This is a genomic window from Chondromyces crocatus (genome assembly GCF_001189295.1).
Classification (GTDB): domain Bacteria; phylum Myxococcota_A; class Polyangia; order Polyangiales; family Polyangiaceae; genus Chondromyces; species Chondromyces crocatus.
On sequence record NZ_CP012159.1, the window covers coordinates 9,157,431 to 9,388,116 of the forward strand.

A 230,686-nucleotide genomic window follows, 5' to 3' on the forward strand; every position below is an offset into this window, starting at 1 on the left:
GTGGGCGGCACACGAGGTGGATCGACGATCCGAGAACCGCCGAGTTCCGTGCGCGCAGGCGCGGGGCGTTCTCGGTGTCGATGGGCCACGAGGCGGTGATAATCCAACCCGCGTCGATCATTGCGGCGAGGAGGTCCTCCCAACCGCTCGTCGACTTGTGCGCAAAGATGATGACGCCGATGCCATCGGGGCGCGTCACACGTCGCGCCTCGGCGAGCGCCGCGGTCATGATGCGCCGGTAGTAGTCGCGGTCCTTGCCGGCGACCGGGTTGACGATCGCCTCGTTCTCGCGTGGCACGAGCGCCGTCTTGAACAGCTCCGGGTGGTCGCTGCCGAGCATGCGCCTCAGCCAGACGTAGAAGAAGTCCGAGAGATCCGCGTATGGGATGGCGTCGTAGTAGGGCGGATCGGTGATGAGGATGTGCGCGCAGTCCGTCGGCAGCGGGTGGTGGCTTGCCGAGGCCATGCCGACGTCGGCGCCGTGGCCGCCCGCCGTGACGTGCGCATTGCGCAGGCCACGGACGACGTGCTCGACCGCGCCCGACCACGAGCCCGACGAAGACGCGAGCGGGTTCGCCTCGCCGTAGTCCCAGATGATCGGCAGCGCCTGCCGCGTGAACAGATGCGGTAGCGCCGAGCCGCTCGGGTTCCAGGAGCAGCCGGTGTTCTGGTAGTCGCAGAGCCGATCGACCGCGAGCGCGAGGCACGAGCGCACGGCGACGCCGAGACCGTTCGGCGTGCGGTCATCGGGCATCGCCTCACGCACAAGGCGCGCGAGCGTCGTGAGCGTCAGGAGCTGGCGCGGCGTGAAGAGATCGCGCCAGCGGACCATGCCGTAGCGCTGCACGCGGAAGCCGAGCGTGCCGATGGGCGGAAGCGGCTCGCCGGGAAGCTCGTCGCCCTGCGTCCGATCGAGCGCGGCCACAGCCTTCGAGGCCGCTGCGAGCGCGACGTGGTCCTCGTGCGTCGGCGCGCGGAACGAGCGCTCCCCGGAGGCGCCGCCGAGGGCCACGGCAACAAGTAGCGCGGAGGGCGCACCACCCGAGCGCGCGGTGAGCTGCTCGCGCACACGCTCGACGGGGATCGTGTAGCCGCACTTCAGGCAGGTCGCGGCGCCACGCCGAACCGTCGGCTCGGGAAACGACCGCAGGCTGCCTTCGGCGATCTCGAACCTAGGCGTCGGCCCATCCCAGCCCGCGAGCTTGATGCCGATGGTCCGTTCGCCACGGCGCGACAGGTGGAACTTGCTGGTGAGCACAACGTCGGCGCCACACCTCGGACCCTCGCACTGAATGCGGCGGAACGAGATGTACGCCACGGGCAGCTGCGCTCCTGCGCCCGTCACGACGGGATAGAACTGCTGCAGCTCCTCACGAGATTGCTTCGCGATCTGCGTGCCCCAGCGCGTCACCTCGCTAAAAAGCTGCTCCCCGAACTGCTGGACGTACTCGAGGGTGACCTTGCTGATGAGCGTCGCGACCGGGTTCAGGTCGGAGGCGTAGGACGTCGTGCCAAGGCGCAGGCCCTCGAGCGGGATCGAGCCGCCACCGCAGAACGGATCGGCGAGGAACGAGGGACCGCCGTCGAACAGTGAGGCGTGCGCGGACGATGCGAGCGTGCGCGCGGCGTCGCGGAAGGCCGGGTCGGTAGCGCGCTGCCACGACGCGAAGTCAGAGACCAACCGGAGCAGCCCGCGCCTGAGCGCCTCGCCGTCGCCGTCGAACGGCGTGCCGTAGAGCTGCCCGAGGACGTCGCGTGCCTGTGCCTTGAACGCGTCGGGGCACGCGGGATCGAGGGGATCGATCAGCGAGGCAGCCAGGGCGGCTGCGCGACACGACGGCAGGGGCTTGCGCGCCCACCAGATGTGGATCGCGGTGATGTGGCCGTGATGGACCGAGCGCCCATTGCGCGCGTGTTCGGACACCTGGGCGATTGGAAGATCGACCTCGATGAGCCGGCGCGGGTAGGTCTCGGTCGCGAGCATCAGAGGGGCGTCTCCACGCACGGGAACGCCGCGAGCCTGAATCCCGCCATCGTGGCGGGATTCATGGCGGGATACGCCCGCGGGCGCGCCTGCCTCTGAGGCATCCCGCCATCGTGGCGAGATTCATGGCAGGATTTCATGGGCGCACCACCTCGTAGTAGGTCGCCCGGCCCGCGCCGACTCGACGAAGCAGCCCAAGCTCGGTCATCCGCTTGAGGTGGTTGAGCGCCGTGCGGTTGGGGAGCTCCAGCGCCTCTTGGTACTCGGGCGACGTGGCGCGCTCGCGGGTGACGAGCCACGCCCAGCCCACGCGCTCCGCGGCGCTCAGCTCGGTGAGAGCCTTGTTGTCGCTGACGTCCGCCGTGACCGAGGCGGCGTCGGGGTACATCGTGAGCACGACGTACGGCCCCTTGTACGTGTACGAGGGCAAGGGCAGCCCCGCAGCCGACGCACGCTCGCGCATCGAGCGCAGGCCGAGCCCACGCTCCTCGGCGAGCTTCATCTTGCCGAAGACGAAGTGCATCACCGGGTTGCGGCTCAGCATCGGCGCGTCGAAGGCCTCGAGCTGCTTCATCGTGATCGGCTCGACGGGCGCACCGGGGCTCATCACGACGACCTTGTGCGGGCTGGCGATGAGCTGGCACTTCGCGCCCTTGATCGCGTAGTCGCGATGCACCAGCGCGTTGACGATGCCCTCGCGAAGCAGCTCGTAGAACGTCTCGCGGACCTCCTTGCGCTTGGCCGATGTGCGGGTGATCGGGTTCGGCAGCTTGTCCTTCAGCCATGCGATGGCCTGGTCGGGAGCCTCGATGGCGGGGCCGACGAAGTCGCGCGGCTCCTCCCGGCCGTCTTCGTAGGTGATAGTGCCGAGGAGCCCTGCTTGCGGAAGCAGCTCGCGCGGCTGCTTGCCGAAGAGCAGTGTGCCGAAACCGGTCGGGACGAACTTGCCCTTCTGCTCGACGAGGAGGCCCTGCTTAGCAAGGCGCCTGTGGAACTCGGCGACCGTGCGCGTGCCCTTGTCGAACGTCGCGCGGTACTCCTTCAGTGCCGCGGCATCGAGATCGCCGAGGGTAGCGCCACGCTGGGGGCCCTCGAACTCGGACAGCGATGCGGGCTGCTTGCCGCCGCCTTCGCGTGCTGCTGCCGCGCGCACCTCGGCCTGCGCGATGAACTTGCGGTTCGTCGCGCGGATGCGCTCCTGCAGATCGCGGTCGAAGATGTGCACCTTCACGCCGCTGTCCTGCAGGTACTTGATGCCCTTGCGGTCAACGGTCGGATCGGGATCTTCCACGCCGACCCAGATCTCCTTGATGCGAGCGAGCACGATGCGCTCGGCGCAGGAGAGCTTCGGGTGCTTGCGCGCGCCAGGGGCGCAGGGTTCGAGGGTGCTGAAGAGGACGGCGTCGTCGAGCTTGTCGCTCCGGTGCTTCCGCTCGAGGAGCGTGAACTCCGCGTGGTCGCCGTCGCGAAGCTCGCTGCGGCTCGCGGTGTCGGTCACACCGTCGTTCCAGAGCACGGCGCCGACGAGCGGGCTCGCCTTGCCGTCGCCGCGCGGCTCCTGCGTCGATCGGACCATCACGTCGACGGCCAGCTCCATGAGCTTTCTGGGATCGAAGCGCTTGGTCGCCATCGTCAGAAGCCGAGTCCCTTCTTGCGTGCGAGGACGCCGTCGACCCAACGCTTCTCGTCCGTACCACCGGGGTAGAGCGCGGAGAGGGACTGCGCGAGCTTCCAGAACTGCGGCTGCTTGCCGACGCCTTCCTCCACGATGAAGCGCTTGAGGGCCTCGCCGCGTCCCGAGCCGAACAGCAGCATCGCCTGGTGGACGCGATCGAGCGTCGTGGTGGCCGCCTTGGGCGCGCCAACCTCGCCCCATCCCTGCGCCTCGGCTGCTTGGTCGAGGTCGCCGAAGAGCGTCATCTGCTTCTTCTTCGCAGCCTTCTTCGCAGTCGGGACCCCTTCAGTCCTGCCGAACAGATGCCCCGTCCGTTCGATGGCGCCGAGCAATCGCGCTTTGTCCCCTTTGATCTCGACAACCTGCTGGAGTTCGTCGAGACGAGCGCCCAAGCCCTGCGCGATCTTGCGGGTAGCGTCGTATTCGAGAACGAATCCGGTACCGCTGGCCTTGCTACCGGCTTCGTCTTCGTCGTCGCCATCCACATCAGGGGCCACCTCCTCCGGGGGCCCATCGTCACCGCCTCGCCCGCCGAGCGTCCAGAGCATCATAACGCTCACCCGCGCGTCGGGCTCGAGCGCACCAGCGTCAGAATCGCGCAATACAGTCGCAAGGGCTTCGCGCGACACGCAGGCCCAAACCTGCTCGAGGTATTCGCGCAGGAGGACACGCTCTCCGCTTGCCTTCTCCACGTGCGAGTACCGGGAAAAGACCTCCAGCGCCGGGCCGAGACACGCGAAGATGGCGTCCGCACCGACGACGCCCTCTGCAGCCAGTCGAGGCATCCATTCGTGGATACGAACGGGCAGTTCGGCAAGAATCTCGCGCCAACTGCCGACATCGCCCTCTCGAGCAGTGCCATCGGGATTCTCACGAGGACGGCACACAAGGTGGACCGAAGAAGCAAGCGCGGCGGCGTTGTTAGCTCGCAGCCTCCCGGGGCGCTCGGTGTCGATCGGCCAGGAGGCAGTTAGAATCCACCCCGCGTCAATCATCGCTTGGAGCTGCGTCTCCCATCCGACAGTCGTCTTGTGGGCAAACACGACAACGCCGAGTCCGCTCGGAGCCAAGACGCGGCGGGCGTCGGCCATCGCCTTGCGCATCTCGGTCTCGAAGTACTCACGCGTCTTGAACGCGTAGTCCTTGTTTCGCTCGGCAAGCTGAACGATTTCTCCTCGCTTCTCGGTCAGCCGAGGCGCAAGGAGGTCAGGGTGGACGCGACGCAGCGACCGCTTCAGCCAAACGAAGAAGAAGTCGGATAGGTCTGCGTAAGGGACAGCGTCGTAGTACGGTGGATCGGTAAATACGAGTGCTGCGCTGTCATCTGGCAGGGGATGCGCTGTCGCAGACGCTGCTACGGCCGAACCGGTCGGGCTCTGTGAGAGCGCTTCTCGCTCAATGACGCGAACAATCCACTCAAGCGCACCGTCAAAATTGCCACTACTGTCGGAGAACGGATACACCTCGGCGAAGTCCCAGATGATGCCAAGCGCCTGCCTCCCGAACGTGTTCGCCACGAACTCGCCAACCCACCGTGCAAGCGAACTCCAGTAGTCGGCACACCGATCGACAAGAAGAGCGACGCAGGTCTGCACGGCCTGTCTGAGCTCCATATCCTTGATCGGTTCGCACGCCTCAGGGCAGTGCCTCGCAAGCGTCGACAATGTGAGGGCCTGCCGTGCGGTGAAGAGGTCGCCCCACGTGGTCGCGTCCAAGAGGTGAATGTTGAAGATGCTGCGCAAATACGGCAGCGGCTCATCGGGAACAGCCGGGAGGCCGTCGATGGCGGGAAGGACATTGAGCCGACCTTGGGCGATCGCGACCGCATCGAGATCATAAGGAGTCGGTGAGCGGAACCTTCGCCCGGTAGTTCTGGGGTCGGACACGACCACCGCAAGAAGCTGCGCGTCGCGTGCTCCACTCCGACGGCCCTTGAACTGTGCGCGTACTCGGTCCGCCGGCGTTGTGTAGCCACAGGCAGGGCAGCACAGAGCACCACGCTTGACGGTCCCGTCAGGGACCCGTGCCGAGGCGGACAGTTCCACGACGGCGCAGTCGAACGTCAGCCGCTTCGCGTCCGGGCGCAGCTCAACAATCGACCGGGGCTTCGCTTTACCCGAGATCAACGGCGATCTCTGGAGGGGAACCAGGTAGCCGCAGCCCGGACCTTCGCATCGTGCAGTCCGCGCCCAGAGATAGGCGGCTGGAACCCCGCCCTCTGATTCTGGAGGGTAAACGTCTCGGACGTCGGCAAGAGCACGTTCTCTTAGCCTCGATGCAGCTCGGCGAAGCTCAGTCGCCAGGTCAGCACCGAACTTGGGGACGTACTCGAGCAGGACCCGGTTCAGGAGAACGGGGATGGGGTTGAGGTCGCTTGCGAACGCATCTGCGCCGACCCGAAGAGCCTCGAGCGGGATCGAACCGCCGCCTGCAAATGGATCGACGACGACCGGTCGGGCAGAACCACCCGAGAGCGCCTGGTGTGCAGATGCCGTGAGAGCGCGCGCAGTTCGTAGGTACGCCTGGTCAGTCGAGTTATCCCAGTTCGCGAAGTCGGCAATGAAGTCAAGAAGCGCTCTCTGCAGTTCGCCGGCGTCCGCGAGGATCTCGGGGTTCTTCTGAATGCGAACAAGCCGAGAAAACGATTCGGGGCTGGACTTTCCGGCGTTGTCCGTCGCCCATGCATGGACCAGTCGACGTGCTTCAGTGATGAACGCCGGGGGGCAATCCCCATCCGTTGGAGCCGGCCAGAGCGAGGCGCAAAGGACGGCTCGGCAGGCTCCGAGCGGTCGGCGCGCCCACCAGAGATGGAGGGTCGAGAGATGTCCGTGTCGGATCGACTTCTCTCGGCGTGCGTGTTCCGAGATCCTTCGGATCGGCAGATCGACTTCGATCAGGCGCTTCGGGCTGTGCAGATTCAGAGCGCTCATTTCTTTGACGCCGCCTCTCTGAGGAGTTCTACGAGAGGGTCGAATGAGATGCTGGCCGCATACGCGCGACACGCTTCACCAACGAGAAACGCTCGGTCCCGCGTAACGCGATCTGCCAGACGATCGAACCAGCCGTGATGATCGACTCCAACGAGCTCAGCGAGGAAGGAGTCGACATCCAAACTGTAGGTGGACGCCCAGAGAGCTTTGACGGCCGAGTTGGCAAAAACCTCCTTCTCGGGCGGCATCGTCCCAGGAAGCTTGAAGACGAAATTCTTGGAGTCCTTTTTGGCGTCAGCGTCGAGCACCGCAGCGATGCGAAGACCTGAATCACGTAGCGTCTTCATGGCTGCCGTGATGGCCTCCTTGCCACCGCCGACGCTCTGGTCCTTCTCGTCGCGATAGCCACCAATCACGATTGCGGTGGTCTTCAACAGTTCAGGCTCTGCCTTCGCCAGCGCCTCCGCGAGGATGGCCGCTGCCACATCATCCTCAACCAGCACCCTCAGTGCCTTGTCATGCCCATCCGTCAGAACGCTTGCCACCTGCGCCGAAGCCAACCCCGGAAGCACTCGAACCCCGCTGGTGTTGTCACGCACGATCAGAATGCGTGACACCTGAGGCAAGGCTCGAAGCAGATGCTCGCTGTGGGTGCTGAGCAAGATCTGATGGCCATTTCGGAGTGCGAGATCTACGAGGTATTCACCAAACCGAAACTGGGCGGATTGGTGCAGCGAGATCTCGGGCTCCTCAAGAAGGATGAGCGACTTCGAAGACTGCGCTTCCAGCCTGTCGATGAGGTTGTGAACGCGGCACTCTCCGAACCCCATGTGGTTCTCGGAGTAGCTGAGCGAGCCCCTCCCGGCCGCCAAGATGGTCCCAGAGCGCGCCTTCAACGAGACACCTGCGCGCTCGACGCGGTCGTAGTGAGTACCAAGGACCTTGCCGACGGAAGTCGTGACGTTCGACGAGCAAGGCGTTCGCGTGGCAACCACGAGACGGCCGGCTTGCCGGAACGCAAATCCTTGTTCCTCGGCGCGCGGAGGGAACTCCGCGGCACCGAGAAAGAGCACTTCTCGTTCGTCTCGTCGGCGGTAGTCCGACCAGCGACTTGTACGTCGAGTTAGGGTGATCTCGCGCGTCTTGGCGTCCGCCTGCCAAGTTCCGATCGTCAGCTTCGCATCGGCTTTGAACGGCGTCGGGTCGAGAGCACCGAGTGCGAAGAAATCACGAAGCTGAAAGCCCTTGTCGCCTTGCCGATAGCTGCACGCGGCCAACTGAAGGAGGGTCGTTTTCCCCGTGCCGTTCGGTCCGCAGAAGGCGGTGATCGGGCTACGGAATTCGAGGTTCGAACCCGAGTGAAGGCGAAAGCCATGCACATGCAGGTGCGTGAGGACGTTACCGAAGTTTGCGTGCCGGTGATTCGACACGAACTTGCTCTGGAGAGTGTTTCTGGGGTCAGCCACGCGAGGCCTCCAAGATCGCCTTAGCCGTGACGTGGTAGTGCTCGACCTTCACGACGGGCTCCCATCCGAGCTTCGCCGGATTCTGAATCGTGTTCAGCTTCGGCGTCGTCGCGCAGTCGAAGACCACGTAGAGGTGGTAGTCGTCGCCGAGCCGCTGCGCGGTCCGGTACTCGTTCGCGGTGAGCGCCACCTCGCCCGTGCCAGAGCGACCCTTCACCTCGATGAAGCGCGCCTGCACGAACACGCCGGGCTCGCTCGGGTGCGGCCGCTTCGAGAGGAGGTCGTATCCCCGGTTCTCGTTCTCGACGCTCTCGACCACCCATCCGAGCGCGCGCTCGTGGTCGATCGCGACCTGCACGGCGATCTTCTCGATCACCGGATCGCTGACCATCGGCGCGATGTTCGGCGCCTCGCGATCGGGATGCGGGAGCACCCAGGCGCGGCCGAGGTGCTGCACATCTCCGATCATGCAGTGGCGCTCCATCTCGAGCTCGTGGCGACGGCGCTCGAGGCGCGCGTTCAGCTCGTCGAGGTGGTCCTCTGCCTGCTTGATGTTGCCTTCGATGGCCGGGATGACCTGGCCCTCGACGCGCCGTTCGAGCTGCTCGCCGAGCTTGATCTGCTGCTTGTCGATGAGCGTGTTGAGCGAGATCTCGATGTGCTCGCGCACGACGGAGTTCTCTTTCGTGCGCGGGCCCTGCACCTCGGCGAGGAACGGCGTGAGCGCGTTCTGGACGAGGTGGACCTCGACGAGATCGCGCTCGGGCAGCCCAGGAACCTCGGGAGCCTTCGTGCCCTTGGTCGAAGGGATGAGGTCGAGGAAGAGCGTCGGCTGCCGTAGCGAGAGGGTTCCGTCGACCTCGGCGCGCACGACGAAGAGCTTCTTGTGCAGCGTGTTCCCGCGACCGTCCTTGATCGACGCGGCGTAGACGTCGAGCCGGTACGGTGTCTTGGCGTGCAGGTCCCAGAGTACCGCGCCACGGCGTAGGTCATCGTCCACGCGATCGGTCACGTCGCTGCGCACCACCTCAAAGAGCGGGTGCCCAGGTGTGACCCACTCGAGCGTCGCGTCGTCGCCGAGCAGGCGCTTGTCGAACACGACGCGCTGGTACTCGCGTCCGAGCTTGCCGAAGCGGGGTTCGAGCCGCTCACCGATCGTCGTGAGCGTCTTCGGCACCTTGCCGACCTTGTAGACGTGGTCCTTGCCACGCACGGGCGACGGGTGGACGCCCGCGATGGGGCCCGCCGTCTTGAAGAAGTCCTCGATCACCTCGGGCACGAGGCGGCGCTCCTTGGCCTCCACCGACTTGCCGACGAGCGCCGAGAGGTTCAGCTCCTTCTTCGCGAGGCCCTCGAGCGTCGAACCGGTGATGCGCTTGAAGCGCTCCGGGTCGATGTCCTTAACGATGCGGTCCGAGATGTCGGTGACGTCGAGGCGCTTCGCGTACATCTCGCGGAACATCTTTTCGAGCGCGTTGGACGGCAGCATCTCGCCGACCACGTCGAACACCTTGTCGGTGCCGAGCTCGTCCTTGATCTCGGCGAGCCGCATCAGGAGCTTCTCGAGGACCCGCCCTTCGCGCGTGTTGACCGCCGCGAAGTTGAAGATGAGGCAGTCCTTCTGCTGGCCATAGCGGTGGATGCGGCCCATGCGCTGTTCGAGGCGCACGGGGTTCCACGGGATGTCGTAGTTGATCATCAACCAGCAGAACTGGAGGTTGATACCTTCGCCAGCCGCCTCGGTGGCGACGAGCACCTGAGCGTCCTCGCGGAACTCGCGCTCAGCGTAGATGCGCGTGTTGGGCGTGTCGCGGTCGCCGATGGGCATGCCGCCGTGGATCTGCGTGCAGGTCAGGCCCCACTCACGCAGCTTGCCGAGTGGGCGCCCGTCCTTACCGTCGCCAGCGAGGTAGTCGAGCGTGTCCTTGTGCTCGGTGAACACGAGGAGCTTCATCCTCGGATCGCTGAAGATCTGTTGCTCGCTCAGGACCTGCTTGAGCTTCACCAGCTTCGACTCGACCTCGCGCTTCTCGAGCGCGCGCGCCAGCTCGACGAGCTTGTCGAGGCGCTGGATCTCCTCGCGGAGCGCGATGGGATCGACGATGAGCACCGTCTCCTCAGCGCTCTGCATGATCTTCGCCTGCTCGTCTTCGGGCAGGTCGTCGAAGTCCTCGGGCAGCTTGCGGTCGATCTGCTGCTGCCGGTAGCTCTCCGGGTCGTCGAGGATCTTGCGGCGCTTGTCGCGCATGCGCTCGAGGCTGCGGCGCACGGCATACATGCTCGACGCGAAGCGACGCTGCAGCATCGCCATCTGGAAGCCGAGGATGTTGGCCTGCACGTTCTCGGCGGCAGCGGCCTTGATCGACTGGTCTTCGACGTAGCGCGTGAGGGCGTCGTAGAAGTCGAACTCCTCGCCATCGAGCTCGAACTTGGTCGTGCGCACGTCGCGGTTGGTGAAGAGCTTCTTCACCTCTCCGGTCTCGGGATCGGGGAACGCGACGAGCGCCTCTTTCAGGCGCCGCAGGTAGAACGGCGCCTCGTGCCGGCGCATCGCCTCCTCGAGGCTTTTCACGTCGCCGTAGACGTCGGGGTCGAGCAGGCTGAGGAAGAGGCGGAAGTTCTCCGGATCGCCTTTGTGGGGCGTCGCCGTCATCAGGAGGAAGTGGTCGGTGCGTTGCGAGAGCGCCTCGCCGATCTGGAAAGCGAGCGTCTTCTTGTCGGCGCTGTACGCGCTCATCTTGTGGGCCTCGTCGACGATGACGAGGTCCCACTGCGAGCGCAGCAGGCTCTCCTTCGCGTCCTCGACGCGCGAGATCCACGAGACCGACGTGACGACCTGGTTGTGCTCCTGCCAGGGGTTCTGGCCGTACTGCGTGCGCAGCACCTCCCCGCGCATCACGTCGAACTGCTCGCGGAACTTGTCTTTCAGCTCGCGCTGCCACTGGAATGTGAGGTTCGCGGGCGCCACGATGAGCGTGCGCTTCGCGAGCCCACGGATCTTCAGCTCCTTGAGGAGCAGGCCCGCCATGATCGTCTTGCCGGCGCCGGGGTCGTCGGCGAGCAAGAAGCGGATGCGGGGCAGCTTCAGGAAGTAGTCGTAGACGGCCTCGAGCTGGTGGGGCAGCGGGTCGACGCGTGCGATCGAGAGGGAGAAGTACGGGTCGTACTCGTATGCGAGCCCGAGGCGCGCGGCCTCGACGCCAAGCTTGAAGTGGAGCGGTTCGCCGTCGAATGGTTCGCTCTGGGGCGAGGCTTCGAGCAGCGCGAGCTGCTGGGCGTGGAGTACCCGGTTGTGGGTCTGGCCGGTCTTTTGGCCCGAGCCCACGACCTTCACGGCGTCGCCGAGCGGCGTGACCACCAGCACCTCGACGGGCTCCGGGAGCATCGGCCCGCGCACGATGATGCCCCGCTTGAGGTCGTCGAGCTTCATGGCTCGCCTCCCTCGTCGTCGCGCGCGGAGGCAGCTTTCTGCTGCTCGATCCACTGGTCGAGATCGACGCGCTTGAAGCGCCACTGGCCGCGCACCTTGAACGCCGGGAGCTCGCCCTTCTGGGCCATCGTGTAGACGGTTTTCTCCGCGACTTTGAGCAACTGGGCGACCTCGGGCAGCGTGAGAATCTCGTCCGTCATATTGGACCAGGCTCCACCTGGGTTAGCGGTTGGCAGAGGTTGCCAACCGGCGCCAGCGTACACCAGAGCCCGGGCAGACCGCAACGCTCGGTGCTTCCAAGCCTGCAGAAGCCCTGCGGAAGCTGACCCTCGCACCCGCTCGAAGGGGGGCGCAGCGCTCCCTACGTGCGGACCTGGATGCGGGTCTGCGGCCGGAGCGGCACGAGCTGCTGGGCGTAGGCGCGGACGACGCGGTTGTAGAGGTCCTTCACCTTCGGCGCCTTGAGGCTCACCACGAACGCGTACGGGATCGGCTGCGGGTCAACGACCTTCATGCCGCTCTCGCGGTGGTGGTAGTAGATGTCGAAGCACGGATCGGCGAGCGACGAGGACCGGAGGCGTTCTTCATGGTGCAGGCACGGCTCCCACTTATGGCCGTCCTCGCGCAGCGCGGTCTCGGACTGTCCGTAGAGGTTCGCAGGCGAGAAGAACGACCGAGTCTTGGCGTGCTTCGCCGGCTTGGCGCCTTCCTTCGGCTTCGTGAACTTGGCGCTGTGGGGGCGGAACGCGACCTCGAGCCCGGAGCGTGTGTATGTGCCGGGGTGCTCGGGGTCGACCTCGGGAGCGATCACAAGGCTCGCAGCAAGGTGGACGTCTCCCTCCAACGTGACGTTGCTGATCGGGACTGGCGCGCGGAGGTGCTCGCCGACGGGCAGCTCGCCCTGAAAGACGACCAACGTCTCGTCGTCATCACAGGTCACGAGCTGAAGAGGGTCCGCTTCGAACCGACCCCACCCAACATGCTTCAGCTCGTGGTGCTCCTCGGTGTGCGCGCGGTGGATGAGGAGCGCGCGGATCGCGAGGGGCCCAAGCCGTGTTCCCAACTGCGCACCAATCGACGCCGCAGAGCGAAGCGCGAACGGCGCGGCAAAGCTGGTGCCGTGCGTGTGCCCGCCGCGAAGCTGCGGAGTGAGGATGCCGAACGGTTCGTCGTCGGACCCGCCGAAGGCCACGCCGTCAGGCTTCACGATGCCCGGGCTGCGACCCGGACCGACGCAGGAGTATCCCGCGCGCCCCCAGTCGTTCCCGCGCCGGTCCGCCGCACCGACGGACAACACGTTCACACCGTCCGCAGGCGGCTGGATGCGGTTGAGGCCGGTGGCTTCATCCAGCGCACCATCGTTGCCGGCTGCGACGGTCGCGACGCACTTGCCGTGCGCAAAGCGCTTGTCGAGGGCCGCGGTCCACAGAGTGACCTCGTCGTCATCCACGGCGAGCGACGGGCCGAGGCTGATGTTCACGTAAGAGTAGAGCCCTGGGTTCTTGTCGAGGTGCCCGACGATGCGATCGAGCACGTCGAAGTAGTCCGGGTCGGTGGCTGTGCCGGTCTTGTCGTCAAGCACGCGCACGTGATCGACCGCGCACAGCGGCGGGGCGGGAGCCTGCCCCGAGGCGAGCGGCCCGAAGAGGAACGCGGTGGTGACGCCGAGGCCGTGCTCCTCGAACGCCCCCACCGACGCACCGAGCCCCGCGGGCTCCACCAGCGTCGCCCACGTCGAGAGCTCCTTCTGCGCCGCCGTCGGGATACCGCCGTCGAAGATGACAGCCCGAGAGGCCCCATCGACCGGGGCATCCTTCGGCAGCCGTACGTCAAAACCCTGAGCACCGCGCAGGATCGACGGTCGAAATTCGCCAGCTCGGTCGCCTGCGCGCGGAGGGCGTGCTCTCCGGGCGTCTCGCGACTGGCAACGGAGCCGAGATGCGGCGTGCGCTCGCCGATAGCCACAAGGCCTACGAGCGTCTCAGGGACAAGGTGCGTCGGCGCGCGAAGAAGCCGGTCGTCGCATGGCGGGCCGACCCGGCGTTGCTCGGCGGCGCTCCAGTCGATCGCGAGTTGGAGAGCGCGCTTGAGGACCACCTTGTGTCGTTCGTGCTGGACGACTTCCTCGCGACGACCTCGGACTCCGACGAGGTCACCGACGAACGGTTCGACGCGCTCACCGTCGAGTTTGTCGAGGAGCGGCTGCGCCCACTGCTCGGAGAGCTCGGCGACGAGGACGCCGACGAGGAACAGGCGGTGCTTCGACAACAGGCGTTGCGCGCTCTCCTCGAGGACGACGATGGTCGCCAGAGCTTCCACGCGCGCCTGCTTCAGGGCGCGACGCGCTGGGAGACACGGCGCTACCTCCAGGCTGCGTTCAATCGCCCCGGCGCGTCCCCCTGGGTCCTCATCGCGCAGAGCCAGGTCGGACGTGAAGGGCTCAATCTCCACGAGTCCTGTCGCGTCGTCGTGCAGTTCCACGCTGAATGGAACCCCGCCGTCCTCGAGCAGCAGATCGGGCGCGTCGATCGAAAGGGCAGCCTCTGGGAACAGCGCGCGCGGAAGTGGCTTGAGGACGGAGCCCAGGGTGAGCCACCCTTCGTCGAGGTCCGCCAGCTCATCTTCGAGGGGACCTACGACGCGTTCCAATGGGATCGGGTCATGCGCCGCCAGCACGTCTTCGACGCGAGCCTCTTCGGCTCGCTCTTGCCTGCCGAAGCGTGGGACCGTCTGCCGGAGGGACGACTGGGCGAACTGCTCGCTGCCGCGCCGTCGTTCCGCCCGCCGCGTTCGAAGTAGGGCACGCGACGCGCGGGCGCCCAAAGCGCGCTGCTCGAACCTCGGCCCCGATGATCAACAGCTCCACCCCCGTGGGCGGCAGCGCCAACGCGCTCGACCCACGCGATCGGTTCGCGAAGCTCCGCAGATGGCGCGTGCCGCGGCTCCTCGCGAACCTCGTACCCAATGGTCAACAGCCGGGACAGCTTCCTACCGTCGCGCGCCGTCCCGGCTGTCAACCACCGGGTACGGCTGTTAAACGCCTCTCCGAAAATCTCTCCCGTGCGGGCCAAAGAACGGCGCGGGAGAACGTCCCACGAGCCCCTCGTCGCGCTCGCTCGACGCTCTCCGCGAGTACCCGTGAGGGCACCACCGCGACGCGCGCAGCGCGCGAAACGCTCGGACTTGCGGGGAGAAAACGCGAAACCCCCGAGGCTTGCGCCGCGAGGGTCTCTTGTAAAACGCTCCGCTGCGAAGTTCGCAAACGGAGATGAATGGCTCCAGCTGCTGGACTCGAACCAGCGACCCGGCGGTTAACAGCCGCCTGCTCTACCAACTGAGCTAAGCTGGAATGGCTCGTGACAGGCGCGAACTCTATCCACCTCGCCTGACCAGTCAAGCCCCATCTCACGCCTTTCCTCCCCTCCCTCTCCCTCTCGCCCCCTCCCCCACGACCTTTGCCCCCACCCCCCCCATCTGCGACAACCCGCCCCGTGCCGCGCGCAGAGCCCCCCCCTCCCTCTCCTTCCCCCGCCTCCTCTCCTCCTCCCGCGCCCTCTCCCACCACCGCCCGCGCCGCCGGCCGCGGCGGCCTCGCCATCGCCGTCGCCAAGGTCTCCTTCATCCTCTTCGGCTTCATCCAGCAGCTCCTCCTCCCCTGGCTCCTCGGCGTCGACGGCTACGGCGCCCTCTCCATCGTCCTTGCCGACGTCAGCGTCGTGAACAACGTCATCGTCGCCACCGGCATCCAGGGCGTCTCCCGCGCCGTCGCCAGCGCCCCCCCGGGCGAAGTCCAGCACGCCTTCGCCCGCGCCCTCCGCCTCCACGCCGCCCTCGCCGTCGCCGTCGCCACCGCCTTCTTCTTCGCGGCCCCTCACATCGCCGCCTTCGTCAAAGCCCCCCACGTCACCCTCCCCCTCCAGGTCACCTCCGGCGTCATCCTCCTCTACGGCACCTACGCCCCCCTCGTTGGCGCCCTCAACGGCCAGCGCCGCTTCATCCCCCAGGCAGCCCTCGACATCGCCTACGGCGCCATCCGACTCCTCGCCATCGCCGCGGGCGCCATCCTCTTCATCCGCGCGGGCCACAGCGGCGTCCTCGGCGCCACCGCCGGCTTCGTCACCGCCGCCGCCATCATCGTCCCCATCGCTCTCCTCACCACCGGCATCGGCAAGCCTGGCCACGGCGGCACCTCCGCCCGCGACCACCTCGCTTACCTCCTCCCCCTCGCCGTCTCGCAGGCCTTCCTCAACCTGCTCATGCAGACCGACCTCAACCTCTTCCGCCGCACCGTCGGACAGGCCGCCACCGACCTCGCCCTCACCGGCCAGGCCGCCGACGCCCTCACCGGCGCCTACCGCGGCATGCAGCTCTTCTCCTTCCTCCCGTACCAGCTCCTCATGTCGGTCAGCTTCATCCTCTTCCCCCTCCTCGCCCAGGCGCATGCTGGCGGCGACACCGACGCCGTCCGCCGCTACACCCGCACCGGCGTCCGCATCGCCATGCTCCTCACGGGCCTCCTCTGCGCCCCCATCGCCGGCCTCGGACCCCACGTCTTGCGCATGGCCTTCCCCGAGGAAATCTGGACCCAGGGCGGCACCGCCCTCCGCGTCCACGCCCTCGGCATGGGCGCCTTTGCCATCCTCGGCATCTTCTGCGCCGCCCTCACCAGCCTCCGCCGCGAACGCTGGACGGCCACCCTCACCGGTATCGCCGTCGCCCTCGTCGCCATGGGCTGCCTCTACGCCGTCCCGCGCGCCCCCTTCGGCCCCCAGATGCTCCTCCACTCGGCCCTCGCCACGGGCGCCGCCCTCACCCTCGCCGCCCTCGTCGCCGCCGCACTGGTCCGCTTCCTCGTCGGCGAAGTCGTCGCCCTGGCCGTCCCCCTCCGCGTCGTCGCGGCGGTCGCCATCACCATCGCCCTCGGCACCCAGCTCCCCTGGCTCGGCAAGCTCCTCGTCCCCCTCGAAGCGGCCCTCCTCGGCGCCATCTACCTCGCCCTCCTCACCCTCTTCGGCGAGATCGGCCGCGCCGACCTCGCCCTCGTCAAGCAGGCCTTCGGCCGCCGCAGCGCATCCAGACCTGCGTGAGCCCCCCTCGCGGGAACGCCACCTCTCGCACGGTACCGCGCCCCCCTTGACCGAGCGCCCCGGATCTCGCATAGCGCCGCCTGCGAGCACCGCGAGCGGATGGGGGCGCCCGGGAGGACCCGGCGACGTGCCGCCCAGCACCGCCTCCGGGCAGCAAAAGGCAGGCGTAGCGACGTGGCTCCCCAGTTCATCTTCACGATGCAGGACGTCCGGAAGGTCCACCCCCCGAACAAGGAGGTGCTGAAAGGGCTCTGGCTCTCGTTCTATCCGGGCGCGAAGATCGGCGTCCTCGGCGGCAACGGTGCCGGCAAGAGCACCCTGCTCCGCATCATGGCGGGCGTCGACAAGGACTACCTGGGCGAGGCCAAGGCTGCCGAGGGCACGCGCATCGGCTTCCTCCAGCAGGAACCCCAGCTCGAAGCCGGCAAGACCGTCCGCGAGAGCGTCGACGCTGCCGTCAGCGCCACCCGCGGCCTCCTCACCCGCTTCGAGGAGATCGGCGCCAAGCTCGGCGAAGATCCCCCGGACATGGAGGCCCTCCTCGAAGAGTACGCCGTCCTCCAGGACAAGATCGACGCCTCCAACGCCTGGGAGATCGACCGCGTCATCGAGCGCGCGATGGACGCCCTCAAGCTCCCTCCGCCCGAGGCCCTCGTCGACCACCTCTCCGGTGGCGAGCGGCGCCGCGTCGCCCTGTGCCGCCTCCTCCTCGAAAAGCCGGACATCTTGCTCCTCGACGAGCCCACCAACCACCTCGACGCCGAGAGCGTCGCCTGGCTGGAGCGCTTCCTCGGGGACTACGAAGGCACCGTCGTCGCCGTCACCCACGACCGTTACTTCCTCGACAACGTCGCGGGCTGGATCCTCGAACTCGATCGCGGCCAGGGCATCCCGTACGAAGGCAACTACTCCGGCTGGCTCGAACAGAAGAAGAAGCGCCTCGAATCCGAGCAGAAGCAGGACTCCGCGCGCAAGCGCACCCTCGAACGCGAACTCGAGTGGGTACGCATGGCGCCTCGCGCCCGCCAGGCCAAGAGCAAGGCCCGCCTCGCCGCGTACGAATCCCTCCTCGCCGAGGATCAAAAGGCCAGCAAGGGCCCCGAGATCACCGAGATCCACATCCCTGCGGGCCCCCGCCTCGGCAACAACGTCATCGAGGCGAAGAGCCTCCGGAAGGCGTTCGGCGATCGCCTCCTCATCGACGACCTCAACTTCGCCCTCCCGCGCGGCGGCATCGTCGGCATCATCGGCCCGAACGGCGCCGGCAAGACCACGCTCTTCCGCATGATCATGGGCCTCGAACAGCCCGACGCCGGCGAGCTCCTCATCGGCGAGACCGTGCAGCTCGCCTACGTCGATCAGTCGCGTGACGCCCTCAAGGCCACCAACAACGTCTGGCAGGAGATCTCCGGCGGCGAGGAGAAGATCCTCGTCGGCAAGCGCGAGGTCCCCTCCCGCGCCTACGTCTCGTCCTTCAACTTCGCTGGCAGCGACCAGCAGAAGAAGGTCGGCGACCTCTCCGGCGGCGAGCGCAACCGCGTCCACCTCGCCAAGCTCCTCCAGCGCGGCGGCAACGTCCTCCTCCTCGACGAGCCCACCAACGATCTCGACGTCGACACCCTCCGCGCGCTGGAGGAAGCGCTCCTCAACTTCGCTGGCTGCGCCGTGGTCATCAGCCACGATCGCTGGTTCCTCGACCGCATCGCGACGCACATCCTCGCGTTCGAGGGCGACGCCAAGGTCGTCTGGTTCCAGGGCAACTACCAGGACTACGAGGCCGACCTGAAGCGCCGCCTCGGCGCCAAGGCCGACGAGCCGCGCAAGTTCCGCTACCGCAAGCTCACCTCTGGCTGACCAGAAGCCGCACCGAACAGCCCACCGCGGCTGCCAGGGACAGCGCGCCGTGAGCTGACGCGGCGCGTCGACCTTCACTGCACCGACGCATCCGTGTTTTCCCCTTGGCGCCTCCGCAGACGCCCGTGATAACTGGAAAATGCTTCGGTTTTCCAGCCGTCGGACAGCGGGCCTCCTCCTCACCTTCGCCCTGCTGACTGCCGGTGGTTGCCGTGTCGAGGTCGGGGGACAGCCCGCAGGCAGCACCTCCACGGCGACCAGCGGAGATGGCGGCGCTGGCGCCATGGGCGGTGGCGGCGGGGATGGCGGCAGCGGCGCCACGGGCCCGGTCGTCACCGAGCCCCTCAAGGTCCTGAACTGGAACACCCAGAACTTCTTCGACGACCAGAAGAACAGCAACGCCTCCGCCGAGATCGTCGTCTCCACGACCAACTACCGCGCCCAGCGCGCCGCCGTCGGCGCCGTGCTCCGCCAGCTCGATCCCGACGTCGCCGTGCTCCAGGAGGTCGAGAACCTGCGCATCCTCCGCGAGCTGAACGAGGACGAACTCGGCGGCGCCTACCCGCACCACGCCCTCATCCCGAGCAACGACATCCGCGGCATCAACATCGGCACCCTGTCGAAGGTGCCCATCGACCGCACCGTTTCCCACAAAGACGACATGTTCACCAAGGTGGGCACCAACGGGCCCAACTACCGCTTCGCGCGTGACGCGGTCGAGGTGCACATCACCCACGCGGGACGGCACGTCGTCCTGCTCGGCGTCCACTTCATCTCCAAGGCCTCGCAGAGCAACGAGGACAAGCGGGAAGCCGAGGCCCAGCGCGCCCGCGCCATCGCCGACGAGATCGCCGCGGCCGACCCGACGGCGGCCATCGCCGTCCTCGGGGACTACAACGACCTCCCGGAGTCACCCACGGTCCGCGCCGTCGAGGGCAGCGGCAGCGGCGCCTTCGAGAACATCGGCATGCTCGTCCCCTCGGCCGATCGCTGGACGTACAACTACCAGGGCACGCTGGAGAAGGTCGATCACCAGATCGTGAACCCCATCCTCCGCGGCATGCTCCAGCCCGACTCGCCCCGCATCCTCCACAGCGGCGAGGTCGACGACGCCAGCGACCACGCGCCCGTCATGGCCACGTACACGGTGAGCGCCCCCTGAGCTGATGTACTAAGCTCGGCCCATGCTGAAGGCGAAGCGCCGTCCGAGCCGCGGAAAACGCGATTTCGGGCGCACTTTCGCCCGGTTCCTGTGCGTCGTCTTCGCCATCCTGGGCGCCATCCCCCTCACCCTGGGCGTCCTGGTCCGCCTGGAGTTCGTCCGCGCCTGGGCTGCCACCGAGACCGCCGCGCTGCTCCAGCGCGAGCTGGGCCTCACCGCGCGCTACGACGTCAGCATCAAGCTCTGGCCGCTCCAGGTCGCCCTGGACGAGGTGCGGCTCGACGCCTCGGACGGCGGCTCCCCGGTCCTGGAGGTCGAGCACGTCGCCGTCCGCCCTCGCCTCTTCTCCTTGCTCGCGGGCCAGATCGACGCCGGTGACATCGAGATCCTCGGCCCGCGCGTGCGCATCGTCGTCGAGAACGGCGAGCTGCAGAACCTCGCCCTCCGCCTGCCCGAGAGCAACGCACCGAAGAGCGAAGGGCCCACGCGCGCCCCCTTCTCGTCCCTCGCCATCACCGACGCGCACCTCGACCTCACCATCGAGGGCGTCCACGCCACCACCCGGGAGCTGGACCTCGACGTCTCCGCCGAGAGCGGCGACACCTTCGAGATCGCCCTCCGCAGCGGCCTCGCCACCGTCACCCGCACCCACGCCATCCCGGGACGCGAGGCGTACGAGGACAGCGTGGACGAGGACGTCATCTGCCGCTTCGACACCCGCATCCGCGTCGAGCCTCACAGCGTGCTCGTCCGGCGCCTCACCCTCGAAGGCTCCGTCGATCTCGACGCCGACCCTGGCACCGCGCCCGACTGCGGCCTCCCCGCGAACGACTGGCGCGCCCTCGCCCTCGAACTGGGCGCCATCCGCGTGGCCGGCGTCGGCACCGCGGGCGCCGACATCCCCACCGCCGCGAGTGGCCGCGTCCGCCTCCGCGCCCCCGTCGGCATCGTCCAGCGCTTCGTCGACGCCCCTTACGTCAGCGGCGCCGTCTCCGTCGACCTCGAAGCCGAGTACCAGGCCGGCGACCAGCTCCCGCGCGTCGAGGGCAACCTCATCGCCGAGAGCGCAGGACTCGAAGGCAAGGTCTTCTCCTCCCTCCTCTCCGCCAGGGTCGACATCCTCAAGGACACCATCCGCCTCACCGACGTCGAGGCGGACTGGGCCGACGGCCACATTCGCATCGAGCAGGCCGCCCTCCAGCCCTTCGCCCCTGGCATCAAGCTCACCGCGGGCCCCATCAGCATCGAGCGCGTCGACCTGAACGGCCTCCTCCGCGACCTCGACGCGCACCCTCGCGCCCACGTCCAGTGGCTGCTCGAAGAGGGCACCTTCGAGTACTTCAGCGGCACGCTGAACCCCCTCTCCCTCGTCGGCCCCCTCAGCGTCGACACCCGGGACTTCAACGTCTTCGACCGCCACCCCAGCGAGCCTGGACGCCGCCGCATGATGGGCGTCCCCGAAGGCCAGGTCCGCGGCGTCTTCCAGATCAAGCCCGACGCCGTCGTCCTCTCCAACTTCACCATCGAGACCCCAGCCTCCCGTTCCCTGGTCCGCACCAATGTCGCGCTCGGCTTCGCGGGCGTCCTCGCCATCGACATCTTCAACGGCTCGCACATCGACCTCGCCGAGCTGGGCCCCCTCGTCGAGACCCTCGACATCCGCGGCCTCGCGCAGTTCAAGCGCGTCACCGCGCGCGGCCCCTTCGAGCACCCCAAGATCGTCGCCGACGCGGTCATCGACGGCTTCCAGATCGCCGGCTTCGACATCGGCCGCCTCGAACCCGAGCGCATCGAGTTCGAGCCGCTCGTCCTCACCCTCCAGAACGCGCGCATCCTCCACGGAAAGAGCCTCGCCAAGGCGACCACCCTGCGCCTCGACTTCGACGCCGGCGCCGACGTCCTCCTCGACGCCGACATCGACACCCGCGAAGCCCCCGGCCTCTCGCTCCGCGACCTCTTCCACATCTTCGGCCTCCACGAGGACCCGCGCTACACCGGCTACCAGGGCGTCGCCCAGGGCACCGCGCGCGTCCACTTCGCCCTCGGCGGGCGCGAGGACCGCTGCGGCGGCGGCTACCTCCGCCTCGGCGCCGCCTTGCGCCTCACGAACGTCACCCTCCTCGGCGAGACGTTCGACGACGGCGACGTCGACTTCGACTTCATCTGGGACGACCAGCTCGCGAGCGAGAACGGCATGCGCATGGACATCCGCTCCGCCGCGCTCCGCAAGGGCGGCGGGTCGGTGCTCGCCAGCGCCCAGGTCCGCCACGGCGCCCTCCTCCAGGGCAGCGTCATCGCCAGCGGCGTCCCCCTCAAGCGCCTCGACGCCATCGGCTCCCTCGGCCAGAGCCTCGACGGCACCGTCTCCCTCACCGCATCCCTGGGCGGCACCCTCTCCCGCCTCCAGGCCCTCGCCGACGTCCACCTCTCCCGGCTCCGCATCGGCCCCTCCACCCTGCCGACCTCGCGCCTCTCGGTCACCCTCCGCCCCACCGGCACCCCGCCGAAGATCATCGGCCGCAGCAAGTGCGGCAACGCCATCGGCGCCCCCTTCGACCTCGCCGAGTACCAGCTCGATCTCCCCTCCGGCGACATCGTCGTCGACGGCTCCCTCTTCGGCGGCCAGGTCGGCCTCGACGGCCTGCACCTCACCCAGCAAGAGCGCATGGTGGTCACCGGCAAGGTGCACATGGCCGCGCTCGACCTCGGCACCCTGGCGAACCTCATCCCGGGCGTCGCCTTCGCCGCTGCACCTCCGAAGGGCTCGCTCACCGCGAGCGTCGACATCGGCCGCCTCCAGCTCTCCGACCCCTCGCGCGCCACGGTCACCGCCGCCATCGAGGCCCTCTCCATCGAGCGCGAGGGCCAGCGCTTCAGCCTCGTCGAGCCCAGCGGACCGATCCGGCTCGCCCAGAACACGCTCCGCGTCCCCAACCTCCGCCTCGCCTGGCGTGCCCGCTCCGGCCTCACCATCGGCTTCGCCGCGGGCGGCGAGGTCCGCCGCGTCCTCACTGCCCCCGAGCTGGGCCTCGACGTCCGCATCGCCCCCACCAACCTCAACCGCCTCGCCGCCGACATCCCCTCCCTCCGGCGCGCCAGCGGCATCGTCCAGGGCCAGCTCAACATCAGCGGCCCCCTCACCTCGCTCAAGTACGCCGGCGAGGTCGACCTCCGCGGCGGCGAGCTGGACATCGAAGGCCTCCCGACCCCGCTCGACGACCTCAACGTCGGCATCACCATCGGCGGCGGCGAGGTCCGCCTCACCCGCGCCTCCGCGCGCCTCGGCGGCGGCACCGTCCTCGCCACGGGCCGCATGCCCATCCGCGGCCTCACCCTCGGCACCGCGCAGGCCACCATCCTCGCCCGCGGCGTGAAGCTCCCCGTCGCCGACGGCGTGAACCTCACCGCCGACGCCGACCTCGACGCCAGCTTCAAGCCCTCCTTCGACGACGGCGAGAACCGCGAGCTCCCCGACATCCGCGGCAAGATCTCGCTCGTCTCCTTCAGCTACACCCGCCCCATCGCCCTCAGCGTCGACCTCGGCGCCCTCGCCGGTCGCCAGCGCACCAGCGTCGAGACCTACGACCCCTCGCGCGACGCCATCCGCTTCGCCGTCACCGTCGTCTCGCCAAAACCCCTGCGCTTCTCGAACAACCTCGTCGACATGCGCCTCGAGGTCTCCCAGCCCGGCCTCTCCCTCTCGGGCACCAACCAGCGCTTCGGCGCCCGCGGCAGCTTGCGCATCCTCCCCGGCTCCATCCTCAACCTCCGCGGCACCCAGTTCGACGTCCGCGAGGGCTCGGTCGCCTTCACCGACCCCTACCGCATCGCCCCCAAGGTCGATGTCCGCGCCGAGACCGAGTACCGCCGCTACACCGCCAGCGCCACCGCGAACCCGACCGCCACCGCCGCCACCGGCACCGGCGCCGACGCCAGCATCGGCGGCCAGTGGCGCATCAAGATGCACGCCCACGGCGACGTCGAGAACCTCCAGCTCGGCCTCACCAGCGACCCCGCCTTGAGCCAGGAAGACATCGTCCTCCTCCTCACGCTCGGCATGACCCGCGCCGAGGTCGACCGCGGCCTCGCCACCTCCCTCGGCGAGACCGTCGGCCTCGAAGCCCTCTCCACGCTGACCGGCGCCGACAAGGCCGTGAAGACCATCGTCCCCATCATCGACGAGTTCCGCTTCGGCACCGGCTACTCCTCCCGCACCGGCAGGAGCGAGCCCAACGTCACCGTCGGCAAGCGCATCACCGACTCGTTCCGCGCCAACGTCACCACCGGCCTGAGCGAGAACCGCGAGGTCCGCTCCAGCATCGAGTGGCGCCTCAACCAGCGGGTCAGCGTCCAGGCCTCCTACGACAACGCCAACGACATCTCCAGCTCGGCCCTCGGCAACCTCGGCGCCGACCTCCGCTGGCGCCTCGAGTTCGAGTGACCCGCGCGCGCCCCGGCCCACCGCGCTCGGTGGCCGGCGGCGACCCCGGGCTCAACGCTCCTGCGCCCCAGGCTCAGCGCTCCTGCGCCCCAGGCTCAGCGCTCCTGCGCCCCCGGGTTCAGCGCTCCTGCGCCCGCCGCAGCAGCGCCGGATCGTGCGCGTTGACCAGCACCAGATCCGGCGCCGCCTCCGCCCACAGCGCCGCGAGCCGCTGGTGGTTCGCCTTCACCTTCGCCCAGTCGAACGCCACCGCCCGCTCCATCGCCGTCAGCGCCAGCGGCACCTTGCCCACCTCTCCGAGCTGAGCGCGGTGGTAGAACGCATCCCCCACGTGGAGGATCCACGTCGACCCCGTGTCGATGGCGAACGCCGCGTGCCCGCGCGTGTGCCCCGGGAGGCTGATCAGCACGATCCCGGGATCGATCGCGTCGAGCGCCTTCGCCCCCCCGAACCCCCGCCACGCCTCCCCCTCCGCAGGCGTGTGCTCGACCAGCCTGGGACCGTGCGCGCGCTGCGCCGGCCGGTAGCGCTCACGCTCCACGAGGAGCTGCGGATGAAGCACCCCGAACGCCTCCGCCGCCGTCAGGTGCACCTCGGCCCACGGGAAATCCGACAGCCCTCCGACATGGTCCGCGTCGAAATGCGTCAGCAGGACGTGGCGCACGTCGCGTGGCGCAAAGCCGAGCCGCTCCACCTGGCGGATGGCCGTCTCCTCGGGGTCGAAGCGCGGCCGCACATAGCGCCGCGTCGGCCCGATGCGCCCCCGCGGGTCCGCGATGTCGACGAGCCCGTACCCCGAGTCCACCAGCACGAGCCCGCTCTTCGTTTCCAGGAGCAGCACATGGCAGACGAGCCCCTCCGGCGTCGCCACCGGCTGCATCGAGCCACAGTTGAGATGGTGAACCCGCATCACCCCTCCCCGAGATCCGGCGGCGTGGTCTGGAGCAGCCGCGGGTCCGGCGTGCTCGACATCGTCAGCAGCCCTCGAAGCGCCCGGATCGCGAGCGGCCAGTTCCGCGGCTTCTTCAGATCGAGGCTCCCGAGGAGCTGCTTCAGCATCGTCAGCGCGTCGAAGTAGACCCGCTCGCAGACCAGCCGCTCCTCGCCGTCGAAGATGAAGTACGCGGTCATCCGCGTCCGGTGCCGCCCCCCCGTCGGCGGGATGGCCCCGAGCGGCCCCGTGTGCGTGCCCATCAGCCAGAACTCGACGATGACCGCGTCCGCGCTGTGCCTGAGCGCGATGATCTCGTGGTGCTGATCGGGAAACGCCACGCGCGTCGCCGCGTAGTAGTCCCGCACGGCGCGGTCGCCCTCGTGCACCTTCAGGGTGGCGACCAGCTCGTAGTGCGGATGGGGAAACGTCGACAGCACCGCATCCCAGTCCTGACGGACCTCCTCGTGAAAGTGGTCGAGCACGAGCTTCTCGCGCGCGCGCAGCACCTCCACGCTCGGCATCTCCAGCCGGCTCATGCCCGACCTCCAGCGCGGGTCCTCGGCCCCCCCTCGACGGGGTGGAGCGCGGTGCGCGCAAGCTCGACGACATCCCTCGTTCCCCAGGGAAACGGCATCCCCTTCCTCCCTTCACCGCGATTTATCCACGGCGTGGATTTACGTTTATCCACAGCGTGGACTTCGAGCAAGGGGGTGGGCATCGTGTGCCCGTGATCAAGCGTCCCCGACCCAGCCGAGGCCGACCTCCGAAGGGCGCCGAGCGGCTCTCGCGCCAGGCGATCCTCGACGCCGCCCTGGAGGTCATCGACGCCCATGGCGCCGCCGCGGTCAGCATGCGCTCCGTGGCGGGTCACATGGGCGTCGACGCCAAGAGCCTCTACAACCACGTCGACGGCAAGGAGGGCCTGCTCGACGCCGTGGCCGAGCACCTCCTCACGGACATCCGCCTCCCCGAGCCCACGGGCGCACTCGCGGACGACCTCCGCGCCATCGCGCAGGCCTTCCGGCGAGCCACCCTCGCGCACCCCCAGGCCGCCACGCTGGTCCTCACGCGCCAGCTCTCCTCCCTGGCCAGCCTCGCGCCGACCGAGGCCGTCGTCTCGGCGCTCCTGCGGGCCGGCTTCCCTCCCGACGAAGCCGTGCACCTGCTCCGGTCGTTCCTCGCGATGGCGATCGGCACCCTCCTCCGTGAGGCCAGCGCAGACCCCACCTTCGGCGTGAGCGACGACGAGGGGATCGCGCGCCGTCGCCAGGTGCTGGAGAACGCCGGACTTCCCGCGCTCACCGAGGCCGCGCCGCACCTCGCCCGGTGCGACCACCGCGAGGAGTTCGACTTCGCCGTCGACCTCCTCATCGAGGCCGCGACGGCCCGTCAGCGACGGTGACCCGGCTCAGCACCCCCGACACACAAGCACGGGGGCGCCACACCGCGCCTCACTGTCCCCGAGACAGCCCGCCTCGCTTCAGCTCGCCTCTCTTCAGCTCGCCTCTCTTCAGCCCGCCTCGCTTCAGCCCGCGACCAGCTCCGCCGACACCGCCGCGTCCAGCGCGCTGTACCGATCATCGCGCCCTGCCAGCCACTGCTTGTGCCCGAGGGCCTCGAAGATGCGCCGGTGCTTCGGATTCTTCCAGATCATGCTCACCAGGCAGCGCTGGAACGCCTCCGCGTGCGCCTCCGAGATCGACGGCATCGCATCGAACACGGCGTTGTCGTAGGCGGGCGTCGTCCACAGAACATCCACCCGGTGCGGATCGATGCGGCTCTGGCTGTGCTCCGCGTGCCACACCGCGTCCCCGATCGCCGCCGCCTGCGCGCGCCCATCGTGCAGCGCTGCCAGCGCGCTCAGCTCCGCGCCTGCCGTGTCGCCGTGCTTGCCGAGATCGTGGTCGAAGCCGAGGAGCTGGATGCGCCCCACGTCCACGCCCGCCTGCCTCAAGAAATGCAGCGGCAAGAGCCGGCTGTGCGCGTTGTCCCCGCTCCCCACGGCCAGCACCTTGTCTTGCAGCCCGTCCAGCGAGCGGATCCCCGCCTCGCGCCGCACCAGGATCTTGCTGTGGAAGTCGCGATCGATCTCGCGCATCGCCAGCGTCCTGGAGCGCCCGTCCGTCGCCCGCTTCACGCGCACGTGGGACAGCGCGCTGTTCCAGGCGATGTCGATGTGGCCCCGCAAGAGCGCGTCGACCTGCCGCTCGTACGTGGAGAACAGGGCGAAATCGAGGATGACGCCGTGCTCTCGGAAATGCTCGCGGAAGCTCTCCCACAGGGTGACCCCCTTGGGATCGCTGGCCACCGCTCCGACCAGGAGGAAAATATCCTTCATTCCGTGCCTCGCACGGCCGGCGACGCTAGCACGCACGAGGCATTTGCGAGCACCGTGATCGGGCAGGATCGACGAAGAAGCTCCCTTGACATTGCGGTGACAAACTGATCCGGGCCCCTCGCGTCCGACATCCCTCGCGGGCCAGAGCGCGACAGCACGCGAGCCAGAGCGCGACAGCACGCGAGCCAGAGCGCGACAGCACGCGAGCCAGAGCGCGACAGCACGCGAGCCAGAGCGCGACAGCACGCGAGCCCGCGCACAGCGCAGCGCGACCTTCACGATGTGCCGCACGCAAGCCCGCGCACAGCGACGCCGGCGCACCGAACCGAGGTCTCGGACGCGCGTCGGCGCTGGGCTCACCTGCTAGCCTCGTCGGCGACCCCATGCTCGACGCACTCGCCAAGAAGCTCCAGATCAAGCCCGAGAGCCGTGTCCTCGTGCTCGACGCGCCCGACGGGTACACCGACGGTCTCGCTCCGCTGCCCGAGGGCGCCGTGCTCTCCACGACCGCGAAGGGCACCTTCGACGTCGTGCACCTCTTCGTCCGCGAGGCGAAGGACCTCGCGAAGAAGGCACCGCGCGCGCTCGCTGCCGTTCGCGAAGGTGGCGTGCTCTGGATCTCCTACCCGAAGAAGAGCTCCGGCGTGAAGACCGACATCACCCGCGACCACGGCTGGGACGTCGTCGAGGAAGCGGGCTGGGGCCCCGTCTCGCAGGTCTCGATCGACGACACCTGGTCGGCGCTGCGCTGGAAGCCCGAGGCCACCGTGACGCGGAAAGCCGGCTCGAAGGTCGCCCCGGACACGCGGGCGACGACCACGAAGTCCTCCTCCGCCTAGCGCCGCGCGCGAACGTCTTGTCCACTCCCCGCGCCCGGGTACGCTGCGGCGCATGAAGCTCGACACCCCGCTCTCGAAGAAGCTGGGCCTGCGCTACCCCTTCGTCGCCGCACCGATGTTCATCATCTCCAACCGCGAGATGATCGTCGCCTGCGCCGAGGCTGGCGTGCTCGGCTGCATGCCCTCCCTCAACGCGCGCACCGCCGAGAAGCTCCGCGAAGATCTCGCCTGGATCCGCGCGCGCACCGACCGCCCCTTCGGCATCAACCTCACCCTCGGCCTCACCCCCAAGGAGCGCATCGAGCAGGACTTCGCCCTCTGCATCGAGTTCGAGGTCCCCGTGCTCCTGTCGAGCTACGGCAACCCCACCGAGCTGGTGAAGCGCGCCCACGAGCACAAGATGCTGGTGTTCCACGACGTCATCAGCCTCGCCCACGGTAAGAAGGCCGTCGCCGCAGGCGTCGACGCCATCATCGGCGTGTCGGCCGGCGCGGGCGGCCATGCCGGGCGCATCTCCCCGTACGTGCTCATCCCCTGGCTCAAGGAAGAGCTGAAGGTCCCCATCCTCGCCGCCGGCTGCATCAGCGACGGCCGCCAGATCGTCGCCAGCCTGAGCCTCGGCGCCGAGCTTTGCTACATCGGCACCCGCTTCATCGCCTCGACCGAGTGCGGCGCCAGCGACGCTTACAAGGAGAAGGTCGTCGCCGTCGGCCCCGAGGACATCCTGTACACGGACCAGATCTCCGGCATCCACGCGAACTTCATCAAGGACACCGTCCCTGAAGGCTTCACGCCGGACCGCACCCCCGAGGGGTCCAAGCGCTGGAAAGAGATCTGGAGCGCCGGCCAGGGTGTGGGCCTCATCCACGAGATCAAGCCCATCTCCGCCATCGTCGAGGACCTGGCCCGCGAGGCCCACGACGTCCTCAAAGGCTTCGGCTGACGCCCAGCCCCCGGCGCCCGACCCTCATCCACGGTAGGCCGCACTGGCCCGCCGAGCCGTGAGCGTCCGCTCCCCTGACCCGACGCGCTTCTCGAAACGTCGGGACGTGTGTTCCCTCGACGCAGCGCTCGTCCCGAAACGTCGGGAACCTGTTTGCACTGATGCAACGCTCGTCCCGAAACGTCGGGAACCTGTTTGCACTGGTGCAACGCTCGTCCCGAAACGTCGGGAACCTGTTTGCACTGGTGCAACGCTCGTCCCGAAACGTCGGGAACCCGTTTGCACTGGTGCAACGCTCGTCCCGAAACGTCGGGAACCTGTTTGCACTGGTGCAACGCTCGCCCCGAAACGTCGGGAACCCGTATGCACTGGTGCAACGCTCGTCCCGAACTTTCGAGGGCCCGTTTGCGCCGGAAAACCGCTCGTCTCGAAGACTTCGGCGCGTCGTCCCCCGCTCTACCCCGCCTCCCGCGTAACCTTGATTACACTCAGCAGGAAGCCATCCGGACACCGCACACCGCCGCGCTCACTCCTCCCGGATCACCAGCCGCTCTCTCCGCAGGTGCGTCGGAGCGGCGGGCTTCGCTTCGGTCTTCTGGGCCGCAGGGCCCCCTTTCGAGGCGCCTCCCTCGTCCTTCTTCAGAAGCCCTTCGTCGCCCGACGCGATCTCCTCCTTCACCAGGAACCATCGACCCTTCTCTTCGGTCCAGCGCTGAAGGATCTCGCTGGTGCGAATGATGGGGTCGTTGGCGCGCATCCACGAGATGTTGATCCGCGCCTCGGCCTCTTCCTTGGAGATGACGTTGAGGCCCCCCAGCTCCAGGTCCACGACCCGGATCTCGCGGCCCCAGGCCGAACGCTCCCGCAAGAACGTGTCGCGCGCCTTCACGCTCACGTGCTCCATCGCGATGTCCATGCGGCCGAAGTGGCTCGCCGTGTTCATCTCGTTGGCCGCATCCGAGAAGCGCTGCGCCAGGCTGGTCGAGAACCCGCACGCGGAGACGGCGAGGGCGAGGAGCGAGGCGGCGAACCAGACGCGGGGCGTGCGGAGGGGCATGGCGAAAGACCTCGAGGCTGAAGAAGCTCTCCGCGCGAAGCACGCTCCGGGAGCGCGGGTGCGTGGCGCCGTGGACCCTTGCTCACCTCTCTGAGAAGGGCCAACAATCCGGCGAACCCCGGAGCCGCTCAGACCTCCAGCAGCGCGAGGTCCGACTCGAGCGCCCCGTGTGCAGCTCGTGGGCTCCGAGGGCGCCTGGAAAAACGCACGGGCAGGGTGGCAAGTCCTCGATCTTGCAGGCCGGAGCCACGGAAGTCGCAAGCGCCAGCGAGCTCCCAGGTGTCGAAGGTGAGGAGCGCCTGCAGCGCCTCTTCCAGCTGCATGCGCACCAGGGCGCCGCCTGCGCAGTAGTGGGGGCCGACGCTGAACGTCAGGTGCCGGGCGCCACGGCGGCCGATGTCGAAGCGTTCGGGCTCGGGAAACACTGCGGGGTCGCGGTTCGCTCCGGCGAGCACGGGGAAGACGAGCTGGCCGCGCAGGATGCGCTCACCACCGAGCTCGATGTCCTCGCTCGCGATGCGGTTCGTGGTGAGCGTGCTCGGCTCGAAACGCAGGATCTCCTCCACCGCCGATCGGAACAGCTCCGGGGTGGTGCGGAGGCGCTGAAGCTCGCCAGGGTGCTGGAGGAGGGTCAGCACGGCGTTGCCGATCTGGTTGCAGGTGGGCAGGTAGCTGGCGCCGATCACCTGGTAGCACTGGTCGATGACCCCCTCGATGTCCTCGGGCGCGCTCCCTGCGCCTTCGAGGAAGCGGCTCACCATGTCCTCTCCGGGGTGTGCGATGCGATCGGCGATGAGGTCCTTCAGGTAGGCTGCGAATGCCGAGGAGGCGTCCTTCGCGTCGGTCCCTCCGGTGCCGTCCGCCCAGCTCGCGCCCGCCACTTTCCCGAGGTCGCTCGTCCAGGCGCGGAGCACGTCGCTATCGGCCTCGGGGAGGCCGAACAGCGCGCAGAGCACGTCGATCGCGATGGGGTCGGCGAAATCGCCCACCACATCCACCTCGCCGCCGTCGCCGATGCGGGAGAGCGCCCGCTGGACCACCGTCCGGATCTTCTCGCGCATCCGCTCGATGGCCGACGCGCTGAAGCCGCGGTTCACCATGCTCCGGAGCTGGGTGTGCCGCGGTGGATCCACGAACCAGAGGAGCCTGGAGAACTGCGCGACGAGCGCATCGAGGCCTTCCGTGCCGCGCAGGGCCGGCAGCAGCGTGTGCAGCAGCTCGCGCGCGCGGACGCTGGAGAAGCGCGGATCCCGTACCACCGCCTCGCAGTGCTCGTACTTGACGAGGAACCAGGCGTTGATGGGCTCGTGGTAGTAGACGGGGCGCTCGTCGTGCAGCCGACGCAGCGTCGGGTAGGGGTCGGAGAAGAAGCTGGTGCTCGTGACCTCGAAGCTCGACCGCCTGTCCATGGATGACCCCCTCGGCGCAGCGAGCGTGGCGTCGCCCCGCTTCGCGTCGGCGCTCCGAGGATCATAGAGGCCCGCTCGAGCGCCTGCCAGGGCAGGCCAGGCGATGGCGTCGCCGGTCATCGCCCAGGGACGGGCCTTCACGACGCGTCAACGACGGTGCGCTTCACCCGCCCGACGCACGCTCCGTACGCCACCCAGGGATCACAGCGCACCGAAAGCATGCCTCGAACGCAGGACGCAGAGACCGCAACGGGAGACGCGACGCGTCATCCAACCTCGTCGACCCGCACCAGTCGACCCGCACCAGAAGAGGGTCCTTTCAGGATCGCCCTTCGCAGGTACCGTGCAGCACGAGCGAACGCTGGAACGCCGCGACACCGTTCGAGCGATGAGGTGCTCGTGGCTGAACCCGAGGTGGTCATGACCGATCCGCACGAGATTGTCTCTTCACGGTCCTTCGATGCGCCGCGCGACGCTGTTTTCCGGGCGTTCAGCGATCCGCAGGCGCTCTCGCAGTGGTGGGGGCCGCGGGGGTACACGAACACGTTCCACGAGTTCGACTTCCGGACCGGCGGGACGTGGCGTCTGGTGATGCACGCGCCCGACGGCAACAGCTACCCGATGACGAAGCAGTTCGTGGAGGTCACGTCCCCCGAGCGCATCGTGCTCCTCCACCCCGAGCCGCCGGAGCATCGCTTCACGATGACGGTGACACTCCAGGCAGAGGATCAGCGGACGCGCGTCACCTGGCACCTGCGGTTCGACTCGGCGCAGGAGGTCGCGCGGGTGGGCGCGTTCATCAAAGAGGCCAACGAGCAGAACTTCGACCGGCTCGCGGCCCTCCTCGCCTCGTCCGGCGCCCCCTGATCCCACGGCCACGAACGACGCCCGCCCGTTGGGCGGCGTCGCGTCCTTCGGGGAGAGACCGCGGCCCGCACGCGCTCCCGACGCAAGGTTCAGACGCTACCGACGCAAGGCTCAGTAAGGGCGCTGGCCGTTGAAGTTGCCGGGGGGATCGTAGTTGCAGACCCAGTACTGCCAGGAGCCGCCCCCGAGCGGGGAGCCGGTGGTGCAGGTGGCCACGCCGCAGCCCAGGCGGCGGGAGTCGGCCCACACGACCTGGGTGTAGTGGCCACAGACGCCGCTGCAGGTGTTGTTGCCGTAGTCGTAGTTGTTCTTTTCCGAGATCCAGGAGTTCGCGACCTGGGTGGGCGTCGCGGTGCCCGAGGTGGCGTAGATGTTCTCGCCGTAGGGCGAGGAGCTGTGCCCCCAGACGCAGCGCTCGGCGTGGGCGGTGGCCACGGCCGCGACCTCGCCAGACCAGGCGAGCGCGGGGATCGGGGTGGAGGCCGGAGGGCTCACCCCGGCGCGCGCGGCGTTGTGGGCGGCGAGCATGCCGTTCATCTCCGCGGGCTCGTCGTCGCTCACCGGGCCCGAGGCGCCTGCTCCCCCCGAGGTGGTGGTGTCCGAGCCGCCCACGCCACCCGAAGGCGTGTCATTGCCGCCTTCACCCGCGCTGCCCGTTCCACTGGTCGCGCCGCCTTCGCCGCCTTCACCCCGCGGCGACGTGCCATCTCCCTCCGATCCGCACCCCGCGAGGGCGGCCAGCACCAGCGACGAGACGGCGAGGAGGCCCGAGAGCGCGCGTGCTTGGAGCATGCACCATGCTCTCACGCGCCCGCAGACCGCCACAAGGCCCGGCGCAGTGAGGGTCCGCCGCGATGCTCGTCTCGGCGCGTCACGGCGACCACGTCTTCAGCGCGTCACGGCGACCACGTAGCGCTCGAAGGTGGCGTCGAAGCGGAGGGGTAGCGTCAGGTTCCAGGTCGCCTCTTCGAGGCAACGCGCGATGGCGGTGTCCGTCGCCCCCTGGGGCTGGCCAGCGGCGTGCCCCGCGAGCTGCACGGAGGTCACGTCCACCACCTCGTCGCGGGTGGTCTCCAGGGCGACGGTCGCCGTGGAGGCACCTGCGGGGCACTGCTTGAAGGCAGCCGTCAGCTCGTTGCGCAGGTACGCCAGGTGATCGAAGTGGATCTTGGCGCCATAGACCCTCCCGACCCCGCTCGCTCTTCCCGAGCCGAAGCCCACGGAGCCACCACGCGCTTCCCGCTCGATGCCCTCGGTCGAGGGGCGGACGCCCGGCTCGATGGCGAGGTAGCTGGTCACGGGGGAGACGGCGCCGCCGCGCAGGGCGAGGGGCATCATCTGTTCGTCGTCCAGGCGCCAGGCGGCTGCGCTGCCGAAGACGAGCGCGGACCAGCGATCGCCGTGCTTGGCGTCAGGGCGAAGCACCTGGCTCACGGGCTTCGTCCACAGCTCACCGCGGAGCTCCACCTCGGTCGCGGAGGCCTTGGCCGGGTGAACATCGATGTGGGCGATCCCTTGCCCCTCCGGCAGGAGGCCGTAGTCGACGAGCAGCGGGAGATCGAGGCCCGGCGCACGCACGTCGACGTGGTGCAGCCGGGTGGGTCGCGCCAGCTCTTCGTAGACCGCCGTCATCGCCTTCGCGTGCGAGCGCTCCTCGCTGGCGTAGGCGTGCCAGACGAGGCCGCCGGTCGCGCGGATGGGCCTGGACCAGGCATGGTCGTCGTCGCGCTGGAGCTCGGGCGCGCCGCCGCGGAGGATGCCGACGTGGGCGAGGGCCCCGCTCTTCGCGAGCAAGGGGCCCACGCGCTCGGGGGTCAGGGTGGAGCGGGTGAGGAGGTCGGTGAGCACGACGATGCGGCGAGGCAGGCCAGGGGGCGTGGCCGCGAGCAAGGCGTCGGCGCGCGCAAGGGCGTCGTCGACGCGGCTGCCGTTTCTGGTGCGGAGGTCCATGCGGCCGAGATCGGCGATGGCGGTGGACGCGGGCACGAAGCCACGATGGCGCGCGTGTACCTCGCGGTCGAAGGTGAGTACCTGGACGAGAGCGTCCGGAAGGTGGCTCAGGTAGGCGCGCGCGGCGGCGATTTCCCCTGCGGCCATGCCATCGGACAGCGATCGGGAGCCATCGAGGACGACCACGACGCGCGCGTTACGGGGTGGCTCCGACAGCCTGGGCGGGGTGTCGAACTCGAACTGGACCAGCGTGAACGCGTCGTCCACGGGGACGGCGGCGAGCGCGCCGGTGATCTCCCGCATGCCCGCGGGAGCGAGCGAGACGTGGGTGTCGTCCTGGCCGAGGGTGAACGCCGCGCCAGGCGGTACGGGCTTGTCGTCGACGAAGAGCCGGTCGCCGGCGCGCGCGGGCGTGACGACCACGCTCGGAGCGAGCTTCTCGGTGCCGAGGCGCGGGAGCACGACGTGGTAGCGACCGTCGCGGTACTCGGTGGGGAGCTTCAGCGTGTACTCGATGGTCTTGGGCTGGTTCGGGGCACAGGGGAACACCTGCAAGGCGAGACGGCTCTGATCACGCCACGAGAGGAGCGCCGGGTCCTTGGGGTAGAAACCGCCGACGCCGGTCAGCTCGCGGTACTTCTCCGCGGCGGCTTCGGCTTCCATCAGATCGCCGCGGAACCAGAAGGGCTTGCCGTCCTTGACGCCGAGCGAGCCGAGCGCGGTGGCGACGGCGCCGCGAGGAACATCGAAGAGGAACGTGGCCTCGTCGTGACGAGGGCCACCGTTGAACACCGTCCTCCGCACGACCAGCGACGCCTGCCCTCGATCCACGCTGAGCGCGATGCGGTGGCTCTGCTCCACGAGGGCCTCGGATCGCAGGGCCGAGAGGGCATCGTAAGCCAGGGCGCCAGGGGTACTCGCCATCGTGGCGAGTCCGGCTGCAGCGGAAAGGGACCAGGATGCGCGGAGGGCTCGCCTGCGCAGGGACTCACGGGCCATCATGGGGCCTCCAGACATCCACTCTCCGCCGGGGTTCCCGCACGACGCGCGGTCCGGCGAAGTCACCCAGGAGCGGAAAGTTCGCCCCAGCCGAGCCGATGATCAAAAAGCGTTTCCGCCGCGAGACCTTCGAGAGCTACCGGAAAGAACTCCTGCGCGTGTGGGGGCTGCTCCTCGCCATCGGCGTCGCCGCGCTGGTGGGGACCTACCTCCTCTTCGTCGAGCCACCACCACCGCGTCAGCTCACGATCGCCACCGGGCAGCGCACGGGCCGCTACCACGCCTTCGCCGAGGCGTACCGGAAGATCCTGGAGTACGAAGGGATCCACCTGGACATCCGGGAGACGGCGGGGTCGTCCGAGAACCTGAAGCTCCTGCTCGATCCGGACAGCGGGGTCTCGGTCGCGTTCGTGCAAGGGGGCGCGGCGCCGTCCGAGCCACCCCGCGGGCTGTCGGCGCTCGCGAGCGTGTACCGGGAGCCGCTCTGGATCTTCCACCGGGGCGATCGCAGCTACGACCGGCTGACGGATCTGGTGGGGAAGCAGCTCTCCATCGGACCCGAAGGCAGCGGCACGCGGACGCTCTCGCTGCGCTTGCTCGAAGACAACGGGATCACGCTGGCGTCGCAGGCGGAGGCGGGGGTGCCCATGCTGGGGCTGCCGGATCAGGAGGCGGCGAAGGCGCTGCTCGAAGGGCGTCTCGATGCGGCGTTCTTCGTGGTCGGACCCGGGGCCGAACCCGTGCAGACGTTGATCCGCTCGGAGGGGATCCACCTCTTGAGCTTCCGGCAGCACGAGAGCTACCTGCGGCTGCACCGGTTCCTCACCACGGCGACGGTCAGCGAGGGTCTGTTCGATCTGGCGCGCAACATCCCGCCCGAGTCGAGCACGCTGATCGCGCCGGCCGCTGCGCTGATCGCGAACGAGACGCTGCACCCGGCGCTGATCCCGCTGCTGGTGGAGGCAGCCGTGATCACGCACGAGGGCGGGAACCTGCTCGACGCGCCCGGAGAGTTCCCGTCGCCGCGCAACCTGGAGATCCCGGTGCATCCGGAGGGGCGGCGCATCCTCACGCACGGGCAGTCGTTCCTGTACCGCTTCCTGCCGTTCTGGCTGGCGTCGATGGTCGACCGGCTGAAGTTCATGCTGGTGCCGCTGCTGACGGTGGTGTTCTCGCTGCTGAAGCTGGCGCAGCCGATCTACCACTGGCGGATCCGGTCGAGGATCTACCGGCACTACCAGGTGCTGCGCCGCGCCGAGCAGGAGCTCTCGGAGACGGCGGAGCCGAAGCAGCGGGCGAAGACGATCGCGGCGCTGGAGGAGCTGGAGGGCAAGCTGGGGCAGCTCAGCGCGCCGCTGTGGTCGATGGCGGACATCTACCAGCTCCGCCTGCACCTGGGGCACGTGCGGCGTCAGCTCGAAGGGGAGCCGTCGAGCCAGGGTGAGGGGGCGGAGAAGAGCGAGCGCGGGCCGTCCAGCGAGCCGGAGGGGCCGTCCAGCGAGGGGGAGGTAGGCCTGGACGAGGGCGAGGCGCGTCCGGTACGCGAGGCGGCGCGCTCGGGGGAGCGGGAGGCGTTGCCGCGCCGAGAGGAGGGGCGCTCGGGAGAGCGGGAGGTGCTTCCAGAGCAGAGCTCCATCCGGCCGAAGTCGCGCACGTCACGCGATCCGTAGCCTCCGACGCGCCGTAGCGCGCGGCGCGGCGTCGTCGGTCCGCCGCGGCCTGCTACACTTCATCGCGCGCGTCGGACTTCCGGGGCACGACGGCCGGAGACGCTGACCGACCAGCACTGTCGGCTCCGACCGTCACGAGCGAACTCTCGAGAGCGACGAGGGCACGGGATGGTCGGGCCATCCGGTCTGGTCCACGCGCGTCACCAGCACAGGGGGAGGAATCATGGTGAGAACAGTCACGACGTTCGTCTCGATGGCTTTATCCGTGACGCTGCTCTTCGGCACGGCGGCATGCCTGACGGGAGGGGGCCCAGACGAGGAGGACCTGGAGATCGTTCCGGGAGCCAGCGCGCCGGACGTCGGCGAGGGCCGGCAGGACCTTCGACGCCCGTGCCCGAGCGTGCCGATGGAACTGCAGGGGCAGATCCCGCTGGAGGACTGTCCGACCGATCCACCACCGCCACCGCCACCGCCGCCGCCTCCGCCGCCGCCACCGCCGCCGCCCTGTGACCCGCAGGCGCCTCTGCCGAGCCGACAGGAGCTTCGACAGCCCTGTCCGAGCATGCCGATGGAGTCACACGACGAACGGCGTGGGTCCGCGGAGCGGCTGCGCTAGCGCGAGGCGAGCTGGATGCCGAAGTGGGCTTCGACGAGGCGGTGGTGCTCGGCGAGCTGGGCTTCCCAGCCGGGCACCGCGTCGAGGGCGGCGCGCTCGAAGTCGAGCCAGTAGAGGGCGCCGGATCTGGCGCCGATGACGACGTTGCCGAGCTTGACGTCGATGGGGGCGACGCCGCGGCGGTTCATGGTGCGGACCATGGCCTCGATGCCGTCGCGGTGGGCGCCGCCGTGCTGGGCGAAGGCCTCGCTCTCCCAGCGGTCGCGCTCGGGGTCGAAGAGCTGGTCGGTGGTGGCGAGGTCGATGTCGAGGAGGCGGGCGCCGTGGCTGGCCAGCTCGTGCTGGAGGGTCTCGCCGCGGAGGTAGTCCATGTACAGGGTGCGGGTGACGGGGTTGATGCCCCGCAGCACCGGGACGAAGCCGGCGGCGCGGAGGCGAAGCAGGGCCGCCGCCTCGGTGAAGAAGAACAGGCCGGAGAGGCTCCAGAGGCGCGGGCCGATGGCGACGCCCTCGGGCATGCCGAGGAACTGCTTCCGCACGCAGACGCGGCCGCGGTAGAGCACGACGTGCAAGCGGTAGCGGAGGCGGGGGAACTTCTCGGTGCGGCGGTTGAAGAACGGCTCGTCCGCGGGGTGCAAGGCGAAGGTGAAGCCGTCCTGATCGATCTCGGCGAGGTCCCGATCGCCCGGGCCCAGCTCGGCCACGGAGGGGATCTCCTGCGGGGTCACGGCGTCCGGGACCGGCGGGGGATCGTCGTTGAGGCGCCTCCGTGCGAGCGCCATCAGGGTCTCGGCCTGGACGATCACCAGCTTCGCCGCTGCTTCCCCGCCCGGAACCCGACTCACGGTGTCCCTGATCAGTCCCCGGAGCTGCTGATCCATGCGCCGTAAGTACCCTGGCAGCGCGGCGTGGGGCAAGAGGGGACGGGCCGGCCTCGGGGCCGCTGGGGCTTCCGGACGCGCGGCGGTTCGGCTACCAGGAACGGATGCCCAAGCTCCGTATCGTGCACACGGTCAGCAGCCTTCAAGGTGGAGGCATGGAGCACTTCGTGCTGCGTCTCGTGGAGGTGCAGCGGCAGCAGGGGCACGACGCCTCGATCCTCGCGTTGCGCCCGGGGCCGCTGGAGGATCTCGCGCGGGAGCGGGGGCTGCCGGCGACGGTGCTCCAGGGGAACAAGATCGAGCGGCTGGCGCGCGCGGCGGCGGCGTTCGGCGTGGCGCGGCCGCAGATCATCCACGCGCACAACCCGACGTCGCTGCACTACGCGACGCTGGGGAAGCTGATCACGCGGTCGCGGCTGGTGTACACGGATCACGCGCAGACGCGCGGGATCATCCGGGTGCCGTCGCAGTACGAGTGGCGGCAGGCCGATGCGGTGGTGGGGTGCTCGCAGGACACGGCCGATCGGTGCGGTGCGGTCGGGGTGGTCGACGAGATCACGGCGATCCATAACGGGATCGAGATCCCGCCCGCGAAGAAGACGCGGGAGCAGGTGCGGTCGGAGCTGAAGCTCGGGAACGAGTACGTGGGGATCTTCCCGGCGGCGTTCCACCGGGTGAAGGGGCACGATGTGCTGCTGCGGGCCCTGGCGATCCTGCGCGACGAGGACCTGGAGCTGACGGCGACGGCCGATCCGCGGATGTCGGAGACGCGGGTGCGGGTGCTGGTGGCCGGCGACGGGGACGAGCGGGATCGGATCCACGCGCTGGCGAAGGAGCTGAAGCTCGGGCCGGAGTGGGTGACGTTCCTGGGCTTCCGGAAGGACGTGCCGGACCTGCTGGCCGGGATGGATTTCTTCGTGCTGCCGTCGCGGATGGAGGGGCTGCCGCTGAGCATCCTGGAGGCGATGGCGCGAGAGCTGCCGGTGGTCGTGACGCCGGTGGGCGGGGTGCCGGAGGTGGTGACCGACGACGTGCACGGGCTGGTGGTGCCGGTGGACGATCCGCGGGCGCTGGCCGAGGCGATCGGGCGGCTGGCGGAGGATCCGCAGGTGGGCAAGGCGATGGGACAGCGCGGGAAGCGGCGCGTGGAAGAGGACTTCTCGTTCTCGAAGATGGCGCGCAAGTACGAGGATCTCTACCTGCGGGTGCTGGAGTCGCCGCGGATCGGGCTGGCTGGGCGGCGCGCGACGGGAAGTAGCGCGGGCTCCGAGCGAGGGTCCGCGACGTGAGGGTGCTGGTCCTGACGCAGCACTATCCGTCACGGCGGGAGCCGACCGTCGCGCCGTGGAGTCAGCAGACGTACCGCGCCCTCGCCCGTCACTGCGAGGTGCGGCTGGTGGCGCCGATCGCGTGGTGGGCGCGGGCGCGCGAGGCGCCGCTGGAGCTGATCCGGGCGCCGCGCGAGGCGCACACGGGGATCGAGGCGGTGTTCCCGAGCTACTGGTCGGTGCCGAAGATGCCGCAGCTCCACGCGACGGCGGTGTTCCACTCGCTGCGGCCCTTGCTGTCGGAGATGCGCAAGGAGTTCCCCTGGGATGTGCTGCTGGCAGCGTGGGCTTACCCGGACACGGCAGCGGCGGCGCGCTTCGCCGACGAGTACCGGACGCCGCTGGTGACGACGGTGCTGGGGAGCGATGTGAACGAGGCGGCGAACTGGCCGGCGCTGCGGCCGCAGATCGCGCGCGCGCTGCAACGGTGCCAGACGGTGATCGCGGTGAGCGCGGCGCTCGGGGAGCGGGTGGAGGAGCTGGGGGTGCCGCACGAGCGGGTGGCGGTGCTGCACAACGCGGTCGATGGGGCACGGTTCACGCCGCAGGAGAAGGGGCCGGAGCGCGCGCGCCTGGGGGTGCCGGAGGGGGTGAAGCTGGTGCTCTACGCGGGCTACCACCTGCCGGAGAAGGGGGTGGACGTGCTGATCGAGGCGATGGGTCGCCTGGACCAGATGGGGCGAAAGGACATCCACCTGCTGACCGTCGGTGGAGGGCCGCTGCTGGAGCCGCTGAAGGCGCGGGCGGCTGCGCTGGGGCTGGGGGAGCGGGTGCGGTTGCTCGGGTGGGCGCTGCCGAAGGACATCCCCGGGTACATGGCGGCGTGCGATGTGTTCTGCTTGCCGAGCCGGCGCGAGGGGTGCCCGAACGTGGTGCTGGAGGCGCTGGCTTCGGGGCGGCCCGTGGTGGCGTCGCGCGTGGGCGGGGTGCCCGAGCTGGTGCGAGAAGGCGACGGGGGGAGCGGGGTCCTGGTGCCGTCGGAGGATCCGGAGGCGCTGGCGAAGGCACTCGCGGAGGCGGCGGATCGGTCGTGGGATCCCGAGGCGCTGCGCGGGACGGTGGAGTCGCTGTCGTGGAATGACGTGGGGGATCGGTACTGGGCGATCCTTCAGGACGCCTGTCGGCGGTTCGCGCGGCGGTAGCGAACTGCGGGGCTCCTGGGGGGGAGCTCACGCGCTTCAGAAAACGTCGTCGGTCTGGTCGGGGATGGGCTGGCCGGCCTCGTCCAGGCAAGCGACGGGAGCGCCTTTGAGGTCCTTGCAGGCGGTCGTGGAGCAGGGGTAGCCGGCTTCGTCGCGCGGCTTCGGGGCGAGGAACATGGGGTTCACGAGCCAGCGTCCGCCGAGGTTGCGGTAGGCGTTGCACATGATCTCGGGCTTGTTGCGGTTCACGACGAGCTTCGAGGCGGTGGCGTCCTGAAGGAACGTGATGTCGGTGTCGGCGTCGCCGGCGCCGAAGGCGGGGCGCTTCTTCGGGTCGGCGTTCTTGCCAAGGGCGGTCGGGCCGGTGTCGCCGTAGATGACCTTGTTGATCCAGCAGCGCTTGCCTTCGATGTAGGTGATGAGGCTGTTGCCGGTGAAGGAGCCCTGGCCGTCGTTGCTGCCGTCGGGGATCGGGCCGCAGCCTTGCAGGTTGGCGGTGAGGCGCCCTTCGGCGTCGGGGACGAGGCGGACGCCGATCACCCGCTCGGCAGGGATGCCGACGCGCTCGGCGAAGACCTCGACCACGGGCTGGGGGGAGGCGGAGACGACCCACACGGCGATGTCGCGCTGCTGGAGGACGTGGATCAGGTCGCGGATGGGGTCGTAGATGCGCAAGGCGGCAGTGAGGTCGGCGCGGGAGCCGACCTGCTGGGTGGCGTCGAGGTCGGCGGCGAGGGCTTCGTCGATGGCGGCCGTGGCGAACGCGGCGATCTCCGCAGGGCGGTAGCCGGCCTGGAGCTGGGTCAGCCAGGCGTAGGCGGGCTCGATCCAGCGGTGGTTGTACTCCGAGAAGGCAGGGGCGCCGCCCGGGGTCTTGCTGCCGGTGTACACGCTCAGGATGGCGTCGGCGCAGGCGGTCGAGGTGCTGGTCGGCAAGGGCTTTCCGGCCTCGGCGAGGGCGCCACAGGCGGTGTCGAGGGCAGTGGTGGCGGCCTCGGTCAGGAAGCCGCTGGTGAGCGCCCAGTTCTTGCCAGGGGGCTGGAGGATGCGGTCGTGGCGGAGCATCCAGAACATGGTCGCGTCGCCGACGTCGTTCTTGATGACGGTGTTGTCCCAGTCGAAGACCGCGACGGGAGGGTGTGCCGGGTCGTGGGCAGCACCGCCACGCCCGTGTTCCGCGAGGAAGGCGTCGAGGTGCTGTCGGTTGTCGCCGTACCAGTCGAGGTTCGGATCCAGGCTCGGCAGGGGCTTGCCGTCCGGACCCATGGCCGCTCCGCTCGAGCCGCTGCCCGAAGCGCATCCGCTCACGAAGGCGACGAGGGCGAGCAGGGGCGTCAGGGTCGAGAGGGGCGATGGCCACAGCGAGGAGCGGCGGGAGGGCAGGCGCTGCATGAGGCCAACGTGTCCGAAGGGGGGTGCCGCGTCCAGACGTCGCGCACCTCACGTCGCGAAGGCGCACGCAGCGATCCGCGGGTCGCTCGGAAAGAACGTCAGGAACGGGAGGCGGCGCTCTGCGCTACCTTGCTCGCCACCCGATGAAGATCACGCTCCTCGCCCTCGGCAGCCGTGGCGACGTGCAGCCTGCCGTCGCTCTCGGCAAGGGACTCGCTGCCCATGGTCACGCGGTCCGCATCCTCGCTGGCACGAACTTCCACCCCTGGATACAGGCGCACGGCCTCCAGACGGCCGACTCGACCGTCGACACGGAGGTGATGATGCAGACCGAGCTGGGGATCACCTGGGCCGAGCGCGGCACCAACCCCTTCGTTACCAGCAAGACGGTGGCGCAGCTCCACGAGCGTTTCGGGGACGCGCTGGCCGACGACATGGTGCGCGCCTCGGAGGACGCGGAGGTCATCCTGAGCAGCTTCACGTCGTCCATGCACGCCACCGCCATCGCGGCGGCGACCGGCGCGGTCCACATCAGCGCGATGCTCCAGCCTTCCCCGCTGGCGACGCGCCATGGGCCCGCCTCGATGGCGGCGGTGTCGCCGCGCGGTGACAGCGTGCTCAACCTGCTCTTCAGCAAGCTCGTCGTCGAGCCGACGCTGTGGAGCATGACCGGCCCCGTCTTCAACCGGCTGCGCAACAAGCTCGACCTCCCCCAGCAAGGCCGGAAGGAAGCCATCGCGACGCTCCGGCGCACGCCGACCGTGTTCGGGTGCAGTCCGCACCTGGTCCCCCGCGCGCCGGACTGGCCCGAGAACTGGCAGCTCGCGGGGTTCTGGTTTCTCGACGAGCCCGAGGCGTACCAGCCCCCGGAGGCCCTCGTCCGCTTCCTGGAGGCCGGAGAGCCCCCGATCTGCATCGGCTTCGGGAGCATGCCGGCGCGCGATCCCAAGGCGCTGACCCACATGATCCTCGACGCGCTGGCCCAGAGCGGGCGGCGCGCGATCCTGCTGTCGGGCTGGGCAGGCCTCGGTGGGGTCACGCTCCCGGAGACCGTCTTCCGCCTCGATTCAGCCCCTCACGGCTGGCTGTTTCCACGGGTCGCGGCGGTGGTCACGCACGGCGGCGCCGGGACGATCGCGGCCAGCTTGCGCGCAGGTCGACCGACCGTGACCGTCCCTCATCTCGGCGATCAGCTCTACTGGGGTCGCCGCATCGCCGAGCTGGGGGTCGGTCCCGAGCCCATCCCCCGGCCGAAGCTGCGTGCATCGAGGCTCGCCACAGCGCTCGCAGCCGTCAGCGACAGGGACATGATGCGGCGCGCCGCGGAGCTCGGAGAGAAGCTCCGCGCCGAGGAGGGGGTGGCGACGGGTGTGGCGATGATCGAGAAGCTCGTCGCAGACCACAGACGCTGACGAGGAGCGCCGGGGGCCGCTGTCGGCTCAGGCGACGCAGGGCGGCGGCGTGAGGCGGTGGTCGCGGAAGTCGTAGGGATTGCCGCTCTTCCCTTCGAGGGCGGCGATCGCGATGTTGTACATCTCGCGCGCCGTCACGTAGTGGAGCACCCACTCCTTGCCGTCGTTGTAGCGGCTGGTCAGCTCGCGGTGGAGCATGTGGCCGTGCTCGCCGAGGAGGGGGCCGGCCTGGTACTCGGGGGCGCCGTGCGCGTAGACTTTCACGAAGACCCACTCGGGGCGCCCCTGGACGTGGATGTTCTGCGCGACCCAGTTCTTCACGCGCTCGGGGGTGGGGGGATCGGAGGGCTGGAGGCCGCTGTACTCCAGGCGCACGGCCATCTCGCCAGGGCGCTTGGTGAGGCAGAGAGGGCCCTCGATCATGAGGATGCGGTCGTCCATCACCTCGCCCACCCTGGCGCGCACGCCGCTCTCGTAGGCGCGGCGGCGAGCGAGGTCGCCGGTGGGCCAGTAGATCTGGTTCACGATGTTCGGCTGGGACTCGTCGGGGGCCGAGGGGAAGGTGAAGTCGGCGTAGCAGCCCGTCTCGAAGAGGAGGGGGATCTCGTCGTCGACGCCGCAGGCCGAGCCGTCCTTGCGGGAGTTGGCGAGGCACCAGTTGCCGTGGATGAAGGCGTAGCGGGCGCGGCCGGTGACGTCGCGGGAGAAGTGGCCGTGACGGCCGATCTCCTCGATGTAGCGGTTGAGATCGGCGCGGAGCTTCTCGGTGGTGTCGCCGTCGTGGTGGAGGTGGAACTCGACCTCGCCGAGGCCGGCGCGCGCGAGATCGGCCAGGGCGTCCATCCACTCGGGGACGTACTGCTCGCCCGGGAAGAAGAACGAGTGACGGGGGTGCCGGCCGTCGGCGTCGACGTACGCCTTCGCCAGCGCGGGGTAGCCGTCGGTCCACGCTTTCACGCGGGCGTCGCCCACCTCGCGGCTGGCGTTCTCCCACCCCGGCTCCCAGTGGTCGCAGACGGCGAACAGGAGATGCCGCGGTCCGTCCACGCGGGGGGCCCGCGCGCTCTCCATGAGATGGCGCGCATACCCGCCCAGCCAGGTGTGCAGGTTCTTGTCCTTGAGTCGCTCGAACTGACGCTGAAGGGTGCCCAACATGGTGATCCGGCGCCGGCCGCGGCCTGAAGCGGACAGCGAACACCCTTTGTAGCACGGCTCTCTGCCAGGGCGGCGGCTCGGCCCTCCCGGCTCGTGGCGTCCGGTTCTTCCTGGTCGGTGATACGATCCGACGTCGCGGGCGCTGCGCACTGCAAGGTGTGGAGGAGCCCCGCCGTTCCCGGAGAGGAAGCGCGATGAACGAGTGGCTGGTCGAAGGTGCGGGCAACCGCAAGGCGTTCGAGGATCTGCTCGAAGCGCTCCGCCCCGCGGGCAACGGCGGCCACACGACGGGAGGCGCGCTGGCGCTGGTGGGCGCGGGGTCGAGCGCGCGGGTGCGTTACCCGCTCTGGGGGGGGTTGCTCGATCGGATGGCGACCACCGTCCTCGAGAACGATCCGATGGCCGAGGCCAAGCTGGAGGCGCTGAAGGGCGAGCCGGATCTGCTCTGGCGCGCGGAGGAGTACCGGCGGCTCCTGGGGCCCGATCTGTTCACCGCCCTGATCCGGCAGGTCTTCGGCCCCGAGGAGGCACCGCACGACGAGTTCCACGAGGACCTGGTGCGGCTGCCCTTCCGGCACATCCTGACGACGAACTACGACGCCGTGCTGGAGCAGGCGCACACGGCGGCGTTCCATCGGCCCCGGGCGGTGGCCGTGACCTGGAGCGAGGCGTCGAACCTGCGCGAGATCATCCAGCGAATCGGGGATCCGACGTACGGGCGGCGGTACGTGTACCTGCACGGTCGCTTCGACGCGCCGGACGCGATCGTGCTGACGGAGCACGACTACACGCAGCGGTACACGCGGCAGAGCGATACGTGGCCGAAGCTGTTCACGCTGCTGGCGGCACAGCGGGTGGTGTCGATCGGGTTCTCGCTGAGCGATCTGGATCTGATGGCGGTGTTCCGCGAGGTGAAGGCGCTGATGGGACCCGGGGACCCGCGGCACTTCGCGATCCTGCCGCACGAGGGGGAGACGGAGTCGGGCGCGGCGCGGCAGCGGCTGCAGGGGCGCTACGGGATCCGGCCGGTGTTCTACCGGCAGGACGCGACGCACCAGGGGCTTCCGGCGCTGGTGCGGGCCCTGGTCGTGGCGCTGGCACCACCCCGGCCCTCGATGGCGCCGGAGCCGGTCACCCCCAGCGTGCGACCGCCGCCCGAACCGCTGCCGCCCAAGGCAGGCTACGATCCGCTCTGCTACGTGCGGCAGCCGGCGGTGGAGCGGCGCGTGAGCTCGGGTCTGGCCGAAGCGGGGAGCCCGGTGGTGGTGCTCGGCCCAGCCCGGTCGGGGAAGACGGCGCTGCTCCGGCACGTGCTCGGGGACGCGGTGCGCGCCGATCAGGCGGCCGGGAAGCAGAGCCGCAGCGTGCTGATCGAGCTGTCGACGTTCGGTCCCGAGGCGCAGGTGTCCTACGAGGATTTCCTGTACGAGCTGGCGTCACGGATCGTGGAGGGGGTGGAGGGGGACGAGGGGTGGCTCGATGATGCCTGGGGGCGGCCAGGGACACCCGCGCGACGGGTCACGTGGCTGCTGAGGACGCACGTGCTCCACACGGTCACCGAGCGGCTGCTGCTCGCGATCGAGTCCGCCGATCAGCTCTCGCGCTTCGGGTTCTGGGAGAGCGTGCTGGGGTTGCTGCGCGCGTGGGCGCAGGAGTGCAACGCGCCGTGGAACCGGCTGCGCATCGCGATCGCCGTGTCCACCGAGCCCACGCTGATGAAGGAGGAGATCCACCGCTCGCCCTTCTTCAATGCCGCCACCCTCGTCCGCATCGACGATCTGGACGAGGGGCAGATCGAGGAGCTGACCCGGCACTACCGGCTGCGCTGGACGGCCGCGGAGCGGGCGACGCTGGTGGGGCTCGTGGGCGGGCACCCGTACCTCTTGCGGTTGGCCCTGTACGAGGCGGCGCTGCACGGGACGAGCGCGCGGCGCATCGTCGAGGAGGCGGCCGACGGGGGTGGGATCTTCCGCGACTTCCTCGATCAGCTCCGCCGGAAGCTCGATCCGGAGCTGCTCGCGGCGCTCTGCGGGGTGCTCCAGGGGAGCACGGCGAAGCTGCACCCGGATGTCGAGGACCGGCTGCGCAGCGCGGGCCTGCTCCAGAGTCAGGCAGGGGTCCACCGCGTCCGCTATCCGCTTTATGAAGCGTACTTCCGCCGGCTGTGCTCATGAGCGAATCCATCCTCCCCGACAGCGAGATCGCGCCCTCGACGCAGTCGTTCCAGACCGAGGGGCGAGGCATCGTCGACGCTGACGGTCAGGGGTTCTACGTGGTCCGCCGCTCGGACGCGGAGCTTCTGGAGCGGCTGCTCCGGCGGGAGCCGTGCTACGTGCTGGCGCCGAGGCAGATCGGCAAATCGAGCCTGCGGATCCGCACGCAGGAGCGCCTCCGGGCGAAGGGGATCCGCTGTGTCTCGGTGGACCTGACGAGCGTGGGCAGCGGGGCGAGCGCGGACGAGTGGTACTTCAGCATCGCCGCGGCGATTCACGAGGATCTGGGGCTGGACGCGCAGACGGACCTCGACGGGTTCTGGCGCAAGAACCGTCGGATGTCACCCGTGCGCAGGTTCCGGCAGTATCTGGGCGAGATCTTGCTCGGGGAGGGGGGCGAGGGGCCTCCGATCGTGCTCTTTCTCGACGAGATCGATGTGACGCTCGCGCTGCCCTTCTCCAGGGATGATTTCTTCGGGCTGATCCGGTCCGCGCGGGAGGCGCGCGCCGACGATCCGCGGTGGTCGCGCCTGACGTTCTGCCTGATCGGGGTCGCAGCGCCGCTCGATCTGGTCGCGGATCCGGAGCGGACGCCGTTCAACAACTCGTTCGAGGTGCGCCTCGACGACTTCTCGCGCGAGGAGGCGCGGACGTTCTTGCCAGGCCTCGCGCAGGCCCGCGGAAATCCGGAGGCACTCCTCGACGCGGTCCTCGGCTGGACCAATGGTCACCCGGCGCTCACCCAGCGCCTCTGCTACCACCTCTGCCAGCAGGCGCGCACGGAGGGTGGCTCGCGGGAAGTGGGGCGCGATGCAGGAAAGCGGGTGGATGGGCTCGTCGAGCTGCTCTTCCTGGAGAGCGGGCGCATCAGCGATCCCATCCTGCTCGATGCGGAGCGGCGTTTCGCTGGCGATCGCCCGGATGCGCGCATCCCGGTGATGCTGCACCTGTATCGCCGGTTGCTCGATGGGGAGGACGTCGACGCCGACGGCAACAACCCGCGGCAGTTCGGGCTGCGCATCGCCGGGCTCGCGGCCGAGCGCAAGGAACGGGCGACCGATGGAGAGACCGTCCCGCCGGAGGAGCCGACGCGGAGCGCTTCACGGACGGTGCTGCGGGTGCGCAACCGGATCTTCGCCACGGTGTTCGATCATGCCTGGGTGGACGAGCGGCTGGCGCGGCGGTTCCTGACGGAGCCGCTCCAGATCTGGAAGGACTCGGGTCGCAAGAGCGATCATGTGCTGCGAGGGGACTCCCTGGGGATCGCGCTCGCGTGGGCGAAGGGGCGGGAGGACGTGAGCCCCGACGAGCACGATTTCTTGCAGGCGTCGCTGGAGGATCAGGGGCGCGCTCAGGCGGAACGCCAGCAGGCCGAGGTGGAGCGGGCACGCCGCGAGCGCGCAGAGCAGCTGATGCGGTCGCAGCGACGGATCGTGTCGATCCTGACCGTGAGCAGCGCGCTGCTGTTCTTGCTGATGCTGTTCGTGATCTACCTTTACTCGGAGCGTGAGAGGGCCCTCCAGGTGGAGACCCAGCTGCGCGCCGAGGCAGAGGATGCGAGCGCAGTGCTCAAGCGGCGCTCCGAGGAACGACTCAATAGCGCACGCGCCGAGCGGGACCAGGCCGCACAGGACTACGAGCAGGCAGAGGCCCTTCAGAAGCGTTCGTCCGAGGAAGCGCAGCGCAAGAAGAGCGACGCCGACCAGGCAGAGGACGAAGCTCGGAAGACGCTGACGAAGACACCACGCTGGTCGCCGGAGCGCGGGAAAGCAGAAAAGAAGAGCGAGGAGGCGCAGAAGATCCGCGAGGAGGCGCATCGGCTGGCGTCCACCGCAGAGGGCGCAGAGCGGGAGATGAGGGTCGCCTGGCAACGGTATACGAACGCCGACAAAGTCGTGGCCGCACTGGAGGGACGGAAGCTCTCGGAGACGGTCGCCGGGTCCCTTCAAGGGGCCATCGACGTGGAGGCCGAGGTCGCGCAGGGACTGCGGGAGCAGCTCGACGAGCGCGAATCCGAGCTGGCCAGTGCCCAGGCAGAGATCGAGCAGCTCCGTCAGAAGCAAAGCGAGCTGGAGCAGCTCGTCGAGAAGTCGCAGGGCGAGCTGACGACCATGCAGCGCGACCTCACGACCGTGCAGCGCGAGCTGAACGCGGCCCGAGCTGCGCAGCGCGCGCCGACAGGAGCCACGCCCAAGGGGGGCAGCATGGAGGGTGGGGGAAACTGAGAAAGCGGGCGCCTCTGGTCGGTGCCAGGCGAGAAGCGCCCGCCCTCATGCTCCCTGTACATGTGCCGAGAAGGCGCTGCGCTTCAGAAGGTGGCGGCCTTGCCACGGGCGGGTTTCGTGGTGGACCGGGCCCCCGCGGGAGCCCACTTCTGCGGCGTGGTGGCAGGGGGTCGAGGAGAGGGTTGCGTCGATGGGGTCGGCGCGCCCGGTGCGCGCACGGCACCTTGCGAGGTCTCCGCCGAGGTGCCGCGCGGAGCCGATGCGCCTCCACCTGGCGGGACGGTGCCAGGGGCATCCGCGGTGGCCTCGTTCCCCGGTCCAGCAGCCTCTGGAGGCGCGACCGCTGCCCCGGTGGTCGCCGGGGCGATGCTCGGCTCGACCTCTTCCGGCTTCACTTCCGTGTCCGGTGCGAGGTGGGTCTCGACGCCCAGGGAGAAGCCCGGCGAGGCGCCGCTCGGCTCCAGTGAACCCGTCTGGTTGGCCCGGAGAAGTGCCACCGCCATCACGCCCATGGCTCCCAGGGCGAGGCCCGCGAGCGCGACCCGCATCAGGCTCGGCCCGCTGTTCCCCCCGTTGCCGTCGATGCCAGAGAGCGCCTGCAACCGCACCACGGCGGTGTTCGAGCTGGACTCCACCTTCGACAGGGGCACGCCTCCACCGCTGGACGAGGTGGACTCGTAGTCCACCGACACGCTCCGGCTCGGGGCGAACGGGCTGGGGGCGTAGGCAGCCGGCGCACGCGCTTCGAGGGCCTTCTGCGCGGAGGCGCACTCCGTCGGTGCCAGCTCTTCCTCGACGCGAGCGGACGGGCCACTGGAGACGGGCGCCAGCTCGTCCAGTTCCAGTTCCACGGGGTCGACCAGGGTAGGCTCGATCAAGCGCCTCCCTTGATGTCGCGCGGCCTCCATCCGCTGGGCCAGCATCGCGCCCGAGCGGTAGGAGCGAGCGCCCGGGGACTCCCAGCCGACGGCGACGTCGAACGCTTCACTCATCTCGCGCGCGTTGCTGAAGCGCTCGGCCGGGTCCCGCGCCAGGGCACGGAGGAACCAGTCGTCCAGGACCGAGGGAAGCTCGGGTCGAAGCTCGCTCACCGGGGTGAAGTACCCCGCGTTCACCGCCATCAGCAGCGAGCCGAGGCCCCCCTCCTTGCGGAAGGGCAGCTCGCCCGTGAGCGCGCGGTACGCGACCACGCCCAGGGACCACAGGTCGCTGCGGGCGTCGACCTCGCGCGCGTCGTTGAGCTGCTCGGGGCTCATGTACACGACGGTGCCCACGAGATCGCCGCCCGCGGTCACCTGGGGGCCCTTGTCGCCCTTCTGCTTGGCAACGCCGAAGTCGAGCAGCTTGGTGAACACGTCACCGTCGGCGTCGAGAAGGAACACGTTGCTCAGCTTGATGTCGCGGTGGATGATCCCGAGCTGGTGCGCGCGACCGAGCACCTTGCAGAGCTGCCCCAGGACCTGGGCGACCTCGAAGGGCGGGAGCGGGCCTCCCCGCATGAGACGCTCGTCGAGTGCCTCGCCCTCCAGGAGTTCCATCACGATGAACGGGAGGCCCCCCTCGGTGACGCCATGGTCGTGGACCTGCACGACGTGCGGGCTCTTGATCTGGGCGGTGTAGGTCGCCTCGCGCTTGAAGCGGGTGACCATGGCAGGGATGTGCGCCGAGTTGGTCGCGATGAACTTGACCGCGACCTGGGTCTGCAGCGCGAGGTGCTCAGCGGCCCACACCGAGCCCATCCCACCCGCCTTGAGGAGCCGGAGAAGCCTTACGTGCGGGGTGACCTGGTAGCCAACCTGAAGCCCCATGGACCTTCTTTTGGCCTATCACGGGTCCGCTCACGGGGACTACCCCGAGCGGCCCTTCCATCGACACGCGGAACGCGACGTGTGAGGTCCGGCCGTCCGGTCGTGCGGGAGATCAGTACAGCTCTTCCGGAGGACGGCCGTCTTGCAGGAATCGACGCGCGACTTCGGCAATGCGGCGCACCTGAAGCTCCGGTCGACGGGGCACCATGTAGGTGAGTAGCGCCTTCAGGTACGCGCCGTCCGCGTGGGGATCCTCCGCCTCCAGCCGATGCATGGCCTCGGTCATCTTGACGGCGTGCGCAGCGAAGATGGGTCGCACCGCGGCATCGAAGGCGGCGAACGGCGCCAGCTCGGCGTAGGCGCGAGCGCGCCCTGTGGCGTCGAGCCCGGCAGCGATGCGCAGCGCGCGCTTCACGTCCCGCGCCTGGGCGGCTTGAAGGAGCGAGCCAGGTTCCACCAGATCTTCGTGCGCAGCGGCGCCTTGCGTCTCCGCGATGTCCGAGGCGGGCTCGTCCGCGCGCCGCAACTTGCCGACGAAAGCGGCCGCAAGCACGGCGAACTGGGCCGCGAACTGCGTGGTTCCAGGCTTCCCGTCCACGAGCGCGATCGCCGCTTGGGCGAAGGTCACGGCGTGGGTCACGTCGAGCACACCGACCTCGGCGTCGGTGCGCCGCTCCCAGGCCGAGTCGAACCGGCTGAGGCGCACGGCAGCGACGTGCGCGACGGCCCGCAGGAGGCTCACGGGATCGATGCCGCGCCCGAGCAGCGCGAGCGTCGCCTCGATGGCCTGCCGCTCCCCGGTGAGCACCTGGGCCTCGTAGGTGGTGCGCTCTGCGGGATCGAGCAGCAGGGCGACACCACCGGCCGCGCTCTCCGGGCGCTCGTCCAGCACCGCGCTCAGCTTGTCCAGCGCGGCGCGCGTCGCGGCCCAGGGCGGCAAGGTGGTGTCCAGTGTCGCCCAGGAGAGCTGCACCACCGCCGCGGCGAGGAGGTCGTCGGCCACCGCGGGGAAGCGCGCCGCGAGTTCGCAGGCCTTCGCCAGGAAGATCGCGCCGTGCCCGTAGTCGAGCAGGTTCCGTGCGACGAAGGGCAAGACGGCCGCGCGCGCTCCCTCTGCCCCCTCGGCCTCCACCAGCTCGCGGATGCGGGCTTCGGCTTCTTCCCGGTGTTCCGTCTCCAGGGCGGCCACGATCTTCGCTGGCTCCTGCCGCTCTTCGTAGCTCCCGAGGAATGCAACGAGCGCCCGGCCTCCATGCTTCGCCAGCACCTTCGAGCGCTGCGGGAGGTGGCGGGACGGCTCGGCGATCGCGTGCGCAGCGACGATGAAGGCCTCTTCCACGGGTACCCACCCCCGCTCCACCCACGCGCAGAGGTCGGTGAGCATGGCGAGGCCATGATCGAAGCCGTACTCGGCGCGCTCGGCGCCGTCCCGCGCCACGACCTCGAAGGCGATGCCCATCTTGCCGAGGCCGCTGTCTTCGCCGATCGGGAGGCCCAGCTCCGAGAGGCGAAGGGCTTCGCGCAGCGCGCGCGACATCTCGTCCCGCGACAGGGCGGTCCGGAGCGAGGCCAGGAGGCGTCGCGTCTCCGCGCCGCGGTCGATGGCGCGGTTCAGGTGGACTCGACCGTCCTCGACCCGCGTCGGGTACCGGCGCACAGGATCACCGCCGAACTGGTTGCCGCCGGTGGCGAGGTCGAACTTCCAGTTGTGCCACGCGCAGGTCAGCACCCCGTCGCGCACGCACCCCTGCGAGAGGGGATAGCCCTGATGAGGGCATCGGTCATCGAGCGCGTTGACCTCATCCCCCACGCGCACGCACGTGTACCTTCGCCCGGCATCATCCTTCCGCAGCACCGCTTCGTTCTCGGGGAAGTCGACGAGCAGCCCGAGGTCGATCCAGTCCGCCTTCACCACGTCTCCACCTTCCTGCCGTTCAGCCCTTCACACAAAGCACCTGCCGCAGCTCGGCTGCAACCTCCACGAGATCGTGCTGGTCTGCCATCACCTGGTCGATGTCCTTGTAGGCGCCCGGGATCTCGTCGAGGACGCCGCCGTCCTTCCGACACTCGATCCCCTGCGTCTGCGCTGCGAGATCCTTCAGCGTGAAGCGCCGCTTCGCCTCACCGCGGCTCATCCGTCGGCCAGCGCCGTGCGATGCGCTCTGGAACGACTCCGTGCTCCCGAGACCACGCACGATGTACGAGCGCGTCCCCATCGATCCCGGGATGATGCCCATCTCGCCGCGCCCCGCTCGGATGGCCCCCTTGCGCGTCACCAGCACCTCCTCGCCGAAGTGCACCTCCTCGGCCACGTAGTTGTGGTGACAGGAGATCCGCTCGTGCACGACGAGCTGCGGGAAGTGCTTCCGGAGCACGGCCTCGGCGAGCGCGCCCATCCGTTCGCGGTTCTCGCGCGCATACTCCTGGGCCCAGAAAAGGTCCTTCCGGTACGACTTCATCTCGGGTGTCCCCGCCAGGAACACGGCCAGGTCGCGGTCCGGCAAGATGCGGTTGTGGGCCAGCTTCTTCGCCTTGGCCATGTGGATCTCCGCGAGCTCCTTGCCGATGTTGCGGGAGCCGGAGTGCAGCATCAGCCACACCCGTTGCTCGGTATCGAGGCACAGCTCGAGGAAGTGGTTGCCTCCGCCGAGGGTGCCGAGCTGGCAGCGGGCCTTGTGGAGGAGCCCCTGCACCTTGGGGGTGAGCCGCTCGAACTCCTTCCAGAGGGGCCAGGCGTCAGCCGCCGCGAGCGGCTCGCCATGTGCGGAGAACCCGACGGGGATCGCTTCTTCCAGATCGTCGCGCAGGCCCTTCAAGGTGTCGGGGAGGTCGCTCGCGGTGAGGTTCGTGCGCATCGCCGCCATCCCGCAGCCGATGTCGACGCCGACGGCTGCCGGCGAGACCGCACCTTTCATCGCGACCACCGATCCCACGGTCGCTCCCTTGCCGTAGTGCACGTCAGGCATCGCGGCGACGTGGTGGAACACCCACGGCAAGGCCGCGATGTTCCGGAGCTGTGCCAGTGCAGACCGCTCCACCTCGTGGACGCGCGTCCAGAGCTTCACGTCCACGCGCTGGCCTTTGATCTGCGCGATCGCCATGTCGCCTTTGTACCACTGGACCCTGCATCGGGCGTGCGCCTTGGGGCACGCCTGCCCGCGCCTGCCCGCGGCTCCGAGACCGCAATGGCATGACCGAGCCGTGAGGCGATGGAGCCGCTCGCCCGGAGAGCCGGGGACGCACGCGGCTGCCCGGTGTATCACTCGGGTCGTGACCGCCCTCCGTCGCCTCCTCTGCGCCGCCGCCGTCCCTCTGTCAGCCTCGCTGTTCGCCGCTTGCACGCCCCGCGAGGCCCCGGCGCCGCATGCGCCCCCCGCAGCAGGGAGCCCTTCGATCGCGGTGGTCGATGACGGCACCCAGCCCCCCCTCGGCCCTCTTCCCGGGGACGTGAAGCCCCTGGATTATCAGCTCACCCTGCAGATCGACCCCGAGAAGGATCACTTCTCCGGCACGGCCCGGATCATCATCGATCTGTCCGCGCCCCGCAGCACCCTGTGGATGCACGCCCGGGACCTCCGGGTGAAGAGCGCCACGATCCAGCCCGATGTGAATGGCGCCCTCGCGCGAGCGTCCACCTGCCGCGCCTGCGTGCTCCCCCCCGAGAACCAGCCCGTGTTCCCCGCTCGCTTCGAGCAGGTCGATCCCACGGGCGTGGCCAAGCTGAGCTTCGAGCAGCCCATCCCGAAGGGGTGGGCGATCCTCGTCCTCGACTACGAAGGCCCACTGCCCGAAGGGAACAGCGGACTCTACCGGGTGCGGCGCGGCGGTCGCGCCTACGCCTTCACGCAGTTCGAGGCAACGTCCGCGCGCCAGGCCTTCCCGAGCTTCGACGAGCCGGCCTTCAAGACGCCCTTCCACGTCAACCTGATCGTCCCTCGTGACCACACGGCCATCTCCAGCGGGGCGCAGGTCAATCGCGTCCGCGAGAACGACCAGCTCGATCGCGTGACCTTCGCGACCACGCAACGGCTCCCCACCTACCTGCTCGCCTTCGCGGTCGGACCGTTCGACGTGGTGAAGGCGCCGAGCATCCCTCCCAGCATCATCCGCCATCGGGAGCTGCCGCTGCGTGGCGTGGCCGTCGCGGGCCGAGGGAGCGAGCTCGCCTTCGCGCTCGCCAACACGGGGTCGCTGATCCAGGCCCTCGAAGACTACACGGGCCTCCCCTACCCCTTCGACAAGCTCGATCTCATCGCGGTGCCCGGCAAGCACGGCGCCATGGAGAACGCCGGCGCGGTCACCTTCAGCGAATACCTCCTGCTCATGGACGCGGTGCGATCTCCAGCCCGGCAGCGCCGCGCCTTCTTCGATGTGGGCGCGCACGAGTTCGCCCACATGTGGTTCGGCGATCTGGTCACCATGCCGTGGTGGAACGACCTCTGGCTCAAGGAGGCGTCTGCGAACTGGCTCGGCACCCGCGCGGTGCGCATGGTCTACCCGGCGCTCGATCTGGAGTCCGAGATGCTGTCCGACGTCCACCGCGCGATGAATACCGACAGCCTGCTCGCGGCGCGCAAGATTCGACAGGAGATCGACAGCCATCACGACATCAGCAATGCCTTCGACGGCATCACGTACGACAAGGGCTACGGGGTCATCTCCATGTTCGAGCGGTGGCTCGGCCCCGAGGTGTACCAGCGCGCCGTTCGCTCGTTCTTCATGAGCCGGATGTATGGCACGGCGTCGGCCGACGACTACCTCGCCGCCCTCGGTCAGGCGGCCTCACGCGACGTCGCCACGCCCATGCGCACGTTCCTCGATCAGCCCGGCGTGCCCCTGGTCAAGGCCAGGCTCACGTGTGAGGGCAAGCCCCGGCTCCGGCTCGAACAGTCACGCTACCTCCCGCTGGGCTCCGCCGGCGCGCCCGCTGCGCAGTGGCAGATCCCGATCTGCGCGCGTTATCCCCGGGGGCAAGGAGCCGATGCCACCGAGACCACCTGCACCCTCCTCGACGGACGCGAAGGGGAGATCCAGCTCGCGAGCGAGCAGTGCCCTGCCTGGGTCCTGCCCAACGCCGATGGCGTCGGCTACTTCCGCTGGACGCTCCCGAGCGCTGACCTCCAGCGCCTCATCACGGCGGGCCTCGCGCACCTCTCCGTGCGCGAGAAGATGTCCCTCGCCGCCAACATCCACGCCGCCTTTGCCCAGGGCACCACGTCGGGCAAGGAAGCCCTCACGCTCCTCGCTCCGCTCGCCACGGACGCGCGTCACGAGGTCGCCACCGCGCCCATCCCCCTCCTGCAGGCAGCTCTCCAGTGGCTCGCTGGCGGTCCCTCCCACGCTCGCGTCGAGGCATACGCCCGCGCCCTCTACGCCCCCGCCTACCGCAGCCTCGGCTGGGGACCCCGAGCCGCTGGACCCGGGGCGACCCCGCAACCCGAGCCCGAGGAGAACAGCTACCTCCGCACCGATGTCCTGCGCTTCCTCGCCCTCGATGCCCGAGACCCTCAGGTGCGCAAGGAAGCCGCCGCGCGCGGCCGCGCCTACATCGCCGGCGGCACCCTCCACCCCGAGACCGTCGCCCCGGAGCTGGCGGGCATCGTCGTCGCCGCTGCCCTCCAGCAAGGAGATGCGGCCCTCTTCGAGCAAGCCCTCGCAGCGCTCGCCTCCACCGAACACGACGTGCCCCGAGGTGTCGTTCTGTTCGGACTCGGCAGCATCGACACCCCCGAGCTCGCCACGCGCGTCCGCGAACTCGTGTTCGACGCCCGGGTCCGGCCTCACGAGATCTACTCCATCCTCTCGCTCCAGCTCGAGCAGCCCGCAGTCCGTGACGCTGCGTGGTCGTGGTTCGAGCAGAAGCTCGACGCCATCCTCCAGCGGCTCTCGCATCGCCACAAGCGCGGCCTGATCCACCTGGCTGCGAGCCTCTGCGACAGCGCGTACGCCGGGCGCGTCGAGGCCCTCTTCACGCCTCGCATCGCCGGGCTGGAGGGAGGTCCTCGCGTTCTGGCGGGCACCGTGGAGACCATCAAGCTCTGTGCGGCCCGCAAGAAGGCGCAGCAGGAAAGCCTGAACGCCTTCTTCGAGACCTCCCCGCGCGTTCCACACCAGTGAAGACAGGGCTTCTGAAAGCCGCGTAGAGCCCGCTCGGGTCACCGTACGGGCTCGGTCCAGACCGGCTGGAGCGCATGATGTCGCTGGCGCTGGTACAGGCTCGACAGGGCACGCGTGGAGCCCCATGGGATGGGCGGAGGCATCGATGAAGCAACGGAAGGTGCAACGAGGCCAGCAGCGCACCGACGACCAGCGAGCAGTCCGCCAGGGCGTTGTGGCCAGCCCATCTTCGGCGATGCTGCGCCCTCACCCCTCCGATCGTGGCGGTTCTCTGGAACCGCGAATCCAGGACATGCTGGAGCTGGTGGACGAGGCCTCGGACGAATCCTTCCCCGCCAGCGATCCACCCTCCTTCACTCCCAGCAGGGCGGCCTGAGGCGCAGGCATCGCAGCGGTTGATGAGGGGTCCCCCCCCTCTCTCATCAACCACTCACATCAGCAGCTCACCCGGCTCAACCAACGGAAAGCGGTGCACGAGCCGCACGCCAGCGGGCAGGCACGGTGGTCTCCGCGGCCAGAGCGACGATTCCACCGACGATGGCGCAGGTCGTGTCGCGATCTCCAAGGCCCGAGACGGTGGTCCACAGCGCCTCTTCAAAGTCGTCGAGGTGACGGGCCGCGCACCAGAGCGAGAAGGGGACGGTGTCCATCGACGTCACGTCTTCACCGACCCCGAGGAGGCTCGCGGCGGTCGCCGGGGTCGCGTCTGGAGGCAGCTCTGCGGCGCGAGCGATACCGGCCGCGGTCGGCCCCGCCGGTGTCCGCTCCAGCACGAAGCGGAGCAATGCTGCCCCCTTTCCTGCGTTCGGCGCGGCGCGATGCCGCCACGCATGGGCGGCGCCGAGCGCCACGGCGATGGCTCCCGCCTGTCCCTCGGGGTGCGCGTGGGTGACCTCGGCCGAGGCCCGGGCCTCCACGACGATCCGGTCGGGATCGTCAGCAAAGTAAGCGCCCAGCGGCGCAACGCGCATCGCTCCTCCGTTCCCCAGGGACCCCTCTCCCCGAAACAGACCCGCGGCCACTTCACGCCAGTCGCCCCCGACGTAGATCTCCTGCAGCAGGTGGTGAGCACCACGGCCGTAGCCTCGATCCGGCGCAGCTGCCCAGCGGCGCGCGAAGCGCCAGGCCAGCACGTCGCGCTCGATGCAGCCGCACGCGGTGAGCACCTCGGTGATCGCGAGCGCCATCTCGGTATCGTCCGTCCAGTCCCAGGGTGGCTCGGGAAAGGCACGTGCGTCGATCAGGGTGACGGGGGCCAGTCGAAAGAACTGCTGACCGAAGGCGTCACCGAGCGAGAGCCCGTCGAGAGAGAGGCGCGCGCGGGCGAGGCGCTCCGCGTGATCGAGCGGCAGGGTGAGTCGCTGGTCGGGAACGTCGGAGGCGGGAATGCCGAAGGGCAAGGACGGCCGCCGAGGCTGCGGCGATGCGCGATGCATGCCGACGGAGAGTACCATCCCGCCTGCGACGACGAGCCGCCGGAGCGCCGCACGAGGACTGAAGCGACCGGACGTCATGACCTGCGCGCAAACCTGCGCACGGGCGAAGTCGCCATCAAGGGAACGTCACGCCAATTTTCGCAGTCCCGTCTTACGCAGCGCGCCATCACGTGCTCACGAGGAGACGCTCGGGCGAGTTTCGGCTACAGATCGGGGAACTTACCCAGGAGATAACGGCATCATGCGCAAGCTCGTTCCCTTCGCCTTCGTCCTCGCTCTGGTCCCACTCGCCGCCCACTGCGATGGCGACTCGTCCCCTGAGCCCGGGGAGACTGGAGGGGCTGGCGGGACGGGAGGGAACGACGGACAGGGTGGAGACACGCCTGGCGGGGACAACCTCGCTCTCCCGGTGCGTGCAGCGGTCCTCTTCGGCAGCTGCGTGCCGGACAACGGGATCGACAGCTGGTTGAACAGGTTCTACACGCACCGTGGCGGAAGTGCGCTCGACGTTCAGCTCCTGGAGCGGCTCGACTGCCTCGAGGGCAAGGCCAATGGCTGTCAGGCGCTGGACGAGTGCTTCGGACTCGCCGTGGATCTCGAGGGCCCCTGCTCGGCCTCCTGCACTGGAGAGGTCTACACCTCCTGCGACGACAGGCTGCGCTTCAATCTGGATTGCGCGAAGCTGGGGATGGCGTGCTCGGAGGAGGCCGGAGGTTGCGAAGTCGATCCGGCCCCGCCAGCCTGCAACCCTGCCACGTTCATGGCGAGCTGCGTCGATGGAGCGCCGACGGTATGCTTCGATGTCGAGCGAACCGGACAGCGGTGTGCCGAGCTGGGCTTGATCTGCGGCACGATTGCCGGTGGAGAGCCGGGCTGCATCGGGACTGGTGCGGCCTGTCAGGCAGACACGATCGGGCCCCTCTCCGTGCAGTTCGATGAAGGGATTGCTTGCGACGGCAACACCTTGAAGGCGTGCGTGAACGGGTACGAGCACAACCTCGACTGCGGCAGCCTCCAGGACGGCTTCACGTGTCAGAGCGGTGGCTCCGGCACGTTCTGCGGGCTCGATGCAGCCTGCGAGCCGGGCGAGAAGGTCGCAGGAGGATGCGACGGGGACAGCGTGTTGATCTGCAACGCGGGCCGCGTCGACCGGATCGACTGCAAGGCCCTCGGCTTCAGCACCTGCGATGCGCAGTTCGGCCTGTGTGTGCCGAGCGTCTATACGTCGCAGCCCTGAACACGCGACGCCACGGGGCGCAGCGTTCCGTGAACGCGAGACGTGCTTCCGTCGCCCATCGCACCACCGACCCGTCCCCGAGCCAGCGCCCTTCGTGACGTCCCTGAACTCCCGACGTTTCCTGTCCCTCTCTGGAGCCCGCTGGATCCTCGTCGTGGGGGATGCCAATGCCGATCTCGGCGCTGCTCTCACCCACTTTCCGCGGGAAGGTCACGACCACCCCCTCCAGGCGCTGACGTGGGACAGCGGCGGCTCCGGCGCGAATGTCGCCACCGCGCTCGGGTTGTTTGGTGGCGGGGTGCGCCTGCTCGCGCGTGTCGGCTCCGATCCTGCTGCCGAGGTGGCGCTGCGGGCCGCGCGCGCCGCGCGCGTCGATCTCTCGTTCGTTCAGCGGGACGAGGCCGTCGCCACCGGGCTCTGCTTCGCCGCGGTCTCTCCCGGCGGGGAGCGCACCTTCTTCAGCCACCGAGGAGCCAACGCCTGCCTCGCGCTGCCCGAGGTCGACGGGCTCCTTGACGGCGTGGGATGGATCCATGTCGCAGGCCATGCGCTGCTCGAAGGCGTCCAGCGCGAGACCACCCTCACCCTGATGGCCGAGGCGCATCGTCGGGGGATTCCCATGTCCCTGGACCTCTGCCTGCCGCTGCTCGCCGCTCACCCGGACACCCTGACGGTGGACCAGGGGAGCGGGCGACTCACCGTTCTGTTCGCCAACGAGCCGGAGCTGCAGGCCGTCACTGGCGAGCACCACGCCGACCTGGTGGAAGAGGGGTGGCTCGACCGGGCGCTCGCCGTGACGACGGCCGCAGGGATCCCGCTCGTCGCAGCCAAGCTCGGGGCACGTGGCTCGCTCATCGCCGGCCTGGAGGGCGACCGCCAGACCATCCCCCCGTTCCCCGTCGATGCACGCGATACCACGGGCTCCGGAGACGCCTACGTCGCCGCGTTTCTGTTCGCGCTCCTCACCGGTGCCCCGGCCTCGACCGCGGGTCTCCTCGGCAATGCCGCAGGAGCGTTCGTCGCGACCCGCCCCGGTGCCGCCAGCGCCCTCCCCGACCGGGAGACCTTGTTCGCCTTCGCAGACCACACCAAGCCCCACGATGCGCCTGATGCGCCTGACGCACCCCACCGAGGATCTCGATGACCCCTGCCTGGAAAGCCCGCCTCGATGCCCTCCGCCTCAAGGACCTGGCCGATCTCTTCGGGACCCCGAAGCCCATCATCGGCATGGTCCACTGCTGGCCGCTGCCAGGCGCGCCTGGCTACACGGGGTACGGCGTCGACACCATCATCGAGCACGCGGTTCGTGATGCCCGTGCGCTGGCCGAAGGGGGCGCCGACGGCCTCATCGTGGAGAACATGTGGGACATCCCCTTCCGCGCGGGATCTCACCTGCCGCCGGAGAGCATCGCCGTCCACGCCGTGGTCGCGCGCGCCGTCCGGCAGGCCGTGAACCTGCCGCTGGGGATCAACCTGGTCCACAACGGCGGCACGGCGCTCCTCGCCATCGCCATCGCGGCTGGCGCCAGCTTCATCCGCGTCTGCATGTTCACGGGTGCCGGAGTCTGGGAGGCGGGCTCCATCGACGAAGGGTGTGCTGCGGACCTCATGCGGCGGCGCAAGGATCTCCACGCCGAGAACATCAAGATCATCGCCGACGTGGACAAGAAGCACTCGGTCCGCTTCCCGGGCATCGATCTCGCCACCCACATCGAGTGGACCCGGTTCTCGGGCGCAGATGGGCTCATCGTCTCCGGCCGGATGACGGGCGACGCACCCGACCTCGAAAAGGTGCGCGAGGCACGCCGTCACGCGGGAGAGCTGCCCATCCTCATCGGCAGCGGCGCCACCGAGGACAACGTTGCCGCCTTCCTCGGGGTCGCGGACGGGATCATCGTCGGGTCGAGCATCAAGGTCGACGGGCTCTGCGAGAACCCGGTGGACGTGGAGCGGGTGCGCCGCCTGGTGACCGCCGCCCGCGCCGCACGCTCTGCGTGAGGGTCGACCGGCCCCGCACCGACCGGACCTGGACGCTCATGCCTCCGCTGGAGGCGCGTCCGGACCGCGGAGCCGCTGCTCCTCACGCTTCAACCAGCCATCGATCGCGAACGGGCCGAAGGGCACCAGCGCCGCGAAGAAGACCGACGCTCCTCTGAACATCGACCAGCGCGCCGCAAAGAAGGCGTGCGCCAGCGCCGAGCAGAACAGCACGAAGAGCACCCCGTGCGCCCAGCCCACGATCTTCACCGCCATCGGTATTCCGCCGAGGTACTTGAGCGGCATGGCCACGCCGAGGAGCAGCAGGAACGAGATGCCTTCGACGATGCCGATGACACGCAGGCGGCCGATGGCGCTGTTCATCATGATTTCACGGCCCGATCCGGGTGGGAGGCGCCCGACACCTTCCTTCCACCGCAGAAGGTCGGCCGGGTCGCCCTCACCCTAGTCGGCCTGCGCAGCCCCTCGCAATGCTCGGTGGCGCACGCGCGACAGGTGCACCAGTCCAGGCGGCGGGACGTGCTGAAGCGCGCTCCTATGACCCCCCGAAGCCCGGCAGCAGCTCACGCGAACGTGACAGGATCCACACCCCCAGCGCGATCAAAACGAATGGCAGCGTCACGCGACCGTAGCGACGAATCCGCTCGCCGATCAGGGGGTTGTTCACCAGCCAGAACCCGACCGCGCACCACGCGGCGGTCATCACGGCGAACACCCCCGCGTAAACGGGAATGCGTCCGGCTCCGCTGGAGAACAGCGGGATGTACACGCCCAGGTTGTCCCCGCCATTCGCCACGGTCACGCCGGCCACCGCCAGCGCCTTGAACCCAGCCGTCCACGTCCCAGGGCGGTCTTCGGACGCATCCTCTCGCCCCTCGTCCTCGCCTTCACCCCTCCACAACCCCCACAGCCCACGCAGCCCGAGCCCCAGGGGAGCGAGCCCCAGCAAGCCCAGCCACGCATCGGGCACAGCGAAGGCGAAGAGCGCGCAGACACCGCTCGCCACCGTCAGGGCGGCCATCCCGAGGAACTGCCCGACGACGATCTGCCGGACCCGGTAGGCCGGGTTCGAGAAGAAGGCCGAGAGGATCAGGAGGTCGTCGATGTTCGTCGTCGCGAACACCACCGCGCCGATGCCCAGCGTCGAGGAAAGCGGTTCCATGCCACCCGACCGCGCTCCCGCCGCGCGCTCAGTAGTGCCCCTTGGTCTTCCGCGCCTCGCCCCGCGCCTTGTCGCGCTCTTTGCCCTTCGCCTTGCGCTGCCGCCGGACCCCGGAGCTCTCCTCGGTCCCCTTCAGCGAGGCGACCGGCCACAGGGTGTACTCGATGCGCGCGAGGCCAGCATCGACGACGGCGGCGACCACGTCCTCCGCCGACTTGTAGCAGGCGCTCGACTCGTCGATCGGCACCTCGCCATCCAGGTTCACCAGGATGCCCGCGTGCCGGTACTGCTCGTTCACCTTCTCCTGAGAGAGGACCCGAGCCGCCTCCCCACGTGACATCCGGCGCCCGGATCCATGGTTCACGGAGTAGCCGCTCTTGTGGGCGCCAGGCAGCGGACGAAGGATGTAGCTGTAGTCCCGGTTCGAGCCAGGGACGAGCACCGGGTGCCCCTCGTTCTCGAACGACGTCCCCACGAGCGCAGGGTGGTGTGCCGGGAAGGCCCGGGTCGCACCCTTGCGGTGCACCCAGACGTCGCCGAAATCGGGGTGATGCTCGGCCTGGACGAGGTTGTGGCTGATCTCGTAGACCAGCTCCAGATCCTCGCGGAAGACCTTGCGAAACGCCTCGGCCACCTGCTCGAAGATGATGAGCCGGTTGATGATCGCGAAGTTGCCTCCGGCAGCCACCGCGTTGAGGTACGCGCGGTAATGCTGCGACTCCGGGGTGAAGTACCCGAGGTCGATGTCGGCGCCCAGGTCGGGGCGCTCCTCGCGGGCCAGCTCGAAGTAGTTGGACGCCAGCCCGTGGCCGAAACCTCGGCTCCCCGTGTGAACCTGCACGAACAGCGTGCCCGTCTCCTCGCACCGCTGCAGCTCGATGAAGTGGTTGCCACCCCCGAGCGATCCGAGCTGATCCAGGCCTCGCTCCGGCCGGCCCTTCCCGCCCCAGGGCACGTCCCAAGCGTCGTCCACCGGGATGCGGTGCCGCTCGGCGCGGCTCCGGTCGATGGCCGCGCCGTACTTGTCGACGTACAGCTCGGCGCCTCCCCGCACCAGCTCCATCAGCTCGCTCTCGGGCAGCTTTCCGAAGCGCACGCTGGTCCCTCCGGCGCCCATGCTCACCCGCTTCATGACCTCGCGGTTGAAGGCGAGCTTACGATCCGGCGTGGCCAGCTCTGCGGCCACCGCGCTCCGGGCGCTCATCATGCCGCACCCGATGTCGAAGCCCACGGGCCCCATGGCCACCGCCCCCTCCTGCCGATCCGTCAGGATCACGCACCCCACGGGGACGCCGTACCCGTAGTGCACGTCAGGGGTGATGGCGACCAGCTTGGTCCCGGGGAACCGCGTCGCGTTGACGATCTGCCGGTACAGCGTGTCCTCGGCCTGCGCGAGCAGATCCGGTGTGAGGAACAGGCGCACGGGGACGCCCCCGGTGTCCTCGGTCTCCAGCGAGAAATAGCCGTCCGGCGTGGCCACCGCGTGGCGTTTCCAGCCTTCCTCGTTGCGCAGCAGGGGGGGGCTCATCGTCAGGAAGCATGCCCGTCGGTCGATGGAGTCGCAAGACGCGCAGGCTCAGGGCATGCGGGCAGGATGGCCTCCGGCGCAAGCCCAGGGATCGGGCAACCGGGTGTGCTCGTCGCAGAGCAGCATCGCCCAGCCCTCGGCCGCATCGGCGTTCGTCGCCGACAGGTCGGCCTGGTGCGCGAGTGCGCCCGTGAGATCGGCGCCATCGAAGGTCGACTCGGTGAGCGCCGCGCCGGTGAGGTTGGCCCGCGCCAGGTTCGCACCTCGAAAGCTGGCGACCGAGAGCTCGGCGTAGGAGAGGTCGAGATCGGAGAGATCGCGGTTGGAGAGATCCCGGTGGCCTTCGCGGACGAGCAGGCGCGCTGCCCCCGCGCGGACGGCGGGATCCGCGGCCGCGAGCGAGGCGCGAAGACGGAAGGTGACGAGCTGGGAAGCGTCGACGAGGTGCACCAGCACGCACGCCAGCGCCGCAAAGGCGAGGCGTGCGGGGACGAGCCGGCGCGAGAACCGGGGGAGCGCCAGCGTCAGGAGCGCCACACCGACCGCAGCGCCGTAGCGGAGGACGAGGAGCAGCCCCTGGGAAGGGATGGGCGACAGGGCGAGCCAGAGCGCGAGGGCGACCAGGAGAAACGCGCCAGCGCCCGCCAAGGCCTGCTCCGCCCGTCGGGGGAGCCAGGTCGAGGCCCCCGAACCCTCCGGGTACGCCGTGCTGCCACGAAGGCTGACGGCCCCCGCGTCGCTGAGGCGAGAGAGTGAGGGACGCCCGGAGATCGGGGCATCCTCCAGCTCCAGCCCCGGGGAAGAACCTCGGCCTGGCGAGGAGGGCCTGGCGGCTGGGATGGATCCTCGAACCGAGGGGTTGCCACCTCGCGTCGAAATGGGCCCGGCATCGTCGAAGGCCCTCGCGCCGCGCTGAGAGTTCGGCGCCGCATCGAGCACATCCACGAGGCGTCGCCCAGCTCCAGGCTCGAAGACCGGACCCGCCATCCCCACGACGTCGGCCTGCCCGTGACGCTCGAGATCGTGGAGGAGAGCAGCCACGTCCTGGTAGCGAGCCGCAGGATCCCGCGCCGTGCACCGACGGATGATGCGCACCAGCCCCTGAGGTGACGACGAGAGCGGGAAGAGCGCTGGCACCTCGGCCACGGGCTCGTCCGGATCACGGCCGAGGAGCAGGAAGTAGAGCACCCGACCGAGGCTGTAGACGTCGGCCGAGGCCCCGAGCACCCCTTCCCCCGCGAGCGCTTCGGGCGCGGCATAGGGGCCGTGACCCCCAGCATCGGGCGACGCGGCGACCAGGGAGGGGAGATCGGTCAGCCCGAAATCGGCCACGAGCGGCTCGAGGGAGTCGCTGACGAAGACATTGGAAGGCTTGAGGCCTCCATGGATGACGCCGGCCTCGTGCGCCCCCTGGACCGCTCGGCAGAGGAGTTCGAAAAAGGGGACGATCTGCGGAGGCGTCCAGGAGAGCGCTGTGAGATCGTTCAGATCCCCTTCGGCGAGGGCAGTGACCAGCGTGAGACCGTCTGGGCTCGACCGGAACACGGGCAGGACGCCGGGCGGCGCTCCGCCAGCACACAGACGCACGCCGGCCGCCGCCCCCCGCGCAAACGCGGCGCTGGCTCCTGGTGCTTCGGCGCGGGCAGGGTCGAAGATCTTCAGCGCGACGGGCCGCTCGCCATCGAGCCCGGACCACACGCGCGTGACGTTGCCGACGCCCAGAGGCGCCGCGAGCAACACATCGAGGACGGTGTCACCTGGCTGCAGGGCGGCAGGATCAGCAGGAAGAGGGCGCCCCTCCGCAGAGGCGGCGCCGGTCTGGAGAGCAGTCGCGGACATCGTTCACTCCTCCGCGTCCTGGATGCCGATGCCAGGGCTGATCGTCAGATCGTGCCCCATGGCGTAGCCGGTGATGATGAACCACGAGAACTTGTTGTCACCATCCACGTCCCCTTTCGCCGAGATGGCGAACTGACGTGAGAGCGGCACGCCAGGGGGGCTCGGTGGAGGGCCATTTCCCCCCACGTTCACCGGCGGCGCGCCCATGTTGTAGCGATACTGATAATGCTGAGCCTGCTCATTGCTGAACCCGACGCACTTCCAGCCTCCGAGCGTATTGCCGGTGTTGTAGTCACGACCCGCCTGGCCGCTGGGCTGGTATTTCCGGCGCTGCACGCTTCCCATGGCGGCGGGCACGGAGGTCGTATCCCGACAGAGTCCCGGGTCGGGACCGAGCGCGTTCACGGCGCCGATGTTCACGTAGTTCTTCACCGCGAACGTGGTCGTGAGCGCGCGGGCAATCCCACCGATCATGTGCTTCGCCTCGGCCGTGCGGGCGCTGGCGAAGTAGCTGTAGACGCGCTGCGTGCCGATGGCCGCCAGGACGCCGACGAGGGCCACCGTGATGCCGATCTCCACGAGGGAGAAGCCACGACGAGCTGCACGACGGGAGCGGCGGGGGAGCGAGCTGGGTAGGTCGTTGGAACGGGTACTGGGCTTCATCGTCTTCCCCTGAGCAAGAGGCACAAGGCCCCAGGGTAGAATCCGGAAGTCCGTCTCCCCATTCAACCTGTTTGTGACGGAATTGCCGCCAGGAAATGGCTCTTTGTAGGCGTCAGCGCCGTGCGGTGCTGCGCGAAACGGCGCTGTAGGTGGGAGAATGAACGTCCGAGGAGCAGGTCCTCCGTGGAGAGCCAGCCGCTCAACAACATGGTCCCACCCGTCCCGAGCACCACGGATGGACAACAGGGGATGATTCCGTGTCCGCAACCGCCGTAAAGCACGAGCCGAGCGAGCCGCTAGCCTGCTTTGGATCAATGCCCAAGCAGCTCACGTACACTCAATCAAGTCACTCCTCCGGAGTTCAGGGCCAAAATGACGCAGCGTGCACGACCGGCGGTTCGTTGAGCAGGCTTCTCTGATCCGTCCAACCCGTGACGAAGATATACGGGTTATGAGGATAAGCCGCGAGCCCTTGATAATGACCCATCGAATAACCCACGATACTACGAAAACCGCTAATCTGCCCGCCCGTGGGGCTATGCCATGTCGCTCCCCCATCGAAGCTCATTGTACCGAACCGATGAACATCCTCGAAATTCATCGAGTTATTCGACCAATCCTGGGTCGTATACCAGGTAAGACCGACCCTCGCCGTCGGCTGGTCATGATAGCGTGCGACGGCCAAGGCGGGTGACCACTGGTCATGCACTGGCAGCCCGGACGCCGCGTCGACACTCGAAGGCTCGAACATCAGCTGCCAAGAAAGCCCAGCAATTTTCTTGTACACACGCACACGAGCAAAAGACGTGGGCGTCTCATTAAAGCCGATGGCAGCATAGAGCGTTCCATTGATGTGATCGATCCCCAGGTCTGGGCGAACCAGCTGCTTGTTCCACGGAGTTCCGCTGGTGCCACGGCTGGCCCCCACACAGTTCACCCAGGTTGAAGCGGACGCGACCGTTTCCGCTGGAGTCCAGACGGTGAAATCTGAATCCGACGAAGAAGAGATCAACTTCCACTCGACACTGACCGTACCACCGCTCGGGCATGTGGCCTGAGCATCATCATAAGTCGGGTACAAGATATACACATCGGTCTCGTGGTTGGAGGGGTTCTCAATGGGGAAGTGCCTTCTCGCCACGACCTTGGCCTGTCCAGCTGTTGGAGGGATCGGCACTTCAACTGGACCCTTATCAATTTGAAATACAGGATTCAGGAACCTCACATCAGTGAGAGACAGCTGCCACGTCGGAGTCTCAGCGCTGACGTTATTGATTATACGAGTTTGCCGCCACAAAGACACAAACGAATATTTCAGATGAAACATCTCCCCCACGGCTGCCGCGGTAGGATAGTCGATTTGCCATCTGTGATTATGAGGAAGCGGCGGAGGCGTCAGAATATGAGGATTGCTGAAAGATTCTCCTCCACTGAGCGATCTTGCCGCAACCAGATCAGTTCGAGGCGTTCCTCCAAGTCCGTTTTTACTCCCCGCCACCGTTACATAGACCAACAGATTATTATCGCGCCGGATATGGCTCATGGGCCATCGATTGAAAGACAGGACGGTTGGCCAACCTTGGTATGAGTCAAAGGCTGTCCCATCGCTCATCGTGTTCGCAGCGGGCATTCCCCATGCTCGCCCACTGACGGGGGCCCCCCCCCATGTGTGCTCATCGGCAAGAACGGGCAAGTTCCATTGAATGCTCGGATCCACGAGACTCGCTGGGTCCAGCCTCCCGTAGTTCCAATAAGTTCGACCATTCTCCTCGTACCCCACCACTGCGGAGGTTACGAATTGCGTCTCTCCGGCCGGCCCTTCGTACATTTCACCATCGACCACTGCAATGCTGACAGTCGAAGCACCTGTCGCAGCTGCTGGTGGCCCAGATACCCGCTTCTCTATACCGAGCAAAGCGAAGGCATCCAGACTCTCGGCGAACATGACCCTTTCAGTCACATCATCACTGCCACAGCCCGTTCCCGCAACGGGAATACACGCCACGACGATCGAACATCCCATACCCACGAACTTCCGATTCATGCCAATAACCCCCTAAACGCAGAATGTCCTTGGACATCATCCGACTCACAACGCAAAGCATCTCTACACGAGCGCAACGGAAAAATTCAACCAACTGATCCATCTACTTCGAATTAATGTATTCCAAGCAGCGCAGATGTCGTTGATCTGAACCACTTTGACCACCGTCTTCGGTCCTTGCGCTCCGCTGATTCGCTTCCGGCTTCTTCCGTGAATGAGGGAAGATGCGCCGAGGGTCGAAACTCACTCATCAACTTTTTCCGCTTCCGCAAAGCATACCTTGGTCGAGATACACCCGAGCCAATGGTTTCCCCGCTGGTACACGTCCCAATGAGGTACTCAATCGTCTCCCGTGCCACCTTTGCGACGCACGTCGGGCGCAGTGTCTCTCTGGAAGTTCTTTCCCGAGCGAGGCGATCCTACCGAGACCGAACGCTAGGCTCGTTTTGGGCACTTTTTTCGCCGCTCTCGTTGATTGCAGAGAGAGGCAGTGGTTCTCTCAGCTTCCTTCGTGGCCGGCTAGGCCCAGAGAACTCGTGGTTGCTGAGTTCAAGTGGGACCCTAGAGACCTGATCAGCCAAGAGCCAAGCAAAGCAGGCAGTTGCGCACAGGAGGCTCGACGGCGCCCTGGGTATCTGGTCAAAGGGGGCCGGAGGGTGGGCGCATGCCGAGCCTGTGGAAGCCGCCGGTTGAGCTGTCATCGCGGGAGCAGAGGGTCGTCAAGCGATGCGCCCAGAGGCGTGCCGCCGGCCCAGCTTGCGCTCGCGTCGCTGCTTCAAGCGGCGCTCGGCGTCCCGGATCACGAGGTCGTGGAGCTGACGGCGATGGACCTGCGCTGGCAGATGGTGCTCGATTGCCTGGGAGCTGAGGAGCCCATCTTCTCCCAAGGCACCCTCTTCAACTTCCGTCAGCGTCTCATCGACCACGATCTGGACCGCGAGTTGTTCGACAAGACAGTGCACCTGGCGCGAGAGTCAGGCGGCTTCAGCGCCACCCACCTTCGGGCCGCCTTCGATTCCAGCCCCCTGTGGGGCGCGGGCCGCGTCGAGGACACCCTCAACTTGATCGGACGCGCGGCCAAACATGTGGTGCGTACGGCGGCGGAGATGACGGGACGAGCCTTCGTGGATGTGGCTCGTGAAGCCGGTGTCCCCGTCGTCACGGCGATCAGCATCAGCGACGCGGACATGCGCCACGGTCGCAAGAGCAAGAGCAAGAGCAAGCGCATCGACGGCTACAAGCGTCACCTCGCGGTCGATCTCGATGCCCCGGGTCTTGTGTGCGGGGTCGCGATCGCTCCGGCGAATAGGCCCAAGCACCTGGCAGCAGCCGAGCTATTCCACGATATCGCGCGCCAAGGCGCTGAAGTGCAGGAGCTGTACATCGACCGAGGGGATCTCGGCGATGAGGCGGTCGAAGCGCGGCGGAAGGAAGGGATGCGTGTGCACTGCAAACCATTCCCGTTGCGTAACGGGGAGCTGTTTTCCAAGCGCGAGTTCACCCTCGATCTAGAGGGCAACACCGTGTGCTGCCCGAATGAGGTGATGCCACTCGAACTGGGCCGAACCGTGCACTTCCCAGCATCGTCGTGCTCATCGTGTCCAAAGCGCGCCCAATGCACTCGGGCTCAGGATGGCCGAGGACGCAGTCTCACCATCCACCCCAACGAGCCCTTCCTGGTCGAGCTGCGTACCCGGGCCAAGACCCCCGAGGGGCGTGCCGAGCTGCGTCAGCGTCTGGCCGTCGAGCACGGTCTGGCGAAGCTCCACGACCGGGCCCGCTACCGAGGGACCCGCAAGAACCTGTTTGACCTGCGACGCCACGTGGCGCTCAGCAACCTGGCCGTGGTCGACCACCAGCTTCGGTTTGCAGCTTAACTGGTCAGGTCTCCAGGGAGCCCCATTGGGGCCCCCTCGGCTACGTCACTGGCTTGACGAGCACCATCGCGCGGCGTCGAAGTTTATCCAGCTTCGTGCCCGGGGGGGAACCAGACGCGACTGACTACTGCGGAGCGGTGGGAATGATCACGGTGTTGATCGGCTGGATGCTCGCCCCTGCGGGATAGGCGTAGCTCACGGCCTGCGTCGAGAAGTTGCCCGTCGCGGCGCTGCCCCAGCCCCACACCGTCAGCCCCACCGGACCGCTGCTCGTCAGCTCGTTCCGGCCATTGTTGCAGCCGTTCTGGGGCACGAAGTTCCCGCGTACGAGATCGATGCGGGTGTACTCGTATTCCCCGCCGGTCCCGACCGGTTGCCAGCCCGTCAGCGTACCCGCGCACGCAAGCTGCACGTCCGCAAACCCGCTCTCCGTCCGCTTGCGCGTGACGACGAGGTTCGTCTCCGGGTACGTCGGATCGGTGAAGAACGTGTAGCTCTTCAAGTACTGCTGCGGAGGCACGACGTTCACGAACTCTGGATCGCCACGGCAATCATTGGTCGGTCCCACCGAGGTGCAACCCGTCATGTGCGCCGACATGTAGAAGGGATGGTCCGCATCCTGGCTCCGGACCACGAAGGGACCAGAGGCGCGAAACTCGCCGACCTGACCGCTGGCGAGCGTCGACGGCGCTCCCGGCGGGGGCGCGGGATCATAGGTGAGAACGGTCCCGTCGACGGCTCCTACCACGCGCCACGGGGGAGACTCTTCCTGACCATCATAGCGATTGCGATAGCGAACGGCGACGTACTCGTGGCCCAGCGCCTTCACCGGCGGAATCTGCTGGTGCGCCGAGTCACAGGCCCCCTGGTTGACCTCGATGTTCAGGCAAGAGGCTGCACCCCAGAGGCCGATCGGCTTGTTCGACTCGATCGGGCTCCCGATGAGCTGCTGGTCCTGGCTGAACTGAAGCACCTCGCCCCGCTGCAGGGTGTAGGTGACAGGCGCTCCGGCAGGAGCAGGGGCAACGTTGGCTCCCCCCACGATGGGAACGACCGGATTGATGGTGACCTGCGTATCGGCCTCTGCAGCGACGATATCGATGGAGGGCTGTGCTCCGAGAGCAATGGCGCTCTTCCGGTAGGCATCGACCGCAATGTAGTTGGTATCCCAGACGCTCGTCGGAAGGAGGAGCGAAGCGCTCGTCGCTGCACTTGCACCACCGCCATACGGGAAGATGGTGTAGGCCACCACGGGAGCCGAGGTCGTCAGACGGAACGCCGCGCCTCTTCCGGTCCCGAGCACCGCCGCATGAGCGACGGTGAATGCTGGCGTGATCGTGGCGGGGCAATTCGTGAGCGTGTTCCCGTAACGAGCCAGGAACAGAATGGCAACTTCCCCGGCGGGGAGCAGTCCACCCGGTAGCGCCGTGTAGGTGATGTTCTGGCCATTGCCCGAGGGGATCCGGGCGAACTGGGAGATGTCGAAGGTCTGGCCTGCTCGTTCGACCCCGATCGAGACCGGGCTGTTCCACGTGTTCGTGATGAACGCCGCGAAACAGGCGCCAGCAGCTACAGGAATGACATCCGGGGGGAGTGCATAGTAGTCGCACCCTATCGAACTCTTGTTCTGCCGGGCGCTCTCACACGCTTCGACGCACCCCTCGAGCCCGCACCCCTGATCGGGGGGGCACTCCTGGATCACGTTGCCGTTGCAGTCGAGCACATGATGGAGATCGCTGGAGCAAGTCCGGCATGGGCCACCACCACCGACGTCCACGCCGCCGGTGAGCACGCCAGACGAGCCTCCGCTCCCTCCAGCACCACCAGCGCCATCGCTGGTACTCGCGTCACTGAAGCCTCGTTGCTCACCCGTCGCCGAGCACGACGCCGCCAGCACGACCGCTGTGCCGATGCCGAACACGCCCACGACCGTCGTGGGAAGCCATCTCATGAATCATCCTCCGTGCCAGGCAAGCGCAGGGAGTGTGTGCTCTTCCCGCGTCGGTTCGCCTTCCTCCTCAGGCTACCGAAGCAAGGCGCCGAGAGATACCGCGGGATGGCACCGCTCAGAACGTTCCTGCCCAGGAAAACAAGGGTGACGACAGCGGACTCCCTGCCCCCACGGCCATCGCGCTCGCAGCGGAGCCCTGCGCACCACGCCCTGGCCCGAGGTCGACCATCGGGTGCGCATACCCCACGGCGACGCCAACCACGTGCCCCAGCAGAAACCCTGCGCCCACGTCCTCCCAGGAGTGCGCCCCGGCCCCGATCCGAAGGGCCATGGTCACCAAGGTCGAGGCCTCGGCGAGCCCCAGGGCCCCCAGACGAAGCGCGCCATTGCCCGGTGTCCTCGCGAGGAGGGACAGGTGAACACCAGCGATCGCCGCCACGGGCGTGGTGTGACCGGAAGGGAACGCCGTGAACTCCTCGTCGTCGCCCCGACAGCGCCCATCGTGCCACGCGCGCGGTCGACAGCGCCCCGTCAGCCGCTTCACCGTGGCGACGATGCCCGTGGCCAGCATCACCGCCTCGGCATCGATGAGGGTCGTGCGCAACGCACGCGCATAGGGGTTCGGGACGCCGTGCTGCGCGAGGTACGCCCCCTCGAAGAGCGTCATCCCCCCGCCCAGGAGGAACGCGCCGCCCAGCGCGCCGGTGAAGTCGCTGATCCGGGCGAGCGTCGGGTGATGCGGCCGGGCGGCGTAGGGTGCCCAACCGATACGCTGCTGAGGGATGAAGTACATGGCCATCGAGGCCGCGCTCACGCCGGCGAGCACGGCCTCGGCGGGCGCCGAACGGAAGGCCCAGTCCGGCGCGGCAGCACCAGGCGGGTTCGCCGACGCCGTGGCCGACGCGGTGAGGCCAACCGTGAACGCCACGGCGGCCCCAGTGACGCCGCGCCACCTCCGCGACCCGATTGCGCGGGAGGAGCGCGGCCTCACGGGGAGCGGGGCGCCTTGGGGCGCGGCGCCTCGATCGGTGGAGGTGGGGGGGGCGGTCCTTTCCCCGGCGGCTGAGGCGGCAAGGCCTTGGGACCCGCGGTCGGTGTCGGCAGCTTCGCCCCTGGGGGCTGCGCTCCAGCACCGGGCGGCGTCGCGCCGGCAGGACCAGGCTTGGCCCCAAGGCCCTGGCTCTGGGTCGCTCCGCCAGGTGGGGCCTCCACGGAGATCGGCCCGAGGCCCAGCACCTGGAGCTGGGGCCGCACCTGCGCGGCGTCCGCCACCATGATGAGGCGCATCGCGTCGACGTTCAGGTACTTCTGCGCCACCCGCTGGACGTCCTCGCGGGTCACGCGCTGGAGCTTCGCCGCGCGCGTCGCGTACTCGTCGAGCGGCAGGCGGTACATCGCGAGCCCGGACAACGAGTTCGCCGTCGTCCCCACCGTCTCGAAGCGCGCAGGGAGCTGAGCGATGAGGTTCTCCTTCACGTCGGAGAGCTCCTCCGCGCTCACCGGCTCCTCCCGGATGCGGCGGATCTCGGTGAAGATCTCCCTCACCGCGGGGCCCGTGCTCTCACCGACGATCGCCCCCCCGGCGGTGAACGGCCCAGGCCCGTGGCGCATCTCGAACATCGAGCGGGCGCCGTAGGTGTAGGCGTGCTTCTCGCGCAGGTTCAGGTTGAGCCGGCTCGTGAACTGCCCCCCGAGCAAGCCGTTCATCACCAGGATGGCCTCGTAATCGGGGTTGGCCCGGGTGACGCCGGACAACGCCACCGACAGGGTCGACTGCGTGAGCCCAGGTCGATCGAGGATCACCACCTTGGCCCCGCTCGCATCGGCCGGCGGAGCGCCCGGCTCCTTCGCGGCCTTGGCCTTGCCCTTCCATCCCCCGAACACCCGCTCCACCTCGCGGATCGCCTGCTCGCGATCGATGTCGCCGGCGATGGCCACGGTGGTGGCGTCGGGCTGAAAATACGCCGCATGGAAGGCAGCGAGATCCGCCTGACGGATCTTCTCGAGCGCCTTCTCCGTGCCGATCAGCGGAGCGGCATAGGCATGGTTCGCCGGGTACAGCGCACGGGACACCGCGATCCCGAGCAGCGACGCCGGGCTGTCGTTCATCTGCGCCAGGCTGGTCAGCCGGCGAGACCGCTCGCGATCCACATCCCCCTTTGCGAAGGCCGGGTTCATGTAAGCGTCGCCCAGCAAGGTGAGCAACTCACCGAAGTGCGTCGAGAGCGCCGCGCCGCCCACCAGCCCCCCATCGTGACCGACCCTCGCCTCGAACCGCGCCCCGATGCGCCCCATGGCATCGCTGAACGCGATGGCCGAGCGCGTCTTCGTCCCCTGGGTGAGCAGCGCCCCCACGAAACCACCGACCCCGGGTGCGGCCTGATCCGCGCCGCGATCGTTCGAGATCTCCACGGCGACCACCGGAAGATCCCGGCGCTCGACCAGCAGGAGCCGCATCCCGTTGGGGAGCCGCGCCTCCTGGATCTTCGGTGGGACGAACGCAACCGCCGGATCGGGCGGCGGCGGCGTCTTGCGGAACCCCTCGTCCGGAGGAGCAGGAATCGCTGGCTTCTCCGTGGCCTGCGCAGGAGGAGACGACGGCGCCTCGGGCGGCGGCGGATTGGCGCACGCTGCGAGGAAAGCGAGGGTCGACCACAGGCCGGTGCTCTTGAACCGCATGCTCACTTCCCCTGCTTTCCGGCAGTGCTGCTCACCAGGCGCCCTGCCTTGGGCGCGCCCTTCGTCGGCGTCACCACCGTGACCACCCGCCGCGTGGCAGGCAGCAGTGTGGCGGCAGCCTGCTGCACATCCGCCAGCTTCACCCCCTCGTACCGCGCCAGATCCTTGGAGAGATACCCGGGATCCCCCGTGTACTGGTTGTACATGTTCAAGGTGTCCGCGCGCGCGGTGACCTCCTCCATCTGGAAGACCATGTCCGACAGCGTGCGCGCCTTCGCCCGGGTCAGCTCATCCTCGGTGGGCGCCTCCTTGCGCAGCTTCTCCACCTCCTCGTCGATGATCTGCAGCACCTTCTCGGGCGACTGGTCCCGCTTCAGCGTCACCATGATGTGGAAGGTGCTCGCGAGCTGACTGGAGGCCTGCCGCGCGTAGACGTCCTGCGCGATCTGCAGATCGTGGACGAGGCGCTTGTAGAGCCGGCTGCTCTTCCCCGTGGCGAGCACCTGGGCCACGAAATCGAGCTCCGCGTCCCCCTTCGCGAAGAACGGCGGCGTCACCCAGGCGATCTGCACGCGCGGAAGCTCCACATCGGCCTCCACCGCGAGCCGCTTCTCCGACTTCAGATCCCCCGGATCGGCGGCCGTCTTCACCACCGGCTTCGCCCCCGCGGGGATGGAGCCGAAATACTTCTCCACGAGCGGCTTCGTCTTCGCCTTGTCGATGTCGCCCGCGATGACCAAGGTCGCGTTCCCCGGCACGTAGTACGTCTTGAAGAACCCCCGCACGTCTTCCATGCTCGCCGCGTCGAGGTCCTGCGGCGTCCCGATGGTCAGCAGGTGGTAGGGGTGCCCCTCCGGGAAGAGCGCCGCGTTCACGAACTGCGACACCAGCCCGTACGGCGCGTTCTCGTAGCGCTGCCGCCGCTCGTTCTTCACCACGTCCCGCTGGCTCGCGAACGTTTTCTCGTCGGCGTGGTCGAGCAGCCACCCCATCCGGTCGCTCTCCAGCCAGAGCACCAGCCCGAGCTGGTTCGAAGGCACGGTCTCGAAGTAGTTCGTCCGGTCCGTGTTGGTGGTCCCGTTCCGCTCGCTGGCCCCCGCGCGCTCCAGGTACTTGAAGAACAGGTCCTCCCCCACGTTCTTCGACCCCTGGAACATCACGTGCTCGAACAGGTGCGCGAACCCGTTCTTGCCAGCCGCTTCGTCCTTGGAGCCCACGTGGTACCAGACGTTCACCGCCACGATCGGCGTGCGGCGATCCTCGTGCAGGATGACTTCCAGCCCGTTCGGCAAGACGTACTTCTCGAAGGGCAGCGTCACCTCGACGCGCTTGCTGGCCGACGCCGGCTGCGCCGCCGATGACGGCTGAGCGACCGCCGGGACCACGACGGACATCGCACCGAGCGCGGCAGCCAGCACGCACACCGCGGAGGCTCGCGATGGGAGCCCCCGCAGGCGGGCTCGGAGGAGCTTTCGAGCGAACATGGCGACAGGGTGCAGTACAGGCGACCCCGGGTCCAGAGCGAAGGGCCGACGCTGGCGCTCCCTGTCCCTTGCTGGGCGGACCCCCTCCTCGATACCTTCCAGAGTCGCGCCATGAGCACCAGCGAGCCTCCCTCCCCCTCCTCGCCTCCGCCCTCCCAGCCACCACCTCCACGATCCATCCGCCGCGTGCTGCGGCTCTGGTTCGGCTTCTCCGACCCGGTGGGACGCAGGCCGTACCTGATCACGGGCGTCAGCCTCATGGTCCTCAAGTACCTGCTCGAAGCAGGGCTCGTCTTTGCGGTCACCGGCAAGTCCTGGAGCCCCATCACGTACCTGAACCCCATCATGTCGCTGCGCCTCGCCGAGCTGCGCGACGCCCCCACCTGGCTGTACGTGCTGCTCGCGACCAGCACCCTCCCCTTCATGTGGATCGGCGCGAGCATGAGCGTGCGCCGCGCCGTCGACGCCGGAGGCTCCGCCTGGCTCGGCATGGGCTTCATGATCCCCATCCTCAACCTCCCCACCATGCTCGCGCTCGCGGCCGTGCCCTCGAAAGCAGGCGCCACGTGGACCCCGCAGCCGACCACGGTGTTCAGGAGCCCCGGCGCCCAGCCTCGCATCCCCCTGCAGATCGACACCGGCCTCAAGGCAGCCCTCCTCGGCGTTGCCGCCGCGGTGACCGTGGGCCTGTCGATGATGTTCCTCTCCGTCTACGGACTCGGCCTCTACGGCGTCACGCTGTTCTTCATCACCCCGCTCGTCATGGGCGTCGTGAGCGCCTTTCTCTTCAACCGCCCCCATCCGCGACCGCTGGGCAACACCATCCTGGTCGCCCTGGCGAGCACCTTCATCGCCGGAGCGGGCATGCTGCTCCTCGCGCTCGAAGGCATCATCTGCCTCGCCATGGCCTTCCCCATCGCCGTCTTCATCGCGATCCTGGGCGCCTTGATCGGCAGGGCCGTCGCGGTCCAGACCCGCACCCCGCTCCGGCACACCGCAGCGATGATGCTCGCGCTCCCCGGCATCGCCGGCGCCGAGGCCCAGGTGACCACGGTCCCTCTCCACGAGGTCCAGACCGCCATCGAGATCGACGCGCCCCCCGAGGCCGTCTGGCCCAACGTCATCGGCTTCAGCGAGCTACCGCGCCCCGCGGAGTGGGTGTTCCGCACCGGCATCGCCTACCCCACCCGCGCCCGCATCGAAGGCGAAGGCGTCGGCGCCGTCCGCCACTGCGAGTTCACCACGGGACCCTTCGTCGAGCCGATCACCGCCTGGGAGCCTCCCCGCCGCCTCGCCTTCGACGTCGCAGCCCAGCCCCCTGCGATGAAGGAATGGAGCCCATTCCAGCACGTCCATCCCCCTCACCTCGATGGCAGCCTCCGCTCCCGACGCGGCGAGTTCAGGCTCATCCCCCTCCCGGGAGGGCGCACCCGGCTCGAAGGCAGCACCTGGTACGAGCTGTCGATGGCCCCGACCCTCTACTGGAAGGTGTGGAGCGACGACGTCCTCCATCGCATCCACCACCGCGTCCTCCAGCACGTGAAGCGCCTCAGCGAAGAGCGCGCACGCGCCGCCTCCTCCGACACCTGACCCCTCGTCGATCCCCTCCGGCAAGGCGCGTTTCCTGGAGCGAGGGGTCAACCGCCCGTGACCCCCATCGAGGAGCCTCCATCACCACCCCAGCCGCGGCGAACAGAACACCTCGGCGGCTCTTCCTTTGTGGCTCGCCGTTTCTGGATGCTCGCAAGTCCCTGTCCTTGTTGGGCGAGTCGCTCCCCCGATACCATCCCCGACAAGCCCATGAGCGAGCCTCCCCCGGCCTCCTCGCCGCCGGTCTCCCGGCCCCCCTCGCAGTCGATCCCGCGCCGCATGCTGCGGCTCTGGTTCGGCTTCTCCGACCCGGTGGCGCGCAGGCCATACCTCATCACCGGCGTCAGCCTCATGGTCCTCAAGTACCTGCTCGAGGCCGGGCTCGTCTTCGTGGTCACCGGCAAGTCCTGGAGCCCCCTCACGTACCTGAACCCCATCATGTCGCAGCGACTCGCCGAGCTACGCGACGCCCCCACCTGGATGTATGTGCTGCTCGCGCTCAACACCCTCCCCTTCATGTGGATCGGCGCGAGCATGAGCGTGCGACGTGCCGTCGACGCAGGCATGTCCGCGTGGTTCGGGCTGGGCTTCATCGTCCCCATCCTCAACCTCCCCACCTTGCTCATGCTCGCCGCCTTGCCCTCCCGGCCTGGCGCGATCTGGCTGCTGCAATCGACCCCGGAGCTCGGCATACCGGACGACGCATCGGGCCTCCCCTTGCCGATCGATACCGGACTCAAGGCAGCCCTCCTCGGCGTGGCAGCCGCGGTGGCCGTGGGCCTGTCGATGACGATCATCTCCGTCCATAGCTTCGACCTCTACGGCGCCACGCTGTTCTTCGTCACCCCCCTCGTCATGGGCGTCGTGAGCGCCTTTCTCTACAACCGCCCGCACCCCCGCTCGTTGCGCAGCACCATGTACACCACGCTGGCGAGCACCCTCATCGCCGGAGCGTGCCTGCTCCTCTTCGCCCTCGAAGGCCTCCTTTGCCTCTTCATGGCCTTCCCCATCGCCGCCTGCATCGCGATCCTGGGCGCCTTGATCGGCAGAGCCGTCGCCGTGCAAACCCGGACCCCCTTCAAGCACACCGCGGCGATGATGCTCGCGCTCCCCGGCATCGCCGGCGCCGAGGCCCAGGTGACGACGGTCCCCCTCCACGAGGTCCAGACCGCCATCGAGATCGACGCGCCCCCCGAGGCCGTCTGGCCCAACGTCATCGGCTTCAGCGAGCTACCGCGCCCCGCGGAGTGGGTGTTCCGCACCGGCATCGCCTACCCCACCCGCGCCCGCATCGAAGGCGAAGGCGTCGGCGCCGTCCGCCACTGCGAGTTCACCACGGGACCCTTCGTCGAGCCGATCACCGCCTGGGAGCCGCCCCGCCGCCTCGCCTTCGACGTCGCAGCCCAGCCCCCTGCGATGAAGGAATGGAGCCCATTCCAGCACGTCCATCCCCCTCACCTCGACGGCAGCCTCCGCTCCCGACGCGGCGAGTTCAGGCTCATCCCTCTCCCTGGAGGACGCACTCGGCTCGAAGGCAGCACCTGGTACGAGCTGTCGATGGCTCCGACCCTCTACTGGAAGGTGTGGAGCGACGACGTCCTCCATCGCATCCACCACCGCGTGCTCCAGCACGTGAAGCGCCTCAGCGAAGAGAGCGCGCGTGCCGCCTCCTCCGAGACCTGACCTCCTCCGAGACCTGACCTCCTCCGACGCCTGACCTCTCCGACACCTGGTCGCTCGGCGAGCGACGCCCGCGTCCTCAGCGCGGTCGAGGCGCCATCGGCCGCATGTGGATCCGCGGCTGCAGGACCATGTCCCGCTCCATCATCATCGGCGCTCGACCGACGCCGATGCCGGAGCCAGGTCGCCAGAACGGGTCGTACCACCACCCGTGGCCATAGCCATACGTGTAGGACCACGCCGGCCCAGCCGGCCGCGTCTGGACACGGATGCGCTCGAACGGCGTCCGCTCACCGACGAGCCGCGTGTCCGTCTGCACCTGCCACACCACATCGAACGCAGGCAGATCCGAGGCCTCGTCGATCCCCTCCGGCAAGGGGAACATCATCTCCACGATGCGCTGCTGCCCGGGCGGGATCTCCACCACCGGCAAGCGCTCCGTGCCCGCCTTCAGCAGCTCGGGCCGCCCCTCGGCGCGGCGCAGCTCCACCCGGACCGCGCGCGTGTCCAGCGTCCACGGCTGGGACCCTGCATCGTTGGACAGCCACAGTGCGACATGCAGCGCAGCGATCTCGTCGTCCTCCCCCTTCACCTCCAGCTCGACCACCCCGTACGAGTGCACCCGCACATCGCCCGTCGGCGCCTCGGGCGGGAGGGGATACCGAGCCGCCGGCTGCCCCTCCACCACGGCCGTGAGCTGCTCCCCGGGCAAGTACACGTAGGACGGCGAACACCCCAAAAGCGCCGCACCGAGCACCCCGGCGCCGAGCAGACCAACCTGCCCGGCACGCCGAGGCGCCGTGACCCACTGTCGGGACGAAGGAGGCGAGGACCGTCTCATCACGAGAGGAGATGTGGACCACCGGACGGACAACGCAAGCGGGAGATGCCGGAGACCGTCATCTCAGCCCACGAAAATCTTCTCGGCCAGCCGCATCGCCGACCAGACGTACGCTGTCCCGGAGCCGAGCAGCACGGCGGGCAGCACCGCAGCCGACCAGGCGAAAGAGAGCCGCGACAGCACAGGACGCGACGCTCGGGCCTCTCCGGTGAGCACCAGACGCGCGCGACGACGGAGCGCGTCCGCGGCCCCCGCATCGCAGGGCACCTCGGGCAGCTCTGCCAGATCGTTCAGGATTGAATCCTCGCTGGACCTCATCGTCGACCTCCCACGCTTCCCGCTCCCTCAGCCTCGCGCTTCTCGAGCCACACCGCAAGCTCCGCCCGCGCCCTGGACAGGCGCTTGCGGGCGGCATCCTCCCGGATCCCGAGCACCGCCCCCACCTGCGCCGCGTCGAGCCCCTCCACCGCAGACAGCAACAACACCTCCCGGTGCGCTTCGGGCAGCGCACGCAGCCCCTCCTCCACCGAACGCACCGCCGCACGCGCGCTCGCGACCACCTCCAGCCCTGGCGCTGGATCCACGGGCTCCACCGTGAGGACCTCGCCAGCCCCCCACCCGAGCATCGCCCACCGCCGATGGCTGCGATGCCGGTTGCGCGCCACCGTGAACAGCCACGCCCGCAGATCGGTGTCCTCGTTCAGCTTCTCGGCGTAACGGGCCACCTGCATCCACGTCTCCTGGATCAGATCCTCGGCGACCTCCCGACGACCGGCGAGGCGCACCAGAAAGCTCCACAGACGCCCGTGATAGCGCGCATACACCGCGTCGAACGCCCGCGGATCCCGCCGCCGGAGCCTCTCGACCAGCGCCGCATCGCTCTCCTCGGCCGACACCGCCGACGTCTCCACGGAGGGCTCGCGCCCACCCGGGGCCGGCCCGTCCGCGATCCTCGGCGAGGTCTCCACGGTTCCCACGCCTCCCCAGAACGCGCCGGGCGCCTCGGCGTGACAAGAAAAGATTTTCGGTCACACCCGGAAGGCCCCCGCGTTGGGGAAGGTGCAGGGCCGAACGAGACCCTCACCACCGACGTCCAGGACCGTCCGCGGACACGCCGCGGCCCCCCTGGGCCCCGACCCACAGCACGGAGGTTCGTCATGATTCAAGCGTTCGTCGAAGGCGGCTGGGCGATGTGGCCGCTCCTGGTCTTCGGCATGGTCACCATCGGCGCCGCAGGGCGGTTCGCCCACCGACCGCAGCTCGCGCAGCTCCGGTTCATCGGCGCGATGTCGCTCCTCACCTTCGTGACCACCTTCCATGCAACGTGGCTCGCGATCAGCGCCGTGCTCTCCTACCTGAGCAAGCTGGAGGACGTCGCTTCCGATCAGCTCGTCAAGATCCTCTTCACCGGCCTGATGGAGAGCACCCGTGCTGGCGGCCTGGGCGGCCTGTTGCTCATCGTCACGCTCCTCCTGGTCGCCATCGGCACGCTGCGCCTCACCCCGAAGCAGGGCTGACCCCCTTGGCAAGCCGCGAGGAGTGAGGCACGACGACGTGCATGGGCCAGAACGAGCTCGGCCAGCTCCTCGATCCGAGCGCTCTCGACCGAGCCGAGGGCGCCCGAGGTCGACTGCGACTGGTCGTCCCGGCGCAGTGGGACGGCGAGCCCACCGAGCTGGAGATCACGGCCCCGCTGCGCATCACCTGCGCCCGCTGCGACGGCGGCGGGTGTGACGCCTGCGGGCGCAGCGGCGCGCTGAAGACGCCGGACGACCCAGCCGACCGCATCCTCCGCGTGCAGCTCCCCGCCCAGCTCGGCGGCGGCGTCGTCCTGCGCCTGGTCCGCCCCTTCGGTGACACCTGGCCCATCGAACAGCTCCTCCTGGAGCTCGTCCCTGGCGCCACCCCCTCTCGCGACATCGTCCGTCTCCCCCCGCCCGCGCCCCTCGCCCCCTGGACCGCTTCGCCCCCCAGCAGCCACGCGCGCGCCACCGCCCTCGGCGTCGGCTTTCTGGCCGTGCTCGCCGCCGTGCTCGCTCTTCTCGCAAGCCGCTGAAAGACGAGTACCGTGTTCCCCAAGTTCGTCCTGGGTCCTTGGCCAAGCGCTCTGCGAAGAAAGCAGGGGGTAGCGACCATCGGGAGCGTAGGGGCCGATAGGCCCCTGATTTAGGGTACGCTGCACTAGACTCCCCGCGTGCGCCTCCGCCGCCTCTTCGCTCGCCTGCTCACCCGCGTGCGCCGCGCGAGCGACATCACCCGGCGCGTCGTCGCCTCGGCGCTGCTCGTCCTCGTCTACGTCCTCGTGCTCCCCTGGTTCGCGCTCGCCCTGCGGCTGCGACGCCCTCGCCCCTCGGGATGGCGCCTGCGCCACGACCCCACCCTCGCCACCCTCGAGCGCCTGCGCTCCCCCTTCTGACGCGCCCTCTCACCCCCCATGCCCACCTGGGTCCTCGGCCTCTCCGCCTTCTACCACGACGCCGCCGCGTGCCTCCTTCGCGACGGCGAACTCGTCCTCGCCGTCGAAGAAGAGCGCCTCTCCCGCATCAAGCACGACCACGGCTACCCCGCGCGCGCCATCGCCGCGTGCCTCGACACCGCCGGCATCACCCCCGCCGACGTCGACCTCGTCGTCTTCTACGAAAAGACCCTCCCCAAGCTCGAACGCCAGCTCGAGACCTGGCTCGGCGCCTTCCCCCGCTCCCTCGGCGCCTTCGTTCGCAGCATGTCCCGCTACCTCGACGGCCGCATCGACCTCCGCCGCTGGCTCGAACGCCGCGGCGGCTTCCGCGGCGACATCCTCTTCTCCGAGCACCACCTCTCCCACGCCGCCTTCGCCTACTTCACCTCCCCCTTCTTCCTCGACACCCCCGACCAGGACACCGCCGTCCTCGTCTCCGACGGCGTCGGCGAGTGGACCACCACCAGCCTCTGGACCGCTGGCCCCGCAGGCATCACCCCCCAGCGCGAGATCCATTTCCCCGACTCCCTCGGCCTCTTCTACTCCCTGATCACCGCCCACCTCGGCTTCGAGGTGAACGAAGGCGAGTACAAGGTCATGGGCCTCGCCGCCTTCGGCGACGACACCTTCGCCCCCGAGATGGCGCGCCTCCTCCCCTTCCTCGACGACGGCGCCTTCCGCCTCGACCGCCGCTACCTGCACCTCGGCGGTCACCACCGCCTCGCCTCCCCCGCCCTCGACGCCCTCCTCGGCCCACCACGCCTCCCGGGTGACCCCATCACCCAGCGCCACCGCGACCTCGCCCGCAGCGCGCAAGCTCGCCTCGAAGACGCCCTTCTCCGCATCGAGGCCACGCTCCCTGCTGGCCAGCCTCTCTGCTACGGCGGCGGCGTCGCCCTCAACGGCGCCGCCAACGCACGCCTCGCCGCGAGACGCCCCCTCCACGTCTCCTTCGCCCCTGGCGACTCCGGCGCCGCCATCGGCGCCGCCTACGTGGGACATTACCTCGCCTCGACGAAGGGAAGCGCCACGCTCTCCGACAGCGCCACGCTCTCCGACAGCGCCACGCTCTCCGACAGCGCCACGCTCTCCGACAGCGCCGCACGCTCCACCAATCCCCCCCATCGCATCTCCATCACCCCCTACCTCGGCCCCGCCTTCACCCCCGACGCCTGCCTCGAAGCCGCCCGCGCGCTGGGCCTCACCGCCCGCCCTCTCTCCTCCCTCGGCGGCGACGCCTTCCTCGCCCAGCGCCTCGCCGACGGCGCCATCCTCGGCTGGGTCGACGGCCGCATGGAGTTCGGCCCCCGCGCCCTCGGCGCCCGCTCCCTCCTCGCCGACCCCCGCCGCGCCACCATGCGTGACGCCATCAACGAGCGCATCAAGCGCCGCGAACCCTTCCGCCCCTTCGCCCCCATCGTCCTCGCCGAGCACACCGCCGACTTCTTCGACGACCCGCGCCCTTCCCCCTGGATGACCGAGATCCGCCCCGTTCGCCCCGAGCGCCGCCACGACCTCGCCGCCGTCGTCCACGTCGACGGCACCGCCCGCCTCCAGACCCTCCGCCGTGACGACGCCCCCCGCCTCCACGACCTCATCCGCGCCTTCGCGGCCATCACCGGCGTCCCTGCCCTGCTGAACACCTCGTTCAACGTCGCCGGCGAGCCCATCGTCTGCACCCCCGAGGACGCTTGCCGCTGCTTCCGGACCGCAGGGCTGGATGGCCTCGTCCTCGGTGAGGTATGGATCGAACCGGAGCCCCGCCCATGAGCCGACCTCGCCGCGCTCCCTTCCTCGCCGACGTGCTCCGCTTCGTCTTCTCGGGCCGACGCCTGTGGATGCTCCCCATCGTCCTCGTCCTCCTCGTCGTCTCCCTCCTCGCTGCCGTCGGCGCCCTCGCTCCCTACGCCGCCTTCCTCTACCCGCTCTGACCGGATGAGCCGCCCCGCTCTGACCGGATGAGCCGCCCATCGAGGGCCTCCGTGCCATGAGGATCCCCACCCCTGCCCGCGCCCTCGCCCTCGCCCTCGCCCTCGCCGGCGCCCTGATCCTCTTCGCCAACCGACACACCCCCGACGAGTCACGCCTCCTCGGCGCCCTCCTCCTCGCCACCGCCCTCGCCGCCCTCCTCACCCGCGAGACCCCGGCCCGCCGCCGCGTCCTCGAAGCCCTTGCCGTCCTCCTGCTCGTCCTCGCCGGCGGCGAGTGGGCCGTCCGCCGCGAGAGCCAGAAGTCCCAGGACGCCTACGCCGGCCGCGTCATCCAGTTCGTCGACGACCCGGTCCTTCGTTACCACTGGAAGCCCGACACCTCCTGCGGCGAAGGCACCACCAACGACCGCGGCATGCTCGACGTCCCGCGGCAGACCGAGAAGCCCCCCGGCACCCTGCGCATCGCCTGCCTCGGCGACTCCGTCGGCGGCGACTGCACCCTCCCCCGCGACAACGCCTGCGCCGCCCTCGAGCGCGTCCTCCGCGAAGCCCGCGACGGCCGCCCCACCGAGGTCCTGAACTTCTCCGTCTCCGGCTACAACACCCTCCAGGAAGCCCGCACCCTCGAAGTCCGCGCCCTCCCCTTCTCCCCGGATGCCGTCGTCGTCCTCTACGTCGTCAACGACCCCTACCCCGAGCTGGCCATCTCCCATCACCTCCCTGGCCACTTCAAGTTCCAGCACCTCCTCTGGAGCGCCACCCGCTTCGCCGCCGCCCGCCTCTTCCCCGGCCACATCGACCCCCTCGGCGGCCTCCTCCAGGGCTTCTACGACGACCCCCGCAGCTGGAACGGCGTCGTCGTCGCCGGCTTCGACCGCATCCAGGCCGTCGCCACCGCCCACGCGATGCCCGTCGTCGTCGCCGTCTTCCCCCTCTTCCTGCCCGACGCCCTCCCCGAGCACCGCCTCATCGGCCCCAAGGTCACCCAGGAAGCCGAACGCCACGGCTTCATCGGCCTCGACCTCGCCACCACCGCCTACCGCGACGAGCCCCTCGACGCCTTGCTCAAGCCCTCGCGAGACATGATCCACCCCAACGCGCACGCCCACCAGCTCGCCGCCGAGACCATCGCGAAGGCCCTGCTGGCGCGCCACCCCGAGCTGCGAGCGCGCTAGCCATGGAACCCGGACGCGACAGCGCGACGCCGAAGGCCGACGACGCCCGCGAGACCGAGCGCGGTGACGACGCCCGCGAGGCCGAGCATGGCGACGACACCCGCAAGCCCGAACGTGGCGATCTCACTCCTGCGGAGAGGGACGACCTCACCCCCGCAGAAAAGGAGGCCCGCGCCACCACGAATGAGGTCTCCCTAAGCCCTCCCCTCCTTGCGGTTTCTCAGTGGACCCTGCGCGGACTTGCCCGTGCCACCCTCGTTGCCCTCCTCGCCCTCGGGACAGGTGCAGCCCTGGGCACGCTCATCACCCGCGCCCCCAGCCCCACGGACCCCAACAAGACAGCCCGCCCGGCTCCTGCGAGCGCCGCCGAGCGCGCCATCCTCGCCCCCTTGAGCGAAGGAGATTCGCTCGGAGACTACGAGGTCACGGAAATTCAAGGCGTCTCTCCTCAGGGCGCCGTGCGGGTGATCTGCACGAGGGACCGCGCCACCATTCGCCTCGATGTCGCTCTGGTGACCGAAGAGGGGCCCGAGCCTCCGGCGTTCACCGACAAGTACGCGGTGTTCTATTCGCTGAAGAACGCTCCCCCGGAGGACGGCGAGCGGCTTGCGCAAACGCTCGTGAAGATCCTGAAAAAGAACGAGTCCACGCCTGCGCCCCCCGGGATGGCCACGTTCACGCCGAAGCCACTGCCGCCGATCTGAGAATTACCTCTCTGCATCGCACTCCCTCCGAATCCGTGCGCAGACCACGCCTTTCGAGCCCAGATGCCACAGGCCGGGCAACCGCCATGATAGAACCGCGCATGCACCGTGACACGTCGAGATACTCGCTTACGGCGGCATGCATCGCAGTACTGACCAGCTCGGGCTGCGGACTTCTCCTGGGCTTGAGTGAGTTCGAAGACGGCCTGCCAGCGGAGGCTTGCGAGACCCCCGCAGACTGCCCCGGTGGAGAGAACGGGTCTGCCACCTGCGAACGTGGAGCCTGCAACTTCACCTGCAACGAAGGGTTCGCCGACTGCACGGAGGCCCCCGGGTGCGAGACCCCCACCGCAGACGACCGGCAAAACTGCGGAGGATGTGGTGTGACTTGCGCGGCGCTGTGCCAGCAGGGAGCATGCAACGACCCCGTCGACCTCTCCGTGGGATCCACGGGAACCGCCATCTGCGCCGTTCTCCAGGATGGCAGCGCCTGGTGCTGGGGCAACCTGCCCACGTCGCCGAACACGTCAGAGCCACACCCTGTACCTGTCCGCATCGACCTCCCTCTTCCTGCGCTTCAAATCGCCATCGCCCCAGCCACCAGCAGTGATCCCTCGATCAGCCATACCCCCCATCTCTGTGCGATCCTCTCGGACCACTCCATCCGTTGCTGGGGAGGGAATGAGTTCGGCCAGCTCGGCATGAACGACGCGGGTCCTGATCTCGAGTTCGTGGATCCCGGACTCCGCGACATCGAGCAGGTCTCTGCAAATGCGTTCAACACCTGCGCCGTCGACACGCGTGGCGAGCTGGTTTGCTGGGGCGCCGGGACATCCGTTCTGGGCCAGAATGCAGCACAAGCATTCCCACCGACCCTCATCATGAATGGAACTCGCCAGGTCTCCATGGGATTCATCCACGCATGCGCCGTCATGCGCGACGGCACGTCGAGGTGCTGGGGAGAGAATCCCTACGGGAGTCTCGGCTTGGGCGACATGGCACCAGACTCCGTATCCAGTCCAGAGCGTGTCGGGTTGCTGATGGATATCCAGGAGGTCGCCAGTGGCGGGATTCACACCTGCGCTCGAAGCGTGAACAGCACATTTTGCTGGGGCAACAACTCGCAAGGCCAGCTGGGCCTGGGCAACGACGTGGACCACCACACGCCCCAGCTCATCAACCTGTCCCGACCCGACGGATTGAGCGTTGGAAGCGCCCACTCTGGAGTGATCGTCGGCGGCAATGTCTATGTATGGGGCGACAACACATTCGGACAGCTCGGAACGGACGATGCCTTCGACGCCCTGTCTCCCGTGAAGATCGACCTTCCCAGAACCTCCAAGCTCGCGTTCGCCGGAAGCACCTCCTGCGCCCTCCTGGAGGATCGGCGCATCCTGTGCTGGGGTTCGAACGGCCGGGGACAGCTCGGAGATGGGACGACCACATCGAGGGCGAGACCCGAAGCGGTCATCTGGCCCTGAACTCCCATGCGACACCGCTCCACGGTTCGGGAGGACTGTCCATCTGCTGACTTCGGGGCGATGAATCTCGACCTCACCAGCACGGGCCGCGCTGCAACCGACGACGTGCACCGCACGACCGAGACAACCACCCGTCCTGCGGTTCACGGCGTTGCATTTCGTAGCGAGGACCGGATGATGAGCAATCCCAGACGCACGAATGCCTGAATTCGAGCAACCAATGAAGCCATCGACTCCGACACGACTGTTCCTGCTCTGGATGCTCACCGCTCCTGGCTGTGGGCTGCTTCTCGGACTCGATGACTTCGAAGATGCCGGAAAGAGCACCGACACGGTCAGTGACACTGACGGCAGGTGTCACATCGACGAAGACTGTCCCAGCGGGCTGCATGGACAGGCTGTCTGTGATGACGGGACATGTGAGTACACATGCGCTCCTGGCTTCGCAGACTGCAGCGACTCGCCAGGGTGCGAAACTGCAATCACTGAAGACCCAGAGCACTGTGGCAGCTGCCGATCCCCCTGCGCAGCGCATTGTGTGGATGGAGTTTGCAACGCCCCTGTCGATATTGCGACGAGCGCCTCTTCCGCCAGCGCATGTGCACTGATGGAAGCGGGGGATGTCTGGTGCTGGGGGCTGCTTCCGAACGCAGAGGGAGGGAGCCGTACCGTTCCTCTTCCAGAGCGAATCGAGCTACCGCTTCCTGCATTGCAGGTCGCGGTGGGTGGAACGGTGTTCACGGGCCCCCATGGTCTGAGAGCACATTTCTGCGCTCTACTTGCCGATGGCACTGTCCGGTGCTGGGGAACGAATCAGCTTGGTCAGCTCGGCTTGGGTGACACCGGACCTCATGAAGGTGCGCAGATCCCCAACGTCAACGGGATAAGGGAGATCGCTGCTGGGACGGACAACACATGTGCCATCAACGCGCAAAACCAGCTTTACTGCTGGGGACCAAGGAGCACTGGCCTGATCGAGGGGGACACCACTCCGGCCGCGCCGACGCTCATTGCCGAGTCAGTGGATCAGGTCTCCGTAGCGTCATTTCACGCATGTGCTGTCATGGTGGACAGGACGTTGAAATGCTGGGGTCTCGATTTCTACGGCTCCTTGGGGCTCGGAGCTGGAGGGCCCACCCATGCAACCACGCCGACCTCGGTCGGGCATGGGTCCAACTTCGCCGAAGTGTCTTGCGGACTCACCCACACCTGCGCTCGGAGCAGCAGCGGGGTCTCTTGCTGGGGGAACAACGCAAACGGCCAGCTCGGTCTGGGTTCACGGACGAACTACAACTCTCCCCAGTCTCTCAATCTCTTTGCTTCACAGACGTTGCGCGCTGGCGCTTCGCACACAGCAGCAGTCATCGCTGGAGATGTCTACCTGTGGGGTAGCAATGCTTTCAAGCAGATGGGATCGAACGACGCTTTCGACACGCTGCTTCCGGTGCGACTGTCGCTCCCCTCGGTGTCGCGCCTCGCGCTCGGAGAGCGGTTCTCATGTGCATTGACTGCAGAGGGCCGTGTCCTGTGCTGGGGGGCGAATGATCATGCACAGCTGGGAGACGGAACCCTCGTGTCTCGAGCGACGGCGGCGCCCGTTCGGTGGCGATAGCGATGATGTGAGCCCCCCCTTGCTCTGCGCTGAGCTACTGGCACTGCCCCGAGCAGTTCTGTACTGCGCAGGAGAGTACGGTCTGCGCATTCTGATTGCCGCCGACACAGGTACTGATGCAGTTGAAATTGTTAGGCGGACACATCTGAACGCACTCGACCGCCGCTGCGCACGCCGGCTCGGCGAAGCAGGCGTTCATCTGGGTCGGGCATTCCGTGAACAGACACTCCGTGCATCCATTCACCACGATCCCGGCGGTGGGACAGACGTTCGAGCACGCCTGATCCGAACAGGCGCCGAGAAGCGCAGCGTCGGACACACCGTTGGGGTGTTGCGTCGCGCAGGTCTGCACGCATGCCTGATCACCGCTCGCACATTGAGAGAGACAGGTGAACAGCAGTGCGGAGCATGCGGAGTTACCATAGCAATCGCAATACCGCTCCTGACACTCGTTGTAGAGGCAGGTGCTACACGGCTCCGGAAGCGGCTCGCAGGCCATGGCGCTACCGCCACTTCCCCCTTGTCCCCCCTCGCCGCCAGTCCCACCAACGCCGCCTGCGCCACCGGCGCTGACGGTCGACCCGCCGTCACCACCCGAACCACCGCCGCTGCTCGTGCTGCTCGTGGTGGTGCTCGTCGTCTGCGCGTCGTCCGAACCGCAGCCTACGAGCCCCCCTCCAAGAGATGCGGTCAATGCCACCACAGCTGCGAAGCAAGCGCTCTGCAATTTCATGCTCATGTTCCCCTCCTGGCCAACCAGTCCATCACCTTCCCCGGGAGTCAGCCGCACACACAGCCGACCAAGGGGAAGCATATTCCAGCCGTATTCTGGCTCAGGCAGTACGTGAAGCACTTGGCATCATTACAAGCGCAAGTTCCGCCAGAGCACGACGTCGTTGGATTGCTGCACTGCGCGTCGCTGCAGCACTGCGCCTGGCAGACGCAGACACCATTCGAGCAGCTCAACCCCCCCTGGCAATCGTTGTTGCTACAGCACTGATTCGTGCACTGACATGCACCGCCGTTCTTCTGGTACGGCGTGTTGCACTGGAAGTCGCAGAGCCCATCGGGCGTGCACACGGCGACGCCGTTGCTCGGCGCCACGCAGGGGCTGCACGTCGTGCTCCCGGCACACCCGGTCTGGGGCGTGTTGCCCACGCAGATGCCACCGCACTGGTGCTCCTGCGGCCCGCAGGGGTTGCCGGCGCCGCTGCCACCCATCCCGCTGGAGGTCGTCGTGGTCGGGTCTCCCCCGGCGCCGCCGGCTCCACCGAGGCCTGCGCTCGACGTGCTGGTGGTCGTCGGCTCGTCCGAGCCTCCATCGCCGCCGTTCGTCCCCGTGGACTCCCCGAAGCCCTCCGTTCCTGTGGCACAGCCGCCTGCCGCGACCACCGCCATCGCCGTCAACCACAGCGCGGCCAGCGCCCCGCCAACCGTCCTACTCCGCAAGCTGGCTCGATTCACCCCATCCTCCGATGGTCATTGTCGCTCAGGAGGTCACCACGGACCTAGTCCTGAGATCGTCGGTGCACGTATTTACCTGTGGCCTCCCGCAGCGACCAGTAACGCGCGAAAATCGGGCCGTTCACCGGAATGTGCCCCTCGCTCGACCCACGCGCCCGGCGTGATCCCCCACGATCGCTACCGTCTCCCCCTTCTTTTTCACCTCTCCTGGTACGCGCGCGGCCCCCTTCGCCTTCCCTCTCCCTCCCCACCTTTTCCACCCCTCACGACCTCTTCCGCGCCTGGTGTACAGTCCCGCCGCCATGCTGCTCGCCATCGACGTCGGCAACACCAACATCAGCTTCGGTGTCTTCGAAGGGGACGCCCTCCAGCACCACGTCCGCTCCGAGAGTGCCCGTGCCCGCACGGCGGACGAGTACGCCGTCCTCGTGCGCCAGATGCTCTCGCTCCATGGCGTCGACATCGAGCGCATCGACAGCGCCATCATCGCCAGCGTCGTCCCACCGCTCACCGACACCATGGTCGGCCTCGTGCGCCGCGCCTTCCACCGCGACGCCCTCGTCGTCGGCCCGGGCATCCGCACCGGCATGCCGATCCTCTACGAGAATCCCCGCGAGGTCGGTGCGGATCGCATCGTCAATGCCGTCGCCGCGTACGAGTGGGCGCGCGCGGGCGTCATCGTCGTCGACTTCGGCACGGCCACCACCTTCGACTGCGTCACCCCGCGCGGCGAGTACCTCGGCGGCGTCATCGCGCCCGGCATCCAGATCAGCGCCGAGGCCCTCTTCTCGCGCGCCGCCCGCCTCCACCGCGTCGAGATCGCCCTCCCGCCCAAGGTCGTCGGTCGCAACCCCATGCACTCCATGCAGTCCGGCATCGTCTACGGCTACGCGGGCCTCGTCGAAGGCATCTGCGCTCGCCTCCGCCGCGAACTCGCGTACCCGTGCCGCGTCGTCGCCACCGGCGGCCTCGCGCGCCTCATCGCGCCCCAGACCGAGAGCATCGAGACGGTCGACGACGACCTCACGCTCACGGGCCTCCGCCTCCTCTACGAGCGCAACATCGCCTCGCGCGAAGGCAGGCACGGCAGCGAAGTTCCCCCGCCTCACCCCGAGCAGGACGGCGGCACACCGAGGAGCGGCGAGACGACGTGACGCCCCCTCTGGCCGCGCCTCCACGCGCCGCCCAGCTCTCGCCACGCGCCGACCGCTCGCCACGCGCCGAACGCTCCCCCGCGCCCTGGATCGCCGCCGCCGCCCTCGCCCTCGTGGCGTGCGTCGTCGCGTCGATCCTGCTCGGCAGCGAGAGCGTCTCCCTCTTGCGCGCGCTCGAAGGCCCAGGCCTCGACCGCACCCTCCTCGTCCACGTCCGCCCCCCGCGCGTCGCCCTCGCCGCCATCGCGGGCGCTGGCCTCGCGGTCGTCGGCACCGCCTTCCAGGCCCTGCTCCGCAACCCGCTCGCGGAACCGTACGTGCTCGGCGTCTCGGGCGGCGCGGCCCTCGGCGCGACCCTCGCCATCGCCCTCGGCCTCGGCACCGCCACGGCCCTCGGCGCGGCCCTCCTCCCGGCAGCGGCGCTCGCGGGAGGCCTCGCCGCCACCCTCCTGGTCTACGGCATCGCCCGCGACGCCCCCGCCCAGGCCGCCGGCACCTCGATCCTCCTCGCCGGCATCATGGTCAACGCCATCGCCTCGGCGCTCATCACCTTCCTCAAGACCCTCGTCTCGCCCTCGCGCGCCCAGCAGCTCCTCCGCTGGCTCGTGGGCTTCATCGAGCTCCCCTCACCGACCGCCCTCGCCGCCGTCACGATCTACGTCGCCCTCGGCAGCGCCATGCTCCTGCGCGACGCCGCCCGGCTCAACTTGCTCGCCCTCGGCGACGAGAGCGCCGAGGCCCTCGGGCTCGACGTCCGTGCCCTCACCCGCCGCGTCTTCTTCGCGTGCTCCTGCGTCGTCGGCGCCATCGTCAGCCTCACGGGCCTCATCGGCTTCGTCGGCCTCCTCGTCCCGCACGCGCTGCGCCGCCTCGTCGGCCCCGACCACCGCCTCCTCCTCCCCCTCTCGCTGTTGCTCGGCGCGGCGCTCGTCTGCACCTGCGATCTCGCGGCGCGCCTGCTCTTTCGCTGGCTGGGCACCGAGCCTCCCGTCGGTGCCGTCACCGCGCTCCTCGGCGGACCCGTTTTCCTCTGGATCCTGCACCGAGAGGCGCGTCTCCTACAGTAGGCGCGCGTTCGCTGTGCTTGCACAACATCGCCCTCCGTGGTGAGGATGCACCCAAAACACGGGAGGATGACGCGATGAGTCTGGTTCTCTACTACGCCCCGATGACCAGCTCCATCCGCGCCCAGTGGGCGCTCGAAGAGCTGGAGATTCCGTACGAGAAGCGCAAGGTCGACCTCACCACCGGGGAGAACAGGCGCCCCGATTTTCTGGCCCTCAACCCGAACGGCAAGGTCCCGCTCCTCATCGTCCACGGCACGCCCATCTTCGAGTCGATGGCCATCCTCGTGTACCTCGGCGAGACCTACGGGGTGACCAAGGGCCTCTACCCGGCCCCTGGCCTGAACCGCGCCGAAGTCTTGAAGTGGATGGCGTGGAACACCGCCACCCTCGGCGAGGCCGGCGCCCGCTACCTGCGGCACGTCTCCGACCGCTACCCAGCGGAAGAGCGCAACGAGAAGGCCGCGGCGACAGCCCGGCGCGACCTCCACGACCTGCTCGGCGTCCTCGACCGGGCCCTCGACGGCAAGGAGTACCTCGTCGGCGGCCGGTTCTCGTTCGCCGACCTGATCGTCGCCTCCTTCGTCCCCTTCCTCGCGCGCTTCGACATCCCCCTCGACGGCTTCTCCCACGTCGACGCCTGGGCCTCGCGCTGCATGGCCCGCCCCGCCCTCGCCCGGGCGATGCAGCCCTGACCTGCAAACGACGGATGACGGCCAGGTCGAAGGCCGCGTAGCATCGACCGGATGCGCTCAGCGACCTACCGCCTCACCGAGCCTTCGACCCCCCGCTTATTCGACGTCATCTGTGCGGGGGAGGCTTTGTGGAACCTGACCGCCTTGCGCGGCGCCTTCTCGATGCGCTCCTCGGCGCTGCGCCTCCGGCCTGGAGGAGGCGCGGCCAACGCGGCCCTCGCGCTCGCTCAGCAAGGGTTCCGCGTCGGCCTGGCGACCACGCTCACGGACGACAGCTTCGGGCGCACGGTGCGCGATCGGCTCGCGGCGGCCGGCGTCGACACGGGTGGGGTGTCGCTCGTGCCGCAGCGGCTCGGGCTGGTGCTGGTGACGGGAGAGCCGAGCGCGTCGAAGGGGGTGCCCACGCGCGAGGAGGACCATGCGTTCGCCGTGCCCGCCGGGTGGTCGTCGCGGATCCTGCTGCTGTCGGGTCTGTCGCCCGGGATCGCGCAGGGCGCGTCGCTCTGCAAGGCGGCGAGGGCCGCGCGCCGTCGCGGGACGCCGGTGCTGGTCGATCTGAACGCGCGCTACCACCTCTGGACAGGGCGCGACCCACGGGCGATCCGCTCGCTGCTCGCCGAGGCCGACGTGGTGCGCTGTAGCGCCGAGGATCTCGCGGTGCTCCGGCTCGACGAGGCCACGGTGCGGTCGGCGATGCGGGCGCGGGCCGTCCTCGTGATGAGCCGCCGCTCGGGTGAGGCGTGGGCCAAGGGTCCGTTCGGGGAGGTGCGGCACGCGCCGCGGGACGTGTCTCCGCTCCGGCCTCCCGGCGCAGGGGATGTGTTCACCGCCGCGATCTGCGCCGAGCTGACCCGCCGAGGCGACCTCGCCGAGGGCCGAGAGGATCGGTGGGCGCAGACGCTCCAGCGCGGTCAAGCCGCCGTGCTCGCGCTGGGGTCTGCACGTTGACGCCACGGGGCGAGGCAGGTCGAGGCGGCCTCGAACCACGGCTGAATCGGTGAAATAAATCACATTTGAGCGAGTCCCCTGGGCCTCGGGGCCGATGGCCTGCGGGGTCGTGGCCAAGGGCTCGGGGGGTCGGCACCGAGGGCTCAGGGGGTCGTGACCAGGCCGCGAGGGTGTCGCGGCATCCTGCAGAGGGCCTCGGGGCCGATGAGACAGGGGGTCGGCGCAAAGGGCTCGGGGGGTCGGCACCGAGGGTTTGGGGGGTCGTGCCCGAGGGCTTGCGGTGTCTCGACCAGGGCCCGGAGGTCTCTTGGCAGACCAGGAAGGGCATCGACACCAAGGGGTCAGGGGGTCGGCGACGAGGGCTCAGCGTGTCGGCGCCGAGGACTGAGGGGGTCGGCGACAAGGGCTCAGGGGGTCGGCGCCGAGGGCTCGCGGGGTCGCGACCAGGACCCGGAGGTGTCTTGGCATGGCAGGAAGGGGGTCGGCGCCGAGGGCTCGCGGGGTCGGCGCCAAGGGCTCAGGGGGTCGGCGCCGAGGGCTCGCGGGGTCGGCGCCGAGGGCTCGAGGTGTCGGCGCCAAGGGCTTGGGGTGTCGGCTTGTATGCCTCGGGACGCCAAGAATTGGGACCGAGGACGGAATTGGTCGTCGTCGGCTGCTCCGGTCGGAATCTATGGGGCCATGCCAGGTGAGGAGACTTCCTGAACGAGGCAAACGAGGCAGGCCCATCTCAGTGGCAGGGACATACGCCGCCGTGGCGAGAGCAGCACCCGGACTTCACCGTGGTGCAGGTCTTCGAGAGGGTGCCGTCACAACAGCACACGCGGCCGGCGCTCTGGGGGGCAGGACGCCGGGGCGCTACGGGAGCTTCCCTCCGAGGCGCTGCGGAGGCCTCTTCCGATCGCGTGCGGCTGCCTTCCGCCTGGGTGCGGCTCGCGAGGGCGGTGAGGGCAGCGCGCTCCGAGGCGGGCGAAGCGTCGAGGATCGCCTTGCGCTTCTCCTCGTCGCATCCGGAGAGGCACACGGCGCGCATGGCTTGCTCGCGTTCCGCGCGGGACAGGCCAGCATAGAAGGCCTGGAGCACGCGCCGCTGCTCTCCTTGCCAGGCCTTCGAGGCCGCCATGCGCTCCGCGTCCGTGGCCACGACGGCCTGGCCTGGCTCGTCGGTGGTGCGCGCCGCTCCGGCCGCATCGGTTCGACGTCCCGCAGAGGTGCTTTCGCTGGATGGGTGCTTCTGGACCGTCGACGTCGGTCCGGCGTTCTCACGCCCGCGCGGCTTCTGGGGTGCTTCGATTCCACAGCCTCCCAGGACACCGCAGGCCAGGAGGCAGCAGGCCAGCAAGAAGACGGTTCCGTCGGCTCGTTGCACCTCCTCAGCTCATCGCCAGCGATGCCAGCAACCTATCGCCAGCGATGCCTGCCAACGACCGCTGACGCACGCCGCAGCGCCTGAGGTATCGAAGCGCAACAACTGGCTTCGAGCGATGAGGGAGGCCGCGAAGCACGAGGTGCGCGTGGTCTGGGTGGAAAAGACCGAGGGGACTCAGAGCGTGCCGAGGAAGCGCTGCACGAGGCCGAGGACCAGCTTGATCCGCGGGATCTCGGCGAGGGCTCGGGGGGCGCTGAGGCGCACGGGGCGCTCCTGGCCGATGAGGTCGGGGAGCACCGGGACGAGGGCGTCGGTGTCGAGGCCCGGGTCGGGGAGGAGCGCGTCGGGGATCAGGGCGAGGCCCAGGCCAGCGAGGCAGCAGCCGCGCAGGAAGTGGATGTCGGTGGCCACGAGGGTGGGCTCCACGGTGAACGCTGCGCCCTTCCGGGTGCGCCAGGTGCAGGCGTCCTCGCCAGGGGCTTGCCAGGCGAGGAGGTCGTGGCGCCGCAGGTCCTGGAGGGTGGCGGGGGTGCCACGGCGGGCGAGGTAGGCAGGGCTCGCGAGGAGGCGCTCGCGCGGGCGCAGGACGACGTGGGAGATCCAGTGGCCTTGGGGTGGGTCTTCGCCGAAATGGGCGGCAAGGTCGACGTCGAGGAGGGGCTCGCTCAAGGGGTCGTCGCTGAAGCGGCAGTGGACGTGGAGCCGGGGATGGGCGGCGCGCAGGGCGGCGTAGAGCGGGGTGAGCACGTGCGGGGGGAGGCCGACGGGCAGGACGATGCGCAGGGTGCCGGTGGGGTCGTGGCCGACGTCGCGGATGGAGGCGAGGAGGGCGCTGGCCTCTTGCATCATGGCGCGGCCCTGGCGAGCGAGGAGCTGGCCGGCCTGGGTGGGTTTCACGCCGAGGCGCTCGCTCTGGAGCAAGGGGACGCCGGCGCGGGCTTCGAGGGCGGCGGCGTGGCGGCGGAGGGTGGTGCGGGAGACGCCGAGGAGGCGCGCGGCGCCGAGGAAGGAGCCGGTCTCCACGACGGCGAGAAAGGCGCGCAGCTCTTCGAGGTCCATGGGGGTCCAATCGGGCGCGGTGGGTGGCCGCATTGTAGCCAGGGGTGTCCGTCTTCGGCCATCGCGCTCCAGGGGGCGTCGCTAGCGTCCCGTGCTGGAGGGGCGGGACGAGGAGGCAGGACGATGGGACGGGACGCGACGCTGAGGCGGGTGGGCGCTGGGCTCGGGGCGGTGGTGCTGGCCAGCGCTGGGCTCGGAGGATGCGGAGGGGAGGACGAGGGTCCAGGAGGGCCGAAGGAGCCGCCGGCCTACGAGGATCCCGTGGAGCTCCAGCCGGATGGCGAGGGGGTGTTGCAGCTCCGGTACGGGCCGAGTGCGGTGGAGATCGGTGGGCGGCGGTTCTGCTTGCGGACGTACAACGGGCGGCTGAATGGGCCGACGATCCGCATTCCGAGAGGAGAAGCGCGGCGGGTGCGGGTCGACCTGCACAATGACTTCACGAAGAGTGATTACCGCGAGATTGCGGGGATGATGGGGCACGGGCGGCGGTCGTGCCACGATTTCAATCTGACGAACTTGCACGGGCACGGGCTGCACGTGCAGCCCAATCTCGCGACGCCGGTGCCCGGGGACGCTTGCGAGGGGAGCGGCTGTGCGTCGGGGCAGCGCTATTACGGGGACCACGTGCTGCACGAGGTCGGCCCGGGGGAGATGGCGCGCTATCGGTGGGATCTGGACGAGGACGGGACCCACCACGAGGGGACGAACTGGTATCACCCGCACATTCACGGGGCGACGGCGATCCAGGTGATGGACGGGGCGGCGGGGGCGCTGATCATCGAGGGGGCGCTGGACGAGATGCCCGAGCTCACGCGCGCGAGGGAGCGGGTGGTGGTGATGACGCAGGTCGCCATCGACCATGAGAACACGGTGCCGCTGAAGGAGGGCGAGGCGTGCACGGAGGACAACCTCTCGGTGACGGACTTCCTGGCCGTGGAGGCGCGGCGCGCGACCCTGATCAACGGGAAGCTGGCGCCGCGGATGGTGACGGCGAAGGGCCAGGTGGAGCGGTGGCGCCTGGTCTACGCGGGGAGTCCGGACGAGCTGGGGATCAAGCTGCACGTGGGGCTCGATGCGCGGTGCGCGCGGTTCGACCCGAGGCCGATCGCGATGACGCAGATCGCGCGGGATGGGATCACGCTGCCGCAGTTTTACGAGAGCGACACGGCGTGGGTGTCGCCTGGGTACCGGATCGACCTGGTGGTGAAGATGCCCGAGGAGGAGCAGACGCTGTGCCTCGTGGCGCGGCGGGTGACGGATCCACTGGGGAGCGTGATCGCGTCGATCGAGGTGACCGAGAAGGCGGGGGCGCCGACGGAGACGCGCCTGCCGCGGGAGGCCGACGTGGCGAAGCTGGCGCCACCGACGACGTGGACGGGGCAGGTGGACGGGGTGACGAGGGAGGTGAGCTGCGAGGCGGTGACGGAGGTGCACCAGAAGGTGGTGCTGCTGGTGCCGACGCCAGGAGAGGACCCGCCGAACCTCCACGGGGATGTGTCCCTCAGCTCCTGCGATCCGTCGGAGCACGGGCACGACGGGCACGACACGGAGGGGCCGGCTTGTCTCTGCCCGGACCCCAACATCAACTGCCGGCGGTTCGACGAGCGGCGGTCCTGGGGGTACCGCAGTGACCGGGTGATGACGGTGGACACGTCGGAGCGCTGGCAGATTCGCGCGTTCGACGGGCACCCGTTCCACATTCACATCAACCCGTTCCTGGTGTGCCCGAACCGGTCCAACAAGGAGCCGAACTTCGCGCATTTCCGTGACACGATGTGGGTTCAGGCCGAGGACGGGGCGCGCGACGTGCTGATGCATTTCCGCAAGTTCACGGGGCAGTTCGTGGCGCATTGCCACAAGCTGAACCACGAGGACGAGGGGATGATGGAGCTCGTGGAGATCTGCGCGGCCGGCGATCGAGAATGCCTGTGTCTCGGGACGGACGAGAATGGCGCGTGCATCTCGCAAGCGGGGTGCTTGCCCGAGGACACGCAATGCCAGTTCGCAGAGGCGGCGACGGCGGCGTACCCGGCCCCTCCGCTTCCCGACCCGACGCTCTGCGGGCCCTGACCGTTCCGCGCGACCTCTTCGACGAGGCGCTTCGACAGAGGTCAGCGCGTGGCTCCGGTCGGGGAATTCTGCCCCGCTCCGCCGAAGGTTCAGGCCCTGCGCTGCGACGCTCCGCGCACGCCGTGCCAGGCCACCGAGACCGTGTGACGCCCTACGTTCGTGAATGCACGGAACGACGACGACGAACCCCTACGGTCTGACATCGGCGCTCAGGTCGGCACCAAGCGATCGCGGCCAGAGAGGATGAGCGCGCGACGTCGAATCATTCAATCGATCGAGACCGAATGGATCAATCGATCGACAGCCAATGGATCAATCGATCGAGATACGACGCCATCGAGGCATCGGAGCGTGGCTCCGTGCACGTCATCCGTCACGAACAATCGCCGCACGGCGTCGTTTGCGATGAGCTTCCGCGATGCGCTGAACCACGCGTGCGTGTCTTCGAGAGCAAGTTTTTGTAGCTGCTCATTGCGAAACAGAACGAAATGCTGCAGGAAGTTGGTCCGCCTGCAAGCGTCATGCGAAACAGGCGCGAACATCGGCTTGCAGCAGTAAGGCCAGACGGTCCCGGGTCACCTGCGGAAGCGCGCACGCTTCCGCAGCGCCCACCGGCTGAGCTTTTCTGCCGCTCGCCCTCGGTCCACCGAAGGTCGTGATCCCCCCTCGGCGTGCACGCGGCGCCGTTCGAGGAGGGCCACGACGGCGAGCGGAGCTGCTGGTGACCACGGAAATGGCTGACCGTACGGTGAGGTGCAATCATGGCTGAGGGGAAGGGAAAGCAACCCTTCGAGCTACCGGACTTCTATGTCCCCTGGCCGGCGCGCTTGAACCCCAACCTGGAGGGGGCGCGGGTCCACTCCAAGGCGTGGGCGCGCGAGATGGGGATCCTGGATCCGCCGAAGGAAGAGGCGGACCCGCCGATCTGGGACGAGGCGAAGTTCGACGCGATGGATTACGCGCTGCTCTGCGCGTACACCCACCCGGAAGCGCCAGGGCCGGAGCTGGACCTGGTGACCGACTGGTACGTGTGGGTCTTCTACTTCGACGACCACTTCCTCGAGGTCTACAAGCGGACGAAGGATCAGGCGGGCGCGAAGGCGTACCTGGATCGGCTGCCGCTGTTCATGCCGGTCGATCTGGGGCCGACGCCGGAACCGACGAACGCGGTGGAGCGCGGGCTCATCGATCTGTGGAACCGGACGGCCCCCTCGAAGTCGGAGGCGTGGCGGCGGCGGTTCTACGAGAGCACGAAGCACCTGCTCGAGGAGTCGACCTGGGAGCTGTCGAACATCACCGAGAAGCGGATCTCGAACCCGATCGAGTACATCGAGATGCGCCGCAAGGTGGGTGGCGCGCCGTGGTCGGCAGATCTCGTGGAGCACGCGGTGTTCGTGGAGATCCCGGACCGGATCGCGCGGACGCGGCCGATGAAGGTCCTGAAGGACACGTTCTCGGACGCGGTGCACCTGCGCAACGATCTGTTCTCGTACGAGCGCGAGATCTTGAACGAGGGCGAGCTGGCCAATTGCGTGCTGGTGCTGGAGACGTTCCTCGGCACGGACACGCAGCGGTCGGCGGAGCTGACGAACGAGATCCTGACGTCGCGCCTCCAGCAGTTCGAGAACACGACGCTGACGGAGCTGCCCTGGCTGTTCGAGGAGTACGGGCTGGATCCGCTGGAGCGGGCGCAGGTGCTGACGTACATCCGCGGGCTGCAGGACTGGCAGTCCGGGGGGCACGAGTGGCACATGCGGTCGAGCCGGTACATGAACCGGAACGCCGACACCTCGTCGTCGATCGGGGACTGGATGCTCGGGCCGACGGGGCTCGGGACGTCGGCGGCGCGGATCAAGCTGTCGCCCGGGGCGCTGGGGCTCCAGCGGGTGAAGACGTTCTCGCACGTGCCCTTCCAGGACGTGGGGCATCTGGAGCTGCCGAAGTTCTACATGCCCTACACGACGAGCGTCAGCCCGCACCTGGACGCGGCGCGGAAGTCGTCGAAGGCGTGGGCGCGGCGGATGGGGATGCTGGACGTGATCCCCGGGGTGCCCAACGGGTACATCTGGGACGACCACAAGTTCGACGTGGCCGACGTGGCGCTCTGCGGGGCGATGATCCACCCGGAGGCGACGGCGCAGGAGCTCGATCTGACGGCGGCCTGGCTGGTCTGGGGGACGTACGCCGATGACTACTTCCCGCTGATCTACACCAGCCGGAAGGACGTGCCGGGCGCGAAGCTGTTCACGAAGCGGATGGCGCTGTTCATGCCGGACGACCCCTCCGTGAATGCGGCGGTGCCGACCAACCCGGTGGAGCGAGGGATCGCCGATCTCTGGGCACGGACGGTGGCGGCCGTGACGCCGAGGGCGCGCGATTCGTTCCGGAAGGCCATCCAGGACATGACCGATAGCTGGGTGTGGGAGCTGGAGAACCAGACGATCAACCGCATCCCGGATCCGGTCGATTACATCGAGATGCGTCGGAAGACGTTCGGCTCCGATCTGACGATGAGCCTGTCCAGGCTGACGATGTCGAACGACGTGCCGCAGGAGATCTTCAAGACGAGGCCGATGCAGGGGCTGGACAACTCGGCCGCGGACTACGCCTGCTTCACGAACGACGTGTTCTCGTACCAGAAAGAGGTCGAGATCGAGGGCGAGATCCACAACGTCGTCCTCGTGGTGCAGAAGTTCCTCGACGTCAGCAAGGAGGAAGCCTGCCGGATCGTGAATGATCTGATGACGGCGCGGATGCAGCAGTTCGAGCACACGGTGGCCACGGAGCTGCCGGCGCTGTTCGACGATTTCAAGCTGTCCAAGGACGCGCGGGAGCAGGTGACGGCGTACGTCGAGAAGCTCCAGCGGTGGATGGCGGGCGTGATGCGGTGGCACATCGCCGTGGACCGCTACAAGGAGTTCGAGCTGCACAAGCAGCCGAAGCCGGGGCGTATCCCCGGTGGCCCCACGGGGCTGGGCACGTCGGCAGCGCGCATCGCGACGCTGTTCGCCAACTGGCAGCAAGGTTCGGGCGTCGGCCCGTGAGGTCTCGAGGTTTGTAGGTTTGGTGCCCGATCGGCGGGCCCGGGTGCTCCGGCAGGGGGGCGCCGGGTCCGTCGTGAAGGCGAGGTTTCTTCTATCCAGCGGAGATAGGTGAGTCATGTCGAATTCGTTGAAGTCCGGTTTCGATCTTGAGAAGCAGCAGCAGAGCCTCGCGACGGCAGCCGCACGGCAGCTCGCGACGACCACGAAGTCGCTCCCCCAGATGCAGGGGATCTCGTCCCGGTGGCTGCTGAAGCTGCTGCCGTGGATCCAGGTCTCCGCCGGTACGTACCGCGTCAACCGCCGCCTGAGCTATGCGGTCGGTGACGGCCGGGTGACGTTCACCAGCACCGGGTCGAAGGTGCAGGTGATCCCGCAGGAGCTGTGCGAGCTGCCGATCCTGCGCGGTTTCGAGGACAACGATGTCCTGACTGCGCTGGCAGGCCGCTTCGAGCAGAAGGAGTACAAGGCCGGCGAGATCATCAGCGAGGCCGGCAAGGAAGCCGACGCGATCTACCTGATCGCCCACGGCAAGGTGAACAAGATCGGCGCCGGGAAGTACGGCGAGCCGACGGTGCTCGAGGTGCTCGCCGATGGCGATCACTACAGCTACGAGGCGATCCTCGAGTCGCAGGACTACTGGGAGTTCACCGTCAAGGCGGTGACGCCCTGCACGGTGCTGACCATGCAGCAGAGCGCGTTCGAGGCGGTGGTCGCCGCGTTCCCGACCCTGCAGAAGCACATCGACGACTTCAAGGCCCGCGCAAAGAAGAAGCAGGACACGACGGGTCAGGCGCCGATCGAGCTGGCCGCGGGTCACCACGGCGAGCCCGTGCTGCCCACGACCTACGTGGACTACGAGACGTCGCCCCGCGAGTACGAGCTGAGCGTCGTGCAGACGGTGCTCCAGATCCACACGCGCGTGGCCGATCTGTTCAACGAGCCGATGAACCAGACGGAGCAGCAGCTCCGCCTGACCGTCGAGGCGCTCAAGGAGCAGAAGGAGTTCGAGCTGATCAACAACGAGGAGTTCGGCCTGCTCCACAACGCCGACCTCAAGCAGCGGATCCACACCCGCAGCGGCCCCCCCACGCCGGACGACATGGACGAGCTGCTCGCGACGGTGTGGAAGGATCCCTCGTTCTTCCTCGCCCACCCGCGCGCGATCGCCGCGTTCGGCCAGGAGTGCAGCCGCCGTGGGGTGTACCCGACGAGCATCGACGTGGGCGGCAACCAGGTGCCCGCGTGGCGCGGCATCCCGATCTTCCCCTGCAACAAGATCCCCGTCTCGGAGGGTCGCACCAGCTCGATCCTGCTGATGCGGACCGGGGAGAAGAACCAGGGCGTCGTCGGCCTGCACCCGACCGCGATCCCGGACGAGATCGAGCCGAGCCTCTCGGTGCGGTTCATGGGGATCAACGAGAAGGCGATCATCCAGTACCTGGTGAGCACCTACTTCTCGACGGCCGTGCTGGTGCCGGACGCACTGGGCATCCTCGAGAGCGTCGAGATCGGTCGGTCCAGGGACTGAGCGATCCGCGGCAGGTGTGGTCGTGATCCTCTTCCGGTCGGCGATGTTCGGCCGGAGGGGGATCACGCCACCCCGCCCTAGATGGCGAATGAAGGCGAGAGGTACGTCATGGCGAATTCAGTGAATTCCGTTGGCGGCGTGGATCTCGACAGGCTGCATTCGAGCCTGAGCACGGCCGCGGCTCGGCAACTGGCGACGACGACGAAGTCGGAGCCGCACATGCTGGGGATCACGCCGCGGTGGTTGCTGCGGATGCTCCCCTGGGTCGAGGTGACGGCAGGCACGTTCCGCGTCAACCGCCGCATGAGCTATGCGGTGGGCGACGGGCGGCTGAGCTTCAGCAACATCGGCGTGAAGGTGCAGGTCGTGCCGCAGGAGCTGTCCGAGCTGCCCCTGCTGCGCGGCTTCTCGGACGACGAGGTGCTGAACGTACTGGCCAGCCGGTTCGAGCAGAAGGAATACAAGCCCGGTGATTTCATCGTCACCAAGGGGCAACCCGCAGAGCACGTGTTCCTGATCGCTCACGGCAAGGCGAGGAAGATCGGGAGCAACGAGTACGGCGCCGAGATCACGCTCGACACGCTCGCCGACGGTGACCATTTCGGTGACCAGGCGATCGTGGAGTCGAATGATTTCTGGGCGTATTCGGTGAAGGCGGTCACGCCGTGCACGGTGCTGTCGCTGCCGGAGAAGGTCTTCGAGGATCTGATCCAGCAGTCGCCGGCGCTGAGCGCGCACGTGGAGCAGTTCAAGCTCAAGCTGCGGCAGCCGCAGGACAAGGCGGGTCAGGCAGCGATCAAGCTGGCTGCTGGGCACTCGGGCGAGCCGGAGCTGCCCGGGACCTACGTCGACTACGAGCTGTCTCCCCGAGAGTACGAGCTGAACGTGGCGCAGACCGTGCTCAAGGTCCACAGCCGCGTGTCGGATCTGTTCAATGATCCGATGGATCAGCTCCAGCAGCAGCTCCGGTTGACCATCGAGGCGCTGCGAGAGCGGCAGGAGTGGGAGTTGATCAACAACACCGACTTCGGCCTTCTGCACAACGCCGACCTGAAGCAGCGGGTCAACACGCGCAGTGGGCCGCCGACGCCCGATGACATGGACGAGCTGCTCTCGCGGCGACGCAAGTCGCGGTTCTTCCTGGCTCACCCGCGGACGATTGCGGCCTTCGGGCGGCAGTGCACGCGGCGGGGGCTCTACCCGACCTGCGTCGAGGTGCAGGGGAGCAAGGTGCTGGCGTGGCGCGGGGTGCCGATCCTGCCCTGCGACAAGATCCCCATCTCCGAGACGCAGACCAGCTCCATCCTGGTGATGCGGACGGGGCAGGACGATCAGGGCGTGATCGGGCTGCACCGGACCGGGATCCCCGACGAGGTGGAGCCGGGTCTGTCGGTGCGGCGGATGGACGTCGACGACAAGGCGATCGGGTCGTACCTGGTCAGCACGTACTTCTCGGCGGCGCTCCTCATCCCCGACGCGCTCGGCGTGCTCGAGAACGTCGAACTCGGTCACTGAGCAGCTTCGCTCGTCGAGCGTCGTTCCACGACGGCGCGGGAGCCCTCCTGCGCCGCGTGGCCGGCTCGACGAGGCGTGGCTCGTTCCGGTGAGGACGCCCCGTCCGCGTCCGCTTACGACGGTCCTTCCCGCCCCCCACACAAGCCTCCGACCACCACGGTTTTCTGCTTTGTGGTCCTGCACTCCAGGCTCGACGACATCTCGTCGCGGCCTTCGTGCACGACGCGGCTTCCGCTTGCGCGGGCCGGTCGAAGCCCCATATCAAGGACGTTGCACCTCCCTGTTCTCAGCAAGGCTCGGGCGCTCGTCGGGGGGGGCGCGCTCGACCGGGGAGCTTCCGACCTTGCAGCACGAAGATGCAGCCCAAGGCACCATCGACGCTCTGAAGCGTGAGATCGACGCCCTGCAACGTCGGGTCGCAGAGCTGGAGATCCCCGCGCGGCGTTACCAGGCGCTGTGCGCAGCGGATCTGCTGAGCGTCCAGATTTTCGCTCCCGACGGGCGCACGCTGGAGGTGAATCGCGGCTGGGAGCACCTCTGGCGGCTGCGGCTGGAAGACGTCCGCGCGTACAACATCCGTCAGGACCCTGCACTGGCCACGAGGGGGGTGGCGCCGTTCGTGGAGCGTGCCTTCGGACAGGGGGAGCCGGTGCGGTTGCCCGCCATTCGCTACGATCCCCTCGACACCGGGATCCTCCACGAAGGCGCCACGCGGTGGGTGACGACGACGATTCACCCGATCCTGGACGAGGCGGGCGGCATCCGGGAGGTGGTGCTGATTCACGCCGACATCGGGGAACTCAAGCAATCCGAAGAGGAGCTGCTCCAGCAGCAGAAGCTGCTCGAGGCGGCCGTCGAGGAGCGTACGGCGGAGCTCTCGCAGAAGCTCGCCGTCATCCACGAACAGCAGCGCGCCATTGCGGCGCTGTCGACGCCGGTGCTCCGCATCTGGGACGGGGTGCTGGCGCTGCCCCTCATCGATCGGATCGACGCCGAGCGCGCGGCCCGGGTGCTCGATGTGCTGCTCCACGCGATCGTGGAGACGAGCGCAGAATTCGTGATCATCGACGTGAGCGGCGTGCCCTTCGTGGACGCGGAGGTCGCGGGCTACCTGCGCAATGCGGTGCGCGCGGCCGGGCTGCTGGGGTCTCGCTGCATCATCGTCGGGATCTCGGCGGAGATGGCGCGGGCCCTGGTCGCGCACGACCTGGGGTTCGAGGGGGTGCCGACGTTCGCCAGGCTCCAGGAGGGGTTGCGGCTCGCGATGGCCCACGAGCGGCGGGCGATGCGCTGAGGGGTCGGCGCAGGAGCGACACACCGGGGGCAGGCCACGAGATCGCCCTTCCATCCGAAATTACGTTATCGTGTCCGTGGGAATGGCCAGGTCACCGCTCCGAAAGCCTCGCAGCGCCGACCCGCAACGGAGGCATCATTCAGCCATGGTGCGAATTCGTGCATTCGGCGCGCTGCTCGTGAGCGCAATGCTCACATCTTCCTGTAGCAACGCACGGGAGCGCGCCGAGAGCGTGGTCTGCGACGAACTCAGGTTGATCCGAAAAGAATTCGACGAAGCGCTCTCCCGGATACGAGACGAAGTCGCCCTGGCAAGCAACGCCACCGCTGGCAAAGGCATGCGCGTCACGCACTGCGCGGCCGCAGCAAGCAGCGGGCAGCTCCTCGCGACACGGCTCGAGTTCGCCGAGGGACTGATGACCGGTGTCCGCAGCATGGTGCCAGACGAAGAGAGGCCGTCGTTGCTGCACGGCCAGCCCGATCTCGGTTCCGACGTCGCGTCTCGCTGGGGCAACGCGATGTTCATCACCTGCGCGCATACGAAGACCGAGGCCGATATGGCGCAGCTCGGGACCGAGCTCGCCCTCGTCGCGACCTCGCTCGCCGACATGGAACGTTCGGTGCGCGAGCGCCTCGACGCGGTGCCGTGCCCGAGGAGCGCCGCCCGCTGACGCGCCGACGCGCCGACGCGCCGACGCGCCGACGCGCCGGCCCGCGACGTGATGGCTCAGAATCCACGGTTGGCGAGGACGGCTTCTTCCTCGGCGCAGGCGGCGTTCTGCGTGGCGCTGGTGCGGGCTGCAGCGAGTTCGGTTCGGGCGCGGGCGAGATCGCGCACGAAGGCGGGTTCGGCGCGGAGACGTGCGATGACGGTCGCGCCCACGAGGCGCCCTGCGTCGACGTCGCTGGCGTAGTGAATGCCGCAGACCACGCGGCTGTCACCGAAGGCAATGCCGCGCCTGGCCACGGCCTCCGCCCGGTCGGGGGCCAGTTCCATCAGGACCAGCGCCCACGCCCACCCGGTGGCGGCGTGACCCGAGGGGTACGAGGCGTTCGGGGGGCGAGCCTCCGGTGGGATGCAGGTGGTGGTCTCGGCGACGGCGTACGGTCGCTTTCGCGCGAACCGTTGCTTCGCGCGTTCGCCGCCCGCGCCGACGTCGGAGGTGACGCGCGCGAGGAGCCGCGTGAGGATCGGCATCGTTGCGGGATCGAAGGTGACGCCGAGGGCGCACTCGAAGGCCCGCGGCGCCACGGGGGTCTCCAGGTCATTGTCGCGGGCTGCCCATTGCCACCGGGCGCTGCCCTGGAGGGCTCGGACCTTCTGTTCGATGGCGCGGTCCGTCGCGTCGCCCGGAGAGCCAGGCGCCGGGGGAGGCGGCAAGAAGTGGGTGCCGTCGGGGGCTTCGTCGCCCAGGTAGCCGCGGGGGTGGTCCTTGCCGTCCTTCCAGAGCGGGATCGCGGCGGTGTCGTCGGTCGCCGGGAGGGCCGCGTCGGTCTTCCCGTCGTCCGTGGGATGCGCGCCCAGTGAGGTCGTTCCGCCCGCCAGCACGGGCGCAGAGGCCTCGGGTCCACCGAGCGTCGTGCCGGGCGCACCGCAAGCGGTCGCGGCGTGAGCGAGGGCGGCGCTCAGCAGGAGCCATGCGCTCCTGCGGACCAGGCCGCTCGGGAGGACACGCTGCCCGATGGACAGGGCCGGCTCGGGCGCGACGTCGGGCGGGAGAGGTGTCGGTCGTTCGTCCATCGGTGCGCATCCTTTGCCGCCTGGTGGCGTCGATCCAAGGAAATCGACGGTTCCGGCGATGGACACGAGGCTGCAGCGGCAGCGGCACCACGAGGACACTCGGCCGTTTCACGCGCACGGGAGCACGGTCAGCACGCGATGGCAGCGCGGTCGGCGCGTGACGGCAGCATGGCCGTGTGGCGCGAAAAGAGGGAGACCTCCCCCTACACGGCGCTTCCAGGGCCGGTCCGGGCTCCGGTACACTGCTCGACCAGCGCAGGAGTTCCGCTCAATGACCCGCACGACGCTCAGGCTCACCGATGGTTATCCGGACGTCTCCCCTTTCCTCAATGGCGAGGTGAAGGCCCTGCAGCGGGAGCTGCAGCGGTGGGGGTACGCGGTGAAGCCGGACGGTCGGTTCGGCCCCTCGACGCAGTCGGCGGTCAAGTCGTTCCAGCGAAAGCAGGGGCTGCGCGACGATGGCATCGTGGGCACGAAGACGTGGGGGCTCTTGACGGCGAAGCAGGCGACCCAGAGCACCGGTGGGGGGTTCTCCACGGCGGTGCCGCCCGCGCAGACGCCCGTGATCAGCACGGGGGCAGATGGGCGCTTCTTCCCGCTCTCACGGATCTTCTCCGAGAGCTGGAGCAAGGGGGCCGGGGCGTTCGGGTCGGGCCGGAACGGGCGCGCGCACGCTGGATGCGACATCTACGCGCCGCTGGGGACGTGGGTCCACGCGATCGCGAACGGTGAGGTGACCCTGGGGCCGTACTACTTCTACGCGAACACGTACGCGATCGAGGTGAACCACGGGGATTTCGTGGCGCGTTACGGAGAGGTGCAGAAGGACTCGCCGGTGCGCAAGGGCGACAAGGTGAAGGCGGGGCAGCGCATCGCCAGGGTCGGACACCTGGTGGGGATCTCGGTGAAGAGCGACATGCTCCACCTGGAGCTGTACAAGGGCACCGCGTCGGGGGCGCTGACGGTGAAGGGGGCGGCCAGCGCGAAAAGCCCGGCCGGGCTGCCGTATCAGCGTCGGAAGGACCTGATGGATCCGACGCCGCTGCTGGCGCAGTGGCGCAAGAACCTGCCCGTCGATTGAGCTACCGGGGCGCGGGCTTCATCCGGCTGGTGATCTCGATGAAGGTCCGCTTCTCGACGCCGTAGTTCTCGATGCGCTGGCCGATCGCGAAGCCGCACCACTGGAGCCAGCGCAGGTGCTCGGGGTTCCGGGCGTCGGCGTAGTTCCAGAGGACGTCGTAGTGTTCGTGCAGGTGGGCGAGCCAGAAGCGGCTGGCGCGCACGAAGGCGACGCCGTGATGCGAGAGTTCCGACGTCGCGAGGAACCAGACGGAGCCGGCGCGCTCGGGGCCGGGCTCACGGGCGGGGACGACGCCGAAAACGGCAAGGGGGAGGCCGTCTAGGGTTTCGACGCAGAGGACGGGCCAGGAGGAGCCGATGCCTTCCTCCAGGACGACGAGCGGCGTCTCGCCGGAGACGGCGGCGATTTCCAGGAGGTCTTGCTCGATGAGGCGGGGGGCGAGGGCCGCGGCGTCCGCGATCTCCGCCGGCCTGAACCGGATGGTGGCGCCCCGGGTCACCGGAGGTCGTCGATCATCGCCGCCGCAAGCCCCTTGGCGATCTCGGCGCGCACGGCGGCGGCATTGCCGCCGGTATTGAGCAAGGCATCCACCTTGGGGTGGGAGATGAACTCGACCTCGACCAGGCAAGAGCGGACGGCTTTCCCCAGATGCGCGTCCTTGAGGATGCCGAGCGAGAGGGGTTTGCCCTTGGCGTTGATGATGTCCTTGTCGACCTTGACCCCACGACTGGTCGCACCGGAGTCGAACTTCTTGATCGCATTCAGCACGCCATTCTGGATCCGCTGCGCGAACATCCGGTCCTGCGACATGTTGGCGTTGTCCCAGCCGCCGATGATGGTCTCCGTCCCCCGGGTCGCCCTGCCGCCGCCGTTGTAATGGATGCTGAGGAACAGGTCGGCCCGGTTGTTCTTCGCGAAGTTCGCCCTGGTGGAGATGCCGACGTTGACGTCGCTATCCCGGGTCATCAGCACCTTGAGGCTGAACCCTTTGCGTTTCGCGGCAGCGACCATCTCCGCGCTCTGCAATGAGCTGCGCACGAGCCTCGCGAGTTCGAGGGTCATCTTTTTCTCCAGGATGCCGCTGGAGCTGGTGGCGTTGTTCGGAGAGCTGCCCCCCACGGTTGCAGTGCCGCCATGACCGGGGTCGATGACCACCACCCGGTCGGGACACGTCGGGCACTGGCTCACCGTCCCGCCGGCGTTCTCCGGAGGCATGTTCTCGGCCGCGCCGGCGACGTTGTTCTGCCCTCCGGTCCCCGGCGCTGGCTGTTGCGGTTCACGAACCCGCTGATCACTCTTCGGCGTACACATCAGTCGCTCCCTTGCGCTGCGGCTCGAACCGTTGCCTTCTCGATGAGATCACGCGCTCTTTCGTACAGGGCTCCCATCCTCGCGCCCTCGTCCGCCGCAGGATCCCGGAGGCCCTGGGTGAGGTTCGCGAGCTTCGGATCCACGTCGAAGCGGTGGCCGAAGACGAACATGGCGCACACGTACGTGACGATGTTCCGCTCGTCCTGGAGGCCGATGCTGCTCGCCCTGGTGATTCCATCAGCGATCAGGGCGTCCAGCTCGGCTTCGCCGTGAGCGGCGTATTTCTCCGGGTAGACCTGCTGTAGGCGCTCGCGGAGCCGCGGGGGAAGCTCTCCCGATCCGTGAGGGGTGAACAGGGCCTCGGGGGTCTCGGCGAGGAAGCGAGCCGCGGCCCGCATGATGTGCTGGTTCTTTCTGCCGAGGACGCGGTCCAGGTAGACCATCGCCCGGTCGTAGAGCGTGTCCACGCGGAGCTTCGGGCTGGAGAAGGTGTCTTCGGTGAGGATCTCGTGCGCCCAGGGGTGGAGCGGGTCCTCGTCGAAATGGCTACCCAGGACGAGGACGAACATCAGGCTGATGTACAGACACGCATCCCGCTGGAACTCGATGCCGTACCGGCCAGCGCGCTGGAGGCCGAGGCGGATGGCGTCCCGGATCTGAGGCTCGCCGAGCAGCCAGATCGCTCCGCGGAAGAAGGTGTCGACGTGGTGGACCATACGCCCCTCGAAGCGCTCGGCCTCCGTCGTCCCCAGGGTGTCGATCTGATGCCCCTGTACCCGCATTGCTCCACCGCCATCCGAGATGGGTCAGGCTATCGAGGCATTTTGCCCCTCGTCCCTGTTCAGCAAGGCCGAGGCGCTCCTGCCAATCACGACGACAGTACCGATTCGAGGCGCGAGCATCACGCCAATTCGATCCGGTCCGTGCGATGCAACGATATCGCATCTATCCAGATTGCAGGCGTGCGTCACCGACGCGGCGGGTCATGCATCAATGCGAGAGAGCGTGACCTGACGCACCGATGTCGCGGCTCACGCTTCGCGTGGAGGATTCGACGGTCCCGTCGCGGCGCCAGGTCGTCGGTGATCGGGATGCGCTCGGCTTCAGAGACGGGATGCGCTCGGGTGGCGCTCGGAGCGCCGGTCCCCGCCGAGACAGGCAGTATGCGGCGTCGGGCCCGGTGCGCTGCGACGGCTTGGCCGTGAACTCCCGCGCCAGTGTATCCTCCGCCGCCTATGGACGTCGTCTCCCTCAGCCCGCTGCCCGTGGGCTCGGTGGTGTGGCAGCCGCGGAAGGGCGCGTGGATGCTCAGCTTCGTCTGCAAGGCGACGTTCCGTCTGCAGCCCGGCCGGGCGCAGCTCGCCGACGAGCACGAGGCGCTCTACGAGACCGATCGCCACTGGAGTGATGATCCAGGCTGGAGCCTCTACGCGCCTGCAGATGTGGCGCCGGTGCGGCCCCGCGCCGACGTGGTGCTGGTGGGGGAGGCCTTCGCGCCGCCGGGGAAGCCGGCGCGCTCGCTCATCGCGCGGGTGCGGGTCGGGGACATCGACAAGCGGGTCGAGGTGTGCGGCGAGAGGCTGCTGGGGCCCGATGGGTCCCTGGTGGAGGGAGCGCGCTTCACGCGCATGCCGCTGCTCTGGGAGCGCTCGGCCGGGGGTCCGGAGACGATGAACCCGGTGGGGATACGGCCGTCCGCGAAGGATGCCTATGGCCGTCGGCCGCTGCCCAACCTTTTGCCGCCGGGCATGGCGCTCATGGGGCTGGACGACACCATCGAGCCGGTGGGGTTCGGCCCCATCGCGATGACCTGGCCAGAGCGTCGCAACAAGCTGGGGCGAGCAGCGGCGTCGTGGTCCGATCGCGACTGGCCGCGTCAGCCTCTGCCACCCGGGCTGGACGTCGGGTACTTCAACGCGGCGCCGTGGGACCAGCAGACGGATCGGCTGCGGGACGACGAGCGCATCGTCCTCGAGCACCTGCACCCGGAACACCAGCACCTGGCGACGCAGCTTCCAGGGCATCACCCGCGGGCCTTCGTCTCCAGGCCGGGGCGCGCGGCGCAGCCGGTGCAGCTCCAGATCGATCTGCTGTGGATCCGTACCGATCAGGGGATCTGCACGGTGACGTGGCGGGGGCAGGTGCAGCTGGAGCGCGCAGACGAGGAAGGGCGCGTCGTCGTGGCGCTGGAGGAGCCAGGGCAGTCGCTCTCGTGGGAGGAGATCACCGGGCGCGAACTCGTGGTCGAGATGACGATGGACGGGGAGGAGGAGCCTGCGCCGATCACGCAGGATCCTCACGAGATGACGCTCCCTCCGCAGGAGGGGACCGCGGTCTTCCAGCACCCGGGCTCGACGTCCACGAGCGGGCTGGCGCCTGCGCCACAGATCACGGGGCTGCCGTTCGCGCCGTCGTCGAGCGCGCCTTCGGTGCGTGCCGACGATGCGCCGCAGATCACAGCGTTGCCGTTCGCGCCGCCCCCGAGCCCTGCGCCGGGACGCACGGACGATCAAGCCGCGCGGCTCTCGGGGACGCCGTTCGCGCCTGCACCTCCGCCTGCACCGACGCCTGCATCCACGCCGCCGACGTCGGCAGCGCCCGCAGCGGTCGCGGTGCAGATCCCTCCGATGCCGCCGGCTCCCATGAAGCCATCGGCAGCGGCCCTTTCCTCGGCGAGTCGAGGCGCGACGGCGACGACCTCTCAGCCATCGCCGATGGTGGCGCCTCCAGCCGTGGTGCCTCCTCCGGCCGTTGTTCCCACGCCGCCTGCGGTCCCTTCTCCTGCTGCCGTCGTCACCCCGCCGGGCGTCGTGCCCGCGGCAGCGGCAGCCGCCGCCTTCAGCGCGTCGCCCGGCTCGACACCGCCTGCACCGCTGGTGCCGCCACGCCCACGGGCTCAGGCGCCCCGCACCATCGGAGAGACGGCGGTGGGTGGGCCTCTCCCCCAGCATGGAGATGACGGGCACAACGGGTCGTCGGGTGCACTGTCGGCCTCCAACGCAGCCGCCGCGGCGAGCGCGACGTGGTCGCTGCCGCGCGACGCGAGAGCGCCGGGCCTTCAAGCCATCGGCGGCCCAGCGCCCGTGGCTCAGGAGGCGCGCGAGGTGCTCCAGCTGCTCTGGTTCGACGCCGAGAGCGCGCCTCGGTTCCGGCGGCAGCCTTCCTGGCAGCGGCTCCTCGCGGAGCTGGAGAAGCGGCCGATCGACAAGGAACACGAGGATCCTGCGCTCGCGCGTGAGCCGATGGAGATCGAAGACCGGCGCGAGGTCTTCGAGATCCTGGTGCGCGCGACCGCCGCGGATGCGGAGGGGATGGAAGATGCGCTCGCCGGCGCGGTGCGCAGCGATGGGAAGCTGATCCCGCCGCTGCGCACGCTCGCAGGCGATCTGGTGTTTCCATTCGACGAGCTCGATGCGCTGAAGGCGACGGTCGCCGCCGTGTCGCCGTTCATCGGCAACGACGAGACCCTCCGCGCTGCGGTCACGACGGCGCAGGATTTTCTGAAGGTCCCCGAGCTGCGCAGCGCCCCGGCGGTCGCCGAGGGGCTCATGGGTCGCGTCGCCGAGGCGTGGGCTCAAGGGAAGCGGCCGACGCCGAACGGGTATCTGGAGACGACGGTCGAGCGCGCATTGCTGGAGGGGCGCTGCTATCAGCGCCGCAAGTTGCTGGGTGGGACGCACCTGCGCGCGCTTGCGCAGACCGCGGGGTCTCAGCCGCTTCTGCCGACCTACTTGCCGGATCAGCTCGCGGACCAGCTCCCGCTGTACCAGCGGTTCCGCGCACGAGCGATCGTCGAGGTCCACCCGCAGGTGGATCAGTACGAGGTGCAGCCGCTTTGCCTGCGCGTGCTGGCTTTGGCGCGGGCCGCGAAGCCTCTCCGCCGAGGAGGCTGAAGGCATCGACCCGGGAGCCGAAGGCTCAGGGGGCGGTGGTGGAGGGTCGGGCGTGGCGAGTGGCGAAAGGTCCGCGCGGTGGAAGCTCCGCGCGTGGCGGGAGTTCGTGCTTCAGCGCTCCCAGGGCCGCTTCACGGGAAACGTCACGCCACGCGCCTCCAGGGCTGCCTTCGCGTCACCGCGGGCTGCCGCGAGCGGTGAGGTCGGGTCCACCAGGGACTCCTGCACGTAGAGGGCGGGTGTACCGCCGGTGTCGTCGGTCGCCGTGGGATCGGCGCCGCGCTCCAGGAGGTAGCGGACGCGATCGAACTGGTTGTCCATCGCGGCTCGGGTGAGCGCGGTGTGGCCGCCTCGACCGACGGTGTTGGCGTCGGCGCCGGCATCGAGCAGCGCCTCCACGTGGTTCCAGGCGTCGTCGTCCATCGCCACGAACAGCACGGGATCGTCGAGGTGCGTCCTGGCGTTGGGATCGGCGCCATGGGCCAGCAAGCTCCGCACGAACGCAGGGTCCTCGAAGCGCACCGCCCACTGGAGCGGCGGGTGGCCTTCGTCGTCGGAGATGTCGGGGTTGGCGCCGGCAGAGAGCAGCGTCTCGAGCGCGAGCGCATCTCGCTGGAGTGTGGCCCAGAGGGTGGGCGTGATGCCCATCTTGCCCTGGGTGTCGATGTCGACGCCGGTCTCCTGGAGCGCCTTCACCTGGGCGGTGTCGCCGCGGCTCGCGGCTTCGTAGAGCGCGACCACACCGGGGTCCTGGAAGATTTCGCGGGTGTCTGCCATGGCGCCTCTACGGAGTTCCTGTCTGCATGGTCTCGATGTCTTCGGTCTTCTGAGACTCGATGCCGTTGATCACGTAGTCCATCCCGTGGCGCTCGACCGAGAGCTTCGCCATGGAGACGACGCCGCCGCCGATGCCACCGATGGCGCCGCCGATCAGCGCTCCCTTGGCGCCGCCGATGGCGCCGCCGATCGCGGCGCCCGCGCCAGCCCCCTTCATGGCTCCCTGCCCCGTGGTGCCGCCCATGCCGGGCCCGATCGCGGGGAGGTCGTGCCATTTGCCCATCGCCTGGCGCATCACGGGGACGGTCTGCACCGAGGTGAGGACCTCTCCGGCGACGCCGTAGGTCTCGATGAGATCCGCGCCGCGCGAGAAGTCGGCGCCGACGCGGCGGGCCGTCCTGGGGTGGAGGCCTGCCGAGTTGAAGGTCGTGCCCTGAGCACCCGAGGTGACCACGGCCATCGATGCGAGGCCACCGCCCAGGGAGTGGCCGGTGATCTCGAAGCCGTCGGGCCCGTACGTGTTGCGCATCGCCTGGCCGATGTGGTGCGCGTGGTTGTACTGGTCCGTCTCCATCCCGAGGCCCTGTGGGATGTTGGTCTTCCAGTCCTTGGCCTCGTTGGTGCCGCGGAAGGCGACCACCTTCTGGCCGTCGTCGGACTCGTACATGGCGGCGTAGAAGCCGGAGTCCTTGTCCTCCCACACCTGGTCGCGCAGGCCGGGGGGCATCTCCTCGGGCGGGATGCGGCGCCACCCCTCCGGGGCGCCTTCGTCGTCGTAGACGCTCTGGGAGAGGCGGGCCATCTCGACGGAGTGGTTGTTGCGCTCCAGCCGGTCGGCGGCCGCGAGCAGGCGCTGGCGCTCGGGGGAGTTCGGCGGGAGCTCTTCGGCGCGGGCTCTGGCGTCGGCGATGAGTTGCTTGCGGGCGGCGAGGCGCTCGGCCTTGGGGGTGTCGGGCTTGGCCCCTTCCTGGACCATGGCGCGGCTCGGTCCAGCGGCCTTGGTGGCGCCGGCCTGCACTTCGGCCTTGGGCGCCTGGAGGGCCAGGGCGGGCAGCTCGGGGCGGCTGCCACGGCCACGTCCAGGCGAGCCGCCGACGTTGATCTTGACGACCGTGCCTTTGATGGTGATGCCGCTGGCGTCCATGCGGAGGAAGCCGCCCGGCCCTTTGAGGGTCACGTCGTCGGCGCCTTCGCCGACCAGTGTTTCGCCAGCGACGACGTGGAGCTGCTCGTTCGCCTTGGAGGCGTAGCGTCCCTCGATCTTCTGGTGCCGCTCTTGCGCCACGGTGAGCGAGCGGTTCCCGTCGATGGTGTGGCGGCGGCTGCCTTTCACGATGAGGTGGTCGTCCCCTTCGACGCGCTCGCGGCGGTGGCGCTGGGTGATGGTGTCGAGGTCCTTGCCGACCCAGCGCTTGCGGTGGCCTTCGGTCTCGTCGGCCTCGTCGTTGTTGACCTGTTTCTGTCGGTCGTGGACCACCGTGATCTGCTCGTCGTTCCGGACGAGGCGCAGGCGATCCTTCTGCGCCTGCTGCCACACCAGCTCGCTGCCGGCGAGGTCCTCGAACATGATCTCGTTGAAGCCTCCGCCTCCGAGCGAGGAGTCGCTCTTCCACGTGCTCCGCGTCTTGTGGTCGGGCAGCTTGTAAGGGACCTGCTGGACGGCGTTGTACACGTGGCCCGCGAGCATCGGCTGATCGGGATCTCCCTGGAGGAAGCTGATCAGGATCTCCTGTCCGACGCGCGGCAGCGCCATCCAGCCAAAGCCGGAGCCCGCCCAGCCATGGCTGGCGCGGATCCAGCACGAGCTGCGCTGGTCGCGCTTTCCTTCGCGATCCCAGTGGAACTGGACACGCACGCGTCCAAACTCGTCGGTGTGGATCTCCTGCCCGCGCGGTCCGACGACCGTGGCGCTCTGCACGCCCTGGATGAGCGGCTTCGCGGTCCGACGAGGGGGGCGATAAGGGGCGTCGGCGAAGGTCGTGTGCGCCGTGAGCACCCACTCTGCCTCAGGGGCGCCCTCCAGGCTGGTCTCGAGCACGAGCAGCCGGCGGCTGGAGCTGAGTTCGGGGTGCGGGTGGTCCTCGATGGAGAGCACCGCGCCGGGCGCGAGGTCGAGGACGTTCGACTCGAAGGCGACATAGCGCATGCCTGCCCGCTCGCCCTCGAGAGCGCGCCCAGCGAGGCCTTCGCCGTGCTTTTCGTCGTGACGCGCAGGGCCCTGGTCGTCGGCCACCGGGGTGTTCCCACCCCGCCCCGTCTCCGCGAGGAACCCGCCAGGTCGGTAGTGAACCTGCTCGTAGCGCCGCTCCATTTCGTCGACGGGAGGCGCATTGCCAAAGAGCGCATACGCGGGGTTCCTGAAGTCGACGTCGCGGAGCATCGTGGCGCCGGGCCGCACCTCACGACCGAAGCGGACCTGGGTCACACGCTCTTGCTCCGTGGTCTGCTCGGGATCCTCGATGTAGACGGGCGTTCCGGCGCGGGCTTCGTTCGCCTCCAGGCGGTCGCTGAAGGTCAGGGTGGGGCCGCCCTCCCCTTCGGGGAAAGTGAATGCGATGCCTGCCTCTTCGAGGAGGCGGGACAGAAATTCGTAATCGCTCTCGGCGTACTGGACCTTGAACTCGAGCTTCGGATACTGGCCGCGATCGATCTGCCAGGTCGGCGTGATCTGCCACTCGGCGAGGAGGGCATCGATGATGTCGGGAATCGAGAGGTGCTGGTAGATGCGATTGCCGCGCCGCTGCTGGAGCTGCCAGAGGGGCGGTACGATCCGGAACATGTACGTAGACAGGCCCTTCTGGCCGATCTCCGGCGAGAGGCCGTGCGCCTGCTCGGCATAGCTGATGATGCCCGTGATCGTCCGGGCACCACCGCCACGGACCTGGGCATAGCCGGCCACCATGCGAAAGGTGGCGGTCTGGCCGATGAGGTTTCCCAGGGGGAGGCTGGCATCGGCGTGGCGGGCCCAGATGGAGACGGTGAATGGGCTGGAGACGGCCTCCCGCACGGCGAAGCGCGTGACGTGGAATGCCTCCCCAGAGGCAATGGTCAGCTCGAGGATGGCCATGAGCAGGGGCTCCCGATGAAGTGGAGGTCGTGACTCACACTTCCCTCCGTCGCCTGAAGGAGGTGAGAAGTGTGTCCCAGAGGGGGAGAGCGGCATCGAGCGCCGCGTCCTCGCCGAGTTCCATGCGAATCGAGACGTGCGGGTAGCCGCTCGAACGCGGCTGGCCGATGTACTCCCATTGCAACAGCCCGCCGCCCGCAGGGTGCTTCAGGATCAGCTCCTCGCCGGGCAGATCGGCCAGCATGCGGGGGCCCGAACGGATCGGGAATGCGATGACGCCCACGGAGGCGAAGCGAGGGATGGCGAGCGCCTGCTTCTCCAGGAGAGGGCGGGGCAGCGCGTCGGCATTCGAGTGCGATTCGAGCGACAGGGTGGACCCCTGGCCCAGCTCGAAGAAGGCGTCGGCCGACTCTTGCCAGTGCATGGCCATGGCGACGACGGCGCGGTCGATGGCAAAGCCGGGGACCTGAGGATCGGGCTCGGAGCTGGGCACGATGGCGGCGGCGATGCGGGCGGCAGCGTCCTCCAGTGCCCCCGCGCGGCTCACGGTGTTCCCGCCGCGGATGGTGAATGCGGTGCCGCCGGTGACGAGCACGGCCTCCATGGCGATCGACTCGGGGGTGTCCGGATCGTCGAAATGAATGATCGAGACGAGATCGCCACGGAGCATGCGCGCGCTGTGCACCACGGAGGGCTGGCCCCGCGGCGGGGGAAGCACGCGTTTTTCATCGATCAGGCGCTGGTGAATCGCGGCGAGATCCTCCCCTGGGGCGAGAGGTCTGGCTGCGACCGGGAGCTGGACGAGGGCCTGCTGTCGGCCACGCAGGGAGGCACTCGGGGGGAGTTCCACCGCGAAGCGGCCCAGGGCGAAGGGCTTCCAGGGATCGACGATCATCGTGCGCCCCTCAGCCCCTCAGCCCCTCGGCCTCGTCGAGAACCAGTCCTTCGACAGCAAGGAGATGGCGCGCACGGTGAATTGCTGCACGGTGGCGTTGTCGTAAGACATCTGGTGGTCGATACCCTCCACCGCCAGGACCTCCAGCACGGCGCCGCCCGTCGAGAGGGCCTCGCCCGAAGGGACGGGGACGGTGCCATCCCCCTCGCCGGTCGGATCCTGCAGCTTGGCCTCGAAGCGTCGGTTCGTGCCGGCGACCTGGAACTCCTCTTTGCCGGCGTCGTTCGATTTCGTGGCGATCATCGGGCCCGAGAGGAGCGCGCGGTCTTCCGCCTCGTTCGGCTGCCGGAAGAAGAGCTGATCGCGGGCGGCGACCCACTCGACCCGGTCCCAGGCGCGATATTTCGTCCCTGCGCCGTGGTAGGTGTAGGTCGTGTCGTGGTGCCGGAGCTTCAGCTCGTCGTGGAAGCTCTCTGCCGTGTTGAGGAGCTGATTGTAGCGCTCCCAGGGGTCACGCTCGGTGGGAGCGCCCGTCGCCTCCGGGTTGATCTGCGCCGGGTCGACCAGCCGATAGAACTGCTCCCGCTCGCGGTAGATCTCGCTGTAGGGGTTCCCCTCGGGCATGCGCCGGAGCGACTCGCCGCTGCGTGATTTGATGGAGAGCCACGAGCGCTCGCCGTCGCCATTGAGGTACTGCTTGGTCGGGAGCAGCTCCAGGCCTCCCGGCGCATTGGCGAGCACGGCCGTCACCTCGCGCCCATTCCAGCCGAGGACCAGCGCGGAGGCGCCCTCGAATCCGGCTTTCATTCGCTTGTAGGCGGCCGGCGCGCCGGTCGCTGGCTGGACGCCGTGCAGCACGCCCAGCATCTTCGCGGCGGCGCCATGCAGCAGCGCGGCAGAGCGGGTGGCGAGGCCGCCCATGGAGTGGGTGATCATGATCACCCGCTCACAGAAGGTCTTGTCGTTGTTGTTCTCGGCGATGATCGCGTCGATCCGCGTCGCGAGGTGCTTGCCAGCGGCCCGGTTGGAAGCCGTCCAGTTGTAGCCGATGGCATAGACGGGGAACGCGAAGACCTTCCGGAGCGGCCCCACGTCCGCCGACTGCAGGAAATTGAGCAGCCCACCGTAGCTGCTCCAGTGGACCTCGCCCCAGCCGCGCGCTCGCGCCTGTTCCCCTTGGCCCTTGGTGACGCCGAGCTTTTCGAGTTTCTCCGCGCTGTGAGAGTCGACCTCCAGAAATCCTTCATTGAAATCGGGGCCGATGAGACGACGGTGGCGCTCCACGGGGCCCGAGGTGCCCCAGTCCCAGGCGGCGCCCAGGGTGCTCCAAATGCCGTCCGGCGGATCCCACACCACGCGTCCGGTGGCCGCCTGCCGCAGGCGTGACCCCATGATGCCCGGCACGAGGATCAGCGGGATCGCCTCCCGCTCGACGACCACCTCGTGCTCCAGGGCGGTTTCCAGGCTCTCGACGGGCTTGTCGAGGTGATACCAGCGGACCTTCCGCTGCTGCGCGTCGCCAGCGGTCGTCACTTCACGCCCTCCATCTTCGGCGGCTGCCAGCGCTCGACGGACTCCAGGACCTTGGAGAACTCGAACTGGCACTGGCCCGGAGGAATGTAGCGGTGCCACGATCCACCGTTCTGATCGAGCGCCTCACCTTTCGTGCCATTGGTCAACGAGGCCTGATAGCGCTCGTCCTGATATGGCTGCCCTTCTTCATTGACCAGCCGCACCCGGATCCAGCTCAAGCACGGCTGGATGGCACCCTGACCATCCACCGCTTCGACCTGTGAACGTCGCACCCGGAACATGGCTCACTCCCTGCTCTGGCTGGGCCGCTGGGTCAGGCGGCGTGGCTCGCCGCGCTCACCTTCGACGAAAATGGCGAGGATGTCCCCGAACAGCTCTTCCTCCTGCCTCGGGGTGCAGGTGGGCAAGAACCGCCGCATGACACGGGGATCGTAGAAGCGAAAGTAAAGCCGCTGCCCCGACTCATCGAGCTCGACCATGAGGAAGCGGCGGAGGTGTCGACGCAGCTCGGTGAAGGCGCGCGGGGTGGTGCAGAACCATCCCCAGCGCTTGCCCCATCCCTCCTCCACGAGGCGCTCCAGCAACCGCGCGTCCGGCGCGAGCGGCCCCACCAGGTAAGGCGCGACGTCCTCGAGCGGCTCGCCGGGCGCCCCTTCGTAGAGGGAGCGGTGCCGCTCCACCGACTCGCGCAGGAGCACCAGAATCCGCTCGTCGCGCGCGGCGTCGAGCACGGCATAGAGAGGCGCCACGGCTGCCTCGGCGCGCAGCACCGCGAGGGCCGTGGCCGCCGTCGTGCGGCGCTGCTTCTCACGGAAGCGCACGCGCCCCGGGATCTCGGCCGGGTCCTGCTGGGGCGGGGGCGTCTTGCCCTCCACGTAGACGAGGAAGTCGGTCTCCCCTGCCTGGATCCAGTCGCCGTGCTCGACCTCGGCCTCGCTCACCATCGACCCGTGGAGCCGCGTCCCTCCGATGCTCCCGAGATCCTGGAGCGCACAGCGCGCTCCGTCCCACGAGAGCTGGAAGTGCAAGGCCGAGAGCTGTGCATCGTGCGGCACCGAGAGGTCGGCCCGCTCGGTCCGGCCAACACGCAGCGCACCGCCGGGAGGGATCACCCCCTTCGTCCCCGAGAGCCGACCCCAGCGGATCTCGACGATGCACCGCGGCTCCACGCGCTAGCTCCGCCGCCGCTTCGCCGCGCGCTCGCGCTCGGCCCGATCGCAGTCCTCGCAGAACGGCTTGTCCGTCTTCAGGCTCTCCGCCTGGGGCGACGAGCCGATGATCACGGTGGGGCACCCTTTGACGATCACCCCTCCGTGCGAGGTCATGTCGCCCATGCGCGCGGCGTCCTTGTTGCCGATGATCACCGACGACTCTCCGCGCGAGATCTTGTCGGTGGCCGGCACGCACCTCGCGCTGTCGCCAACCCGCGCCGAGGGCCACGAGCCGATGAGCACCGTCCCTTCGCCGCTCGTCACTGGTCCCCCCACGTGCGGAACCGGCCCGGGGTTCACCATCGGGCAGGTATGCAGGTCCATGATCCGTGCTGCCGGAGGCATATTCCTCTCCTTTGCGATCCCGGTTGAGGGCTACTGCCCGATCAAGGTCTTGCTCACATCGTCGGTCACGGCTTCGACCGCCTCGGCCGGCTCCTCCGGCTGTACGCCTGCGCCGCTCCCAGCCGATCCACCGCTGTTGATGCGCACCGTCTTGCCACGGATGGTCACGCCGCCCTGATCGATGCGGATGAAGCCCCCGGGGCCCTTGATGGTCAGGTCCTCGGCCGCCTCGATCACCAGCGCGGTCCCTGCGGCGAGGTGGATCTCCTTCACGGCCGCGAGCGCGTGGTTCTTGCCCACCAGCTCGTGCTGATCCCCCTTCACCGTCAATGACATCACGCCATCGACCCGCTGGTTCTGCTTGCCGAACACTCGCAGGTGGCTATCGCCTTCGACGCGCTCACGGCGGTCTTGCGCGACCACCAGATCCTGGTCCTTGCCGACGACGATCTTCACGTGCCCGACCGTGCGCTCGTGCTCGTCGTTCTTCACGAGCTTCTGTCGATCGTGAGCGATCGTGATGGTCTCGTCGTTCTTCACCAGGCGCCGACGGTTCTTCTCGGCATGCTCCCAGACGAGCTCCTGTCCCTTGAGATCCTCGAACATGATCTCGTTGAACCCTGCCGAGCCCAGGGACGAGTCGCTCTTCCAGGTGCTCCTCGTCTTGTGGTCCGGCAGCTTGTAGGGCACCGCTTGCGTCGCGTTGAACACGCGCCCGACGACGACCGGATGATCCGGATCGCCGTCCAGGAAGCCAACCAGCACCTCCTGTCCGACGCGGGGGATCACGATCATCCCGTAGCCCGTCCCGGCCCATCCCTGGCTCACACGAATCCAGCACGAACTCGCGTCGTCGCTCCGCCCCTCGCGATCCCAGGGGAACTGCACGCGGACGCGCCCGAACTCGTCGGTGTGAACCTCCTGTCCCGCGGTCCCGACGACGGTCGCGCTCTGCACACCTTCCACCTTGGGTTTCGGCGTCCGCTGGACCGGCAGGTACGGCACGTCCGTGAACACTGCCTGACCGGACATCGTCATCTCCTCACCGGGAGAGCCTTCCACCGACAGCTCCGTGACGAGGAGCGTCGCGGCATCGCCGAGTTCGTTGTGCGGATGCCCCTCGATCGAGAAGACCACGCCAGGGACGAGATCGATGGTGTTCGTGTCGAAGGCGATGGAGCGACGGCCTTGCCGATCTCCCGCCAGACCGCGGTCAGCACGCCCGTGCCCGAAGGACTGATCGTAACGCGCGGTGCCCTTGTCATCGGCGACCGGCGTGTTCCCCCCCTTCCCCGTCTCGATCAGCATCGCCCCGGGCTGGTAGTGGTACTGCTCGTACTTGTCCTCTGGCGCTGGCGCCTTGGTGGGTGCCTCGCCGAGCAACGCGAACCCGGGATTGCGGAAGTCGTAGTCGCGGATGGTGGTCGCGCCCGGCCGCACCTCGTAGAGCAGCCGCACATTCTGCACGAACTCTTTCTCCGAGGCCTCGTTGGGGTTGTCCACGTAGGGCAGCGCCTCGGGGCGCACCGGACCGCTGTGGAGCTTGTCGGCAAGCGTCAGCTTCGAGCCTTCTTCCCCCTCGTCGGCGAAGGTGAACGCGATCCCGGCTTCTTCGAGGAGTCGGCTCAGGAAGGCGTAGTCGCTCTCGCCGTACTGCACCTTGAATTCGAGCTTCGGATACTCCTCACGACCGATCTTCCAGTCGGGCTCGAGGTTCCACTCGCCGAGGAGCTCGTCCACGATGTCGGGGATGCTCGCGTGCTGGAAAATACGGTAGTTGCGTCGCTGGGTGAGCACCCACAGCGTGGGGACGAGGCGCAAGAAGTAGGTCGACTCGTCCTTGCCAGCCGTCGGCTGCACCGCGTGGACCTGCTCGATCGTGCTGACGATACCGGTCCAGGTGCGCGTACCCGTCCGCGCAAACAGCATGCCGCTGTCGATCCGGAAGCTCGCTGGCTTCCCGATGATCGCCTCCAGATCGATGCTGGGGCTCTCGGATCGTGCCCAGATGGAGACTGTGAACAGGCTCGATGTCGCCTCGTGGACCGAGAAACGACGCACCGACAGCGTGCGGTCACCAGACGCGACGTTCAGCTCGAGAATCATGCGGGGCCGCTCTCCCATCCACCTTCCACTCGCGCCGCGAAGTGGATTGACAGGTAGGTGTTCATGCTACGCCATCCGTTATGGCTGAACACCGCCAAAATTATTTGAGCACCACTGAAGTGATGCTCCTGGATGGGGATTGCTGCGATCCGACCGACACGCTCGGCGCGCCGACACCGAACTGAAGGCGAGCTGTCGTGCGTCGTTAACCGACGCCGAGCAGCTTGTTCATCGTCGCCTCGTCGGCAGGCGTGAACGGGTACCTGTCGAACTCCGCGCTCGTCACCCAGCGGAACTCGTTGACGGCGAGTGGAGCGGGTTCACCGCTCTGGATCGAACACTCGTACAGGTAGAGATCCACGGTGTACCGCTCGTAAGGGTGGCTCACGAACGAGATGAGCTGCCCCGCTTCGATCTCGACCCCGAGCCGATGCCTCACTTCGCGCTTGAGGGCCACCGCGTCGGTCTCGCCCTCCTCCACCCGACCGCCAGGGAACTCCCAGAGGAGCGGGAGCACCGCCGTGGCACGTCGCTGGGTGATGAGATACCGCCCGTCCTGTTCGATGACGGCGGCGACGACCCGGATGGTCCGAACCATTTCCATACCGATCCCTTCCCTCACTCCTCGCTGCGGGGTTCTCGCAGCCAGGCGCGTCACGCCCTCATTCAGAGCGCGATGCGGAAGAGCTGCTGTCCCATCAGCAGGACGTCACCCTCGCTGATCTCCGTCTCGCTGTACAGCCGAACGAAGGTACCGTTCGAGCTCCCGAGATCGATCAGGAAGAGCCTGCCATTCTGGTAAGAGAGCTGGCAGTGCAGGCCTGAGACGTAGCCATCCTCGGGGAAGAGGATGTCGCCGCGCTCCCGGCCCATGTGCAGGCCCGTCTCGGGGACCGGGAAGGCGTTGCCGGTGGTATCGCGCCCGATGATCATGGCGATGCGCCCGACGTATCCCTTGGAAGGGCTGCCCAACCGCTCCACCCCATCCGGCGTGGCGGGGACGGGGTTGAGGCTTTCCAGACGCACGATTTCCTGCCCGATGCGAAACACGTCGCCGATCTGGAGGAGCACCGGTTCGTCCCGGCGCAGCTTGCGGTACACACCGTTCAGCGAGTTGTCGTCCCTGACGAAGGCCTTGGTGCCGCGGCGCGTGAAGGTGGCGTGGCGCGGAGAGAGATAGCTGTCGCCGGCGAAGATGGATCCCGAGTCGCGCCCGATGGTCGTGGTGCCGGTGATCGTGTGGGCGCCGGCCTCCGTGCCGTCTGCACGGAGCGCCGTGAGCAAGATGCTCCCGTTCGCAGCAGCCGCTGGCGCGGGGGATGCTGCAGGAGCAGGGATGCTGGCCGCCTTCGGTGCCAGCTTGAACCCGCAGAGCGCACAGAACTTGTTCGATGCCGGGTTCAACTCCTGGCACTGCCCGCACACGATGGTCGAACCAGCCGCGGGGGGAACGCTCGGGGCCACCGCAGGCGCCGCCGATACGGCCGGCACGGGGGCAAAGGCGACGGGCTCGGGCGAGTGCACGGGGGCAGCAGCCGGCGCTGCCGCGCGCGGGAGGGGTCCAGGGCCGACCGAGGTGGACTCGTCACCGAAGCTGGCCTTGACCGCTGGCACACCTTGCGGCGGGGTCCCGGCCGCGAACTTCTTTGGTGAGGCTTCGCGAGGTAGCTCGGCTCCGCAGCCGAGACAGAACTTGTAATGGTCCTGGTTCTCCTTGGAGCACTTCGGGCAGGTGATCACCGCAACTCCTCGCGACGTGAGAGCGTGTCGTCCAGACAGTGGCGTCCGGTCGACGGCGGGCCGAGCATATGCATCGTCGGTGGCTTCTGTCGACTACTTGGTATGAGTTCGTCGAACGAGGCAGCAGCAGCAGGGCCTCCGACGGGACAGCAGCCGCCGGAACCTCTAGCGGGACAAGAGCCCCAGGGCCTCGCGGATCATCTCGTCGAGGGGCGCCGTGTCGATACGGGAGGCCAGGGCGGTCACGGCACGCTCTGCTTCCGCCGGGCGGTAGCCCATCCCCGTCAACGCGCTCTTGAGAAGGTCCCCGTGGGCGCTCGGAGCCGGCGCGGAGGGTAGCGACGGTGTTCCAGCGGGAGCGGAGGGAAGCTCGATCAGCTTGTCCTTCAGCTCCAGCACGAGCCGCTCCGCCGTCTTTTTCCCTACCCCAGGAATTTTGGTGAGACGAGCGACCTCCTTCCGGGCAATGACCGCCGCCAGCTCTGCGGCCGTGAGGACGCTCAAGATGGCCATGGCGATCTTCGGACCGATGCTCGAAACGGAGATGAGGGCGCGGAACGCCGCCCGCTCTTCCCTGGCAGCGAAGCCGTAGAGAAGGAAGGCATCCTCCCGGACGTGGGTATGGACGAAGAGCGTGATGGTCTCTCGGAGAGGAGCAGCGCCCCCGGCGTGAGGCACGGCGTGGGCTTTCTCACCTGCTCCCTTCGACGACGAGGAAGCGATGGCCCGAGCGCGCCCCAGCGCTCCGAGCGGCACCATCACCTCGTAGCCGACGCCAGAGACATCCAGCACGGTGGTGCCGTCCGCCTCCTCTTCCACGACATGACCCGTGAGGCGACCGATCAATTGAGCTTCGCTCCCTGCGCGATCCAGCGACGGATCTTGTTCCGATCTTCAGCAGAGGCGAGGTCCCGCTGGTAGGGCATCGGCGCACCACAGGCATCGTTGGCGGCGCACTCGAGCTTCCCACACGCGAGGGTGTTGTCCGCCTTGTGCATCAGGAAGCTCTGCTCCGCGTTGCCGGCCGTGATGAGCGGCATGCCCGCCTTGAGCACCGGCATCACATCCAGCGTCTGGTCGAGGACGGCCTGGAGGTGCTGGATGGAAGGCGGCACGCCCTGCACCGGACCCAGGTACACCAGGCCTTGCGAGCCACTAATGGTGCCGTGACAGCTGTTGCCGAACGTGCACGAGGCCTGGAGGACGGGCATCACATCACGCCGCAGGCTCACTTCCTCCGTACCGACCTGGAAGCTGCCGTAGTCGAAGCAGCTCGCGTCGAGAGGCTGGCCCTCATCGTCATCGCCACAACCGACGAGGCCGATGGCGACGACCATCGAGGAGAAGAGAAGAAGGAACATGCGCACGGGGGTGATCCTCGCAGATGGCTCGGGGAAGCGAACCCTATCAGAGTCCGCCGAGTTGCGTCAGCCGGCCGCCCGCACCTCGGCAGCCCTCCGCGTCTGCGAAGCGCTCCCGTCGGCGCTTCGAGGCCGGCAGGACGCTGGCGACGTGCGCCCGTCGGATGTTCCGCTCAGTTGTCCAGAGCGCCCTGTGCGATCCAGCGGCGGACCGTATCCCGCTTCTCGGTCGGGATCGCAGGCTGCCGGAGAGGCATCGCGTCCTTGCAGGAGTTCGTGGCGGCGCAGGCCAGATCACCGCAGTTCAGGGTGCCGTCCATCTTGTGCATGAGGAAGCTGCGCGCCGGGTTCTCTGGCGTGATCCTCGGCATGCCGGCCTCGACGGCGGCCTCGGCGTTCACCGTCTGCGCCAGCACTTCCTGGAGCTGCTCGTCCGACGGCTGCATGGCGATCGAGGGCCCGAGGTACACCTTGCCCGCGGGCCCGCTCTCCACCCCGTGACAGCTCGAACCAAAGGTGCAGGAACCTTGCAGGATCGGCATCACGTCGGCCCGCAGGCTGACCGCCGGCGTCGAGCCGTCCCAGCCCGTGTAGTCGAAGCATGCGGCAGGGGCGCTGCCGCCCGTTCCGCCGCCCGTTCCGCCGCCGCCATCGCCGGAGCTTCCCCCCGGACCCCCCCCGCCGTCACCGCCCCCATCGCTGCACGCGGCGATCCCGCAGCCGATGGCCATGCTCGCAAGAAGAAAGATCCTACGCATCACCCATTCCTCGCTGCCATTCCAGCGCCCGAGCGTACCAGATCCGGCACCGTCCGGCAGAAATTGCCGCGTGTTTGGCCGCCTGCAGCGAGCAGCGCTAACCTGCCCGACCGGATGATGTCCCTCCCGAACGCCCGCTGGATCGGGCTCGCGATCGCCGCGCTGAGTGCGGGCTGTGGCGGCAACACGGACGCCCTCGAGCAACAGCTCGCGACGACGCGGGCCGAGCTGGTCAAGGTACGCGCGGATCAGGCCGTGCTCGCCGATCGCCTCGCTGCCATCGAGCGCGCTGGGCGGGACCGACTCTCGTCACCTGCCCCACGAACGTCGCCTGCTGGCGGCGATCGCCCCGCGCTCGCGGTGGTCCACATGGACCCTTCCATGATGCCCGCAAATCCCCCGCCCGCTTCCGGCGGAGAGCCAGGGGTCGCGTTGCAGGACAGTGGCGTCGATACGGATCCCGACGCAGAAGGCCCGCGGCCCTTGCTCCGCTCCACGCCCGACGGCGGCGTGATCACCATCGCCGATCCCAGCAATCCTCCTGCTCGCAAGCCCTCTCCGCGCGCCACCTCGGCTGGAAAGCGTTGACCATGAAGCACCCGACGACCCTCGTTGCCCTCGCCCTGGTGTCCGCGCCGGCCACCGCGCTCGCTCAGGATGCCGCAGACGACGGTGGTGGCGCGACCCAGCCTGGAGCACCCAGCGTGACCGTCGTCCAGGTCCCCACGCCAGCTCCTCAGCAGGTGACGTTCCCAGGCTTCCCCCAGCCTGGCTTCGATCCCAACGCGCACCTGCCCTCCAGCTCGCGCGCGACCCTGGACACCTCGCGCACGGCGGACGGCTTCGACCTGCGCTCCAGCACCGTCGGAGAGGTCTCGGTCCGCGGCAATGCGAACGGCTCGTACGTCGTCGAAGGGCAGTACCTTCCCGAGATGCACTCCGTCCGGCGCGGCGACACGCTCTGGGAGATCTCCTCGCGCTACTACCAGAACCCGTATTCCTGGCCGCAGCTCTGGGCGATGAACCCCCAGATCCAGAACCCACACTGGATCTACCCTGGAGATCGCCTCCGGCTCCGTGATCAAGGTCAGGGCAGCGCACGCAGCGGCCTCACTTCCAACATGCAGAGCGGCTTGCGGATGCAGGGCAACCGAGTCCCCCCGCAGACCGTGTTCCTGCGCAACATGGGCTGGGTCGACGACCACGAGAAGGACACGTGGGGGAAGCTCGTCGGCAGCCCCGAGGATCAGATGCTCCTCAGCGCGGGCGACGACGTGTACCTGCAGATGTCCAAGGACAAGGACGGCGAGGAGCGCCCCATCTCCGTGGGCCAGGAGCTCACGATCTTCCAGGTCATCAAGCGGGTGGGATCGGGCAAGTCCTCGGGTGATCTGGTGGCCGTTCGCGGCACGGTACGCGTGGACCGCTACAACCCGAAGACCCGCATGGTGCGCGGCCGGATCACGGAATCGCTCGACGTGATCGAGCGCGGCGCGCTGATCGGCTCCGTGCAGCGGCGCTTCGACGTCGTATCGCCGCGCAAGAGCGACAAGGATCTGGAAGCACGGCTGCTCGCGTCCGTGTACCCCCACCACATGTTCGGTCAGAACCAGGTGGTCTTCATCGACAAGGGCAAGGAAGAGGGCGTGGAGCCCGGAATGCGCTTCTTCGCCGTGCGACGCGGTGATCGCTGGGCACAGACCGCCAGCGCCGCAGGCCCCACCGCTCAGCTCCGACCGCGGGTCGAGGACGACCGCGCCGCGGTCGTCGACAAGATGAAGTACGGCGTGGACGAGGACCTCCTGCCGGACGAGACGTACGCGGAGATGCGCGTGCTGAACGTCCGAGACCACACCGCCGTCGCGCTCGTGACCGCCTCCCTCTACGAGGTGGAGCGAAACGCCGTGCTCGTGCTGCGGAAGGGATACTGAGGGTTCGATCTCGCCTCAGCGCACGAATGGCGTCAGGGTGCAGCCTCGTGTGCCGCCCTGAGCCATCGGCATCGGAACGCGATCGTTCCACCTCACGGAGCCCTTTCGCGCTCGGCCGACATTGTGCACGCTACCGACCAACGCTTACTTCGAGGAGGTCGGTGATGCTCAAGGTTCATGGCGTGGGCCTCGCGGTCGCGCTTCTGTCGATGCCCATCCTCATGGGCGCGGACGGCAAAGGGTGTGGCGTCGTCGTCGTCGGCGAAGGGGATGACGGCGGCGGACAGAGCGAGCCTGGCAATCCCGGGAACGGACCGATCTCGTCCTGTGGCACCGAGTTCCACATCTTCGGCGTTTACGAGACGCACTCGAACCACAGCGGCGCCGACGACCACCCCGAAGGCGAGGCGACGATCCACATCGAACGCCCAGGCTCGCACGTCATCGCGCTGTCCTCCTACGAGCCGGTGCACTGGACGGTGACGATGGCTCCGGGGGTCACCCTCGAGAAGGTGATCCTGAACGGCTACCACGACCAGCGGGCGGACGTGCCCGCTGGGGTCCCCGTGGAGAGCCACGACGGCACCTCCGGCTGGCTCGGCGCCTATGGCTATGCGTGGCCTTCGAGCGAAGGGGGCAGCGATACGCCGGCGCTGGTCGGCGCACTGGAAGCAGCGGCCGGCCAGGAGATGACCTCGTTCCATGGCTGTTACAGCTCCACCTCGTTCGTGCTCCACGACGACCTGAGCGTGGCCGCCGGCTGCGACATCGACGGCGGGTATGCGCTGACGGGCCACGTCGAGGAGCCGAGCTGCGGCCCCGGGACGCCGAGCTGCGGCCCCGAGCTTCACCTCCTCAGCGTGTACGAGTCCCACGGCAACCACGGCTGGAACCACCATCCCGAAGGCGAAGCCTCGGTCCATGTCGAACGGCAGGGACCTGTCGTCCTGGCGCTCTCCTCGTACGAGCCCGTGTACTGGAAGGTGACCGCCGCCCCCGGTGTCACCCTCGAGAAGGTGATCCTGAACGGCTACCACGATCAACGGGCGGACGTGCCGCCTGGCGTGCCGGTGGAGATCTACGACGCCGACCAGATGCTCGCAGCCTGCGCCTACCAATGGCCAGGCGACGACCAGGGCTGCGACACGCAAGGGCTGGTGAGCGCGCTCGAGAGCGTCGCGGGACGCTCGCTGACGTCGTTCCACGGCTGCTACCAGGCCAACACGTTCGTGCTCCACGACGACATCGGCGCTTCTTCGTCTTGCAGCGCCGGCGCTTCCTCCACGCAGAGCAGCTACATGGGCGAGACCTGCGGAGACTGAGTGGACCAGGCCACCCGGCCCTGGCTCAGTTCAGCCCGCGCAGATCCACCTCCGTCCCCGAAGACCGCGTCGTCGCCTCCAGGAACGACCGCAGGGGCTTTTCGGTCCACGGGAGACTGTCGGCCCAGCGCCGCACCGTCCCGTCTCGCCCCACCGAGATCAGCCCCAGCCCCTCGGGGGAGAACGCGACGCCCACCACGGCCCCCGTGTGCCCCTCCAGCGCTCTGCTCTCGCCGCTCTCCAGATCCCAGAGGCGCACCGTTCGGTCCAGGCTCGCGGTCGCCAACCGCAGCCCATCGGGCGCGATCGCGAAGCCCGTCACTTCGCCGCTGTGCCCTCGGAGCGTCGCGCGCTGCGAGCGCGTCTCCACATCCCACAGCCGCGCGCCCGTGTCCCCACCACTCATCGTGACGAGCGTCTTGCCATCCGGCAGAAACCCGAGCTGCCTCACCCCCGTCCCCCCCAGGTTGAACTTCTCCGCGACCCCTGACTCCAGGTTCCAGAGCTGCATCGTGTGATCCATGCTCCCCGAGACGAGCAGATGCTCGTCGGGCGAGAACGCGATCGCGGTGACCTCCCCCTCGTGCTCACCCAGCAGCCTCCCCTCGCCGGTCGCGACCCGCCAGATCAGCACACTGAGATCCTCGCCGGCCGTCGCCAGCAGCTCACCGCTCGGCGAGAACCGCATCGCGCGCACCTGACCCACGTGCCCGGAGAACACGCGCTCCTCACCGGACGCGATCTCGCGCAGCCGCACCTTCCCGTCGGCCTCCGCCGAAGCGATCCACTGGCTGTCCGGCGAGAATGCGAGGGCCAGAACAGCGGCCTGGGTCGGGCTCGCCAGCTCACCCACCTGCACGCCACTGCGGCTCCAGACGCGCACGATGTTGTCCGAACCCGCGGTGGCGATGTGCTCACCATCCGCCGACAGCACCGCCGCGACGATCTCCCCCAGATGCGCCTGGACGATGAGCGGCGGGCGCTCCTCCTCCCAGAGGCGCAGCAGCCCATCCCGCCCACCGGCGGCGATGAGTCGACCATTACTGGAGATCCCCGCCAGCACGGCGTCGGCCCCGCGCCCCGGCAGCACTTCGCTCGCCTGCGCGACCACCGGGAACAGCCGCACCGTCGCGTCTCCCCCTGCCGTCACCAGCAGCTGGCCATCAGGCGAGAAGGACACGCTGTTCACGGTGTCCTGATGCCCCTGGAGCACCCGGCTCTGGCCGCTGGTGAGATCCCAGATGCGCGCCGTGCGATCGAAACCGCCGGTCGCGAGCAACTTGCCGTCTGGAGAGAATGCAGCCCGCAGCACGTCCCCGTCGTGCCCGCGCAACACCTGACCCAGCCCACGCTGCAGGTCCCAGACATAGACCGCTGCGCCCGACAGCACCGCCACCCAGCGCCCGTCGGGCGAGGTCGCCATCCTGTGCTCCGACATGGTCTCCAGCGGCGACAGGTGGTTGGGGAGAAGCCCGAGCGTCCTCGACTTGCCGGTCGCCATGTCCCAGCTTCGCATCTCCCCCTGATGGGTCAGATGCAAGAGCGTGTTTCCATCGTGCGAGAAGAGGATCGCACCGCAAGGCCCGCGCGGCTCGGCGAGGCGCTCCAGCACCCGTCGCTGTCCCGTGACGGTGTCCTCCACCGAGAGGGTGGCATAGTCGAGACGTGCGATCCGTCGCGTGCTGGAAGCGATGCTGCTCTTGCTGTCCCCGGAAGACAGGAGGCGCACGCGGCCGGTCTCGACCTCGAGGTCGAACACCGTCCCCTTCCCTTTCAGGAAGGCGTGCCGACCGTCCGCCGAGAAGCCCGTCATCACGACCCAGCTCGGATGCTGGACGACACGAAGCGCGGCGCCGGTCGTCGCATCCCAGAGCCGCGACGTCCTGTCCTTGCCCGCGGACATGAGGAGGCTGCCATCGGGCGAGAAGGCGATGCTCCAGACCTCGTCGGTGTGACCCGAAAGCGTACGCCCCGCGCCGGAGACCATGTCCCAGAGCATGACGTTGCCGTCGTCACTCGCCGTGGCGAGCTGCCGCCCGTCCGGAGAGAGCACCGTACCGTTGATGAGGGCGGTGTGGCCACGCAGCGTGGTCGACAGGCCACGCGCGACCGCGTCGGCCGCGATGACGCGCGCCGCACTCCAGCGGTTGAACTGCGGAGAGAGGCGCCTGAGCCACGCGAGCGCCTCGCTCGGATCGCGGGTGAGCGACGTCCTCGCCTGCACCAGGGTCAGCGCATCGGCGCGGGTCAGTGCCGCCTGCCGCGCGTTCTCTGCCTCCATCCGCTGCTCTTCGGCGCGACCACGCTCTGCGATGGTGCGTTTCACCCCGATCGCGCCCACCACCACCAGCGCCACCAGCGCCGCCACCGCCACGGCGAGGGGCGCGCGGTAACGCCGCACGAAGCGCCTGAGCAGCGAGAGCAGCGAGTAGCGGTGAGCGCCGACGAACTGCCCCGTCTCGAAGCGGCGCAGATCCTCGGCCAGCTCCCGCGCCGTCGGATAGCGCTCGGTCGGCTCGCGGGCCATCGCCTTGTCCACGATGGCGAGCAGCTCCTCGGGCACGTCGCGCAGGAAGCTCCCGAGCGGCTCCGGGGGACCGGCCAGCACCTGCCGCAGCACCGCACGCGCGTTCTTTCCGTCGTACGGAGGCACGCCAGCCAGCAGGTGGTACAGGATCGCGCCGATCGCGTAGACGTCCGCGCGCTCGTCGACGCGAAGCCCCGATGCCTGCTCCGGCGGCATGTATGCCGGTGTGCCGATCACCGAGCCCGCGAGGGTGAGCTGCGCGCCTCCCGGACTCTGCACGTCGGCCGACCGATCCACGGCGTCGTCCTCCTCGCTCAGGTCCTTGGCGAGGCCCCAGTCGATCACCACCGTCTCACCGAAGTCGCCGCACAGCACGTTGGCGGGCTTGATGTCACGGTGGATCACCCGCTGCGCATGCGCATAGGCCACGGCTTCGGCCACCGCCAGCACGTGGCGGAGCAGCCCCATGCGGAGGGCCAGGGTGCGCTGCTCCGCGATCCGGTCCTCGAGGGAGCGCCCCGAGACCAGCTTCATCGCATAGAACGGCTCCCCGGTCGGCCAGCGCCCAGCCTCGTAGATCGGCACGATGGCCGGGTGCTGGAGGCGCGCGGTGACCAGCGCCTCCCGCACGAAGCGCTTCTCCGCGCCGGCGCGCGGGTCGAGCAGGTGCTTGATCGCCACCGGCCTGCCCAGCCGGCGATCCCTGGCGCGGAGCACACGCCCGATCCCCCCTTGAGCGACCTCGCCGTGGACCTCGTAGCTCGTGTACTCCACCACCGGGAGCTGCGCCGCGCTCCACCGCTGGGACGACGTCGGCTCGGCCGAAGGCGCCGTGATGGTGTCTGCGTCGCGATCGTGGGGAAGCGTCGCCGCATGCGCGAACCCTGCGGGATCGAACGAGGGAGCGGCGCCGTGCGTGGGGTCGGTGTCGTCCCTGGACGCGGTGCCACCCCGCGCCACCTCGGCCGGTCGGCCAGGCCGGACGGCGCCAGGCACGGCCCCTTGAGGGACGGTCGTGGCGGCGCGCCCCTCCCTGGACCGCTCGCCAGCGCCCCCTGTCGATGCACTCACCCGGCAACTCCTGAGGGCAATGCGTCCAGATCAACCTCCGCGGGACCCAGCATGATCACGAAAACCGAGAGCGCCATGGGTAAGGCGGAGGTCGGCGGTGGTTTGGGTGGAGGCTCGCTCATCGTCGTCCTCGGTGAGGAATATCGCATGGGGCCTTCACGTGTCGCCCTCTCCCGCGTCGCCCACCGAGTGAAGCGTCGATCACGGGCGATCCGACCCCTCGGCGTCTCCACCGCCCGCCGCGGGCGCTCGCTTCGGGTGCGCCGCCGAGAGTACCATCGACGACCGGACGTTCAGGCTTGCTTGAGGAGGAACCGCATGGAACTCGCGGACATCAGGATCGCCGATCCGGATCTCTATCTCACGGGAGTGCCGCATGACCGCTTCGAGCGGCTCCGGCGAGAAGCACCCGTTTTCTGGCACGAAGAAGAAGGGGGGACCGGCTTCTGGGCCATCACCCGGCACGCGGACGCCATCCAGGTGATCAGCGACGCCAAGCGCTTCTCCTCCGCGCGAGGCGGCATCTGGCTCGAGGACTACCCGCCCGACGATCTCCGCTCCAACCGTGACGGCCTCATCACCCTGGATCCTCCTCGCCAGACCCGCTACCGCGGCCTGGTCTCGAAGGGCTTCGTCCCCCGCCTGATGCAGGCCATCGAGCCCCACGCGCGCGAGATCGTCACCGCCATGATCGACCGCGTCGAGGAGCGCGGCTCAGGCGACTTCGTGAGCGAGCTGGCCGGCGATCTGCCGCTGCGGATCATCCTGCAACTCCTCGGCATACCGCTGGAAGACAGAGCGCAGGTGGCGGCCTGGGCTTACCAGTTCCTGCTCGCCGCCGACAAACCGAAGGAGGAGGTCGAAGCGCTCGTCCGCGATCTGGTCGGCTATGCGGCGCGACTCGCCGAGGAGCGCCGCGCGAGCCCACGCGACGACATGCTCAGCGTGTTGATGGAAGGCGAGCTGGACGGCGAGAAGCTCAGCAGCTTCGAATTCGGCCTCTTCTTCTCTCTGCTCCTCTCGGCAGGGACGGTGACCACCCACCAGCTCATCGCCCAGGGGATGCTCACCTTGCTGGAACGCCCGGAGACCCAGCGAAGGCTGGAGGAGGATCCCTCGCTCATCCCCTCCGCCGTCGAAGAGATGCTGCGATTCGTCCCGTCGGTCGGCTACATGAGGCGCACGGCGACGTGCGACACGGAGATCCAGGGGCAGCGCATCGCCGAGGGGGACAAGGTGGTGGCCTGGCTGGTGTCGGCCAACCGCGATGAAGAGGTGTTCCCCGACGCGCAGACCTTCGACGTGACGCGCAGCCCGAACGAGCACCTCTCGTTCGGCCGAGGCCCCCACTTCTGCCTCGGCGCGACGCTCGCGCGGCTGGAGGCACGGGTGGCCTTCGAGGAGATCCTGCGCCGTCTCCCCGGCATGCAGCTCGCCGGTCCGGTGCAGCGGATGCGCTCGAACTGGCTCATGGGCCTCACCCACCTGCCGGTGCGCTGGTCCCCCTCCCTGCGCGCGCGCCCGTGACCCCCGGGGCCGGCGCCCCTGCTCACTGGATCCCGTACTCCTTCAGCCGCCGATAGAACGTCCGCCGCGGCAAACCCACGATCTGCGCCGCCTTCACCCGGTTCCAGTTGCACTCTTCGAGGGCGGCCAGGATTCGCTCTCGCTCATCGTTCCGGTGGCGCTCCAGCGGCGTCGCGGCTTCCCCTGACGACGCAGGCGCGCTCCCACCCGCTCGCGCTCCACCTCGTGACGACGGCTGCCCTTCCCCCCACGAGGGCGGTGGACCACCGCGCGAACCGAAGGAGCGCGACGACCGCGGCGGCGCGTCCGGCAGCTCGAAGTCGTCCACGTCCAGCTCCGACCGATCCGAGAGCACCCAGGCGTTGAGCAGCACGTTCTCCAGCTGGCGCACGTTCCCCGGCCACCGGTAGTCCATCAGCCGCGCCAGCGCCGCGCGCGAGACGCTCCCCCGCTCGCGCCCGTGTCGCGCCGCGAAGATCCCCAGGAAGTGATCGATGAGCAACGGCACGTCGTCGAGACGTTCCCGTAGCGACGGCAGCCGCAGCTCCACCACGTGCAGGCGGTAGTAGAGATCCTCCCGGAAGGTCCCGGCCTCGACCATCTCCGCCAGGCTCCGGTGCGTCGCCGCGATCACCCGCGTGTCTACCCGCTCCTCCCGTGCCCCGCCCACGGGCCGCACCACCCGCTCCTGCAACACCCGGAGCAGACCCGCCTGCATCTTCGGCGGCATCTCACCGATCTCGTCGAGGAGCAGCGTCCCCTCCGTCGCCTCGCGGAACAGCCCCTTTCGATCGCGATCGGCCCCGGTGAACGCGCCCCGAACGTGCCCGAACAGCTCGCTCTCCAGCAGGTGCTCCGGGATCGCGCCGCAGTTGATGCCGAGGAACGGCTTCTTCCCCCGCGGGCTCTTCTCGTGGAGCGTCCGGGCCACGACCTCCTTCCCCGTCCCGCTCTCTCCGGTGATGAGCACCGGGATGTCCGCGTCCTTCACCCGATCGATCAGGGCGTAGAGCCGGCGCATCGCGTCGCTCGTCCCCACCAGCCCCTCGTAGCCGAAGTGACCACGGAGCACCGCGCGCGCCGAGCGCAGATCCCGCCGCGTCTTCACCAGCTCCGCCGTGCGCTGGCCGAGCAGCTCCTCGAGCTTTGCCCTCGCCGCCACGAGCTCCTCGTTCACCCGAGACAGCTCCTCGGCGCGGCGCCGGTTCTCCCCGACGAGGCGCGCCGTATCGATCGCGATCGCCACCTGATCGGCCAGCGCGATCAAGGTCGGCAGCTCCCCGTCGAAGCTCGCCGTCGGCCGCAAGCGCGTCTCCAGGTAGAGCGCGCCGATGACCGCGCCGCTCCGGGCCCGGATCGGCACGCAGGCCACCGACTGGAGCATGAGCTGATGGACGGAGACGTAGTCCGCCATCCTGGCATCGTTGCGCGCGCTCGCGGTCACCACCGGCTCCCCGCTCAGGAGAACGCGCTCGGCGATGGATCGAGAGAAGCGCGCGTGCGGGTCGTCTCCCGCCTGGTCGCGTGAGGCGTGGATCGACAGATCCCCGTCGGCCCCCACGGGGGGCACGCTCGTCGACACACTGCTCGTCGACACGCTCGACGACGAGGCGCCTCCCCCACGACGCGCATAGCCGCTGCGCAGGATCACGAAGCCCCGCTCTGCTCGGAGCAGCGCGATGGCGTGATCGGTGACCTTCTCCAGCAGGCGCTCCAGATCGTGCTCGCCGGCGATGGCCCGGTTGATCTCCAGCACCCGCGCCAGCCGATCCTCGCCGCCACCACCCACGGGTGCAGCGCTGAGCGTCACCGCGTTGGACAGCGCCACCCGCGCGGCCGCCCGCAGCTCACGCCGACGCGGATCGTTCCAGAACACCTCGCGCAGATCCCGCGGGAGTCGGGCCGAGATCTCCTCCAGCGTCTCGAGCGCCGCCTCCCGGTCCCGACGCGCGCGCAGCGGCTGCCCGCTCTCGTCTTCCAGCTCGGCCCGAGCCGCCAGCGCCCTCCAGATCCAGTCGCGCTGCCCCGCGACCGTCGCCGCCTTCAGCGCCTCCTCGTAGGACGCGCGCGCGCGGTCCTCATCGCGAGCGAGCGCCGCCGTCCGCCCGCGGGCCAGCGCCAGCGCCGCACGATGCGCGCCCGACGATCCGAGCGCCGTGGCCGCCGCCTCCACCTCTTCCAGGACCGACCGCGCCTCGGCCCCTGGAAGCCCCACCGCGAGCAACACCCGCTCCAGCCGCGCCTCCGCCGCGTCCACGCGCAACCCCATGGCCTCGTAGGCCTCTGCGCACGACAGGCACAGCGAGGCAGCGCCAGCCACATCCCCCGACCGCGCCGCGTGCTCTGCCTCCAGCGCGAGGAGCTGCGCGCGCTGGTACGGAGGCATCGACCCCCGGTCGGCCACGAGCGCATCGATTGCCACCTTGGCCTTCGCGATGCGCCCCAGGTACAGGTCGAGGTTCGCCAGGTTCAGCAGTGCCTGCCGGATGGTGATCACCCGGCCCGAGCGGCGCCCCATGTCCACCGCGGCCTCGAGGTGCCGGATCGCCGCCGCCAGATCCCCTTGCGACTTGGCGATCCCGGCCAGGTTGAGCCGCGTCGTCGCCATCGTCCCCGCGTCCCCCGCCTGCTCGGCGGCCCCGAGCGCCTCCTCGTAGGCCTCCTTCGCCTCGCCGAGCCGCTCGCTGCGCTGCAGCGCGAACGCCAGCGAACCGAGTGCCAGCGACAGGCTCCGCGGATTCGCCGTCCGCCGCGCCAGCACCACCGAACGCTCCAGCGTCGACCGCGCTTCCTCGTGGCGCGCGGAGTAGCTCTGCGCGAGCCCTTGCAGCGCGGCCGCCTCGCACAGCAACCGCCGCCCTCGCTCCGTGATCAACGCCTCCGCTTCGTCGCCGACCGCCACCCCGAGCCGCTCCGGCACCTCTCCGGCGCGGCGCTCCGTCGCCGGGTAGTCCCCCGTGCGCAGCAGCGCCCGGGCCACGTTGAGCGACCACGACCCCGACAGCTCGAGATCCCCGGAGCGGTCCACCTCCTCGCCCACCGAGGCCAGCTCCGACAGCGCCTGCACCGACTGCCCCACGTTCGTCAGCAGCCGCGCCCTGACGATCACCACCTCCGGCGCCCGATCCTCGCGCCACGCGACGAGCGCCTCCCCCGCCTCGTCGAAATGACCGCGATCGAGCAGATCGTGGATCTCGTCGAGCGGCCGCCGGCTCGGATCGCCTGTGGCGTCGCGCTCACCGCCCCCCGTCACCGCACTCTCCGCGAGCAGCCGGTCCACATCCGCGATCGACGCCACCGGCGCACCGGCCAGCCGCGCCACGATCCGGCGGATGTTCCCCGGCCAGCCCCCGCTCCGCTCCACCACGTGCCGCGCGACGGCATCGCTCAGCGACGGGATTCCTCGCTGCACGAGCGACAGCGCCACTTGCAGCTCCAGTGGCTCCATCGGGAAGATCTCGAACGTGCGCCCTGGCAGACCCTGCCCTGCCGAGGGCGCCACGCCGAGCACCAGCACGAGCTTGCTCCCCGCCTCTCGCTCCGTATCGAGCCACGCGAGCGCCTCGCTCCCGAGCCGCTCCGCATCGTCGACGAGCACGATCCCGTGCGTCCGTCGCCTCCCCTCCTCACGCCCCGTCCCCTGCGCCGACAGCTCGATGGCGAGCGCCTCGGCCAGATCGTTCACCCGCGCCGCCTCGATCCACGCCACCGCGCGCCCCGCCACACCGAGCGACCACGCGATCCGCCGCAACAGCGCGCTGCGGCCCGAGCCCGGGGGCCCCGTGATCAGCAACCCGCCCCCCTCGCGCATCCCCTCGATCCGCGAGAGCAACCTCCCCGAGGGCCCATCGAGCCCCAGCACCGGCCACACCGATGCCCCGTCCTCCTCGCCCACCCCGCTCGGAGGACGCTCCGACAGCCCGGCCGCGCCCCGGAGCGCGCTCCCCAGCTCGTCCGTGCTGGGGTACCGATCGGCCGGATTCTCCGCCGTCGCGCGCGCAGCCACCGCATCGAGTGCGCGGCGCGTCGCCCCGGGCAACCTCTCCCCGGCGGAAATCAGCGCCTCTTTCAGCGTCACCCCGAGCGCGAACACCTCCACCCGCACCGTGAGCGGCGCCCCTTCGAGAAGCTCCGGCGCCGCGTAGCGTGGCGTCAGCCCCTCCGGCCGCACGCCCCCATCACGCCAGGGCGCCGCCAGCCCCAGATCCACCAGCGTCGCACGCCCATCCGGCCCCACGATCAGGTTGGCGGGCTTCACGTCCCCGTGCAGCAACAGCGCGCGATGCAGCCGCGTGAGCTGATCGGCCGCGTCCGCGATCGCGGCGAGCCACACCTTCGGATCGAGGAGCCGTGCCTCGGCTTCGCCCGCCTTCCCCTCCAGCAGATCGGCGAGGCTCGTCCCCACCACCAGCTCGCGCACCAGATAGGGGCGACCGCTCTCCGGCAGCCGCCCGAAGCGCAGCACGCGCGGCACCCCGAGCCCCTCCACCCCGGAGAGCGCCGTCGCCTCGCGCACGAGCGCCATCACCTCGCGCTCGTCTCCCCCTTCCCCCAGCGCCTTCAGCGCGACCGTGCGACCGGAGATCCGATCGCGCACGGCCCACACCTCACCCGCGCCTCCCTTGCCGAGAGCCGCCAGCGGCTCGTAGCGCAGCGGCAGCCGCGGGCCTGACGACCCGGTGATCCCGTCCCGCGAGCCCTGCCCGGCGGAAAGCTCGTTCTCCTTCGCTGTCACGGGATCACAGACCGTAAGCCGCGGACGCTCCGAAGTAGAACCCCGAGATCGAGAAGCCCAGATCTGCCCGCAACTGGAGCTGCTTGACCGGTTTGTAACGGAAGCTGATCTGGGGCAGCGAGATCCACGGGAACACCACCGGCTTCGAGCCCCCGTTGAACCAGCTCGCCTCTCGGTAGTCGCCGTAGTGGTCGTTCGCGTCGTCGCAGAACTGCGTGCCAGGACCAGGGCAGCGCCGCCACGCGCTCACGTCGTCTCGGTTGATGTTGTTCGGATCGTTCGGCGTCGCCTGGTTGCGCCGCAGATCCCCGAACACCACCCCGAGCCCGATGCCGCCACCCACGAGCAACGAGAACCGCCCCTTCTCCTTGTCGAGCGGGATCTCGTAGAGCAGATCGGTCGTGAAATAGACCATCTTCATCGAGCTGTTGATGATCTCGAAGGCGTTGTCGTCGTCGCTCTTCCCCTTGAAGAGCGTGTCGCCCATCGAGTAGTCCGCGTACGAGAGCGCGAAATCCAGCTCCAGCCCGTCCTTGCGCGTCGAGAACTCGGGCCCGAACGTGAACACGTTCACCGTGCGCCCGCCGTCCGCGAACAGGTTCAGGATGAACTGCGGCACGATCAGGTTGCGAAAGCGCATCCCGATGAAGCGGTAGGCCTGGTGCGGCTTCTCGTAGGGATCGTTGTCCGACGCGGGCGCCTCGGACGGCACCTCGTCCTTCTTCCCGCCGGCCTCGTCCCCGGAGGCGTCGTCCCCCTTCGCGTCCTTGTCGGACGCCTCGGCGCCGTCCGCAGCCTTCTCCGGTTCGTCCTGCTGCGCCCAGGCAGCACCGGCCGACGAGAGCGACGCAAGCAAAGCTGCCAGCGCAAAAGCGCCAGCCTTGAGAGGTCGAAGCATGTGAGTTACCTTACCCAACACCCTCGTCGCGACGGCATGGAACAGCCGGGGCGGCAACGCAGGGTCTGAAAAGACGGCCGAGGTTACACGACTTGAATGCTGCACCCAATGTGCAGCACCAACCTCCCCCACCTACGCCCGCGCACTTGTGTTCCAGCCACCAGTGATTCCGCGGAGTTGCAGGGGTCCCTGCATGGGGTCCATGGTAGACATAACCGTATGATCCTCAACCACGCCCAGGTCGAACAGGTCGTGGACCGCGATGAGCGGGGCAAGTTCGTCAAGGAGCTGGTGGTCACCCGGCTCCGGACGACGGCCCTGACCCACGACGCGAGGAGACCTTCGACGATCCCGCCGCCAGCGATGATGGAGGACCTCCCCCCCCGCGCTCGCGGCCGGGTGCGTGACATCCCCCTCGCCATGGTCCGCAAGCGGAGCATGGCCCACGGCGGCGGCAGCCTTGCGCCCGTGCTGCTGATCCACGGCTACGGACAGAACCGCTACACCTGGCACCTGCCCTCGCGCAGCTTCTCCAACTACCTCGCCCGCGCCGGTTTCGACGTCTACAACCTCGACCTGCGCGGCCATGGCCGCTCGAAGCACCTCGGCGCCCCGAGACCGAGCCACGTCACCGACTTCGTGCTCGAGGATGTCCCGGCCGCCCTCGAAGAGATCCGACGGTGTAGCGGCGACCGACCAGTGTACCTGGTCGGTCATTCCCTCGGTGGCCTCGTCGGCTACGCGGCGGCGACCGTGATGCGAGACGCGGTGGCGGGCGTCTGCACGCTCGGCAGCCCCTACCTCTTCGCCAAGGGCTCATGGACGCTCACCGCCCTCGGCGAGCTCATGCTCAGCGTCGACCGGCGCGTCTCCTTCGGCGACGGCGCCCTGGGCCTCAAGCCGCTGGGCGAGGCGATGCGCTTCGCGCGTGCCTTCATCGAGAGTCCCCTGTTCCCCTTGCCCATCCGCGGCTTCGCGCCCGGCTCGATGGAGCCCAAGGTGCTCGCACAGCACATGTCGCTGTCGATGGACAACGGCAGCATCACCGTCCTCCGGAACATGTTCCTCGACGCCGCCGCGGCCCGCCAGCACGGCCACCGCCTGGGCAGCCTGTATGGCTACGCCGAGCGCTTCGAGCGGCTCGACATCCCCTTGCTGATCATCGCGGGCACCAAGGACGACATCGCACCACCCGCCTCGGTCCGTCCGGCCTACGACTTCAGCCGCTCGTCCGATCGGACCTACCGAGCGTTCCCACGGGGCCACCTCGACATCGTGATGGGCAAGGACGCACCGCTCACCATCTGGCCGCTCGTCGAAGCCTGGCTCCGCGGCCGCGTGCGCCGGGCGGCCGTCCCGGATGACCGCTACCGCCCCGACATGGGGCGTGGTAGCTCGCAGGTATGACCCTCAGCGAGTCTCTCCGCGCCAAACTCACGGAGATCATCGGAAGCGACGACGTCGTCCTGTTCATGAAGGGCTCGAGGCGCATGCCCCAGTGCGGCTTCTCCTCGACCGTCGTGCAGATCCTCGACGGGCACCTTCCCAAGTACACCACCGTCAACGTGCTCTCCGACCCCGAGATCCGTGACGGCATCAAGCAGTTCTCGAACTGGCCGACCATCCCTCAGCTCTACGTGAAGGGTGAGTTCCTGGGCGGATGCGACATCGTGCGCGAGATGCAAGCCTCGGGTGAGCTGGCGCAAAAGCTCGCTGGCGTGAAGGGCACCGCCCCCGCCGCGACCGGGCCAGCCACGCCACCGAACGTGAAGGTGAGCGATTCGGCCGCGAAGGCCCTGAAGAGCGCCCTCGAAGCCGAAGGCGAGGGACAGGAAGTCCACATCGAGATCGGCACCGGCTACGAGTACGGGCTCTACGTCGGTCCCCGCGCTCCGGGCGACGTGGAAGCGAAGGCCAACGGCATCACCCTGCTGTTCGACGCCGGCAGCGCCCGCCGCGCCGAGGGCCTCTCCATCGACTTCATCGTGGGTGAAGGGGACGGCGGCGGCTTCCGCCTGGAGAGCCCCAGCGAGCCGCCGCGCGTCCGGCAGCTCTCCCCTGCCGATCTCAAGAAGATGCAGGAGCGCGGCGACAAGTTCGAGCTGTTCGACGTGCGCACCCCCCGGGAGCGCGCCACCGCCAGCATCACCGGCGCGCGCCTCCTCGACGAGGAAACGCTCCGCCACATCGAAGGCCTCCCGAAGGACACGCTCCTCGTCTTCCACTGCCACCACGGTGGCCGCAGCCAGGCCGCCGCCGAGCGGTTCCTGGCGCAGGGCTACCACCAGGTCTTCAACCTGAAGGGCGGCATCGACGCCTGGTCCCTCACGGTCGACCCCTCCGTCCCCCGTTACTGACCCTTCCCCCGCTGACCCGCGCCACGCACGAGTGGCCCTCGTGCCGCTCGGCCCTCGTGCAGCTCAGCCCTTGCGACCTGCTGCCGCCGTGCGCTTCCAGAGGATGGAGAGCGGCAGCTCGATCGCATCGAACGGAGCAGCACGCACGACCGCGTCCCCTCGAAGCATCGACGCCGTCTCCCAGCGGTTCCTCGCATCGAGGCGATGAATCTCCATCGCACGCTTGATCGGATCGACGAACCACACCCACTTCACGCCCTCGCGTGCGTAGATGGGCAGCTTGTCGAGACGATCATCCATCGCCGTCGTCGGCGAGAGGACCTCGCAGACCCAGTCCGGTGCGACCGGAAAGTACGCCGTCTCCGGCAGGTCCGGCATCCGCTCCACGCACCACCCGGCGAGATCGGGGACGAGCGCGTCCTGCCCGAGGTGAAGCTCCGGCTCGTCCAGAATCCACCACCCCCCGGGGCCATCCAGACCGAACTGGAAAGGGCGCACCAGCCATGCCCCCAGGTTCGAGGACGCGAGCGCATGCTTCGGAGCAGGTCGCGGTGACATGTAGAGCGTTCCGCTGATGATCTCCCCGACCATGTGGGGAGGTACCGCGTCGAGGTCGTCGAAGGTGACGGGTCCAGGTCGTTTTATTGCGGGCTCACCCATCGCGAGGCTCCTCGACGCGAGGCGGTGGGGAGAGGCAGCTTCATCCCCTCACAGCGCTCTCTCCACGGATACCTCATGCGCCCCTCGTCGACTACTGGCTCCCTGCCAGTTATCGGACCGTCGTCGCTGCCAGTTGCCAGACAATCATCATTCCTCTGGTCCTGATCGTTTTCTCCAGTCGGTGATCGCTTTCATCTCTCCCACACGCCCTTCGAGAGCACTGTCCACCCCGACGCACTGCCCGTCCCTTTCCCTCGCCCCGCGTCCACGACGCTGTGCCTCCGTCTGAGCAAGAAGCGCACACTCTCGCCGAGCGAGCGTCACGAACAGCCGCGTTCGCTATGGCGCAGTGCATGCAAAGGGCAGGGGCAGACCTGTCGGGCCGCAGTGGCCCCTTTCGGAGAACACAGACATGAGCCAAGCGACGGAAGAGACGAAGAGCGAGATTCAGAAGGGCCTGGCGTCGCTGTACACGCTGCGGGACGAGATCCGCGTCCGCCTCCACCTGGCTGGCATGGAGGTGAAGGATGTCTGGAACAAGACCCTGGAGCCGCAGCTCCTGGACGCCGAGAAGTTCGCCGAGGAAGTGACGGAGACCTCCAAGGAGAAGCTCGACGCGCTCGTCACCCGGATGAAGGAGTTCCAGGCCTCGCTCGGCGAGTCGAAGGACGACACGCAGAAGCACTGAGGCACCGTAGACCGTTGCCCAGATGGCGACGTCCGGCCCCCCGAGGCATCGCCACGGGAGACGCCGGACGTCACGGGCCGCGATACATCCGCGAGGTGCGTGGGTATCGCTGAGACGCGGCACCTCCGTGGAGGTCGCTGAAGCGCCGCCCGTCAGCCCTTGAACGCTGCCGCGGCCACGGACCACGCCCGGCCCCAGCCAGGAGTGGCCGACCAGGTGGCGAGGCGCGCGCCCACGAGGTGAGCGCGGCGATGGTCGTAGAAGTAAGGCGGCCGCGGGAACCCGCGCAGTGGGGCGCGGAGGATGACCTTCTCCACGCCAGCCACCATCTGCGTGTTGTGTACGAACCCGAGGCCGCTCTGCACGTCGGCGAGCGTCGCGCTCGGGTGACCTCCCCAGGGCGGCGTCACCGCGCCGTACACCATCGCCGGCCACTGGTTCACCGCGATGGCGCCGTAGCGCAGGGCGAGCAGCGCTCGGTCCACGGCGTCGGCCACCGCGGGATCTTCCTCGGAGAGCGGGTGGACCACGAGCGACGCGCTCAGGGTCCCCCACAGCCGCTCGTTGCAGAAGCGGGTCGCCTCCGCGAGGAACTGCACTGGATCGCTGGAGCCGAGTTCGACCACCGAGAGGATGCTGCAGAACGGCTCTTGCTGGAACAGCGGCTCGGCGGGGTCCGCAGCGTCGAGACCGATCACCAGCGTCCACGGCAGCGCGTCCGCGCCGGGCTCACCGAAGCGCACCACGCCCGAGGGGAGCGGGATCTCCGGCGGCGCGCTCAGGACCTCGGGCCCCAGCGTGGCGCGTCCCGCCGTGAGCCGCGCGTGGCGGTCGTGGGCGCCGGGGTAGTACGCCCGCCGCGGGGCCACGGCAGCGAACGCGCGCGCCAGCATCGAGAGCAGGAGCGGGCGCTGCGCGAACCCGCGGGGCAGGACCAGCATCTTCGCCGCGTTGCAGTTGAACGAGGCGTTGTTGATCACCTGGGTGGCGATGCTGCGCGCCTGGAACCACAGCTCGTCCTCGTCGTAGAGGTGCGGCAGCACGATCACCGGGCTCACGTTGCCCAGCTCGGAGCTGACCGGCTTCGTGAACACCGGCTCGCCCGCCGCGCGCCGGCGTGCTTGCTCCGGCCCCGGTGGCCCCCACACGATCCTGTCGTGCGTCTCGGCGGAGCCGGTGATGTGCATGTGGGTGATCGCCGGGTGCGCTGCGAGGTGCGCGCCGACCTCCGCGCCACCGTACACGACGCGCAGGAAACCGCGCTCCACGAGCGGCGCGAACGCCTTCTCCAGGAACGGCCCGAGGTAGGCGTTGACGGGGCTCATCTTGAGCAGGACCACCCGCCCCTCCACGAAGAGCGCGTGCAGCGCGTCCATCGGCGGGATGCTCGCGACGTTGCCCGCGCCGAGCAGCAGCGTGACGCCGCCCTCGGGATCGCGCTGCTGGTAGAACGCGGCCTGCTCCGCGCGCACCGACGCCGCGGTGGCCCCGGGCTTCAGGAGCGCGTGGACGCGCACGCCCTTGTAGAGCAGCGCATCCTGCGCTCCGACCGGGAACAGGTTCACCTCCACGCGCCCGTCCTTCCGCGTCCGCACGCCACCGCGTCCGAGGCGTGGCCGGCCGCGCCGCTGGATGTCCTCCAGGGACTCGGCGAGCCTGCGAAGGTTGCTCAGCGTGAGCGAAGGCCCCGCGAGCCACTCCTCACCTGCCTGAGGCCCGGCCGGATCGAGTCCCTTCGCGCGGCATGCCATCGCGACCTGCGCCTCTGCGACGGCGAGCGTCCCGGGGATCAAGGAGCGCAGGAGGGTCGCCTTCTCCCCTGGAGACATGCGCGCGAAGGCCGTCGCAGCGCCCGCCAGCGTCTCCGCGGCACGGTCGAGATCGGCGATCGACGTTTCCGGAGGCGACACGACGTCAGCAGCGCCCTCGCTCACGCTCGACGCAGGTGGCGCGCCCTCGCTCACGCTCGACACGGGTGGTGCGCCCTCGCCAGGAAAAGCCGGCGCCTCCGAGGCCACGGGTGCCGAGGACGAAGGATGTGCTGCCGCAGGGGTGGCCGGAACGGGAGCGACACCGGCGAGCGAGGAAGCCGGATCGAGGGGGGAGGACATCGGCGGCGAAGACTACAGGCGGGACACCCGCCGGCGCGAGGGTCGACGTCGCGGGGGTCGGCATCGCGAGGGAAGAGCGAAGCACGACCCGGTCAAAAGCGCCGCGTGGCGCCACGGGACCTGATTCGGTAAGGTTCGCAGATGCCTTGCAGGTGGTTCTTCGCGGCAGGCGTGCTCGCCTCGGTTGCGGTCTCGAGCTCGGTCGCGCTGGCCCAGGACGGAGAAGACCTCCCTCCGGGCTACCAGCAGTCCCAGGGTTACGGTCAGCGCCCCCAGGGGTACGGCCAGCAGCCACCGCCGGGCTACGGCCAGCAGCCGCATGGCTACGGCCAGCAGCCGCATGGCTACGGCCAGCAGCCTCACGGGTACGGCCAGCAGCCACCACCGGGCTACGGACCTCCGCCCCCAGGGTACGGGCAACCACCTCCTGGTTACGGCTACGGCCAGCCCGGATACGGACCTCCGCCCCCAGGGTACGGACACCACCCGGGATACGGCCAGCCCGTGGCGGGCCCCCCACCGCCTCCCCCGCCCCCGAAGCGCACCTGCTGTAACTGGTCGATCCGGTACAACCCCTTCGATCTGCTCCTGGGAAAGATGACCTTCGAGGGCGAGCTGGCCGTCATCGGGCCGATCACCCTGGGCATCGAGCCTGCCTGGATCTGGGGCGCTCCGTTCTCCGAGATCGTGGATCGCTCGGGCTTCTCCATCGCCGGCACCGTCGGCGTCTACGTGAGCGGGACCCCGCTGCGCGGCTTCTGGCTGAAAGGCTACCTGGGCTACGAGCGCTTCGAGGCCACCGCGACCCACGAGCGCGACTCCAGCGCCACCGCGAGCCGGAGCATCGGCAGCGGCATCGCCGGCGGCATGCTCGGCAGCACCAGCGTCTTCGGCCGCAACGGCGGATTCGCCATCTCCGGCGGCATCGGCATCGGCGTCGCCCTCGCCGACTCGCAGCGGCTCACGGTGAACTCCGACTTCTACGGTCCCCAGTCGGTGATGTTCTACGACAAGACCTCGAAGCTCCAGCTCCTCGGCTCCCTCGGCATCGGCGTCGCGTTCTGACGCCTCGACGCCTCGCTCGCCTCCATCACTTCCTCCACGTCTCTCGCATCCTCCACATCCCTCGCGCACCACCGTTGCGGTCCCGGTCGGCGTGCTAGGGTCTTCCGACCACCATGGATCTCAAGCTCGGTATCCCGGTCTGGTTGCTCTGCGGCATCCTGGGCGCCTGGATCGCGACCACGAAAGGCCGCGGCGGGTGCTTCTGGTTCTTGCTCTGCGCCGTGCTCGGCCCCATCGGGGTGATCGTCGCGGCCGTGATCTCCCGGAACGAGCCCCGGAGCTGATCTGAAGCCGAGCCGAGGCCCACCTCCGGCGGAGGCCGAGCCGAGGCCACCTCCGGAAAGTGTGGCCCTCGGCCGCCGACGTACCCAGTTTCGCTCCTGAACTGCGACCGTCGGGGCGCCAACGTACCCGGTTTCGGCGTCACGTCCGTGGGCAGGCCGCCGACGTACCCAGTTTCGCTCGGAGAGCAGGTCTGGCCACGCCGACGTACCCAGTTTCGCTCGGAGAGTGGGTGTGTCGGGCGCCAACGACCCCAGTTTCGCTCGCAAGCGGGCGTGTCGGGCACTGACGGACCCAGTTTCGCCACGAAACTGCCCCCGTCGCCGGTCGCCGACGCACACGATGTCGCGCGAACACCGGGGCCGTCGGTCGCCGACGCACACGGTTTCACGCGCGCTCCCCCCGCGTCGCGTTCACGCTGCCAGTTCCGCGGCGAAACTCCGCCCATCCACGCAGCTCCCCCCCGGTCGCCGCGCTCACACTCCCCCCGTCGCCACCCGACGCCCCCGCTACCTCCCCGGATTCCCATGAGAACTTGGCCCGGCGGCGAAGGCCATGGGACGCCTGCGCCATGCTCCCAGGGCTCCCGCCTCGGCATGACCGCCAGATCCAGCGTCGTTTTGCGGACCTGCCGGGCCATCCGGACCTGCCGGGCCTGGCTGGCGTGAAGAACGCCACGGGCTGGGCAGCGAAGACCCTGGTGCTGGTGGTCGCGCTCGCGATCGTCGCCTTGCCCCGCGCGGCGTGGGCGTGGGTCGAGGTCCATGTCGCCGGCGACGAGACCCGGCTCACCGTGGAGCCCAGCGGTTCCACGCGGGTGCAGCACAAGGTCACCCTGAAGATCAACGGCGGGCCACTGCGCGCGTTCGATGTCCGGGGGGTGGATGCGGACGCCGCGCCCGAGGCAGACGCCTACGTGGTGCCGCTCCGCGATGCGCAGCGGAACTCGCTGGCCTCGGCGTCCCCCGTGGCGCTGGAGATGTTGCCGCGAGAGCGCCCGCGCGAGGACGGGAGCGCACCGCCGCCCGTGCTGCGGGTGCGGTTCGACGGCAAGGGGCTGGGCCGCGGCGTCTACGTGCTGTTCTTCCGCTACCGCACCGACCTGGCCCAGCAAGGCGCCCTGCGTGAGGACGGCGTGCTGACGCGGCTCTCCTGGTCCGGTCCGGTCTGGGACGACGGCCTCGACACGCTGCGGCTCATCTTCCAGCTTCCCGCCGCGCCGACGGAGCCGCGCGTGGACGAGGGCGCCACGACGCACGACGACGAGCCGGGCGTGGTGCCGCCGACGACGCTTTCCACGGTCCGCCGTGGTCGTGAGTTCGACGAGCTGGAGCTGGTGCGGCCCTACGCGCCGAAGGGGGAGGCCGTGCGCTGGTCGGTGCTCGCCGACACGCGCGCGTTCCGGCCCGCGATGCCGGTGGCCGAGGCGGCGCCGACGCTGCCGCAGCGCGCGCTCGACGCGGCCACCACGTGGACGCCGGACCGGCAACGCTCGCTGTACGTGGTGGCCGCCGTGGCGCTGTTCGCGCTGTTCACCGCGCTGACCGCGCGGAAGGTGCGCGAGGTGGAGCAAGCTTGTGAGGGCGCCGAGGTGAAGCCGCGCCCGCTGATCCCGATGCCGATCCTGCTGCGCGCGCCGCTCGCGGGGGCCGCGCTGGTCGCCGGGGTGGGCCTGGAGATGACGCTGAAGTCGGGGACCCTGGGCGCGGCGCTGGTCGCGCTGGCGACGGCGCTGATCGCACACCGGACGCCGAAGCTGCGCACCGGGGGCGCGTCAGGATCCGGGGCGACGCTGCGTGGCCCTGGGCGCTGGCTGCCGGTGGCAGAGGCCGAAGCGTTCCGCTCGCCACCACGTCCACGAGGCGGGTGGCTCGATGTTTCGACCCGCGCGGGCAAGGGGCTCTTCGCGGTGATGGTGCTGGCGCTCGCGGTGGGTGTGGGCGCGGTCTACCAGCATTCGCCGTACCACGCGCAGCTCCTCGCGATGAACGTGGTGGTGTTGCTGGCGATCTTCTGCACAGGGCGCCTCTCCGAGCTGCCGCCCGATCCCGCCGCGTCGCCGATCCCGCTGCTGCGGGACATCTCTCGGCGGATCAAGCGCAGCCTGAAGGGCACCGAGGCCCGGGTGGTGGGCAGGATCCGCGTCCCCGAGGGGACGCCGGATGCCGACGAGATTCGCCTCGGTCTCGCACCTCGCGCGGCGCTGCCGGGGTTCGTGGGCATCGAGGTGGGCGTGGTCTACGCGCCGGGTGCGGGTGGCGCGGTGGCCTTGCCCGAGGTGCTGCTGCGGGTGACGGTGGGCTCGCCATGCGAGCAGGCTGTGGAAAAGCTGGCCGCCAGCGGGCGGTCGGTGCGCGGTCGGCGCCCCGATGAGCGGGTGCTGGCGTTCACACCGCGCTTGCCGACGGCGCGCATGACCGCCGCGATCGCTGCGGCGCTGGCCCGGTCCGTGGTGGCGCGCGAGGTGGCTTCCAAGGAGACGAAGCCCGCGAAACGGAGCCGCAAGGCGAGCGCGGAGACCACGCAGGGCGCGCCGGTGCGCGACGCGAAGAAGGCCGTCCCGGTGGCGGCGTGATGGGGTGATGTCTCCCGGCGCCCGCAGGCAGGGGTGATGCCCCGGAACGCTCATCGCAAAGGCCCCTACGGCAGGCCCTGTCAGTCTGCCAGTTGAGGAACAGCGCCCTGGATGTGCATAGGGAGAGCCCCGAAGCGAAGGGTGTGCATATACTGCGGACGATGGTGGAGCCGGGGACACAATGCCCGAACCCGATCGCGGACAGCATCGCCGCGCGGCTCGCGGTGTACCTCGGGCCTCACACGGCACGCACCGCGGTGAAGACGTTCTCGCTGAAGGCGCTGGGCAGGGGGCCCGACACGCTGACCGCCGCGGACGTACCGCGGCTTGCTGACGCACTGCGGCCCGTGCTGCGCACCTTCGTGGGGCGCGCGCAGGCCGAGGTGATCGTGGAGCGGATCGCGAAGAAGAGCGGGTCGTGATCTTTCGGCTGCTCGTGGCGTTGCCACTTTTGCTGGTGCTGCTGCTCGCCGGGGTGTCGACGCTGCTCCCCGATCCGTCGTCGCGGGCGACGTTGATGATGTGGGCGCAGGAGGGCGGCAAGGCGCTCGGTGTCGCGGGCGCGCTGGCGGCAGCGCTGGCGTTCGAGCGCGGGGACTACCTGCGCCGCGCCTGGGGCCTCCAGGCGGCGTACATGCTGCTCATCCTCCGCGACGCGGTGCTGATGAGGCTCCCGCCGGGGACCGAGATCCTGGGGCTCTCGGTGAAAGCCTGGGACGGCGGGGTGGTGGCGCTCGCGAACATGGCAGGCGTCGCCGCGGCGTGGATGATGGCACGGGCGTGGGAGGAAGCCGGGTTCGAGATGCCCGCGCCGCGCTCACGCAAGATCCTGGTGGGCGGCGCAGCCTTGGTGCTCGCGCTGGTGTTCATGGGCAAGCCGCTCGCGAAGGACGTGCAAGCGCTCCTCGCTGGCGACTACGCGGAGATCACGGCCGTCATCTCGTCGGTGGCGGACATGCTCGCGACGAGCCTGATCGCTCCGGTGCTGCTGACGGTGCTGGCGATGCGGGGCGGCGTGCTGGCGTGGCCCTGGGGGATGTTCACGGCCAGCATGGTGTGCTGGCTCTTCTTCGACGCGGCGAGCTTGATCCTGGGGGTGGAGTCTCGCCACTCGGGCACCTGGGAGTACGTGGCGCGCGACAGCTTCCGCGTGCTGGCCTGTCTGTACGCCTGCGCGGCAGGGCTGGCACAGCGGGCGGCGATCAGCCCGCCCCAGCTCGCGGACGACGGGGAACTCGAACCCGTCGAGGGGTGAGCCGGTCCAGCATTCCCGACGTCGTCCCGGGTCCTCGGCCAGGCGATCTGCGAAGAAACCAGGGGTCGCGACCATCGGAAGCGCAGGGGCCGATAGGTCCCTGTTTCAGGGCACGCAGTACTATGCTTCGCGCATGCGCGAAGAGCTGGGCAGGTCGATGGGCGAGGTGCTGTGGTCCGATCTGCAGGCGCACGTCCAGCGGGACGCGGTGATCGTTCTCGACGAGGATCTCGATCTGCTCGACGCGGCCATCGCGTTCGCCACGAACGAGGTGGCGAAGGTGGAGCCGTGGATCGACAGCGGCAAGATCGCGAAGCCCACCGCGGAGGAGCTGTCGCGCTGGTCGAGTGACGAGGCCATGCGGTTCCTGTGCGTGATCGTCGCGCCGTTCGTGCTGGTGCGCCGTCCACGGGCTGCCGCGCCCTCGTGAGCCGAACGAGGGGCGGGCGGTGATGATAGACTCCGTGCCCATGGGTGCTTGGTTGCGCATGGGCGTCGGGGTCGTGATGTGCGTCGGGCTTCTCGCTGCGTGTGGCGATGACGACGGCGACACGGGGTCGCAAGGCGCGACGGGCGAGGGCGCCGCGTCGGCGGGAAGCGGCGCCGGGTCCGCAGGGAGCGGAGCCGGACCCGGGGGTGGATGCGCGCTGGAGTCGGCAACGCACGCCGGCGAGGGGACGTACTACGACGCTGATGGGTCCGGGAACTGTAGCTTCCCTCCTTCGCCCGGCGACCTGCTCGTGGCGGCGATGAACCAGGCCGACTACGAGGGCTCGGCAGCATGCGGCGCTTGCATCGCGCTCGACGGGCCGGATGGCTCGGTGACGGTGCGAATCGTGGACCGTTGTCCCGAGTGCGCGCCGGGGGACGTCGACATGAGCCCGCAGGCCTTCGAGCAGATCGCGCCGATCGCGGCGGGGCGGGTGCCGATCACCTGGCGCTACGTGGCGTGCGGGCTGACCGGCGCGGTGGTGTACCACTTCAAGGACGGCAGCAACCCGTGGTGGGCTGGCGTGCAGGTGCGGAACCACCGCTACCCGATCGCGGAGCTCTCCTTCCGCAACGCCGACGGACAGTTCGTGCCGCTCGGGCGTGAGAACTACAACTACTTCATCGGGGAGAACATGGGCGAAGGGCCGTTCACGTTCCGGGTGACCGACACGCTCGGGAATGTGATCGAAGACGAGGGGATCCCGCTGCGCGACGACGGAGAGTCACCCGGCACGTCGCAGTTCCCCGCCTGCCCGGAAAACTGAAGCGGCGTCTGGAGGTGCAGCGCACAGCGACTGCACCGATCGATCCTTCAGGAGCGGCCCGAGCTGTGGCGTCAAGGGGCGCGCGGTATCATCGCGCCACCATGCCTGTACTTCCGCTCCAGCGTTCTCTGTGTCCTTCGCAGCGTCGCCTCGAAAGAACGCGGCCGTTCGTCGCCCCGGTGCTCGCAGCGCTCGCCGTGGCGTCCACGATCGCTGCGGTGCCTGCCGTGGCGAGCGCGCAGTATGCGTTCAACGAGAGCGAGGCGAACTTCGATTTGCTCTACGCGGCGACGCCGATCGCGCTCACCGGGCTGGTGCTCGACGAGGCCGGCGCACCCGTGGCAGGTGCGATCGTCACCACCGTGGGCTGGGGCGTGGCCGAGAGCAACGAGGGGCTCACGGCGACGACGGACGCTTCGGGAGCGTTCGCGTTCCCGACCCTCTCGCGGCGATCCGTGCTGCTCAAGGTGGAGCGGACGAACTACTACGCCGAGATCGTCCCGGTGGATCTGCAGCGGCCTCTCGCGGAGGACGACGCGGACGCGGGTGACATCGTGCTCACGCAGAAGAAGGCAGGTCGGGCGCGCTTGATCTTCGGCGGAGACACCATGCTCGGCCGGCGCTTCACCGACGCGAACGGCGACGGGATCGAGGGCGAGCCAGGGGATCTGATCCGGCCGACGGCGCGCGCCGAGGACGCGATTGCCGTGACGCGCTTCATCGCCGACGCGCTCGGAGCGGCCGACTACACGACCGTGAACCTGGAGACGCCGGCGACGGCGTACCCGGAGCAGCCGCATCCCTTCAAATCGTTCAGCTTCTACTCGCACCCGGAGACGCTGGCCGGGCTCGTGGCCGCTGGAGTCGACGGGGTGTCGCTCGGGAACAACCACGTGTACGACTACCTGGATCCCGGCCTGCTCGACACGCTGATGGAGACGTCCGACGCAGGGCTGGACTGGTGCGGCGCCGGAATGGACGAGACCGAGGCCCGAGGCTCGGTCATCTACCGGACGGTGGGCCAGGGCGTGCAGATCGCGCTGCAAGGGTTCAACCAGCTCGTGAACGACGGGACCACGCACCCCCTGTACTCGCTGGTGGCGCGGGACTCACCTCAGGTCAAGGGAGGCGCGCTGGAGATGAGCGCGGCGAACGTCACGGGGTTCGTCTCCGCGGAGGCGTCGGAACGCGCCGCGATCCCGATGCTGCACGGGGGCACGGAGTACTCGGACTACCCGAGCGCGACGATCCGGACGCGGATGATCCAGGCGGCGCAGCAGGGGGCCGCGCTGGTGGTGGCGCACCACCCGCACGAGGTGCAAGGCGTGGGCGTGGTGACGACGAACAGGGGCCCGCGTCTGGTGCTGATGTCGCTGGGGAACCTGATCTTCGATCAGGACGTGTTCGAGACCTTCCAGTCGTACATCGCCGTGGTCGACATCGATCAGTCGTCGCCCGGGGTGCAGACGGTGCGGAAGATGCAGCTCGTGCCGATCCACATCGAGGGGTACGTGCCGAAGCTGGTGAGCGGTGCGTGGCTGGATCGTGCAGGCCGCGAGGTCGGGCATCTCTCGACGACGTTGCCGGTGGTGGCGAGCGGCCCGAATCCCTCGGATGGGCTGTCCGGCGCCGTGGTGTTTCCTTCGGGGAACCGGGTGCTGGTGGCGAGCGGAGCGGCCGGGTACGCCACCAGCGAGGAGGTGACACAGCTCAACGCACCCCTCACGACGGGCGCGACGCCGACGCTGGAGTACGTACGGATGGAGCAAGCCGACAGCTTGGCGCGGGTGCAGACGAGCACCGCCATGAGCTGCCAGGTCGGTCGCGAGATCTCGCTGTACGGGGACTTCGAGGATCTGGACGTGGACGACGTGTTCTCGGAGGGCACGATGTGGGATCAGACGAGCGCCCGCTTCGTGCAGAACAGCGTGACACGGAGCGGTACGGGGGCGCTGGTGCTGCTGCGCCAGAGTTCCAACAGCGGGAACGCTTCGTCGTGGATGAGGAACCGGATCAAGGTCCCCGGCAATCAGGCGCTGACGCTGCGGGGGTGGGTGAAGGGGAACAACTCCGGCCAGTTCCAGGTCCAGGTGTACTGGTACACCTCGAGCGGAGCGACCGTATCGAGCCCCACGGTGTTCACGCGAGGCGCAGGTACGTACGACTGGGAGTCGTTCTCGGTCAACCTGACGGCGCCTGCGAATTCGGCCTCGATCCGCGCGTATTACCGGTCGCTGCCTCCCGCAGCGGGAGAGGGTGCGACGTTCGTCGACGATGTGTCGCTCGTGCAGTGGGAGAGCAGCATGCCGAATGCGGCGAGCGGGTGGAATTTGCCGACGCCCAACGCATGGGGCTTCGTTCGCTGCACCGGGGGTAGTGGAAATCAGGCAACGATCTCGCTCACTCACAGGATGTACAGCGCGACGAGCATGCTACCTTGAGCCGCCGATGAGGTGGTCGTCCCCTCCCCACTGGTTGGCTCGCTGGAACGTCGGTGTGGTCGCGGCAATGGCCTTCGGAACCGTGGTCGCAGGCTGTGGGCCAGGCGATGAGGTGGTCTGGCCCGTGGGAGGGGACGCGCAGCGCCTGTCGTCGACCTTCGGCCCGCGGCTCCAGGTGGGCCGCAACATGTCGTACGACTTTCACCGGGGGATCGACATCCCCGCAGAGGAAGGGACGTCGGTCCTCGCCATCGCGAAGGGCGTGGTGAAGCGGGCCGGAGATGATCCGGCGTACTCGGACACGATGGTCCAGGTGGAGCACTGCGACGGCGCTGATTGTTACTACAGCAACTATCTCCACCTCTCCGAGGCGTGCGTGGAGGTCGGTGACGAGGTGAGCGCCGGCGAGGTGGTGGGGCATTCGGGCATCGCGGAGAGCGGGTTCCCGCACCTGCACTTCGAGATCCGCGAGGGGCGCTCGGAGCAGGCGTACGCGGTGCATCCGCTGCGCTGGCTGCCCGGGCTGCGCTGGGCGGCGCCGACGGTGGCGATCCTGTCGGTGGACGATCCGGGCTCGGGTCGGGTGGCGGTCCAGGTGGAGGTGGGCACGATCGGGGTCGATCCGGCGCTGCTGCGGGTCGAGGTGACGACCCACGATCGGACGTCGGGAGAGACGCTCGACGAGAAGGTGTTCGATGTGGAGGAGTGGAACCGGAAGTACACGCTCTCGGACACGCCGAAGCAGATCGACGAGCCCGAACTCGATGGGATCCGGCTCGAGCCCGCGGCGTTCACGCAAGGGGCGCCGGCCTACGGGCTGCGCATCCGGTTCAGCCGGCTGAACGGGGCGTCGCGGGATCTCGGGGTGACGGTGAAGGCGATCGACACCTACGGGGCATCGAGCGAGGCGTCGTTGCCTTGAGCGGCGTGAGCCGTCGCGTCAGCGCTGCGGAGGCGTGAGGGGGGAGCGCTTCGCGGCGACGTTCTGGGTCGCGGGGGCGGAGGCCGTGCGCGCCGTCGTGGGGGCAGGCGCGGTGAGCGGGCGCTGCGCGGAGGCTGCGGAGCCAGCGTGCCCCGCTGCGGGTGGCTGGGCGGAGTCGGCCGCTGCTGGAAGCGCAGGAGGTACGGGTTCGGCAGGAAGCGGGGCGGTCACAGCCCCCGAGGCGGCATGGCTGTCCGCAGGCGTGCCCGAGGACCAGGTCAGCACCACCACGGCCGCAGCTGCGAGGACCAGGGCGCCAGCAGAGAGCGCGAGGAAGCGGCGGGGGCGCGTGGAGGAAGGGGGCGGAACGAGGTCGCTGCCCGTGGCCCCCCAGGCGCCGAGGTTGGACATGCCGGTGGTGGTGCCTGGGCCGGGGGTCGGCAAGGAGGGCCAGGTGGCCTGAGCGGCGTTGCTCGCAGCACCCACGAGCGTCGGCATGGCGGGCGGTCGAGGGATGGCGGGGAACGGGAGCGGGGTGAGCGTCGGGTCGGCGGCGGCAGGTGCGATGGAGTTGCGCGGCGGCGCGATGGAGTTGCGCGGCGGCGCGATGGAGCGGAGGCGGCGCGAGGCGGGGAGCATGTCCAGGGCCTCGGTCGGCGCAAAGGGCAAGAGGGCCGCGGCCAGCTCGTGGGCGCTCTGGATGCGCTTGTCGGGATCCTTCTCGAGGCAGCGCAGGATGACGTCTTCGAGGCCCGCCGGGATCTCCGGGCGGATGGCGGTGGGTCGCTGGGGGACGGTCTCCAGGATGCGCGCGGCGAGTTCCATGGCCGAGTCGGCAGGGAACGGGAGGCGGCCGGTGACGAGGCGGTAGGTGATCGCGCCGAGCGACCAGACGTCCGAGCGCGGGTCGGCGTTCTTCGTGGAACGCATCTGCTCGGGCGACATGTAGTGCGGGGAGCCGAGGACCTCTTTGCCGGTGATCTCGAGGTCGGGCTGGGAGCCCTGGAAGAGGATCTTGGAGATGCCGAAGTCGAGGACCTTGAGGCACGGGGAGCCGTCGTCGCGCCGGGTGAGGAAGAGGTTTGCCGGCTTGAGGTCGCGGTGGACGATGCCGAGGGCGTGGGCCTCGGCCATGGCGTCGCACGCCTGCAGCATGTAGTGGGCGACCTCGGACGGGGGGAGCGCCCCCTCCTTGCGAGCGACGCGGCTCAGGTCGCTGCCTTCGAGGTACTCCATCACGATGTAGGGGACGCCGGAGTCGAGGCGACCGACGTCATAGACCTGGGCGACGTGCTCGCTCTTGAGCTTCACCGCGGCGCGCGCTTCGCGCATGAAGCGCTCGACGGCGATCGGGTTCTCGCTCTCGGCCTCGTGCATGAGTTTGAGGGCGCGCACCTCGTCGAGGTCGAGGTGGGTGGCCGCGACGACCGCGCCCATGCCGCCGACGCCGAGCACGTGATCGACGCGGTACTTGCCGGCGATCAAGGTGCCGATCGGTACGGGGGAGGTCCACGGCCCGCTCATCGTTGCAGCACGTCTCCGAGGGGGTGGGGCGATCCGGGAGGGTTCCGGACGAGGCGGAGTCTGCGCTCCGCGGCGCGCCGGGAGATCCTGCGCCCTGTCCTGCTCAGTCAGGAGGGGAGAATCACCGGCTGAGAGGGCCCCATCTGAGCCCTGGCACCGGGCACCGTCAAGGGCGGGACCGCGCGTTCGAGGCGGTTCACGGGGTCGCAGGAGGGTTCGATGGGCGGATGACCGGGTGGGTTTCGCGCTTTCCGGGAAGTGCTTCAGGAGAGGCCTGATTGTGCGTCACCGGCTTTTGAGCGTGAGGCGGGCGCGGGTCACTCCGGATGGGCCGGGCTACCTGGCGCCGGTGTCGTCCGCGCCGTCGGACGGCTCGTCGTCGTCCTCGTCTCCTTCGTCGACGTCGTCCTCGTCTTCTTCGTCGACATCGTCGTCCAGCTCGTCATCGAGGGCGGCTGCCTCGGCGGTGCTGTCCGAGGCCATGTCGGGGGTGCCGACGATGGCCTGCATGTCGGGCGGGAGGGGGGAACGCGCGGTGAAGGCAGGGACCTCGGCGCTGCCGGCCCAGGCGATGTACTCGGCATGAAGGGCGTGGCGTTCGAGGCCAGGCGCCGCGGGGCCGCCGTAGAGGGTGTCTCCGGCGAGGGGATGACCGATGGCCGCAAAGTGAGCGCGGATCTGGTGGCGCATGGCCTTGGGAGCGCGCGCTTCGACGAGTTCCCAGAGGCCGGCGAGCGCGACGCGGCGGTAGGTGGTGGTGGCCGGACGCGGCTCGTAGCGGATGACGTCGCGGGGATGGATGCAGGGGTAGACGCGCCGTCGATCCTTGGGATGGGGCGCGAGGGGGATCTCGATGGCGCCGATCTCGGGGAGGTCACCCGACTGGCAGATGAGGAGGTAGCGCTTGTCGAGGCGCGCTTCCTTGAGGGCGTTGACGAGGGCGGCGAAGGCCTTGGCGGTGCGGGCGGCGAGGACCAGGCCGCTGGTCTCGGTGTCGAGGCGGTGGCAGAGGCCGGGCTCGCGCGAGGAGAAGCCGATGTTCGCCATCTCCGGGTAGTGGCCGACGAGGGCGTTGGCGAGGGTGCCGCGCTCGCCAGGCTTGAGGGGCGCGGTGGGCATGCCCGCGGGCTTGTCGACGATGACGAGGTCGTGGCGCTCGAGGATGACCTGGAGCGGGGCGTCCGGCTCGGGGATGGCGGCGCCGCTGGCGTCGTCGGGTTCGAGGTCGAGCTCGATCACCTCGCCCGCGGCGGCGACGTCCCCCTTGGAGGCGACGCGGCCGCGGCCCGTGCGCTCCGGAGCGACGACGCGGACGCGGCCTTCGTCGAAGAGTCGCTTGGCGGCGGCACGGCCGAGGCCGGGCACGAGCTGCACGAGGAGTTTGTCCAGCCGGCTGCCGGCTTCGAGATCGGTGATGGTGAATTTCATGCAGCTACAGGGTCCCTGACCAGATGAGGCCAAACGCCGGTGCGCGGCGGTGGCCGATGACACTCTCGCCCACCATGCCCATCATGGGGAGGGCAGGCCTCCACCAGGAAGGGGGTTCGGTGTCGGAGGTGCCGCTGCTGCGCTCGGTGGAGCCGCGAGTCAAGAACCACGCGAGGCCGGCGCCGAGAAGAACGCCGCCGGTGGTGGCTCCGACCCAGGCCCGCTGCTCGCCAGCGGTGGGGGCGTCGAAGAGGAGCGGGCTGGCGAGCGCCGCGCCGCCGAGGCCTCCGAGCACGGCGCCGAGGTCGACGGAGAGGACGCGGGAGGGGGAGATGCGCACCTGGGTGGCCGCTGCTGCGGCGGCGAGCCAGCCGAGCGCTGCGCCGTAGCCAGCCCCGGTGAAGGGGGTGGCGTCGATGTTGCCGGTGGTCGCGATCTCGGCGAGGCCCCCCAGGACGAGGCCGAGGCCGGCCCCGGAGTGCGCGAGGACGGCGCCTCCGTCGCTCATGGGCCGGAGGGTGAGGCCGAGCGTGGCCATGGCGATGCCGGTGGCACTGCCGACGAGGCCGAAGGCCCAGCGTTCGTCGTCTTCGTCGCCAGCGCGGGCAGCAAAGCGTCCTTCGTAGATGAGGTGCGCGGCGAGCGTGGGCCACCAGGCGCCGCTGGCGAGGAACCAGGCGTCGCCCGCGCCGACGTCCCACTCCTCGGCGATGATGAGGGAGCCACCGAGGCCGACGCCCGCGCCGATGGCGAGCAGGGGGTAGAGCAAGCGCGGGTCCTGGGAGCCGCTGGAGCGCTGGATGGAGTAGCCGACGAGGCCGCCGTAGAGGGTCGCGTTGGCGACGAGCACGCTCCGGCCCGAGCTGCGGTTCGGCGCCGGAGGCGCGCTCGGCATCGGCGCACTCGAGGGCGACGTGACGGGGGGAGCGCCTTCTTCGGGGCGTCCGGCGGCCGGCGAGGCGCCGAGATCGGCGACGAGATCGCGGAGCATGACGGCAGCGCGGACAGGAGCGACGTCCGTGGAGGTGCGCTCGACGCGGATGCGGAGGGTGGAGGAGCGGGGGTCGGCGAGGGAGAGGCGGATCTCCACGTCGCCGCCGCGATCGGTGACGCTGGGCGCGATGATCAGGCGGCCAGTCGCCCGGGCTCGGGCCGCGAGGTCCGCTTCGGGGAGGACGCCCGCGGAGGCGCGGCCGGTGAGGTCGAGGGTGAGGCCGAGGTCCTGCGCTGCGTCGGCAAGCAGGGCGTCGAGGCTCGCAGCGAGCTCCGCAAGGCCTCGTTCGGAAGGGTCCGGGACGCGCTGGGCGCTGTCTTCGACGAGCGTCGTCGGGAGGAGCGCGGTCGGTCTGCGTGGCGCAACCTGGGACGCAGGCGCAGGTGCCGCTGGGTCGGGGGCTGCGAGCGCCAGCGTGGGGCTGAGCAGCGTCGACAGCGCGAGGGCGACGGTGGGGAGAGCGTTCAGAAGACCGGGCGGGCGCACTGGGACCGCCGCAGGGCTAGAACATCACGACGCCGCTCGCGAAGAGGTCGAACGTGGTGATGGCGTCCGCATAGAAGCGGCGACCGACCGCGTTGATCGAGTGGCGGTAGTTCGGGTTGGGGATGCCGGTCTGCGTGAAGGCGCCGCCTCCGTCATCGCGACGGCAAGGCCCGGAGCGACCGAGGTCGTTCTTGATGACGGGGTTGCAAGGCTGGTCGCCACCAATGCCGTGCGCGCCGTCGTGACGGAAGCCGACGCCGAACTGGAACTTGACCAGTTCACTGGCCTGCCAGGTGGCACTCGCGGAGGCGCGGATGGAGCCGAACGGCTGCACGTTGCTCAGGCCCGTGAAGTACGTCGCCTGCGAGCCTTCATCGACGACCGAGGTGTTGTTCGGTCCTTCGCGGTAAGACGCCCACTGGGGATTGCGCAGGGAGGGAGCCGCGCTGGAGCCGAGCGCGTCGAAGAGCTCGGAGTAGTCGCGGCCTTCGGAGTGGTACTCGCCCTCGACGCGCATGTCGAAGGTGAGGCGGCCGAACTTCTCACGGTTCTCCCAGGGGATGAACATCATGCCGAGCATGACGGTGCCGACGATCGGCGGCATGTTCACCAGTGAGCCCTGGACGTTGGTGAGGTCGTAGTCGTCCGAGGTCGCGTAAAACTCGAAGAGCGCTTTGAAGCCGCCGTAGGGCTCCACGTACTTGATGCGCTTGGAGAGGATGGTGTGGAACTCGAGGCCGACGGTCCCGCGGCCGACGCCCGGACTGCGCGGCGCGACGTCGCGGCCGTCGTACGTGCTGTCCTGCTGGCTGTTGCGGTTGACGTCCGAAGGGGCGGCGCACTCGACCTGCCCATCGGCAGGCGTGGTGGTGCAGGCGGACATGGGCTTGCTGACCGGGAGCCGCGCCTCGAAGCCGAGCAACCAGGTGGGTTTGGTGCGGTCCCGCGCCTGGTTCATGATGTTCACGTCGAGGCCGAGCCCGAGGTATTCGAGGCCGCTTCGATCGGGAGAGGCGAACGGGAGAGAGAAGAGCTGCTCGCCAGAAGCCCCGCGGAGGAGGTAGCCGGCGTTGTCGGCGCTCCCATCGAGGCTGCTCAGCTCCCGCGAGTTGTTGACGATGATCGGGAGCGAGATGTGGGCCGCGAGGTCCTTGTAGATGCCGATGTCGATGCGCGGGATGAGCTTGGTGGTCGTCTCGCTGTAGTTCGCGACGTTGGCCAGGTTCGAGGTGTACCAGCCCGACGAGAGGCCAGGACCAGCGACGGAGGTCTCGCGCCGGATCCGCGCACTCTTGGTGAAGTACTGGAAGCCGAGGCTGACGTTGATGTCGAAGAGATCGCCATCATCAAAGGCGTCGATCACGTTCGTGACCTCGCCCGACTCCATCATCACCCGAGGCTCGGTGGCGCTCCGAGGTTCGTCGGCGGCCGCTGGGGACGCGACGACGAGGACCGCAGCCGCGAGCGCAAGCCCTCCCGGTCGGGATAGCCGCCCGCGCTCACCTTTCCCGTGGGCCAGGCTGGTACGCCCCGTGGCCCCACCGCACCGTTCGACGTGCGTCCGCATGATCACCCGTGAGCCGGACGCTAACGGCCGCAGCCGCAAGGTGTCAATCTGCGATTGGTGACCGACGGCGCAGTCGTCTCCGGGGGCTCGGTCAGGGAGACGCCGAGACGTACGAGGCCTGCACGTTCGTTTCCCTCCTGCAGGGAGTCAGGAGCGCGTGCCTCCCTGGGCCGAGCTGCTCCCAGGGTCTTCCGTGTCGGGGAAGATCAGGTCGGTGATGTCCTCGGCCGCGATCACCTCGCGGGCCTCCGTGAGGTCCCTGGAGGTCTGATCGAGTCGATCGGCCAGCACCCCCAGGAACTGCCAGAGCAGCTTCACCGCCAGCTCGTGCTCCTTGCGGAGGATCTCGAAGAAGTCGGCACGGCGGAGCGAGATCAGCTCGCTCTCCTCCACGGCGGTCGCCGTGGCCGAGCGAGGCATGGCGCGGATCAGGGCCATCTCGCCGAAATGTTCTCCGGTGCCGATCTCACTGAGGACCGCGTCGCCGCGGACGATCCTGACCTGACCGGACAGGACGATGAACAGCTCGTCGCCCCGATCGCCTTCGCGAACCACCACCTGGCCAGGCTCGTAGGTCTGGACCTCGGCCACCTGCATGATGCGAAGCATCTCGCGCTCTTGCAGGCGCGAGAAGAGCGGCATCCTGGCGAGGACGTCTCGCTTGAGCGCGAGCATGCGGGCGCGCATGCTGTCGCGCGCGTCGCCCTGGCCGAGGCGGACGAGGACCGCGGTGATGTTGTCCTTGCCGCCTTTGCGGTTGGCCAGGTCGATCAGACCACTCGTGGCGACGGCGCCGTCCTCTTCTTCGAAGAAGGGCTCGAGCTCTGCGGGGTGCGCGATGTAGCCGTGCAGACCGTCTGACGCGAGGAGGAACTGGTCTCCCGGGAGGACCTCGATCGTGAGGGTGTCGACCTCGACACGCTCGTACACACCGACGGCGCGGGTGATGGCGTTCTTCTGCGCGACCTTGTCGATCTGATCGCGGGTGAGTTTGCCGCGCTTGAGGAGCTCGTTGTAGACGGTGTGGTCTTCGGTGACCTGCTGGATGCGGCCTTCGCGGAGGAGGTAGATGCGGCTGTCACCGACGTGGGCGATGTAGCCATAGGCGCCCGCGATCAGGAGCGCCGAGAGGGTGGTCCCCATCCCCCGCTTGGTGGCGTCGGCCTTGGCCTCTTCGTGAATCCTGGCGCAGGCCCGCTGTACGGCGTGCTCGAGGAGCGCCAGGATCTCGCGCAACGGGTTGCGTCCGTCGCTCCGGGCCTTGTTCTCGATGAGATCGCGCTCTTTGCGCAGCTCCTCGTGGATGATCCGGACAGCGAGAGCACTCGCCACCTCTCCCGCGGCGTGCCCTCCCATGCCGTCTGCCACGACGAAGAGGGCCAGCTTCTTGTCGACGAGGTAGTTGTCCTCGTTGTGATCGCGCATGCGACCTACGTCGGTCGCCGCGTAGAACCTGATGTTCTCGGACAGGCCCATCGGTCCGCGCAGGCTAACCGAGGAGGACAGAAATCAAAAGGCGTGTGTGCGCCGGCTTTCTGCAGTGCGCGGGCCTGCCTTCCTGCATCACGAAGCGCGTGTGACCGCCGCAACGAAGCCGAGGCGCCAGTCGCTCGTCGCGCGCGAACCTGGCTGGACATCCAACCTTCCAGCCTTGCTTCACGAATGCACTCTGGCCACGCATACCTAGGAATCCTCCTCGCCGAGGACACCGAGATCGAGCAGCGATGCGTAGTGGCCGTCGGGTGCCAGGATCACGTGGTCCACGAGGGGCACGCCGACGAGGAGGCCCGCGGCCGATACGGCGCGGGTCATGACCACGTCCTCGGGAGAGGGGTTGGGGTCGCCGCTGGGGTGGTTGTGCACCAGCACCATGGCCGCAGCAGCATCGGCGAGCGCCGCGCGCAAGATGTCGCGCGCGCTCACCGAGCAGCCGTGCTGCCCTCCCTGGGCGACGCGGCGCGCGCCGCGCATACCGTTCCGGCCGTCCAGCGAGATGACCCACATCTGCTCGTGCTCCAGGCTCCCGAATCTCGCTGCGCACCAGGTGGCGATCGCGGCCGAGGTCCGGATCGGCGGCCGGGGGCGCGCGGCGCGCTCGTGGGAGCGACGTCCCAGCTCGATGGCGGCCGCGATCCGGAGCGCCTTGGCGAGACCGAGGCCAGGATGCTCGGCCAGCGCGTGGGGTCCGAGGCGCGCCAGGCCATCGAGGCCAGAGAAATGATGAAGGACGGAGGCGGAGAGCAGGGTGACGGGTCGACCTGGGAGACCCGTCCCGAGCACGATCGCGAGCAAGTCCGCGTCGCCGAGTGCTGAAACACCGACTTCGAGGGCCCGCTCGCGGGGCCCAGCAGGCAGGACGACATCAGCCAGAGAGGTCACACGACAACCAGCCATGAGCCACCCCCAAGCACGGCGCAGGCCATGAGCGGCTTCCCTCGAACTCCCTGCTTCTGGGCGGATGGAGGGGTGGCGGAGTGGCGGAAGGGGTGGCGACGAGCGCTACTCGACGCCGACCAAGGTGCCCGCAGGCAGGCTGGAGGCGAACGCATCACGCGCGGCACGCACTCGGTCCTCGAGGAGGCCGTCGAAGGTGAGGCGTGTGCGGTACTCGGCGCCGGACCAGCGGGGGTAGGAGCCGATGGCGACGTCACGATGGTCCTCGACGACCCGGTCGAGCATCGGCTTGAGCTGACCTTCGTCGAGGGTGGTGAGCACGGCGAACGAGATGAATGGGCTCTCTCCGGCCAGTTCGGCGCGAATGAGGGGCTGCTTGGCGAGGAAGATCTCGGGGACCCCCGGGAGGATCCAGACGTTCTGCATCACCACGACCGGCCAGACGACGGTCTCTCCCGAGACCAACCTGGCTCCTTCTGGAACACGGGCCATGAAGAGGTGCCCTTCCAGGAGGCGGTCCCCGTAGTGGCCCCGCAAGAGGTCGGCCAGAATCGGTGAGGTGACCACGGGGGCGCCGAAGGCACGGGCCACCCCTTCGATGGTGACGTCGTCATGCGTCGGGCCCACGCCGCCGCTCGTGAAGAGCACGTCGTGAGCGCCGGCGAGCGCTCGGACTTCTTCGGCGATGACGTCCACGTCGTCCAGCACGAAGACGGCACGCCGGAGTTCCACGCCGGCTTCGCGCAAGGTACGCGCGAGGACGACCAGGTTGGCGTCCGCGATCTTCCCGCTGAGCAGCTCGTTGCCAATTACCAGCGCCGCCGCCGTCTTCATGACCTCGCCCCCGTCCTGGTCTGGTTAGCTGCTCTCGAACTCACGCGTCGTCGGACGTCCGTCTGCGTCCACGCCGAGGAGTTCCTCGACACGTCGCTCCGCGCCGTCGAGGCGCTCCTGTGCCGCACGCGAGAGACGCACCCCTTCTTCGAAGAGCGACAGGGCGCGCTCGAGCGGCATGTCGCCCCCCTCGAGCTCGGCAACGATCTGGGCGAGGCGTCGGGTGGAGTCCTCGAAGGACACCAGCTCGGTACCAGGTGCGGCGGCCTTTGCCGTCTTCCCGGCCGCGCTTCCAGCTCCTTCGTCCTGTCGTTCCGTCATCTCGTCTTAGGCTCACCCGACGCCACCGCCGACGCAAGGGTGACCGCTCCCGGTCCAGGTGGCACACCAGGCACGAGCAGCGTGCCGTCAGGATCGGTGGCCACCGGGAGAGCAAGTCCATCAGGGCGAACGACGCGGCCGGCGCGCTCCGAGATCTGGGTGGTCGCGCCCGGATCGTTGGGGACGACAGTGATCCAGAGAACGCCAGTGGCCAGCGGAGACGCGGGGTGGTCGAGGGGGCGTCCTTCGAGCGCTGCGCGCGCGAGGGAACGAACGGAGGGGTCCGGATCGAGGTCGTGCGCCAGCACCAGGGTGGCGTGGCGCTGGGCTTCCGTCCGCCGCGAGATGCCGCGGATCAACGCCCTGCGGACATAGGGGTCCTCTTCGAACCGGTAGGCTGTGGTGAGGAGCGAGATGCTGTCGGGCTCCGGGGCGCGTCCAAGACCGAGCGCGACGTGGGCGCGGACGACGGGATCGCTGCCCTCGAGGAGGCGATCCAGGGTACGTCGAACGACCTTGTCGTCGCGGCTGGCGAGCGCGCGCGCAGCGAGGGGAGCCAAGGCCCCACCAGCCTCGGCCCAGGCGGAGAGCTGCGACGTGGGAACCGCTCCGCCATCGGGCGCGTTCAGGAGCGCGAGCCCTGCAGTGAGGGTCACCCGCGTCGGGGGTTCATCGAGATCTTCGGTGGGATGCTGGGCGGAAATGCCTGCGGTCGTGAGCTCCTCGAGCAACGCCCCGAGGGGCTCGAGGGCCGTGGCCCCCCGCGCGAGCGCTCCGCGGGCTGCAGCTTGAAGTACCGGAGGATCACAGGCGCGGTCCACCCGGGGACGAGAGCGAGCGCTGGAAGAAGGTCCGTCGCTCGACCGCGCGGAAGCCCCCGAGGATGAACAGGCTCGTGCCATCTCCGCGAGCACCGAAGATCCCATCGCGGAGAGGCCGAACGCAGCGACAGCTCGATCAGCTGGACTGGCGGAAGGCGCGAGCATCGGCCGAAGGTGCTCTTCGAGCCCCGCAGGCGGATCATTCAAGAGCAGCGCACGAAGGATGGATGCTCGCAGCAGTAGCCTTCTGTACGCGCGGTCGTTCCCTTGGTTCGCTTCGGCGAGGAGTGTCGCCAGGGTCGTTTTTGCTGGCTCGCCCGGCATTCCCGCGAGCGCGAACGCGGCGGCGCTGGCGAGCGGAGACTGGACGAGCAGTGCTCGCAAGGCCTTGATCGCGGCGGGCCCGCCGGTGCGTCCCAGTACGGTCACGGCGCGGGGCCGCTCCTCTTCGGGGAGTCCTGGAAGCACCTGGACGAGCAGCGGCGCGAGAGAGGGAGAAGGCAGCATCTCGGCGAGCCTGAGTCCCTCCAGGTGAGTCGTCTCCCCGCGGAGGAGAGCCCCGACCGCGCCAGGTGCTTCGCGAGCCCCCAAGTGCACGAGGATCTCTGCAGCGACGGAGAGCGTCCTGGGCTCGCTCTTGCGCAGCCAGCCGCGCGCCGGCTCGAGCGCCACCTCATCTCCGAGCTTGGCCAGCGCGAGGCCGGACGCGAGCTGCGCCGCGACGTCCGCCCCCGCGAGCCCTCGGCGAAGCCGTTCGACGGCACGGAGGTCACCGAGATCACCGAGAAAGCGTGTGAGTTCGAGCGGGGGCAGCTTCTTGTTGCCGACGATGAGATCGATGGAAGAAGGAGGATGAGCGCGAAGCGCGCGTTCTGCTGCGGCGCCCGGCGCGCCTCCTTGAACGATGGCGCTGGTCAGCACGGAAATGGAGCGCTTGTCACCCGCACGGGAGAGCGCCAGAGCCGCCGTCTCGCGTATCAGCTCGGAGAGCGGCGACGCCGCGCCTCGTCCAGGCGCTCCTGCCCCCTCGTTGAGCTCTCGGGTGAGGAGCTGGCGGACCGGATCGCGCTGCGTGTGGGCGGCGAGCACGCGTACGGCTTCGAGGCGGGCGCGGGGATCTCGTCCCAGCGAGGAGCCTTGCTCCAGCGCTTCGAGGAGCTGGTCGATGGCCTCCGGTGTTCCGAGGGCGCCCAGGCGCGTGATGCCACGCAACCGCGTCGGCGGGTCCGACGAGGAAAGCAGCGACTGCGCCACCGCCACGCCGACATTGGCGCGAAGCGATGCGCCGCTTCCGTGCGCATGGGTTGACGATTCTCCAGAGGTTGCCTGGACCTGGGCCTGCGCTTCCGCGGGGGCGATGATGGAAGCAAGCGCGGCGAGGAGCGCCATCCCACCTCGGACGAGCTGGCTCGACCGAGCGGTGTTCTCCGCATGCGCTTTTCCCCCTCCAGTCGCCCCGGAGCCGCGGCCAGCCTCAGCGCGCATCCTCACGCCGCCGGGATTATCCCGAACGTGCGTCCCTGTCACGATCTCAGGACGCAGATGCCTGAAAACTGTGGAAGGCTAGGCACCTGGTTCGTACCCTGCACGCCACGGCCCCAAGCCCTCGAGGGATAATTTTGATTCATCACGAACGCCTCGTCCGCACCCTGGAGAAAGCCGTTTGCGTGTCGGCAGACAAGGCCTGGGGGTTGCTGCAGCGCGTCGCCGACCTGGGTCCCGAGCCGTCACCGTTCAAGCCACGCTGGAGCGACAAGCCGATCCCGCGCACGAAGCAGCGGACGAAGCCCACGCTGGGCTGGCCGCGAGAGACCGATAGCCTTTGCCCGCGCTGTGTGAAGGAGGCGCGCTCGGAAATTCTGAGCGGACGCGCCGACTGGACGAAACTCCTGACCGACAAGCCAGGCGAGATCAAAGCGCGCATCGTGCAGCGGGGCAGCACGATCGTGATGGAAAAGACGTGCCCAGAGCACGGAGACTTCTCCGACGTCATCTCCATCGACGCAGCCTTCCTGTCGCGCATCGAGGGCCTCTTCGGCGGCCGCGACGTGGAGATGACGCCGGATCGGATCCACAACCACGGGTCCAGCACCATCCGCTATGGCCGCGGCTCCGTCTTGACCGTGGACCTGACCAACCGCTGCAACATGATGTGCGATCCGTGCTTCATGGACGCGAATCAGGTCGGGTACGTCCACGAGCTGTCGTGGGAGGAGATCAAGCAGATCCTCGACGATGCCGCCGAAGTGCGGCCGCGGCGGCAGCTGTCGGTCCAGTTCTCCGGCGGCGAACCGACGATGAGCCCCCACTTTCTGGATGCGATCCGTTATGCCCGTGAGAAGGGGTATTTCGCCGTCCAGTGCGCGACGAACGGACTGCGCTTCGCTCAGGAGCCCGGCTTTGCGAAACAAGCAAAGGAGGCGGGGCTGCGAATGGCCTACCTCCAGTTCGACGGTGTGACCAACTCGGCGAACAGTCACCGGAAGATCCGCAACCTGTACGACGTCAAGCTTCGCGCGATCGAGGAGCTGGCGGCAGCGAAGATCGACGTGATCCTGGTGGTCACCATCGTCAACGGGGTCAACAACGATCAAGTCGGGCCCATCATCGAGTTCGCCATCGAGAATGCCGACAAAGTCACGGTGGTGAGCTTCCAGCCCGTGAGCTTCACCGGACGGGATGAAGACATCTCCGACGAGCTGCGAAGCAAGCAGCGCTACACCCTGAGCCACCTGGCTCACGACGTGGCCAAGCAGACCGGGAAGACCGACCCACTGCGCGACTGGTTCCCTCTCTCGGCACTGAGCCCGTTCGGAGATGTGACCGATCTCCTCGACGGTCCCGATCGCGACTGGGGAACACTCAACTGCGGTTGCCATCCCAACTGCGGCATCGGGACGATCCTCTTCGTCAACAAGCGGACGAAGGAGATGATCCCTCTGCTCGATTTCCTGAATGTCGATGGCCTGCTCGCCGATCTCCGGACCATTTTCGACCGGGGGCGCGGTCGCAAGCTCACCCTGGCGCAGCTGGGCACGGCGATCCTGCGTCACTACCGTCCCGAGAAGGCGCCCTCCGGGTTCCACCTGCCCACCTTGCTCAAGCAGTTCCTGAGTCAGACAGGAGCCGCGCACTCAGGAGAAGCCGACGCCAGCCAGTACGAGTGGCGGGTCCTCTTCGTGGCCGGGATGTGGTTCCAGGATCTGTTCAACTACGACTTCCGGCGCACGGAGATGTGCATCATCCCCTACGGGACCCAGATGGGAGAGATCAGCTTCTGCGCCTACAATACGGGCGCTGGCTGGCGGAACATCCTGGAGAAGATGAAAGCGAACGCCACAGTCGCCGAGTGGTACCGGCGCTATGGTCGGCATCCTGTCTACGCCAAGAACAAGGATCTCTCGCTGCCGGAGTTCCCGGCCCCCTTGACCATCAAAGAGCATGAGCTCGCCATCGAGGAGCGGGCCCAGAGCCAGCCCAGTGCCCCGAGACCGAAGCTCAAGCACCTACCCGTCATCGGTTGATCACGCATCACCGCAGACAGCAGGCGAGCCAACGCACCCGAACCCACATCCCGACGTGAACCGTATGGAGAACGGGAGGGATCGTGTACCCTGAGCCCGTGCTCCTGCGGGCAGGTCGCTACGAGACCCTGCGCCCGATCGCGTCAGGCGGGATGGCGACCGTGTATCTCGGCCGTGCGCTCGGCGGCGGCGGGTTCGAGCGCCTCGTGGCGATCAAGGTGCTCCACCCGCACGTGAGCTCCGAGCCCGAGTTCGTGGCGATGTTCCTCGATGAGGCGCGGCTGGCTGCCCAGATCCACCACCCCAACGTGGTGGCGACCCTGGATCTCGTCCAGGATCCCCTGTTTCTGGTCATGGAGTACGTCGAGGGCCCTTCGCTCTATGCCCTTCTGCGGGCGTGCAAAAAGCATCAGCACCCTCTCCCCCTCGGGATCGGTCTCCGGATCTTCGTCGACATGCTCGCTGGCCTCCACGCCGCCCACGAACTCACCGACGTGAGCGGCCTGCCGCTACGCCTCGTCCACCGCGACGTGTCGCCACAGAACGTGCTCGTCGGCGCAGACGGCATCTCGCGGATCACCGACTTCGGTGTGGCACGTGCAGAATCACGGATCAGCACGACGCGCGGCGGAGCGCTGAAGGGCAAACTCGGCTACATGTCGCCCGAGCAGGTTCGTGCCCAGGCCGTCGATCGGCGCAGCGATGTCTACGCTGCAGGCGCAGTACTCTGGGAGATCCTCACGGGGGAGCGGCTCTTCAAGGCCGACAACGAGGCCGCGATGATCACCCAGATCCTCACCGGCTCCCCGCTGAACCCGCGTTCCGAAGCTCCCGATGTCCCGGAGGCGCTCGACGTCGCCTGCATGCATGCGCTCACCAACGACGCGAACCGACGCTATGCGACGGCTGCAGCGTTCGCGGAGGCCATCGAGCAAGCCGTAGCCATGTCTCCTGGCATCACCATCGCCTCGAGCCGGGCAGTGGGCGCCCTGGTGAAAGGGCTCGGGCTGCACCAGCTCGGCCAAAGCGACACAGCGGCACAGAGGGGGGCGGTGCGTGACGTCGCAGGCGTGGGGAACCCGTTCGCCACCCCCCTGCCCCTCGGCTCGGGTTCCTTTCAGACGCCTTCTCCCGGAAGCAGCTCTCCTGCTCAGCTGCAAGCCACACCGCTGCCGCGGCAGGCGCTCGCCTCGCTCGCAGACGTGCTCGAACCCCAGAGCGCGACGACAGGTGTGGGAGGCGTCGTGGCAGAGCCGTCTCCACGCAAGCTCATGGGCCGCTCCACGTGGATCGCCGTGGGCGTCGCCGGCGCGCTGAGTGCAGCGGTCGGAGCGGTCATCCTGACCCGTGGAGAGGAACCACCGGAAAGCACGCCAGCCTCAGAACCAAGCCCTGTCTTGTCCTCCAGCGCGGCTTCCCAGCAGGATCCTCCGATGACGGCGGTGTCAGACGCGACCCCAGACGCTGGAGCGGCCCCCTCCGTGGAAGACCCCAGCGCGCTCGTCGAGCCCTCTCCGTCGAGCACAGCGTCTGCCGCGACACCGCCCCGCAGCACACCACGAACCACAACGCGCCCTCAGCCACGAGTACCATCCAAGCCACGCACTCCCAGCGGAAGTCCCACCACGTTCAGGCCAACGGAACTCTGATGCGCCCTCGCTCTCGGATTTTGCTGCTGGCTTCGGTGCTCAGCGCGGTCGTCGCTCCGACTGCCGCTGCAGCCGACAAGCTGTCGCCGACCCAAAAATTCGCGGCAGCTCAGGATATGGCCGACAACGGGAAGTGCGAAGAGGCGCTGCCAATCTTCCGGGAGACCCTCAAGACCACACAGAGCCCCAACGCTCGCCTGTATGTCGCACGCTGTCTCCTCGCGCTGGGGCACCTGCCGGAAGCTTACGACGAGATGTCCGCCACGCTGCGCGATGCTTCGGCGCGTGCAGATACGGAACCCAGGTACGCGCCAACGCGTGACTCCGCAGCGGCAGAGCTGGTTCAGATCGAGCGACGTGTCGGACGCTTGATCATCGCCGTGGCCAATCCACCACCGGGGGTGGCGGTGTTCCTCGATGGCAACGAAGTGCCCCAGAACCGGGTGGGGTACCCCATCGCCGTCATGCCAGGACGGAGTTCGGTGACCGTGACCGCGCCTGATCGAGAACCGATGACGCGCAAGCTGGCCGTCGGGGCGGGCGAGATCAAGACCGTGGCCGTGGCCCTCAAGAGCGTCGATGAACGTGGTGAGCCGTCGCCGTCGTCGATCTCAGAAACGACATCAGAGCCCGAAGCGGACACAGGCCGTAGGGGTGGCGGGGTGCGCATCGCCGGCTACGCCGTGGCTGGGCTCGGCGTCGCTGGGATGGCGCTGTTCGGGGTGACCGGCATGATGGCGCAGAGCAAGTTCAAATCCCTCGAAGAGGAATGTGGTGGAGTCCGCTGCACCGACGCGAAGTACGCGGACACGGTGGACAGCGGCAAGACCCTGGATCTGCTGGCCAATATCGGACTCATCGCTGGCGCCTCTGCGCTGACCATCGGTGGAGCGATGATCCTCTTCGGCGGCCCCTCTTCCGAGGTCGAAGCCACCGCCAAGTCGCAGCAGCGTCCTCGGAAAGCCCTCCCCACGACGACCGCAACGGCCGGATTTTCCCTGACACCGCAAAGCGCCTCCGTTCGCTGCGCGTTCACCTTCTGATCTGCCTCAGCGGCTCGAGAGCGCCTGAGCAACCTGACCGTTGCGCGTTCCATCCGAGGCGAGGAGCAAAGCAACCACAGGAGCGTGGATCGTGGGATGAAGAGACACCTCACCCCACGACGCCGCGTACGCATTGCTGCGCAGATCCAAGCGAAAGTCTTCAGCTCCGTCGAACGTTGTTCAGAGGGACAAGCTGCATGCCCTCCCTGTTCGAGCAGGTCGTCGATTGTTGTGACCTCGCGCCGGCGTTCGCCCAGAGAATCATTTCTCAGGCACTCAGGCGCAGTGGGATCGATCCGGCCACCATGCGCCCCGAGGATCTGATCCGTGCGCTGCCCGCCATCCGTCAGGAGCTCAGCGTGTTTCTGGACCCGCAGGAGGTGCACCGCAAGATCGCCGGCATGCGCGCGCTGGTCCGTGGCTCATGGCCAGCGTTCACGGCGGTGGGAGATCCGCTGGCACATCCCCTCGGCGAGTCTCCAGGTGCGAAGACCGGCTCGAACGGTCGGTGAGGCTGCTCCGTCCGCCGAGCCGTGCGCGTCACTGGCTCTCGAAGCCCATCAGAGGATCGGGAAAGCGTCCCGGTACTCACCCATGGACCGCGCTTCGTCGATCTGGTGCTGGAAGCCCGTGGCCGCTCGGAAGGCGGCGCTGTCCACCACGATGGGGAACTTGATGTGGCTGAGCGCGCCCTCGGGCAGACGAGGGAGACCGAACCGCCCCAGCGCGGCTCTGAAGAGCAGCTCGGGCAGAGGGACATGCGAGCGTCCCGTGGCCCGAATGAGCACGGAGAGCGGGACGGGCTGCGGTCCGGATACGTTGTACACGCCCCGGATGCGCCGCTCGACGGAGAGGCAGATGGCTGTCGCGACATCTTCTTCGTGCATGAAGTGGAAGAGGGGATCGAACCCCAGCATGGTGGGGACGTACGGCCCTCGCAGAAAGGTGGCCAGCGTCCCCTGCCCTGTCGGCCCCAGCGTGTAGACGATCCTCAACACGGTCGTGCAGAGCTCGGGGAACCGCCACAAGGCCGTCCCCGCATACAGGTCCGCAGCGACCAGATCAGCCAGCTCAGGGAAGGTGTTCACCGCCATCGGCGGCTCCTCTTCCTTGTGGTACAGCGGCGAATCCGCAGCAGCGCCGTAGTACGTATGTCGTCCAACGAAGATGACGTGCTCGACACCGCACTGGCGCGCGTTTTCGAAGACGACCCGTGTCCCTCCCAGGTTGATCCGGTACCGCTCCTCGCTGCGCTCGATCAGGTGGGTGACGGTCGCCATGTGCACGACCGCCTGCGGTCGGCTCTTGCGGAACACCTCCTCCGCAGCGCGCTTTCGAAGATCGACATTGTGCATCTCGATGCCGGCCGGGACATCGTCCCAGGGCCTCCGATCGATGCCGATGACCTCGTGACCATGCTCGAGGAGGCGATGAGCGACAGTCTGACCGAGACGCCCGGTGATGCCTGTGACGAGGACCCTCACGCCCACTCCTCCGCTCCCCTCGGGCGGGCCGAGGCTTCGTCCCTCCGTCTCCGCTGCCCTTCCTCCATGAGGTCCGCGATCTTCTGCTTCACCTGGTCCACGTAGCCCTGAATCACTTCGTCCTCTTCTGTGCCTGTTCCGCTGAAGATCATCGGCTCACCGTACGTGAGCTCCACCCGCACCGGCAGCGGGATGGGCGCCAGCCAAGGGGTGACGGGGATGTAGGGAACGCCGAGCAGTCGACCCAATCTGTACGCGTTGGCGATCGTGGGTACGGCTTCTCCACCTCCCACGAAGCCGAAGGGGATGATGGGTGACTGGGTCTTGAGCGCGAGACGCATGAAGCCTGTTCCGAACTGCACCAGGCTGTTGCGCTCGCTGTAGAGCTTCGCCGTCCCGCGCGAGCCTTCGGGGAACACCATGAGGAGCCGCTCGTCCTCCAGCAAATGCGCAGCCTGCTCCGGTAGGCCCGTGAACTGACCGGTGCGGCTCGACCAGAGCGAGGCAAAGGGGAATCGCGCGATGAACTTCTCGGCCATCCCCTGCGCCAAGCGCGGAGGATCCTTGTCGAAGAAGCACGACGCGATCACCATCGCACCGTCGACAGCCACCCCGCCCGAGTGATTGCCCACGAGCATCCCGCGGCCGCGGGGAGGGACATGCTCGGTCCCCACCAGGCCTACGGTGAAGTAGTGGTGGTACAGGTGGTGGAGCAGCGTCATGAAGCGCGCGACGTGCTCCTTCGCGACGCCGTAAGGATCGACGCCGAAGCGGTTGAAGGGGAGCTCGATGCGGTCCACGCGCGCCGCGATGGCTGGGTCGATCAGCAGAGACACGATCACCTCCCCGCGTGCGCGCCGCCATGCGGCACGCGGGCGCCCAGGGTAATCCGCGTTTCATTGCCTGCACAGCCTGCACGGGCCTCGAGCCTCACACGACACCTCACGTCGTGGCCCAGAGGGGTCGACATGGCTCCGAATCCCCTGGAGTCGACACAGGTCGACGGAGCCCTCGCTCCAGGCTTGACGTGTCGCCAGATCGCGGCTTTCCCTTGCGCCACATGCTCCAATTTCGCCCGCACCTTGCCGGCGTGACCAGGCTCTCGCTCGGTGCCGCCCTCTTCTTCATCTCCTCGACCGCAGTGGCCCAGAGCGCACCTCCGGCCGAGCCTGCCGCTCCGCCCCCTGAAGCGCCGGAGCCCTGGCTGCCATTTCGCGGGGAACTCGATCTCTACGCGGCCGGCACGATCCGGGTCGGCTCGGAGCTGGGAGGGAGCCTCGCAGAACGCGGAGGCGTCCAGCTCGGCTTTGCCGCTCTGATCGGTCCGCAGTACGGCAAGTTCGTGGGCGGCCTCGGATACGAGCGTTCGTTCCTCCACAGCCAGCGCTATGACGAGCAGGCCAGCGGCTCTTTCTCGGATGTAACCCGTGGCCTCGACGCGCTCTGGTTTCAGGGTCGCATCTATCCGGTCGAAGGCGAGCTCGGGTCCCTCTTTCTCCATCTCGGCATCGGGCCTACCTGGCAGCGCCTCTCGGCCTCCACCGCGGGCGTCACCCAAGGAGCCGATGGCTTGCTCCAGCCAACCGTCTCTTCTTGCTCGGCCCACGGCTCTGCCGGCCTCGGCCTGCGGGCCGGCCTCGGCGGGATTTTGTGGGCGGGGGAGCACCTGGGCTTCCACGGCATGGTGGGCATCGATCACCAGCGGCATCAGAGCGGCGTGCTGGACGGCTGCGCACCCGGCATCGGGGCTGCGACGTTCTTCGGCGCGCGTGCAGGAATCACCTTCTCCGAAGGGAGACGAAAGAAGGAGGCTCCTCCTCCGGAGCCGCCCCCCGCCGTACCCGACACCGACGGAGACGGCATCCTCGACAATGTCGACGCCTGCCCCAAGCAGCCTGGAGTGCCCAGCGACATCCCGTCGAAACACGGCTGCCCTCCGCCTGCCGATCGAGACGGCGACCAGATCAGCGACGATCTCGATGCCTGCCCCGATGTTGCAGGTGTCCCGAACCAGGATCCTCGCAAGAACGGCTGCCCGCCGCCGCCCGATCGGGACGGCGATCAGATCAGCGACGCCGAGGATGCCTGCCCCGACGCACCTGGCGTAGCTACCCAAGATCCTGCAACCCACGGTTGCCCGCCCGACACCGACGGCGACGGCATCCGTGACGACAAGGATGCTTGCCCGCAGGAGAAGGGGCTCCCGAACGAAGATCCGGCCAAGCACGGCTGCCCCTTGGTGCAGTTCACGGAGAAGGAGATCATCATCTCCCAGCAGGTCCAGTTCGAGGTGGATCGCGCGCTCATCCGATCCGAAAGCAATGGTCTGCTCGACGAAGTCGCCAACGTCATCAAGCAGCACCCCGAGATTCTCAAGCTCGAGGTTCAGGGCCACACGGACAACTCGGGCCAGGCCATACGCAACAAGCTCCTGTCCCAGGCACGTGCAGATGCCGTGAAGAAGGCCCTCGTCCAGCGAGGTGTCGATGCCAAGCAGCTCATCGCCAAGGGTTATGGCGACACGCAGCCGCTCACAGACAACAGCACCGACGCCAACAAGGCGAAGAACCGTCGCGTGCAGTTCACGATCACGGAGAAGAAGCAGCCCTGATCGAGGCCGCTCCTTCCCTTATCCCCCCCTCCCGCGCGCCCCAGCCTCCTTCGAGCAAGCCACCTCCTCTCAGAGAGGAGGTGGGACGGGACTCTCTCGTTCGATGTCGGGCGCGACATACGTGGCCCGTGGGTTCACGCGCTCCACGTAGGGTCCGTCCCAGAGCTGCCGGAAGATCCCGCCGAGCTGCCTCGGAATCACTCCGCCTTCGAGGATCAACCCGACATTGCGGCTCTTCGTGAAGTAGTCCCCCTCCCAGTTGCTCGTACCCACCCAGGCCTCGCGCCCATCGACGACGAGGTACTTCGCATGAGCGACACGTGCGAACGGGATGAACCCTCCTGACCACCGAGGAATGGAGATGAACTTCACCTCGATCCCCGGCACATCCGCGAGCGCCTTCAGAGCGCGGCTCGTGTCCTCGCGCTTGCTCCAATCGGCCACCAGCAAACGCACGCGCACCCCTCGCTCCGCGGCGCGACGCAGCGACTCGTCCAGGTCGGGGAAAGGCGATCCGTCGCGCATGGCCGCTCTGTAGCTGAGCAGCTGCAGCTCCACGCTCGTCCGCGAAGCATCGAGCATCGCTCGCATGCGAGGCAGATCCCACGAGACCTCACCAGGCAAAAACCCTCGAGGACTCGCCACCGGAAGGAGCCGCAGCCGCTCTCCTTCCTGCTTCATTTCGATGACCCCGGCGGGCGTGGTCTCCGCTCCAGCTCCTGCCTGCAGAGCAGCTGTCGCGTCACCTCCAGCGAGCGCCCAGTCGAGCGCGAACACCTGCTCGAACGTGGCCGTCACCGAAGGAAGTCGCACGCGCAGGCCGAGCTCGTAGATGTGCTCCAGCGCGCGCCAGTCGAAGTTCTGGCTCCCCAGATAGGTCTCCCGCCCGTCCACGAGCATGTATTTCGCGTGGAGCACACCGCCCATGTTCTTCTGTCCGTCGAAGCGTCGGACCGTGACTCCCGGGCGGGTCGCGAGGTGATCGGCTGCGTCGGGATAACGGCGGTAGAAGATCTCGTCCACGAGGATGCGCACCTGCACACCACGTGCTGCTGCGGCCTCGACGTCTCCTAGAATGGGCCCGAGTCGGCTGCCGGGCGCGTCACTGATGTAGAACTGCGCGATGTCGAGCGTCGTGGTCGCCCCCTGGATCATCTCCCTCCAGACCTCGGCGGCGTCAGGGATCTCAGGGTGATCCAGTCCCGTCTCGACAGGCCAGGACTCCACGAGTTCAACCAGGGCCCCCTTGGGCGACCTGGACGGCTCGCCTTGAGTTTCAAGCCCTTGCGGAAACTCGGACGGCGCTTGCTGAGGCACCGAAGATCCCCGACAGGCACACGCAAGGGCGAGGAGAACGGCGGCATGCTGGGCTGCCCGCATCACGTGCGAGCATAACTTGCGCCTCTCACATCTTGGGAACTCCGGACGACGATGCAGACCAACGCTTGCCGGTTGGTACGTCTTCTAACGGAGCCACCTGGCTGCTGGATGACCTGGCTTGGATTTCGGAAGCTACGAACGAAAAAGCCGCAGTCCCCGAGGGAACTGCGGCTTGCTCACCACGAAAGGTGGATTCGGTTCAGGGAACCTGATTCCGATCGAAGCGGCCGGCGACGATCGGGCGCTGAGCCAGCGTGTAGTAGTCGGAGTTTGCCAGGCCCTGGTCGCTCCAGGAATGGCCGATGATCGCTCCCGTGCTGGGGTCGGCATCGAGGAAGATCAGCCCGCGGCCGACCCCCTGGGCGTGGGGAACGCCCGTGCGCCAGCGCGTGTCGTACTTGCCATGGGGATCACGGGTGGAGTCGATCACCTCAACCAGGTAGCGCTCCGTTCCGTCGGCGAGCGACTCACGGAACTCGATGTCGCTGACCACCATCAGGTAACCGGTCGTCACGTTCTGCTGCGTCGTGTACTTCGCGACGAGAACGTCACCGGAGAAAATATGATCGACATCAACGATATTGTGGAACCGGTGCTGCGCCACGATGTGGTCGTAGTAGGTAGGCGAGTCGGGGCTGCCGGAGGCGAACCACTGATTGAGCCGCGAGGTCGTGAGCGTGGGGTCGGCCTTCCGCAGCGCCAGCGTGTAGAAGCAAGCGCCCTTGGTCGCGGCATTCGCCGTCGCATTGTTCTCCGCCCAGGTAATCGCGCAGGGGTCGGAGTTGTTGATCCAGGTGTTCGCGCTGTCGACGCCGTCGAGCGCGGCGGTCAGATCGTACATGTACGTCAGGTGAAGCGGCGGGTCGCCGGGAGCTGCTTGTGCCGTGGAGGCAGCGAACGTCAGAAGTGCGCCAGCAACGAAGGACGACAGAGCGAGACCGCTGTACTTAGCCATGACTTGAATCTCCATTCGCAGGGTGACTGGTCTCCTTGCATGTCGCCTTGGCCGGCGTGCAGGACTGAGATGGGCGATGTTGGATCCCACGATTCATTGAAATCGGTTCACGGTCAACGGGGATTTCGGTCACAAATCACTTTCGCGATCTCGTGACGACACCACTCACGAACATGTCGCGCGATGGGTGCGGCGAAGATGCACAGCACTTCACGGTGTTCCTGAAGACCTGTGAAAAGGATGCAGGTGAGCTGCACGAAATGCTCAGCCGCACGCGAACTATCCACTCTGGCGCGGCCGATGCAGTGAGCTTCTTATCAGCTACCCCCTCCACCGTTACGCGCCTTCCCACCGTCGTCTCTTCATTCGACATCGCGTGGACGGTTTCCGATGGACGGCACGCGTCGCTCACGCATCAGACTGAAAGTCCGGCGAGGAGCGCCTCTTTCACAGCAATCATCTCCCCCTCGTTCGCATAGGGGTGCCGCGGCCAGAAGAACCCCTTCAGGCCATCCTTCTTGCGCCGCGGCACCACGTGGACATGCAGGTGCGGCACGCTCTGACTGACCCGGTTGTTCATGGCGACGAACGTCCCTTCTGCGCCGAGAGAAGCTTCGACCGCACGTGCGAGGCGCTGGGCGCTCGTGAACAGAGGACCGACGAGTTCAGCAGGAAGCTCGGTCAACACCTCGACGTGGCCCCGCGGGACCAGCAAGCAGTGACCCGGGAAGAGCGGCCGGTGATCGAGAAAGGCCATCGCATGAGGCTCGTCGAGGACGACGTGCGCAGGCATCGAGCCGCGCACGATGTTGCAGAAGACACAGGGCTTCGTCGCCATACCCACCGCCTGCCGCGCGCCGTGCACGCCGTCAAGCAGCCGACCCCTGGCGCACCCCCTCGTGAACGTCGATGCTAGGCTCCGACACCATGGACCTCCGCCTGCGCGGCCTGGCATCTCGATCCTCTCGCCGTCGCGCTCCCGAACGGGACCGAGGTCATCACCCGCGTCGATCGGCTCATCGACGAGCGTCGAATCCCACAGGGTGCCGTCGGCCGGGTGATGGCCACGCGGGACGAAGGCCTCGACGTCATGCTGGTCGGCATCGGCGTGGTCCGCTACCAACGCCACGAGCTGTCTCCGCGCAAGGTTGGTCAGGTCCGCCACGCCGAGCGTCGGAGCGCCGCCTGGGACGCCCTCACACCATGCGCCGTGCTCGAGACCACCGTCGGCTCGCGCGCGTGGGGCCTGGCGAACGAGGGCTCCGACACGGACCGCCGCGGGATCTTCGCTCTCCCGTTCCCCTGGACGGCAGGTCTCTCCCAGCCCCCTTCCGATCTCGTCAGCAACGACGGAAGCACCGCTTACTGGGAGGTGGAAAAGGCGCTCCGCCAGGCGCTCAGGGCGGACCCCAACACCCTGGAGACCCTCTTCGTCGCCAGCGCGCGCCCCCTCGATCCCATCGGCGAGTGGATCCTCGAAGCGCGCTCGGCGTTCGTCTCCTCGGCGATCTACGGCAGCTTCGGCCGCTACGCGCTCTCTCAGCTCAAGCGCCTGGAGCAGGCGCAGCGCCTGGCCCAGCATCGCGAGCTGATCCTCGACTGGCTCGGACAGTCTCCCTCCCTCTCCCTCGATGCGGTCGCCCAGCGCCTCGCCGACGTCAGCCCACGTGCCGCCCCCACCGAGGCCGATCGGCACCTGATGGCGAAGGAACACGTGAAACAGCTCTACCGCTCCCTTCACGATCAGGGCCTGATCCCTACCCGGGATTTCCCCTCTCTCGTGAACTTTGCATGCACGGCGCGCCGCGATCTCGATCTCAGCCGCGACCTGCGCCCCAAGAATGCCTACAACCTCGTGCGCCTCCTCTCGATGGCCATCCAGTGGCTCCGCGTCGGAGAGGTCGACTTCACGGCACGCGGCGCGCTCCGAGAGCAGCTACTCGCCATCAAGAGCGGCCAGTGGCCGCTCGAGCGCACCCTCGCGACCGCCGAAGCGTTGACGCCCGAGCTGGAAGAAGCGAGACGAGTGACGAAGCTCCCCCCGCATCCCGACGTCGGTCGCGCGGAGGCCCTCCTCCGTCGGATCCGCGAGGAGATTGCACGGCGCCATTTCGTCTGCGCACCCGGCCCGCTCGGTCGCGATGCGCCCCCCGCTCCCGTCTCGGTCTGGGATGAGGGGGAAGGAACTCAGACTCAGGGAGACGACCCATGAACATGACGGTGCTCGACGCCAGACAGCAAATCGTGGCTGACCGGGTCCTCGACGAAGAGGAGAGACAACGTGCCCACCTGGTCGTGTCCCTCAGCGGCGCGCATGCCTACGGCTTCCCGTCGCCAGACAGCGATCTCGACCTCAAGTCGATCCACATCGAGCCCACCAGACGGCTCCTCGGCCTGATGCGCAGCGCGGCGAGCCCATCGCGCCTCGAGATCATCGACGGCGTCGAGGTGGACTACAGCTCCAACGAGATCCACCCCGTCCTGCTCGGCGTCCTTCAAGGCAACGGCAACTACATCGAGCGCATCCTCGGGCCCTTTCCCCTGCGGACCGCACCTGAACTCGATGCTCTGAAGCCCTTGTGCCTCGGCGCCCTCTCGCGCCGCGTCTTTCGTCATTACCTGGGCTTCGCCACCAGCCAGCGTCACGCCTGGGAGGCGAGCGAGCGCGCCTCGGTGAAGAAGTTGCTCTATGTCCTGCGCACCGCGCTGACTGGAGCACACGCCCTCACCACAGGAACCGTGGTGACGGACGTGACGCTCCTGCTCGACCAGTATGGCTTCTCCTCGGCCCACGAGCTCATCGACATCAAGCGCTCCGGAGAACGCTCGGAGCTGCCAGAAAACGTACGCGACCGATGGGCGGGGGAGATCGGACGCGCCTTCACCACGCTGACGGAAGCCCACGAACGCTCGCCCCTGCCCGAGGAGCCGCCCAACGCTGACGCCCTCGACGAGTGGCTCCTCACGCTACGGCGGGCTCGCTTCTGAGGCGGCTCAACGACACTCCGGCGGCAAGTTCTCCTCCTTGAGCATCGCCCGGATCGCCTCTCCCCCCTTGGCATCCCCCAGCACGCCCCGACACGCCCGCTGCGCTGCCTGGTAAATCAGACGATCCTCCGCAGGGGCCTGCCTCGCCGCCCGATCCAGCGCGTCGCAGCAGCGGGCCCAGCGCTCCTCCTCCGGGTGAGGCTCCGCAGGTTCCACCGACGACTCCTCGACGGCCTCGGACGCGCTGCCCTCACGCTGTGGTTCGATCCCTGGTGCTCGCCGAGGACCAGCGCGCTTGCTCACGCCAGCCGAAGCATCCTCTCGAACCTCGACCACCGCGGGCACCACACGACCCGAGACCCACAGCAGCAGCCCGCTCAGCAACGCCAGCAGCGCCACGGAGCCCCCCGCGAAGACGGCGATGTGGATCAGCGTGCGGCGCGTCAGACTGCGATCAGTGCTGGCCAACGCGCCTCAGGGTAGCCGTTCACGTCAGTGAGACGCGAGGACATCCTCGACGCGGTGGAACGCAGAAGGCTGCCGACTCCAGTAGTTGATCAACCGCCCGCCGCTGCTCATCCAGGCGTCACGATAACGTCCGTCGGGGGACTCGATCCGCACCAGCTTGTCCCCGCCCCGGAAGCCCCAGTGCCGCCCCTCGGCGTCGAAATGATCGACGAGCGCGCCCTGGCGGGTCCTGATGTGGAACTGATCGCTCGGGTCGTCCCACGACGTATCGACCACGAAGTCGTACACCTGCCAGATGTTCCCGCTGGGCAGCACACCCCAGTCGGTGTTCAGCCCCGAGTCGTTCGGCAATCCGAAGAGCATCTGGTCCGGGAAGCGACGCGCTGCAAAGTGGAGGTCGCCGTTCCGTGACGCGTCGTGGTGCAAGGTCACCATCGTCCGCCGCACCAGACCGAAGCCATCGCTATCCCCTGGCGAGTCCCAGGTCTTCCGGAACAGGTGCTCGCAGAGCTGATCCGCGCCCGCCGAGAAACCCACCGTGAGCAGCCCCCGCTGACGCCGCTCGTGCAGGATGCGACCGAACTTCCCGGCCTCTCCACTGAACCGAGCCCCCAGCTCCTTGTAGCGCCACAGCCCCTGCGAGGGATACCCGCCACCCAGCAGCACGACCTCCGAACTCCACAGGTGGTGCCAGAACAGGTCGACGTCCTCCTTCCGCAGGGAACTCGTCCAAAAGAACGGCACCGCTTCGAGTCCGAAGCGCTGGTAGAAGCTGAAGAAATAGCGGAATCGACCCCAGGAAAACTCCTGCCGCTCCATCTCGCTGCCCCCCTGCGGCGTCTCCGACATGGGCAGGAAGAGGATGCGCTTGTTGTCTCTGCCGCGCAGCGCCCGCTGCACGATGAGGTCGTTGTGGATGTAGTTGCAACGCTCGTGCGAGCTGTAGATCAGGGCGGTGCCTTGCATGAGGCCGCCATGTGAACCGGCGGACCTGGCCGGCGTCAAGAGGGCCCATCAATGCCTCGGACGCATCCGGGGCACGGCATTCGGTCCCCTCGAAGGCGCCGAGCCTTCGCCGTCTGGCGCCTCAGACCCGCCGCATCTGCATCTTGCGCGGCACGGCGCCAGAGCGCGTGAGCACCTCCAGCGCCTCCTTCTCCAGCGCCGGGTGGACGCCCCGGGGATTCACCCCCATCGGGTGCTTCTTCTTGGTGATGAAGCCTGTCAGGAACTGGACATTCATCGCCGAGAGCGCCCTCAGCGTGCCCTTCATCTTCTGGCTGTTGTTCGCCCAGGCGTATGCGAAGGCGCGCGCGCGCAGGAGCTGAGGCTTGAGATCGGAGTACGCAGCGTCGCTCGGATCGAAAGTCTCCAGCAGCTCGACCGCCTTTTTCGCCTGACCTGTCCGCGCCCAGGCCTCACCCACGATCGCCGCCAGGGTCGCCCGAGATCTCGGCTCCTTGTGACGGGACAGATCGATGGGATCGACCAGCCCACGCGCCTCGTCCGTCTCACCGAGCATGAGGTGGATCATCGCCCGCTGAGCCCGGGCCTCGTCGGCCATCGGAGGCATCAGCTTCTCCAGCTTGATCGACTCCAGCGTGCTCAGCGCGGTGCGCGGATCCTCCTGGAGCTGGAGCTGCGCCTTGGCGAACGTCGCCGCGACATCATCCTTCTTGAAGTCGGACTCCAGCTTGGAGATGGCCTCCTTCCGCGCCTCTGCAGAGTCGGCCTGGCGCACGATCTGCGCGACGGCCTGGGTCCGCTTCGTGAACCGGAGCGCCCACAGCACGATGCCGAGCACCGCCACCGTCAGGACGGCGGCCACGATCTTCGCCCACCAGCCCGGAATCGCGAACGCGATGCCCCACAGGATCAGCGCACCGATGCCGATTCTGATCGCCAGCGCCCGAGGCTTGAGCTGGGCCATGGGATCGGGCGGCGCCTTGCTGCGCAGGGCGGCGAGCGCATCCTCACGCTGCTGCTTGGAGATCTGCTTCTTCGACTTTCCAGGGTTGCTCATGCGTGGAATCCGGTTTCCTTGACGGTAGAGAGCGCCGAATGCCCGAGCCGCGCGCTATCGCTCGGCGACTTCGGGGTTCCGGGCGGAATCGGGCTCGATCCCTTGGATGCTCAGGGCACCGCCGCCGGCCTCCGCGCCTGCCGTCGAGAGGGGCATACGGGCCATGTCGATGGGAGGCAATGGCGGTGGAATCGGCGTGTTCGGTGGCGTGGCGGCCGGACGCCCCGGGGGAATCGTCGACGTCGGGTCTGGCAGCCCGAGTGCCGACTCCCGGAAGTGCAGGAAGATCGTCTGCACGATCGACAGGCAGGGCACCGCGAAGAGCGCTCCAGCGATCTGGAAGTAGTGCTCGCCCACGAGCAGCGAGAACACGACGAGCACCGGATGGATCTTCGCTGCGTCCCCGATGATCTTCGGGTTCAGGAAGTTCGCTTCCAGCTGGTGGATGCCCACGATCCAGGCAAGCACGCCGAAGGCCGTCGCCGGTGACTGTGTGAGACCGATGGCCACCGCCGGGATCGAGCTCAAGATCGATCCAAAGATCGGGATCAGCGACATCACACCGGCGAGGATCGAGAGAATCGGCCAGTACTTCAGCTCGAACAGCCAGAACCCGATCGCCGAGAGCACCCCGTTCACCAGGCAGATCAGGAGCTGCCCGCGCACGACCCCCGAGAGCCCCCGATCGAGCCGACGCAGGAAGCGATCGAATGACGGCCGGTTCTCCGGTGGCCACAGCTCACGGAAGAACCCCAGGATGCGCTCGTGGGTGAGTATGATGTAGCCCGCGAGCATCAGCGTGATGAAGAGCGTGAAGATGCCGCGGGAGATGGCGGACGCGATCTCTTTGCCCAGCTTGAGGAGGGTGAGCGAGTTCTGGCCGAGGAACTGGAAGGCGCGATCCATCCCCTCCTGGAGCATGGTCGCGCTGGTGAGCACGGGCTTCGGTCGTTCCTGCTCGAGCTTCCACACGCCGCCCTGCACCTCGCGGAGCTGCACGTCTCCGGAGAGCTGCACATCGAACGAGCCGTCGTCGAGACGCACGATGCGGAACGGTGCGCGTTCCGGCTCGGCCGGCTCGGGAGGTGCCCCTGGAACGGTGACGCGATCCTCCGTCGGCGGCACGGATGGTTGCGGCGCATCACGCCCCGTCCAGCTCCGGAGACGCTCGTCGAGCAACGGGAGCCACTGCTCGCGGGCACGCGCGACGTAGCGAGGTGCCTCCCGGGTGAGCGCCTTCCCCTCGGTGATGAGGCGGGGCACCGCGATCGCCACGAAGCCCCCGATCGCCCCCAGCGCGATCGCGTACACCAGCAGGATGGCCGCCCAGCGGGGAATCCGGATGCGCTCCAGCCGGAGCACCGCAGGCGTGCTGACGTAGGCCACGATCAGCGCAAGGATGAACGGTAGAAGGACCGCCCGCGCCCACACCACGATGACGACGGCGAGAACGGCGCTGATGGTCAGAAAAAGCGTGCTCTTGGTGGATCGCTGCAACCCAGATCCCTCGTTCACGTAGCCGCGCTGCCGCCGTCGTCCGACGGCAGATCTTGAAAGAAGCCGAGAAGGTGATCGCGCGTCGCCTCCAGCGCCTGGGGCATGACGCGCGTGTCGGCGAGCACGGGCATGAAATTCGTGTCGCCCGACCATCGAGGCACGATGTGAACGTGCAGGTGGGCCGCAACGCCCGCGCCAGCAACCGCGCCGAGGTTGATTCCGATGTTCAGCCCCTCGGCGCGCACCGCCCGCTGGAGCCGCGTGGCCGTCTCCCGCACGAGCCGGAAGAGCGCATCGTGATCCGGCGCGGAGAGTTCATGGAGCGCGGCCACGTGCACGTGCGGGACGACGAGCAGGTGGCCCGCGGCAAATGGATAGCGGTTGAGCATCACGAAGGCGCAGGGCGTGACAGCCACCACGAACCGACTCCGCCGCTCGTCCTCCGAGGCGTCGTGAACGCCACAGAAGATGCACTCGCCGCGGTCTTTCGGCCCCAGGATGTACTCCATGCGCCAGGGAGCCCAGAGCGGATTGCCCATCAGGCGAGACGCTAGCATGGCGCAAGGGCGCGAGGGACGCGCCGCTGCGCAGGAAAAGCCGGAAGCGAGGGCCGATCGGGCGCAGCTGGTCCGGGTGCCGCGAGGAGCGACCGGCGCTGCCCTTGCAGCGGTGCGTCAGCGCCGCGCGGCAGCGGTGCGTCAGCGCCGCCCGGCCGCGGAACGTCAGCGCCCCGGGGCGAACCACGCGGGGCGCGCCGCGTAGTCCACGGAGGCGGCAAAGAGCAGCCCGAAGACGGTGCCCACGACGTCCCAAGCCAGGTCCCGGAGCGAGGGCTGACCGAACCCGGCGGCGTCGAGCACCTCCTTGGTGGCCCCTGCGCTCAGCGCCAGAATCGCCCCCACGGCGAGACGTCCTGGCACATCGCGTGTCCCGAGCGCTCCCAGCGCGTACCCCCCCCCTGCAATCGCTGCAGATGCCGTGAAGTGAAGCGCTTTGTCATGCCCGACCCACGGATCCCTGGGCGCGAGCGCCGGAGCTGCCGGACGGACCAGCGGGGAGCGCCTCGGCAGCGCGCTCTCCTGGGCAGACGCCAGGTTCGGTGCCAGGACGAGGGCCGAGGCGACCAGGGCCGCGACGGGAACCAGAAGGCGGAACATCAGGCGCATCGTACACCGCCCGGAAAGCAAAAAGCCGGCCCCCATCGGGGACCGGCCTTCTACCGTCGTGTCAGGAGTCGATCACTTGAGGTCGAGCTTGGCGCCCAACTTCTCCTTGATCAGGTCACCGATGGTACCGGCCACCGGCTTCTCCTCACCCTCCTCCTTGCGCTTCTGCTGCTGACGCGGCTGAGGCGCAGGACGCTCCATCCCGATGTTCTTCATCGTGGCGAAGAGCCGGCGGTCCACCGTGTCGAGCGAGGAGACCTCGACCTTGGCCTTGTCGCCCACCTTGAGCTTGCCGCCCTCGGGGTCGGTGACCTCGTTCGTGGGCACCAGGCCCTCGATGCCCTCGCGCAGGCGGACGAACACGCCGTACTCGCAGAGGCTGACCACGAGGGACTCCTCCACGACCTTCCCGGGCGGGAACTCGGCGAGCATCGTCGGCCAGGGATCGTCCCAGAGCTGCTTGATGCCGAGGGAGACCTTCTTCTCGTCGTGGTTGATCGAGAGGATGATCGCCTCGACCTCATCACCCTTGTGATAGAGGTCGCTCGGGTTGTTGACCCGCACCGTCCACGAGAGATCGCTCTTGTGGACCATGCCGTCGACGCCCTCTTCGATCCCGACGAACACACCGTAGTCGGTGAGCGAACGGACCTTGCCCGCGATCTTGTCGCCGGGGTGGTACTTGTCCGTGAAGAGCATCCAGGGATCGGGCTCGAGCTGCTTGAGACCGAGGCTGATGCGCTTCGCGCGTGCGTCGACCTCGAGTACCTGGCACTCGATCTCCTGGCCGACCTCGAGGAGCTTCGACGGGTGCTTGACCTTCTTGGTCCAGCTCATCTCGCTCACGTGGATCAGGCCCTCGATGCCCGGCTCCAGCTCCACGAAGGCGCCGTAGTCGGTGATCGACATGACCTTGCCGCGAACCTTCTTGCCGGCCGGGTAGGCCTCCTCGGCGTGGTTCCACGGATCCTCCTGGGTCTGCTTCAGGCCCAGGGAGACGCGCTCGGTGTCGGGGTTGTACTTGAGGACCTTGACGGTGACCTCGTCGCCAACCTGGAACACCTCGTTGGGGTGGTTGACCCGACCCCAGGACATGTCGGTGATGTGCAGGAGGCCATCGATACCGCCGAGATCGACGAAGGCGCCGTACTCGGTGATGTTCTTGATGGTCCCCTTGACGACCATGCCCTCGGTCAGGGTCTCGAGCGTCTTCTGCTTCATCTCGTCGCGCTCGCGCTCCAGGAGCACGCGCCGCGACAGCACGATGTTGCCACGCTTCTTGTTGAACTTGATGACCTTGAACTTGTAGGTCTGCCCGATCAGCTTGTCCAAGTTCCGGATCGGGCGGAGGTCGACCTGCGACCCCGGAAGGAATGCCTTCACGCCACCCTTGATCGTGACGGACAGGCCACCCTTCACACGCTGGCTGATGGTCCCCTCGATGAGCTCATCCGCCTCGCAGGCGTTCGAGATCTCATCCCAGACCTTCATCTTGTCGGCTTTTTCCTTCGACAAGGTGACGAGGCCGTCGTCGTTCTCACGGCTCTCGATGTAGACATCGACCTTGTCGCCAGCCTTCACGGCCGACTGACCGCCGGCGTCAGCGAACTCCCGCAGAGGGATGACGCCTTCGCTCTTGCCACCGATGTCGACGACCACGGAGTCGCGGTTTACCGCCACCACCGTGCCCGCGATGATCTCCCCCTCGCGCGCGAAATCGCCTCCCTCGACGCTCTGCTCGAAGAGCGAGGCGAAGCTGTCCATTCCGGACGAGGCTTCCTCCATAATCACGTTGCTTGTCATGTTACCGGTTCTTATTTCCTTTCCTTCCCTGGGATTCGCCGAGCGTTCGCCTGCTCTATCCGAGCTGGCACTCACAAGACGGAAGAGCGGACGCACCCGCAGCATGCACCCGTCCCCTCGGGAGAGGCGAGCGTGTAATCCCGGCAAGCCCCTCTGTCAATGCAACGTCCGAGCCAGGGTAATTTTTATCAGGCGACCGGGAATATGCGGGTAAATCCGCATCCCAGCCCGACGCCGTTCCTCTGCCGAGGGCAGACCCTTCCGACGCCCATGCAGGGGCTGGCGCTCAGGGAGACGAGAAGGACCGGAGGGTGGTGGCGAGGCGCTGGAACGCTTGATCTAGGCCATCCGCGGGCCAGACCGTGTTGACCTCAGCCGCGTCGGTCGCGGCCGTGATGACCGTGGATTGAAGCGCTCGCTTCTCCCCCATGCGGTCCGGCATCAGCAGCATCACCAGCTTGAGGCCGGCGACGATGGTCTTCAGATCCTCGGTCAGTGTGGCCGCCGTCTCGCCACTCACGGGGGAGACGCGCATCGCGATCTTCGGGGCCTCGTCCAGCGTGAATGAGCCCACGGTGCGGCCCGCGCGCCGGAACAACCCGCGGCCCCCGTTCGTCAGCAGCCCTCCCAGCTCACCACCGACGCCATCCCACGCTTCGCGGGTGACCACGAACGTCATCGTCCCTGATTCCGGGAGACCGATCCGCTGCCAGTCGTCCGAAGCAATGAGCGACGCGCGCACGATGGGCGTGTCCGTACCGATGAGGATCGTCCCGTCCTCGGCTTGACCGATCGTCACGCCGCCTGGACCGATCATCAGATCGGCGTCACGCCGCCAGCCGGGCCAGCTCTCCTCGCGCGCCACCTTCTCGACGCCGGGCACCACACCTCCCGGTTTGATCTTGCCACCCAGCAGCACCACCCAGCTCGTCGCATCGGTGGACGCCACGACCAGCTCGCGCACGTCGGCGAAGCTCACGCCCGTCGCCGAGGTCAGCCGCGACTTCCGGGTCTTTCCCCCAACGTTGATGTCCACCAGCGGCCACAGGTGCTTGCGCACGGGTGCCGAGAGCGCGACATCCGCGGCGTCGACGCGGATTGCCACGTTGGCGTTGCCAGGGATGTGTCGACGCGCGACCGGCTCGTAGTTCACCACGCCGAAGTAGAACCAGAGCAGCCCGCCGACGATCGCACCGAGCGTGAGCCCGATCGCGGCGACCGCGCAGCCGATCCGCGCCCCGCGCGACGGCCCTGGCTTCGGCCCAAGCGGAGCGCCTCCAGCCGGCCCACCTGCGGGCCCGTCGATCACCGTCGCCCGCGCACCTTGCGTCGGATCGAACGGAGCCGGCCCTGGGGCGGCCCCTTGATGCGGATCGTCGATGACGGTGGGCCGGGCGTCTCCGCCAGACGGCGGATCGATCAGCGTGCGCGCCACGGTCAGCCGGGCTCCCCGCCCGAGAGCAGCGCGAGCACCACCTGCGAGGGAAGCTTCCAGCGCACCCTCACCGTTCGCTCGATCTGCTCGATGCTCAGCGCCTTCATGATCTCTGCGTAGCGCAAATCGCGCACATTGTCGCGGAGGACCTCCAGGAAGCGGCGTGCGCGCTGCGCCCCGTCGGCCGTGTGCGCCACGATCTCCGCCTCCACCAGCGCGCCCTCCTCGTCGAGCATGCTGTTCGCGCGGACGCGCTCCACGCCTCCGATCACGTTCGCGATCGAAGGGAAGCTGCGCTCGAGGTGCGACGGCAGCCTCCCCGCCTTGAGATCGAGGCTGACCAGCCCATCCGCAGCCGGATCACCGCGCCCCTCGTCGGGGCCATCGCGCAGCACCCGGCCCACGCTGCTCGCTTCCACCGGGGACGCGAAGATCAGCGCGCGCTCTCCCAGCCGCACGATCCTGGCCACCCCGGCGCGCGGCGGATCGTCCCGCCGATCGAACACGTCGACGCCCTCGCGCAGCTGCGGACGGACGTCCCAGGTCGCCGAGGACGGCTCGAGCTCGGTCATCCTCCCCTCGAAGGCGATGACCCGATCCCCCTCGTCGAGGTGAGCGAGTCGCAACCCGATCCACACCACGTCTGCGCGCCTCGCCGCCTCACCGAGCAGCGCGTCCGGCTCGTCGGCGAGCGCGCGCGCCGCGAGCTGCTCGGCTGCAGCCGCACCGAGACCCGCGCGCATGCGCGCGACGTCCACCCGTATCACCAGGTCCAGATCCGCAGGGAGCAGCTCACTCGCGTCGAGACGCCGGATGACGTGCGGCGGCCTCGGCCCGGGCGCAGCGCCAGGGATCTCCGAACACCCGCACAGCCCAGCCGTCGACAGCGCGAGACACGTGCCTCCGAGCACGACCCCCCGCATTCCCCTTCCGCTCTGCGTCAGCCTCTGCAGCACCGAAGGTCTTCCCCCCGCATCGATCCTCGCGCCGACACCTTGCCCCCGGCGTGACGGTCCCTCGCCTGGCCCCGGCTCTTCCGAGGCCGAGGCGCGCTCAGCGCACGCCCGCACGGGCCTCCACGACGCGCACCATCTCCTCGACGATCTCTTCGGGGGCGCGGTTCGCAGAGTCGATGACGATGGCGTCTTCCGCCTGACGCAGCGGCGCGACCGCACGCTCCGAGTCGGCCCGATCGCGCTCGACCACGTCGGTCAGCGTGTCCTCGAAGCTCACCCCCACCCCACGGGCCGCCAGCTCGTCGTAGCGACGCCGCGCGCGCACCTCGGCCGGTGCCGTGAGAAAGAACTTCACCTCCGCATCCGGGAACACCACCGTCCCGATGTCGCGCCCTTCGAGCACCACACCCCCCGAGGCCCCTGCCTGCCGCTGCATCGCCAGCAGCGCCTGCCGCACCGCAGGGATCGCCGACACCCGGCTCGCCCCCACGCTGATCTCCGGCGTCCGGATCGCGTCGGAGACATCCTCACCGTCGAGCAGCACCTGCATCCCGCCCGCCCGCTGCGTCTCTGGCCGCTTCACCCCGGGCAGCACGATCCGCTCCTGCTCGGCGAGCTGCGTCGCCAGCGCCGCGATGCCCTCCGCGTCACCCCAGCCGAGCCCCACCCTCGACGCGGCGAGTGCCACCGTCCGGTAGAGCGCCCCCGTGTCGAGCAGCAGGTAGCCGAGACGCGCCGCGAGCCCCCGCGCCACCGTTCCCTTCCCCGCACCCGCGGGGCCATCGATCGCGACACACAGCCGCCGCATCGTCTCGCCGCTCACGCCTTCGCTCCCTCTCCGCCACCGGACTCGGCCCCCCCGTCGCTCGTCACCTCGATCGTCGCGCCGAGGGCGCGCAGCGTCCCCACGAAGCGCGGGAAACTCGTCGCGATGCACGCCGCATCGCGCACCCGGCTCGGCCCATCGGCGCAGAGCCCCAGGACGGCCGCTGCCATCGCGACCCGGTGATCCCCCTCGCTCTCCACCTCTGCCGCAGTGAACGCCCCCTCCTCGCGTCCCTCGATCAGCATCCCATCCGGCCGCTCCTCGCACGCCACACCGAAGGCGCGGAGCACCCTCGCCATCGCCGCGATGCGATCGCTCTCCTTTACCCGCAGCTCCGCGGCGTCACGCACCTCGGTCACCCCGCGCGCCCGCGCCGCCAGCACGCACAGGATGGGCAGCTCGTCGATCGCGCGCGCCACGACCTCCCCACCGACGCGCGTGGCCCGCAGCGCCGCAGCGCCGCCGTGCACATCCCCGATCGGCTCCCCCATCTCCTCGCCCCTCGCCTCCACGGCGAACACCCCCTCCATCCCACGCAGTGCCTCCAGGAACCCCGTGCGGGTCGGGTTCACGCCGACACGCCGCGCCGTCACGTGGCTTCCCGGAACGATCTGCGCCGCGGCGATGAGGAAGCTCGCTGCCGAGATGTCCCCGGGCACCTCCACATCCAGCGCCGGCAGCTCGCCCGACCAGCCCGACGGGTCCAGCTCCACCATCGCCCCCGCGGTACGGAGCGGCACACCGAGCGCGCTCAGCATCCGCTCCGTGTGATCCCGTGACACGATCGGCTCGCGCACATACGTCGCCTCGGGCGCGTACAGCCCCGAGAGCAAGAGCGCGCTCTTCACCTGCGCGCTCGCAACGGGCAGCTCGTACTCGATGCCACACAGTGTATGCGGTGCTGGCAAGGGGCCGATGTCGAGCGGCGCGGTGATCTCACCCACCCGCCGCGGATCCAGGTTCCCCTCGATCCGCGCCCCGCGCATCCGCAACGGCCGCGCCACGCGCTCCATCGGCCGCCGCGAGAGCGAGGCATCCCCGATCAGCCGGGTCACGAAGCGCTGCGCGGCCAGCACCCCGGCGAGCAGCCGCATCGTCGTCCCCGAGTTCCCGCAGTCGATGGGAGCGGCCGGCGCTTGCAACCCCAGGAGCCCCGCTCCCTCGATCAGCATCTCCGTGGGCGACGGCTCCTCGATGCGAATCCCGAACGCGCGGAGCGCGGCGAGCGTCGCCCGGTTGTCTTCGCCCAGCGCGGCGCCCCGGATGCGGCTGCGCCCGCTGGCGATGCCAGCCAGCAGGATGGCGCGGTGGGTGATGCTCTTGTCGGCAGGGACCGGCACGCTCCCGAAGAGCGGCTTGGTTGCCGGGTGGATGACCAGATCGGGCACGGCGAGGCCTGTAGCAGAAACTGGCCCCCCTGGGCGCCCCCTCAGCGTCCGAGCGCGCGGATGCTCGCCGAAGCAAGCTCGACCGCGACCGCGACCCCTGCCTGGGCCTGCTCCTGGAGCTGCGGTCGCGCCATCCCCCGGCGCGCTTCCATCCCCACCCCTGCGGAGATCACGACCGCTGCCGCTGCCGCCGCCGCCGCCCACAGCGAGCGCGAGCGCATCGCCCGCGGCATCGGTGCCGGTACCGGGGTCAGCGAGATCCCGCTACGATCCCAGCTCGCGTTGGTGAGGGTCGCCGGACCCAGCGATGACGCCGGGGGCCGCGACGACACCGCCTTTTTCGGCGGCAACGTGGGCATCAGTGCCGACGGCAGCGCAGGCCTCACCGAGGGTGCTGACGGCGTCACCGTCGCCACGACCGGGTTCACCGTGGACACGCTCACCGGCGCAGCACGCGACCGAGAAGCGGGAACCGGCGTCGCACCTGGCGAGCCCACCCGCACCGTCGCGTCGGCAGAAAGTAGCGCTGGACTCGGATCGAGCACCGGCGGCGGCGGCAGATCGCTCACAGCGATCAGCCGGATCGGCGACGCATCGGGGATCATCGACGCTGGGCATCCCATCACCTGCCGGATGCGCGCGACCACGGGCGCGCAGTCCACCGGCGCGTACGGCGCCAGCGCCACCGCCAGCTCGGCCGCGGACTGGAAGCGCTTCTCGCGGTCCTTCTCCAGGCAGCGCAGGATCACCGCCGAGAGCCCAGGCGGCAGGTTGCTCACCAGCTCGGAGGGCGGTGTCGGCTCCTTCTCGCAGATCGCGGCAATGAGCGGGAGCACCGTCGCCCCTTGCTGACCGAAGGGCAGCTTCCCGGTGACCATCTGGTACAGCACCACCCCGAGCGACCAGAGATCGCTGCGCCCATCGATGTCACGCCGCGTCTGCGCCTGCTCCGGCGACATGTAGCAAGGCGAGCCTGCGAGCAGCCCCGTGCTCATCGGCCCGCGCTGGCTCTCGGGCGGCGGGCTGACCGCGATCTTCGCCAGACCGAAGTCGAGCACCTTGACCATCACCGCGCCATGCCGACGCTGCGCGAGAAACAGGTTGGCTGGCTTGATGTCACGGTGGACGATCCCCAGCGTGTGCGCTTCGGCGAGCGCATCGCACACCTCGATCGCGTACCGCGTGGCGTCCCGCACCGACAGCGTTCCGCGCCGGGCGAGCACCGCCGCGAGGTCGTTGCCTTCCAGGTGCTCCATCACCATGAAGGGCACCACACCGTGCTCGCCCACGTCGATCACCCGTGCGACGTGGTCGCTCTCCAGCGCGCACGCCGTCCACGCCTCCCGAAGAAAGCACTCGGCCGCACCATGGATCTCCACGGCGTGAGGCAGCATCAGCTTGATGGCGCGTTGCTTCTGTAGGCGGAGATGCGTGACCGCCACCACGACGCCCATCCCCCCACGTCCGAGCACACGATCAATGCGGTACTTCTCCGCGATGACGTCGCCCAGGCTGACCGGATCATCCATGTCGCCCTCCGGTATCCCGAGCAGACGATGGTACACAGCGCTCACCAGGGGAGAAGCTGCAATGCTGGAAAGAGGAGCGGTCTGTGCGTCGAGCACGTGACACCGCCCACGATGTGGGACAACTCCTCAGGAAGTAAGGTCCGGCTCCTCCGGGTTCCCCGGTCGGGTCTCCAGGCAGCCGTGGATGCGGAAGCCCCATGAGCCTTCGCGCCCCATGCCCGGGACGCGGCGCCTCCTGAAATTCCCCACCACGCCCTGAGACGCGATGACGCCCGACCGACGGAGGCGGTCACGCGGCAGCGCACGTGTCGCAGGCAAAGCCGTGCTCCACCGTTCGCCCGCCCTCGTGTCGCAGGCGGCGGGGCGGCGAGGGCACGTCCCCGTCCCCGCCGTGGACCTCAAGGAGCCTGCGGTAGCGTCTGCAGCTCCACCTCGACCGTGCGGCGCTGCCGCCCGCGGACCACGTCGACCTTCGCTTTGTCACCTGGCTTCCGACCGTCGAGCGCATTGTAGAGGCCGTCGTAGTCCTCCACGGCCGTCCCATCGATCCCCACGATCACATCGCCGAGCGAGAGACCCCGGTCCGTCTCGGTGAGGCCGCTGAGCCCCGCCTTCTCCGCGGCGCCGCCTGGCATCACCGCCGTCACGATCACCCCCCGCATCCGGAGGCGCCGCTCCAGGCGCTGCGCCGGATCGAGGTGGATCCCGAGTCCGACTTGCTCCACCCGCCCCGTCTTCACGAGCTGCGGCACGATGCGCGCGATCGTCGTGGAGGGCACGGCGAACCCGATGCCCGCCGAGCTCCCGCTCTTCGAGAAGATCATCGTGTTCATGCCGATGAGCTGCCCGCTGGAGTCGAGCAGCGGCCCCCCCGAGTTCCCCGGGTTGATCGCCGCGTCGGTCTGGATCATGTCGCGGATGGTCACGCCCCCGATGCCGTCCACTTGCCGACCGATGGCGCTGATCACCCCGGTCGTCAGCGTGTGATCGAGGCCGAACGGGTTCCCGATGGCGATCGTCTTCTGACCGACCTCCAGCGGCTCGCGCGTCGGCGCCACCTTGATCGGCTTCAGCTCCTCGCGCGGCGCCTCGATCTTGAGCACCGCGATGTCCTTCCGCGGCTCGGCACCGACCACCCGCGCGGCAAAGGGCTTGTCCCCCTGCAGGGTGACCGTCAGCGCCTGGGCGCCCTCGATCACGTGGTAGTTCGTGACGATGTGGCCATCCTGGTCCCACACGAAGCCCGAGCCTGAACCGGCCGGAACATCGACCGCCGTCCCCGAGAAGCGATCGAGCACCTGACGCTTCTGGGTGACGAAGACGGTGGACGCGGCCACCTCACGGAAGACGCTGATCGTGTTGCGCTCATCCTCGATCCGCGCCCCGGGTGAAGGCGGCGGCACGGGCGGGACATCGACGACGGCCGAGGAAGAAGCCGGAGGCGTCGCGACCCCCGGCACGCCCGGCGCTCCAGACGGGATCGGGGAGTCGGGGCCGACCGAGGCCGACGAGCTCTCGGTGTCCACGTCGATCTTGCAGGCCGGTGCGATCCCCACGAAAAGAAGGAGGGCCGCGCCCCGGAGCAGGGGAACGAAGGCATCGTGCGACATCGCGGCCCATCCTAGGACGAGTCCCTGAATCCGCAACCGGCTGAGCGTACGCGCCAGCACAGGGGGAAAGTCTCCCTGCTCGACCTTGCTTGCCCCGACACGCCCCCTGCGAGTGCTTTCGGCGAGACGCCTCCGAGCGCACAGGAAGCTCGCGTGGACACGGGTCGGTCACGTTCAGGCACGCGCCCGACGGCATCGCTCGCTCCCAGGCATCAAGGATGACGCGATGCCGATGGCGCTTGGCTGTACGGGTGGCGCGAGGCTGTACGCGAAGCGATACGAGGCTGTAGAGCCGCGCGTTTTGGGCTCGGGGAGACGCTCGTGAGGCTTCACTCCGTTTAGTTGACCCCAGCAGCAGACCTTGATACCCGAACGACTCGATGGGCAGACCGTGGGCGGATCGACACGGACGGCGCACTTCCCCGAACCAAGGGACAGTGCCCGGGGGGCTCACCAATTCCCCTGAGATCCCGTGATCCTTGCGCTCCAGACCGAGGTCGGAGGGCGTGACGGTCGGGCCCTGACGAAGCGATGGTTTGATTCTTGCGGACACCCTGATGGCGAGCGGCAGTGCTGCTCCAGGCCGGTGGTGTCGGCGTGGCATTGGAGTTCGTACGTGGGGGCGTCGGAGGTTTGATGATCAAGCACCAGATCCGCAGGCGCGTGGGCGTGGTGATGGGCGGCTCGTCCGGGGAGCGCGAGGTTTCGCTGCGCTCCGGGGCTGCCATCGCCGAGGCGCTCGAAGCGCGTGGCCACGAGGTCGTCAGGATCACCCTGGGAGACGACCTGGGCCCCGAGCTGCTCACGACCTTGCGGCGCTCCCGCATCGAGGTCGCCTTCCTGGCTCTCCACGGGCGGCTCGGTGAAGACGGCTGCGTCCAGGGCCTGCTGGAGCTGGCGCGCATCCCCTACACGGGCTCCAGCGTGCTCACCAGCGCCCTCGCCATGGACAAGCTCAAGGCGAAGGAGATGTTCCGGCTCCACAACGTGCCGACCCCTCCGTACTACACGGTCCACGCGAGCGACGACCGGACCGACCTCGAGTCCCTCCACGGCTCCTTCGGGTTCCCGGTGATCGTGAAGCCGCGCGGCGAGGGCTCCAGCCTCGGCCTGACCAAGGTCACCTCCTTCGAGGAGCTCGCCCCCGCCCTGGAGAAGGCCTTCGAGTTCGACGACGCCGCCATCATCGAGCGCTTCGTCTCCGGCATGGAGGTCAACGTCGGCATCCTCGACGGCAAGGTCCTCGGCGCCATCGAGATCGCCCCGAAGAACGGCCTCTACGACTACGAAGCGAAGTACACCCCCGGCATGACCGAGTACTTCATGCCGGCCCGCCTCCCGCAGGCGCGCTACCGCGGCGTGCTCAACCTGGCGGAGCGCGCGGCACGCGCCCTCGGGTGCAGCGGCGCAGTCCGCGTGGACCTGCTCGTGACCAGCGGCGAGAACGAGTACGTGCTCGAGGTCAACACCCTGCCCGGGATGACCCAGACCAGCCTCCTCCCGAAGATCGCCGCCTCCGCGGGCATCGACTTCGGCGCCCTGTGCGAGACCATCCTGGAGAGCGCGCGCCTCCACCAGCCCACCCGCCGCCGCGCGCCAGCCGCCAGCGAGGTCCGCCTCCACGAGCGCGTCCCCCAGCGCTCGAAGAAGGACCTGCGCCTCGTCAAGACCGCCGGCTGAGCTCCTCGCCCGGCCAGGTCCCCGTCGCACCAGGCGACGACCTCTCCCCTTCCCTGCAACGCAGTCCCCCAGCTCCTCCGGATCAGCACACTCGCCCTTCGAGAGGGTGCTCCGACAGCGCGCGTTCGCTCACTTCGTGACATCGTACCCAGGCCTGCTGGACCGGACGGTGAGCCGCCCCGGACCCAGCCCCACGTGTCGCGAGGTCTCATGCAGCGTTTCGGTCTCCCCGTTCTCGGCTCCCTCCTGCTGGTCTCCACGCTCGCCTGCGGCAGCAACGACGACGAGCACAACCCCCCTCCGAACGATGGCGATGGCGGCGCTGGCGGCGCCCCCGTGGCCGACGAGGTCACGCGCACCTCCTGGCGAGACGAGAGCGGCCTCGTCCAGGTGCTCCTCACCACCACCCTCCACCCGGATGGAACGCGCACGCTGCACGGAGAGACCGTGCTCGATCTCTCGCGGCAGTACCTCGGCGAGACCGCCCACGTGACGCTCGTCGAAGACGTCGTGCTCGCAGCGGATGGTCGCCTCGTCACCGCCGACCTGCGCCGCCGGGCCGCGATGGCGGCCAAGATCTTCGAGCATCGCCTCGAAGCCGACGCGCGTGCGGGGACACTCGTGGCCACGCGCTCCAGCGGTCGTGTCGAGCTCGACCTCGACACCGATCCTGCCTGGCTCGTCACCTTCCTCCCGTTCTCGCCCCTCGTCCCGTTCTCCGCTCCCTCGGGCGTCGCTTGCGCCACGATGGAGGGCGCCGTGCGGGCCTCCGCCGAGGTGATGTTCCTCGACGCCAACCCGATGGGGAGTCTCCCCCTCCTCCTCCAGGGCGCAGGCGACGGCGAGCACCCGAGTTCGCTCCGGCTGATGGATAATCTCTGCGGCTACGACCCCTCGAACGGCACCGTGCGCACCCTCGCCAGCAATGTGCTCGGCGAGCTGCGTGCCGACAGCGACGCCCCCGCGCACCTCGTCCCGGCCCTCGACATCAATCGAGGTGACCCCGTGATCGCGCGCCAGCAATGCGACGCCCCCGCACGCTTCGAGACCTTCGAAATCCTGGCCGACGACGGCTCGACCCTCGCTGGCCAGATCGATCTCCCGCCCGGCACCGGCCCGTTCCCCGTGGTCTCCTTCCACGCCGGCTCGGGCGGCATCGAGCGGACCGGCAACTACTTCGGCGTCCCCCAGTGGACCTGCCTCGCCCAGGCCCTCGTCGACGCAGGCATCGCCGTCGTTCGCTACGACGATCCCGGCCACGGCGAGAGCCCCGGGGACTTCGCCGCCCTGAGCTACGAGGATCGCGATGCGCACGCCCTCGCGGTGAGCCGCTACGCCGCCGCCCACCCGCTCGTGCGCACCGACGCCGTCTTCGCCCTCGGTCACAGCGAAGGTGGCAACCACGTGTCCCGCGCCGCCCTCGCCCAGCCCGAGCTGCGCGGCCTCATCCAGGTCGCCGGCGTCGCGATGACGGGCGCCGAGATCGTCGAGATCCAGGCGGGTCGCCCTTACGAGAACGCTGGCTACTCCCAGCAGCTCGTGAACGCGCTCGAACAGCAGGTCCGGGTCACCATGAATGCCATCCGCGACGGCTCCCTCCCGGACGACCAGCTCCCAGCGGGCACCTCGCGCGCCTTCTGGGTGCAGTTCCTCGACGCGGACGGCGTGGCCGACGCCGTCGCCGCCGCCCGACCGACGCTCGTCCTGCAAGGCGTCGCCGACTGGCAGGTGCCACCCAGGAACGCCGACCTCTTCGAGGACGCCCTCAACGCCGCGGGCGTCGACGTGCAGGTGGAGCGCTACCCGTACCTCGGCCACATGATGACCCCCAACACGCCTGGCTTCGAAGGCATCGGTGAGGAGTATGGCCTGCCCCTCACCTTCGCCCCCGAGGTGGTGGAACACATCGTCACCTGGGTCACTGCGCAAGCCAGCGTGAGCAACTGAAACGCCGAACGGCGCACGTCAACACGGTGCGCCGTCGTTGGTCCCGTGACGCTGGACGGCGCCCGTCCGCATGGAGCGCCGTCACGTCCTCCGTCGTCTCCTCGGGTCAGTGGATGACGCGGCTCAACAGCGACAGACCCAGGATGACGATCGCTGGCGTCCAGTCGATCGGGCCCGGGATACGGCGCGCGAGCGGTCGGACGAGCTGGAACAAGGGCTCGGTCACGGTGTGCAGCGCCTTCATGAACGGTTTGTCGGGGTCGGCACCGAGCCAGCTACCGACCACCCGACCGAGGACCGCAAGCTCGATGACCCAGAGGGCGAACGAGACCAGACCGAGGATACCCATACCCTCAGGCTAACGTCGCTCGGGCAAGCCGCAAGGCCTGCCGGGACGGTCGAGCCCCCCTGGCGTCCGTTGACGCCCTCCTTCCGACCGCTCCGAATCCCCCCTGCATTCCGGAGACATCGCGCCTCCGCGTCAGAATGGGTCGGTTCGCCACTACCTCCTCCTTCTCATCTGCTCCGAATGTGACCGGCACTGGAGGTGGGACGGAATCGCGGTTGCAGAATGCCCCCGTCAACGAACGCCGGGGGGATTCGGACCGGTCAGAATGCCTCCGTCATCGCCCCTCCGCTGGGGATCCCACCGTCAGAATGCCTCCGTCATCCGCTGTGGGAGGAATTCCGGCCTCTGAATCCCCCCAGCATCCATCCAGGGAGCGCTTCAGCCGGTCGGAATGGGTCCGGCATCGAGGGCTCGGCACCCTCCCTTCGCCCGAAAGGTGTCTGCATCGGTCGAGGGGGACACTCGACGTGCCGGCAACCCTGGCGCTGGTGGGAAACACGGGCTCGCCGGCGCGGCGAAGAGGGACACTCGACATGCGACGCGCCGGTGAACCTGGCGCAGGTGGGCCTTCACTCCCTGGCGCTGGCAGGGAGGCGCTGAGCTGAGCGGGATGGCCTGACGAGAGCGGCTTCCGAGTTGGCACACGGCGATCGAGGAGGTCTACCCTCGGGCCCCAGAGATGCAGAGACTCGAAGCCGCGAAGTCCGATCGCTCGCGTTGCCGGCACTGCAAGAAAAAGATCGCTCACGGTGAGCTGCGCTTCGGCGTCGACGAGCAGCTCGCCGAGAAGAGCCACCAGGTCACGCACTGGTTTCACCTCGGGTGCGGAGCGCAGAGCCACCCGGCCCTCCTTCACGAGGCGCTCGAGACCACCACGATCCCGATCCCCGACGCGGCAGCGCTGCTGGAACGGACCGCGAACGCGCCGCCTCCGAGCCCCCCCGTGGATCTCGAGGGGTGGTGGTCGGCCGTCCGGGAGGGTGATCTCGAGGGTGTCCGCACGTTGCTGGCGTCAGCCATCGACGTGAACGCGCGCACGGCGGACCGCTACACCGCGCTCCATCTGGCCGCCATGTACGTTCACCCGAAGCTCGTGCAGGCGCTCGTCGCTCAGGGCGCCGACGTGCGAGCACGAGGAGGGATCGAGGAAGACGCGAAGCAGACCCCGTTGCACATCGCGGTCTCCAGGCGACGCCCGATCCCAGAGGCGCACGCTTGCGTCACGCTGCTGCTCGACGCCGGCGCCGACCCGAACGCGCGCGACGCGATGGGCCGGGCCCCCATCCATCTCGCGACGACCCTGGAGACCCTCCAGAGCCTCCTTGGCGCGGGCGCCGATCCCGACGCGCCACCTCCCCACCGGCGTGGCTGGGGCACCCGCCTCCATCACGCGGCCCTGGACGGCGACATCGCAGCGGTCGACGCGCTCCTCTCGGCAGGCGCGAATCCGGCGCTCCAGACGCTCGTCGAGCAAGCCGCAGCGTCAGGCCTCGGTCGACCGAGGATCCCCGCTGGCTCCACGGCGCTCGACATCGCCCGCGCCTCTGGTCACGAAGCGGTCGCTAGGCGCATCGAGCAAGCGCTCCCCCAGTCGGCGAGCACAGAAATCCCGTGACCGTAACGAGGTGTCGCATGAAACGTGGGTCCCCTGCGCTGCTGTTGGTCGGCCTGTTCCTCGTCAGCGCGAGCTGTGCTCGCCAGCCCCCTCCGCAGGCCGCCCCCCCGGCGCCCGTCGCCCCGCCAGCGCCAGACGGTTTTCGCGTCCACGCCGTCTTCCGACCCGACCAAGCGCTCGTCGAGGGCATGCGCGTCACGGTCTCCGGTGTCGCCGTGGGCAAGGTGGAGCGGCTCGAACGAACGAGTGCAGGTACCCGCGCGTTTCTCGTCCTCCAGCCTGGGATCGAGCTCTACGAAGACGCGACGGTCTCGGTGCACGCCGCCTCCCTGCTGGGCGATCAGTACATCGAGCTGGAGCTGGGGACGCCGGAGACGATCACCGCCGACACTGGCGAGAAGAAGCCCAGCGCGAAGGTCGGCGAGAACCAGGAAGTCCACACGCGCGACGAGTGAGCAGCACGCGCCACCCGCGTTCCAGGGCTCACACCGTCGGTGGCCCTTGCATGGGACCGTCGTCCCCGAGCGAACACTCGTCCAGGGACAGGTGAGAAGCTTACCTCGCTGGAGCGCAATGCCGAGATGCTCGGCGCTTCGCAGGCTCTCTGCGGGTTGCGAATCCGGAAGCAGTCCCTAGGATGCGCACCGTGAGAGACAGGCTCCCTCGCATGACAGGAGAGAGATCGGGATGCTGAAGGAAGGCGACAAGGCACCGGCATTTTCGCTCGCGAGCGATGCCGGTGAGACCCTCGGGCTCGACGACTTCAAGGGCCGCACGCTGGTCGTGTTCTTCTATCCGAAGGACAACACGCCAGGCTGCACCAAGGAGGCGCTCGGGTTCTCGGAGGCGCTCGCGCGCTTCAGCGAGGCGGGGGCCGAGGTGGTGGGCATCTCGAAGGACTCGGTGAAGAGCCACGGCTCGTTCCGGGCCAAGCACGGGCTGAAGGTCACGCTGCTCAGCGACCCCGAGCTGGTCGCGCACAAGGCGTTCGGCGCCTGGGGCGAGAAGACGATGTACGGGAAGAAGATCCTGGGCACGATCCGCAGCACGTTCGTGATCGATGGCCAGGGGACGGTGATCAAGGCCTTCCCGAGCGTGAAGGTCGACGGTCACGTCGAGGCGGTGCTCTCGGCCGTCCGCGCTTCACGCTAGCGATCCTCGAAGAGCTGGAGAGCCGCCGCGCCTTGCGTCCTGGGTCCTTGCGCCCCTTGGATGCGCTCCCTGGAGACGCGAGGTCCTGGGCGAGCGGCTTCCGACGGGGGCACGCTGGTTGCAGCGGCGCCGGCGGATGTGGAATCACCGTGAAGCGTGCGAGCGGTGGCGGGATCAGGTGGATGCGCGCTGGATCGCGCTCGCTCGCCCCCTCGTCAGGGCTCTCCATCGGGTGCACACCCCGCGTTTCGAGGGGCTGGAACATCTCCCGCGGGGACCCGCGTTGCTCGTGGGAAACCACGGGCTCCTCGGCTACGAGACGCTGCTCTTCTTCGAGCGCCTCTTCGACATGACCGGGCGGCTGCCCCGCGGCCTCGCAGATCGCTGGTTCTTCCGGGTTCCCGGTGTGCGGGACGCGCTCGTGCGGCTCGGTGGCATGTACGGCAACGTCGAGAATGCCTTGCACGCCCTGGGGAGGGACCACCTCGTGGTCTGCTATCCGGGCGGCGCCCGCGAGGTGCTCAAGCAGAGCGCAGAAGACTGCTACCGGCTGCGCTGGGAGAAGAGCGTGGGCTTCGTGAAGGTCGCGCTGCAGGCGGGGGTGCCGATCATCCCGTTCGCCGCGGCAGGCGTCGACGACACGTACCAGATCGTCTCGCGCCTCCAGGGCTCGGGGCGCTACCTGATGGGTCACGACAAGTATGATCTACCGCTGCTCTGGGGCCGCGGTCCTTTGCCCGAGCCGGTGCCGTTCTGGTTCCGCATCGGCGCCCCGATCCAGGCCTCGTGCAGCGTGCAGGACGAGGTCGGGGTGCGGGCGCTGCACCGGGACGTATGGACGCATGCCCAGGGAATGCTGGACGAGCTGGTCGGCGAGTGGCGCAGCGCGCGCAGCGTGACCGCAGGTCAGCGCGCTGGCGCGGCCAACGCCAACGAGGGGCCGAGCAGCGGGGTCTTCGCCCGGGGAACCCACGCGCGGGCCGAGGAGGAGCACGAGGAGGCCCGGCGATGCGCGTGATGATCCTGGGAGGCGGCGGCACGCTGGGCGCGTTCTCGGCCGGGGCGCTGGCCGTGCTCGACGAGGCGGGGTGGAGCGCGGACGCGATGATCGGGTCCAGCGCGGGGAGCATCAACCTGCTGCGCGCCTATGCGGGCGGACCCGCTGCGTCGGCGGACTTCTGGCTGTCGCTCCACTGGGCGCGACTGCTCTGGGAGGGGGTCCGCACGCCGCGCTCCGGCATCCTCGACGAAGATCGGTTCCACGCGCGCGTCGACGAGCGGGTGTCCTACGACGCGATGCTGCACGACCGACGGTTCATCGGTTTCCTCGTGGTCGATCTCTGCACGGGGAGGGTGAAAATCCGGGGGAACCGCACCGAGGCGACTGCGGAGGATCTCCGGCAGGTAGCGCACGCCTCGTACTCGCTGCCGCCACTGTTTCCGCCGGTGCTCCTGCACGGGCAGGTGCTGTCCGACGGAGGACTGCTTTACAACGCGCCGCTGGACGCGGCCATCGAGCTGGGGGCTTCGGAGATCGTCTACCTCTGCAACGTGCACGTGGTCCCGTCGTCCGGCTTTCCTCCGACGATGCGCCGAGCAATGACCCGCTACGCGGAGATCTTCGCGCGCCGCGCCTCCAACGTGGGCTTCGCCGACGCGGAGATCCGCGAGGGGGCCTACCGGGGAGCGCGCTTCCTGGCGATCACGCCGCCGCCCACGCACCGACTCGGCCCGATCCTCGGGCGCATGCTGCCTCGTCACAGCTCGATGCAGGCGCTCATCGAGCGCGGTCGTGCGATGGCGGAGCACGCCCTCGCGCAAGCTCAGTGGGCTTCCCACCCCGAAGGCATCGACGTCCAGGGTGGCTCGGCCCGTCGCTCGGCGGCCTGAACATAACGGCGAAGCGCCTCCCCGACGGCGCCCGTGGAGACGACCGCACGAAATCGGGAAGTGCCCGATATCCACGGAGATCTCCATGATCCGCTGGAGCATTTGCCTTGCGTGGCGAATGATTGACTTGTAGTTCAACAAAAGGGGGGCGGGTCCAGAAGACCCGGCGGTGTGCATTGCCGGGGGGCAAGCCACCGGATGGTTCGGCGTGGTGTCACCGGCGCCGGGGGTGCGATTCATCGATGCACCACCAGCGCCGCGGCTGCACCGCGCGCGAGCGGTCCCTCCCCGCGTCGTCGCGAAGTGAAAGAGATCGCGGCGAGGCGAACGCCATCATGTCGATGTGAACGGGACCGCGCAGGGGGGACCGCGCGAGGGGGCGATGTCCGTGCCGGGGGACGAGCGGGGGTCTTTCCCTGCTCGTGGTCATTCGTCATTCCACTGGGGGGTCCATTCCCATGCTCGATCACACCATCAATCATGGCCAGCAGCCGCTGAAGTTCTGCCCATTCTCGACTGAATACAGCGCCAATCCCTATCCCACGCTGGAACGATTGCGAGAGGGCTCGCCGCTGATGTTCTGGGAGGAGGGGCGCTGCTGGGTGGTGAGCCGGCACGCCGACGTGTTCGGTTTGCTCCGCGACCCCCGGTTCACCACGGATCGGAGGACCTGGGAGTTCGCCAAGCCGAGCGAGGTGGAAGCGCGGTGCCCCGAGTACGCCGAGATGAGCAAGCACTCGCTCTTCTCGCTGGATCAAGCGGCGCACGCCCGGGTGAGGAAACTCGTGAGCCCCTCGTTCACGCCCCGCGCGATCGAGCGATTGCGCCCGGCGATCCAGCACATCGTCGACGAGGTCCTCGACGCCGCGGCGGGGAAGGAGATCCTCGACGTGACCCGCGATTTCGCCGAGCAGATCCCCATCCGGGCCATCGGTGCGATGCTGAATGTTCCGCCGGAGCGCCAAGCGGCGTTCCATCGCTATGCGGACGCGATGATTCGCCAGCTCTTTCCCATGCTCATCCGCCCGGAGGAGGTCGACGGCAATTTCGCCTCCATCCGGGAGGGCATCGCCATGATCGACGACATCCTCGAAGAGCGACGCCAGGAGCCCCGCGAGGGGGATCTCATGAGCAGCCTGCTCCAGGCCGAGGAGCAAGGGGATCGCCTGAGCCGTCGCGAGCTGCAGGCGCTGGTCTCGTCGCTCATCGTCGGCGGCTCGGAGACCACCGTCCACCTGATCGGGTTCATGGTGCTCAATCTGCTGCGGCGGCCCGCGCTGATGGAACAGGCGAAAGACGAGCCCGAGCTGGTCAAGAGCATCCTGGAAGAGGTGCTGCGTTTCGACAACTTCACGCGGCTGGGGCTGACCCGTTATGCGCGACAGGACATGGACTTCAACGGATCGCACATCCGCAAGGGGCAGATGATGATCCTGCTGCTCAACAGCGCGCTGCGCGACCCGTCGGCGTTTCCCCTGCCGGACGAATTCGATCCGCACCGTGAGGCGGTCACGAGCATTGCCTTCGGTAATGGCGCCCATTTCTGTCTCGGTGCCAGCTTGGCGCGGCTCGAAGGGCAGGTCGCCGTGAGCACCCTCCTCCGGCGCTTCCCGGACATGCACCTCGTGGGAACGCCCATCTTCGGGCCGCACCCGGTGATCCGGAAGCTGGATTCGCTGAAGGTCGCGCTCCACGCCAGCGCACGCTGAGCTCGAGCCAGCGCGACAGGCACGAGGTGCGACGAGCGCCAGGTACGACGAGCAGACGAAGACAGGGCCGCAGCCTTCACGACACGGCTCGACAAGGAGGGAGGAGGTCGCGTCGGGCTGCGCCCTATGCTCGCAAACTGGTGTGGATCAGGCATGAATCGCGCTTGCGGACACGTTCGTTGAACGGTAAGTCAACGGCAGAGGAGGCGCCGGAGACGACGTGTGCCCTCGCAGTGCCGAGCAGGTCGAGCAGCTCAAGGACGAGCGGCGGAGTGCGCTCCTGCGTGCCGCCCGCGTGGTGTTCTCTCGCAAGGGCTTCGCGGCCGCGAAGATCGCGGACGTGGCGGCCGGAGCGGGGATCAGCCACGGGCTCGTCTACCATTACTTCCCGGACAAAGAGGCGCTGTTCGCGGCCACCGTGAGCCTCGCCGTGGAAGGCTGGCAAAGCCTGCTCTCCCAGGTGCTGGAGGAGCCCGGCACACCGCTGGATCGCCTGACCTCGCTGTGCGGAAAGATGATCGCGGGCCTGGGCGACGAGCCGGAGTATTTACTCCTCATCATTCAGGCCCACACGGGTGAGGGGGTGCCGGAATCGCTGCGTGCATTGCTCCAGCAGCATCGACGCAAGGTGTTCGAGGATCTGACGACCCTGATCGTGGAGGGGCAGCGCGCGGGCTTGATCGTCCGGGAAATTCCGGATGCTCTTGCGCGCGCGCTGCTCGCATTGATCCAGGGAATGGCCATCAACCGGCTGATCGATGCGGGGGAAACGCCACCCCCGCTCGTCGTGGTGACGCGACTCTTGAAGGTGTGATGGCAGGGCTTCGCCGGTTTTGAGGCCACCATTTCCGGGCGCAGGCAGCAGCGCTCTCGAATCGTTCATTTCCGGGCGTCGGCGGCAGCGCCCCAGAATCGTTCGAGGTTGGCGTCGTCCGAGGTGCCTCGGAACTCTTCATTTCCGAGCGCCGCGTCGACACCGCAGGTTTCATTTCCGGGCGCCATGTCATGGGCGCTCTTCGACGAGGACCCGAGAGCCGGGAGGGAGCCATGCGTCTTTTGGTGGACTGGGACCGTTGCGAGGCCAATGGTGTCTGCGTGCGGGTGGCGCCGCAGGTCTTTCGCCTGGATGAGACGGAGGATCGGCTGCATCTGCTGATGGAAGAGGTGCCGGAGGAGCTGCATCTGCGGGTCGAGAAGGCCGTGCGCGGCTGTCCGCGCCAGGCGCTGTCGTTGAAAGAGTGAGCCGCAGGCCGGGGAGCGTCGCGCTGCGCGGGCTCTCCGGTCGGCCATCGGGCGGGAGAAGCCAGCTCGCTCGCCGTCGTCAACCACGAACAGGAGAGGTATTTCCATGCTCGAACAGAACCGAGAGAATGCCCCGCAGAAGGTGGACTTCGATCCCTTCACGAACGACTACGCGAAGGATCCGTACCCGACGCTGGAGCGATTGAGGGCGAATTCACCGCTCCTCTACTGGGAGGAGGGGCGCTGCTGGGTGGCGAGCCGGTACGCGACGGTGGTGGTGCTGCTCCGGGATCCGCGGTTCACGACAGACCGGAGCGTATGGGAGCACGCAGGGCACGGCCAGGCGGCGGCGCTGTGTCCGGAATTCGTCGAGATGAACCGGAACGGCCTGTTCTCGCTCGATCAGGTGGCACACGCGCGGGTACGGAAGCTGGTGAGCCCCTCGTTCACGCCGCGCGCGATCGAGCGCCTCCGGCCGGCGGTGCAGGGCATCGTGGACGAGGTGCTCGACGCAGCCGAAGGCAAGGACGTGCTCGACGTGACGCGCGATTTCGCGGACCAGATCCCGGTGCGGGTGATCGGGGCTCTGCTGAACATCCCCGCCGACCGGCAGGCGCAGTTCCACCATTTCGCGGACGCGGTGGTGCGGCAGCTCATGCCGATGCTGATCAAGCCCAGCGAAATCGAGGAGAACTTCGCCGCCATTCGCGAAGGAATCGCCATGATCGAAGGGGTGATCGAGGAGCGACGACAGCACCCCATCGAGGGGGACATCCTGACCAGCTTGATCCAGGCCGAGGAGCAAGGGGATCGGCTGAGCAAGGGGGAGCTGGTGTCGCTGGTGTCCGGGCTCGTCGTGGGCGGGTCGGAGACGACGGTGCACCTGATCGGGTTCATGGTGCTGAACCTCTTGCAGCGCCCGGAGCTGCTCGCGGAGGCGAAGGCGAACCCCGAGCTGATCAAGGGCGTCCTGGAGGAGGTGCTGCGCTTCGACAACTTCGGGCGGCTGGGAATCACCCGCTACGCGAAGGAGGACATCGAGCTGGACGGGGCGCGGATCAAGAAAGGGCAGATGGTGATCCTGATGCTCAACAGCGCGATGCGGGACGCGGCCGCGATCCCGATGCCGGACACGTTCGATCCGCACCGGGACACGGTGACGAGCCTCGCGTTCGGCAATGGCGCGCATTTCTGCCTGGGCGCCAGCCTGGCACGGCTCGAAGGGCAGATCGCGGTGGGGACGCTGCTGAGCCGCTTCCCGGACCTGCGGCAGGAGAAAGGGGCGGTGTTCGGGCCGCATCCGCTGATCCGGAAGCTGGATTCGCTGCAAGTGCGGCTGCGGCCCGCGGTGAGCTGAGCGGCTTCACCCCTCGAGATTCATCGCGAGGGGTGCCTCGCTGCCGGCGAGGAGGCCGCCCTGCGTCGCGCAGGTCAGGGTGAGGGCGGCGCCTCGGTCAACAGGCGGGCGTAGACGCGCTCGGCGCCGAGCGGCGCGCTCAGCCGGGTGCTGGAGTAGGTGGCGAGGATGTGCGAGCCCGAGGACGAGAGGGCGGGGGCCTCGTCGGTGAAGGCGTCGCTGGTCAGGGTGAAGTGCTCGGCGGTGAGATCACCGTCGAGCAAGGCACCGAACAGGTCGGTGCTGTTCGGTCCGCAGGCCTTCCAGGCGACGATCGTGCGATGGGTGCCGCGCACGGCGCCTTGCGTGTCCAGCGCGACGGTGTCGCAGCCAGGGTGCTCGGCGATCAGGACCGGGGTGGTGTCGACGACGGTGCCCGTGGTGGTGATGCGGCTGGCGAGGATGCGGGGGGCAGGGCCCGCCTCGTCGACCCACACAGCGATGTAGTGCTGGCCGTCGAACGCGGCAGAGAAGCTGGTCACCTGGCTGCCCGATGGCACGACAGCGAACCTGGCTCCGCCGTCGAGGGGCGTGCCGTCCAGCGCGAGGCGCACGCCCTGGATCTGGCCATTCGTCGTGGCGTAGAGGTACAGGTGCTCGCTCCCGCTGGAGGCAGAGGCGGTCCTGCGGTTGTCCGCGCGGAAGTAGTACGTCTCCTCGTCGAGGTCGTAGTCCCGGGTGATCTGCCCACTCTGATCGATGTGCGCGGTGGCGAGCTCTCTGGGTTCCACAACGAGGATCCCGCCATCGCCGGAGAGCACCGGAGGGGCGTACCCCTGCCCGTGCGACAGCTGGAGGTGGAGCATCAGCGGATTCAACGACGCGGCGTCGAGCACGGCGCCCGCCGTGGAGATCCGGGAGAGCGCCGTGACACAGGTGTACACCAGCGGGGCGACCTCGCAGTTCAGGTAGCTCACCACGGCCTTCTCGCCGTCGAAGACGACGCGCGGCCGATGATCGAGTGCCGCGAAGCCGTAGAGAGGTGTGGTCGCCGAGAGGCGGACGCCCTGGGGATCGAGCACCTGAGCGCCGGGTGAGACACGCGTGACGTAGATGTCCTTCGAGTGGCCCTGATGGCCGTTGCGGCCATCGCTCCAGGCGACGACGAAGTTCTCTCCGTCGAAGGCCACCGAGGGTTGGCGCTGGTCAGGGGCCCCTTCGAGCAGGATGGGGGCGCCGACCGGCCCGGTCGCATCGACGAACACGCCTTTGATGTCGTTGTCGTACCCAGGGCCGTAGCTGTCGGCCTGATCGGACCAGACCACGAGAGGCCTCGGGCCGCCCGTGGTGATGGCGCCGAAGACGCCAGGCGTGCTCCAGGCGCTGGCGAGGACGTGAGGGCTGCCGACCGGAAGCCCCTGCGCCGTGAGGCGCGCAGCCATCACGGTGCCCCGAGGCCGCCCTTCGTACATCATGGTGGTCCACAGACCCGCCACGACGACGGCATCCTGCCCATCGATGGCCACGTCGAGGTGGAAGGGTTCGTTGTACGGGTCGTCGCTCACGAGCGTGATGGGCTGCGCGTCGAGGAGAACACCACCCGAGGTCACCCGGGCCGCCTGGATCAAGGTCGGCTCTCCGGAGGTGGGATCACCCCAGAGCTCGTACTCGCCCTCGCCCCAGGCGACGGTGCAGACGCCGCCCGTGCAGGCCACCCCGACGTTGTAGTAGCGGCCCTCTGGAACGCCGGGCGGCGTGATGACGAGGGGCGCGCTGTCGACGAGGTTCCCTTGTGGATCGAGCCTGTAGCCCTTCACGCCCGTCAAGTCCGTGAGGACGATCTGGGAGTTCGTGCCGTCGAATGCGACGTCGACCTGGTACGCAGGAGCGAGCAGAGCGCATTCGCCGCCGAGCACCACGCCCTGAGGGCTGACGCGCGCGTGGTACGCGTCGCCGTTGGCCCATACCACGACGTAGTTCGTGCCGTCGAACGCGACCTTCAGCGCGTCGGCCGAACGGTTCAGGTTGCAGGGGATGGGCGTCTCGGAGAGGAGCTCGCCCGCAGCGCTGACGTGCGCGAGTTCGATCCGGCCGCTGAAATCTTGTGGAATGTAACGGATGAAGCCGACGCGAAAGTCCGTGCCATCGCTGGTGATCGTGGGGGCCCAGGCGCCTTCGATCAGCAGCTTGCCCGTCGGGTCGAGGAAGGTTCCGTCAGCGCTCACCCGCGCCGCCCAGAGGTCGGGAGCGTGACTGACGCCCCCCTCCACGCTGCGTCGGTTGTCCTCCCACACGAGCAGGTAGTGGTCACCGTTCCACGCGATGGCGGGGTGGTCCTGGTGCTGGGCGGCAGGACCCAGGGTCGGCGCGCTGAGTGCGACCTCGCCAGAGATGGCGAGAACGTACGGGACCTCGGGTGTCTCAGGATCGGTGGGATCGGGGATCTCCGGGTCGGGAGTCTCGGGCGTCTCGGGCTCGGTGGGATCGGGTGACCCGGAGCTGGACGTTTCGACACAGGCGGGGAGGCTGAGAAACAGCGCCGCCTGTGTCACGAGGGCGAGGCTGCGGAGCGAACGGCGAAGTCTGGAGGCGGGCGTCGACATGAGGAGTCTCCGTGGAGGTGGTCGGTTACCCTTCCGCTTGGGAGGTGTTGTCGGGTGAGGCGTGCTGCGCGGCCGCCCCCTGGCGAGACCAGTGAGGCAGAGCACCGTCCACAAGCAGCTCTCGGGCCAGCTCGACGCGGCGGAAATTGCTGGGCTCTGGCGAAGGCGCGGGCGTGGACGCTGTCAACCCGGAGTTGACAGGGTGGACAGCGGTGGCGGGTCGGAGGGGACGCGAGGCGGGGGGAGTCTGCGCAGCGTGGTTCAGCGGGCGCGGCGGCGCTTCACGCTCACCAGAGCCAGGAGGCCGAGGCCCACGAGGGGCGCTGCGCTGCCGGCAGGGACGCCGCCAGGCATCGAGCAGGTCACGGAGATGGGGGGCACGTCGGCGAGCAGGCGGGCGTAGACGCGCTCGGCGCCGAGTGGGGTGTTCAGCCGGCGGCTGGAGTAGGTGACGAGGATGTGCGGCCCCGAGGACGCGAGGGCCGGGGCCTGGTCGGTGAAGGCGTCGCTGGTCAGGGTGAAGTGCTCCGCGGTGAGGTCCTCGTCCAGCGCGGCACCGAAGAGGTCGGCGCCGTCCGGTCCGCAGGCCCTCCAGGCGACGATCGTGCGATGGCGGCCGCGTACGGCGCCCTGAGCGTTCAGCGCGACGTCGTTGCAGCCAGGGTACTCGGCAAGCAGGACCGGGGTGGTGTCGACGACGGCGCCCGCGGAGGTGACGCGGCTGGCCAGGATGCGCGGGGCGGGCCCCGCCTTGTCGAGCCACACGACGAGGTAGTTCTCTCCGTCGAACGCGGCGGTGACGGAAGCCGCCTGGGTGCCGGGAGGGGCGATGGAGAACCTGGCGCCGCCGTCGAGGAGCGTGCCGTCCAGCGCGAGGCGTGCACCTTGCACCTGACCGTCGTAGGTCGCCTCGAGGAACAGGTGGCCGGCGCCGTCGGAGGCAGAGGACGTGATGCCAGCAGCCGCTTCGAAGTACTGCCCCGCGGGCCAACCGCTCGGGAAGTCGGTGGTGACCTGCCCACTCGGGTCGATGTGCGCGGTGGCAAGCGCGTTGGGCTCGACGACGAGCACCTCGCCATCACCGGAGATCAGCTCGGGAGTGTACACCGCGTGGGTCGGCACCCAGCTCGACATGAGAGGGTTCAGGGGCATGGCATCGAGCGCGGCGCCCGCCCTGGAGAGCCGCGAGACTGCGGTGACGCAGATGGGCTCCATCTCGGAGCCGTTGCAGTTCAGGTAGCCCACCACGGCCTTCTCGCCGTCGAAGGCCACGCGCGGGCCGAGATCACGCTGAGCGGGCCCGTAGACGGTGAAGAACGTGGAGGTGGAGAGGAGGACGCCTTGGAGGTCGAGCACCTGCGCACTGGGCGAGACGCGCGTGGCGTAAACGTCCAGGGAGCGGCCCTGATGGCCATTGCGGCCGTCGGTCCAGGCGACGACGAAGTTCTCTCCGTCGAAGGCCACCGAGGGGTGACGCTGGTCGGAGGCGCTCTGGAGGAGCAGGGAAGCACCTACCGGCCCGTTCGCGTCGAGAAACACGCCCTTGATGTCGTTGTTGTGCCAGAGGCCGTGACGGTCGGACTGGTCGGACCAGACCACGAGGGGTCTCGGACCGCCCTTGGCGATGGCACTGTGGACGCCAGGCTTGGTCCCGGGGCTGGCGAGGATGTGGGGAGTGCCGACCGGCAGTCCCTGCGACGAGACACGCGCGGTCAGCACGGTGGCGGGGAGCTGATAGCTGACGTCGTACTCGTGCCACAGATCCGCCACGACGACGGCATCCTGCCCATCGATGCCCACGTCGATGTGGAAGGGCTCGCCATGCTGGGTCTTGCTCACGATCGTGATGGGCTGCGCGTCGAGGAGGACGCCGCTCGAGGTGACCCGTGCCGCCTGGAGGACGGTCTCGTTGTGAGGTGAAGGCTCGAGTCGCTCGACGAGATCGCTCCAGACGACGGTGCAGACACCGCCCGTGCAGGCCACGCCGACATCGTAGAACCCGCCATACGAGCCGTCGGTCAGGGAGATTGTGAGCGGGGCGCCGTCGACGAGATTCCCTTGCGAGTCGACCCGGTAGCCCTTCACGCCAGCGTCGTCGTTGGTCACGATCAGGGTGTTCGTGCCGTCAAACGCGACGTCGACCTGGTGCGCCCCCGCGAGCGTGGTGCCTCCCCCGTCGAGCACCACCCCCTGGGGGCTGACGCGCGTGTAGTGCGCGTTGCCGTCCGCCCAGGCGACGACGTAGTTCATGCCATCGAATGCGACCTCCGCCGTGTTGACTCGGGCGACCATGGCGCCGGGGACCTGTGCCTCGGAGAGGAGATCGCCCGCGGCGCTGACCCGCGCGACCTCGACGGTTCTGAACGAGTAGTCGCCCGTGTTGCGGCTGAAGGTGATGAGAAAGTCCGTGCCATCGGTGGTGATCGCAGGGGCCTCTGCGTGCTCGATCAGCAGCTTGCCCACCGGGTCGATGAAGGTGCCGTCGGCGTTCACCCGCGCGACCCAGAGGTCGGTGGTGTCGCGGAGATCGTCCCGCGAGCTGCGCCGGTCGTCCTGCCAGACGAGCAGGTAGTGGTCACCGTTCCACGCGATGGCGGGCCGGTCCTGGTGACGCGCAGCCGGGCCGGAGGTCGGGGTGCCGAGCGCGACCTCGCCAGAGACGGCGATGACGCCAGGAAACACCGTCACCGCCTGATCGCTGGCGCCAAGGGTCTCGGCGTCGGGCGCTCCGGCGCAGGCGGGGAGCGAGAGAAGCAGTGCCGCCTGCGTCATCGAGGCGAGGTGGCGAAACGAACGACCGAGCCTGGAGGATTGCGTCGACATGGGGAATCTCCTTGCAGGAGCTGGGGTTGCCCTTCCACGACGGGTGCCGTCGGGAGGGCGGCGCGACCGTCCTCGCGGCGGGGCCGGAGGGACGAGCCACGACGCACCGAAGCAGCTCTCGGGCCAGCAAGCAGGGCGCGACTCCATGGGCTCTGGTGAGATGCCTGGCCCAGACGCTGTCAACCCGGGGTTGTCACGGTGGACAGCGTCGGCCGGTGGGGAGAGATCAACGCGCGGCGAACCTGCGCTGTGGGGGGATTCGGTGAGCGCGGACGACCTGCGCTACGCGGGAGTTCACGGAGCGCAGGAGACCTGCACCCGGGGGGCACACGAGGCGCGGCGAACCTGCGCGACGTGGAGGGTTCACGAGGCGCGGCGAACCTGCGCGACGTGGGGGGTTCACGAGGCGCGGACGACCTGCGCTACGCGGGGGTTCACGGTACGCAGGGGGCTGCGCCCAAGGGAGTTCACGAAGCGCGGACGACCTGCGCGACATGAGGGATTCGAGGGCGCGGTAGGCCTTGCGCAACGTCGTTCAGCGGGCGCGGCGGCGCTTCACGCCCAGCAGCGCGAGAAGACCGAGGCCCACGAGTGGTGCCGTGCTGCCGACGGGGATGCCTCCCTGCATCGAGCAGCTCACCGAGATGGGCGGCACGTCGGCCAGCAGGCGGGCGTAGACACGCTCGGCGCCGAGGGGTGTGTTCCAGCGGTTGCTGGAATAGGTGGCGAGGAGGTGCGGGCCCGCGGCTGCGAGGGCAGGCGCGTCGTCGGCGAAGCCGTCGGCGGTCAAGGTGAAGGGGGCAACGGTGAGGTCACCGTCCAGCGCCGCGCCGAACAGGTCGGCGCCGTTCGGTCCGCAGGCCTTCCAGGCGACGAGGGTGCGGCTGCCGCTGTGCACCGCTCCCTGGACGTTCAGCCCGACGTCGTTGCAGCCAGCGTGCGTGGCGATCACGACGGGGGTGGTGTCGACGACGGTGCCCGTGGTGGTGACGCGGCTGGTCAAGATGCGGGGAGCGGGGCCAGCCCAGTCGAGCCACACGACGACGTAGTCCTCTCCGTCGTACGTGGCGGCGACGCTGGCGGCCTGGCTGCCGGGAGGCGTGATGGGGAACCGGGCGCCGCCGTCGAGCGGGGTGCCATCGAGCGCGAGGCGGATGCCCTGAACCTGACCGCCGTGGGTGACGTGGAGGTACAGGTGCTCGCTGCCGCTGGAGGCGGACGTGGTCACGCCGTTGGCGGCTACGATATAGGGCCACCAGAGTTCGTCTTCGATGTCGAAGTCCCTGGTGACCTGCCCGCTCTGGTGGATGTGCGAGGTGGCGAGCACGGAAGGCTCCACGATGAGCACCTCGCCATCGCCGGAGAGGAGCGGAGGGGAGTTCGCCCCGTTCGGCGCGATGTCGTGGGACATCTGCGGGTCCAAGGGGGTGGCGTCGAGTGCGACACCCGCCCTGGAGAGGCGCGAGACTGCCGTGACGCAGCTGTTCTCCCACCCGGAGCCGTTGCAGTTCAGGTAGCCCACCACGGCCTTCTCTCCGTCGAAGCCGACGCGCGGCCGTTGATTGAAATAAGCGTCGCCGTAGTCGTTGAAGAACGTGGACGATGTGAGCAGGACGCCTTGGGGGTCGAGCACCTGGGCGCTCTGCGAGACGCGCGTGGCGTAGATGTCGAAGGGGCGGCCCTGGTGGCCGTTGCGACTGTCGGACCAGGCGACGACGAAGTTCTCCCCGTCGTAGGTCACCGAGGGGTGACGCTGCGCCGAGGCGCTCTGGACCGTGATGGGCGCGCCGACGGGCCCGTTCGCGTCGAGGAACACACCCTTGATGTCGTGGTTTTGCCGGATACCGAGGTCGTCGGCCTGGTCGGCCCAGACCACGAGGGCGTTCGGGCCATTGCTGGCGATGGCGCTGTGGATACCGGGACTGGCAGCGGGGCTGGCGAGGATGCGCGCGCTGCCGACCGGGAGCCCCTGCGCGGAGAGGCGCGCGGCCATCACGGTCGCAAGCGCCAGGCGGCCGTATTCACCGGTGTGCCAGGAGTCCGTCACGATCACGGCGTCCTGTCCGTCGATGCCCACCGAGACGTCGTCGGGGTCGCCGTAATCGTAGGGGGTCCCGCTCCAGAGCGTGATGGACTGGGCATCGAGGATCGCCCCGGCCGAGGTGACCCGCTTCGCGGAGAGCCGCTGGTCGTACTGGAAACTCCAGTTGATGAACTGGCTCTCGATGCTGGTCCAGGCGACGGTGCAGACGCCGCTCGTGCAGGCCACGCCGACGCCGCCGAAGCCGTAGTACTGGCTGGCGCGCAGGGCGATGTCGAGGGGTGTCCCGCCGAGGAGGTTCCCTTGCGGACTGAGGCGGAAGCCGTGGATGCCCTCGACCCCGGCGGTGACGATCAGCGTGTTCGTGCCGTCGAACGCAATGTCGACCTGGTGCGCCTCGCGGAGCACGGTGTTTGCAGCGCCGACCACGGCCCCTTGCGGGCTGACGCGCGCATAGTACGCACTGCCTCCCGTCCAGACCACGACGTAGTTCGTGCCGTCGAACGCGACGCGGGCGGGTTTCTCCAGCATGGTCCCGGCCCCCGGGATGGGGGTCTCGGAGACCAGCGCGCCCGCGGCGCTGACGCGCGCGGCACTGAGACTCTTGCCGTAGGGGTTGCCCGTCGAGCGGCCAAAGGTGACGAGGAAGTCGGTCCCGTTGGTGGCGATGGCGGGCTCGCTCGCGTTCTCGATCAGCAGCTTGCCGGTCGGATCGATGAAAGAGCCGTCGGCGTTCAACCGCGCGGCCCAGATGTCGGTTGTGCCGCGGCGATCGTCTTGCCAGACGAGCAGGTAGTGGTCGCCGTTCCACGCGATGGCGGGGCGGCCCTGGAGGCCGGCGGCGGGTCCAGGGGTCGGCGTACCGAGCGCGACCTCGCCAGAGACGGCGACGGTGCCAGGGAACACGGTGACCCCCTGGTCGTCGGTGCCGAGCACCTCGGCATCAGGGGCCTCGGCGCAAGCAGGGAGCGCGAGGAGCAGCGCCGCCTGCGTCAGCAGGCCGAGGCGACGGAACGAGCGGCGAAATCTGGAGGCGTGCATCGACATGGGAATCTCCTTGGAGGTGGTCGGGTTGCCCTTCCGAGAGAGGGTGCGTTCCGGAGTGACTTCCGATGAACCGCCGCGTGGTCGTCCACATGGCGGTTCACCGGACGACGGCTCCGGCCACCACGCGCTCGAGCAGGTTCCGCGCCAGCTCTCCGAGAGGGGAATTCTCCGGAAATCGAAGGTGGCCGGCCCGAGCGCCGTCAACCCGGAGTTGACAGCGTTGACAGGAACGGCCGGCGAGGTGGGCTCAACGGGCGCGGCGTCGCTTCACGCCCAGCAGCGCGAGGAGGCCGAGGCCCACGAGCGGTGCCGTGCTGCCGGCGGGGACGCCTCCCTGCATCGAGCAGCTCACCGAGATGGGCGGCACGTCGGCCAGCAGGCGGGCGTAGACGCGCTCGGCCCCGAGTGGCGCATCCAGCCGGTGGCTGGAGTAGGTGGCGAGGATGTGCTGGCCCGCGGCTGCGAGGGCAGGCGCCTCGTCGTCGAAGCCGTCGGTGGTCAGGGTGAAGGGGGCGACGGAGAGGTCACCGTCCAGCGCCGCGCCGAACAGGTCGGCGCCGTTCGGGCCGCAGGCCTTCCAGGCGACGAGGGTGCGGCTGCCGCTGTGCACCGCCCCCTGGACGTTCAACCCGACGTCGTTGCAGCCAGCATGCTCGGCGATCACGACGGGGGTGGTATCGACGATGGTGCCCGTGGTGGTGACGCGGCTGGTCAGGATGCGGGGAGCCGGGCCAGCCCGGTCGAGCCACACGACGACGTAGTCCTCTCCGTCGTACGTGGCGGCGACGCTGGCAGCCTGGCTGCCGGGAGGCGTGATGGTGAACCGGGCGCCGCCGTCGAGCGGCGTACCGTCGAGCGCGAGGCGGATGCCCTGGACCTGACCGCCGTGGGTGACGTGGAGGTACAGGTGCTCGCTGCCACTGGAGGCGGACGTGGTCACGTCGTTGCCGGATCCGAGGTAGGACCACCCCTCGTCGATGTCGAAGTCGCTGGTGACCTGCCCGCTCTGGTCGATGTGCGCAGTGGCGAGCGCCAGAGGCTCCACGATGAGGACCTCGCCATCGCCGGAGATCAGCGGGGGGGAGTTCGCCCGTTCCGGCCACAGGTAGTGGGCCATCTGAGGGTTCAAGGGGGTGGCGTCGAGCGCGACGCCCGCCCTGGAGAGCCTGGAGGCCGCCGTGACGCAGACGTACTCCAGCTCGGAGCCGTTGCAGTTCAGGTAGCCCACCACGGCCTTCTCTCCGTCGAAGGCCACGCGCGGCTGCTGATCGAACTGAGCGGGGCCGTAGTCGTTGAAGAACGTGGAAGCCGTGAGCAGGACGCCCTGGGGGTCGAGCACCTGGGCGCTGGGTGAGACGCGGGTGGCGTAGATGTCGAACGAGCGGCCTTGATGACCGTTGCGGCCGTCGCTCCAGGCGACGACGAAGTTCTCCCCGTCGAAGGCCACCGAGGGGTGACGCTGCGCCGAGGCGCTCTGGACCTTGATGGGCGCGCCGACGGGCCCGTTCGCATCGAGGAACACGCCTTTGATGTCGTTGTTTTGCCAGAAGCCGAAGTTGTCGGCCCGGTCGGACCAGACCACGAGGGCGTTCGGGCCATTGGCGGCGATGGCGCTGTGGATTCCGTGACCGGCGTTGGGGCTGGCGAGGATGTTCGTGCTGCCGACCGGGAGCCCCTGCGCAGAGAGGCGCGCGGTCATCACGGTCGAAGGCCCCGGGTAGCCGTAGACACCGCTGTACCAGAAGTCCGCCACGATCACGGCGTCCTGCCCATCGATGCCCACCGAGACGTCGAAGGGATCACCGTGATCGAAGAGGCCTCCGCTCCAGAGCGTGACGGGCTGGGCGTCGAGGATGACCCCGGCCGAGCTGACCCGCTTCGCGGCGAGCTGCAGTTCGTAGTTGAACGTCCACGGGGGGATGAACTCGCTTCTGAAGCTGGTCCAGGCGACGGTGCAGACGCCGCCCGTACAGGCCACGCCGACGCCGTCGAAGCTGTGGTTTCCGCTGGTGGGCAAGGCCAGGTCGAGGTGCGTCCCGCCGAGGAGGTTTCCTTGCGGATCGAGCCGGTAGCCCTGGACGCCATCGAAGCCGGCGGTGACGATCAAGGTGTTCGTTCCGTCGAACGCGACGTCGACCTGGAACGCCTGACGAAGCACGGTGTTTCCAGCGCCGACGACGGCTCCCTGCTGGCTGACACGGGCGTAGTGCGCGCTGCCACCCGTCCAGACCACGACGTAGTTCGTGCCGTCGAACGCGACGCGGGCAGGGCGTTCCAGATCGGCCTCGGCCCCGGGGATGAGGACCTCCGAGAGCAGCGCGCCCGCGGCGCTGACACGCGCGGCCCCCACGGTCATGCCGTAGGGGTTGCCCGTCGAACGGCCGAAGGTGACGAGGAAGTCGGTGCCGTCGGTGGCGATGGCGGGCGCCGCCGCGTTCTCGATCAGCAGCTTGCCGGTCGGATCGATGAAGGAGCCGTCGGCGTTCAGCCGCGCGGCCCAGACGTCGGTCGTGCCGCGTCGGTCGTCTTGCCAGACGAGCAGGTAGTGGGCGCCGTTCCACGCGATGGCGGGCCGGTCCTGGAAGCCGGCCGCGGGTCCAGGGGTCGCCGTGGCGAGCGCGACCTCACCGGAGACGGCGACGGTGCCAGGAAACACGGTGACCGCCTCGCCGTCGGTGCCGAGCACCTCGATGTCGGGCGCCTCGGTGCAAGCGGGGAGTGCGAGGAACAGCGCCCCCTGCGTCAGCAGGCCGAGCCGACGGAGCGAGCGGCGAAGTCTGGAGGAATGCGTCGACATGGGAATCTCCTTGGAGGTGGTCGAGTTGCCCTTCCGAGAGGGAGTCGTCCTGAGTGTCGTCAGGCGGGAAGCCATGCGGTCGCCGAGGTGGCGAGGCGAATGGGTCCACCCACGGCGCGCCTGAGCAGGTTCCGCGCCAGTGGCCAGAGAGACGAATTCCAGGGGGATCGGGAGGTCGCTGGTCCGGGTGACGTCAACCCGGAGTTGACAGCGTTGACAGGGGCGGCCGGTGGGATGCGCTCAGCGAGGGCGGCGGCGCTTCACGCCCAGCAGGGCGAGGAGGCCGAGACCGAGCAGAGGCGCTGCGCTGCCAGCCGGGATCCCGCCCTGCATCGAGCAGCCCACGGAGATGGGTGGCACGTCGGTCAGCACGCGGCCGTAGAGCCGCTCCGCGCCGAGGGGGGCGTCCTTCCGGAAGCTCGAATAGGTGGCGAGGATGGTGGTCCCGGAGGCGGCCAGCGCCGGGGCGTGTTCGGGGTGAGCGTCGTTGGTGATGTTGAACGGCGTGACGTCGAGATCGCCGTCCAGCGCTGCGCCGAACAGATCGGAGCCGTTTGGCCCGCAGGCCTTCCAGGCGACCAGCGTGCGGTGGCCACTGTGCACGGCGCCCTGAGCATCCAGCTCCACGGCGTCGCAACCGGGGTGCTCCGCGACCACGACAGGCGGGGTGTCGACCAGGGTGCCGTCGGGCGTGATGCGGGTGGCGAGGAGGCGCGGCGCCAGGCCGGCACGATCGAGCCAGAAGGCGACGTGGTTCACGCCATCGAACGCGACGGTGGCTCCGACCGGTGCGCTGCCAGGCGGCGAGATGGGGAACCAGGCGCCGCCGTCGAGCGGGGTGCCGTCGAGCGCAAGGCGGGCGCCTTCCACGCCGGAGGGAAGCACGCGGACGACGAGGTGGGACGCGCCGTCCGAAGCCGAGGCGATCGGGAGGCTCGTGGCTTCGAGGTAGGGCGTCCAGTCGGGAGGCGTGAAGTCGAAGGTCATGTTCCCGGCCTGGTCGATGCGCGTCATCGCCAGCGCATCGGGGTCGACGACGAGCACTTCGCCGTCCCCAGAGATCATGCCCGGCGCGTGGTACGAGCCCGGCCACTGAAACTCCATCTTCATGTTCAGGGGGGTGGCGTCGAGGGGAACACCTGCGCGGGAGAAGCGAGACGCGACGCGGTAGCACTCGTGGTACACCATGCTGCTCGTGCAGGTGAGCCAGCCGATCACGGCTTTCTCGCCGTCGAACGCGACCCGCGGGTGGGCATCCCACAGGGTCGGGAAAAAGAGGGGAGCGCTCGACACGAGGATGCCCTGGGGGTCGAGCACCTGGGCGCTGGGAGAGACCCGCGCAGCGTAGATGTCGAGCGCGGTGCCGCTCTGGCCTGCGCGACCATCGGCCCAGGCGACGATGAAGTTCTCGCCGTCGAACGCGACCGAGGGGTGGCGTTGTTCGGGCGCTCCGGTGACGAGCAAGGGTGCGCCGACGGGGCCACTCGGGCCGAGGAACACGCCCGTCACGTCCTTGCGCGTCCACATGCCATACCCGTCGCGCTGGTCAGCCCAGACGACGAGCGGCTTCGGACCTCCCGAGGCGAGGGCGTTGTGGTAGCCGGGGATCGTCACCCGATCCGCGAGCTGGACGACGCCGCTCAGGGTGCCCTGAGGGGTGAGGCGGCCAGTGAAGATGCTCGTTGGCGCTGTATCGCCATCGGCCTCCTGCCGCGACTCCCAGACGATGAGGGTGTCCTCCCCATCGAAGCCCACCGAGAGATCCTGGGGGGCGCCCAGGATGGAATCTCCTTGCCACAGGACGAGTGGCGAAGCGTCGACGAACTTCCCTTGAGAGGTGATGCGGCGCGCCTCGATGCTCGACGCCGTGATGGACGGAGGGAACGGGGGCGTTTCGTAGATGCCGTCCTTGCCCCAGATTGCGGTGCAGAGACCACCGGAGCAGCCAACGCCAACCTGGTAGAAGTAGAAGGGAGGATCGGGGTCGTCGTTGATCTCCGAGAGGGGAAACGGTGTGGCGTCGACGAAGTTGCCCTGGGGGTCGATGCGCCGTGCCGTGATCTGGTGCGCGTCACCCGCCACGAGGAGGGTGTTGACGCCATCGAAGGCGACCGCAGCGGCATAGCCGGTGGCGCTCGCGACGGGTCCAGCACCGAGAACGACGCCCTGGGGACTGACGCGGGCGTGGTACACGGGCCGCTCGACCCAGTTCGCGATGGTCGGCCAGGCGATGACGTAGTTCGCGCCGTCGAACGCCACGCTCGCGGGGTGATCGTGGTAAGCGCGGGCGCCGTCGATGGTCGTCTCGGAGAGCACGACGCCCGAGGCGCTGACGCGCGCGACCTCCACGCTGAGGTTGACCCAGTCGATGTCGCTCGAACCAGCCAGGGTGATGGAGCGGCCGTAGACGACGAGGAAGTCGGTGCCGTCGCTGGCAACAGTGGCATTCCTCGCATCCTCGATCAGCAGCTTGCCGGTCGGATCGGTGAGGGTCCCGTCGGCTTCGACCCGCGTGGCCCAGAGGTCGATGGTACCGCGGCGATTGTCTTGCCAGACGAGCAGGTAGTGATCGCCATTCCACGCGATGGCAGGCCGGTCCTGGAGACCCGCAGCCGGGCCGCTGCTCGGGGTCCCGAGTGCGAGTTCGGTGGAAACATGGATGGCTCCGGGAAAGTCGATGAGTCGCTGTTCATCGACAGCGACACTGGACGCTGTGGGGCGCTCTGCGCAGCCCCCGAGCGACAGCAGCGAGGTGACGAGGAGTGGCGCGGCCGTCCACCACGTGAGGCGCGCGTGTCTGAAGCGAGTTCTGAACATGAGTGAATCTCCTTGGAGGTCGTCGAAGAACCTTCCGCAATCACTGAAGTCGCGTCGCCCGAGCGATGCGGCACGGCCAACGCGCAGACCGGCGGGCCGTCTTTGCATTCGCTGCGCCACGCGCGGCAGGGGAGGAAAATGAAGGCTTCGGCGCACGATGCAGCCATGACGCTGTCAACCCTGCGTTGATACAGTGGACAGGGTCCTCCATCGATGCGCATGTCTGCACACAGGCTCGCCAGCGCACTCGATTTCTGGCGATACTCCGATCTGAATAATGTGGGAGCGACAAGTCATCGCCGAGCGCTTCCAGGTCCAGCGGCTGGCTGGATCGGGAGGGATGGGGAGCGTCTATCGGGCTCTCGATCAGCACACGGGGACCCCCGTGGCGCTGAAGGTGCTGCGTCGCGGGAGGAGTGCGTCGGAGGACTCCGGCTCCGAGACGGGCACGGTGACCCTGACGGCAAGAGGGATCGGTGAGCCGGGCGGGCTCAAGGTGCGGCAAGCTGGAGAGGATCGAGAGGTCGCTCGGCTGGAGCGCGAGGCTCGGCTGCTGTCGCGGCTCCGGCATCCGCGCGTGGTCCGGTACATCGCAACCGGCGCGACCCCCGCAGGTGAGCCTTACCTGGTCATGGAGTGGCTGGACGGAGAGACGCTGACCGATCGTCTGAAGCGAGGCGCGCTGAACGTCGAGGAGACGCTCACCCTCGGTGTACGCGCGGCCGAAGCGCTGGGAGCCGTGCACCGGCTCGGCGTCGTCCACCGCGACGTGAAGCCGAGCAATCTGTTCCTGCGCGGTGGCACGCTGGAGGGGTTGACGCTCATCGACTTCGGGATCGCGCGCCGGCAGTCGGCGTCGCCGACGCTGACGTCACCCGGCGCGGTGGTCGGCACGCTGGGGTATCTCTCGCCCGAACAGGCACAGGGTGACCCGGCGGTGGACGCGCGATCCGATGTGTTCTCGCTCGGTTGCGTGCTCTACCGGTGCCTCGCTGGGCGGGCGCCCTTCCTGGAGGGGTCGCCTCTGTCCGTGCTGCTCCAGGTGGTGTCCGAGCCGCCTCCGCGGCTGCGCACGCTGCGGCCCGAGGTGCCGCCGGCGCTGGAATCGCTCATCGAGCGGATGCTGGCAAAGCCACGGGACAAACGCCCGCGTCACGGGAACGAGGTGGCCACCATGCTGAGGGCGCTGGAGCGACAGAGGCTCTCGTCCGCGAGCGGCAAGGGCGCCGGGGGATATCCGTGGCGACATCTCAGCGAGGCCGAGCGGCGCTTCGTGGGGCTGGTGCTCGCCCGGCCCAGGAGCGAGGGCACGGCGCTCGCAGCCCAGGCACGCACGGTGCGCGACGTCGCGGAGCGGCACCGAGGGCACCTGGAGGTGCTCGACGACGGGTCGCTGATGGTGGTGATGGTCGACGGCAGCGCGGCGACGGATCTGGCCGCACAGGCAGCGCGCTGTGCGCTCTCGCTGCGGCCCCTGCTGGGCGGGACGGTCGCCGTGGTGGCGGGACGCGCGGAGCTGGACAAGGGGCTCCCGTCGGGTGCGCTGCGCGAGCGGGCGATGGATCTCCTGGCCGCAGGGGAGCGGGAGGACGGGATCGAACACGCTCAGGTGGACGAAGTGTCGGCGGTGGTGCGGGTGGACGAGGTGACGGCCGGGTTGCTCCGGGCACGCTTCGAGCTGGAGACCGTGGAGGGCGGCGCCGTGTTGCGGGGCGAGCGTCCCGCTGGCCGGGCGACACGCAGCACGGGGAAGCTCGTGGCCTGTGTGGGCCGAGAGCGGGAACTCGCTCAGCTCGAGACCCTCTTCCTGCACGCCAGGGACGAGGCACGGGCCTGCGCCGCGCTGGTGACGGCCGCGCCCGGGACGGGCAAGTCCTGGTTGCTGCACGAGTTCCTGGTCCGGCTGCGCGGGCGCGGCGAGGCCATGGAGATCTGGGTCGGCCAGGGGAATCCCACGCGGGCGGGCGGAGCGTTCGGCCTGCTGGGGCACGCGCTGCGCTCGGCAGTGGGGCTGCGTGGGGGCGAGTCCATCGCGGAGCGCCGGCGCGAGGCGCGCGCCTGGGTCGGGCGTCATCTCGATCCTTCGGGGCCGCTCTGCCCCGACGAGCTGGTGGCGTCACTCGGAGAGCTGTTCGCCCTCCCTCCGCGGACGCGCGGAGAGGACGGCAACGGCACGGTCTTCCGCGATCCAGCGATGCTCCGGACACAGATGCGACGCGCGTGGATACACCTCGTGCGCACGGCATGCGCGGGGCGACCGCTGCTCCTGGTGCTGGAGGATCTGCACTGGGGGGATCTGCCCTCGATCCGGCTCGTGGATGCGATCCTCGACGAACTCCACGATCTGCCCCTGATGGTGCTCGCGCTCGCGCGGCCCGAGGTGGAGGAGGTGTTCCCGAAGCTCTGGGAGAAGCGACGCTTGCAGCACATCCGTCTCGATCCCTTGACACGGCGTGCCAGCGAGCGGCTCGCGCGGATGACGCTGGGAGATCGCGCCAGCGATAGGACGATCGCTGCGCTCGTCGAACGTGCGGACGGAAATGCCTTCTACCTCGACGAGCTGCTCCGGGCAGCGACCCGGGGGGCAGGCCGCGCGCTCCCGGAGTCGGTGCTGGCGATGATGCACACGCACCTCGAGCGGCTCGACAGCGGGGCCCGCCGCTTGCTGCGCGCCGCGAGCTTGTTCGGACAGACCTTCTGGCGCGGCGGCGTGGAGGCGCTGACGGATGGAGAGGACGCGGCGGCGGGCCTCGCCGAGCTCGCCGCGAAGGAGCTGGTGACGCCTCAGCAGGAAGGCCGGTTCCCCGGAGAAGTGGAGTACCGCTTCCGCGACACGCTGGTCCGCGAGGCGGCCTACGGCATGCTGAGCGACGAGGATCGCGCGCTCGGCCATCGGCTCGCAGCCGAGTGGCTGGAGCAAGCAGGGAGGCCGAGAGTTCGCTCCGGACGCAGCTCGGCGAACTTGCTTGATGGTTGACGGCCCTCCGGACGCACGTCGAAGATGAATGTGACATGCCCAACTCTCCCAACTCCCACCGGACGCTCACCGCGTCCCCCGAGGGAGCGCTGGAGGTACCGACGCTCGAGGTCGAGGTGACCCTGGAGGGTGGCGCGCGCGTCGCGGCGCCCCTGGGACTCACCCCGCTGGTGCTCGGATCCAGCCCCTCGTGCGACATGGTGCTCTCGGACGCTCGCGTCTCACGGAAGCACTGCGAAATTGCGCTCACCGAGCGCGGCGTGATGCTCAAGGATCTCGGCAGCAAGAACGGGACGCAGATCGGCGACGTGCGCGTGGTCGAGGCCCAGCTCGCGACGGGGCAAGTCGCCACCCTCGGCGGCTCCCTGCTGGTCGTCCGGGAGGCCGGAGCGCCTTCGATTCTGCCGCTCTCCACGTCGATCCGCTTCGGCGATGTGGTGGGCACGAGCATCCCGATGCGTGCCCTCTTCGCACGGCTGGAGCGCGCGGCCCCCACCTCGGAGACCATCCTCTTGCTCGGCGAGTCGGGCACCGGAAAGGAGCTGCTCGCCCGCGGCATCCACGAAGCCAGCCCCCGCAAAAGCGGCCCGTTCGTGGTCTTCGACTGCGGCGCGCTCTCGC

172 protein-coding genes, 1 tRNA gene and 1 pseudogene (2 of these 174 only partly in view) are annotated in these 230,686 nt (G+C 68.7%); 80 read left to right on the forward strand and 94 right to left on the reverse strand.

Annotation, left to right across the window (positions count from 1 at the left end; translation table 11 throughout):
* The 7 genes from CMC5_RS33070 to CMC5_RS33100 form a co-directional block, all read right to left on the reverse strand.
* On the reverse strand, positions 1-1,984 hold the 5' portion of the coding sequence (locus CMC5_RS33070; RefSeq protein ID WP_050434138.1) for a DUF1156 domain-containing protein. 914 nt of this gene lie to the left of the window's left edge; only the first 1,984 of its 2,898 coding nucleotides appear in the window; its start codon is at positions 1,982-1,984; its stop codon lies beyond the left edge, outside the window.
* Positions 1,985-2,120: 136 nt separating this feature from the next.
* Positions 2,121-3,614, reverse strand: a complete 1,494-nt coding sequence (locus tag CMC5_RS33075) for an ATP-binding protein (RefSeq protein ID WP_050434139.1) — start codon at positions 3,612-3,614, stop codon at positions 2,121-2,123.
* A gap of 2 nt (positions 3,615-3,616) precedes the next feature.
* The gene (locus CMC5_RS33080) at positions 3,617-6,589 is read right to left on the reverse strand and encodes a DUF1156 domain-containing protein (RefSeq protein ID WP_050434140.1); all 2,973 of its coding nucleotides are present in this window, start codon (positions 6,587-6,589) and stop codon (positions 3,617-3,619) included.
* Positions 6,586-8,055 (reverse strand): ATP-dependent nuclease, encoded by a 1,470-nt coding sequence (locus CMC5_RS33085; protein ID WP_050434141.1) that lies wholly within the window; start codon positions 8,053-8,055, stop codon positions 6,586-6,588. Before CMC5_RS33085 ends, CMC5_RS33080 begins: the two co-directional genes overlap by 4 nt.
* Positions 8,048-11,485 carry a protein NO VEIN domain-containing protein gene (locus tag CMC5_RS33090; protein ID WP_050434142.1) on the reverse strand — a complete coding sequence of 1,146 codons (3,438 nt, stop codon included), beginning with the start codon at positions 11,483-11,485 and terminating at the stop codon, positions 8,048-8,050. The genes CMC5_RS33085 and CMC5_RS33090 overlap by 8 nt, the downstream gene beginning before the upstream one ends.
* Complete coding sequence (mads1, locus tag CMC5_RS33095) at positions 11,482-11,685, reverse strand: methylation-associated defense system helix-turn-helix domain-containing protein MAD1 (RefSeq protein WP_050434143.1); 204 nt, start codon at positions 11,683-11,685, stop codon at positions 11,482-11,484. Before mads1 ends, CMC5_RS33090 begins: the two co-directional genes overlap by 4 nt.
* 161 nt (positions 11,686-11,846) lie before the next feature.
* Positions 11,847-13,340: a S8 family peptidase gene (locus CMC5_RS33100; RefSeq protein WP_082363009.1), complete on the reverse strand. Its 1,494-nt coding sequence runs from the start codon at positions 13,338-13,340 to the stop codon at positions 11,847-11,849.
* A gap of 83 nt (positions 13,341-13,423) precedes the next feature.
* Here CMC5_RS33100 and CMC5_RS33105 point away from each other — a divergent pair, with 83 nt between their 5' ends.
* A complete protein-coding gene (locus CMC5_RS33105; protein WP_156339044.1) occupies positions 13,424-14,284 on the forward strand; it encodes a helicase-related protein in 861 nt (286 codons plus the stop codon).
* Between the two features lie 474 nt (positions 14,285-14,758).
* Here CMC5_RS33105 and CMC5_RS33110 read toward each other — a convergent pair.
* Positions 14,759-14,834 (reverse strand) — tRNA-Asn (locus CMC5_RS33110).
* A 142-nt stretch (positions 14,835-14,976) separates the two neighbouring features.
* On the opposite strand from CMC5_RS33110, the gene CMC5_RS33115 reads away from it, so the two are divergent.
* From CMC5_RS33115 to CMC5_RS33130, 4 genes are all read left to right on the forward strand, one after another.
* Positions 14,977-16,572: a lipopolysaccharide biosynthesis protein gene (locus CMC5_RS33115; RefSeq protein WP_245677952.1), complete on the forward strand. Its 1,596-nt coding sequence runs from the start codon at positions 14,977-14,979 to the stop codon at positions 16,570-16,572.
* 174 nt (positions 16,573-16,746) lie between these two features.
* Positions 16,747-18,426, forward strand: a complete 1,680-nt coding sequence (gene ettA / locus CMC5_RS33120; protein ID WP_063796391.1) for an energy-dependent translational throttle protein EttA — start codon at positions 16,747-16,749, stop codon at positions 18,424-18,426.
* 139 nt (positions 18,427-18,565) lie between these two features.
* A complete protein-coding gene (locus tag CMC5_RS33125) occupies positions 18,566-19,588 on the forward strand; it encodes an endonuclease/exonuclease/phosphatase family protein (protein WP_050434147.1) in 1,023 nt (340 codons plus the stop codon).
* A 22-nt stretch (positions 19,589-19,610) separates the two neighbouring features.
* The gene (locus tag CMC5_RS33130; protein WP_050434148.1) at positions 19,611-24,029 is read left to right on the forward strand and encodes a translocation/assembly module TamB domain-containing protein; all 4,419 of its coding nucleotides are present in this window, start codon (positions 19,611-19,613) and stop codon (positions 24,027-24,029) included.
* A gap of 118 nt (positions 24,030-24,147) precedes the next feature.
* Here the strand turns inward: CMC5_RS33130 and CMC5_RS33135 are convergent, their stop codons facing one another.
* Together CMC5_RS33135 and CMC5_RS33140 are read right to left on the reverse strand one after the other, a co-directional pair.
* Positions 24,148-24,939 (reverse strand): MBL fold metallo-hydrolase, encoded by a 792-nt coding sequence (locus CMC5_RS33135; protein WP_050434149.1) that lies wholly within the window; start codon positions 24,937-24,939, stop codon positions 24,148-24,150.
* Positions 24,939-25,499: an ester cyclase gene (locus tag CMC5_RS33140; protein ID WP_156339045.1), complete on the reverse strand. Its 561-nt coding sequence runs from the start codon at positions 25,497-25,499 to the stop codon at positions 24,939-24,941. Before CMC5_RS33140 ends, CMC5_RS33135 begins: the two co-directional genes overlap by 1 nt.
* A 191-nt stretch (positions 25,500-25,690) precedes the next feature.
* Between CMC5_RS33140 and CMC5_RS33145 the strand changes: the two genes are divergently transcribed.
* Complete coding sequence (locus CMC5_RS33145; RefSeq protein WP_050436275.1) at positions 25,691-26,365, forward strand: TetR/AcrR family transcriptional regulator C-terminal domain-containing protein; 675 nt, start codon at positions 25,691-25,693, stop codon at positions 26,363-26,365.
* A 123-nt stretch (positions 26,366-26,488) separates the two neighbouring features.
* Here the strand turns inward: CMC5_RS33145 and CMC5_RS33150 are convergent, their stop codons facing one another.
* A complete protein-coding gene (locus CMC5_RS33150; RefSeq protein ID WP_050434150.1) occupies positions 26,489-27,301 on the reverse strand; it encodes a phosphate/phosphite/phosphonate ABC transporter substrate-binding protein in 813 nt (270 codons plus the stop codon).
* Positions 27,302-27,684: 383 nt separating this feature from the next.
* Here CMC5_RS33150 and CMC5_RS33155 point away from each other — a divergent pair, with 383 nt between their 5' ends.
* The gene (locus CMC5_RS33155) at positions 27,685-28,140 is read left to right on the forward strand and encodes a DUF3052 family protein (protein WP_063796392.1); all 456 of its coding nucleotides are present in this window, start codon (positions 27,685-27,687) and stop codon (positions 28,138-28,140) included.
* Between the two features lie 52 nt (positions 28,141-28,192).
* Positions 28,193-29,083, forward strand: a complete 891-nt coding sequence (locus CMC5_RS33160) for an NAD(P)H-dependent flavin oxidoreductase (protein ID WP_050434151.1) — start codon at positions 28,193-28,195, stop codon at positions 29,081-29,083.
* 526 nt (positions 29,084-29,609) lie between these two features.
* Here CMC5_RS33160 and CMC5_RS33165 read toward each other — a convergent pair.
* Both CMC5_RS33165 and CMC5_RS33170 read right to left on the reverse strand, forming a co-directional pair.
* Positions 29,610-30,140: a hypothetical protein gene (locus tag CMC5_RS33165; protein ID WP_050434152.1), complete on the reverse strand. Its 531-nt coding sequence runs from the start codon at positions 30,138-30,140 to the stop codon at positions 29,610-29,612.
* Between the two features lie 128 nt (positions 30,141-30,268).
* On the reverse strand, positions 30,269-31,549 hold the full coding sequence (locus CMC5_RS33170) for a cytochrome P450 (RefSeq protein ID WP_156339046.1): 1,281 nt from the start codon (positions 31,547-31,549) through the stop codon (positions 30,269-30,271).
* 399 nt (positions 31,550-31,948) lie between these two features.
* On the opposite strand from CMC5_RS33170, the gene CMC5_RS33175 reads away from it, so the two are divergent.
* A complete protein-coding gene (locus tag CMC5_RS33175; RefSeq protein WP_245677960.1) occupies positions 31,949-32,416 on the forward strand; it encodes an SRPBCC family protein in 468 nt (155 codons plus the stop codon).
* 111 nt (positions 32,417-32,527) lie between these two features.
* On the opposite strand, the gene CMC5_RS48025 is transcribed toward CMC5_RS33175, so the two are convergent.
* Both CMC5_RS48025 and CMC5_RS33185 read right to left on the reverse strand, forming a co-directional pair.
* Positions 32,528-33,208: a CAP domain-containing protein gene (locus CMC5_RS48025; protein WP_050434154.1), complete on the reverse strand. Its 681-nt coding sequence runs from the start codon at positions 33,206-33,208 to the stop codon at positions 32,528-32,530.
* A 96-nt stretch (positions 33,209-33,304) separates the two neighbouring features.
* Entirely contained in the window at positions 33,305-35,290 is a 1,986-nt protein-coding gene (locus CMC5_RS33185) for a hypothetical protein (RefSeq protein WP_082363011.1), read from the reverse strand.
* Between the two features lie 173 nt (positions 35,291-35,463).
* On the opposite strand from CMC5_RS33185, the gene CMC5_RS48740 reads away from it, so the two are divergent.
* Entirely contained in the window at positions 35,464-37,035 is a 1,572-nt protein-coding gene (locus CMC5_RS48740; RefSeq protein WP_050434156.1) for a TAXI family TRAP transporter solute-binding subunit, read from the forward strand.
* Between the two features lie 253 nt (positions 37,036-37,288).
* Entirely contained in the window at positions 37,289-37,651 is a 363-nt protein-coding gene (locus CMC5_RS46695) for a hypothetical protein (protein ID WP_218920118.1), read from the forward strand.
* Here the strand turns inward: CMC5_RS46695 and CMC5_RS33200 are convergent.
* On the reverse strand, positions 37,648-38,496 hold the full coding sequence (locus CMC5_RS33200; protein ID WP_245677961.1) for a hypothetical protein: 849 nt from the start codon (positions 38,494-38,496) through the stop codon (positions 37,648-37,650). The two genes, CMC5_RS46695 and CMC5_RS33200, sit on opposite strands and share 4 nt — an antisense overlap.
* Positions 38,497-38,636: 140 nt before the next feature.
* Here CMC5_RS33200 and CMC5_RS33205 point away from each other — a divergent pair, with 140 nt between their 5' ends.
* A complete protein-coding gene (locus CMC5_RS33205) occupies positions 38,637-39,821 on the forward strand; it encodes a glycosyltransferase family 4 protein (protein ID WP_063796393.1) in 1,185 nt (394 codons plus the stop codon).
* Positions 39,818-41,002: a glycosyltransferase family 4 protein gene (locus CMC5_RS33210; protein WP_082363013.1), complete on the forward strand. Its 1,185-nt coding sequence runs from the start codon at positions 39,818-39,820 to the stop codon at positions 41,000-41,002. The genes CMC5_RS33205 and CMC5_RS33210 overlap by 4 nt, the downstream gene beginning before the upstream one ends.
* 36 nt (positions 41,003-41,038) lie before the next feature.
* Here the strand turns inward: CMC5_RS33210 and CMC5_RS48745 are convergent, their stop codons facing one another.
* Entirely contained in the window at positions 41,039-42,394 is a 1,356-nt protein-coding gene (locus tag CMC5_RS48745) for a haloacid dehalogenase-like hydrolase (RefSeq protein WP_179955493.1), read from the reverse strand.
* A 143-nt stretch (positions 42,395-42,537) separates the two neighbouring features.
* Between CMC5_RS48745 and CMC5_RS33220 the strand changes: the two genes are divergently transcribed.
* A complete protein-coding gene (locus tag CMC5_RS33220; RefSeq protein ID WP_050434160.1) occupies positions 42,538-43,806 on the forward strand; it encodes a glycosyltransferase in 1,269 nt (422 codons plus the stop codon).
* 27 nt (positions 43,807-43,833) lie between these two features.
* On the opposite strand, the gene CMC5_RS33225 is transcribed toward CMC5_RS33220, so the two are convergent.
* Positions 43,834-44,961: a hypothetical protein gene (locus CMC5_RS33225; RefSeq protein WP_050434161.1), complete on the reverse strand. Its 1,128-nt coding sequence runs from the start codon at positions 44,959-44,961 to the stop codon at positions 43,834-43,836.
* Between the two features lie 194 nt (positions 44,962-45,155).
* On the opposite strand from CMC5_RS33225, the gene CMC5_RS33230 reads away from it, so the two are divergent.
* On the forward strand, positions 45,156-47,135 hold the full coding sequence (locus CMC5_RS33230) for an AAA-like domain-containing protein (RefSeq protein ID WP_050434162.1): 1,980 nt from the start codon (positions 45,156-45,158) through the stop codon (positions 47,133-47,135).
* Positions 47,132-49,399 carry an AAA-like domain-containing protein gene (locus CMC5_RS33235; protein WP_156339047.1) on the forward strand — a complete coding sequence of 756 codons (2,268 nt, stop codon included), beginning with the start codon at positions 47,132-47,134 and terminating at the stop codon, positions 49,397-49,399. The genes CMC5_RS33230 and CMC5_RS33235 overlap by 4 nt, the downstream gene beginning before the upstream one ends.
* Positions 49,400-49,482: 83 nt before the next feature.
* Here the strand turns inward: CMC5_RS33235 and CMC5_RS41755 are convergent, their stop codons facing one another.
* The 3 genes from CMC5_RS41755 to CMC5_RS33250 all read right to left on the reverse strand — a co-directional run bounded on the left by CMC5_RS41755 (position 49,483) and on the right by CMC5_RS33250 (position 54,308).
* Positions 49,483-51,207, reverse strand: a complete 1,725-nt coding sequence (locus CMC5_RS41755) for a serine/threonine-protein kinase (RefSeq protein ID WP_063796394.1) — start codon at positions 51,205-51,207, stop codon at positions 49,483-49,485.
* A 112-nt stretch (positions 51,208-51,319) separates the two neighbouring features.
* On the reverse strand, positions 51,320-53,122 hold the full coding sequence (locus CMC5_RS33245; RefSeq protein WP_245677962.1) for a Rieske (2Fe-2S) protein: 1,803 nt from the start codon (positions 53,120-53,122) through the stop codon (positions 51,320-51,322).
* Positions 53,123-53,141: 19 nt separating this feature from the next.
* On the reverse strand, positions 53,142-54,308 hold the full coding sequence (locus CMC5_RS33250) for an RtcB family protein (RefSeq protein ID WP_050434164.1): 1,167 nt from the start codon (positions 54,306-54,308) through the stop codon (positions 53,142-53,144).
* 169 nt (positions 54,309-54,477) lie between these two features.
* Here CMC5_RS33250 and CMC5_RS33255 point away from each other — a divergent pair, with 169 nt between their 5' ends.
* Positions 54,478-57,324 carry a M1 family metallopeptidase gene (locus tag CMC5_RS33255; protein WP_050434165.1) on the forward strand — a complete coding sequence of 949 codons (2,847 nt, stop codon included), beginning with the start codon at positions 54,478-54,480 and terminating at the stop codon, positions 57,322-57,324.
* Positions 57,325-57,776: 452 nt separating this feature from the next.
* Here CMC5_RS33255 and CMC5_RS33265 read toward each other — a convergent pair whose 3' ends face one another.
* Positions 57,777-58,838 carry an ADP-ribosylglycohydrolase family protein gene (locus CMC5_RS33265; protein ID WP_156339048.1) on the reverse strand — a complete coding sequence of 354 codons (1,062 nt, stop codon included), beginning with the start codon at positions 58,836-58,838 and terminating at the stop codon, positions 57,777-57,779.
* A 163-nt stretch (positions 58,839-59,001) separates the two neighbouring features.
* Between CMC5_RS33265 and CMC5_RS33270 the strand changes: the two genes are divergently transcribed.
* The 3 genes from CMC5_RS33270 to CMC5_RS33280 all read left to right on the forward strand — a co-directional run bounded on the left by CMC5_RS33270 (position 59,002) and on the right by CMC5_RS33280 (position 61,995).
* The gene (locus CMC5_RS33270; RefSeq protein ID WP_050434167.1) at positions 59,002-59,997 is read left to right on the forward strand and encodes a hypothetical protein; all 996 of its coding nucleotides are present in this window, start codon (positions 59,002-59,004) and stop codon (positions 59,995-59,997) included.
* Between the two features lie 94 nt (positions 59,998-60,091).
* On the forward strand, positions 60,092-61,141 hold the full coding sequence (locus tag CMC5_RS33275) for a carbohydrate kinase family protein (RefSeq protein WP_050434168.1): 1,050 nt from the start codon (positions 60,092-60,094) through the stop codon (positions 61,139-61,141).
* Positions 61,138-61,995, forward strand: coding sequence for a BtpA/SgcQ family protein (locus CMC5_RS33280; RefSeq protein WP_050434169.1), 858 nt, complete (start codon positions 61,138-61,140; stop codon positions 61,993-61,995). The genes CMC5_RS33275 and CMC5_RS33280 overlap by 4 nt, the downstream gene beginning before the upstream one ends.
* A gap of 36 nt (positions 61,996-62,031) precedes the next feature.
* Here CMC5_RS33280 and CMC5_RS33285 read toward each other — a convergent pair whose 3' ends face one another.
* From CMC5_RS33285 to CMC5_RS45275, 6 genes are all read right to left on the reverse strand, one after another.
* The gene (locus tag CMC5_RS33285) at positions 62,032-62,361 is read right to left on the reverse strand and encodes a DUF3817 domain-containing protein (RefSeq protein WP_050434170.1); all 330 of its coding nucleotides are present in this window, start codon (positions 62,359-62,361) and stop codon (positions 62,032-62,034) included.
* 169 nt (positions 62,362-62,530) lie between these two features.
* Positions 62,531-63,157, reverse strand: coding sequence for a cadmium resistance transporter (locus CMC5_RS33290; protein ID WP_050434171.1), 627 nt, complete (start codon positions 63,155-63,157; stop codon positions 62,531-62,533).
* A gap of 28 nt (positions 63,158-63,185) precedes the next feature.
* Positions 63,186-64,685, reverse strand: a complete 1,500-nt coding sequence (locus tag CMC5_RS33295) for an RtcB family protein (RefSeq protein ID WP_050434172.1) — start codon at positions 64,683-64,685, stop codon at positions 63,186-63,188.
* Positions 64,686-64,733: 48 nt separating this feature from the next.
* Positions 64,734-66,524 carry a protein kinase domain-containing protein gene (locus CMC5_RS48750; RefSeq protein ID WP_050434173.1) on the reverse strand — a complete coding sequence of 597 codons (1,791 nt, stop codon included), beginning with the start codon at positions 66,522-66,524 and terminating at the stop codon, positions 64,734-64,736.
* 3 nt (positions 66,525-66,527) lie between these two features.
* Positions 66,528-67,187: a type IV pilin protein gene (locus tag CMC5_RS33305; RefSeq protein WP_156339049.1), complete on the reverse strand. Its 660-nt coding sequence runs from the start codon at positions 67,185-67,187 to the stop codon at positions 66,528-66,530.
* Between the two features lie 361 nt (positions 67,188-67,548).
* Positions 67,549-68,730 (reverse strand): hypothetical protein, encoded by a 1,182-nt coding sequence (locus tag CMC5_RS45275; protein ID WP_156339050.1) that lies wholly within the window; start codon positions 68,728-68,730, stop codon positions 67,549-67,551.
* 1,241 nt (positions 68,731-69,971) lie between these two features.
* Between CMC5_RS45275 and CMC5_RS33310 the strand changes: the two genes are divergently transcribed.
* Entirely contained in the window at positions 69,972-71,108 is a 1,137-nt protein-coding gene (locus tag CMC5_RS33310; protein ID WP_050434175.1) for a transposase, read from the forward strand.
* A gap of 124 nt (positions 71,109-71,232) precedes the next feature.
* On the opposite strand, the gene CMC5_RS33315 is transcribed toward CMC5_RS33310, so the two are convergent.
* From CMC5_RS33315 to CMC5_RS33330, 4 genes are all read right to left on the reverse strand, one after another.
* Positions 71,233-73,059, reverse strand: coding sequence for an IgGFc-binding protein (locus tag CMC5_RS33315; RefSeq protein WP_050434176.1), 1,827 nt, complete (start codon positions 73,057-73,059; stop codon positions 71,233-71,235).
* Positions 73,060-73,174: 115 nt separating this feature from the next.
* On the reverse strand, positions 73,175-73,987 hold the full coding sequence (locus CMC5_RS33320; protein WP_050434177.1) for a phosphatase PAP2 family protein: 813 nt from the start codon (positions 73,985-73,987) through the stop codon (positions 73,175-73,177).
* 59 nt (positions 73,988-74,046) lie between these two features.
* Complete coding sequence (locus tag CMC5_RS48755; protein WP_050434179.1) at positions 74,047-75,738, reverse strand: M16 family metallopeptidase; 1,692 nt, start codon at positions 75,736-75,738, stop codon at positions 74,047-74,049.
* Between the two features lie 2 nt (positions 75,739-75,740).
* Positions 75,741-77,222, reverse strand: a complete 1,482-nt coding sequence (locus tag CMC5_RS33330) for a M16 family metallopeptidase (protein WP_082363016.1) — start codon at positions 77,220-77,222, stop codon at positions 75,741-75,743.
* A 111-nt stretch (positions 77,223-77,333) separates the two neighbouring features.
* Between CMC5_RS33330 and CMC5_RS33335 the strand changes: the two genes are divergently transcribed.
* Both CMC5_RS33335 and CMC5_RS43500 read left to right on the forward strand, forming a co-directional pair.
* A complete protein-coding gene (locus CMC5_RS33335) occupies positions 77,334-78,812 on the forward strand; it encodes an SRPBCC family protein (RefSeq protein ID WP_082363017.1) in 1,479 nt (492 codons plus the stop codon).
* Between the two features lie 210 nt (positions 78,813-79,022).
* The gene (locus CMC5_RS43500; RefSeq protein WP_082363018.1) at positions 79,023-80,495 is read left to right on the forward strand and encodes an SRPBCC family protein; all 1,473 of its coding nucleotides are present in this window, start codon (positions 79,023-79,025) and stop codon (positions 80,493-80,495) included.
* A gap of 76 nt (positions 80,496-80,571) precedes the next feature.
* On the opposite strand, the gene CMC5_RS33345 is transcribed toward CMC5_RS43500, so the two are convergent.
* The 3 genes from CMC5_RS33345 to CMC5_RS33355 all read right to left on the reverse strand — a co-directional run bounded on the left by CMC5_RS33345 (position 80,572) and on the right by CMC5_RS33355 (position 82,301).
* Entirely contained in the window at positions 80,572-81,333 is a 762-nt protein-coding gene (locus CMC5_RS33345) for a hypothetical protein (protein ID WP_156339052.1), read from the reverse strand.
* Positions 81,334-81,396: 63 nt separating this feature from the next.
* Complete coding sequence (locus CMC5_RS33350; RefSeq protein ID WP_050434183.1) at positions 81,397-81,651, reverse strand: hypothetical protein; 255 nt, start codon at positions 81,649-81,651, stop codon at positions 81,397-81,399.
* Positions 81,648-82,301, reverse strand: coding sequence for an RNA polymerase sigma factor (locus CMC5_RS33355; protein WP_050434184.1), 654 nt, complete (start codon positions 82,299-82,301; stop codon positions 81,648-81,650). The genes CMC5_RS33350 and CMC5_RS33355 overlap by 4 nt, the downstream gene beginning before the upstream one ends.
* Positions 82,302-82,490: 189 nt before the next feature.
* Here CMC5_RS33355 and CMC5_RS33360 point away from each other — a divergent pair, with 189 nt between their 5' ends.
* From CMC5_RS33360 to CMC5_RS49290, 9 genes are all read left to right on the forward strand, one after another.
* Positions 82,491-82,850 (forward strand): hypothetical protein, encoded by a 360-nt coding sequence (locus CMC5_RS33360; protein ID WP_050434185.1) that lies wholly within the window; start codon positions 82,491-82,493, stop codon positions 82,848-82,850.
* 41 nt (positions 82,851-82,891) lie between these two features.
* Positions 82,892-83,389: a hypothetical protein gene (locus tag CMC5_RS33365; protein ID WP_050434186.1), complete on the forward strand. Its 498-nt coding sequence runs from the start codon at positions 82,892-82,894 to the stop codon at positions 83,387-83,389.
* 138 nt (positions 83,390-83,527) lie between these two features.
* On the forward strand, positions 83,528-83,749 hold the full coding sequence (locus tag CMC5_RS33370; protein WP_050434187.1) for a hypothetical protein: 222 nt from the start codon (positions 83,528-83,530) through the stop codon (positions 83,747-83,749).
* An 18-nt stretch (positions 83,750-83,767) separates the two neighbouring features.
* Positions 83,768-85,561 carry a carbamoyltransferase family protein gene (locus CMC5_RS33375; protein ID WP_050434188.1) on the forward strand — a complete coding sequence of 598 codons (1,794 nt, stop codon included), beginning with the start codon at positions 83,768-83,770 and terminating at the stop codon, positions 85,559-85,561.
* Positions 85,558-85,722, forward strand: a complete 165-nt coding sequence (locus tag CMC5_RS45280; RefSeq protein ID WP_156339053.1) for a DUF5989 family protein — start codon at positions 85,558-85,560, stop codon at positions 85,720-85,722. Before CMC5_RS33375 ends, CMC5_RS45280 begins: the two co-directional genes overlap by 4 nt.
* Positions 85,723-85,778: 56 nt before the next feature.
* Positions 85,779-86,897, forward strand: coding sequence for an SGNH/GDSL hydrolase family protein (locus tag CMC5_RS33380; RefSeq protein ID WP_050434189.1), 1,119 nt, complete (start codon positions 85,779-85,781; stop codon positions 86,895-86,897).
* Between the two features lie 2 nt (positions 86,898-86,899).
* The gene (locus CMC5_RS33385) at positions 86,900-87,601 is read left to right on the forward strand and encodes a hypothetical protein (protein ID WP_050434190.1); all 702 of its coding nucleotides are present in this window, start codon (positions 86,900-86,902) and stop codon (positions 87,599-87,601) included.
* A gap of 701 nt (positions 87,602-88,302) precedes the next feature.
* Positions 88,303-89,082, forward strand: a complete 780-nt coding sequence (locus CMC5_RS48070; protein ID WP_169796733.1) for an RCC1 domain-containing protein — start codon at positions 88,303-88,305, stop codon at positions 89,080-89,082.
* A gap of 259 nt (positions 89,083-89,341) precedes the next feature.
* Positions 89,342-90,694, forward strand: coding sequence for an RCC1 domain-containing protein (locus tag CMC5_RS49290; RefSeq protein ID WP_483772909.1), 1,353 nt, complete (start codon positions 89,342-89,344; stop codon positions 90,692-90,694).
* A 34-nt stretch (positions 90,695-90,728) separates the two neighbouring features.
* On the opposite strand, the gene CMC5_RS45285 is transcribed toward CMC5_RS49290, so the two are convergent.
* Positions 90,729-91,433 carry a lipocalin/fatty-acid binding family protein gene (locus CMC5_RS45285; RefSeq protein ID WP_156339054.1) on the reverse strand — a complete coding sequence of 235 codons (705 nt, stop codon included), beginning with the start codon at positions 91,431-91,433 and terminating at the stop codon, positions 90,729-90,731.
* A gap of 1,027 nt (positions 91,434-92,460) precedes the next feature.
* On the opposite strand from CMC5_RS45285, the gene CMC5_RS33400 reads away from it, so the two are divergent.
* The 4 genes from CMC5_RS33400 (at position 92,461) to CMC5_RS33415 (ending at position 96,019) form a co-directional block, all read left to right on the forward strand.
* Positions 92,461-93,312, forward strand: coding sequence for a type III pantothenate kinase (locus tag CMC5_RS33400; protein ID WP_082363022.1), 852 nt, complete (start codon positions 92,461-92,463; stop codon positions 93,310-93,312).
* Positions 93,309-94,379, forward strand: a complete 1,071-nt coding sequence (locus CMC5_RS33405) for a FecCD family ABC transporter permease (RefSeq protein ID WP_245677964.1) — start codon at positions 93,309-93,311, stop codon at positions 94,377-94,379. The genes CMC5_RS33400 and CMC5_RS33405 overlap by 4 nt, the downstream gene beginning before the upstream one ends.
* A 74-nt stretch (positions 94,380-94,453) precedes the next feature.
* The gene (locus tag CMC5_RS33410; protein ID WP_050434193.1) at positions 94,454-95,071 is read left to right on the forward strand and encodes a glutathione S-transferase family protein; all 618 of its coding nucleotides are present in this window, start codon (positions 94,454-94,456) and stop codon (positions 95,069-95,071) included.
* Positions 95,072-95,122: 51 nt separating this feature from the next.
* Positions 95,123-96,019 carry a PfkB family carbohydrate kinase gene (locus tag CMC5_RS33415; protein WP_050434194.1) on the forward strand — a complete coding sequence of 299 codons (897 nt, stop codon included), beginning with the start codon at positions 95,123-95,125 and terminating at the stop codon, positions 96,017-96,019.
* A 727-nt stretch (positions 96,020-96,746) separates the two neighbouring features.
* On the opposite strand, the gene CMC5_RS33420 is transcribed toward CMC5_RS33415, so the two are convergent.
* Positions 96,747-97,385: a hypothetical protein gene (locus CMC5_RS33420; protein WP_050434195.1), complete on the reverse strand. Its 639-nt coding sequence runs from the start codon at positions 97,383-97,385 to the stop codon at positions 96,747-96,749.
* Positions 97,386-97,559: 174 nt separating this feature from the next.
* On the reverse strand, positions 97,560-98,444 hold the full coding sequence (locus CMC5_RS33425; RefSeq protein WP_050434196.1) for a LysR family transcriptional regulator: 885 nt from the start codon (positions 98,442-98,444) through the stop codon (positions 97,560-97,562).
* Between the two features lie 123 nt (positions 98,445-98,567).
* Here CMC5_RS33425 and CMC5_RS33430 point away from each other — a divergent pair, with 123 nt between their 5' ends.
* The 6 genes from CMC5_RS33430 to CMC5_RS33460 all read left to right on the forward strand — a co-directional run bounded on the left by CMC5_RS33430 (position 98,568) and on the right by CMC5_RS33460 (position 108,565).
* Positions 98,568-100,514 (forward strand): multicopper oxidase family protein, encoded by a 1,947-nt coding sequence (locus CMC5_RS33430; RefSeq protein ID WP_050434197.1) that lies wholly within the window; start codon positions 98,568-98,570, stop codon positions 100,512-100,514.
* Between the two features lie 761 nt (positions 100,515-101,275).
* Positions 101,276-103,558 (forward strand): family 2 encapsulin nanocompartment cargo protein terpene cyclase, encoded by a 2,283-nt coding sequence (locus tag CMC5_RS33440; protein WP_050434199.1) that lies wholly within the window; start codon positions 101,276-101,278, stop codon positions 103,556-103,558.
* Positions 103,559-103,673: 115 nt separating this feature from the next.
* Positions 103,674-105,086: a family 2B encapsulin nanocompartment shell protein gene (locus CMC5_RS33445; protein WP_050434200.1), complete on the forward strand. Its 1,413-nt coding sequence runs from the start codon at positions 103,674-103,676 to the stop codon at positions 105,084-105,086.
* Between the two features lie 108 nt (positions 105,087-105,194).
* A complete protein-coding gene (locus CMC5_RS33450) occupies positions 105,195-106,601 on the forward strand; it encodes a family 2B encapsulin nanocompartment shell protein (protein WP_050436281.1) in 1,407 nt (468 codons plus the stop codon).
* Between the two features lie 343 nt (positions 106,602-106,944).
* Complete coding sequence (locus CMC5_RS33455) at positions 106,945-107,895, forward strand: STAS domain-containing protein (RefSeq protein ID WP_050434201.1); 951 nt, start codon at positions 106,945-106,947, stop codon at positions 107,893-107,895.
* Positions 107,896-108,148: 253 nt separating this feature from the next.
* Complete coding sequence (locus tag CMC5_RS33460; protein ID WP_169796735.1) at positions 108,149-108,565, forward strand: hypothetical protein; 417 nt, start codon at positions 108,149-108,151, stop codon at positions 108,563-108,565.
* Between the two features lie 56 nt (positions 108,566-108,621).
* Here CMC5_RS33460 and CMC5_RS33465 read toward each other — a convergent pair whose 3' ends face one another.
* Entirely contained in the window at positions 108,622-109,635 is a 1,014-nt protein-coding gene (locus CMC5_RS33465) for an acid phosphatase (protein WP_050434203.1), read from the reverse strand.
* A gap of 271 nt (positions 109,636-109,906) precedes the next feature.
* Here CMC5_RS33465 and CMC5_RS33470 point away from each other — a divergent pair, with 271 nt between their 5' ends.
* Positions 109,907-110,716, forward strand: a complete 810-nt coding sequence (locus CMC5_RS33470) for a peptidoglycan-binding protein (protein ID WP_050434204.1) — start codon at positions 109,907-109,909, stop codon at positions 110,714-110,716.
* A 1-nt stretch (position 110,717) separates the two neighbouring features.
* Here CMC5_RS33470 and CMC5_RS33475 read toward each other — a convergent pair whose 3' ends face one another.
* The 3 genes from CMC5_RS33475 to CMC5_RS33485 are packed head-to-tail and all read right to left on the reverse strand — an operon-like array spanning position 110,718 to position 112,809.
* A complete protein-coding gene (locus CMC5_RS33475; protein WP_050434205.1) occupies positions 110,718-111,215 on the reverse strand; it encodes a hypothetical protein in 498 nt (165 codons plus the stop codon).
* Positions 111,212-112,027 (reverse strand): N-acetylmuramoyl-L-alanine amidase, encoded by an 816-nt coding sequence (locus CMC5_RS33480; protein WP_050434206.1) that lies wholly within the window; start codon positions 112,025-112,027, stop codon positions 111,212-111,214. Before CMC5_RS33480 ends, CMC5_RS33475 begins: the two co-directional genes overlap by 4 nt.
* Positions 112,027-112,809 carry a hypothetical protein gene (locus CMC5_RS33485; RefSeq protein ID WP_050434207.1) on the reverse strand — a complete coding sequence of 261 codons (783 nt, stop codon included), beginning with the start codon at positions 112,807-112,809 and terminating at the stop codon, positions 112,027-112,029. The genes CMC5_RS33480 and CMC5_RS33485 overlap by 1 nt, the downstream gene beginning before the upstream one ends.
* A 453-nt stretch (positions 112,810-113,262) precedes the next feature.
* Between CMC5_RS33485 and CMC5_RS33490 the strand changes: the two genes are divergently transcribed.
* Entirely contained in the window at positions 113,263-115,920 is a 2,658-nt protein-coding gene (locus tag CMC5_RS33490) for a DUF2169 family type VI secretion system accessory protein (RefSeq protein ID WP_050434208.1), read from the forward strand.
* Positions 115,921-116,031: 111 nt separating this feature from the next.
* Here the strand turns inward: CMC5_RS33490 and CMC5_RS33495 are convergent, their stop codons facing one another.
* From CMC5_RS33495 to CMC5_RS33555, 13 genes and pseudogenes are all read right to left on the reverse strand, one after another.
* On the reverse strand, positions 116,032-116,697 hold the full coding sequence (locus CMC5_RS33495) for an ankyrin repeat domain-containing protein (RefSeq protein WP_050434209.1): 666 nt from the start codon (positions 116,695-116,697) through the stop codon (positions 116,032-116,034).
* A 7-nt stretch (positions 116,698-116,704) separates the two neighbouring features.
* Positions 116,705-119,764: a type VI secretion system tip protein TssI/VgrG gene (gene tssI, locus CMC5_RS33500; protein WP_063796395.1), complete on the reverse strand. Its 3,060-nt coding sequence runs from the start codon at positions 119,762-119,764 to the stop codon at positions 116,705-116,707.
* Positions 119,765-119,798: 34 nt separating this feature from the next.
* A complete protein-coding gene (locus CMC5_RS33505) occupies positions 119,799-120,659 on the reverse strand; it encodes a T6SS immunity protein Tli4 family protein (RefSeq protein ID WP_050434210.1) in 861 nt (286 codons plus the stop codon).
* An 18-nt stretch (positions 120,660-120,677) separates the two neighbouring features.
* A complete protein-coding gene (locus tag CMC5_RS33510) occupies positions 120,678-122,192 on the reverse strand; it encodes an esterase/lipase family protein (protein WP_050434211.1) in 1,515 nt (504 codons plus the stop codon).
* Positions 122,189-122,464, reverse strand: a complete 276-nt coding sequence (locus CMC5_RS33515; RefSeq protein ID WP_156339055.1) for a hypothetical protein — start codon at positions 122,462-122,464, stop codon at positions 122,189-122,191. Before CMC5_RS33515 ends, CMC5_RS33510 begins: the two co-directional genes overlap by 4 nt.
* 12 nt (positions 122,465-122,476) lie before the next feature.
* On the reverse strand, positions 122,477-123,361 hold the full coding sequence (locus CMC5_RS33520; RefSeq protein WP_050434213.1) for a DUF4123 domain-containing protein: 885 nt from the start codon (positions 123,359-123,361) through the stop codon (positions 122,477-122,479).
* Positions 123,362-123,463: 102 nt separating this feature from the next.
* Positions 123,464-123,748 (reverse strand): annotated as a pseudogene (locus CMC5_RS33525) (PAAR domain-containing protein); the annotation flags it as partial.
* Positions 123,749-123,778: 30 nt separating this feature from the next.
* Complete coding sequence (locus CMC5_RS33530) at positions 123,779-125,854, reverse strand: type VI secretion system Vgr family protein (protein ID WP_050436282.1); 2,076 nt, start codon at positions 125,852-125,854, stop codon at positions 123,779-123,781.
* 205 nt (positions 125,855-126,059) lie between these two features.
* Positions 126,060-126,458 carry a (deoxy)nucleoside triphosphate pyrophosphohydrolase gene (locus CMC5_RS33535; RefSeq protein WP_082363025.1) on the reverse strand — a complete coding sequence of 133 codons (399 nt, stop codon included), beginning with the start codon at positions 126,456-126,458 and terminating at the stop codon, positions 126,060-126,062.
* A gap of 62 nt (positions 126,459-126,520) precedes the next feature.
* On the reverse strand, positions 126,521-127,594 hold the full coding sequence (locus tag CMC5_RS33540) for a double zinc ribbon and FHA domain-containing protein (protein WP_050434215.1): 1,074 nt from the start codon (positions 127,592-127,594) through the stop codon (positions 126,521-126,523).
* Between the two features lie 165 nt (positions 127,595-127,759).
* Positions 127,760-128,440: a Holliday junction branch migration protein RuvA gene (gene ruvA / locus CMC5_RS33545; RefSeq protein WP_050434216.1), complete on the reverse strand. Its 681-nt coding sequence runs from the start codon at positions 128,438-128,440 to the stop codon at positions 127,760-127,762.
* Positions 128,437-128,961, reverse strand: a complete 525-nt coding sequence (locus tag CMC5_RS33550) for a hypothetical protein (protein ID WP_156339056.1) — start codon at positions 128,959-128,961, stop codon at positions 128,437-128,439. Before CMC5_RS33550 ends, ruvA begins: the two co-directional genes overlap by 4 nt.
* A gap of 167 nt (positions 128,962-129,128) precedes the next feature.
* The gene (locus CMC5_RS33555; RefSeq protein ID WP_156339057.1) at positions 129,129-129,713 is read right to left on the reverse strand and encodes a hypothetical protein; all 585 of its coding nucleotides are present in this window, start codon (positions 129,711-129,713) and stop codon (positions 129,129-129,131) included.
* Between the two features lie 114 nt (positions 129,714-129,827).
* Between CMC5_RS33555 and CMC5_RS33560 the strand changes: the two genes are divergently transcribed.
* The 3 genes from CMC5_RS33560 to CMC5_RS33570 all read left to right on the forward strand — a co-directional run bounded on the left by CMC5_RS33560 (position 129,828) and on the right by CMC5_RS33570 (position 132,966).
* Positions 129,828-130,301 (forward strand): hypothetical protein, encoded by a 474-nt coding sequence (locus CMC5_RS33560; protein WP_050434219.1) that lies wholly within the window; start codon positions 129,828-129,830, stop codon positions 130,299-130,301.
* A gap of 2 nt (positions 130,302-130,303) precedes the next feature.
* Positions 130,304-131,644: a LysM peptidoglycan-binding domain-containing protein gene (locus tag CMC5_RS33565; protein WP_050434220.1), complete on the forward strand. Its 1,341-nt coding sequence runs from the start codon at positions 130,304-130,306 to the stop codon at positions 131,642-131,644.
* A gap of 164 nt (positions 131,645-131,808) precedes the next feature.
* Complete coding sequence (locus tag CMC5_RS33570) at positions 131,809-132,966, forward strand: hypothetical protein (protein WP_050434221.1); 1,158 nt, start codon at positions 131,809-131,811, stop codon at positions 132,964-132,966.
* Positions 132,967-132,991: 25 nt separating this feature from the next.
* On the opposite strand, the gene CMC5_RS33575 is transcribed toward CMC5_RS33570, so the two are convergent.
* Positions 132,992-136,564 (reverse strand): WD40 repeat domain-containing serine/threonine protein kinase, encoded by a 3,573-nt coding sequence (locus tag CMC5_RS33575; protein WP_082363026.1) that lies wholly within the window; start codon positions 136,562-136,564, stop codon positions 132,992-132,994.
* 318 nt (positions 136,565-136,882) lie between these two features.
* Between CMC5_RS33575 and CMC5_RS33580 the strand changes: the two genes are divergently transcribed.
* Positions 136,883-138,091, forward strand: coding sequence for a cytochrome P450 (locus CMC5_RS33580; protein WP_050434223.1), 1,209 nt, complete (start codon positions 136,883-136,885; stop codon positions 138,089-138,091).
* A gap of 22 nt (positions 138,092-138,113) precedes the next feature.
* Here CMC5_RS33580 and CMC5_RS33585 read toward each other — a convergent pair whose 3' ends face one another.
* Positions 138,114-142,826: a sigma 54-interacting transcriptional regulator gene (locus CMC5_RS33585; RefSeq protein ID WP_245677967.1), complete on the reverse strand. Its 4,713-nt coding sequence runs from the start codon at positions 142,824-142,826 to the stop codon at positions 138,114-138,116.
* A gap of 4 nt (positions 142,827-142,830) precedes the next feature.
* Complete coding sequence (locus CMC5_RS33590; protein ID WP_050434224.1) at positions 142,831-143,724, reverse strand: hypothetical protein; 894 nt, start codon at positions 143,722-143,724, stop codon at positions 142,831-142,833.
* A 219-nt stretch (positions 143,725-143,943) separates the two neighbouring features.
* Here CMC5_RS33590 and CMC5_RS33595 point away from each other — a divergent pair, with 219 nt between their 5' ends.
* Positions 143,944-145,131, forward strand: coding sequence for an alpha/beta hydrolase (locus tag CMC5_RS33595; protein WP_050434225.1), 1,188 nt, complete (start codon positions 143,944-143,946; stop codon positions 145,129-145,131).
* Positions 145,128-146,081, forward strand: a complete 954-nt coding sequence (gene grxD / locus CMC5_RS33600) for a Grx4 family monothiol glutaredoxin (protein WP_050434226.1) — start codon at positions 145,128-145,130, stop codon at positions 146,079-146,081. The genes CMC5_RS33595 and grxD overlap by 4 nt, the downstream gene beginning before the upstream one ends.
* Positions 146,082-146,144: 63 nt before the next feature.
* Here the strand turns inward: grxD and CMC5_RS33605 are convergent, their stop codons facing one another.
* Positions 146,145-146,741: a Uma2 family endonuclease gene (locus CMC5_RS33605; protein WP_050434227.1), complete on the reverse strand. Its 597-nt coding sequence runs from the start codon at positions 146,739-146,741 to the stop codon at positions 146,145-146,147.
* A gap of 412 nt (positions 146,742-147,153) precedes the next feature.
* Between CMC5_RS33605 and CMC5_RS33610 the strand changes: the two genes are divergently transcribed.
* Positions 147,154-147,429, forward strand: a complete 276-nt coding sequence (locus CMC5_RS33610) for a hypothetical protein (protein WP_050434228.1) — start codon at positions 147,154-147,156, stop codon at positions 147,427-147,429.
* 152 nt (positions 147,430-147,581) lie between these two features.
* On the opposite strand, the gene CMC5_RS33615 is transcribed toward CMC5_RS33610, so the two are convergent.
* A complete protein-coding gene (locus CMC5_RS33615; RefSeq protein WP_082363027.1) occupies positions 147,582-149,540 on the reverse strand; it encodes an aldehyde dehydrogenase family protein in 1,959 nt (652 codons plus the stop codon).
* A gap of 141 nt (positions 149,541-149,681) precedes the next feature.
* Here CMC5_RS33615 and CMC5_RS46205 point away from each other — a divergent pair, with 141 nt between their 5' ends.
* The 9 genes from CMC5_RS46205 to CMC5_RS33655 all read left to right on the forward strand — a co-directional run bounded on the left by CMC5_RS46205 (position 149,682) and on the right by CMC5_RS33655 (position 159,336).
* Positions 149,682-150,605: a hypothetical protein gene (locus CMC5_RS46205; RefSeq protein ID WP_169796406.1), complete on the forward strand. Its 924-nt coding sequence runs from the start codon at positions 149,682-149,684 to the stop codon at positions 150,603-150,605.
* Between the two features lie 113 nt (positions 150,606-150,718).
* On the forward strand, positions 150,719-150,889 hold the full coding sequence (locus tag CMC5_RS45295) for a hypothetical protein (RefSeq protein WP_156339058.1): 171 nt from the start codon (positions 150,719-150,721) through the stop codon (positions 150,887-150,889).
* Between the two features lie 569 nt (positions 150,890-151,458).
* Entirely contained in the window at positions 151,459-153,462 is a 2,004-nt protein-coding gene (locus tag CMC5_RS33625) for a hypothetical protein (RefSeq protein ID WP_050434230.1), read from the forward strand.
* A gap of 161 nt (positions 153,463-153,623) precedes the next feature.
* Entirely contained in the window at positions 153,624-153,884 is a 261-nt protein-coding gene (locus CMC5_RS33630) for a hypothetical protein (protein ID WP_050434231.1), read from the forward strand.
* Entirely contained in the window at positions 153,881-154,717 is an 837-nt protein-coding gene (locus CMC5_RS33635; RefSeq protein ID WP_050434232.1) for a hypothetical protein, read from the forward strand. Before CMC5_RS33630 ends, CMC5_RS33635 begins: the two co-directional genes overlap by 4 nt.
* Before the next feature lie 133 nt (positions 154,718-154,850).
* Complete coding sequence (locus CMC5_RS33640) at positions 154,851-155,147, forward strand: DUF2288 family protein (protein ID WP_050434233.1); 297 nt, start codon at positions 154,851-154,853, stop codon at positions 155,145-155,147.
* Between the two features lie 40 nt (positions 155,148-155,187).
* Positions 155,188-155,973 (forward strand): expansin EXLX1 family cellulose-binding protein, encoded by a 786-nt coding sequence (locus tag CMC5_RS33645; protein WP_218920120.1) that lies wholly within the window; start codon positions 155,188-155,190, stop codon positions 155,971-155,973.
* Between the two features lie 101 nt (positions 155,974-156,074).
* Positions 156,075-158,414 carry a CapA family protein gene (locus tag CMC5_RS33650; RefSeq protein ID WP_082363028.1) on the forward strand — a complete coding sequence of 780 codons (2,340 nt, stop codon included), beginning with the start codon at positions 156,075-156,077 and terminating at the stop codon, positions 158,412-158,414.
* 67 nt (positions 158,415-158,481) lie between these two features.
* Positions 158,482-159,336, forward strand: coding sequence for a M23 family metallopeptidase (locus CMC5_RS33655; RefSeq protein ID WP_050434236.1), 855 nt, complete (start codon positions 158,482-158,484; stop codon positions 159,334-159,336).
* Positions 159,337-159,354: 18 nt separating this feature from the next.
* Here CMC5_RS33655 and CMC5_RS33660 read toward each other — a convergent pair whose 3' ends face one another.
* The 9 genes from CMC5_RS33660 to CMC5_RS33700 all read right to left on the reverse strand — a co-directional run bounded on the left by CMC5_RS33660 (position 159,355) and on the right by CMC5_RS33700 (position 171,190).
* Positions 159,355-160,860: a serine/threonine-protein kinase gene (locus tag CMC5_RS33660; protein WP_050434237.1), complete on the reverse strand. Its 1,506-nt coding sequence runs from the start codon at positions 160,858-160,860 to the stop codon at positions 159,355-159,357.
* A gap of 336 nt (positions 160,861-161,196) precedes the next feature.
* Positions 161,197-162,288, reverse strand: a complete 1,092-nt coding sequence (locus CMC5_RS33665) for an RluA family pseudouridine synthase (RefSeq protein WP_179955494.1) — start codon at positions 162,286-162,288, stop codon at positions 161,197-161,199.
* A gap of 4 nt (positions 162,289-162,292) precedes the next feature.
* Positions 162,293-163,768: a hypothetical protein gene (locus CMC5_RS33670; protein ID WP_050434238.1), complete on the reverse strand. Its 1,476-nt coding sequence runs from the start codon at positions 163,766-163,768 to the stop codon at positions 162,293-162,295.
* A 16-nt stretch (positions 163,769-163,784) separates the two neighbouring features.
* Entirely contained in the window at positions 163,785-165,158 is a 1,374-nt protein-coding gene (locus CMC5_RS33675) for a hypothetical protein (RefSeq protein WP_050434239.1), read from the reverse strand.
* 324 nt (positions 165,159-165,482) lie between these two features.
* Complete coding sequence (locus CMC5_RS33680) at positions 165,483-166,811, reverse strand: Stp1/IreP family PP2C-type Ser/Thr phosphatase (RefSeq protein ID WP_050434240.1); 1,329 nt, start codon at positions 166,809-166,811, stop codon at positions 165,483-165,485.
* A gap of 207 nt (positions 166,812-167,018) precedes the next feature.
* A complete protein-coding gene (gene radC, locus CMC5_RS33685) occupies positions 167,019-167,729 on the reverse strand; it encodes a RadC family protein (protein ID WP_050434241.1) in 711 nt (236 codons plus the stop codon).
* Between the two features lie 105 nt (positions 167,730-167,834).
* Positions 167,835-168,563 carry a competence/damage-inducible protein A gene (locus CMC5_RS33690; RefSeq protein WP_050434242.1) on the reverse strand — a complete coding sequence of 243 codons (729 nt, stop codon included), beginning with the start codon at positions 168,561-168,563 and terminating at the stop codon, positions 167,835-167,837.
* Positions 168,564-168,587: 24 nt separating this feature from the next.
* The gene (gene xseB, locus CMC5_RS33695; protein WP_050434243.1) at positions 168,588-168,884 is read right to left on the reverse strand and encodes an exodeoxyribonuclease VII small subunit; all 297 of its coding nucleotides are present in this window, start codon (positions 168,882-168,884) and stop codon (positions 168,588-168,590) included.
* A complete protein-coding gene (locus tag CMC5_RS33700) occupies positions 168,881-171,190 on the reverse strand; it encodes a HEAT repeat domain-containing protein (RefSeq protein ID WP_082363030.1) in 2,310 nt (769 codons plus the stop codon). Before CMC5_RS33700 ends, xseB begins: the two co-directional genes overlap by 4 nt.
* A 182-nt stretch (positions 171,191-171,372) precedes the next feature.
* Here CMC5_RS33700 and CMC5_RS33705 point away from each other — a divergent pair, with 182 nt between their 5' ends.
* The 4 genes from CMC5_RS33705 to CMC5_RS33720 all read left to right on the forward strand — a co-directional run bounded on the left by CMC5_RS33705 (position 171,373) and on the right by CMC5_RS33720 (position 176,433).
* A complete protein-coding gene (locus CMC5_RS33705; RefSeq protein WP_245677977.1) occupies positions 171,373-173,229 on the forward strand; it encodes a radical SAM protein in 1,857 nt (618 codons plus the stop codon).
* 83 nt (positions 173,230-173,312) lie between these two features.
* Positions 173,313-174,878, forward strand: a complete 1,566-nt coding sequence (locus tag CMC5_RS33710; RefSeq protein ID WP_050434245.1) for a serine/threonine-protein kinase — start codon at positions 173,313-173,315, stop codon at positions 174,876-174,878.
* Entirely contained in the window at positions 174,878-175,921 is a 1,044-nt protein-coding gene (locus CMC5_RS33715; protein WP_050434246.1) for a tetratricopeptide repeat protein, read from the forward strand. The genes CMC5_RS33710 and CMC5_RS33715 overlap by 1 nt, the downstream gene beginning before the upstream one ends.
* Before the next feature lie 197 nt (positions 175,922-176,118).
* Positions 176,119-176,433, forward strand: a complete 315-nt coding sequence (locus tag CMC5_RS33720; protein WP_050434247.1) for a hypothetical protein — start codon at positions 176,119-176,121, stop codon at positions 176,431-176,433.
* Between the two features lie 48 nt (positions 176,434-176,481).
* Here CMC5_RS33720 and CMC5_RS33725 read toward each other — a convergent pair whose 3' ends face one another.
* Both CMC5_RS33725 and CMC5_RS33730 read right to left on the reverse strand, forming a co-directional pair.
* Positions 176,482-177,405: an SDR family oxidoreductase gene (locus tag CMC5_RS33725; RefSeq protein WP_050436287.1), complete on the reverse strand. Its 924-nt coding sequence runs from the start codon at positions 177,403-177,405 to the stop codon at positions 176,482-176,484.
* On the reverse strand, positions 177,402-178,241 hold the full coding sequence (locus CMC5_RS33730; RefSeq protein WP_050436288.1) for a lysophospholipid acyltransferase family protein: 840 nt from the start codon (positions 178,239-178,241) through the stop codon (positions 177,402-177,404). The genes CMC5_RS33725 and CMC5_RS33730 overlap by 4 nt, the downstream gene beginning before the upstream one ends.
* A gap of 254 nt (positions 178,242-178,495) precedes the next feature.
* Here CMC5_RS33730 and CMC5_RS33735 point away from each other — a divergent pair, with 254 nt between their 5' ends.
* The gene (locus CMC5_RS33735; protein ID WP_245677978.1) at positions 178,496-180,016 is read left to right on the forward strand and encodes an OmpA family protein; all 1,521 of its coding nucleotides are present in this window, start codon (positions 178,496-178,498) and stop codon (positions 180,014-180,016) included.
* Positions 180,017-180,085: 69 nt separating this feature from the next.
* Here the strand turns inward: CMC5_RS33735 and CMC5_RS33740 are convergent, their stop codons facing one another.
* From CMC5_RS33740 to CMC5_RS33750, 3 genes are all read right to left on the reverse strand, one after another.
* Positions 180,086-181,243 carry a phospholipase D-like domain-containing protein gene (locus tag CMC5_RS33740; RefSeq protein ID WP_050434249.1) on the reverse strand — a complete coding sequence of 386 codons (1,158 nt, stop codon included), beginning with the start codon at positions 181,241-181,243 and terminating at the stop codon, positions 180,086-180,088.
* A 352-nt stretch (positions 181,244-181,595) separates the two neighbouring features.
* Positions 181,596-182,351 (reverse strand): hypothetical protein, encoded by a 756-nt coding sequence (locus CMC5_RS33745; RefSeq protein ID WP_156339059.1) that lies wholly within the window; start codon positions 182,349-182,351, stop codon positions 181,596-181,598.
* 415 nt (positions 182,352-182,766) lie between these two features.
* On the reverse strand, positions 182,767-183,189 hold the full coding sequence (locus tag CMC5_RS33750; RefSeq protein WP_050434251.1) for an HIT family protein: 423 nt from the start codon (positions 183,187-183,189) through the stop codon (positions 182,767-182,769).
* Between the two features lie 222 nt (positions 183,190-183,411).
* On the opposite strand from CMC5_RS33750, the gene CMC5_RS33755 reads away from it, so the two are divergent.
* Positions 183,412-184,563 (forward strand): DNA polymerase beta superfamily protein, encoded by a 1,152-nt coding sequence (locus CMC5_RS33755; RefSeq protein WP_245677979.1) that lies wholly within the window; start codon positions 183,412-183,414, stop codon positions 184,561-184,563.
* On the forward strand, positions 184,560-185,339 hold the full coding sequence (locus CMC5_RS33760) for a nucleotidyltransferase domain-containing protein (protein WP_050434252.1): 780 nt from the start codon (positions 184,560-184,562) through the stop codon (positions 185,337-185,339). Before CMC5_RS33755 ends, CMC5_RS33760 begins: the two co-directional genes overlap by 4 nt.
* 6 nt (positions 185,340-185,345) lie before the next feature.
* On the opposite strand, the gene CMC5_RS33765 is transcribed toward CMC5_RS33760, so the two are convergent.
* The 13 genes from CMC5_RS33765 to CMC5_RS33825 form a co-directional block, all read right to left on the reverse strand.
* Positions 185,346-185,807 carry a hypothetical protein gene (locus CMC5_RS33765; protein WP_050434253.1) on the reverse strand — a complete coding sequence of 154 codons (462 nt, stop codon included), beginning with the start codon at positions 185,805-185,807 and terminating at the stop codon, positions 185,346-185,348.
* A gap of 24 nt (positions 185,808-185,831) precedes the next feature.
* The gene (locus tag CMC5_RS33770; protein WP_050434254.1) at positions 185,832-186,773 is read right to left on the reverse strand and encodes a type 1 glutamine amidotransferase family protein; all 942 of its coding nucleotides are present in this window, start codon (positions 186,771-186,773) and stop codon (positions 185,832-185,834) included.
* A gap of 121 nt (positions 186,774-186,894) precedes the next feature.
* Positions 186,895-187,830 carry a hypothetical protein gene (locus CMC5_RS33775; RefSeq protein ID WP_050434255.1) on the reverse strand — a complete coding sequence of 312 codons (936 nt, stop codon included), beginning with the start codon at positions 187,828-187,830 and terminating at the stop codon, positions 186,895-186,897.
* A gap of 54 nt (positions 187,831-187,884) precedes the next feature.
* Positions 187,885-189,327 carry an AI-2E family transporter gene (locus CMC5_RS33780; RefSeq protein ID WP_156339060.1) on the reverse strand — a complete coding sequence of 481 codons (1,443 nt, stop codon included), beginning with the start codon at positions 189,325-189,327 and terminating at the stop codon, positions 187,885-187,887.
* A 14-nt stretch (positions 189,328-189,341) separates the two neighbouring features.
* The gene (locus CMC5_RS33785) at positions 189,342-189,866 is read right to left on the reverse strand and encodes an HIT family protein (RefSeq protein ID WP_050434257.1); all 525 of its coding nucleotides are present in this window, start codon (positions 189,864-189,866) and stop codon (positions 189,342-189,344) included.
* 183 nt (positions 189,867-190,049) lie between these two features.
* The gene (locus tag CMC5_RS33790) at positions 190,050-190,484 is read right to left on the reverse strand and encodes a YfiM family protein (RefSeq protein WP_050434258.1); all 435 of its coding nucleotides are present in this window, start codon (positions 190,482-190,484) and stop codon (positions 190,050-190,052) included.
* A gap of 81 nt (positions 190,485-190,565) precedes the next feature.
* A complete protein-coding gene (locus CMC5_RS33795) occupies positions 190,566-192,296 on the reverse strand; it encodes a 30S ribosomal protein S1 (RefSeq protein WP_050434259.1) in 1,731 nt (576 codons plus the stop codon).
* Between the two features lie 286 nt (positions 192,297-192,582).
* Complete coding sequence (locus tag CMC5_RS33800) at positions 192,583-193,731, reverse strand: hypothetical protein (protein WP_050434260.1); 1,149 nt, start codon at positions 193,729-193,731, stop codon at positions 192,583-192,585.
* Between the two features lie 2 nt (positions 193,732-193,733).
* Entirely contained in the window at positions 193,734-194,654 is a 921-nt protein-coding gene (locus CMC5_RS33805; RefSeq protein ID WP_050434261.1) for a hypothetical protein, read from the reverse strand.
* Positions 194,655-194,784: 130 nt separating this feature from the next.
* Complete coding sequence (cmk, locus tag CMC5_RS33810; protein WP_050436289.1) at positions 194,785-195,495, reverse strand: (d)CMP kinase; 711 nt, start codon at positions 195,493-195,495, stop codon at positions 194,785-194,787.
* 11 nt (positions 195,496-195,506) lie between these two features.
* Entirely contained in the window at positions 195,507-196,901 is a 1,395-nt protein-coding gene (gene aroA, locus CMC5_RS33815; protein ID WP_050434262.1) for a 3-phosphoshikimate 1-carboxyvinyltransferase, read from the reverse strand.
* Positions 196,902-196,942: 41 nt separating this feature from the next.
* Entirely contained in the window at positions 196,943-198,430 is a 1,488-nt protein-coding gene (locus CMC5_RS33820; RefSeq protein WP_050434263.1) for a serine/threonine-protein kinase, read from the reverse strand.
* A gap of 398 nt (positions 198,431-198,828) precedes the next feature.
* A complete protein-coding gene (locus CMC5_RS33825; protein WP_082363033.1) occupies positions 198,829-200,040 on the reverse strand; it encodes a S1C family serine protease in 1,212 nt (403 codons plus the stop codon).
* 636 nt (positions 200,041-200,676) lie between these two features.
* On the opposite strand from CMC5_RS33825, the gene CMC5_RS33830 reads away from it, so the two are divergent.
* Positions 200,677-201,720 (forward strand): D-alanine--D-alanine ligase, encoded by a 1,044-nt coding sequence (locus tag CMC5_RS33830; protein ID WP_050436291.1) that lies wholly within the window; start codon positions 200,677-200,679, stop codon positions 201,718-201,720.
* 210 nt (positions 201,721-201,930) lie between these two features.
* On the forward strand, positions 201,931-203,667 hold the full coding sequence (locus CMC5_RS33835; protein WP_050434264.1) for an alpha/beta hydrolase family protein: 1,737 nt from the start codon (positions 201,931-201,933) through the stop codon (positions 203,665-203,667).
* Between the two features lie 106 nt (positions 203,668-203,773).
* Here CMC5_RS33835 and CMC5_RS33840 read toward each other — a convergent pair whose 3' ends face one another.
* Positions 203,774-204,016: a YggT family protein gene (locus CMC5_RS33840; protein WP_050434265.1), complete on the reverse strand. Its 243-nt coding sequence runs from the start codon at positions 204,014-204,016 to the stop codon at positions 203,774-203,776.
* Between the two features lie 679 nt (positions 204,017-204,695).
* On the opposite strand from CMC5_RS33840, the gene CMC5_RS33845 reads away from it, so the two are divergent.
* The 7 genes from CMC5_RS33845 to CMC5_RS33875 all read left to right on the forward strand — a co-directional run bounded on the left by CMC5_RS33845 (position 204,696) and on the right by CMC5_RS33875 (position 211,196).
* Positions 204,696-205,631 carry an ankyrin repeat domain-containing protein gene (locus CMC5_RS33845; RefSeq protein WP_050434266.1) on the forward strand — a complete coding sequence of 312 codons (936 nt, stop codon included), beginning with the start codon at positions 204,696-204,698 and terminating at the stop codon, positions 205,629-205,631.
* Between the two features lie 17 nt (positions 205,632-205,648).
* A complete protein-coding gene (locus tag CMC5_RS33850) occupies positions 205,649-206,086 on the forward strand; it encodes an MlaD family protein (RefSeq protein ID WP_050434267.1) in 438 nt (145 codons plus the stop codon).
* 232 nt (positions 206,087-206,318) lie between these two features.
* Positions 206,319-206,783 (forward strand): peroxiredoxin, encoded by a 465-nt coding sequence (locus CMC5_RS33855; protein WP_050434268.1) that lies wholly within the window; start codon positions 206,319-206,321, stop codon positions 206,781-206,783.
* A 136-nt stretch (positions 206,784-206,919) separates the two neighbouring features.
* Positions 206,920-207,801: a lysophospholipid acyltransferase family protein gene (locus CMC5_RS45300; RefSeq protein WP_050434269.1), complete on the forward strand. Its 882-nt coding sequence runs from the start codon at positions 206,920-206,922 to the stop codon at positions 207,799-207,801.
* Positions 207,792-208,673: a patatin-like phospholipase family protein gene (locus tag CMC5_RS33865; protein ID WP_050434270.1), complete on the forward strand. Its 882-nt coding sequence runs from the start codon at positions 207,792-207,794 to the stop codon at positions 208,671-208,673. The genes CMC5_RS45300 and CMC5_RS33865 overlap by 10 nt, the downstream gene beginning before the upstream one ends.
* Before the next feature lie 458 nt (positions 208,674-209,131).
* A complete protein-coding gene (locus CMC5_RS33870; protein WP_050434271.1) occupies positions 209,132-210,382 on the forward strand; it encodes a cytochrome P450 in 1,251 nt (416 codons plus the stop codon).
* A 220-nt stretch (positions 210,383-210,602) separates the two neighbouring features.
* Positions 210,603-211,196, forward strand: coding sequence for a TetR/AcrR family transcriptional regulator (locus tag CMC5_RS33875; protein ID WP_050434272.1), 594 nt, complete (start codon positions 210,603-210,605; stop codon positions 211,194-211,196).
* Between the two features lie 65 nt (positions 211,197-211,261).
* Here CMC5_RS33875 and CMC5_RS48760 read toward each other — a convergent pair whose 3' ends face one another.
* Entirely contained in the window at positions 211,262-211,384 is a 123-nt protein-coding gene (locus CMC5_RS48760) for a hypothetical protein (RefSeq protein ID WP_281180761.1), read from the reverse strand.
* A 45-nt stretch (positions 211,385-211,429) separates the two neighbouring features.
* Between CMC5_RS48760 and CMC5_RS33880 the strand changes: the two genes are divergently transcribed.
* Together CMC5_RS33880 and CMC5_RS33885 are read left to right on the forward strand one after the other, a co-directional pair.
* Positions 211,430-211,624: a ferredoxin gene (locus tag CMC5_RS33880; protein WP_050434273.1), complete on the forward strand. Its 195-nt coding sequence runs from the start codon at positions 211,430-211,432 to the stop codon at positions 211,622-211,624.
* Between the two features lie 106 nt (positions 211,625-211,730).
* Positions 211,731-212,981, forward strand: a complete 1,251-nt coding sequence (locus tag CMC5_RS33885) for a cytochrome P450 (RefSeq protein WP_050434274.1) — start codon at positions 211,731-211,733, stop codon at positions 212,979-212,981.
* Between the two features lie 74 nt (positions 212,982-213,055).
* On the opposite strand, the gene CMC5_RS33890 is transcribed toward CMC5_RS33885, so the two are convergent.
* From CMC5_RS33890 to CMC5_RS33910, 5 genes are all read right to left on the reverse strand, one after another.
* A complete protein-coding gene (locus CMC5_RS33890; protein WP_050434275.1) occupies positions 213,056-215,563 on the reverse strand; it encodes a hypothetical protein in 2,508 nt (835 codons plus the stop codon).
* Between the two features lie 261 nt (positions 215,564-215,824).
* A complete protein-coding gene (locus CMC5_RS33895) occupies positions 215,825-218,386 on the reverse strand; it encodes a hypothetical protein (RefSeq protein ID WP_050434276.1) in 2,562 nt (853 codons plus the stop codon).
* Positions 218,387-218,921: 535 nt separating this feature from the next.
* Positions 218,922-221,474, reverse strand: a complete 2,553-nt coding sequence (locus tag CMC5_RS33900; RefSeq protein ID WP_050434277.1) for a hypothetical protein — start codon at positions 221,472-221,474, stop codon at positions 218,922-218,924.
* A 247-nt stretch (positions 221,475-221,721) separates the two neighbouring features.
* The gene (locus tag CMC5_RS33905; RefSeq protein ID WP_050434278.1) at positions 221,722-224,271 is read right to left on the reverse strand and encodes a hypothetical protein; all 2,550 of its coding nucleotides are present in this window, start codon (positions 224,269-224,271) and stop codon (positions 221,722-221,724) included.
* Positions 224,272-224,511: 240 nt separating this feature from the next.
* A complete protein-coding gene (locus CMC5_RS33910) occupies positions 224,512-227,088 on the reverse strand; it encodes a hypothetical protein (RefSeq protein ID WP_050434279.1) in 2,577 nt (858 codons plus the stop codon).
* A 277-nt stretch (positions 227,089-227,365) separates the two neighbouring features.
* On the opposite strand from CMC5_RS33910, the gene CMC5_RS33915 reads away from it, so the two are divergent.
* Positions 227,366-230,065 carry a serine/threonine-protein kinase gene (locus CMC5_RS33915; protein WP_050434280.1) on the forward strand — a complete coding sequence of 900 codons (2,700 nt, stop codon included), beginning with the start codon at positions 227,366-227,368 and terminating at the stop codon, positions 230,063-230,065.
* Positions 230,066-230,100: 35 nt separating this feature from the next.
* A protein-coding gene (locus tag CMC5_RS33920) for a sigma-54-dependent Fis family transcriptional regulator (protein ID WP_050434281.1) crosses the window boundary here: on the forward strand, positions 230,101-230,686 show its beginning. 746 nt of this gene lie beyond the right edge of the window; the window shows 586 of its 1,332 coding nt (coding positions 1-586); the start codon lies at positions 230,101-230,103; its stop codon lies beyond the right edge, outside the window.

What these genes read in the sequence shown, in the direction of transcription:
- CMC5_RS33075 (WP_050434139.1), bottom strand. Translation starts at nt 3,614, where the DNA reads ATGGCGACCAAGCGCTTCGATCCCAGAAAGCTCATGGAGCTGGCCGTC.
- CMC5_RS33080 (WP_050434140.1), bottom strand. Translation starts at nt 6,589, where the DNA reads ATGAGCGCTCTGAATCTGCACAGCCCGAAGCGCCTGATCGAAGTCGAT.
- CMC5_RS33090 (WP_050434142.1), bottom strand. Translation starts at nt 11,485, where the DNA reads ATGAAGCTCGACGACCTCAAGCGGGGCATCATCGTGCGCGGGCCGATG.
- mads1 (WP_050434143.1), bottom strand. Translation starts at nt 11,685, where the DNA reads ATGACGGACGAGATTCTCACGCTGCCCGAGGTCGCCCAGTTGCTCAAA.
- CMC5_RS33105 (WP_156339044.1), top strand. Translation starts at nt 13,424, where the DNA reads ATGCGGCGTGCGCTCGCCGATAGCCACAAGGCCTACGAGCGTCTCAGG.
- CMC5_RS33125 (WP_050434147.1), top strand. Translation starts at nt 18,566, where the DNA reads ATGCTTCGGTTTTCCAGCCGTCGGACAGCGGGCCTCCTCCTCACCTTC.
- CMC5_RS33130 (WP_050434148.1), top strand. Translation starts at nt 19,611, where the DNA reads ATGCTGAAGGCGAAGCGCCGTCCGAGCCGCGGAAAACGCGATTTCGGG.
- CMC5_RS33135 (WP_050434149.1), bottom strand. Translation starts at nt 24,939, where the DNA reads ATGCGGGTTCACCATCTCAACTGTGGCTCGATGCAGCCGGTGGCGACG.
- CMC5_RS33140 (WP_156339045.1), bottom strand. Translation starts at nt 25,499, where the DNA reads ATGAGCCGGCTGGAGATGCCGAGCGTGGAGGTGCTGCGCGCGCGCGAG.
- CMC5_RS33150 (WP_050434150.1), bottom strand. Translation starts at nt 27,301, where the DNA reads ATGAAGGATATTTTCCTCCTGGTCGGAGCGGTGGCCAGCGATCCCAAG.
- CMC5_RS33155 (WP_063796392.1), top strand. Translation starts at nt 27,685, where the DNA reads ATGCTCGACGCACTCGCCAAGAAGCTCCAGATCAAGCCCGAGAGCCGT.
- CMC5_RS33160 (WP_050434151.1), top strand. Translation starts at nt 28,193, where the DNA reads ATGAAGCTCGACACCCCGCTCTCGAAGAAGCTGGGCCTGCGCTACCCC.
- CMC5_RS33165 (WP_050434152.1), bottom strand. Translation starts at nt 30,140, where the DNA reads ATGCCCCTCCGCACGCCCCGCGTCTGGTTCGCCGCCTCGCTCCTCGCC.
- CMC5_RS33170 (WP_156339046.1), bottom strand. Translation starts at nt 31,549, where the DNA reads ATGGACAGGCGGTCGAGCTTCGAGGTCACGAGCACCAGCTTCTTCTCC.
- CMC5_RS48025 (WP_050434154.1), bottom strand. Translation starts at nt 33,208, where the DNA reads ATGCTCCAAGCACGCGCGCTCTCGGGCCTCCTCGCCGTCTCGTCGCTG.
- CMC5_RS33185 (WP_082363011.1), bottom strand. Translation starts at nt 35,290, where the DNA reads ATGGCGAGTACCCCTGGCGCCCTGGCTTACGATGCCCTCTCGGCCCTG.
- CMC5_RS48740 (WP_050434156.1), top strand. Translation starts at nt 35,464, where the DNA reads ATGATCAAAAAGCGTTTCCGCCGCGAGACCTTCGAGAGCTACCGGAAA.
- CMC5_RS46695 (WP_218920118.1), top strand. Translation starts at nt 37,289, where the DNA reads ATGGCTTTATCCGTGACGCTGCTCTTCGGCACGGCGGCATGCCTGACG.
- CMC5_RS33205 (WP_063796393.1), top strand. Translation starts at nt 38,637, where the DNA reads ATGCCCAAGCTCCGTATCGTGCACACGGTCAGCAGCCTTCAAGGTGGA.
- CMC5_RS48745 (WP_179955493.1), bottom strand. Translation starts at nt 42,394, where the DNA reads ATGCAGCGCCTGCCCTCCCGCCGCTCCTCGCTGTGGCCATCGCCCCTC.
- CMC5_RS33220 (WP_050434160.1), top strand. Translation starts at nt 42,538, where the DNA reads ATGAAGATCACGCTCCTCGCCCTCGGCAGCCGTGGCGACGTGCAGCCT.
- CMC5_RS33225 (WP_050434161.1), bottom strand. Translation starts at nt 44,961, where the DNA reads ATGTTGGGCACCCTTCAGCGTCAGTTCGAGCGACTCAAGGACAAGAAC.
- CMC5_RS33230 (WP_050434162.1), top strand. Translation starts at nt 45,156, where the DNA reads ATGAACGAGTGGCTGGTCGAAGGTGCGGGCAACCGCAAGGCGTTCGAG.
- CMC5_RS33235 (WP_156339047.1), top strand. Translation starts at nt 47,132, where the DNA reads ATGAGCGAATCCATCCTCCCCGACAGCGAGATCGCGCCCTCGACGCAG.
- CMC5_RS41755 (WP_063796394.1), bottom strand. Translation starts at nt 51,207, where the DNA reads ATGGGGCTTCAGGTTGGCTACCAGGTCACCCCGCACGTAAGGCTTCTC.
- CMC5_RS33250 (WP_050434164.1), bottom strand. Translation starts at nt 54,308, where the DNA reads ATGGCGATCGCGCAGATCAAAGGCCAGCGCGTGGACGTGAAGCTCTGG.
- CMC5_RS33265 (WP_156339048.1), bottom strand. Translation starts at nt 58,838, where the DNA reads ATGACGTCCGGTCGCTTCAGTCCTCGTGCGGCGCTCCGGCGGCTCGTC.
- CMC5_RS33270 (WP_050434167.1), top strand. Translation starts at nt 59,002, where the DNA reads ATGCGCAAGCTCGTTCCCTTCGCCTTCGTCCTCGCTCTGGTCCCACTC.
- CMC5_RS33280 (WP_050434169.1), top strand. Translation starts at nt 61,138, where the DNA reads ATGACCCCTGCCTGGAAAGCCCGCCTCGATGCCCTCCGCCTCAAGGAC.
- CMC5_RS33285 (WP_050434170.1), bottom strand. Translation starts at nt 62,361, where the DNA reads ATGATGAACAGCGCCATCGGCCGCCTGCGTGTCATCGGCATCGTCGAA.
- CMC5_RS33290 (WP_050434171.1), bottom strand. Translation starts at nt 63,157, where the DNA reads ATGGAACCGCTTTCCTCGACGCTGGGCATCGGCGCGGTGGTGTTCGCG.
- CMC5_RS33295 (WP_050434172.1), bottom strand. Translation starts at nt 64,685, where the DNA reads ATGAGCCCCCCCCTGCTGCGCAACGAGGAAGGCTGGAAACGCCACGCG.
- CMC5_RS48750 (WP_050434173.1), bottom strand. Translation starts at nt 66,524, where the DNA reads ATGTCCGCGACTGCTCTCCAGACCGGCGCCGCCTCTGCGGAGGGGCGC.
- CMC5_RS33305 (WP_156339049.1), bottom strand. Translation starts at nt 67,187, where the DNA reads ATGAAGCCCAGTACCCGTTCCAACGACCTACCCAGCTCGCTCCCCCGC.
- CMC5_RS45275 (WP_156339050.1), bottom strand. Translation starts at nt 68,730, where the DNA reads ATGAGCCATATCCGGCGCGATAATAATCTGTTGGTCTATGTAACGGTG.
- CMC5_RS33315 (WP_050434176.1), bottom strand. Translation starts at nt 73,059, where the DNA reads ATGAGATGGCTTCCCACGACGGTCGTGGGCGTGTTCGGCATCGGCACA.
- CMC5_RS48755 (WP_050434179.1), bottom strand. Translation starts at nt 75,738, where the DNA reads ATGCGGTTCAAGAGCACCGGCCTGTGGTCGACCCTCGCTTTCCTCGCA.
- CMC5_RS33330 (WP_082363016.1), bottom strand. Translation starts at nt 77,222, where the DNA reads ATGTTCGCTCGAAAGCTCCTCCGAGCCCGCCTGCGGGGGCTCCCATCG.
- CMC5_RS33335 (WP_082363017.1), top strand. Translation starts at nt 77,334, where the DNA reads ATGAGCACCAGCGAGCCTCCCTCCCCCTCCTCGCCTCCGCCCTCCCAG.
- CMC5_RS43500 (WP_082363018.1), top strand. Translation starts at nt 79,023, where the DNA reads ATGAGCGAGCCTCCCCCGGCCTCCTCGCCGCCGGTCTCCCGGCCCCCC.
- CMC5_RS33345 (WP_156339052.1), bottom strand. Translation starts at nt 81,333, where the DNA reads ATGAGACGGTCCTCGCCTCCTTCGTCCCGACAGTGGGTCACGGCGCCT.
- CMC5_RS33350 (WP_050434183.1), bottom strand. Translation starts at nt 81,651, where the DNA reads ATGAGGTCCAGCGAGGATTCAATCCTGAACGATCTGGCAGAGCTGCCC.
- CMC5_RS33360 (WP_050434185.1), top strand. Translation starts at nt 82,491, where the DNA reads ATGATTCAAGCGTTCGTCGAAGGCGGCTGGGCGATGTGGCCGCTCCTG.
- CMC5_RS33365 (WP_050434186.1), top strand. Translation starts at nt 82,892, where the DNA reads ATGGGCCAGAACGAGCTCGGCCAGCTCCTCGATCCGAGCGCTCTCGAC.
- CMC5_RS33375 (WP_050434188.1), top strand. Translation starts at nt 83,768, where the DNA reads ATGCCCACCTGGGTCCTCGGCCTCTCCGCCTTCTACCACGACGCCGCC.
- CMC5_RS45280 (WP_156339053.1), top strand. Translation starts at nt 85,558, where the DNA reads ATGAGCCGACCTCGCCGCGCTCCCTTCCTCGCCGACGTGCTCCGCTTC.
- CMC5_RS33380 (WP_050434189.1), top strand. Translation starts at nt 85,779, where the DNA reads ATGAGGATCCCCACCCCTGCCCGCGCCCTCGCCCTCGCCCTCGCCCTC.
- CMC5_RS33385 (WP_050434190.1), top strand. Translation starts at nt 86,900, where the DNA reads ATGGAACCCGGACGCGACAGCGCGACGCCGAAGGCCGACGACGCCCGC.
- CMC5_RS48070 (WP_169796733.1), top strand. Translation starts at nt 88,303, where the DNA reads ATGAACGACGCGGGTCCTGATCTCGAGTTCGTGGATCCCGGACTCCGC.
- CMC5_RS49290 (WP_483772909.1), top strand. Translation starts at nt 89,342, where the DNA reads ATGCTCACCGCTCCTGGCTGTGGGCTGCTTCTCGGACTCGATGACTTC.
- CMC5_RS45285 (WP_156339054.1), bottom strand. Translation starts at nt 91,433, where the DNA reads ATGAGCATGAAATTGCAGAGCGCTTGCTTCGCAGCTGTGGTGGCATTG.
- CMC5_RS33400 (WP_082363022.1), top strand. Translation starts at nt 92,461, where the DNA reads ATGCTGCTCGCCATCGACGTCGGCAACACCAACATCAGCTTCGGTGTC.
- CMC5_RS33410 (WP_050434193.1), top strand. Translation starts at nt 94,454, where the DNA reads ATGAGTCTGGTTCTCTACTACGCCCCGATGACCAGCTCCATCCGCGCC.
- CMC5_RS33415 (WP_050434194.1), top strand. Translation starts at nt 95,123, where the DNA reads ATGCGCTCAGCGACCTACCGCCTCACCGAGCCTTCGACCCCCCGCTTA.
- CMC5_RS33425 (WP_050434196.1), bottom strand. Translation starts at nt 98,444, where the DNA reads ATGGACCTCGAAGAGCTGCGCGCCTTTCTCGCCGTCGTGGAGACCGGC.
- CMC5_RS33430 (WP_050434197.1), top strand. Translation starts at nt 98,568, where the DNA reads ATGGGACGGGACGCGACGCTGAGGCGGGTGGGCGCTGGGCTCGGGGCG.
- CMC5_RS33440 (WP_050434199.1), top strand. Translation starts at nt 101,276, where the DNA reads ATGGCTGAGGGGAAGGGAAAGCAACCCTTCGAGCTACCGGACTTCTAT.
- CMC5_RS33445 (WP_050434200.1), top strand. Translation starts at nt 103,674, where the DNA reads ATGTCGAATTCGTTGAAGTCCGGTTTCGATCTTGAGAAGCAGCAGCAG.
- CMC5_RS33450 (WP_050436281.1), top strand. Translation starts at nt 105,195, where the DNA reads ATGGCGAATTCAGTGAATTCCGTTGGCGGCGTGGATCTCGACAGGCTG.
- CMC5_RS33465 (WP_050434203.1), bottom strand. Translation starts at nt 109,635, where the DNA reads ATGGACGAACGACCGACACCTCTCCCGCCCGACGTCGCGCCCGAGCCG.
- CMC5_RS33470 (WP_050434204.1), top strand. Translation starts at nt 109,907, where the DNA reads ATGACCCGCACGACGCTCAGGCTCACCGATGGTTATCCGGACGTCTCC.
- CMC5_RS33480 (WP_050434206.1), bottom strand. Translation starts at nt 112,027, where the DNA reads ATGTGTACGCCGAAGAGTGATCAGCGGGTTCGTGAACCGCAACAGCCA.
- CMC5_RS33485 (WP_050434207.1), bottom strand. Translation starts at nt 112,809, where the DNA reads ATGCGGGTACAGGGGCATCAGATCGACACCCTGGGGACGACGGAGGCC.
- CMC5_RS33490 (WP_050434208.1), top strand. Translation starts at nt 113,263, where the DNA reads ATGGACGTCGTCTCCCTCAGCCCGCTGCCCGTGGGCTCGGTGGTGTGG.
- CMC5_RS33495 (WP_050434209.1), bottom strand. Translation starts at nt 116,697, where the DNA reads ATGGCAGACACCCGCGAAATCTTCCAGGACCCCGGTGTGGTCGCGCTC.
- tssI (WP_063796395.1), bottom strand. Translation starts at nt 119,764, where the DNA reads ATGGCCATCCTCGAGCTGACCATTGCCTCTGGGGAGGCATTCCACGTC.
- CMC5_RS33505 (WP_050434210.1), bottom strand. Translation starts at nt 120,659, where the DNA reads ATGATCGTCGATCCCTGGAAGCCCTTCGCCCTGGGCCGCTTCGCGGTG.
- CMC5_RS33530 (WP_050436282.1), bottom strand. Translation starts at nt 125,854, where the DNA reads ATGATTCTCGAGCTGAACGTCGCGTCTGGTGACCGCACGCTGTCGGTG.
- CMC5_RS33535 (WP_082363025.1), bottom strand. Translation starts at nt 126,458, where the DNA reads ATGGAAATGGTTCGGACCATCCGGGTCGTCGCCGCCGTCATCGAACAG.
- CMC5_RS33555 (WP_156339057.1), bottom strand. Translation starts at nt 129,713, where the DNA reads ATGCGTAGGATCTTTCTTCTTGCGAGCATGGCCATCGGCTGCGGGATC.
- CMC5_RS33560 (WP_050434219.1), top strand. Translation starts at nt 129,828, where the DNA reads ATGATGTCCCTCCCGAACGCCCGCTGGATCGGGCTCGCGATCGCCGCG.
- CMC5_RS33565 (WP_050434220.1), top strand. Translation starts at nt 130,304, where the DNA reads ATGAAGCACCCGACGACCCTCGTTGCCCTCGCCCTGGTGTCCGCGCCG.
- CMC5_RS33570 (WP_050434221.1), top strand. Translation starts at nt 131,809, where the DNA reads ATGCTCAAGGTTCATGGCGTGGGCCTCGCGGTCGCGCTTCTGTCGATG.
- CMC5_RS33580 (WP_050434223.1), top strand. Translation starts at nt 136,883, where the DNA reads ATGGAACTCGCGGACATCAGGATCGCCGATCCGGATCTCTATCTCACG.
- CMC5_RS33590 (WP_050434224.1), bottom strand. Translation starts at nt 143,724, where the DNA reads ATGCTTCGACCTCTCAAGGCTGGCGCTTTTGCGCTGGCAGCTTTGCTT.
- CMC5_RS33595 (WP_050434225.1), top strand. Translation starts at nt 143,944, where the DNA reads ATGATCCTCAACCACGCCCAGGTCGAACAGGTCGTGGACCGCGATGAG.
- grxD (WP_050434226.1), top strand. Translation starts at nt 145,128, where the DNA reads ATGACCCTCAGCGAGTCTCTCCGCGCCAAACTCACGGAGATCATCGGA.
- CMC5_RS33605 (WP_050434227.1), bottom strand. Translation starts at nt 146,741, where the DNA reads ATGGGTGAGCCCGCAATAAAACGACCTGGACCCGTCACCTTCGACGAC.
- CMC5_RS33610 (WP_050434228.1), top strand. Translation starts at nt 147,154, where the DNA reads ATGAGCCAAGCGACGGAAGAGACGAAGAGCGAGATTCAGAAGGGCCTG.
- CMC5_RS33615 (WP_082363027.1), bottom strand. Translation starts at nt 149,540, where the DNA reads ATGTCCTCCCCCCTCGATCCGGCTTCCTCGCTCGCCGGTGTCGCTCCC.
- CMC5_RS46205 (WP_169796406.1), top strand. Translation starts at nt 149,682, where the DNA reads ATGCCTTGCAGGTGGTTCTTCGCGGCAGGCGTGCTCGCCTCGGTTGCG.
- CMC5_RS45295 (WP_156339058.1), top strand. Translation starts at nt 150,719, where the DNA reads ATGGATCTCAAGCTCGGTATCCCGGTCTGGTTGCTCTGCGGCATCCTG.
- CMC5_RS33625 (WP_050434230.1), top strand. Translation starts at nt 151,459, where the DNA reads ATGCTCCCAGGGCTCCCGCCTCGGCATGACCGCCAGATCCAGCGTCGT.
- CMC5_RS33630 (WP_050434231.1), top strand. Translation starts at nt 153,624, where the DNA reads ATGGTGGAGCCGGGGACACAATGCCCGAACCCGATCGCGGACAGCATC.
- CMC5_RS33640 (WP_050434233.1), top strand. Translation starts at nt 154,851, where the DNA reads ATGCGCGAAGAGCTGGGCAGGTCGATGGGCGAGGTGCTGTGGTCCGAT.
- CMC5_RS33645 (WP_218920120.1), top strand. Translation starts at nt 155,188, where the DNA reads ATGGGTGCTTGGTTGCGCATGGGCGTCGGGGTCGTGATGTGCGTCGGG.
- CMC5_RS33650 (WP_082363028.1), top strand. Translation starts at nt 156,075, where the DNA reads ATGCCTGTACTTCCGCTCCAGCGTTCTCTGTGTCCTTCGCAGCGTCGC.
- CMC5_RS33655 (WP_050434236.1), top strand. Translation starts at nt 158,482, where the DNA reads ATGGCCTTCGGAACCGTGGTCGCAGGCTGTGGGCCAGGCGATGAGGTG.
- CMC5_RS33660 (WP_050434237.1), bottom strand. Translation starts at nt 160,860, where the DNA reads ATGAGCGGGCCGTGGACCTCCCCCGTACCGATCGGCACCTTGATCGCC.
- CMC5_RS33665 (WP_179955494.1), bottom strand. Translation starts at nt 162,288, where the DNA reads ATGAAATTCACCATCACCGATCTCGAAGCCGGCAGCCGGCTGGACAAA.
- CMC5_RS33675 (WP_050434239.1), bottom strand. Translation starts at nt 165,158, where the DNA reads ATGATGGAGTCGGGCGAGGTCACGAACGTGATCGACGCCTTTGATGAT.
- CMC5_RS33680 (WP_050434240.1), bottom strand. Translation starts at nt 166,811, where the DNA reads ATGGGCCTGTCCGAGAACATCAGGTTCTACGCGGCGACCGACGTAGGT.
- radC (WP_050434241.1), bottom strand. Translation starts at nt 167,729, where the DNA reads ATGGCTGGTTGTCGTGTGACCTCTCTGGCTGATGTCGTCCTGCCTGCT.
- CMC5_RS33690 (WP_050434242.1), bottom strand. Translation starts at nt 168,563, where the DNA reads ATGAAGACGGCGGCGGCGCTGGTAATTGGCAACGAGCTGCTCAGCGGG.
- xseB (WP_050434243.1), bottom strand. Translation starts at nt 168,884, where the DNA reads ATGACGGAACGACAGGACGAAGGAGCTGGAAGCGCGGCCGGGAAGACG.
- CMC5_RS33700 (WP_082363030.1), bottom strand. Translation starts at nt 171,190, where the DNA reads ATGCGCGCTGAGGCTGGCCGCGGCTCCGGGGCGACTGGAGGGGGAAAA.
- CMC5_RS33715 (WP_050434246.1), top strand. Translation starts at nt 174,878, where the DNA reads ATGCGCCCTCGCTCTCGGATTTTGCTGCTGGCTTCGGTGCTCAGCGCG.
- CMC5_RS33720 (WP_050434247.1), top strand. Translation starts at nt 176,119, where the DNA reads ATGCCCTCCCTGTTCGAGCAGGTCGTCGATTGTTGTGACCTCGCGCCG.
- CMC5_RS33745 (WP_156339059.1), bottom strand. Translation starts at nt 182,351, where the DNA reads ATGGCTAAGTACAGCGGTCTCGCTCTGTCGTCCTTCGTTGCTGGCGCA.
- CMC5_RS33750 (WP_050434251.1), bottom strand. Translation starts at nt 183,189, where the DNA reads ATGGCGACGAAGCCCTGTGTCTTCTGCAACATCGTGCGCGGCTCGATG.
- CMC5_RS33755 (WP_245677979.1), top strand. Translation starts at nt 183,412, where the DNA reads ATGGCCACGCGGGACGAAGGCCTCGACGTCATGCTGGTCGGCATCGGC.
- CMC5_RS33760 (WP_050434252.1), top strand. Translation starts at nt 184,560, where the DNA reads ATGAACATGACGGTGCTCGACGCCAGACAGCAAATCGTGGCTGACCGG.
- CMC5_RS33770 (WP_050434254.1), bottom strand. Translation starts at nt 186,773, where the DNA reads ATGCAAGGCACCGCCCTGATCTACAGCTCGCACGAGCGTTGCAACTAC.
- CMC5_RS33775 (WP_050434255.1), bottom strand. Translation starts at nt 187,830, where the DNA reads ATGAGCAACCCTGGAAAGTCGAAGAAGCAGATCTCCAAGCAGCAGCGT.
- CMC5_RS33785 (WP_050434257.1), bottom strand. Translation starts at nt 189,866, where the DNA reads ATGGGCAATCCGCTCTGGGCTCCCTGGCGCATGGAGTACATCCTGGGG.
- CMC5_RS33790 (WP_050434258.1), bottom strand. Translation starts at nt 190,484, where the DNA reads ATGTTCCGCCTTCTGGTTCCCGTCGCGGCCCTGGTCGCCTCGGCCCTC.
- CMC5_RS33795 (WP_050434259.1), bottom strand. Translation starts at nt 192,296, where the DNA reads ATGACAAGCAACGTGATTATGGAGGAAGCCTCGTCCGGAATGGACAGC.
- CMC5_RS33805 (WP_050434261.1), bottom strand. Translation starts at nt 194,654, where the DNA reads ATGCGGGGGGTCGTGCTCGGAGGCACGTGTCTCGCGCTGTCGACGGCT.
- cmk (WP_050436289.1), bottom strand. Translation starts at nt 195,495, where the DNA reads ATGCGGCGGCTGTGTGTCGCGATCGATGGCCCCGCGGGTGCGGGGAAG.
- CMC5_RS33820 (WP_050434263.1), bottom strand. Translation starts at nt 198,430, where the DNA reads ATGGATGATCCGGTCAGCCTGGGCGACGTCATCGCGGAGAAGTACCGC.
- CMC5_RS33825 (WP_082363033.1), bottom strand. Translation starts at nt 200,040, where the DNA reads ATGTCGCACGATGCCTTCGTTCCCCTGCTCCGGGGCGCGGCCCTCCTT.
- CMC5_RS33830 (WP_050436291.1), top strand. Translation starts at nt 200,677, where the DNA reads ATGATCAAGCACCAGATCCGCAGGCGCGTGGGCGTGGTGATGGGCGGC.
- CMC5_RS33835 (WP_050434264.1), top strand. Translation starts at nt 201,931, where the DNA reads ATGCAGCGTTTCGGTCTCCCCGTTCTCGGCTCCCTCCTGCTGGTCTCC.
- CMC5_RS33840 (WP_050434265.1), bottom strand. Translation starts at nt 204,016, where the DNA reads ATGGGTATCCTCGGTCTGGTCTCGTTCGCCCTCTGGGTCATCGAGCTT.
- CMC5_RS33845 (WP_050434266.1), top strand. Translation starts at nt 204,696, where the DNA reads ATGCAGAGACTCGAAGCCGCGAAGTCCGATCGCTCGCGTTGCCGGCAC.
- CMC5_RS33850 (WP_050434267.1), top strand. Translation starts at nt 205,649, where the DNA reads ATGAAACGTGGGTCCCCTGCGCTGCTGTTGGTCGGCCTGTTCCTCGTC.
- CMC5_RS33855 (WP_050434268.1), top strand. Translation starts at nt 206,319, where the DNA reads ATGCTGAAGGAAGGCGACAAGGCACCGGCATTTTCGCTCGCGAGCGAT.
- CMC5_RS45300 (WP_050434269.1), top strand. Translation starts at nt 206,920, where the DNA reads ATGTGGAATCACCGTGAAGCGTGCGAGCGGTGGCGGGATCAGGTGGAT.
- CMC5_RS33865 (WP_050434270.1), top strand. Translation starts at nt 207,792, where the DNA reads ATGCGCGTGATGATCCTGGGAGGCGGCGGCACGCTGGGCGCGTTCTCG.
- CMC5_RS33870 (WP_050434271.1), top strand. Translation starts at nt 209,132, where the DNA reads ATGCTCGATCACACCATCAATCATGGCCAGCAGCCGCTGAAGTTCTGC.
- CMC5_RS48760 (WP_281180761.1), bottom strand. Translation starts at nt 211,384, where the DNA reads ATGGCGCCCGGAAATGAAACCTGCGGTGTCGACGCGGCGCTCGGAAAT.
- CMC5_RS33880 (WP_050434273.1), top strand. Translation starts at nt 211,430, where the DNA reads ATGCGTCTTTTGGTGGACTGGGACCGTTGCGAGGCCAATGGTGTCTGC.
- CMC5_RS33885 (WP_050434274.1), top strand. Translation starts at nt 211,731, where the DNA reads ATGCTCGAACAGAACCGAGAGAATGCCCCGCAGAAGGTGGACTTCGAT.
- CMC5_RS33890 (WP_050434275.1), bottom strand. Translation starts at nt 215,563, where the DNA reads ATGTCGACGCCCGCCTCCAGACTTCGCCGTTCGCTCCGCAGCCTCGCC.
- CMC5_RS33895 (WP_050434276.1), bottom strand. Translation starts at nt 218,386, where the DNA reads ATGTCGACGCAATCCTCCAGGCTCGGTCGTTCGTTTCGCCACCTCGCC.
- CMC5_RS33900 (WP_050434277.1), bottom strand. Translation starts at nt 221,474, where the DNA reads ATGTCGATGCACGCCTCCAGATTTCGCCGCTCGTTCCGTCGCCTCGGC.
- CMC5_RS33905 (WP_050434278.1), bottom strand. Translation starts at nt 224,271, where the DNA reads ATGTCGACGCATTCCTCCAGACTTCGCCGCTCGCTCCGTCGGCTCGGC.
- CMC5_RS33910 (WP_050434279.1), bottom strand. Translation starts at nt 227,088, where the DNA reads ATGTTCAGAACTCGCTTCAGACACGCGCGCCTCACGTGGTGGACGGCC.
- CMC5_RS33915 (WP_050434280.1), top strand. Translation starts at nt 227,366, where the DNA reads ATGTGGGAGCGACAAGTCATCGCCGAGCGCTTCCAGGTCCAGCGGCTG.